At 61.5% G+C, this 230686-nt stretch carries 207 protein-coding genes and 3 pseudogenes (1 of these 210 cut by a window edge); 81 read left to right on the plus strand and 129 right to left on the minus strand.

Features of this window, described 5'->3' with window-relative positions; genetic code table 11:
* Window positions 1-132 (minus strand): annotated as a pseudogene (locus tag HPQ64_RS20480) (flagellar biosynthesis protein FlgA); the annotation flags it as partial.
* A gap of 132 nt (window positions 133-264) precedes the next feature.
* On the opposite strand from HPQ64_RS20480, the gene HPQ64_RS16410 reads away from it, so the two are divergent.
* Window positions 265-999 (plus strand): GntR family transcriptional regulator, encoded by a 735-nt coding sequence (locus HPQ64_RS16410; protein WP_172889646.1) that lies wholly within the window; start codon window positions 265-267, stop codon window positions 997-999.
* A 3-nt stretch (window positions 1000-1002) separates the two neighbouring features.
* Here the strand turns inward: HPQ64_RS16410 and HPQ64_RS16415 are convergent, their stop codons facing one another.
* The 8 genes from HPQ64_RS16415 to HPQ64_RS16450 all read right to left on the minus strand — a co-directional run bounded on the left by HPQ64_RS16415 (window position 1003) and on the right by HPQ64_RS16450 (window position 9663).
* Window positions 1003-2148 carry a Gfo/Idh/MocA family protein gene (locus HPQ64_RS16415; RefSeq protein WP_172889647.1) on the minus strand — a complete coding sequence of 382 codons (1146 nt, stop codon included), beginning with the start codon at window positions 2146-2148 and terminating at the stop codon, window positions 1003-1005.
* Window positions 2096-3484, minus strand: coding sequence for an L-fucose/L-arabinose isomerase family protein (locus HPQ64_RS16420; protein WP_172889648.1), 1389 nt, complete (start codon window positions 3482-3484; stop codon window positions 2096-2098). The genes HPQ64_RS16415 and HPQ64_RS16420 overlap by 53 nt, the downstream gene beginning before the upstream one ends.
* Before the next feature lie 2 nt (window positions 3485-3486).
* Window positions 3487-4530 (minus strand): tagatose 1,6-diphosphate aldolase, encoded by a 1044-nt coding sequence (locus tag HPQ64_RS16425; protein ID WP_172889649.1) that lies wholly within the window; start codon window positions 4528-4530, stop codon window positions 3487-3489.
* Window positions 4527-5426: a PfkB family carbohydrate kinase gene (locus HPQ64_RS16430; protein WP_172889650.1), complete on the minus strand. Its 900-nt coding sequence runs from the start codon at window positions 5424-5426 to the stop codon at window positions 4527-4529. The genes HPQ64_RS16425 and HPQ64_RS16430 overlap by 4 nt, the downstream gene beginning before the upstream one ends.
* Window positions 5427-5572: 146 nt before the next feature.
* Window positions 5573-6637 (minus strand): TRAP transporter substrate-binding protein, encoded by a 1065-nt coding sequence (locus tag HPQ64_RS16435; protein ID WP_172889651.1) that lies wholly within the window; start codon window positions 6635-6637, stop codon window positions 5573-5575.
* 29 nt (window positions 6638-6666) lie between these two features.
* Entirely contained in the window at window positions 6667-8259 is a 1593-nt protein-coding gene (locus tag HPQ64_RS20485; protein ID WP_172889652.1) for a TRAP transporter large permease, read from the minus strand.
* A gap of 10 nt (window positions 8260-8269) precedes the next feature.
* Window positions 8270-8818 carry a TRAP transporter small permease gene (locus tag HPQ64_RS16445; RefSeq protein ID WP_172889653.1) on the minus strand — a complete coding sequence of 183 codons (549 nt, stop codon included), beginning with the start codon at window positions 8816-8818 and terminating at the stop codon, window positions 8270-8272.
* Window positions 8819-8940: 122 nt separating this feature from the next.
* Complete coding sequence (locus HPQ64_RS16450; protein WP_172889654.1) at window positions 8941-9663, minus strand: SDR family NAD(P)-dependent oxidoreductase; 723 nt, start codon at window positions 9661-9663, stop codon at window positions 8941-8943.
* A 78-nt stretch (window positions 9664-9741) separates the two neighbouring features.
* Here HPQ64_RS16450 and HPQ64_RS16455 point away from each other — a divergent pair, with 78 nt between their 5' ends.
* The 6 genes from HPQ64_RS16455 to HPQ64_RS16480 all read left to right on the plus strand — a co-directional run bounded on the left by HPQ64_RS16455 (window position 9742) and on the right by HPQ64_RS16480 (window position 16002).
* Window positions 9742-10653, plus strand: a complete 912-nt coding sequence (locus HPQ64_RS16455; protein ID WP_172889655.1) for a DMT family transporter — start codon at window positions 9742-9744, stop codon at window positions 10651-10653.
* Window positions 10654-10730: 77 nt separating this feature from the next.
* Entirely contained in the window at window positions 10731-10922 is a 192-nt protein-coding gene (locus tag HPQ64_RS16460; RefSeq protein ID WP_172889656.1) for a DeoR family transcriptional regulator, read from the plus strand.
* A 347-nt stretch (window positions 10923-11269) separates the two neighbouring features.
* Window positions 11270-12097, plus strand: a complete 828-nt coding sequence (locus HPQ64_RS16465; protein ID WP_172889657.1) for a sulfite exporter TauE/SafE family protein — start codon at window positions 11270-11272, stop codon at window positions 12095-12097.
* A 70-nt stretch (window positions 12098-12167) separates the two neighbouring features.
* The gene (locus HPQ64_RS16470) at window positions 12168-12638 is read left to right on the plus strand and encodes an Lrp/AsnC family transcriptional regulator (protein WP_172889658.1); all 471 of its coding nucleotides are present in this window, start codon (window positions 12168-12170) and stop codon (window positions 12636-12638) included.
* A gap of 116 nt (window positions 12639-12754) precedes the next feature.
* The gene (locus HPQ64_RS16475; RefSeq protein ID WP_172889659.1) at window positions 12755-13885 is read left to right on the plus strand and encodes a saccharopine dehydrogenase family protein; all 1131 of its coding nucleotides are present in this window, start codon (window positions 12755-12757) and stop codon (window positions 13883-13885) included.
* A 101-nt stretch (window positions 13886-13986) separates the two neighbouring features.
* Window positions 13987-16002, plus strand: coding sequence for a potassium/proton antiporter (locus tag HPQ64_RS16480; RefSeq protein ID WP_172889660.1), 2016 nt, complete (start codon window positions 13987-13989; stop codon window positions 16000-16002).
* Here HPQ64_RS16480 and HPQ64_RS16485 read toward each other — a convergent pair.
* From HPQ64_RS16485 to HPQ64_RS16500, 4 genes are all read right to left on the minus strand, one after another.
* Entirely contained in the window at window positions 15995-17032 is a 1038-nt protein-coding gene (locus HPQ64_RS16485; protein WP_172889661.1) for a ChaN family lipoprotein, read from the minus strand. The two genes, HPQ64_RS16480 and HPQ64_RS16485, sit on opposite strands and share 8 nt — an antisense overlap.
* A gap of 44 nt (window positions 17033-17076) precedes the next feature.
* Complete coding sequence (locus HPQ64_RS16490) at window positions 17077-18270, minus strand: acetyl-CoA C-acyltransferase family protein (protein ID WP_172889662.1); 1194 nt, start codon at window positions 18268-18270, stop codon at window positions 17077-17079.
* 145 nt (window positions 18271-18415) lie between these two features.
* Window positions 18416-18859 carry a methyltransferase family protein gene (locus HPQ64_RS16495; protein WP_172889663.1) on the minus strand — a complete coding sequence of 148 codons (444 nt, stop codon included), beginning with the start codon at window positions 18857-18859 and terminating at the stop codon, window positions 18416-18418.
* A 138-nt stretch (window positions 18860-18997) separates the two neighbouring features.
* Window positions 18998-20497 (minus strand): CoA-acylating methylmalonate-semialdehyde dehydrogenase, encoded by a 1500-nt coding sequence (locus tag HPQ64_RS16500; RefSeq protein WP_172889664.1) that lies wholly within the window; start codon window positions 20495-20497, stop codon window positions 18998-19000.
* A 240-nt stretch (window positions 20498-20737) separates the two neighbouring features.
* Here HPQ64_RS16500 and HPQ64_RS16505 point away from each other — a divergent pair, with 240 nt between their 5' ends.
* The 3 genes from HPQ64_RS16505 to HPQ64_RS16515 all read left to right on the plus strand — a co-directional run bounded on the left by HPQ64_RS16505 (window position 20738) and on the right by HPQ64_RS16515 (window position 24945).
* Window positions 20738-21619, plus strand: a complete 882-nt coding sequence (locus HPQ64_RS16505; protein WP_172889665.1) for a LysR family transcriptional regulator — start codon at window positions 20738-20740, stop codon at window positions 21617-21619.
* 129 nt (window positions 21620-21748) lie between these two features.
* Complete coding sequence (locus HPQ64_RS16510; RefSeq protein WP_343036049.1) at window positions 21749-23569, plus strand: methyl-accepting chemotaxis protein; 1821 nt, start codon at window positions 21749-21751, stop codon at window positions 23567-23569.
* Window positions 23570-23757: 188 nt separating this feature from the next.
* The gene (locus tag HPQ64_RS16515) at window positions 23758-24945 is read left to right on the plus strand and encodes an MFS transporter (RefSeq protein ID WP_172889666.1); all 1188 of its coding nucleotides are present in this window, start codon (window positions 23758-23760) and stop codon (window positions 24943-24945) included.
* A 4-nt stretch (window positions 24946-24949) separates the two neighbouring features.
* Here HPQ64_RS16515 and HPQ64_RS16520 read toward each other — a convergent pair whose 3' ends face one another.
* Entirely contained in the window at window positions 24950-26488 is a 1539-nt protein-coding gene (locus HPQ64_RS16520) for an alkaline phosphatase family protein (RefSeq protein WP_172889667.1), read from the minus strand.
* Between the two features lie 218 nt (window positions 26489-26706).
* On the opposite strand from HPQ64_RS16520, the gene HPQ64_RS16525 reads away from it, so the two are divergent.
* From HPQ64_RS16525 to HPQ64_RS16535, 3 genes are all read left to right on the plus strand, one after another.
* The gene (locus HPQ64_RS16525; protein ID WP_172889668.1) at window positions 26707-27627 is read left to right on the plus strand and encodes a pirin family protein; all 921 of its coding nucleotides are present in this window, start codon (window positions 26707-26709) and stop codon (window positions 27625-27627) included.
* Window positions 27628-27776: 149 nt separating this feature from the next.
* A complete protein-coding gene (locus HPQ64_RS16530) occupies window positions 27777-28721 on the plus strand; it encodes an MBL fold metallo-hydrolase (protein ID WP_172889669.1) in 945 nt (314 codons plus the stop codon).
* Window positions 28722-28809: 88 nt separating this feature from the next.
* Window positions 28810-29247, plus strand: a complete 438-nt coding sequence (locus HPQ64_RS16535; protein WP_172889670.1) for a YqaA family protein — start codon at window positions 28810-28812, stop codon at window positions 29245-29247.
* Between the two features lie 2 nt (window positions 29248-29249).
* Here the strand turns inward: HPQ64_RS16535 and HPQ64_RS16540 are convergent, their stop codons facing one another.
* The 5 genes from HPQ64_RS16540 to HPQ64_RS16560 form a co-directional block, all read right to left on the minus strand.
* Window positions 29250-29747, minus strand: coding sequence for a DUF302 domain-containing protein (locus HPQ64_RS16540; RefSeq protein WP_172889671.1), 498 nt, complete (start codon window positions 29745-29747; stop codon window positions 29250-29252).
* A 10-nt stretch (window positions 29748-29757) separates the two neighbouring features.
* Window positions 29758-30849: a YeeE/YedE family protein gene (locus tag HPQ64_RS16545; RefSeq protein WP_343036050.1), complete on the minus strand. Its 1092-nt coding sequence runs from the start codon at window positions 30847-30849 to the stop codon at window positions 29758-29760.
* Between the two features lie 349 nt (window positions 30850-31198).
* A complete protein-coding gene (locus HPQ64_RS16550) occupies window positions 31199-32287 on the minus strand; it encodes a YeeE/YedE family protein (RefSeq protein WP_172889673.1) in 1089 nt (362 codons plus the stop codon).
* 140 nt (window positions 32288-32427) lie between these two features.
* Window positions 32428-32709, minus strand: a complete 282-nt coding sequence (locus HPQ64_RS16555; protein ID WP_376765765.1) for an ArsR/SmtB family transcription factor — start codon at window positions 32707-32709, stop codon at window positions 32428-32430.
* A 75-nt stretch (window positions 32710-32784) separates the two neighbouring features.
* Complete coding sequence (locus tag HPQ64_RS16560; RefSeq protein ID WP_172889675.1) at window positions 32785-33159, minus strand: hypothetical protein; 375 nt, start codon at window positions 33157-33159, stop codon at window positions 32785-32787.
* Window positions 33160-33267: 108 nt separating this feature from the next.
* Here HPQ64_RS16560 and HPQ64_RS16565 point away from each other — a divergent pair, with 108 nt between their 5' ends.
* From HPQ64_RS16565 to HPQ64_RS16610, 10 genes are all read left to right on the plus strand, one after another.
* Entirely contained in the window at window positions 33268-34005 is a 738-nt protein-coding gene (locus HPQ64_RS16565) for a cytochrome c biogenesis protein CcdA (RefSeq protein ID WP_172889676.1), read from the plus strand.
* 22 nt (window positions 34006-34027) lie between these two features.
* Window positions 34028-34609, plus strand: a complete 582-nt coding sequence (locus HPQ64_RS16570; RefSeq protein ID WP_172889677.1) for a thioredoxin family protein — start codon at window positions 34028-34030, stop codon at window positions 34607-34609.
* A 168-nt stretch (window positions 34610-34777) separates the two neighbouring features.
* Window positions 34778-35248, plus strand: coding sequence for a sulfur oxidation c-type cytochrome SoxX (soxX, locus tag HPQ64_RS16575; RefSeq protein ID WP_172889678.1), 471 nt, complete (start codon window positions 34778-34780; stop codon window positions 35246-35248).
* 29 nt (window positions 35249-35277) lie between these two features.
* Complete coding sequence (gene soxY / locus HPQ64_RS16580; protein ID WP_343036052.1) at window positions 35278-35733, plus strand: thiosulfate oxidation carrier protein SoxY; 456 nt, start codon at window positions 35278-35280, stop codon at window positions 35731-35733.
* A 19-nt stretch (window positions 35734-35752) separates the two neighbouring features.
* Window positions 35753-36079, plus strand: coding sequence for a thiosulfate oxidation carrier complex protein SoxZ (gene soxZ, locus HPQ64_RS16585; protein ID WP_172889680.1), 327 nt, complete (start codon window positions 35753-35755; stop codon window positions 36077-36079).
* Window positions 36080-36120: 41 nt separating this feature from the next.
* Complete coding sequence (gene soxA, locus HPQ64_RS16590) at window positions 36121-36975, plus strand: sulfur oxidation c-type cytochrome SoxA (RefSeq protein WP_172889681.1); 855 nt, start codon at window positions 36121-36123, stop codon at window positions 36973-36975.
* 123 nt (window positions 36976-37098) lie between these two features.
* On the plus strand, window positions 37099-38793 hold the full coding sequence (gene soxB / locus HPQ64_RS16595) for a thiosulfohydrolase SoxB (protein ID WP_172889682.1): 1695 nt from the start codon (window positions 37099-37101) through the stop codon (window positions 38791-38793).
* 87 nt (window positions 38794-38880) lie between these two features.
* Window positions 38881-40164 (plus strand): sulfite dehydrogenase, encoded by a 1284-nt coding sequence (soxC, locus tag HPQ64_RS16600; protein WP_172889683.1) that lies wholly within the window; start codon window positions 38881-38883, stop codon window positions 40162-40164.
* Window positions 40148-40816, plus strand: a complete 669-nt coding sequence (locus tag HPQ64_RS16605) for a c-type cytochrome (RefSeq protein WP_172889684.1) — start codon at window positions 40148-40150, stop codon at window positions 40814-40816. Before soxC ends, HPQ64_RS16605 begins: the two co-directional genes overlap by 17 nt.
* A 231-nt stretch (window positions 40817-41047) precedes the next feature.
* A complete protein-coding gene (locus HPQ64_RS16610) occupies window positions 41048-41788 on the plus strand; it encodes a hypothetical protein (protein ID WP_172889685.1) in 741 nt (246 codons plus the stop codon).
* Between the two features lie 6 nt (window positions 41789-41794).
* Here the strand turns inward: HPQ64_RS16610 and HPQ64_RS16615 are convergent, their stop codons facing one another.
* Entirely contained in the window at window positions 41795-42625 is an 831-nt protein-coding gene (locus HPQ64_RS16615) for a DUF6030 family protein (protein WP_172889686.1), read from the minus strand.
* Window positions 42626-42781: 156 nt separating this feature from the next.
* Here HPQ64_RS16615 and HPQ64_RS16620 point away from each other — a divergent pair, with 156 nt between their 5' ends.
* Both HPQ64_RS16620 and HPQ64_RS16625 read left to right on the plus strand, forming a co-directional pair.
* The gene (locus tag HPQ64_RS16620) at window positions 42782-44059 is read left to right on the plus strand and encodes an acetylornithine deacetylase/succinyl-diaminopimelate desuccinylase family protein (RefSeq protein ID WP_172889687.1); all 1278 of its coding nucleotides are present in this window, start codon (window positions 42782-42784) and stop codon (window positions 44057-44059) included.
* A gap of 26 nt (window positions 44060-44085) precedes the next feature.
* Window positions 44086-45591, plus strand: a complete 1506-nt coding sequence (locus tag HPQ64_RS16625) for an ABC transporter substrate-binding protein (RefSeq protein ID WP_425483831.1) — start codon at window positions 44086-44088, stop codon at window positions 45589-45591.
* A gap of 20 nt (window positions 45592-45611) precedes the next feature.
* On the opposite strand, the gene HPQ64_RS16630 is transcribed toward HPQ64_RS16625, so the two are convergent.
* From HPQ64_RS16630 to HPQ64_RS16675, 10 genes are all read right to left on the minus strand, one after another.
* Window positions 45612-46295 carry a L,D-transpeptidase gene (locus HPQ64_RS16630; protein WP_172889688.1) on the minus strand — a complete coding sequence of 228 codons (684 nt, stop codon included), beginning with the start codon at window positions 46293-46295 and terminating at the stop codon, window positions 45612-45614.
* Between the two features lie 138 nt (window positions 46296-46433).
* Window positions 46434-47969, minus strand: coding sequence for a tripartite tricarboxylate transporter permease (locus HPQ64_RS16635; protein ID WP_172889689.1), 1536 nt, complete (start codon window positions 47967-47969; stop codon window positions 46434-46436).
* 12 nt (window positions 47970-47981) lie between these two features.
* Window positions 47982-48413: a tripartite tricarboxylate transporter TctB family protein gene (locus HPQ64_RS16640; protein ID WP_172889690.1), complete on the minus strand. Its 432-nt coding sequence runs from the start codon at window positions 48411-48413 to the stop codon at window positions 47982-47984.
* A 177-nt stretch (window positions 48414-48590) separates the two neighbouring features.
* Window positions 48591-49562 (minus strand): tripartite tricarboxylate transporter substrate-binding protein, encoded by a 972-nt coding sequence (locus HPQ64_RS16645; RefSeq protein ID WP_172890381.1) that lies wholly within the window; start codon window positions 49560-49562, stop codon window positions 48591-48593.
* A 268-nt stretch (window positions 49563-49830) separates the two neighbouring features.
* Complete coding sequence (locus HPQ64_RS16650; RefSeq protein WP_172889691.1) at window positions 49831-50343, minus strand: hypothetical protein; 513 nt, start codon at window positions 50341-50343, stop codon at window positions 49831-49833.
* Between the two features lie 98 nt (window positions 50344-50441).
* Window positions 50442-51338: an ROK family protein gene (locus HPQ64_RS16655; protein ID WP_172889692.1), complete on the minus strand. Its 897-nt coding sequence runs from the start codon at window positions 51336-51338 to the stop codon at window positions 50442-50444.
* Between the two features lie 7 nt (window positions 51339-51345).
* Window positions 51346-52047, minus strand: a complete 702-nt coding sequence (locus HPQ64_RS16660; protein WP_172889693.1) for a class II aldolase/adducin family protein — start codon at window positions 52045-52047, stop codon at window positions 51346-51348.
* 8 nt (window positions 52048-52055) lie between these two features.
* A complete protein-coding gene (locus HPQ64_RS16665; protein ID WP_172889694.1) occupies window positions 52056-53750 on the minus strand; it encodes an ABC transporter ATP-binding protein in 1695 nt (564 codons plus the stop codon).
* Window positions 53750-54604: an ABC transporter permease gene (locus tag HPQ64_RS16670; protein WP_172889695.1), complete on the minus strand. Its 855-nt coding sequence runs from the start codon at window positions 54602-54604 to the stop codon at window positions 53750-53752. The genes HPQ64_RS16665 and HPQ64_RS16670 overlap by 1 nt, the downstream gene beginning before the upstream one ends.
* Window positions 54604-55548: an ABC transporter permease gene (locus HPQ64_RS16675; protein ID WP_172889696.1), complete on the minus strand. Its 945-nt coding sequence runs from the start codon at window positions 55546-55548 to the stop codon at window positions 54604-54606. Before HPQ64_RS16675 ends, HPQ64_RS16670 begins: the two co-directional genes overlap by 1 nt.
* 111 nt (window positions 55549-55659) lie before the next feature.
* Here HPQ64_RS16675 and HPQ64_RS16680 point away from each other — a divergent pair, with 111 nt between their 5' ends.
* Window positions 55660-57273, plus strand: coding sequence for a Na/Pi cotransporter family protein (locus tag HPQ64_RS16680; protein WP_172889697.1), 1614 nt, complete (start codon window positions 55660-55662; stop codon window positions 57271-57273).
* Here the strand turns inward: HPQ64_RS16680 and HPQ64_RS16685 are convergent.
* Window positions 57270-58037, minus strand: coding sequence for a glycerophosphodiester phosphodiesterase family protein (locus HPQ64_RS16685; protein ID WP_172889698.1), 768 nt, complete (start codon window positions 58035-58037; stop codon window positions 57270-57272). The two genes, HPQ64_RS16680 and HPQ64_RS16685, sit on opposite strands and share 4 nt — an antisense overlap.
* 416 nt (window positions 58038-58453) lie before the next feature.
* Between HPQ64_RS16685 and rpsU the strand changes: the two genes are divergently transcribed.
* Window positions 58454-58678, plus strand: a complete 225-nt coding sequence (gene rpsU / locus HPQ64_RS16690; RefSeq protein ID WP_160775904.1) for a 30S ribosomal protein S21 — start codon at window positions 58454-58456, stop codon at window positions 58676-58678.
* Window positions 58679-58931: 253 nt separating this feature from the next.
* The gene (locus tag HPQ64_RS16695) at window positions 58932-61109 is read left to right on the plus strand and encodes an anthranilate synthase component I (protein WP_172889699.1); all 2178 of its coding nucleotides are present in this window, start codon (window positions 58932-58934) and stop codon (window positions 61107-61109) included.
* A gap of 148 nt (window positions 61110-61257) precedes the next feature.
* Here HPQ64_RS16695 and HPQ64_RS16700 read toward each other — a convergent pair whose 3' ends face one another.
* The 6 genes from HPQ64_RS16700 to HPQ64_RS16725 form a co-directional block, all read right to left on the minus strand.
* Complete coding sequence (locus HPQ64_RS16700; protein WP_343036080.1) at window positions 61258-61695, minus strand: RidA family protein; 438 nt, start codon at window positions 61693-61695, stop codon at window positions 61258-61260.
* A 51-nt stretch (window positions 61696-61746) separates the two neighbouring features.
* The gene (locus tag HPQ64_RS16705) at window positions 61747-63387 is read right to left on the minus strand and encodes a benzoate-CoA ligase family protein (RefSeq protein WP_246270773.1); all 1641 of its coding nucleotides are present in this window, start codon (window positions 63385-63387) and stop codon (window positions 61747-61749) included.
* A 65-nt stretch (window positions 63388-63452) separates the two neighbouring features.
* Complete coding sequence (locus HPQ64_RS16710; protein ID WP_172889701.1) at window positions 63453-64652, minus strand: acyl-CoA dehydrogenase family protein; 1200 nt, start codon at window positions 64650-64652, stop codon at window positions 63453-63455.
* 1 nt (window position 64653) lies between these two features.
* Window positions 64654-65514, minus strand: a complete 861-nt coding sequence (locus HPQ64_RS16715; RefSeq protein ID WP_172889702.1) for an enoyl-CoA hydratase family protein — start codon at window positions 65512-65514, stop codon at window positions 64654-64656.
* A complete protein-coding gene (locus HPQ64_RS16720) occupies window positions 65511-66044 on the minus strand; it encodes a MarR family winged helix-turn-helix transcriptional regulator (RefSeq protein WP_172889703.1) in 534 nt (177 codons plus the stop codon). The genes HPQ64_RS16715 and HPQ64_RS16720 overlap by 4 nt, the downstream gene beginning before the upstream one ends.
* Before the next feature lie 16 nt (window positions 66045-66060).
* Window positions 66061-66831, minus strand: a complete 771-nt coding sequence (locus HPQ64_RS16725; RefSeq protein WP_172889704.1) for an SDR family NAD(P)-dependent oxidoreductase — start codon at window positions 66829-66831, stop codon at window positions 66061-66063.
* A 121-nt stretch (window positions 66832-66952) separates the two neighbouring features.
* Here HPQ64_RS16725 and HPQ64_RS16730 point away from each other — a divergent pair, with 121 nt between their 5' ends.
* Window positions 66953-69292: a bifunctional salicylyl-CoA 5-hydroxylase/oxidoreductase gene (locus HPQ64_RS16730; protein WP_172889705.1), complete on the plus strand. Its 2340-nt coding sequence runs from the start codon at window positions 66953-66955 to the stop codon at window positions 69290-69292.
* 157 nt (window positions 69293-69449) lie between these two features.
* Entirely contained in the window at window positions 69450-69932 is a 483-nt protein-coding gene (locus HPQ64_RS16735) for a DUF1203 domain-containing protein (protein WP_172889706.1), read from the plus strand.
* Window positions 69933-70057: 125 nt separating this feature from the next.
* Here the strand turns inward: HPQ64_RS16735 and ilvD are convergent, their stop codons facing one another.
* The 7 genes from ilvD to HPQ64_RS16770 all read right to left on the minus strand — a co-directional run bounded on the left by ilvD (window position 70058) and on the right by HPQ64_RS16770 (window position 77224).
* Window positions 70058-71899 (minus strand): dihydroxy-acid dehydratase, encoded by a 1842-nt coding sequence (gene ilvD / locus HPQ64_RS16740; RefSeq protein WP_172889707.1) that lies wholly within the window; start codon window positions 71897-71899, stop codon window positions 70058-70060.
* A 348-nt stretch (window positions 71900-72247) separates the two neighbouring features.
* Complete coding sequence (locus HPQ64_RS16745) at window positions 72248-72958, minus strand: ABC transporter ATP-binding protein (RefSeq protein WP_172889708.1); 711 nt, start codon at window positions 72956-72958, stop codon at window positions 72248-72250.
* Entirely contained in the window at window positions 72955-73707 is a 753-nt protein-coding gene (locus tag HPQ64_RS16750) for an ABC transporter ATP-binding protein (protein ID WP_172889709.1), read from the minus strand. Before HPQ64_RS16750 ends, HPQ64_RS16745 begins: the two co-directional genes overlap by 4 nt.
* Window positions 73700-74680: a branched-chain amino acid ABC transporter permease gene (locus tag HPQ64_RS16755; protein ID WP_172889710.1), complete on the minus strand. Its 981-nt coding sequence runs from the start codon at window positions 74678-74680 to the stop codon at window positions 73700-73702. Before HPQ64_RS16755 ends, HPQ64_RS16750 begins: the two co-directional genes overlap by 8 nt.
* A gap of 1 nt (window position 74681) precedes the next feature.
* Window positions 74682-75599 carry a branched-chain amino acid ABC transporter permease gene (locus HPQ64_RS16760; protein ID WP_172890383.1) on the minus strand — a complete coding sequence of 306 codons (918 nt, stop codon included), beginning with the start codon at window positions 75597-75599 and terminating at the stop codon, window positions 74682-74684.
* Window positions 75600-75710: 111 nt separating this feature from the next.
* On the minus strand, window positions 75711-76871 hold the full coding sequence (locus tag HPQ64_RS16765) for an ABC transporter substrate-binding protein (RefSeq protein ID WP_172889711.1): 1161 nt from the start codon (window positions 76869-76871) through the stop codon (window positions 75711-75713).
* Window positions 76872-77011: 140 nt separating this feature from the next.
* Complete coding sequence (locus HPQ64_RS16770; protein WP_172889712.1) at window positions 77012-77224, minus strand: hypothetical protein; 213 nt, start codon at window positions 77222-77224, stop codon at window positions 77012-77014.
* Here HPQ64_RS16770 and HPQ64_RS16775 point away from each other — a divergent pair.
* Window positions 77214-77696 (plus strand): hypothetical protein, encoded by a 483-nt coding sequence (locus HPQ64_RS16775; RefSeq protein WP_172889713.1) that lies wholly within the window; start codon window positions 77214-77216, stop codon window positions 77694-77696. The two genes, HPQ64_RS16770 and HPQ64_RS16775, sit on opposite strands and share 11 nt — an antisense overlap.
* Window positions 77697-77713: 17 nt before the next feature.
* Here HPQ64_RS16775 and HPQ64_RS16780 read toward each other — a convergent pair whose 3' ends face one another.
* From HPQ64_RS16780 to HPQ64_RS16805, 6 genes are all read right to left on the minus strand, one after another.
* Window positions 77714-78424, minus strand: a complete 711-nt coding sequence (locus HPQ64_RS16780) for a DUF1194 domain-containing protein (protein ID WP_172889714.1) — start codon at window positions 78422-78424, stop codon at window positions 77714-77716.
* A 193-nt stretch (window positions 78425-78617) separates the two neighbouring features.
* Window positions 78618-79385: a 3-hydroxyacyl-CoA dehydrogenase gene (locus tag HPQ64_RS16785; protein ID WP_172889715.1), complete on the minus strand. Its 768-nt coding sequence runs from the start codon at window positions 79383-79385 to the stop codon at window positions 78618-78620.
* A gap of 133 nt (window positions 79386-79518) precedes the next feature.
* Window positions 79519-80928 (minus strand): adenylate/guanylate cyclase domain-containing protein, encoded by a 1410-nt coding sequence (locus HPQ64_RS16790; RefSeq protein WP_210260348.1) that lies wholly within the window; start codon window positions 80926-80928, stop codon window positions 79519-79521.
* Window positions 80929-81096: 168 nt separating this feature from the next.
* Complete coding sequence (locus HPQ64_RS16795) at window positions 81097-81921, minus strand: MBL fold metallo-hydrolase (RefSeq protein ID WP_172889716.1); 825 nt, start codon at window positions 81919-81921, stop codon at window positions 81097-81099.
* Window positions 81922-81961: 40 nt separating this feature from the next.
* The gene (locus tag HPQ64_RS16800; RefSeq protein WP_172889718.1) at window positions 81962-82420 is read right to left on the minus strand and encodes a cyclic nucleotide-binding domain-containing protein; all 459 of its coding nucleotides are present in this window, start codon (window positions 82418-82420) and stop codon (window positions 81962-81964) included.
* Between the two features lie 71 nt (window positions 82421-82491).
* A complete protein-coding gene (locus HPQ64_RS16805; RefSeq protein ID WP_172889720.1) occupies window positions 82492-85098 on the minus strand; it encodes an ABC transporter ATP-binding protein in 2607 nt (868 codons plus the stop codon).
* A gap of 304 nt (window positions 85099-85402) precedes the next feature.
* Here HPQ64_RS16805 and HPQ64_RS16810 point away from each other — a divergent pair, with 304 nt between their 5' ends.
* The 6 genes from HPQ64_RS16810 to HPQ64_RS16835 all read left to right on the plus strand — a co-directional run bounded on the left by HPQ64_RS16810 (window position 85403) and on the right by HPQ64_RS16835 (window position 91489).
* Entirely contained in the window at window positions 85403-86629 is a 1227-nt protein-coding gene (locus tag HPQ64_RS16810) for a glycosyltransferase family protein (protein WP_172889722.1), read from the plus strand.
* Window positions 86630-86725: 96 nt separating this feature from the next.
* Window positions 86726-87958: a glycosyltransferase family 4 protein gene (locus HPQ64_RS16815; RefSeq protein ID WP_172889724.1), complete on the plus strand. Its 1233-nt coding sequence runs from the start codon at window positions 86726-86728 to the stop codon at window positions 87956-87958.
* Window positions 87955-89076, plus strand: a complete 1122-nt coding sequence (locus HPQ64_RS16820) for a glycosyltransferase family 4 protein (protein WP_172889725.1) — start codon at window positions 87955-87957, stop codon at window positions 89074-89076. The genes HPQ64_RS16815 and HPQ64_RS16820 overlap by 4 nt, the downstream gene beginning before the upstream one ends.
* A complete protein-coding gene (locus tag HPQ64_RS16825; RefSeq protein WP_172889727.1) occupies window positions 89073-90227 on the plus strand; it encodes a glycosyltransferase family protein in 1155 nt (384 codons plus the stop codon). The genes HPQ64_RS16820 and HPQ64_RS16825 overlap by 4 nt, the downstream gene beginning before the upstream one ends.
* Window positions 90224-91009 (plus strand): polysaccharide deacetylase family protein, encoded by a 786-nt coding sequence (locus HPQ64_RS16830; protein ID WP_172889728.1) that lies wholly within the window; start codon window positions 90224-90226, stop codon window positions 91007-91009. Before HPQ64_RS16825 ends, HPQ64_RS16830 begins: the two co-directional genes overlap by 4 nt.
* A 66-nt stretch (window positions 91010-91075) precedes the next feature.
* Window positions 91076-91489, plus strand: coding sequence for a YkvA family protein (locus tag HPQ64_RS16835; protein ID WP_246270774.1), 414 nt, complete (start codon window positions 91076-91078; stop codon window positions 91487-91489).
* 52 nt (window positions 91490-91541) lie between these two features.
* Here HPQ64_RS16835 and HPQ64_RS16840 read toward each other — a convergent pair whose 3' ends face one another.
* From HPQ64_RS16840 to HPQ64_RS16865, 6 genes are all read right to left on the minus strand, one after another.
* A complete protein-coding gene (locus HPQ64_RS16840; RefSeq protein ID WP_172889730.1) occupies window positions 91542-92132 on the minus strand; it encodes a class I SAM-dependent methyltransferase in 591 nt (196 codons plus the stop codon).
* A gap of 26 nt (window positions 92133-92158) precedes the next feature.
* The gene (locus HPQ64_RS16845) at window positions 92159-93322 is read right to left on the minus strand and encodes an ABC transporter permease (protein ID WP_172890386.1); all 1164 of its coding nucleotides are present in this window, start codon (window positions 93320-93322) and stop codon (window positions 92159-92161) included.
* Between the two features lie 26 nt (window positions 93323-93348).
* A complete protein-coding gene (locus tag HPQ64_RS16850) occupies window positions 93349-94374 on the minus strand; it encodes an ABC transporter permease (RefSeq protein WP_172889732.1) in 1026 nt (341 codons plus the stop codon).
* Window positions 94375-94431: 57 nt separating this feature from the next.
* Window positions 94432-96330 (minus strand): ABC transporter substrate-binding protein, encoded by a 1899-nt coding sequence (locus tag HPQ64_RS16855; protein WP_172889733.1) that lies wholly within the window; start codon window positions 96328-96330, stop codon window positions 94432-94434.
* On the minus strand, window positions 96327-98222 hold the full coding sequence (locus HPQ64_RS16860) for a dipeptide ABC transporter ATP-binding protein (RefSeq protein ID WP_172889735.1): 1896 nt from the start codon (window positions 98220-98222) through the stop codon (window positions 96327-96329). Before HPQ64_RS16860 ends, HPQ64_RS16855 begins: the two co-directional genes overlap by 4 nt.
* Before the next feature lie 394 nt (window positions 98223-98616).
* The gene (locus HPQ64_RS16865) at window positions 98617-100521 is read right to left on the minus strand and encodes an adenylate/guanylate cyclase domain-containing protein (RefSeq protein WP_172889737.1); all 1905 of its coding nucleotides are present in this window, start codon (window positions 100519-100521) and stop codon (window positions 98617-98619) included.
* A 169-nt stretch (window positions 100522-100690) separates the two neighbouring features.
* Between HPQ64_RS16865 and HPQ64_RS16870 the strand changes: the two genes are divergently transcribed.
* The 3 genes from HPQ64_RS16870 (at window position 100691) to HPQ64_RS16880 (ending at window position 106845) form a co-directional block, all read left to right on the plus strand.
* Complete coding sequence (locus HPQ64_RS16870) at window positions 100691-101512, plus strand: alpha/beta hydrolase (RefSeq protein WP_172889739.1); 822 nt, start codon at window positions 100691-100693, stop codon at window positions 101510-101512.
* A 132-nt stretch (window positions 101513-101644) separates the two neighbouring features.
* Window positions 101645-104290 carry an aminopeptidase N gene (gene pepN / locus HPQ64_RS16875; protein ID WP_172889741.1) on the plus strand — a complete coding sequence of 882 codons (2646 nt, stop codon included), beginning with the start codon at window positions 101645-101647 and terminating at the stop codon, window positions 104288-104290.
* 188 nt (window positions 104291-104478) lie between these two features.
* Complete coding sequence (locus HPQ64_RS16880) at window positions 104479-106845, plus strand: ATP-binding protein (protein ID WP_172889743.1); 2367 nt, start codon at window positions 104479-104481, stop codon at window positions 106843-106845.
* 89 nt (window positions 106846-106934) lie between these two features.
* Here the strand turns inward: HPQ64_RS16880 and HPQ64_RS16885 are convergent, their stop codons facing one another.
* The 18 genes from HPQ64_RS16885 to HPQ64_RS16970 all read right to left on the minus strand — a co-directional run bounded on the left by HPQ64_RS16885 (window position 106935) and on the right by HPQ64_RS16970 (window position 130352).
* The gene (locus tag HPQ64_RS16885) at window positions 106935-109874 is read right to left on the minus strand and encodes a bifunctional [glutamine synthetase] adenylyltransferase/[glutamine synthetase]-adenylyl-L-tyrosine phosphorylase (protein WP_172889745.1); all 2940 of its coding nucleotides are present in this window, start codon (window positions 109872-109874) and stop codon (window positions 106935-106937) included.
* Window positions 109864-111285 (minus strand): ATP-binding protein, encoded by a 1422-nt coding sequence (locus HPQ64_RS16890; RefSeq protein WP_172889747.1) that lies wholly within the window; start codon window positions 111283-111285, stop codon window positions 109864-109866. The genes HPQ64_RS16885 and HPQ64_RS16890 overlap by 11 nt, the downstream gene beginning before the upstream one ends.
* The gene (locus tag HPQ64_RS16895) at window positions 111269-111949 is read right to left on the minus strand and encodes a response regulator transcription factor (protein ID WP_172889749.1); all 681 of its coding nucleotides are present in this window, start codon (window positions 111947-111949) and stop codon (window positions 111269-111271) included. Before HPQ64_RS16895 ends, HPQ64_RS16890 begins: the two co-directional genes overlap by 17 nt.
* A 269-nt stretch (window positions 111950-112218) precedes the next feature.
* The gene (locus HPQ64_RS16900; protein WP_172889751.1) at window positions 112219-113751 is read right to left on the minus strand and encodes a Do family serine endopeptidase; all 1533 of its coding nucleotides are present in this window, start codon (window positions 113749-113751) and stop codon (window positions 112219-112221) included.
* Window positions 113752-113938: 187 nt separating this feature from the next.
* On the minus strand, window positions 113939-115183 hold the full coding sequence (locus HPQ64_RS16905) for a bifunctional alpha/beta hydrolase/OsmC family protein (protein ID WP_172889753.1): 1245 nt from the start codon (window positions 115181-115183) through the stop codon (window positions 113939-113941).
* 106 nt (window positions 115184-115289) lie between these two features.
* A complete protein-coding gene (locus HPQ64_RS16910; protein WP_172889754.1) occupies window positions 115290-115778 on the minus strand; it encodes a cytochrome c-type biogenesis protein in 489 nt (162 codons plus the stop codon).
* Between the two features lie 23 nt (window positions 115779-115801).
* A complete protein-coding gene (locus HPQ64_RS16915) occupies window positions 115802-117778 on the minus strand; it encodes a heme lyase CcmF/NrfE family subunit (protein ID WP_172890387.1) in 1977 nt (658 codons plus the stop codon).
* A gap of 66 nt (window positions 117779-117844) precedes the next feature.
* The gene (gene ccmE / locus HPQ64_RS16920; protein WP_172889756.1) at window positions 117845-118291 is read right to left on the minus strand and encodes a cytochrome c maturation protein CcmE; all 447 of its coding nucleotides are present in this window, start codon (window positions 118289-118291) and stop codon (window positions 117845-117847) included.
* A 66-nt stretch (window positions 118292-118357) separates the two neighbouring features.
* Window positions 118358-119521: a c-type cytochrome biogenesis protein CcmI gene (gene ccmI, locus HPQ64_RS16925; RefSeq protein ID WP_172889758.1), complete on the minus strand. Its 1164-nt coding sequence runs from the start codon at window positions 119519-119521 to the stop codon at window positions 118358-118360.
* Between the two features lie 71 nt (window positions 119522-119592).
* A complete protein-coding gene (locus HPQ64_RS16930) occupies window positions 119593-121038 on the minus strand; it encodes a hypothetical protein (RefSeq protein WP_172889760.1) in 1446 nt (481 codons plus the stop codon).
* A gap of 214 nt (window positions 121039-121252) precedes the next feature.
* Window positions 121253-121711 (minus strand): RT0821/Lpp0805 family surface protein, encoded by a 459-nt coding sequence (locus HPQ64_RS16935; protein ID WP_172889762.1) that lies wholly within the window; start codon window positions 121709-121711, stop codon window positions 121253-121255.
* Window positions 121712-121967: 256 nt separating this feature from the next.
* Window positions 121968-123389, minus strand: coding sequence for an ATP-binding protein (locus HPQ64_RS16940; protein ID WP_172889764.1), 1422 nt, complete (start codon window positions 123387-123389; stop codon window positions 121968-121970).
* On the minus strand, window positions 123382-124047 hold the full coding sequence (locus tag HPQ64_RS16945; protein WP_172889765.1) for a response regulator transcription factor: 666 nt from the start codon (window positions 124045-124047) through the stop codon (window positions 123382-123384). Before HPQ64_RS16945 ends, HPQ64_RS16940 begins: the two co-directional genes overlap by 8 nt.
* A 24-nt stretch (window positions 124048-124071) precedes the next feature.
* Entirely contained in the window at window positions 124072-124362 is a 291-nt protein-coding gene (locus HPQ64_RS16950) for a PepSY domain-containing protein (protein WP_210260349.1), read from the minus strand.
* Between the two features lie 88 nt (window positions 124363-124450).
* Window positions 124451-128338, minus strand: a complete 3888-nt coding sequence (locus HPQ64_RS16955) for a baseplate multidomain protein megatron (RefSeq protein WP_172889767.1) — start codon at window positions 128336-128338, stop codon at window positions 124451-124453.
* The gene (locus tag HPQ64_RS16960) at window positions 128338-128769 is read right to left on the minus strand and encodes an NlpC/P60 family protein (RefSeq protein ID WP_172889769.1); all 432 of its coding nucleotides are present in this window, start codon (window positions 128767-128769) and stop codon (window positions 128338-128340) included. The genes HPQ64_RS16955 and HPQ64_RS16960 overlap by 1 nt, the downstream gene beginning before the upstream one ends.
* A gap of 35 nt (window positions 128770-128804) precedes the next feature.
* A complete protein-coding gene (locus tag HPQ64_RS16965; RefSeq protein WP_172889771.1) occupies window positions 128805-129698 on the minus strand; it encodes a DUF2163 domain-containing protein in 894 nt (297 codons plus the stop codon).
* A gap of 9 nt (window positions 129699-129707) precedes the next feature.
* Window positions 129708-130352 (minus strand): DUF2460 domain-containing protein, encoded by a 645-nt coding sequence (locus HPQ64_RS16970; RefSeq protein WP_172889773.1) that lies wholly within the window; start codon window positions 130350-130352, stop codon window positions 129708-129710.
* Between the two features lie 88 nt (window positions 130353-130440).
* Between HPQ64_RS16970 and HPQ64_RS16975 the strand changes: the two genes are divergently transcribed.
* Window positions 130441-130695 (plus strand): HP1242/YdcH family protein, encoded by a 255-nt coding sequence (locus tag HPQ64_RS16975; protein ID WP_172889775.1) that lies wholly within the window; start codon window positions 130441-130443, stop codon window positions 130693-130695.
* Between the two features lie 23 nt (window positions 130696-130718).
* Here the strand turns inward: HPQ64_RS16975 and HPQ64_RS16980 are convergent, their stop codons facing one another.
* The 14 genes and pseudogenes from HPQ64_RS16980 to HPQ64_RS17040 form a co-directional block, all read right to left on the minus strand.
* Window positions 130719-131309, minus strand: coding sequence for a phage tail tape measure protein (locus HPQ64_RS16980; protein ID WP_172889777.1), 591 nt, complete (start codon window positions 131307-131309; stop codon window positions 130719-130721).
* 350 nt (window positions 131310-131659) lie between these two features.
* Window positions 131660-131824 (minus strand): annotated as a pseudogene (locus tag HPQ64_RS16985) (phage tail assembly chaperone); the annotation flags it as partial.
* Between the two features lie 35 nt (window positions 131825-131859).
* Window positions 131860-132201, minus strand: coding sequence for a gene transfer agent family protein (locus tag HPQ64_RS16990; protein WP_172889779.1), 342 nt, complete (start codon window positions 132199-132201; stop codon window positions 131860-131862).
* Window positions 132202-132204: 3 nt separating this feature from the next.
* Window positions 132205-132618, minus strand: coding sequence for a phage major tail protein, TP901-1 family (locus HPQ64_RS16995; protein WP_172889780.1), 414 nt, complete (start codon window positions 132616-132618; stop codon window positions 132205-132207).
* A 37-nt stretch (window positions 132619-132655) separates the two neighbouring features.
* On the minus strand, window positions 132656-133054 hold the full coding sequence (locus tag HPQ64_RS17000; RefSeq protein WP_172889782.1) for a DUF3168 domain-containing protein: 399 nt from the start codon (window positions 133052-133054) through the stop codon (window positions 132656-132658).
* On the minus strand, window positions 133051-133383 hold the full coding sequence (locus tag HPQ64_RS17005; RefSeq protein WP_172889784.1) for a phage head completion protein: 333 nt from the start codon (window positions 133381-133383) through the stop codon (window positions 133051-133053). The genes HPQ64_RS17000 and HPQ64_RS17005 overlap by 4 nt, the downstream gene beginning before the upstream one ends.
* The gene (locus HPQ64_RS17010; protein ID WP_172889786.1) at window positions 133380-133949 is read right to left on the minus strand and encodes a head-tail connector protein; all 570 of its coding nucleotides are present in this window, start codon (window positions 133947-133949) and stop codon (window positions 133380-133382) included. Before HPQ64_RS17010 ends, HPQ64_RS17005 begins: the two co-directional genes overlap by 4 nt.
* A 188-nt stretch (window positions 133950-134137) precedes the next feature.
* Window positions 134138-135409, minus strand: coding sequence for a phage major capsid protein (locus HPQ64_RS17015; RefSeq protein ID WP_172889788.1), 1272 nt, complete (start codon window positions 135407-135409; stop codon window positions 134138-134140).
* A gap of 7 nt (window positions 135410-135416) precedes the next feature.
* Window positions 135417-135932, minus strand: a complete 516-nt coding sequence (locus HPQ64_RS20490) for an HK97 family phage prohead protease (protein ID WP_343036055.1) — start codon at window positions 135930-135932, stop codon at window positions 135417-135419.
* Window positions 135929-136051: a hypothetical protein gene (locus tag HPQ64_RS20660; protein ID WP_281358317.1), complete on the minus strand. Its 123-nt coding sequence runs from the start codon at window positions 136049-136051 to the stop codon at window positions 135929-135931. The genes HPQ64_RS20490 and HPQ64_RS20660 overlap by 4 nt, the downstream gene beginning before the upstream one ends.
* A gap of 120 nt (window positions 136052-136171) precedes the next feature.
* Window positions 136172-136369, minus strand: coding sequence for a hypothetical protein (locus tag HPQ64_RS17025; protein ID WP_172889792.1), 198 nt, complete (start codon window positions 136367-136369; stop codon window positions 136172-136174).
* Window positions 136369-137547 carry a phage portal protein gene (locus HPQ64_RS17030; RefSeq protein WP_172889793.1) on the minus strand — a complete coding sequence of 393 codons (1179 nt, stop codon included), beginning with the start codon at window positions 137545-137547 and terminating at the stop codon, window positions 136369-136371. The genes HPQ64_RS17025 and HPQ64_RS17030 overlap by 1 nt, the downstream gene beginning before the upstream one ends.
* 81 nt (window positions 137548-137628) lie before the next feature.
* The gene (locus HPQ64_RS17035; RefSeq protein ID WP_172889795.1) at window positions 137629-138954 is read right to left on the minus strand and encodes a terminase large subunit domain-containing protein; all 1326 of its coding nucleotides are present in this window, start codon (window positions 138952-138954) and stop codon (window positions 137629-137631) included.
* The gene (locus HPQ64_RS17040) at window positions 138899-139507 is read right to left on the minus strand and encodes a hypothetical protein (RefSeq protein WP_172889797.1); all 609 of its coding nucleotides are present in this window, start codon (window positions 139505-139507) and stop codon (window positions 138899-138901) included. Before HPQ64_RS17040 ends, HPQ64_RS17035 begins: the two co-directional genes overlap by 56 nt.
* 834 nt (window positions 139508-140341) lie before the next feature.
* On the opposite strand from HPQ64_RS17040, the gene HPQ64_RS17045 reads away from it, so the two are divergent.
* A complete protein-coding gene (locus HPQ64_RS17045; protein WP_172889798.1) occupies window positions 140342-141109 on the plus strand; it encodes a DUF3800 domain-containing protein in 768 nt (255 codons plus the stop codon).
* A gap of 114 nt (window positions 141110-141223) precedes the next feature.
* Here the strand turns inward: HPQ64_RS17045 and HPQ64_RS17050 are convergent, their stop codons facing one another.
* From HPQ64_RS17050 to HPQ64_RS17065, 4 genes and pseudogenes are all read right to left on the minus strand, one after another.
* Window positions 141224-141553: a HigA family addiction module antitoxin gene (locus tag HPQ64_RS17050; RefSeq protein ID WP_172889800.1), complete on the minus strand. Its 330-nt coding sequence runs from the start codon at window positions 141551-141553 to the stop codon at window positions 141224-141226.
* Between the two features lie 17 nt (window positions 141554-141570).
* Window positions 141571-141855 (minus strand): annotated as a pseudogene (locus tag HPQ64_RS17055) (type II toxin-antitoxin system RelE/ParE family toxin).
* 107 nt (window positions 141856-141962) lie between these two features.
* On the minus strand, window positions 141963-144173 hold the full coding sequence (locus tag HPQ64_RS17060) for a sensor domain-containing diguanylate cyclase (protein WP_172889802.1): 2211 nt from the start codon (window positions 144171-144173) through the stop codon (window positions 141963-141965).
* Between the two features lie 119 nt (window positions 144174-144292).
* Window positions 144293-144775, minus strand: coding sequence for a YcgN family cysteine cluster protein (locus HPQ64_RS17065; RefSeq protein WP_246270813.1), 483 nt, complete (start codon window positions 144773-144775; stop codon window positions 144293-144295).
* A 282-nt stretch (window positions 144776-145057) separates the two neighbouring features.
* Between HPQ64_RS17065 and HPQ64_RS17070 the strand changes: the two genes are divergently transcribed.
* The 3 genes from HPQ64_RS17070 to HPQ64_RS17080 are packed head-to-tail and all read left to right on the plus strand — an operon-like array spanning window position 145058 to window position 148385.
* Window positions 145058-147175 (plus strand): transglycosylase domain-containing protein, encoded by a 2118-nt coding sequence (locus HPQ64_RS17070; RefSeq protein WP_172889805.1) that lies wholly within the window; start codon window positions 145058-145060, stop codon window positions 147173-147175.
* On the plus strand, window positions 147172-147831 hold the full coding sequence (locus tag HPQ64_RS20745) for a DUF1214 domain-containing protein (protein WP_172889807.1): 660 nt from the start codon (window positions 147172-147174) through the stop codon (window positions 147829-147831). The genes HPQ64_RS17070 and HPQ64_RS20745 overlap by 4 nt, the downstream gene beginning before the upstream one ends.
* The gene (locus tag HPQ64_RS17080; protein WP_172889809.1) at window positions 147828-148385 is read left to right on the plus strand and encodes a DUF1254 domain-containing protein; all 558 of its coding nucleotides are present in this window, start codon (window positions 147828-147830) and stop codon (window positions 148383-148385) included. The genes HPQ64_RS20745 and HPQ64_RS17080 overlap by 4 nt, the downstream gene beginning before the upstream one ends.
* A 12-nt stretch (window positions 148386-148397) precedes the next feature.
* Here the strand turns inward: HPQ64_RS17080 and HPQ64_RS17085 are convergent, their stop codons facing one another.
* A complete protein-coding gene (locus HPQ64_RS17085) occupies window positions 148398-149246 on the minus strand; it encodes a hypothetical protein (protein WP_210260350.1) in 849 nt (282 codons plus the stop codon).
* 65 nt (window positions 149247-149311) lie between these two features.
* Window positions 149312-149518, minus strand: coding sequence for a hypothetical protein (locus HPQ64_RS17090; protein WP_172889811.1), 207 nt, complete (start codon window positions 149516-149518; stop codon window positions 149312-149314).
* A gap of 486 nt (window positions 149519-150004) precedes the next feature.
* On the opposite strand from HPQ64_RS17090, the gene HPQ64_RS17095 reads away from it, so the two are divergent.
* Window positions 150005-151150 (plus strand): DUF2336 domain-containing protein, encoded by a 1146-nt coding sequence (locus tag HPQ64_RS17095; RefSeq protein WP_172889813.1) that lies wholly within the window; start codon window positions 150005-150007, stop codon window positions 151148-151150.
* A 31-nt stretch (window positions 151151-151181) separates the two neighbouring features.
* Here HPQ64_RS17095 and HPQ64_RS17100 read toward each other — a convergent pair whose 3' ends face one another.
* From HPQ64_RS17100 to HPQ64_RS17115, 4 genes are all read right to left on the minus strand, one after another.
* Window positions 151182-151955 carry a CE1 family esterase gene (locus tag HPQ64_RS17100; RefSeq protein WP_343036081.1) on the minus strand — a complete coding sequence of 258 codons (774 nt, stop codon included), beginning with the start codon at window positions 151953-151955 and terminating at the stop codon, window positions 151182-151184.
* A gap of 111 nt (window positions 151956-152066) precedes the next feature.
* Window positions 152067-152402 carry a DUF1491 family protein gene (locus HPQ64_RS17105; protein WP_172889817.1) on the minus strand — a complete coding sequence of 112 codons (336 nt, stop codon included), beginning with the start codon at window positions 152400-152402 and terminating at the stop codon, window positions 152067-152069.
* A 242-nt stretch (window positions 152403-152644) separates the two neighbouring features.
* Window positions 152645-153466 (minus strand): peptidoglycan-binding domain-containing protein, encoded by an 822-nt coding sequence (locus HPQ64_RS17110; RefSeq protein ID WP_172889819.1) that lies wholly within the window; start codon window positions 153464-153466, stop codon window positions 152645-152647.
* 14 nt (window positions 153467-153480) lie between these two features.
* On the minus strand, window positions 153481-155274 hold the full coding sequence (locus HPQ64_RS17115) for a sensor histidine kinase (protein ID WP_172889821.1): 1794 nt from the start codon (window positions 155272-155274) through the stop codon (window positions 153481-153483).
* A 351-nt stretch (window positions 155275-155625) separates the two neighbouring features.
* Between HPQ64_RS17115 and HPQ64_RS17120 the strand changes: the two genes are divergently transcribed.
* Both HPQ64_RS17120 and HPQ64_RS17125 read left to right on the plus strand, forming a co-directional pair.
* On the plus strand, window positions 155626-156087 hold the full coding sequence (locus tag HPQ64_RS17120) for a DUF5330 domain-containing protein (protein ID WP_172889823.1): 462 nt from the start codon (window positions 155626-155628) through the stop codon (window positions 156085-156087).
* Between the two features lie 212 nt (window positions 156088-156299).
* A complete protein-coding gene (locus HPQ64_RS17125) occupies window positions 156300-156731 on the plus strand; it encodes a SufE family protein (RefSeq protein WP_172889825.1) in 432 nt (143 codons plus the stop codon).
* A 16-nt stretch (window positions 156732-156747) separates the two neighbouring features.
* Here the strand turns inward: HPQ64_RS17125 and HPQ64_RS17130 are convergent, their stop codons facing one another.
* Window positions 156748-157524 (minus strand): DUF6456 domain-containing protein, encoded by a 777-nt coding sequence (locus tag HPQ64_RS17130; RefSeq protein WP_172889827.1) that lies wholly within the window; start codon window positions 157522-157524, stop codon window positions 156748-156750.
* A complete protein-coding gene (locus HPQ64_RS17135) occupies window positions 157517-157906 on the minus strand; it encodes a helix-turn-helix domain-containing protein (RefSeq protein ID WP_172889828.1) in 390 nt (129 codons plus the stop codon). Before HPQ64_RS17135 ends, HPQ64_RS17130 begins: the two co-directional genes overlap by 8 nt.
* Before the next feature lie 205 nt (window positions 157907-158111).
* On the opposite strand from HPQ64_RS17135, the gene HPQ64_RS17140 reads away from it, so the two are divergent.
* Entirely contained in the window at window positions 158112-158357 is a 246-nt protein-coding gene (locus HPQ64_RS17140; protein WP_172889830.1) for a hypothetical protein, read from the plus strand.
* Window positions 158358-158421: 64 nt separating this feature from the next.
* Here HPQ64_RS17140 and HPQ64_RS17145 read toward each other — a convergent pair whose 3' ends face one another.
* The 8 genes from HPQ64_RS17145 to HPQ64_RS17180 form a co-directional block, all read right to left on the minus strand.
* Window positions 158422-158841, minus strand: a complete 420-nt coding sequence (locus HPQ64_RS17145) for a Ros/MucR family transcriptional regulator (protein WP_172889832.1) — start codon at window positions 158839-158841, stop codon at window positions 158422-158424.
* 352 nt (window positions 158842-159193) lie between these two features.
* Window positions 159194-159544, minus strand: coding sequence for a monovalent cation/H(+) antiporter subunit G (gene mnhG / locus HPQ64_RS17150; RefSeq protein ID WP_172889833.1), 351 nt, complete (start codon window positions 159542-159544; stop codon window positions 159194-159196).
* Window positions 159541-159897, minus strand: coding sequence for a cation:proton antiporter (locus HPQ64_RS17155; protein WP_172889834.1), 357 nt, complete (start codon window positions 159895-159897; stop codon window positions 159541-159543). The genes mnhG and HPQ64_RS17155 overlap by 4 nt, the downstream gene beginning before the upstream one ends.
* Window positions 159894-160370 carry a Na+/H+ antiporter subunit E gene (locus tag HPQ64_RS17160; RefSeq protein ID WP_172889835.1) on the minus strand — a complete coding sequence of 159 codons (477 nt, stop codon included), beginning with the start codon at window positions 160368-160370 and terminating at the stop codon, window positions 159894-159896. The genes HPQ64_RS17155 and HPQ64_RS17160 overlap by 4 nt, the downstream gene beginning before the upstream one ends.
* Window positions 160367-161950: a Na+/H+ antiporter subunit D gene (locus tag HPQ64_RS17165; protein WP_172889836.1), complete on the minus strand. Its 1584-nt coding sequence runs from the start codon at window positions 161948-161950 to the stop codon at window positions 160367-160369. Before HPQ64_RS17165 ends, HPQ64_RS17160 begins: the two co-directional genes overlap by 4 nt.
* A 2-nt stretch (window positions 161951-161952) precedes the next feature.
* Window positions 161953-162330 carry a Na+/H+ antiporter subunit C gene (locus tag HPQ64_RS17170; RefSeq protein ID WP_172889837.1) on the minus strand — a complete coding sequence of 126 codons (378 nt, stop codon included), beginning with the start codon at window positions 162328-162330 and terminating at the stop codon, window positions 161953-161955.
* Window positions 162330-162749 carry a Na+/H+ antiporter subunit B gene (locus HPQ64_RS17175; protein WP_172889839.1) on the minus strand — a complete coding sequence of 140 codons (420 nt, stop codon included), beginning with the start codon at window positions 162747-162749 and terminating at the stop codon, window positions 162330-162332. The genes HPQ64_RS17170 and HPQ64_RS17175 overlap by 1 nt, the downstream gene beginning before the upstream one ends.
* Complete coding sequence (locus HPQ64_RS17180; protein ID WP_172889841.1) at window positions 162746-165139, minus strand: putative monovalent cation/H+ antiporter subunit A; 2394 nt, start codon at window positions 165137-165139, stop codon at window positions 162746-162748. Before HPQ64_RS17180 ends, HPQ64_RS17175 begins: the two co-directional genes overlap by 4 nt.
* A 660-nt stretch (window positions 165140-165799) precedes the next feature.
* Here HPQ64_RS17180 and msrB point away from each other — a divergent pair.
* The 4 genes from msrB (at window position 165800) to HPQ64_RS17200 (ending at window position 170428) form a co-directional block, all read left to right on the plus strand.
* The gene (gene msrB, locus HPQ64_RS17185; RefSeq protein ID WP_210260351.1) at window positions 165800-166213 is read left to right on the plus strand and encodes a peptide-methionine (R)-S-oxide reductase MsrB; all 414 of its coding nucleotides are present in this window, start codon (window positions 165800-165802) and stop codon (window positions 166211-166213) included.
* A gap of 204 nt (window positions 166214-166417) precedes the next feature.
* Window positions 166418-167668 carry an MFS transporter gene (locus HPQ64_RS17190; RefSeq protein ID WP_246270776.1) on the plus strand — a complete coding sequence of 417 codons (1251 nt, stop codon included), beginning with the start codon at window positions 166418-166420 and terminating at the stop codon, window positions 167666-167668.
* Between the two features lie 82 nt (window positions 167669-167750).
* Window positions 167751-169835, plus strand: coding sequence for a S9 family peptidase (locus HPQ64_RS17195; protein WP_172889845.1), 2085 nt, complete (start codon window positions 167751-167753; stop codon window positions 169833-169835).
* A gap of 68 nt (window positions 169836-169903) precedes the next feature.
* Window positions 169904-170428 carry a DUF3833 family protein gene (locus HPQ64_RS17200; RefSeq protein WP_172889847.1) on the plus strand — a complete coding sequence of 175 codons (525 nt, stop codon included), beginning with the start codon at window positions 169904-169906 and terminating at the stop codon, window positions 170426-170428.
* Between the two features lie 16 nt (window positions 170429-170444).
* On the opposite strand, the gene HPQ64_RS17205 is transcribed toward HPQ64_RS17200, so the two are convergent.
* Window positions 170445-170645: a YgaP family membrane protein gene (locus tag HPQ64_RS17205; RefSeq protein ID WP_172889849.1), complete on the minus strand. Its 201-nt coding sequence runs from the start codon at window positions 170643-170645 to the stop codon at window positions 170445-170447.
* Between the two features lie 253 nt (window positions 170646-170898).
* Between HPQ64_RS17205 and HPQ64_RS17210 the strand changes: the two genes are divergently transcribed.
* A complete protein-coding gene (locus tag HPQ64_RS17210) occupies window positions 170899-171267 on the plus strand; it encodes a hypothetical protein (RefSeq protein WP_172889850.1) in 369 nt (122 codons plus the stop codon).
* Window positions 171268-171415: 148 nt separating this feature from the next.
* Entirely contained in the window at window positions 171416-173197 is a 1782-nt protein-coding gene (locus HPQ64_RS17215) for a methyl-accepting chemotaxis protein (protein ID WP_172889852.1), read from the plus strand.
* Window positions 173198-173269: 72 nt separating this feature from the next.
* On the opposite strand, the gene HPQ64_RS17220 is transcribed toward HPQ64_RS17215, so the two are convergent.
* A complete protein-coding gene (locus tag HPQ64_RS17220; RefSeq protein WP_172889854.1) occupies window positions 173270-173869 on the minus strand; it encodes a superoxide dismutase in 600 nt (199 codons plus the stop codon).
* 239 nt (window positions 173870-174108) lie between these two features.
* Here HPQ64_RS17220 and HPQ64_RS17225 point away from each other — a divergent pair, with 239 nt between their 5' ends.
* Complete coding sequence (locus HPQ64_RS17225) at window positions 174109-175272, plus strand: YbfB/YjiJ family MFS transporter (protein ID WP_172889856.1); 1164 nt, start codon at window positions 174109-174111, stop codon at window positions 175270-175272.
* An 8-nt stretch (window positions 175273-175280) separates the two neighbouring features.
* On the opposite strand, the gene HPQ64_RS17230 is transcribed toward HPQ64_RS17225, so the two are convergent.
* The gene (locus tag HPQ64_RS17230) at window positions 175281-176138 is read right to left on the minus strand and encodes a branched-chain amino acid aminotransferase (RefSeq protein ID WP_172889858.1); all 858 of its coding nucleotides are present in this window, start codon (window positions 176136-176138) and stop codon (window positions 175281-175283) included.
* A gap of 214 nt (window positions 176139-176352) precedes the next feature.
* Here HPQ64_RS17230 and HPQ64_RS17235 point away from each other — a divergent pair, with 214 nt between their 5' ends.
* Together HPQ64_RS17235 and HPQ64_RS17240 are read left to right on the plus strand one after the other, a co-directional pair.
* On the plus strand, window positions 176353-176793 hold the full coding sequence (locus HPQ64_RS17235) for a VOC family protein (RefSeq protein WP_172889860.1): 441 nt from the start codon (window positions 176353-176355) through the stop codon (window positions 176791-176793).
* 98 nt (window positions 176794-176891) lie between these two features.
* Window positions 176892-177572: a haloacid dehalogenase type II gene (locus tag HPQ64_RS17240; RefSeq protein ID WP_172889862.1), complete on the plus strand. Its 681-nt coding sequence runs from the start codon at window positions 176892-176894 to the stop codon at window positions 177570-177572.
* A 6-nt stretch (window positions 177573-177578) separates the two neighbouring features.
* On the opposite strand, the gene HPQ64_RS17245 is transcribed toward HPQ64_RS17240, so the two are convergent.
* The 3 genes from HPQ64_RS17245 to HPQ64_RS17255 all read right to left on the minus strand — a co-directional run bounded on the left by HPQ64_RS17245 (window position 177579) and on the right by HPQ64_RS17255 (window position 181270).
* Window positions 177579-178160: an LOG family protein gene (locus HPQ64_RS17245; protein WP_172889864.1), complete on the minus strand. Its 582-nt coding sequence runs from the start codon at window positions 178158-178160 to the stop codon at window positions 177579-177581.
* Window positions 178161-178168: 8 nt separating this feature from the next.
* On the minus strand, window positions 178169-179560 hold the full coding sequence (locus HPQ64_RS17250) for a dipeptidase (protein ID WP_172889866.1): 1392 nt from the start codon (window positions 179558-179560) through the stop codon (window positions 178169-178171).
* A gap of 153 nt (window positions 179561-179713) precedes the next feature.
* The gene (locus HPQ64_RS17255) at window positions 179714-181270 is read right to left on the minus strand and encodes a helicase HerA-like domain-containing protein (protein WP_172889868.1); all 1557 of its coding nucleotides are present in this window, start codon (window positions 181268-181270) and stop codon (window positions 179714-179716) included.
* Between the two features lie 162 nt (window positions 181271-181432).
* Here HPQ64_RS17255 and HPQ64_RS17260 point away from each other — a divergent pair, with 162 nt between their 5' ends.
* A complete protein-coding gene (locus tag HPQ64_RS17260) occupies window positions 181433-181822 on the plus strand; it encodes a DUF2267 domain-containing protein (RefSeq protein ID WP_172889870.1) in 390 nt (129 codons plus the stop codon).
* A gap of 52 nt (window positions 181823-181874) precedes the next feature.
* On the plus strand, window positions 181875-182282 hold the full coding sequence (locus tag HPQ64_RS17265; protein ID WP_172889872.1) for a DUF4332 domain-containing protein: 408 nt from the start codon (window positions 181875-181877) through the stop codon (window positions 182280-182282).
* Window positions 182283-182340: 58 nt separating this feature from the next.
* On the opposite strand, the gene HPQ64_RS17270 is transcribed toward HPQ64_RS17265, so the two are convergent.
* Window positions 182341-183039, minus strand: coding sequence for a response regulator transcription factor (locus HPQ64_RS17270; protein ID WP_172889874.1), 699 nt, complete (start codon window positions 183037-183039; stop codon window positions 182341-182343).
* 395 nt (window positions 183040-183434) lie between these two features.
* Here HPQ64_RS17270 and HPQ64_RS17275 point away from each other — a divergent pair, with 395 nt between their 5' ends.
* On the plus strand, window positions 183435-185426 hold the full coding sequence (locus HPQ64_RS17275; RefSeq protein ID WP_172889876.1) for a methylmalonyl-CoA mutase subunit beta: 1992 nt from the start codon (window positions 183435-183437) through the stop codon (window positions 185424-185426).
* 12 nt (window positions 185427-185438) lie between these two features.
* On the plus strand, window positions 185439-187601 hold the full coding sequence (gene scpA, locus HPQ64_RS17280; protein ID WP_172889878.1) for a methylmalonyl-CoA mutase: 2163 nt from the start codon (window positions 185439-185441) through the stop codon (window positions 187599-187601).
* 131 nt (window positions 187602-187732) lie between these two features.
* Here scpA and HPQ64_RS17285 read toward each other — a convergent pair whose 3' ends face one another.
* Window positions 187733-188743 (minus strand): hypothetical protein, encoded by a 1011-nt coding sequence (locus HPQ64_RS17285; protein WP_172889880.1) that lies wholly within the window; start codon window positions 188741-188743, stop codon window positions 187733-187735.
* A gap of 221 nt (window positions 188744-188964) precedes the next feature.
* Between HPQ64_RS17285 and HPQ64_RS17290 the strand changes: the two genes are divergently transcribed.
* Together HPQ64_RS17290 and meaB are read left to right on the plus strand one after the other, a co-directional pair.
* Entirely contained in the window at window positions 188965-189552 is a 588-nt protein-coding gene (locus HPQ64_RS17290) for a DUF1131 family protein (protein ID WP_172889882.1), read from the plus strand.
* Window positions 189553-189634: 82 nt separating this feature from the next.
* Entirely contained in the window at window positions 189635-190642 is a 1008-nt protein-coding gene (gene meaB, locus HPQ64_RS17295; protein ID WP_172889883.1) for a methylmalonyl Co-A mutase-associated GTPase MeaB, read from the plus strand.
* Here meaB and HPQ64_RS17300 read toward each other — a convergent pair.
* The gene (locus HPQ64_RS17300) at window positions 190639-190920 is read right to left on the minus strand and encodes a hypothetical protein (RefSeq protein ID WP_172889885.1); all 282 of its coding nucleotides are present in this window, start codon (window positions 190918-190920) and stop codon (window positions 190639-190641) included. The two genes, meaB and HPQ64_RS17300, sit on opposite strands and share 4 nt — an antisense overlap.
* Window positions 190921-191081: 161 nt before the next feature.
* Here HPQ64_RS17300 and HPQ64_RS17305 point away from each other — a divergent pair, with 161 nt between their 5' ends.
* Entirely contained in the window at window positions 191082-192479 is a 1398-nt protein-coding gene (locus HPQ64_RS17305; RefSeq protein ID WP_172889887.1) for a TIGR03808 family TAT-translocated repetitive protein, read from the plus strand.
* 4 nt (window positions 192480-192483) lie between these two features.
* Here the strand turns inward: HPQ64_RS17305 and HPQ64_RS17310 are convergent, their stop codons facing one another.
* The 3 genes from HPQ64_RS17310 to HPQ64_RS17320 all read right to left on the minus strand — a co-directional run bounded on the left by HPQ64_RS17310 (window position 192484) and on the right by HPQ64_RS17320 (window position 195476).
* A complete protein-coding gene (locus HPQ64_RS17310) occupies window positions 192484-193506 on the minus strand; it encodes an asparaginase (protein WP_172889889.1) in 1023 nt (340 codons plus the stop codon).
* A gap of 31 nt (window positions 193507-193537) precedes the next feature.
* Complete coding sequence (locus HPQ64_RS17315; protein WP_172889891.1) at window positions 193538-194707, minus strand: aminotransferase; 1170 nt, start codon at window positions 194705-194707, stop codon at window positions 193538-193540.
* A gap of 589 nt (window positions 194708-195296) precedes the next feature.
* Window positions 195297-195476: a hypothetical protein gene (locus tag HPQ64_RS17320; RefSeq protein ID WP_172889893.1), complete on the minus strand. Its 180-nt coding sequence runs from the start codon at window positions 195474-195476 to the stop codon at window positions 195297-195299.
* Between the two features lie 119 nt (window positions 195477-195595).
* On the opposite strand from HPQ64_RS17320, the gene gcvA reads away from it, so the two are divergent.
* The 3 genes from gcvA (at window position 195596) to egtD (ending at window position 199030) form a co-directional block, all read left to right on the plus strand.
* Window positions 195596-196492: a transcriptional regulator GcvA gene (gene gcvA / locus HPQ64_RS17325; RefSeq protein WP_172889895.1), complete on the plus strand. Its 897-nt coding sequence runs from the start codon at window positions 195596-195598 to the stop codon at window positions 196490-196492.
* Between the two features lie 264 nt (window positions 196493-196756).
* Window positions 196757-198043, plus strand: a complete 1287-nt coding sequence (egtB, locus tag HPQ64_RS17330) for an ergothioneine biosynthesis protein EgtB (protein WP_172889897.1) — start codon at window positions 196757-196759, stop codon at window positions 198041-198043.
* 3 nt (window positions 198044-198046) lie between these two features.
* Window positions 198047-199030 carry an L-histidine N(alpha)-methyltransferase gene (gene egtD / locus HPQ64_RS17335; protein ID WP_246270777.1) on the plus strand — a complete coding sequence of 328 codons (984 nt, stop codon included), beginning with the start codon at window positions 198047-198049 and terminating at the stop codon, window positions 199028-199030.
* Between the two features lie 14 nt (window positions 199031-199044).
* Here egtD and HPQ64_RS17340 read toward each other — a convergent pair whose 3' ends face one another.
* From HPQ64_RS17340 to HPQ64_RS17350, 3 genes are all read right to left on the minus strand, one after another.
* Window positions 199045-199404, minus strand: coding sequence for a PilZ domain-containing protein (locus HPQ64_RS17340; protein ID WP_172889899.1), 360 nt, complete (start codon window positions 199402-199404; stop codon window positions 199045-199047).
* A gap of 279 nt (window positions 199405-199683) precedes the next feature.
* Window positions 199684-201147, minus strand: a complete 1464-nt coding sequence (locus HPQ64_RS17345) for an ATP-binding protein (RefSeq protein ID WP_172889901.1) — start codon at window positions 201145-201147, stop codon at window positions 199684-199686.
* On the minus strand, window positions 201144-201872 hold the full coding sequence (locus HPQ64_RS17350; protein WP_172889902.1) for a response regulator: 729 nt from the start codon (window positions 201870-201872) through the stop codon (window positions 201144-201146). Before HPQ64_RS17350 ends, HPQ64_RS17345 begins: the two co-directional genes overlap by 4 nt.
* A 209-nt stretch (window positions 201873-202081) precedes the next feature.
* Here HPQ64_RS17350 and HPQ64_RS17355 point away from each other — a divergent pair, with 209 nt between their 5' ends.
* On the plus strand, window positions 202082-203062 hold the full coding sequence (locus HPQ64_RS17355) for an EF-hand domain-containing protein (RefSeq protein WP_172889903.1): 981 nt from the start codon (window positions 202082-202084) through the stop codon (window positions 203060-203062).
* 7 nt (window positions 203063-203069) lie between these two features.
* Here the strand turns inward: HPQ64_RS17355 and HPQ64_RS17360 are convergent, their stop codons facing one another.
* A complete protein-coding gene (locus HPQ64_RS17360; protein ID WP_172889904.1) occupies window positions 203070-203249 on the minus strand; it encodes a hypothetical protein in 180 nt (59 codons plus the stop codon).
* A gap of 363 nt (window positions 203250-203612) precedes the next feature.
* On the opposite strand from HPQ64_RS17360, the gene HPQ64_RS17365 reads away from it, so the two are divergent.
* The 3 genes from HPQ64_RS17365 to HPQ64_RS17375 all read left to right on the plus strand — a co-directional run bounded on the left by HPQ64_RS17365 (window position 203613) and on the right by HPQ64_RS17375 (window position 206909).
* Window positions 203613-204743, plus strand: coding sequence for a type III PLP-dependent enzyme (locus tag HPQ64_RS17365; protein WP_172889905.1), 1131 nt, complete (start codon window positions 203613-203615; stop codon window positions 204741-204743).
* Window positions 204744-204753: 10 nt separating this feature from the next.
* Window positions 204754-205332 carry a GNAT family N-acetyltransferase gene (locus HPQ64_RS17370; protein ID WP_172889906.1) on the plus strand — a complete coding sequence of 193 codons (579 nt, stop codon included), beginning with the start codon at window positions 204754-204756 and terminating at the stop codon, window positions 205330-205332.
* 191 nt (window positions 205333-205523) lie between these two features.
* Window positions 205524-206909, plus strand: coding sequence for a homospermidine synthase (locus HPQ64_RS17375; protein ID WP_172890393.1), 1386 nt, complete (start codon window positions 205524-205526; stop codon window positions 206907-206909).
* 71 nt (window positions 206910-206980) lie between these two features.
* Here HPQ64_RS17375 and HPQ64_RS17380 read toward each other — a convergent pair whose 3' ends face one another.
* Window positions 206981-209158 carry a malate synthase G gene (locus HPQ64_RS17380; RefSeq protein ID WP_172889907.1) on the minus strand — a complete coding sequence of 726 codons (2178 nt, stop codon included), beginning with the start codon at window positions 209156-209158 and terminating at the stop codon, window positions 206981-206983.
* Window positions 209159-209485: 327 nt separating this feature from the next.
* Here HPQ64_RS17380 and HPQ64_RS17385 point away from each other — a divergent pair, with 327 nt between their 5' ends.
* Together HPQ64_RS17385 and HPQ64_RS17390 are read left to right on the plus strand one after the other, a co-directional pair.
* Window positions 209486-210394: a DMT family transporter gene (locus HPQ64_RS17385; RefSeq protein WP_172889908.1), complete on the plus strand. Its 909-nt coding sequence runs from the start codon at window positions 209486-209488 to the stop codon at window positions 210392-210394.
* 86 nt (window positions 210395-210480) lie between these two features.
* Window positions 210481-213036 (plus strand): cation:proton antiporter, encoded by a 2556-nt coding sequence (locus HPQ64_RS17390; protein ID WP_172889909.1) that lies wholly within the window; start codon window positions 210481-210483, stop codon window positions 213034-213036.
* Window positions 213037-213054: 18 nt separating this feature from the next.
* On the opposite strand, the gene HPQ64_RS17395 is transcribed toward HPQ64_RS17390, so the two are convergent.
* Window positions 213055-214503, minus strand: a complete 1449-nt coding sequence (locus HPQ64_RS17395; protein ID WP_172889910.1) for a sigma-54-dependent transcriptional regulator — start codon at window positions 214501-214503, stop codon at window positions 213055-213057.
* 467 nt (window positions 214504-214970) lie between these two features.
* On the opposite strand from HPQ64_RS17395, the gene HPQ64_RS17400 reads away from it, so the two are divergent.
* Window positions 214971-216647 (plus strand): peroxidase family protein, encoded by a 1677-nt coding sequence (locus HPQ64_RS17400; RefSeq protein WP_172889911.1) that lies wholly within the window; start codon window positions 214971-214973, stop codon window positions 216645-216647.
* Window positions 216648-216683: 36 nt separating this feature from the next.
* Window positions 216684-217076, plus strand: a complete 393-nt coding sequence (locus tag HPQ64_RS17405; protein ID WP_172889912.1) for a hypothetical protein — start codon at window positions 216684-216686, stop codon at window positions 217074-217076.
* A gap of 129 nt (window positions 217077-217205) precedes the next feature.
* Here the strand turns inward: HPQ64_RS17405 and HPQ64_RS17410 are convergent, their stop codons facing one another.
* Both HPQ64_RS17410 and HPQ64_RS17415 read right to left on the minus strand, forming a co-directional pair.
* Window positions 217206-219299: a BTAD domain-containing putative transcriptional regulator gene (locus tag HPQ64_RS17410; RefSeq protein WP_172889913.1), complete on the minus strand. Its 2094-nt coding sequence runs from the start codon at window positions 219297-219299 to the stop codon at window positions 217206-217208.
* Window positions 219300-219321: 22 nt separating this feature from the next.
* Window positions 219322-220653: a YcaO-like family protein gene (locus HPQ64_RS17415; RefSeq protein WP_172889914.1), complete on the minus strand. Its 1332-nt coding sequence runs from the start codon at window positions 220651-220653 to the stop codon at window positions 219322-219324.
* Window positions 220654-221586: 933 nt separating this feature from the next.
* On the opposite strand from HPQ64_RS17415, the gene HPQ64_RS17420 reads away from it, so the two are divergent.
* The 3 genes from HPQ64_RS17420 to fdhF all read left to right on the plus strand — a co-directional run bounded on the left by HPQ64_RS17420 (window position 221587) and on the right by fdhF (window position 227087).
* Window positions 221587-222513: a LysR family transcriptional regulator gene (locus tag HPQ64_RS17420; protein WP_172889915.1), complete on the plus strand. Its 927-nt coding sequence runs from the start codon at window positions 221587-221589 to the stop codon at window positions 222511-222513.
* 84 nt (window positions 222514-222597) lie between these two features.
* The gene (locus tag HPQ64_RS17425) at window positions 222598-224277 is read left to right on the plus strand and encodes an NADH-ubiquinone oxidoreductase-F iron-sulfur binding region domain-containing protein (protein WP_172889916.1); all 1680 of its coding nucleotides are present in this window, start codon (window positions 222598-222600) and stop codon (window positions 224275-224277) included.
* Window positions 224274-227087 carry a formate dehydrogenase subunit alpha gene (fdhF, locus tag HPQ64_RS17430; protein WP_172889917.1) on the plus strand — a complete coding sequence of 938 codons (2814 nt, stop codon included), beginning with the start codon at window positions 224274-224276 and terminating at the stop codon, window positions 227085-227087. Before HPQ64_RS17425 ends, fdhF begins: the two co-directional genes overlap by 4 nt.
* 107 nt (window positions 227088-227194) lie before the next feature.
* Here the strand turns inward: fdhF and HPQ64_RS17435 are convergent, their stop codons facing one another.
* Entirely contained in the window at window positions 227195-227395 is a 201-nt protein-coding gene (locus HPQ64_RS17435) for a dodecin family protein (RefSeq protein ID WP_172889918.1), read from the minus strand.
* Window positions 227396-227615: 220 nt separating this feature from the next.
* Here HPQ64_RS17435 and HPQ64_RS17440 point away from each other — a divergent pair, with 220 nt between their 5' ends.
* On the plus strand, window positions 227616-229880 hold the full coding sequence (locus tag HPQ64_RS17440; RefSeq protein WP_210260353.1) for a mechanosensitive ion channel domain-containing protein: 2265 nt from the start codon (window positions 227616-227618) through the stop codon (window positions 229878-229880).
* Between the two features lie 211 nt (window positions 229881-230091).
* On the plus strand, window positions 230092-230686 hold the 5' portion of the coding sequence (locus HPQ64_RS17445) for an urease accessory protein UreD (protein WP_172889920.1). Its footprint extends 284 nt past the window's final position; the window shows 595 of its 879 coding nt (coding positions 1-595); it begins with the start codon at window positions 230092-230094; the stop codon falls past the right edge of the window.

The raw sequence follows: 230686 nt of genomic DNA on the forward strand, positions 1-230686 counted from the left end.
CGATGTCAGCTCGAACGTCGAGTTGTCGTGCGTGATGCAGCAAAGCATCTTCGTGCCAGCCTTCAGACCTTCAACCACAACAACGCCGACATTGTCGGCAGCTTCGTGAACAAGCAGATGGGGTGCGTGCATGGAAACCTCCCGAACGCGAGTGAAGTCAATTCGGATAAAGCAAGTCTTATATAAGACATAAGATATAAAATCCTAGCTATGTCAATATCGATGGGCTAAAAATAGCGTTCTGCAAGTTTGGGGCTGATGGAAATGGCAGACACCTCCGCCGAGCGGGCATTCGGATTTCGGCCGCTTTACCTCCAGGTCAAGGAAAGTCTGGTTCGCCGGCTAATCGACGGGTCCTGGCAGCCGGGCCAACTCATTCCCTCCGAGATGGAACTTGCGCGCGAGATTGGCGTCAGCCAGGGAACAATCCGCAAGGCGCTGAACACAATGACCGCGGAAAACCTGCTGGTGCGCCGACAGGGTCATGGAACATACGTTGCGGCGCCCGAGGAAAGCCGTATCCTGTTCCAGTTCTTCCGGCTCGTGCCCGACACCGGCGAACGTTCATTCCCGAGTTCGAAGGTTATTTCCTGGTCGAAGGAGCGCGCAACGAAGGAGGAGGCTCACGAGCTGGAGATTAGTCCCACCGCTTCGGTATGGCGGATCGAGCGGCTACGCTATCTCGGCGGCGATCCGCTGATCGTCGAATACATCACCCTGCCCGCCAAACGCTTCTCCGGATTTGAAAAGCTGAGCGAGATCCCGAACAACGTCTATCGGCTTTATTCGGAACGCTGGGGCCTTACAATCGGTAGCGGTACGGAGCGGGTGAAGGCGATTGCCGCAAGCACTGAAGACGCAAAGCACCTCGGCTGCAAGGCGGGAACACCGCTGCTCAGGATCAACCGGATCGCCTACGATCTTGAGCGCAAGCCCGTGGAGCTTCGCATTTCCCGCTGCCTGACGGAGCGGGCGCACTACATCTCCGACCTCAAATAGCCCTCATAGCTCGACCGCTCGGTGCGTTCGGGCGCTTTCCTCCGCCGCCGCACCGATCATTACCGCCTTCAAGCCGTCTTCGAGCGAAACCTCCGGTACGCCGCCATGGCGCACCAGATCGATGAACTTCGCGTGCTGGAAATACGTTGAACCGTGGTGGTCGCCTGCCGCTAGGACCGCCTCGTCAACCTCCACCTCCTCACGCAACTCCCGTTTGGTCGCGCGCGGCGATATGGCGATTTCGGAGTGCCGTTCCCGCCCGTCCGGAGAAAAACGGGACGGCCCGGGAATGAAGGCGTCGATGCGCGCCTCATCACCCGTGGCGGAAATGATCTCCTGCCAGTAGGAGCCTTCCGCGAACATGCAAAGATCCAGCATCGCCCGCACGCCATTGGCGAAATCGACCACCACAAATGCATTGTCGAGAATATCCGGCCGGCCCTCCGGGTATTCCTCATCAAGGAAATTCACGTCCGCCCCTCCGGACGCATAAACACGCACCGGTTCGCTTTGCGCGATCAACCGCATGAGATCGAAGAAATGGCAGCATTTTTCGACCAGCGTGCCGCCCGTCTTTGCGTTAAAGCGGTTCCAGTCACCCACTTTCTTCAGAAACGGGAACCGGTGCTCGCGAATGGAGATCATCTTCAAGTGGCCCGCGGCACCCTCGTGCACCCCCTTCAGCAAACGTTGAACGGGAGGCATAAAGCGATATTCCATCGCCACCCAGACTGGCGCCGAACGCGCCTCCTGCATGGCCAGTACCTTCCTGCAATCCTCAAGCGTTGTACAAAGCGGCTTTTCGACGAGGATTGGCTTGTCCAGGCGCATTACATCCGACAGGACGTCCACATGCGTGTGATTGGGGCTGGCGATCAAAAGCGCATCGAACTCAGACGCAGAAAGCATCTCCCGATAATCGGCAAAGGCTGCGCATCCCGGACCCGCAAGGTCGCTTGCGGTCGTGCGCATGCCTTCGTCCGGATCGGCCACGGCCGTAACGCTCGCGCCCGGAAGAAGAGCGATGTTGCGGATATGCTCGTGCCCCATCATGCCGGAGCCGATGATGGCATAACGCACCGGTTTCACATCCGCCTCAGAGCGCGAGTACGGGAATGCCGAGTGCCCCGGCTGCTTCTGCGAGAGCATCGCGGTGATCTCCATAAACAAGCGCCATATGATGTTCGAGCGCAGCGCCCATGACGCGCTCCAGAACGGCTTTCGAGCCGGAATCGAAACGCACGACGCCAGATGTACCTGTAAAGGCCATCGGCCTCTTCATGACCTCGCCACCGCCGATAACCGCAAAGGTTTCGCCCCGCGCCTGCGAAATTCGGAAAAAGGTGACGCGGCCGGCTTTCAGCGGAAATTCGAAAAGAAGCGGCATCTTGCGGTTTGTGTGAATCGTGGCATCAATCCTCGCATCGGGATCGGCCATCGACACGGGCGCCTGCCCGCAGTGCCAGACGACACCCGTGTCGTCCGCTTCATCAAGGTCGACGAGATCGGCAAGGAAAGCGGGCGCATCAGCGATACGCTGCAGGAGAAGGGTTGTCAGCGCACCGTAGACATCCGCCTCGCAGGCGCAAGGAACCCGCGCTTCCCCCATCATTGAAACGGGGCCACAAACCGCGCCGCCATATTCGGTGAAGGTTTCCGGCCAGCATCGGATCGCAAAGGCGTCGAAACCACCTCCGGCCTGGATCTCCTCGATCGCCGCCTTGAGCCTGAGCGATCGGTCGAGCTCATCCTGATCGACATCAGCGAGGTTTCGGGCAATGGCATCGGCATCGGCGCGAACACCAGCGGCTGCAACGCCGGACACCGCTTTCGCGCCGGAAAAGAGCGTGTCCAGCTGCATCTCCTCCACACTCACATCGGCAAGGGCCTTGAGCTTCTCTGCATCGTAAAGGCAGGTACCGAATCCGTCGGGCGGCGCGCCGATGCGTCCGATACGCGCGCCCCGAAGGGTGGCAACAGCATCGGCGCCCGCACCGCCCTTCCGCTCCACGTGCTGAAGCGGTACGGGTTTCGAGGTGCGTCTGCCCGCCAGAAGCTCCTCGATTGCCGCACCAATGCCCTCTGCATCCGGCGCGGCGTAAAGATAGGAGAATTCACGCCGGTTCAACCCGAGGGTATGGCCCGCGAGATTAAGGCCGCAGAACGAGTTGAGCCTGAGCCGCCCCCCAATTCTTGGCTCCGGGATCGCCCAGATGGAAAGCGGAACATCAAAACTATTGGCGATTTCGATCGTCATCGAAGCGTCGGTAAAGGTCACCTGCAGGATCAGGATCTGCTCCGGCTTTTCGTCTTTAAGCGCCTCAACGGCATCCCGCGCAGCCGATGCGTCAAACAGGAGTTCGCGCGGACCTGTGATCTCGTGCCCTGAAGTATCCAGCGCTGAAAGCATGCGGGCGAGATTTTCCTCGGCGAAGACAACATCGAAAGTCGGCCGCCCGAGCGGAAGAATGCCAATTCTCGCCATCGTCAGAACCCCGAATATCCGCTTCTGAATGAAGCATCCGCAGGCCGAAAGCAGCCCCCCCCTTCGCCGTAACAGGCATGAGAGGTAAAGGGAGTAGCCCTTTTGTCCGTCAGCGCGTTTAGCTTCCGCATATAGGCAGTGCCTTCACCCTCAAGTTCGGAGCGCATTTTTTCCCAATCCGGAAAATGGGAAAAAGCGTCGAGCCAGATCGCGCGGCCCGCCAGATAGCCGCTCGCACCCGCCTTATAGGCATGGGTCAGGATATTGCGAAACGCGCCTTTGCCCGCGCCTGCCGAAAGCATCACCCATGGTCGCCCGGCAAGCCTGCCCATTTCGTCGAAGGCGGCCTGCGTTTCTTCCCAACCTTCGCCACCGACGCCCGGAACGTCATTGGCATTCAACGGGCTTTCCAGCTTGAAAAGGTCGACGCCATAATCGGGCTTGGCAAATTCCTCCACCGATTTCAGCACGTCGTCCGTCTTCTTGCCCTTCATTTCCACATAGTCCTTCGTCTGTTCAGCATCCTTCGCCAGCGGATAAACCAGAAGCTCAAACACGAAGGGAATGTCGTATCGCCCGCAGGCTTCGCCGATGCGTTTGACGAAATCCTGCTGATGCCGGTTGACCGTATCGCCGGCATCCGGCCGATACCAGGCGAGAACCTTCACTGCGTCCCCGCCCATTCGCTTGATCTTTTCCACCGACCAATCGTCAATCTCGCTGGAGAGGCGCCCGCTGTCCGTTTCCACGAAAAGAGAATCCTCCAGCGTGACAATCAGTCCCTTTTCCGGTGAAAGAATATCGATCGCCTTTGGAATGGCGTAATGCGGATCGAGCAGAAGGGCGGAACTTTCAGCCTGCAGCGTCTCGATCAGGAGCTTCTTGAAACCCGCCACATCCCCATAGGGAGCTTCATCCCGGCCATAGTGCTTTGCGATGGGGTTCTTGATCGGCGGGCGCTGATCGACTGCAGTCATCTTGAACCGGCCGCCGGCATCCGCCATGCGGCGCAATCCCCAAAGCTTGCCCGGTGTAAGCTCGATCATGATTTTTCCCTCAAGAATTCTTCCACTTCGGCGCGTGTCGGCGCGCCCGACCGCCCGCCGAAGCGGGTGCATTTGATGGCGGCAGCAGCATTTGCGAGCCGAATTGCCTCGGCTTCGCGCCGGCCCTCGCCCAAGGCCAGCGCAAACGCGCCATGCCAGATATCGCCAGCGCCCAAGGTATCCGCGACCGTCACTCGGAACCCCGCGTCATGGCGGACTACCCCCTCCTCCAGCCAACTCACGCCGTCTTCGCCTTGCGTAACGCATACAAAAGCTTCGGGCGCGAAATCGAGCGCATAATGAAGGCCGGAAAGGATGTCGGCCTTGCCGGAGAATTCGCGCAGGCCCTGTTCTGAAAAGGCCAGATGGCTCGCTGCCTTCAGCGCGGAAATCGCGATTTCCACCGGCGCTTCGACATCCATGATCGCCGGCTTTTTCCGCTCGCGCGCAAGGCGCATCAACGCCTCCGCTCCTTCCGGCCAGCGGGTGTCAGCGAGCGCTGAATCGAAATGAGGAAGTTCCGCCCGCTCAAGCCAGCCCGCATCGCGCGCCAGCGTTTCGTCCCGGAAGTTGACGATCTGCCTTTCGCCGTCACGATCCACGAAAACCGATGAAAAAGACGATCGCTTTCCCTCAAACCGCTTCGCAAAGCGGCAGTCCACTCCCTCACTTTCGATGTCGGCGATGATCATGTCGCCCACTGCATCCGCGCCGAGCCTTGAAGCAAGCAATGCTTTACCGCCCAGCCGCGCCACCGCGACAGCCGAGTTGGCGGCGCACCCTCCCCCGACAATTGCGGCATCCTTCGCACGGTACTTTTCCGCGCGCCGCGGCATCTCGTCGAGCGACATGACGAAATCGATCACGGCTACGCCCGCGCACAGGACGGTGGTCATCTCCAAGCGGCTCCAGTTCGACGCCAGAACACTAGCAATTCTTATATAAGATACAAGACTTGAAATTCGGATAAAAAAGACACGAGATAAATAGAAAAGCGGGCGGCGCAGCGGCCGCCCGAATTCGCACAACCAGGGAGGTTGCGTTATTGGTTGGCTGCGGCGAACTCGTCCGCCACGGTCGCCTCGCATTGGGCTACGGCGGCATCGAGCTTTTCGAGCCACTGAGAACCGTATTTCTCGGTGTACCAATCACGCATCCCGCTTGAAGCTTCCTGGAACTGCTTCTTTTCTTCCGGCGTCGGAACGTAAATGGTGCCGCCTTCTTCCTTGAACTTCTCGTATGCTTCGATCGAGCGGCGCATCGGGAAGGCGCGCGTCACCGTCTTCAGATGATTCATTCCATCAAAGACGATGCGACGCAGGTCTTCGGGGAGTTGCTGCCAAGCCGGCTCGGAATACCACCACAAGGCGCCCATGTACGCGTGCCCGTCAAGTGTGAGGTTTTTCAATCCCGCTTCGGGGAACTTCATGTTCATGATGTCGGTAATGCCGTTTTTCGTGCCTTCCACGACACCCGTTGCAAGAGAAGTATAGACTTCCGGCCAGGCGACGGCCGTCGGGTTTCCGCCGAGTTGGCGAACCAGTTCCTGCTGGATCTCCGCGGGTATGGTGCGCACCTTCAGCCCCTGAAGATCGCCAGGATTTTTTACGAGCTTGGTGGTGGTGGCGAAATTGCGCCAGCCGCCGGTATTGGAGACAACCATAAGCCGCATCGGAATGCCTTCGGCCAGCACACCCTTGCGAAGCTCGTTCACAAACGAACCGTCGAAGACGCATTCCGCGACGCGGTCGTTCGCAAACATGTAAGGCAGATCCAGAACCTGACCGGGGCCGAACACGTTGCCAAAGCCGCCGATCGTGGTGATATAGACCTCAAGCGTCCCGGCCTGCAGATTATCGAGGCATTCCTTCTCATTGCCGCAAAACTGGCCGGAAGGATAGATCTCCACTTCCGCTCGCCCGTTGGATCGGCTTTCCACATAGTCCTTGAAGACCATCGAACCGTCGAAGTCTTCGTCCTCGGGAGAGCCCAGGAAGGCGACCTTGATCGTATAGTCGGCCGCCTGGGCTGCGGACATCGCCCCCATTGTGAGTCCCACCCCGAGCGCCAAGGCGCCGGCGGATGCTAACAGTTTCTTCAAGAGCATTGCTTTTCCTCCCGTTGAATATTCACCACTCACTGGCCCAGCCCCTCGACTAAAAGGGAACAAAGGGTTGCCCCGTCCGGGCATCTCGCGAAACCGGCAAGCGCCGGCAACGTCATGGAAACACTCGGGAAATAGGTGATGAGAAAAATCACAGCCACCTCCACGAGCAAGAACGGCCAAATCGCCTGAACGATCCGTTCCACCTTTTCCTGCGCCACCGAAGACGCAACGAAAAGCACAAGGCCCATGGGCGGCGTCGCAAGACCTACGGTTACATTCACGCACATCACGATCGCAAAGTGCAACGGGTCGATACCGATCTGCGTCATGATCGGCCCGAGCACCGGACCGAGGATAAGAATCGCGGGGCCCGCGTCCAGAAACATGCCAACCACGAAAAGCAGAATGTTCACCAGGAACAGCAGGACATAGGGGTTATCGGATACACCCTGAATCAGCCGGGCAGCTTCGCGTGCGAGGCCCGACACGGTTACCATCCAGCCGAATGTGACGGCAGCCCCCACCAGCAGAAGAATGATGCCTGATTGGATGGCAGTGTTCTTCAGGACCAACGGCAGGCGTTGTGCCGTATCGCTCGCCGCCCGGCTGAGATCCGCCTTGAACGGTGTGCCATAGGCATCCGCTGAAAGCCGCTGCGGTTTCTTGCGGTTCCTTGCGATGACAACTCGCCAGAACGCCTCCGCTATCACTATCCAGCCGACGCCAAGCGCGATGAACAGCTTGAAACCGACATGTTCGGTAAAGCCCGCGAACAAAAGCAATGTCAGAGGACCAACGTGAAGATAGGCATGTGCCGTATCCGAAATGAAACGTTCCCAAAGATCGAGCTTGAGAAGCGTGGCCGCGAACACCGCATATAAAGCCGCTATCGCCGCGGCCTCGGTAGGGGTGTAGATGCCGGAAAGGATGCCGCCGAGCAACAACACCGGCGTGAGCAAAGCCGGGAAGGTCTCCAGGAAAGACACCGAGCGCTCCCGCCAGGTCGACTTTCTTGCCGCGACCGGATAGTTGCGCACGCGCGAGAAATATGACGTGAGTGCCATGAGGCCGAGGCCGATCATGAGGCCCGGTGCGAAGCCGGCGAGGAACAGCCCGGCCACCGACACGTTCATCACGAATGCATAGAGCACCATGATACCGGACGGGGGGATGATCGGTCCGATGACGGAGGAGGCCGCCGTTATCGCGGCGGCAAAACGGCGGGAATATCCGTTCTGCTCCATGGCGGGAATAAGCATCTTGCCGAGCGCCGAAGTGTCCGCCACTGCCGAGCCTGAAAGGCCCGCAAAGAGGATGGAGGACAGTATGTTGACCTGCGCAAGCCCCCCGCGAACATGGCCGATCATCGATTCGGAAAACCTGACGATGGAGCGCGTTATCCCGCCGGAGTTCATGAGTTCCCCAGCCAGAATGAAGAAGGGCACTGCCATCAGCGGGAAAGAATACATGCCCGTGTAGACTGTGCTCAGGAGCTTGGAGAAGAAAAGCTGATCCTTGCCGTCGATGACAAGCGAAAGACCCGGCGCGACAAGCAGAGCAAAGACGACCGGCATCCCGACAGCGAGCAGGACGAAGAATATCCAGAAATAGGCCAACGACATGGGCGCGCTCCTATTCCGGCTCTTGCGGTGCGTGATGGGGCAGGTCGAGAGCATTGCTGCCCCGTGAGAGCGCCCAGAGGTCTCGCATGATCAATTCCAGGCCGACAAGCGCCATGGCGAAAAACGCTACCGGCACGGCCATATACGGCCACGCCCAGGCAATCGGCACCGTATTCACGCGGATGGCCCAGCCACGCTGGACAAGCTGCAGGCTCTCGAAGAAGTAGCGATAGATGATCCACAGCACGAGAATGTTGATCACGATCCGCATTGCGCGCAGCATCTTGCGCGGCAGCATTTCGACCAGCATCTCGATCGCCACATTCCCGCCCGTACGGTAAGCATAGGGCGCGACGAGGAAGGCCGTCGTCACCATCAGGATCAGGGAGACATCCTCAACCCAGCTCAGGGAATTGTTCAGCACGTAACGGAAAAACACTCCGGCGATCACGAACAAGGTCATGAGCGCAACAAAGCAAGCCGAAGCCAACACGCCCGCCCGTCCGATACTGCCGTTTATCCGGCCAAGATACTCAATAAGAGCGCGTGTTGACTGCATCGGGCTTTGGTCTCCTCCCAGGGCCAAGGCGCATGAAGCAATAGCCTTTCCGCGCTTCCTCGGCGGCTCAGGCTTCGCTCGTGACATTAACAGGTCTTATATCTTTTACAAGAGTAAGCGCCCTAGGAATTTATGATGCCACCATCGACGTTGATGCATTGCCCCGTGATGTAAGAGGCGGCAGACCCCATAAGGAATGCGATCACAGCTGCAATTTCCGAAGGCTCGCCAAGCCGCTTCATCGGAATTTCGCGCGTAACCCGGTCTAGGCCTCGCTCCGCGATCAGTTTTGCCGGCATACCTGTGTTGATGAGGCCGGGCGCAACCGCGTTGACCCGCCAATTCGGCGCATAGCGGCGCGACATGGCCCGCGCCATGCCCACCAAACCGCCCTTTGCCGCGGCATAAGGTACATGCTCCCGGGAACCTCGACGAAAAGCGAGCGATGACGTGAAAACCATTGCGCCGCTCCCGCCTTTCGCCGCCTTTTCCATGACGGCATTCGCCACCATATAGCCATTTGTCAAGTTGTGCTGGATCGCCCTATCGTAGATGCTCATGTCATCGATTGTCTGCGGGTCTGCTTCGAAGACGCCCGCAAGATGGACGAGACCCGATACCGGCCCTCCGGCATTCTCAACCAAATTCCTGCAGGCGGCCACATCATCCAACCTGTTTACGGCAAAGGAGAATTCGCCGGCAAGGCCGACCGTGACCTGCCTTAAAGGCTCCAGCGCATCGTCGGAAATATCGACGCAGACAATATGCCGCTCCGTCGATGCGAGAGCCTTCACCGTTTCGCGGCCGATACCGCCCGCAGCGCCTGTGATGACGAACGTTTCCATTTTCGCCTCCGTGGACGTGATCCGCTATCTCTTATATAAGATATAAGTATTACGAACAGCCCCTTCCGCTGCGGTCCCATGCATCTCCTCGACAAGCCCTATACCGGACATATGGCCCAGGTCCTGTCCATCTCCGTGTGGTCGACAGGGCTTATTGTCCAAAAGAGCCTGACGGATATTGCCAATCCGGCATCCATCCTCATGCTTCAGTTCACAGGTGCCGCCGTGATCCTGTGGACGGGCCTTGCACTGGGTGGTTTGCTTCCGCGTGCGGACGGGCGTGCGTTTATTTCCTTCCTTTGGGGTACGATGGCACCAGCCATGGTCCTGATTTTCGGTCTGTTCGGCGCGGCACGGACCGACGGTGTCAGCGTATCGCTTATCTGGGGGCTTGTTCCGCTTCTTGGGCCTGTGCTCGCGCGGCTGGCACTCAAGGAGCCATTGCCATGGACCTTCGTTGCAGGTGGCTTCATCAGCTTTGCGGGGCTCCTGCTCATCACGGCAAACCGCGAGGCGATCGGCGCAAGCGATATGACGGGCAATGCGCTCGTTTTCATCGGAGTTTTGTTTGCAGCCGGCAGTCATGTTGTCGGCCGTTTTCTCAACCGCGGTGCGGTGCCCTGGTATCAAACAGCGACCTTGCAAGTCACCGGAGCGGCGTTCGCAACCGGCTGTCTTGTCGCCTGGACCGGGTTTCGCTTCAATTTCTCGGGAGAATTGGAGGACGCATGGTCCGTCGCCTATCTCGTTCTCATCATGACGGTCGTGAATTTCCTCGCCTTCAATCTGGCGCTGTCGCGAATACCGGCGGCATGGGTATCCCTTTATGTGTCTCTGGCCCCGGCTATTGGCACCCTTGCTTCAGTGGTACTTCTCGGCACAATCGTTCGTCCCGTCGATATCGCTGCGATTGCTGTCATAATGTCGGGCGTTGCTCTGCCCCATGTCGCCCGTCTTGCCACGCACAGAGCACAAGCGACCAAACCCTGAAATGCCTGACCGGCTTTCGGTTGAAGTTGTTCCTCTGAGGGGCCTTGGGTGCGCATTCCCGAAAAGGGCAAGCGGACATGAAACAGGTTCGCCAACACGAATACACCCTGTCGTCGCTGACGTTGCGACAGTTCTGCCCGATCAGGCAATTCGAGGAAAAACCAGACGTTTCGAATGAGGCGATTCGCCAGGACATCAAGAAATTGGACAAAGCCGGAAAGGCGCGTCGCGTTCACGGTGGTGTCACTGCGATCACCGATGCGAGCTGAGGCCCTTTATAAGACGCCTCCAGGAAGGGACCAGTGCCAGGCAGAAGATCTGCGAGGCCTGCGCGCGCAACCTGCACGTAGGTACGCGGATGACAGTCGGCGAAATCGGCCAGAATATCGTGCCGGTAAGGAAAAGGTCTTTTACCCGGGCACGCTCCGGTCGATCGATCCGACTCGTGTTGACAGGTCCACTCGCCAGATAGGATACCTTGGCTGCCTCCGGCGTTCGAAACCGCAGCCTCGTGGCGGACAAAAATCAAATCGGGTCCAGCCCGTTTCGCGCTCCGTGGCTCCTGTCGTCCTTCTCGCCCATCCGGGCGCACATCTTTTCCTGAAAGGTTGCCGTCTTGGCAGATTTCGAGATTGGTTCTCTTTTGATCCTCGCCGTATCGCTGCTTGCGACGGGCGTGATAGCGGGCATCATCGCCGGCCTTCTCGGCGTTGGCGGCGGTATCGTCATCGTGCCGGTGCTCTATCACATGCTTATCGCACTGGGCGTCGATGAAAACGTCGTCATGCATGTCGCCGTCGGCACTTCGCTTGCTACTATCTTGGCAACCGGAACCTCATCCACACTAGCGCATTACAAGCGGGGCAGCGTCGACCTCGATCTTCTGAAGCGCTGGTGTATTCCCATTGCGGTGGGCGTCATCACAGGCACAGTCATCGGCGGAAATGTCAGCGGCATGGTGCTTTCGCTCATCTTCGCCACAGTTGCCCTGCTTGTAGCGATCAACATGATCTTTCGCAAAGACGGCATCGCGCTCGCCGGTCAGCTTCCCGGGACGCCTGTGAAAGAAATGCTCGGCCTTCTGATTGGCGGTATTTCGGTCATGATGGGTATCGGCGGCGGAACGCTGAGCGTTCCGATCCTCACCCTTTTCTCCTATCCGATCAGGAAGGCGGTCGGTACGGCGTCCGCGATCGGGCTGATCATCGCAGTGCCGGGCACGATCGGCGCGATCTACTATGGCCTTGGCGTCGAAGGACGTCCCTTATGGTCGCTCGGCTATGTCAACCTGATCGGCTTTCTGCTGATCATTCCGGCTTCGACCTTGTCCGCCCCCTGGGGCGCGCGGATCGCGCATGCGATCAACCCGCGCGCGCTCAAGATCGTCTTCGCGCTGTTCCTGGGGTTCACGGGCCTCAGGATGTTCTACGATGTTCTGGGATAACGCCCTGGTTGCCACTTCAATTTCGCTCTGTCAGATTGCCGGGAGCCCGGCGATTTGACGGATGGAATGAATGCGTGATTTTAAGGACAATCTTGACCGGCGCCTTGTAGCGCTTTTGCAGACGAACGCCCGAATGGCGACGTCCGAAATCGCGCGCAAACTGAAGGTCGCCCGCTCCACGGTTCAGGAGCGGATCACTCGACTTGAAAACTGCGGCTTGATTAGCGGCTATACTGTTCTTTTATCCAGCGCGCCGGAAGTGGAAGCGGTTCACGCACTGGTCATGATCGCGGTGGAGCAGCAGCAGGTTCGCGAGACGATCAAGCGGCTTGAAATGCTTCCCGAGATTCGTACTTGCTTCACCGTTTCGGGCGAGTTTGATCTTTTTCTGCGTGTCGAGGCTCCTCGCCTGGAAGACCTTGACGAAGTGCTTGATGAAATCGCCGCCATCCCCGGCGTCCGCCGTTCGCGCTCCTCCATCGTGCTGGCATCCAAGTTCGACCGAGGCAGCGTCGCAGGCAATTCCATTCCGATAATATGACGGAAAATCCGTCAAAGTATGATTTTTTAAAGCTATATTCGGCATCTTGCTGGATAATCCGCGACCTTACCAAAAGGTAGACTCCTGCTCAGGTGATTCTGAGGAGGAGATTTCGAATGACCGCATGGCCTGTTCTGATCGTCGGCGCCGGGAAGATCGGCCGGATGATAGCTTCACTTCTGACCGCTACCGGCGATTATGAGGTGACGATTGCCGACCGCGACGCACTCGCCCTTGCAGCCGCCACGCGCCCGGGCATCACCACAATCACCGTCGATGTCTCGAACGAGGATGCCCTGGTCAAGGTGCTTCAAGGAAAGAAAGCCGTCCTTTCCGCGGCACCCTTCTTTCTGACGGAGACAATCGCGAATGCTGCGAAACGGGCCGGCGCCCATTATCTCGATCTCACCGAAGATGTGGCCTCCACAAAAGCGGTAAAGGCGCTTGCGAAGAATTCGCAGACAGCCTTCGCACCGCAATGCGGCCTTGCGCCCGGCTTCGTGTCGATTGCCGGCCACGACCTCGCGGTACGTTTCGACGACCTGGATAGCCTGACGTTGCGCGTCGGCGCCCTGCCCCGGTATCCAACCAATGCGATCAAATACAACCTTACCTGGTCGACAGACGGGCTCATCAATGAGTACTGCAACGCCTGCGAAGCGATAGTCGACGGCGAACCGACGATGGTTCAGCCGTTGGAAGGCTACGAGACATTCTCGCTCGAGGGTGTCGATTACGAAGCCTTCAACACGTCGGGCGGCCTTGGGTCGCTCGCTGAGACGCTGTCGGGCAAGGTGCGTTCCCTTCGCTATCTCACGGTCCGCTATCCCGGTCATCGCGACATCATGCGCCTGCTTCTTCAGGACCTGGGCTTGCGTGATCGGCGTGACCTGATGCGCGACGTCCTTGAAACCGCCGTTCCCGTAACCAGGCAGGACGTGGTGCTGGTGTTCATCACTGCCTCAGGCACCATAGGCGGTTCGTGCGAGCAGATTTCCGCAATCTATCGTGTCACGGCAAAGGAGATCGCCGGAGAGCTTTGGAGCGCCATCCAGACCACGACGTCGGCGGGCATATGTGCCACGCTCGACATGATACGGGACGGCTCGCTTGCCGCAAAAGGGTTCATCCGCCAGGAAGGCATTCCGCTCGCCCGCTTCCTGCAAAACCGTTTCGGAAGCCATTTTGCTCCGGAAAACGAGGGGAAGTCGCCAGCCGGAGAGCGAAAACCGCTCGTCGCCGCCTGACATAGCCAATCTTGCACGAATTGCGGACAGTTCAGGCGCATTGGCTATACTCGACGTCGCGAGAGATTCTATGACAGGGTCTCGGTTGGCGTCGAGTGACAATGCTTGAAACCATCAACTTCGTGATCCTGATCGCCGCGGGGCTCGTGGCGGTTTCCGTTTTCACGAGCCTTATCAGCTTCAGGGTCGGCGCGCCCCTGCTGCTCGTCTTCCTTCTCGTCGGACTTGCAGCGGGCGAGGACGGGCCGGGCGGAATTGAGTTCGCCGATGCTTCGGCAGCCTATTTCATCGGGTCGATAGCGCTTGCGATCATCTTGTTCGACTCAGGATTCGAGACCCGTTTCTCCACGCTTCGCATGGCGGCGGCACCCGCGATAACGCTGGCCACCGTGGGCGTCATGTTGACGGCGGCAATCGTTGGCACGGCAGCACATCTTCTCTTTGGCTGGAGCCTTGTGGAAGGCCTGCTCCTGGGCGCGATCGTAGGCTCGACAGACGCGGCCGCGGTCTTCTTCCTGCTTCGCGTTGGCGGCGTTCATTTGCGCGAGATGATCTCCGCCACGCTTGAAGTTGAATCCGGCTCCAACGATCCGATGGCGATCTTCCTGACCTTCACTCTGGTTTCGCTTGTCACGACCGGGTTCGACGAGGGGGCCGCCGCCTCAACTCTTGCTCTTGAATTTATTCGGCAAATGGGCCTTGGCCTCGCCTTCGGCCTAGCGGGCGGTTACGTCATCGTCCAGATCGTGAACCGAATAAATCTCGAGCCGGCGCTTTACCCGATCGTCGTCATGGCGCTGGCGCTTGTTCTTTTTGCCGCAACGTCGATGGTGGGCGGCAGTGGCTTTCTCGCAGTCTATGTCGCCGGCGTTCTTTGCGGCAATGTCCGCATTCGCCAGCAACCGGCATTGAAACGCTTTCAGGGCGGCATGACCTGGCTCGGTCAGATCGGAATGTTCGTCACGCTGGGACTGCTTGCCACGCCCTCCCAGTTCGGCCACGTCGCATTGGCGGGCCTTGCCCTCGCGTTTATTCTGATCTTCGTCGCAAGACCGTTCGCGGTGTGGATCTGCCTGCTTCCATTCGGCTTCACCCGTTCGGAATCGGCATTCGTCTCCTGGGTCGGCCTGCGGGGCGCGGTTTCCATCCTGCTTGCGATCCTGCCGCTCATTCACGGCTTGCCGAATGCCCAGGCGGTCTTCAACGTCACATTCCTGATCGTACTTGCCTCCCTAATCGTGCAAGGCTGGACAATCAAGCCGATGGCACGCTGGCTCAAGCTCATCGTTCCCCCGCGCATCGGCCCGGTGGAGCGTATGGAGCTCGAACTTCCCGGAGGCATCGATCACGAGATCGTCTCCTACCGCGTGCATCCCGAAAGCGCAGTGACACGTGGCGATCGGATACCCCGCTGGGCGCGGCCGGTCCTCATCATGCGCGAAGGGCGTTCCGTCCGCGTCCAGAAAGCCGGCCGCCCTCAGCCGAATGACCAGATTTATATTCTGACGTCGGCCCGTCAGGTGCCGGTTCTCGACGCCCTCTTCGCCGCTCCCGCCGAAGTCGCTCACGACCCGGCTCTTTTCGGGGACTTCCAGCTCGACCCGAATGCCCCGCTTGACGATGTCGGTGCGGTCTACGGTTTCAGGGTCGTTGCCGGCGACCAGGGCCTGACAATTCGCGAACTGATGACACGCGAACTTGGCGACGATATCGAGCCAACCGACCGCGTACCCTATGGCAGCATAGATTTCATCGTCCGCCAGATCGACGCAGAACACGGCATCACGGAAATCGGCCTTGCTGTGGAACACATCGAAACGGGCGAGCCGAACCTTCCGTTCTTTTTCTCGCGCGGCGACATTGCCGATTTTTCACGCCGCCGTTACCGCCGCCTTCGTGCCCGGCTGCGGCGCAGAGGCCAGATCAAGCGGCAGCATAAGCAGGAGGATATCGCCTCCGCCACGCAAGTGACTGCGACGTCGCAGGATAAAAGCGATTCAGATGCCGCTTCAGCGACAGCCGCGAGCGCGCCGGGAAAAGACGACAAACCCGAAGCAACAGTATCCAACCACGACGATACAAGCGCCGAAGAGAACTCCCGTTCCACCGCTAATTAGATTTCTCGCCGAGGCGCTTCTTCAGCTCAGCACAATGGTCGGTCCGGTCATAGACTGGCGTGAACCAGAGATAGTCGAAGGCCTTGGCTTCATTGACGCCTTGGGGGAGATAGCTTTTCGCATCATCCGTTGCCGGATCGACCTCGCGAATGGCAATGGTCAGTATGTCGTCTTCCGCCACGCCTCTTCGCCTCAGGAATTTGGGCGCGGCGAGGTCGTCTCTTACGTGCCCGCCACCCGCGATCAACACCGCGCCCTCGCCCTGCGAACCTAACATGGCATCGGCCAACGCAGCGTCGCGGAAAGATTGAACATTCGCCATGGGTTGCAGGCTTTCCCTGGGCACCAGCCCGCAATGACTTTCGTAAAGGATTGTCGAAAGAAATTCCCGCTCGATATCGCTTTCCTCTTTCTCTAGCCCAAGGCGTTTTTGTTCGCTTTCCCCCAAAGCGTTCAGCCCTTCCCTGCCGACCTTCATTCGAAGTCTCGTATCCGCGTCACCCGCACGCACAACAAGGCTGAAGTCAAACGCCGCATCCATGATGGGCTGATAGACATCCCATGAGGGCCAACCGCGCTCCTCCCACCTGACGGCTGCACCAAATCCTTCGGCACCACTGTTGGCCAAAGCAAGGTATGCGTCTATATCGCCCTGCAGCTCCTGCGGGATCATTTCAAAGACGACAGCAGGCTTGCGGCCACTTTCGGCGATCGATCGTACGACCCATGCCTGCAAAGCGTGGTGATCCGGATTGTCATGGATTTCGCCAAGCAGAACATATCGCCGGCCAACCGCATCGGCGATGAGCGCTTGCGGTGCAACAAAGCCCTTTTTCTCGAAAGACCAGATTTTCCCGACAAGAGGATGGTCTCCATAGTGCCTGGACATCGGCTCGGGCGGCGCGGCCCATACGATACACGCCGAGGCAACGAAAGCAATTGAAGCAAGACCAATTCGAAACACATTACGCTCCATTTCCAGCTTCATGCGAATATGGAACGAAAACAATCGGGGGCGAATGCGGATCACGCATCCACCCCCGAAATGAGGCCATTTGTAGCGGATTACTCCACTCAGGCAGCGTCCGGATTCTCCAGTGCGAGCGCAATACCCTGCCCCCCGCCGATGCACATGGTCACGAGGCCGTAGCGACCTCCCGTGCGCTTCAATTCGTACATCGCCTTGATCGTCAGGATGCAGCCGGTCGCCCCGATCGGATGACCGAGGGCAATCGCCCCGCCGTTCGGGTTCACTTTGTCGGCGGAAAGGCCAAGCTCGCGCATGACGGCGCAGGCCTGGGCTGCAAAAGCCTCGTTCGATTCCACCACATCGAAGTCCGATGTCGAAAGGCCCGTCTTTTCCAGAAGCTTCCTGACCGCTGGGATTGGCCCGATGCCCATGACGCTCGGCTCGACCCCCGCATGGGCATAGCCGAGAAGTTTTGCCATCGGCTTGTGGCCAGCGGCATTTGCGGCTTCTGCGTCCGCAAGAACCACGGCGGCTGCACCGTCGTTGATGCCCGAGGCATTGCCTGCCGTCACGGAGCCTTCTTTCCTGAAGACCGCGCGCAGGCCGGCAAGCCCTTCCGCCGTCGTGTTGCCGCGAACATGCTCGTCGGTATCGAAAGTGAAAGTCTTGCGCCCTTCGGTTATCTCAAGCGGAAGTATCTGATCCTTGAAGCGGCCTTCGTCAATGGCGGCCGTGGCGCGGCGTTGGCTTTCAAGCGCCAGTTCGTCCTGCGCGGAACGGTCGATCTTGTATTCGTCGGCCACGTTTTCCGCGGTCACGCCCATGTGGCCGCCACCGAACGGATCGTTCAGCGCGCCGATCATCATGTCGACCATCGTCGCATCGCCCATCTTGACACCGAAGCGTGCGCCAGGCGCGATGAACGGCCCACGGCTCATGGATTCAGCGCCGCCTGCGACGGCGAAATCGGCATCTCCAAGCAGAACCGACTGCATGGCGGAGACGATTGCCTGCGCACCGGAGCCACAAAGCCGGTTCAGCGTCAGGGCGGGCGTTTCGACCGGGATACCCGCTTCCACTGCCGCCACACGGGCGAGATACATATCCTTCGGTTCGGTGTTGATCACATGGCCGTAGACGACATGGCCGATCTTTTCCGGCGCGATACCGGCGCGCGACATCGCCTCCTTGGCAACCATTCCGCCAAGCTTCGAGGGCGGCATGGATTTGAGCGATCCTCCGAAGGTTCCGATCGCCGTCCTCACGCCCGACAGCAGCACAACCTCACGCTGACTCATGGCAAGTTTCCTCCTCACTGGGGCGCATTACGCCTGCCGATAACATGGTCTGATTTTGGAAAGAACACTAAGGGTTGCGATGCTGCGCTGCAAACTCACAAAAAGGATAGTGGTGCAATCACTGACAGAGCGGGCATCTTCAGGCCTAAATCCAGCGCCTTACGCTGCTGCAGTAGTCCACATACGCCCTTCCGAAAACCCTCCTTGCATTTGCCTCCTCAAAAGGGATGTACCAGTAATTGGCGACAGCGAAGAATACGGCAACCGAAATAAGGTTGAGCGGCGAATTTAAAAGGATCGCGGCACCGGCAAGCAGGATCAGGAAACCCAGATACATAGGGTTTCGGCTGTAGGCGAAAATACCATTGGTGACCAGGATCTTCGGTTCGCGGAACGTGTTGATTTCCGTGCCGACCTTGAAGAAACGACTGCTTCCCGCGGCGAGAAGGCCAATGCCCGCAAGTGTGACCGGCAGCCCGACCCAATGCGCTGGCGCGGGCACAAGCGACCCGGCAGGCAGAAATTGCGCAATGGCCACCATCATCGCGAGGAGGATAGCAACCAGGACCGGCGGTATGAGCCACTTCATGTGAACCTCCCAATGAACCGCCGATGAAACAACCGTGCGCCGGAATTGGCAATTGCCTCTCGCAATTAAATCGAAAACAAAAGAAAACGGCGGCACCTGAGCGCCGCCGTTTCAGATTTCAAGTGGTTTCCCGGGATATCAGCGCATCGTGGGAATGACGAACTCCGCCCCTTCCTTCACGCCGGATGGCCAGCGCGAGGTCACGGTTTTCGTGCGCGTGTAGAAGCGGAAAGCATCGGGCCCGTGCTGGTTCAGATCGCCGAAGCCGGAGCGCTTCCAGCCGCCGAAGGTGTGATAGGCAAGCGGCACGGGGATCGGTACGTTGACGCCGACCATGCCGATGTTGATGCGGCTTGCGAAATCGCGCGCCGTATCGCCGTCGCGGGTGTAAATCGCGACGCCGTTGCCGTATTCATGGCTCATCGGAAGGTCGATCGCCTCGTCATAGTTCTTGGCGCGAACGACCGAGAGAACCGGACCGAAGATCTCTTCCTTGTAGATCGTCATGTCCTTGGTGACGTTGTCGAACAGGCAGCCGCCCATGAAGAAGCCATTCTCATAGCCCTGCATGGAGAAGCCGCGCCCGTCGACGGCAAGCGTCGCACCTTCCTTCACGCCCTGATCGACGAGACCCTTGACGCGTTCAAGCGCCTGACCCGTGACGAGTGGGCCGAAATCGACATCGTCGCCAGCTGTATAGGGAGCGATCTTCAGGCTTTCGACGCGCGGGATCAGACGCTCCATCAGCGCATCCGCCGTTTCCTCGCCGACCGGAACCGCAACGGAAACCGCCATGCAGCGCTCGCCGGCAGCGCCGTAGCCGGCGCCGATGAGGGCGTCGGCCGCCTGATCGAGATCCGCATCCGGCATGATGATCATGTGGTTCTTGGCGCCGCCGAAGCACTGCGCCCGCTTGCCGTTGGCGGTCGCCCGCGAATAGACGTACTGCGCGATCGGGGTGGAGCCGACGAAGCCGACGGCCTGGATTTCAGGATGATCGAGAATTCCGTCGACGACTTCCTTGTCGCCATTGACCACATTGAGAATTCCCTCGGGCAGCCCAGCTTCCAGCATCAGCTCCGCCAGCATGATCGGCACGGACGGGTCGCGCTCGGACGGCTTCAGGATAAAGGCATTGCCGGCGGCGACCGCCGGGCAGAACTTCCACATCGGGATCATGGCCGGGAAGTTGAATGGCGTGATGCCCGCGACGACCCCAAGCGGCTGACGCATGGAATACATGTCGATTCCGGGGCCCGCGCCTTCGGTAAACTCGCCCTTCATCAGGTGCGGCGCGCCGATGCAGAATTCAGCAACTTCGAGGCCGCGGATAACATCGCCCTTGGCATCCGGCAGCGTCTTGCCGTGCTCCCTGGAAAGGGCTTCGGCAAGCTTGTCCATGTCGCGGTGAAGCAAGTCCACGAACTTCATGAGAACGCGCGCGCGGCGCTGCGGGTTCGTCGCGGCCCAGGCCGGCTGGGCGGCCGCCGCGTTCGCGATCGCCTCTTCGAGTTCCGCGGAATTCGCAAGCGCGACCTTGGCCTGCACTTCGCCGGTAGCCGGGTTGAAGACGTCGGCAAAACGGCCCGATTTGCCTTCGACGTGCTTGCCGTCAATGAAATGACCGATCGTGTTCATGTCGCTTCCCTCCCTCCGGCGCTTGTCAACGGCCGGACAATGGATCATGCGCGATAGCGCATTCGAAAAATCGGATTCCCGTACGCCAAGTTTCCACCAAAGCATGGGAACGCGGTATTTGTGCCTCTAATAAAAGTAGAGCGCAACGCGCGATCTGGCGCATCCGTTGTGCGGAATTTATAGTTATTTCATTTCGCCAGGCTAGACGAACCTCAATTAAAGCACAGGTGGACCGCTGAAATGAACTGGGACGACTTGAGGATCTTTCTGGCCGTCGCAAGGTCCGGGCAGATCCTTTCCGCCGCCCGCAGGCTGGGGCTGAACCATGCCACCGTCTCCCGAAGGCTTGGCGCATTGGAGGAAGCGCTTGCCGTCAAGCTGGTGGACCGACGGACCACGGGGTGCGTTCTTACGCCGGCGGGCGAGAAATTCCTGGAAACGGCCGAGCGGGTGGAAGGCGAAATGCTCGCTGCCCGCGCGGAAATCGGCGAGGAGGATATCGCGGTTACCGGAACCGTCCGCCTCGGTGCGCCGGACGGCTTCGGCGTCGCCTATCTCGCCCCGCGCCTTGGCGAGCTGTGTATGCGCCATCCGGATCTGACCCTCCAGCTCGTGCCCGTGCCACGCGCCGTGTCCCTTTCGCGCCGCGAGGCTGACATGGCGATTACGGTCGACAGGCCGGAACATGGGCGGCTCGCAGCGCGAAAACTGGTCGATTACGAACTGGCCCTCTTCGCATCGCGGAACTATCTCGCAAGCACCGGCACACCGCGAACACCGGCAGAGCTTAAGGATAATGCGCTTGTCGGATATGTCGAGGACCTTGTCTATTCGGCGACACTCGCTTATGCCGACGAGATAGATCGCGCCTTCCAGCCGCGCTTCGAAATCGCCTCCTCCCTCGGCCAAACGGAGGCGGTGCGCGCGGGCGCCGGCATCGGCATTCTCCACTCATTCATCGCCCGCAGAGACCCGAACCTCATTCAGGTCCTGCCGGAACTGACCATCCGGCGCACCTATTGGCTGGTCATCCACGAAAGCGTGCGCGAATTACGTCGCGTCCGGACGGTTGCCGATTTCATTGTCGAATGCGTGGAGAAGGACCGGGCACACTTCCGTTAGGTCATTTTCGCGCGCTCACGGATACGTGAAACTACTGATAATAAAGCGTTTATTGTAACAATCATAAGCCTGTCCGCTCCAAACGAGCGATACCATTGCCGGCATCTTCAAACCCGAGAGGACCAACCCGTGACACCCGATTCCCCATCAGGAAATAAACGGCCGATCGCCCGCCTGTTCATTGCCACGAATATCTTTGCCCTTCTGTCGCTTGCCTTCGTCGGCTTCGCCTGGCTGATGTATGGCAACGCCCAGGATGATGTCCGAAACGCCTATGACAACCGCTATCGGTCTTACCTTCTGGCCGACGAGCTTCGCCAAAGCTCGGACGACCTGACGCGTCTGGGGCGTACATATGTCGTCACCGGAGATGCTAGCTACGAAAAGCAGTATTTGGACATTTTGGCGATCCGCAACGGTGAAAAATCCCGGCCGGAGGCGTATCACCGCATTTACTGGGATTTTGTGGCGGCGGGCAAAAAGCCCCGCCCGGACACGGAAGCCGTGCCACTGCTCGATCTTATGAAGGAAGCGGGCTTCACCGACGCTGAATTCGAGAAGCTGGAGCAGGCGCAGGCCAATTCCGACGGCCTCGTTCAACTCGAAGTCAAGGCGATGAACGCGGTAAAAGGTCTCTTCGAGGATGTAAACGGCGAATACACAACGAAGAAAGAACCGGACCCAGATCTTGCGCAGGAACTTCTTCACTCCAGACAGTATCACACCTACAAGGCTGACATCATGCAGCCGATCGATGAGTTCTTCGTTCTTCTGGACAAGCGCACGCAGGGCGCGATCGACGCAGCACTTTCAAGCGCCGCCTTTTACAGGAACGTGCTTCTGGCGGCTATCGCGGCTGTCGTGATTGCCTTTGCCGGTCTTTCCTACCTCGTGTTCAATCGCATTCTGCGGCCCATCGGCCGTCTGAGCGAGGCCATGTACGGCCTTGCAAGGAATGACCTGGAAACGGTCGTCATAGGCACCGACCAGGCCGACGAGGTCGGCGAAATGGCGAAATCGGTTCAGGTCTTCAAGGACAGCCTCATTGAGGCGGAAACCCTTCGCCGCGATCAGCTGAGCGATCAGCAAAGCCGCACGAAAAGGCAAAAGGCGATCGAAGACGCCATTGACAGCTTCGACAGCAACGTGTCGCTATCGCTCGCCGCCGTCGCGAACGCTACCGGGGAGCTGCGCAGTACCGCCGGCAGCATGTCCGCCACGGCGGAGGAGACCAGCCGACAGGCCACATCGGTGGCAGCGGCGACAGATCAGGCATCCAGCAACGTTCAGACAGTCGCCTCCGCCACCGAGGAGCTTGCCTCCTCGATTGACGAAATCGGCCGGCAGGTATCAACCTCGGCGGAAATCGCCCGCAAGGCGGTGGAAGACGCGGAGCGGACCAATGCACAGGTTCAGGAATTGAACGAAGCGGCCAATCGCATCGGCGACGTCATCAAACTCATCAACGACATTGCCGCGCAGACGAACTTGCTTGCCCTTAATGCAACCATCGAAGCCGCGCGCGCCGGCGACGCCGGTAAGGGCTTTGCCGTTGTCGCGGCAGAGGTCAAGGAACTTGCCGATCAGACGGCAAAGGCCACGGAGGAAATCGGCGGTCAGATCAACGGTATTCAGACCGCCACCACCGACAGCGTAAAGGCGATCGAGAACATCTCGAAGACGATCCGCTCGATCGACGAAATCGCCACGGGCATTGCATCCGCTGTCGAGGAACAGACGATCGCGACACAGGAGATTAGCCGCAACATCCAGCACGCTTCGGCGGCATCGGCAGAAGTTTCGGATAATATCTCAGGCGTCACCCAGGCCGCAGGTCAGACAGGTTCCGCCGCCTCCCAAGTGCTTTCGTCTTCGGACAGCTTGTCGGAAGAAGCGGAAAAGCTGCGGTCCGAAATCGACCGGTTCCTGGAAGCCGTGCGCGCGGCCTGACCGCGAACATAGCCAGACCGGCTTATCCATTAACCGGCTCCGTGCTAATGGAAGCTTGGGGCCGGTTCCCTTTTGGCGGCACGTTTTTAGGTGCCGTCCAGGGAATTTTCGACAGTGTCCTTCACGAAAGTGGAAGCGCTTTGATGATAAGAAGTCGCTCCGGGACAATCCCCGAAGGGCCGCATTTCATGACATGCATCAGACGACTGCACCTGTTCCATCGCCAAGGCTCACGCGAGCGATTGGCGGTTTCGACACATTTTCTCATCAACGGCTTCGTTGTTGGAAGCTGGGCACCGAAAATTCCGGAACTTGGCCAACGCTTGTCGATTTCCGAGAGTGTCCTTGGCCTGATGATCCTTGCATTCGGGATAGGTTCCTTGACGATGATGCCGGTCATGGGGCCCCTGATCGCGCGCTTCGGTTCGGCAAGACCCATGAAGTTTGCCGCAATAGCGCTGTCGCCGACGCTCCTTTGGCTGACGCTGGCGCCCGAAATCCCGCTTGCCGCCGCGGCCCTTTTCCTGCTTGGCGGCTTCGTGGGCGCAATGGATATCGCGATGAACGCGAACGCTGTGGCGACAGAGCAGCACCTTCGCCGCGCGATCATGTCATCCTGCCACGGCTTCTGGAGCTTTGGAGGCTTTATGGGCGCCACCGCCGGTGGCCTCATGATCGAAGCAGCGGGTCCGCTATGGCACGCAACAGCGGTCATGGCGATAGCCAGCGCGTTGACGCTTGTCGTCTGGCCGCTCGTCTTTGAAGACAAGCCGGCGGAATCAACGCAAATGCACAAAATCCGCCTGCCGCGATCGCTGCTTGCCTACCTGATCGGCCTGATGGCGCTCTTTTCCATGGTGCCGGAAGGCGCGGTGCTCGATTGGGGCGCCCTCTACCTCAGGCAGGCGTTCAGCGCCGACATCGCGACATCCGGGCTTGCCTTCGGCGCTTTCGCCGCAGCGATGGCGACTACGAGGTTCGCCGGCGATATATTGCGCAACAGATTCGGCGCGGTTTCAACCTTGCGCATTTCCGCGCTGATCGCTTTTGCCGGTCTTTTTTCGGCTGCGCTTGCTCCTCACCCGGCACTCGCTATCGCTGGTTTTGCGCTCAGCGGCATCGGCATTGCCAACGTGGCGCCGATTCTTTTTTCGGCGGCGGGAAACCTGCCGGGTCTTGCACCCGGCATCGGGCTCTCTCTCGTCACTTTCATGGGTTACTCTGGCCTGCTCGCAGCTCCTCCCGCAATCGGTTTCGTTGCGGAAAGCACCGGCTTCAAGGTCATTTTCGCGGCCCTCGCCCTTCTCCTTCTCGCGGTCTTCGCCAAGGCCGAAGTCGCCCGTCACGCTGACATGCGACAGCCGGAAAAGGCGTGAGGGATCAATTTCTCGCATCCACCGGCCCGTCCGGTGTCAGTTCGATGCCCGTCAAACGGCGGTCGAGATGCCTGGCCCGCCAGGCCAGCAGCTTTTCCGCGTAGTGAAGGCGTATTGACTGATAGGCAGGCTCGTCCGCCACGTTGCGCGTTTCGTCCGGGTCTTCGGCAAGGTCGAAGAGCACCGGCGGTAACCCGGCGAAATGCGCGTATTTCACCTGATCGTCGCGGATGACCGCCATATTGCAGGCATCGAGTTCAAGACCCAGCTTTTCCTGCGCCGTTTTATCCGCGACCTCGCGGAAGTCATACTCCCAGTGTACCGCGTCGCGCCAGTCGTCCGGCACTTCACCGTCGAGGAAAGGAACAAGCGAACGTCCATCGAGCCAGCCGATCGGTTTCGCGCCGATCAGTTCCAACAGCGTTGGCATGATATCGATTGATTCCGAAAAGGCCTCGATCTTCCGGCCATGCGTGCCTGGCCTGAGTGGATCACGGATGACAAGCGGAATATGAAAACTCTGGTCGTAAAAGCCCAGTTTCGAAAAAAGCTGGTGATCGCCCATCATCTCGCCGTGGTCCGAAGTCAGCACGATGACGGTGCTTTCCCACGCGCCTGCGGCTTTCAATAGCGAAACGAGCCGCCCGATCTGCGCATCGACTTCGGAGACCATACCCCAATATGTCGCCCTTATCCAGCGTCGGGTCGCCTCGTCCCAATCCGCGACCATGCCGCGTGCACCACGGATGAAATCATGCTTCTCCTGGCTCTCGATCGCATATTTGACGAAGCCATGCAGATTGGCCGCCTCGGCGGGTGATTTCGCGCCGCGAAAGTCGGGCCCGTCGGAGGGGCCATACATCGAGGCATATGGTTCGGGAACTATGAATGGCGGATGCGGGCGAATGAAGCTCAAGTGCGCAAACCAGGGCGTACCGGTTTCAAGGCCGGAATTTCGCTCAGACAGCCAGCGTGAAAACTCATCGACGAGGAATGCCGTCTCCGTTTCATCCGCAGAATAAATGGGAGGCTTTCCCGAGGGCGGGTCGGCAGGTCCCTCGACGGGCAACCACACATCCTGCTTCGGTGTCGGCAGTTGCCTGCCTCTCGCCTCCAGCCAGGAAAGCCATGGTGCGTGATCTTCCGGCACACGCACCTTCACGCTCATGCCCGGCAGGATGCCCTCGTAGGTTCTAAGCCACGGATCGTCACCGGATACAGTGCGCGGGTCGACGGATTGATCCGTATAGCCGAACAGCGTGGGATCATAGCCGGCACGCCTTGCCGCCAGCGCTATCGTGTCGTGCCGCGCATCGAGCGGCGTTCCGTTCCTGACCACCCGCGTCGTCATCTGATAAAGGCCGGTATAGAGGCAGGCGCGCGCCGGCGCGCAAGGAGCAGCCTGGCAATAATGGCGCGAGAAATAGACCCCCTCGCCCGCCAGTGCGTCGATATTCGGCGTTTTCACCACCGGATGGCCGGCTATTCCCAGACAATCGCCACGCCACTGATCGGCGGTGATCAAAAGGACGTTCGGCTTCATCGTTGGCGCGCCTTTCGCTGCGTTTGAACAATCGCACCGATCAACGGCCACAAAGTCGATCTGACATTTGGCGATGATTTTCGGGCTCGCGGAGACTTTCAAGAAACCGCGCCCCATGCAAGCGGTGAACGCAGCGTCGAATGGACGTGATGTTCGCCCGACATATTTTACCCGGAAGATATTCTCGCGGCATATTCCGCCCTACCGGAGGAAAAGAAATGACCTGGATGCCTGGAAACGACCCCGCCCCGGGAGACGCCAGCGCCTGTGATGTGATCGATACGTTGATCGTCCCACGCGCCCGCGATCTTGGCGGGTTCGAGGTGCGCCGCGCCCTGCCCTCGGCAAAGCAGCAAATGGTTGGTCCTTTCATCTTCTTCGATCAGATGGGCCCGGCGGAATTCCTTGAAACCGGTGGTATCGACGTTCGCCCGCATCCGCATATCGGGCTTGCGACCGTCACCTATCTCTTCGACGGCGAGATCCACCACCGCGATAGCCTTGGGTCCGATCAGGTCATCAAGCCCGGTGAACTGAACTGGATGACGGCGGGCAACGGTATCGTTCATTCGGAGCGCGAGGATGCGGCGCGCAAGAAAACGGCGCGGAAGATCTTCGGCATCCAGAGTTGGGTCGCCCTGCCAAAGCATATGGAAGAGACAGCACCCGCCTTCGAGCATCACGGGCTGCATGCGCTGCCCGTCATCTCCGACGGCGGGGCGGAAGTACGCGTGATCGCCGGCGAACTTTACGGGGCGCGGGCGCCGGTCTCTACCGCCAGCGAGACGATCTATGCCGATATCACGCTCAATGCAGGAGGTCGGATGCCGATCGACGCAACGCACGAAGAACGCGCGGTCTATACCGTCGAAGGAGAGATCACGATTTCGGGTGATAAATTCGGGCCCGGCCAACTTCTCGTCTTCAAGCCGGACGACACGATCACGGTTACGGCCGATGCCCCTGCCCGCTTCCTGCTGCTCGGTGGAGAGCCCATGGACGGCCCACGCTACATCTGGTGGAACTTCGTTTCCTCGTCAAAGGAACGGATCGACCAGGCGAAGGAAGATTGGAAGCGGATGCGGTTCGACACCGTTCCGGGCGATACCGAGGATTTCATCCCCTTACCCGAGAAGTAATCTTCTACGGCATGACAATGAAAAAGGCTGCCGGTGTCAGACACCGTGCAGCCGCGCACTGTTTGATCCACTTCCCCAAACTCTTGTCACTTGATATGGCCTTCACATTCAAATAATCATATTTTTAGATAGAAATCTTGGAGGAAGCCATGACCGAAGGTTCGTTACTCACGAGGCGCGCATTCGCCAAAGGCATGGCCGCATATGGCGCGGCGGCAGTAATATCTCCAGCGCTTCCCCGCCAGACCTTCGCACGCGAAGCGTTTGTCCTCGGCGAGGCGACCGTCGAGACGCTGAGCGACGGCCATCTGGTGCTTCCTATCGATTTTCAGTACGGCGATGCACCCAGGGAGGAACTTGAGGCGCTCCTGAAAGCACACGATCTGCCGATCACGGTATCCGAACCCGATTGCAACCTCACGCTCTTGCGCGATGGCGGGCGCATTGTTCTTTTCGACGCCGGCTCAGGCTCGCGTTTCGTGCCGTCCGCCGGCAAAATGATGCACGCTTTCAAAGAGATCGGGCTTGACCCTTCGCAGGTCACCCACGTCGTCTTCACCCATGCCCATCCCGATCATATCTGGGGCATTCTGGACGACTTCGACGACGTGATGTTCCCGGATGCCGAACTGATGATCTCGGCCGCCGAATGGGATTACTGGTGGAATCCGGCAACCATCGACACACTGCCCGAGGCACGAAAGCCCTTCGCCGTCGGCGCAAAACGCTCGCTCGAGGCTATCGAGGATCAGGTAACGCGCTTTCATCCGGGCGAGGAAATCCTGCCCGGCGTTCTGGCGCTTGATACCAATGGCCATACGCCCGGACACATGTCCTTCGAAATCGCGAAAGGAGGCGAAAGCGTGCTGGTGCTGGGAGATGCCATCACGCACGCTTATATTTCCTTCGCGCATCCGGAATGGCCGAATGGCGCCGATCATGACACTGAAAAGGGTATCGCAACGCGCAAGCTCCTGCTCGACAAGCTGGCGCTTGAGCAAACTCGAATTATCGGTTTTCACCTGCCCTATCCAGGTTTCGGCCGCGTTGAAAAATCCGGCACCGCCTACCGTTATGTGGCCGACACGAAATAATCTCCGGATGTCATGTTTGGGGTGCAACTGGCGCGAATCTCCGCCATATGAATGGCGATGAGCAACACGGTGACGGCATTTATCGCCGATGGATGATCTCGGCGTATTCGCAGGATTGTTCGCGATTTCCTTTGCAGCCGCGACTGTCTTTCCCGCTCAGTCGGAAATCGCGCTGACCGGGCTGATCGCAACGACGGCCCACTCCACCGCACTGCTCGTCATCGTGGCGAGCATCGGGAACACGCTTGGTTCCGTCGTCAATTGGGTCATCGGCCGCGGCGTGGAGAGTTTTCGGCACAAACGCTGGTTTCCCGTCTCGGAAAAGATGCTGGATCGCGCCAGCCGCTGGTATCATCGCTGGGGCCGCTGGAGCCTGTTGATGAGTTGGGCACCCTTCATCGGCGATCCATTGACTGTTGCCGCGGGCGTGCTGCGCGAACCGCTCTGGAGCTTCGTCCTGCTTGTGACGATTGCCAAAACAGTTCGCTATATTCTCGTCGCCCTGGCGACCCTCAGCGTCATTTAGGATCAGTATTCGGCGCTCGCCACATCGTCGACGATCTCCTGAAGGAAAGCGTTGATCTTCTCCGAAATGGCTTCGCTCGCCTGCGATGGGTCGAATACCGGTTTACGATAGCCAACGTGAACGGTGCCCGGCTCTGCTTTCGTTTCATAAATGAAGACGAGATAGGGGCAGATCGAAAGATTTTGCGGATTGGCGTTCACCGCTTCATGGGTCAGCTTCGCCGAGCAAAACTGGACGTATTTCGCGTTTAGGTAGGGCGACAGGCCTCCCGCCGTGGTCACGCCGCCGGCAGCCTCCGCCGTTCGCTCCAGCATCTTGTCGACATGGCCGGTGTAGTCGATCACGAGGCCGCGGCCAATGACGGCGTCCTGCAGTTCGAGCATGACATCCTCGAAGGTTGCTTTCACCGCTTTCGTGGTCTGGTTTTCCTGCGTGGCTTGAGCGCCGGCGGGAGCAAGAAATGCGAGGGCGAAGAGACAGGCCATTGCGAAACGGTTCATGATATCCTCCCTAACTCGTTGCGGGTCCTGTGTGCGGGGAAGTGGAAAGTGGAGCAGAAGAAGCTGGCGCATACCGCAGAAGGCGATCCGCCAGGCCGGCCGAAAGCCACATGGCAAGAAGTGCTACCCAGGCCGTGAGCGACAGGACGGAGCCTCCTGTGATCCCGGCCCCGACGGCGCAGCCACCGGCAAGCATCCCGCCAAATCCCATCAGAACCGCACCGGCGAGATAGCGCGCCATGCCCGTTTCCGGCGAAAAACTCTGCAGCTTGAACGTGCCGGACGTGACGGCTGCCAGCATGGAGCCTGCGAACACGCCCGGCACGAGGCCGATGCCAAAGCTGAACGGCAGGTCGGGCGTATTGATAAGCGCCATCAATGTATCGGCGGAAGGGCCTGTAAACGTTATGCTCTCAACCGGGACGGGGTCGAAGGCCACTTGCGAAAGCGCTGAAGTGAAGGCCCATCCGCCAGCGACACTCAAACCCACGATTGCACCGAAGACGAGCTTCGATACCGGCGTTTTCCGGGCGAATGCGATGGCGAATGCCAACGCGACAATGGCAAGGCCCGCCACTTCGCCAGCGAAGGGCGGCAACTGAGCGGAGAGGTTTCGCGTTGCGGGACCGACGATCCACCAGCGCGAAATTTCTTCCCGCAAGGGTGAGAGCGCTCCGCTCAGCGAAGCCTGAGCAGCGACCGTCAGCAAAAGGCCGGTCACGAGCGCGCGCATGTTACCCGTGGCGGATAAGACCAGAAGCCTGCTTGCGCAGCCACGCGCCAGGATCATGCCCGTTCCGAAAAGCGCTCCGCCGATGATCGCTCCCGACATCGATCCCGCGCTGGATAGCTGCCGGATCGAAACCTCGTCCAGCATGCCGCCGCCGACAAGCAGTTGTACCGTCAGCAATGCTGCGCCGAAGACAACGAGCCAAACCGGAAACCTCGAGCCGATCTTCAGGTTCCAGAATTCGATCGTTGCCGCCCTCAGGCAGAATTCGGACCGCTGGGCGGCGAAACCGAACATCAATCCGACGGCCAGACCGCCGATTGCCGCCTTGGCCGTATCCGAAATCAGGTCGGAGGTCAGAAATGCTTCCACGCCAAGGTTCCCAAGGCCAAAACACATTCGAATATAAGCATATTATTCGGCAAACCGACATCCCGATTTGTCCAAAATCAAACCGGCGCGCCTTTTCCTGAAAATCGCACGGAAGAACAGGTCATTGGTGCAGCGAAATCAGACGACGAAATCCTCTGAGCCAACGGCGGCTTCGGATGGTGTGCAGTTGGCCGGGTCCGCGCTTTCGGACCGGCGGCCGGAAACGAAGCAGGCTCGGGACCGACCGCCGAATTATAGATAGTTGCACCGTCATACACCCGGCGTTGGGCAAGGCGTTAATGGATCGACGCCACCCGGATGGATTAATTGCGGCGCTATGCGCGCGCCCTCAAGAACGGTGCCAGAGCGGCAGGATCAGGTCCTTGAGCGGTTCCAGAACCGAACCCCGCACGAGGATATGCAACCCCAGATATGCGCCAATGAAAATCGAGACGAGCGCTACCGGCGCCGACCATGCAAGCATCGATGCCGCCGATACACCCTGCCCTATCGTGCAGCCCAGCGCCGTCACGCTGCCGAAGCCCATAAGCATGCCGCCCATGATCTGGCGGCGCATTTCGCGCGCATCGTCGCAGGCTTCCCAACGGAAATAGCGTTGCGCGAGCGTTGTAACCGCCGCCCCCGTCAACACTCCGAAGACGGCACCGATACCGAATTTCAGTGTCGCACCGCTCATCACCATCACATACATGATCGCCTCACCGAGAGGAGCGGAAAATGTGAAGGATTCAAGCGGATAGGTCTCGAATTCATCGGGCGCGAGATATCCGGTCACGAACCAGCCGGATGTAACCACCACACCAACCAGAAGGCCGGAGGCGATCAGGCGCGGCCGCGTTCGGAACGTCGGGCTTGCCAGGCAGAAGCCGGCAAGGATCGCTGCAAATATCAGCGCCCACAGATGAACGGGGCCGCCCAACATGCTGGATGCCGAATGGGCGAAGCTTGCCGGAGTATCGCGCGGGCCAGGGTCGGGGAAAGCGGCGACGCGCAGATACGCTCCAGCACCTCGCACGGTGGCATAAGCTGTAATCCCCATCACGAGGAATGTGACGACGGATTTGAGGTCACCTCCGCCGATCCGAGCCAGAGTGCCGAAACCGCAAGTGCCAACGAATGCCATGCCGATGCCGAACATCAAACCGCCAGCGATTGTGGCGAGCACCGTGACCGGAGAGGCGATGTAGAAGGACTGCGAAACGTCGATGAAACCGAAGAAATCGAGGCCATAGGTCCCGGCGATGGCCACGGCGATTGCCAGCCCCCACATCCTGATGCGGGAAGTATCTGCCCCGAAACAGGCATCTTCGATCGCGCCAAGCGTGCAAAAGCGGCCCCAGCGCGCCGCGAAACCCAATAGGCAGCCGCCGGCGAACCCGCCGAGTGCCGCTATCGTTCCGGGCGACCATTCTTCCATGCGCCCCTCCCATTCAATATTTTGATTGTGTGAAACCGTAGGGAGAAAAATACGCGGCGGCAAGATCGGCCAAATACCGACTGACAAAACGCGAAATCAAGTCCGGGATGCTGGCGGCCCGATGGCAAGGCTGTTCCTGTCTATTTCGCGCAGAACATGCTGTAGATCACGCGGATCATTTCGCGGGCCCGGTCGTCCGCAAGCGAATAATAGATGGTCTTGCCCTCGCGGCGGGTCTTGACGATCCCTTCAAGCCTCAGTCTTGCCAATTGCTGGGAAACGGCGGCCTGGCGCGCGGAGAGCATCTCCTCGAATTCCGTGACCGAGCACTCGCCTTCTGCCAGACGGCAGAGAATGATCAGGCGCCCCTCATGAGCAAGGGCTTTCAAGAAGTCGGTCGCTTCTTTCGCGCTGGTGATCATATCGTCAATGTCGCGCGAGGCCGCGCCCTGTTCATCTAGAATCGTATCTGCCATGGGTACGTTCGACATTTTGGGTTACGAGGCTTCGTCTCTCCTGTTTAGTGCCTCTTGCACCATTTGGCCAAGCAGGCCCCAGAAAAAATCTTCACCCGGGTAGCCCTGAATCCGGCCGACTTCCTTTCCGTCCTTCATCAATACGAAGGTCGGCGTGAAGTGGCCCTTCGAAATTGCCCTTAGGTCCTCCGGCGCCTGTTTGTGGATGTCCACGCGGCGAAGGGGAAACCTTTGTCCCTCTTCCGTCTTCGGGTAAATCGGGCCGATTTCTTCGTGCCACACGGCGCACCAATGGCACCCTGCCTGCTCGAACATGACAAGTTCCTCGGCCTTTGCCGGAGTCCAGCAAAAAATCGCCAACAGAAGAATTGTGCCGACAGCCCTTATGATGACCATCATCGGGCCTCCGTAGAAGTCTCAATGAATTGCATGATTGTCCTACCACGTTATCGTGATATATAGAAACAAATTATAATATGTGAATGTATTTGGAGGAAACGTGACGTGGACCTGTCCGTGACATGGGCTGGCGCGCTTCTGGCGGGGTTGATTTCATTCGCCTCACCGTGCGTGCTCCCGTTGGTTCCCCCGTATCTCTGCTTTCTTGCCGGCGTCAGCCTGCAGACGCTGACTGGCGAGGATAGCGGCGGCGTCCATTCCGGACGGATCGTCGCATCGGCGGTGGCTTTCGTGCTCGGTTTTGCGGCCGTGTTCGTAAGCCTCGGCGCAAGCGCATCGCTGATCGGCTCCTTCGCGGTCGATCATTTGACGGAACTGGGCTATGTGGCGGGCGCGATCATCCTGATTCTCGGCCTGCATTTCCTCGGCATCTTCAAGATCGGCATCCTCTCGCGCGAGGCCCGTTTCCAGACGAGGGAAAAACCGGTCGGTCTGGTCGGTGCGTTCGTCGTCGGTCTGGCCTTCGCCTTTGGCTGGACGCCTTGCGTGGGTCCCGTCCTCGCGGCGATCCTCTTTGTCGCGGCAGGCGAGGCGGAAGCGTTCAAGGGCGCCTCCCTCCTTTTCGCCTATTCGCTTGGTATCGGCATTCCCTTCATCGTCGCAGCCCTTTTCGCCGGTCCCTTCGTGAACGCCATGAAGCGTTTCCGCCGTCACATGGGCATGGTCGAAAAGGTGATGGGAGGCGCACTCGTCCTTACCGGTATTCTGTTCCTTACCGGATCGATGCAGACGATGTCCTACCTGCTTCTGGAATATTTCCCCGGCCTTGGAAAGCTCGGATGAGGTCGCACAAAGGGAGTGAGACATGCGTTTGACAGCCATTTTCGCCGGCGTATTCATCGCAATGAGCGCGGTCGTGAACGCCGCCGAAATGGGCGATGACGGGCTTCACAAAGAGCCCTGGTTCTCCACCACCTTCAAGGATGTCGCAGAAGACATCGAAGCGGCGACGGAAGCCGGCAAACGACTTGCCATCATCTTCGAGCAACGCGGCTGCGCCTATTGCAGGAAGATGCATGAAGAGGTCTTCAGCGACCCGAAGGTCGCGGCATACATCTCGGAAAACTTCATGGTCGTCCAATACAACCTCTTCGGCGACGAAGAGGTGATCGACATCGACGGAGAAGAGCTTTCCGAAAAGACGGCGGCTCGCAAATGGCGCGTCGTGTATACGCCCACCATTCTTTTCATGCCGGAAGTGGCGGGCGAAGATTCGAATGCCGGCGCCGCCGCCGTGTCGGTCATGCCCGGCGCCTTCGGCAAAGGCACCACCCTGCACATGTTCCAATGGGTGAAGGAACGCGGATACGAGGGCGAAGAGCATTTTCAGAAGTATCACGCCCGCAGGCTCGAAGAAATGGGCGCCGAAGGAAAAACTGACGATTAATCAACAATCTGGACGGTTATGCGGCGGCAGGACCAGGCATTATTCCGCATCGCATTATATATACTTATTCATATTAATGAATTTTTGATTGTGTTCTTGTGCGCGGTGTAGTTACCTAGAGGCACAACGAGATGCTCACAAAAGCTCAATGTCTCGCGGAGGAAAACGATGAGGGTAAGGCCGACGTTCGCATTATGCGCGGCGACATTCCTGGTAGGGGGCATCCTTGCGGCAGGGGCGGCGGAAGTCGCGCCGGATAAGGTCGTCTTCAAGGATGACTTCGAAGTCGTCGACAGCCTGACCGGACAACCAGGCGATCCGATGAACGGACGTGAAGTCTTTGCGGACCGCAAGCTCGGCAATTGTCTCGCCTGCCACGTGAACAGCGATATGGCCGAGCTTCCCTTTCACGGGGAGGTTGGACCGGAAATCGATGGCGTTGCGTCGCGTTATAAGCCGGCGCAGCTGCGCGCGATCGTCGTCAACTCCAAGAAAGTCTTCGGGTCCGAGACGATCATGCCGTCCTTCTACCGGTTGGAGAACGGCGCGCGGCCCATGGCGGAATTTCAGGGAAAGACGATCCTCACCGCCCAGCAGGTTGAGGATGTCGTCGCGTATTTGACGACCTTGAGCGACTGAACCCTCTGCGAATTGAAAAACGGAGAACCGTGATGGAACTGAACAGACGCCAGATCATGGCGCTTGGCGTAGGCTCCGCCGCTTTCGCCACGACGATGTCGCTGTCGTTACCCGCCCTTGCGGCCAATGACGCGCAGGCCCTGATAAACGCTTTCACCGGCGGGGCAGAAGCCGGCGAAGGGGCGCTGTCCCTGGATGCGCCCGAGATCGCCGAAAACGGCAACACCGTCCCGATCGAGGTGACGGTCGACAGTCCCATGACGGACGATGACTACGTCGAAGCGGTGCTCATCGTCGCGAATGGAAACCCGAATGCCTCTGTCGCCACCTTCCATTTCACGCCAATGAGCGGCGAGGCGCTTGCCTCCACACGCATCCGCCTTGCCAAGACACAGGATGTGATCGCGGTCGCCAGGATGAGCAACGGCACCTTCGCGATAGACCGCAAGACGGTGAAGGTCACCATCGGCGGCTGCGGCGGCTGATTTTCCCAGGAGAATTCGAATGGCAAACGTGAAACCCCGTGTGAAGGTCCCGAAGTCGGCGGATGCCGGCGAGATCATCACCATCAAGACCCTGATCAGCCACCCGATGGAATCCGGCCAGCGCAAGGATAAAGAGGGCAACCTGATCCCGCGCCAGATCATCAACAGATTCAGTTGCGAGTTCAACGGCACGCCGGTTTTCGCTTGCGATATCGAGCCGGCGGTCTCCTCCAATCCCTATTTCGAGTTCAAGGCCAGGGTGCCTGAAAGCGGCGAGTTCAAGTTCATCTGGGTCGACGATGACGGTTCCGTCTACGAGGAAACGAAGAAGATCGAGGTGAAGTGAGCCGCTGGTTCTTCGCCTGCCGGTTCGATTGGGAGGAAACGATGCCTTTGAAGGTCTTCAGTAAGATCGCGCTATTTTCAGGTGCCGCACTTGCCGCGACCGGCATTGCGGTTGCCGATCCGGACGAGAACAAGCTCTTCATCGACGGCGAGGAAATCGCCACCGATGTGGCCGCACCGGAGGGAAGCCCCTTCGACCGGCTTTACTCCGGCTGGCGCTTCCGCACGTCCGAGACCCAGGCTCTTCAGGCCGACGATTTCGAGAACCCTGCCTTCGCAGCGATCACGCTCGCAGAAGAGTTGTGGGAGACGGCGGAAGGGTCGGAAGGAAAATCCTGCGCGTCCTGTCATGGCGATGTATCGGAAGGCATGAAGGGCGTGCGCGCCAGCATGCCGAAATGGTCGCAAGCTGCCGGCAAGCCGCAGACGTTGGAAAACCATATAAACACTTGCCGTACCGATCGTATGGGCGCGGATGCCTGGAAATGGGAATCCGAAGAGATGCTGGCGATGACGGCTCTGGTCGGCCTTCAGTCGCGTGGCATGCCGACGAGCGTCCAGACGGATGGCCCGATGCAGGAATGGTGGGAAAAGGGCAAGGATCTCTATTATACCCGTGTCGGCCAGCTCGACATGGCCTGCGCCAATTGCCATGAGGCGAATTTTGGCAAGATGATCCGTGCTGATCACCTTTCGCAGGGCCATATCAACGGCTTTCCGGTCTACAGGTTGAAGTGGGGCGGGCTCGGCTCGATCCATCGTCGTTTCAAGGGCTGCATGGAAAATGTCCGGGCAGAGCCTTTCAAGCGCGGTTCGGACGAATTCATAGCCCTTGAGCTCTATGTCGCTTCGCGCGGTGAAGGCCTGTCGGTCGAAACGCCGTCGGTTCGAAACTGAAGCGACGACATCCGGCCGGCGCGGACGGGGCCGGTCGGGTATCGCCTCTCGTAAGAACAGAACGTATTCCCGCGGCTGAAGCTTCCGCCGTGCGGGAACGATATTCCGGATTTGGAGCCGAAGATGATTTCCAGGCGCGAGTTCCTGCAGGCCTCCGTGGCCGCAAGTGCCACCCTCGGACTTGGCGGAACGGGAAAGTTCGCGGCATTCGCCGCAACCCAGTCGATGACGCAAGACCAGCTTCTCGGCTTTGAGGATTTCGGCAACGTCACCCTCGTCCACATCACCGATATCCACGCGCAAGCGAAGCCGATCTACTTCCGGGAGCCCTCCATCAATCTGGGCGTTGGAGAACTAGCCGGCCAGCCGCCACATGTAACGGGAGCGGATTTCCTCAAGATCTACAATATCGAGCCCGGCTCACCCGAGGCTTACGCGCTGACCTCGGAGGATTTCGTCGCCCTTGCCAAAACCTACGGCCGCATGGGTGGGCTTGACCGGGTGGCGACGGTCGTAAAGGCGATCCGCGCTGCGCGCGGCGACAACATGCTGCTGCTTGATGGCGGCGATACCTGGCAGGGCTCCTATGTCTCGCACCACACGAACGGCGGCGACATGGTCGGGCTCATGAACCTGCTTCAGCCCGATGCGATGACGGCGCACTGGGAATTCACCTATGGCGAGGACCGGGTGCGCGAAATCGTGGACGCGCTTCCCTTTGCCTTCCTCGGCTCCAACATCTTCGACGCGGAATGGGACGAACCCGTCTTTGAGCATACGAAGATGTTCGAACGCGGGGGCGTCAAGGTCGCTGTCATAGGCCAGGCCTTCCCCTATCTTCCGATCGCCAATCCGGGCTGGATGTTCCCTTCCCTTTCCTTCGGAATTCGCGAAGAGGTTTTGCAGGAAAACGTGGATGCCGCCCGGGCGGATGGAGCGGAGCTTGTCGTTCTTCTCTCTCACAACGGTTTCGATGTGGACCGAAAGCTCGCAGGCCGCATTTCCGGCGTTGATGTCATCCTGACCGGGCACACGCATGATGCCCTGCCCGAGCCTGTAATTGTCGGCGACACGCTGTTGATCGCCTCCGGCTCGAACGGAAAGTTCGTGTCGCGTCTCGATCTTGATGTTTGCGACGGTGGCCTGAAGGGCTACAAGTACCGGCTTATTCCGATCTTTTCGGATGTCATCGCGCCTGATGCTGAGATGACGGCGGAAATCGATGCGACCCGCGAGCCTCACAAGGCGGAGCTTGAGCGAGTGCTCGGCAAGACCGAAAGCCTTCTCTACCGGCGCGGTAATTTCAACGGCACTTTCGACGATCTGATCTGCCAGGCGCTTCTGGAGGAGCGCGATGCCGATATTGCGCTGTCGCCCGGTTTCCGGTGGGGGACGTCCCTTCTCCCGGGTCAGGACATCACCGTGGAGGATGTCTTCAACGCGACCGGCATGACCTATCCGAACGCCTATCGCTCTGAAATGTCCGGAAAGCTCATCAAGGACATTCTGGAAGACGTCGCCGACAACCTCTTCAACCCCGATCCCTATTACCAGCAGGGCGGCGACATGGTCCGCGTCGGCGGCATGGGATACCGCATCGATACCTCCATGCCGATAGGCAGCCGCATCTCCGACATGACGCTGCTGAAGACAAGCGAGACGATCGACCCGTCAAAGACCTATGTAGTCGCAGGCTGGGCCAGCGTGAACGAGGATACGGAAGGCCCCCCTATCTGGGATGTCGTCGAAAATTATCTCGCCCGTGTCGGCACGGTCTCGCTGCAGGAAAACCGTTCGGTGAGGATCATCCAGTCCTGAGCGACGTCGGGAAGATATAATCGCACTCTATTTACATTCAAATAAACGAATGTGATGATGCATATAGAGTTCTGGGAGTGAACGTCCATGACGAAGACTGACGATACGCTGCGTGCGCCCTCCCGTCGCGGCTTTCTGAAATCCGGCATAGCCGTGGGCGGCGCGCTCGCCGCCGCTCCTCTTGCCGGGCGCGCCATGGCGTCCGAAGGCGACCCGGCAATCCTTGAGAAGAAGGATTGGAACCAGTATCTGGGCGATGGCGTCGATGCGCGGCCATACGGCCACCCTTCCGAATTCGAGGCTCATGTCGTTCGCCGCAACGTCGGATGGCTCACCGCCGATCCGGTGTCTTCGGTGAATTTCACGCCGCTGCATGAGCTTGACGGCATCATCACGCCGAACGGGCTTTGCTTCGAGCGCCACCATGCGGGCATTGCCGAGGTCGACCCGGCCGAGCACCGCCTCATGATCAACGGTCTGGTGGATCGCGAGCTCGTCTTCACCATGCAGGATCTGATGCGTTTCCCGCGCGAAAACCGGGTCTATTTCCTGGAATGCGCGGCCAATTCCGGCATGGAGTGGCGCGGCGCACAGCTCAACGGCTGTCAGTTCACCCACGGCATGATCCACAACGTCATGTACACCGGTGTGCCGCTAAAATACCTGCTGGAGGAAGCCGGCCTCAAGACCAACGCAAAGTGGCTTCTGCCTGAAGGGGCGGATGCCGCCGGCATGACGCGTTCCGTCCCGCTCCAAAAGGCGCTCGACGACTGTCTCGTCGCCTTCAGGATGAACGGCGAGGCGCTTCGCCCGGAACAGGGTTATCCAGTTCGCCTTGTTGTGCCCGGCTGGGAAGGCAACATGTGGGTCAAGTGGCTGCGCCGGATCGAGGTCGGCGACGAACCGTGGCACCACCGCGAGGAAACATCGAAATACACCGACCTCATGGCAAACGGGAAAGCCCGACGATTCACCTGGGAAATGGACGTAAAGTCGGTGATCACCAATCCTTCGCCGCAAGCCCCGATCCTGCACGACAAGGGCTTCACCGTACTCACTGGCCTTGCCTGGTCGGGGCGCGGCACGATATCGCGCGTGGATGTATCCATCGATGGCGGGCGCAACTGGCGCCCTGCGCGTATCGACGGGCCGAGCCTCGGCAAATCCGCGCATCGTTTCTACTACGAGTTCGACTGGGACGGCTCGCCGCTCCTTCTCCAGTCTCGCGCGGTCGATTCGCAAGGCATTGTCCAGCCGACGAAGGATGCCTTGCGCGCGGTGCGCGGCACGAATTCCATCTACCATAACAACGGTATCCAGACCTGGCATGTGAAGTCCGGTGGGGAGGTCGAAAATGTCGAAGTTTCTTAAGCCCGCCGCCCTTCTGGCCGCCTTGGCAGTCGGTGTGACCGCAGCCCATGCAGGCGGAAAGTTCGGCCTTGGCCGCGAAGCGACGAAGGATGAAGTCGCCGCCTGGGATATCGACATTCGCCCGGATGGAACCGGCCTGCCGGATGGAAAAGGCAATGTTTCCGACGGCGAGGAAATCTTCGCCGAACGCTGTGCCGTCTGCCATGGCGATTTCGGCGAGGGCGTGGACCGCTGGCCGGTGCTTGCCGGCGGCCACGGCACGCTTTCAAGCGACAGGCCCGTCAAGACGATCGGCTCCTACTGGCCGTATCTGTCGACCGTTTACGACTATATCAACCGCGCGATGCCCTTCGGCGAGGCGCAGTCGCTGACGCCTGACGAGGTTTACGCGATCACCGCCTATCTCCTTTACATGAACGACGTCGTCACCGACGACGAGTTCGAACTATCAAAGGAAAACTTCACGGAAATCCGTCTCCCGAACGAAGAAAACTTCTTCGAGGATCCGCGCCCTGACACCGCGACGCTGAGGGACGGCGATCCCTGCATGTCTAACTGCAAGGACAAGGTGGAAATCACCATGCGCGCCCACGTTCTGGATGTGACGCCAGATTCAGAAGACGACGAAGCAGCTGCCGGCAGCATCGATTGATGCATCCGCCTTGAAGCTGCGCTCGATGTCCTCCCTGGCCCGCTTGACCGAGCGTAACCGAAATGCGTGCGAACTATGCACCACCGCACGGTTGAAGACTGGTCGGACGGCACATTCGTGCGTGAGGGTATCGATAAAAATATTCAGATCTCAGGCATCTTTTAAAGTTTCCTTTACGTCATTTATGGGAAAAATTCCAAATTCGGCTTTGTGTTTCGAAGAGGAGTTTCTATGCCCGTAATACCTGGGCCTCATAGTTGTATCGGAACGTCGAAAGCGACGATCGACTTCATATTCGACCGTCTGGCCAAAGCCTGCATGAACGCAGGCGGCAGCCTGACAGCAGCCGAGCTTGCAGCGGCCAGGAAGGTAATCGAAGCCTCTTTCACGAAATCGATCGACTTTTCGGCCATCAACGCCGCCTGCCGTTCCGCATTCAAGCATATCTCGATCGATCTTGCGGATGCCCGGAATCTGTCGGCGGTCGTCTTTTACGCCTACTTGCAGGATCTGCTGAAGATCTGCTTCCAGGGCCAGATTTCCCGCAAATCCGATTGGCACCGTTCATTTTGTCTCGCGCTGGTTGAACTTTGCGAGGAACAGTTCAAGATCGCGATAAGGAGCCGTCTCAAGGAAACCTACGAAGCGGCAGCCATGAAGTCCGGCGCTCAAATCCAGATGAAGGAGTTGACCGACGCTCCCGCAACCGTCGCCGCTATGTCTCAAGTCCTGAATGCCCTCCAGGGACTGCTCGTCGACCAGGCGGCGCAGCGCGCAGCGACGGATATCGTCAACCGCTCGCTTATGGAATCGCTAGATGTTCGTGCGCCCAATGTCTTTCTCATATCGCGCACCTCGATTGTTCGCTTCGTGGAAAAACTGGATAAATTCGGTACGAACCGTCTGCGCACCGCCGCGTTTGAGCGAAACAGGACGATTGCTGCCGGCGCATTGCCGCTGACAGGTGAATAACATTGTTCACTTGTCGGCAAACGGCGTATCCCGCTCCCCGTCTTCCCAATCGAAAGGCGTAAAATTCTCACCTCTCGCCGAACCTGCTCCGTGCGGGAAATCGATCACCACGTTCAATCTCACGATGCCCTTGCCATCGTTGACAAGGTCGGAACGCTCGCGGCGGACCTTTATTTCCGCTCCGCGAACGGCTATTTCGGCGGATCGGGCACCGGAAAGCGCATCGTAGAGCGCTGACGGCCATTCCCATCCGTATCGCCCCGCGACCTGATCCAGCACCTCCCGAGTTGCGGCCTTCGCCTCGCTGAGTGTATCCGGATTGTCGCCGTTCAGCTTGACCCTGAGAAATCCGAGGCGGTCTTCGGAAGCGCCGCGCAAGCTCACAAAGATCGTGCTTTGCCCTCCTTGCCCGTTTTCCTTACCAACCGCGACAAGTTCGCTGGAGCACTGCCATCCGCCATCCCTGAGCGGGTCCGGCGTCCATGCGGACATCGGCACACCCACACCTTCGAACGCCGCGCACAGGTCGCGCGGATGTCCGCCGTAGACGAGCTTGAACAGATCGGGCTTGTCGGGGGCCGGGTCCGTCAACCGCTTTCGGGCGTCTTCGGGAAGTCCGGCCAGGGGATCGGGGGCCGGCCGCACCCGTTTTTCCGAAATGCCGGTTCCCGGCACCTCCGATCCCTCATCAGTGCCGGCCAACCACCAGCCTGCAGCGATGCTTGCAACGACCGCTACTGCCAGCGCGGCCGCCACAGCCGCCTGCCGGTGGCGATTCCCTTCCCAAATGCTCCAGGCATGTTTGCCCGTTTCGTCGGAAATGTGACTGCTTCTCATGCACCCGTCGTAACTGACCTGGCGCTCTACTTAAACCCTCCACCGACACACGATCTTCTGACCCCGCGACCACGAATGCCATTGGCAAGACCCCTTCATTCGGTGCACCATTGCGGAAGAGCAATCAATTCAAGGCCGTGCGGTTCTGGAGGGCGCATGCTTGAAGCGCTGGACAAGCGCATAGAGGACAAGCGTGAGGACATCGTTGCGCTCACGCAGGATCTCATCCGCTATCCCACGGTCAACCCTCCGGGCGAGGCTTATCAGCCCTGCGCGGAGTTTATTGGTGCGCGGCTCAAGCGGCGCGGTTTTGAAGTCAGCTTCATCCGGGGCGAGGATACGCCGGGCGACAGCGACCGTTATCCCCGCTTGAATGTTATCGCGCGGCGCGAAGGCGGGCGTCCCGGTCCTTGCGTTCATTTCAATTCGCACATCGATGTGGTTGAGACCGGCCATGGCTGGACAGTCGATCCGTTTGCCGGCGTCGTGCACGACGGAAAGGTTTTCGGGCGCGGCGCCTGCGACATGAAGGGCGGCATGGCCGCCTCCATCATCGCTGTTGAAGCCTTGTTGGAGTTGAAGCCCGAATTTTCCGGCGCAATCGAAATTTCCGGCACGGTCGACGAGGAATCGGGCGGGCTTGGTGGCGTCGGATTTTTGGCCCGAAAAGGATATTTCTCCAAACCGCGCGTCGACCATGTGATCATTCCCGAGCCACTCAACAAGGAGCGTATCTGCCTCGGCCACCGTGGCGTCTGGTGGGCCGAGATCGAGACGCATGGTTCCATTGCCCACGGCTCCATGCCATTCCTCGGAGACTGCGCGGTGCGCCATATGGGCGCGGTGATGGACCGGTTCGAGCGCGAGCTTTTCCCCCGTCTTGCGGCGAAGCACACCGATATGCCGGTGGTGCCGGAAGGCGCGCGGTCTTCCACGCTCAACATCAACTCCATCCACGGCGGCCAGCCGGAAGGTTTCGACGGTCTGCCTTCTCCTTGCGTTCCGGACAGTTGCCGCATGGTGATCGACCGCCGCTTCCTGATCGAGGAGGAGCTTGACGAGGTAAAGGCCGAAGTCACCGGCATCCTCGAAAGCCTGAAAGCCGAACGCGGCCGGTTCAGCTATTCGATTCGCGACCTTCTTGAAGTTCTGCCGACGATGACGGACCGTGAAGCTCCCGTCGTCCGCGCCGTGGCGGCCGGCATCGAGGAGGTGCTGTCACGCGAGCCTGACTACGTGATTTCCCCCGGCACTTATGATCAAAAGCACATCGTACGCATCGGCCACCTGCACGATTGTATCGCCTACGGCCCGGGCATTCTCGACATAGCTCATCGGCCGGACGAATTCGTCGGCATCGACGATATGCTGGATAGCGCCAAGGTCATGGCGCGCGCCACGCTGGCGCTCCTGTCCATTCAACTGACCCTATAACCCGAAAAATACAAGGGATCGACAAAATGGCGATGACATCACTTCGGGGTTTGAAAGCCTTTCTTGCCGCCGTGGCAATTGGCGGCGGTATTTTGGCCGGCGCGCCGTCTGCCGATGCCGCGCGAACCGATGTCGTTCTCGGCGTGCGCCTGGAACCGCCGCATCTCGATCCGACGGCGGGTGCGGCCGCCGCGATTGACGAAGTCGTCTTCATCAACGTCTTCGAAGGCCTGACCCAGGTCGACCGTGATGGCACCGTCAAGCCGGCGCTTGCCGAAAGCTGGGAGATCTCGGATGACGGAACGGTTTACACCTTCAAGCTGCATGAGGGCGTGAAGTTTCACGATGGAACAGATTTTACCGCGGAAGATGTCGTCTTCTCGCTGGATCGCGCGCGCGGAGAGGATTCCGTCAACGCCCAGAAGGCCAAGTTCGAGGTCATCGACAAGGTCGAGGCGGTTGATCCGTCGACCGTGCGCATCACGCTCATGAGGCCGGCGGGCGATTTTCTCTTCACGCTCGGCATTGGCGATGCCGTCATGGTCGGGCCGGAAACGGCCGATGGCAACAAGTCGGATCCGGTCGGCACCGGTCCTTTCAGGTTTTCCCGCTGGGCGAAGGGAGATCATATCGAGTTGGTGAAGAACCCCGGTTACTGGGGCGAACCGGCCCGGCTTGAAAAGGCAACCTTCAAGATCATCGCCGATGCGGCCGCATCGCTGGCCGCCCTCATGGCGGGCGATGTCGACGGTTTCCCCATCTATCCCGCGCCGGAAAACCTGCCCCAGTTCGAGGCGGATCCGCGTTTCAGCGTTGTCATCGGCTCCACCGAGGGTGAAACCATCCTCGCAACGAACAACGCCAGAAAGCCATTCGACGACATTCGCGTGCGCCGTGCCATTGCCCACGCGATAGACCGGCGGGCGATCATCGATGGCGCGATGTTCGGCTTCGGCACGCCGATAGGTTCGCATTTCGCCCCGCATCACCCCGCCTATGTCGATCTCACGGGCCTGTCTCCGCACGATCCGCAGCGCGCGAAGGAATTGCTCGCCGAGGCCGGATATCCGGACGGCTTCAAGGCAACGCTGAAGCTGCCGCCGCCCTCCTATGCCCGCCGTGGCGGCGAAATTCTCGCCTCCGATCTCAAGAAGGTCGGCATAGAACTGGAGATCATTCCGCTCGAATGGGCGCAGTGGCTGGAGCAGGTCTTCCGCGGCAAGGATTACGACCTGACGATCGTCTCGCATACCGAGGCGCTCGATATCGATATCTACGCCCGCGACGACTATTACTTCAATTACGACAATCCGGAGTTTAAGGCTCTCATCTCAAGACTCAACGCCACCACCGATACGGTCAAACGGTACGAGCTCATGCGCCAGGCGCAAAAGATGATCGCCGACGATGCGGTCAACGGCTTCCTTTTCCAGCTTGCGAAGACGGGCGTTTGGAACGCCAGGCTCAAAGGGCTTTGGGAAAACGCGCCCGTGCAGGCGAACGACCTGACCCGGGTCTATTGGGAGGAATGATGGGGCGCGCCTGATGAAACTCAGGCCAGCACCACCACCTTGGCGTTCAGCGGCACACGGTCGTAAAGATCGATGATATCCTGCTGCCAGAGGCGGATGCAGCCGCTCGACGCGTTGGTGCCGATGCTTTCGGGCTGGTTCGTGCCATGGATGCGGTAAAGCGTATCCTTGTTGCCTTGCCAGAGGTAAAGGCCGCGCGCGCCGATCGGGTTGGCGGGGCTGCCGTCCATGCCGTCATCATATTTGGCAAGCTCCGGCTGGCGCGCGATCATTTCGTCGGGCGGGAACCACTTCGGCCACACCCGTTTGTAGCCGACACGCGCTTCGCCCGACCACGCAAAGCCCTCCCGTCCGACGCCGATACCGTATCGGATCGCCCGCCCGTCCGGCTCGATGAGATAGAGAAACTTAGACCCCGGATCGACGATGATCGTGCCGGGGTCATATTGCGTCGGATAGCTCACGTATTGGCGAAGGTATGCCGGATCGAATTCCCGATACCGGATCGCCGGCAGAAGGAAGCCATTATCGTTCACCGGCGCATAGGCCGAGGCATAGTCGAAGCCGCCATAGCCATACCCGATATCGCCGCCGCCGAAGAATTGCGGCGGCGCAAGGCTGGCGATGGACGTGGACGGCCGTTGCGACTGGCAGGCGGCGAGCGCGAAGGGCAGGCCGACCAGGAAACCGCGCCTTGTCAGCATGCCGTTTTGGCCTCTCACCGGACGGCTTTTCAAAGAAGGATGGGGCACGTGGCGGCAGCCTCCAGGTCAATCTCAAAAACTAACCCAGAGTATGCAGGTATTTACACCGTTTTGTCGACGGTTTGCCGCACCACGCACTTAATCCGGGTCAGCGCCTTCCGCAGCCGTACTGTCGGCGATCTTCGGCCGGAGGTAGCGCCCGACGATAAGCGGCGCAATGAAGCCGAGGATAGCGAACGCCCACAGCCCGACCGCCAGGGGCGAGCCAAGAAGCACCGACCAGTCGCCGTCCGAAATCTGCACCGCCCTGCGCAGGCTCTTTTCCATTTCCCCGCCGAGCAGCGTCCCCAGGATCACCGGCACCAGCGGAACGTCAAGTTTGCGCAGGATATAGCCCGCGACGCCGAAACCGACGAGAAGATAAAGATCGAAGGTCGAGCCGGAGATGCCGTAAATCCCGACGAAGGATATCATGGCGACCGCCGGCATCAGATAGCGCGGCGGGATCAGCAGCACCCTCACGAACAGGCTGACGAGCGGGATATTCATCGCCAGAAGCATGATGTTGCCGATGAAAAGGGCTGCGATCAGGCCCCAGACCACGTCCGGGTTCTGCTGGAAAAGCAGCGGGCCCGGCGTGATGTTGAGCGCAAGCAGCATGGCAAGCAGCACCGCGGTCGTGCCGGAGCCGGGAACACCCAGCGCAAGCATCGGTACCAGCGCGCCGCCGGCGGCGGCGTTGTTGCCCGCTTCCGGTGCCGCAACGCCCCTCGGGTCCCCCTTGCCGAATGTCTTCTGGCCGTCCGAGACGCGTTTTTCGATCGAATAGGAGATGAAGGAACCGAGCGACGCGCCCGCGCCGGGCAGGACGCCGGCAAGGAAGCCGAGCACGGTCGAGCGGCTCATCGCACCCAGACAGGCCTTGATCATGGAAAGCGGAGCCGTCACGCGGCCGAGTTTCATGTTCGCGTTCGACGCTTCGCCCTGGCCGCGATGTTCCAGAAACAGAAAGACCTCGGAAATCGCGAAAAGGCCGACGATGGCGATCAGGAAATCGATGCCGCTGAAGAGGTGAACGTTGCCGAAGGTGAAGCGGTCGACGCCGGCCATCGCATCGACGCCAATGGTCGAGATACCGATGCCGAGGGCTGCAGCGACGGCAGCCTTCGCCTGATTGCGTGAGGCGACGCCGCCGAGCGTGCAGAAGGCGAGCGTGAAGAGCGCGAAATATTCCGCAGGGCCGAAGAGTAGCGCCACGCTCACAAGCAGCGGAGCGAGGAAAACGAGCCCCCATGTCGCGAAAAACGCACCAATGAAGGAAGCGATGCCCGAAAGCGCCAGAGCTTCGCCCGCTTGGCCCTTTTTCGCCATCGGGTAGCCATCAAGCGTGGTCATCAGCGCCGGCTCGTCACCGGGGATGTTGAGCAGGATCGAGGATATGCGCCCGCCGTACATCGCGCCGTAATAGACGCTGGTCAACAGGATCAGCGCAGGCGTTGCAGGCAGGCCGAGCGTAAAGGCAAGCGGGATCAGGATCGCCACGCCGTTGGAGGGGCCAAGGCCCGGCAACGCGCCGATGATGGTCCCGAGGAAGCAGCCGAGCAGCGCAAGGAACAGGTTTTGGAGCGTGAGGGCGACGGTAAAGCCGTCGGCGAGCGAAGATAAGGCTTCCATCGGTCAGTTCCTTTAAAAACCCCAGGGCCCGCGCGCGAGCGACAGGCCGAGAATGAGATGGAAGATCACGTAGATGCCGACGGAGATCAAAACGCCGGAGACAGCGGCCCGCAGCGGTGGCGTACCAAGCCGCCAGCCGAGAAGTGCCGCGGCGAAGGCAGTGGCGATCACGAAGCCGACGTCTTCGAGCAGAAAGGCATAGGCGATCAGGACGGCGACGGCGAAGACGATCTCGATCATGCCGCGCATGTCCGGCCAGTCCGGCCGCTCGTCGGGAACGAGGATCGGGTAAAGCCCGCCAAGTGCCAGCAGCGTTCCGATGATGTAGGGAAATGCGCGCGGGCCGACCGGCGTCTCGATGAAGCCCAGTTCGATGGTACTCGCGGAATAGATGTAGAATCCGGCAAGCAGCAGACAGACGACCCCGAAGATCCTGTCGCTCATGGCGTGCCCTCCCCTTCGCGCTTCCTCCTCCCAGCCGCAAGGGCTGCGAAAGCGCGTACTTATTGCAAGATAATCTCAGTGTCGGGTGTATTGCGCCGCACACGCAAGCGGATCGTTTCGCGCGGTGCGAAAACGGCCCGCGCGAACCCGCGCGGGCCGTGACCGAAGTGCCGGACCTTATTTTATAAGGCCGATTTCCTTCGAAAGCGTCTCGACCTGCCCGATATGTTCGGAAACGAAGGTCTGGAACTCCTCGCCGGATAGCGAAAGCGGCATCAGGCCGTTTTGCGTCATGACCTGCTTCCATTCATCGGAATCGTAGACGGTCTTGATCGCGCCGGTCCAGAAGTCATAGGCGTCGTCGGACATATCGCCGGGCGCGTAAAATCCGCGCCAGTTGGCGCCGACCACATCCACGCCCTGTTCCCTGGCGGTCGGGAACTGGTCGAATTCGCCCGGCAGGCGCTCAGGAGCCAGGACGGCGATGATCTTGATATCGCCTGAATCGACGAAGCCCTTGGCCTCGGAAATATCGCCGGAGAAGGCCTTCACATGGCCGCCGAGCAACTGGGTCACCGCTTCGCCGCCGCCGTCGAAGGCGACGTATTTTACCTTCTTGACGTCAATGTCCGCCTTCTGCGCCGCGATCAGAACCTTCAGGTGGTCCCAGCCGCCCACGGCGGAACCGCCCGCAACCGGCACGGAGGCCGGATCGGCCTTGATCTGGTCCAAGAGCTCGGGAAGCGTGTTGATCGGAGAATCCTTGGACACTGCGATCACGCCATAGTCGGCGCCAACGGTGCCGATCCAGCGAACCTGGTCCATTGACGCGCCCGGATAGGCACCCTGCGCAAGGCGCGTGGCCGTGGCGGACGAGGCCGCTACGATCAGATTGTTGTCTTCATTGCGCTTGCTGACAACCTCGGCGAAAGCCACGCCGCCGCCGCCGCCGGCCTTGTTGACGACCTGCATCGGGTTTGAAATGACCTTGATGTCATAGAGCGTCTTGCCGACCTGCCGGCAGGTGAAGTCCCAGCCGCCGCCCGGGTTTGCTGGCGCGATGCATTCGGTATTGCCCGGCTCGAAGGCAAGTGCCGAGCCGGTCAGCGCAAAGGCGGCGAAAAGGGTCGCAACGGACCCTGACAGAATTTTTCTCACGATTTCCTCCCTCGGGCGTCGCCTTGCGGATATTTTCGCAAGCCTTCCTGCCCGTTTCGACAATGGCGGAGAGCGTATCCCGCTTTCGCGGAACAAGAATTCGCTCCAGGATCAAAAAGTTGAAGCATATTCATGCCGCCAAAACGGTCCCGTTTTGGCGGAATATGCCCTGGTGCCGGCGTTCTCCCACCGCCAGTCTTGTTTTTTATCCGCTCAAGCTGTCGCGAAGCTGTCACCCGATCCGGAATTTCTTTCGCGGTCAGTAGCAGCGGTGATAACGCATGCAGCCGCGATAGTTCGGGTTGGCGTATCCCCAGTTCGCGATGCAGCGGTCGCTCCAGTATTGGCAGGCCGGAACGACGGGTTGTGCGTAGTAGCGCGGCGCATAGGCGGCCGCGGGCGCTCCCCACCAGACATAGGGGTACCACCATCCGCCGTAGAAATAGGTGAAACCCGGCCGGCGGTAGCGGTAGCGCGGTCCGTACCACCGCCCGCCGCGGTGGTAGCCTTGCCGCCCGCCGTAATAACGCCCTCCGCCACGGTAGGCCCGGCCTCCGCGATAGTAACGTCTGCCACCCCGGTAGGCGCCGCCGCGATTGGCTTGGCGGTTCCCCCGGCGATACTGGACTTCGGTAACGAGCTTTTCCGGCCCGACGACAGCGCTCCCGCCCGCAAGGGCGGTCCCGGCGGGCATTGCGGATGTCGGAAGGGTCGATCCAGGCGCGAGCAACAGCGAGAGCGCAAGGACGCAGGTAACGTGAACCCAGCTCATGAGGCATGCCTCCTGTGCTAAAGCAAGAGCTTAGCACAGAACTCAAGATTTACCCTTCGTAACTTCCCAGACTCGAAATCGGGACGCGAAGGCCGCGTTCAGTCGTTCCAGAGCCAGGCCGCGCCACGCACACCGGAGGAATCTCCATGTACCGCACGGTGGATCGGGACTTCATATTGGTCGGAGAAGACGAAAGGCGCCATGGCGTCCGGCAGGTCGTCATAAAGCTCGTCCACATTCGACATGCCGCCGCCAAGCACGAAGACATCCGGGTCCAGAAGGTTCGCGACCATGGCCATCGCCCGTGCAAGCCGGCTCAGGTAACGCTCGTACGTCGCCTTCGCCTCAGCCTCGCCTGCGCGCATCCGCTCGATAATCTCGCGCCCGCGAATGTCACGCCCCGTGCTCTCGCGATAGTCCCACTCGAAACCGGTTCCCGAGCACAGCATGTCTATGGCGTTGCGGTGGCCAAGCCAGCATTCCGGGCCCGGAAACTCGTCCTCGCGCAGGAACGGCAGCACGATGCCGCCCCACTCGCCGCCGATGCCGTTCGCACCCCGATGGGCCTTGCCGTCGATCGCAATCCCCGAGCCCGATCCCGTGCCGACGATGATCGCGTGCACCACGTGCTTGCCGGCGCCCGCACCGTCGGTCGCCTCGGAAACGGCAAGGCAATTGGCGTCGTTCTCGATCCTCACCGGACGGCCGAGCGCCGCCTCCAGGTCGCGGTCGAGCGGCTTTCCGTTCATCCAGGTGGAATTTGCGTTCTTGACGAGCCCCGTCGCAGGCGAGATTGAGCCCGGAATTCCAAGGCCCACCGTGCCGGCAACGCCGGTTTCCACTTGCGCGGCCGCTACCAGGTCGACAACGGTGCGAATGCAGCCGTCATAGTCGTCGCGCGGCGTCGGCACGCGCTTGCGATATGCCTCGTTTCCCGCGGCATCCAGCGCGATGACTTCCATCTTCGTGCCGCCCCAGTCTATCCCGAACCGCATTCCGCTCTCATTCCCCTCGTTTGGCCGGCATGTCGAACGCCGGCGTCTCGCCTTGCGCGATCTCATCTGCCTGCTTGCCGTAGCTTGAGAATTTCTTCAGCACTCTTTCCATTTCTTCGGCTGGCAGAAGCACCGGTTCCCCGGCGATCAGCGCCGACAGATATTGATCGGCCAGCGCCTCCACTTCGCCCGCAAGCCATAATGCCTTGGCAAGCGTCGGGCCATAGGCGATCTGGCCGTGATTTGCCAGCAGGCACGCGAGTCTCGTCCCGAGCGCAGCAATCATTTTTTCGGACAGCTCCGCCGTCCCGAAGGTCGCATAATCCGCGCATTCGATCGTATCGCCTCCCGCCACCGCCACCATGTAGTGAAACGCCGGGATCGGCCGGCGCAGGCAGGAAAGAGCCGTGGCGCGCGGGCTGTGGCAATGGACGACGGCGCCTGCCGTCTCGTTTGCGCGGTAGATGTCGAGGTGCATGCGCCATTCCGAAGACGGCAGGAAGTCGCCCCGGTAGCCGCCGTCAAGGTCCATCGGCACGATCATCTCTTCACGAAGCGCATCATAGGGCACGCCGGAGGGCGTGACGAGGAAACCGCCGCCCCATCTTGCGCTGACGTTACCGGACGTTCCCTTCGTCAGGCCTTCGCGCGGCAGGGCGCGGGCCGTCTCTATAATGTCTCGGCGCAGCGCCGGTTCTTCGTCGCTCATCGGTGCCGTCATGTCTCGCCCTTGCCCGGCGTCATTCTGTCCCGTTTCGCCGTCACCGCCACTCCGGCCTTTTTCTCCCACTTCGCCCGCCGCCTGATCGCGGTCTTGAGGTCTGGCGCCGCGGAAACCAGAAGTCTCGTATAGGGATGGCGCGGATGGTCGAACACAAGCGCCGTCGGCCCATGTTCCACGATCTTTCCCGCATTCATTACCATGACCTCGTCGGTGATCGCGCGCACCACCGAAAGATCATGCGAGATGAAAAGATACGCGAGGCCGAGCTTATCCCTGAGATCGGCGAACAGGTCGAGGATCTGCGCGCGGATCGAGACGTCGAGCGCGGAAACCGGCTCGTCGGCGACGATCAGCTTCGGCTTGGTCACGAGTGCCCGCGCGATCGCGATCCGCTGCCGCTGCCCGCCGGAAAATTCATGCGGATATTTTTCCTTGTCCGCCGCCGACAGGCCGACATTCAGGAGCGCTTCCTCCACGCGTCTGCGCTTTTCGCCTTCGTCGATTTCCCCGCGCAGGAGGAAAAGCGGTTCGGCGACGATACGCTCGATCCTGTGGCGCGGGTTGAAGCTTCCGTATGGATCCTGGAACACCACCTGCACCGAGCGGTGCACGGCTTCTCGCTCCTTTCCCCTGGCCGAGAACGGATCGCGTCCCAGAACGGAGATGCTGCCGCCGTTCGGTTCCTCCAGCCCCAGGATCGCGCGTGCCAGCGTCGACTTTCCGCACCCCGATTCCCCGACGAGGCCGAGGCTTTGCCCCGGCAGTATTTTGAAGGACACCCGGTCGACGGCGGTGAAGGGCGGCTGTTTCCTGAAAAGCGAGCGGCGCGGCAAAGCGTAATTGCGCACCAGCCCCTCCACCTTCACCAGCGGCTCCGTGCGCCGCCTTGCGATGCTGAGGACGGGCCTTACCCGCTTTTGGGGAACGTGGTTCGACGCTTCGAAAAGCGATTGCGAGTAAGGGTGCGTCAGGTTCGCAAAAAGGCTCCCCGTCGGCCCGGTCTCGACGATTTCGCCGTCCTTCATGATCGCCACCCGGTCGGCCATGTCGGCAACGACGGCGAGATCGTGGCTGATCAGAAGAAGCCCCATGTCGTCCTTCTTCACGATCTCCTTGATAAGCGCCAGGATCTGCGCCTGGATCGTGACGTCGAGCGCCGTCGTCGGCTCGTCGGCGATCAGGAGCTTCGGCTTGCAGGCGATCGCCATGGCGATCACCACGCGCTGGCGCTGGCCGCCCGAAAGCTGGTGCGGAAAGCGTTCCAGCGGGAAGCGGGAGGCGGGAAGGCCGACACGGTCCATGAGGTCCGCCGCCCGCTCGCGCGCCTCGCGTTTCGAAACGCCGAAATGCCAGGTCAGGCTTTCGGATATCTGCGCGCCGATGGTCTTGACCGGGTTGAGCGCCGTCATCGGCTCCTGGAACACCATGCCGATCCGGCGCCCGCGCATGCGGCAAAGCTCGCTTTCCGGCATCTGGAGGATGTTTTTCTTGCGGAAACGTATCTCGCCTTCGGCTTTCCCGCCGTGAGGCAGAAGCTGCATCATCGCGAGCGCCGTTATCGACTTGCCTGAGCCGCTTTCGCCGACAAGGCCAAGCGTTTCTCCGCGCGCGATCTTGAACGACACGTCCCTCAGGATCGGTTTGTCGTGGATCGAAAGGTTGAGCCTGTTCACGGCAATGAGCGGCATTATCCGACCCTTCGTCTCAGTTTCGGGTCGAGTATGTCGCGCAGGCCGTCGCCAAGCAGATTGAGCCCCAGCACCGTGGCGACGATGGCGAGGCCCGGATAAAGCGCAAGCTGCGGCGCGAAGGCCATCATCGTCTGGGCTTCGTTCAGCATCCGCCCCCACGTGGCGACGGGTGGCTGCGCTCCGAGGCCGACGTAGGAAAGCCCCGCTTCGGCGAGGATGCCGAGCGAAAACTGGATCGTTCCCTGCACGATCAGCAGGTTGGCGATATTCGGCAGGATGTGTTCGGCGAAGATCCTCACTTGGCCCTTGCCCGCCACCTGGGCGGCCAGGACGAATTCACGGGATTTATAGGCAAGCGCCCCGCCGCGCGCCACGCGCGCGAAAACGGGAATGTTGAAGATGCCGATGGCGACAATCGCATTCACCGCGCCCGGCCCGAAGATCGCCGTGATCATCACCGCCGAAAGAAGTGCCGGAAACGCGAAGACGAGGTCGTTGAAGCGCATGACCGTTTCATCGATCCAGCCGCCGCGCGCAGCCCCCAGAAGACCGAGCGGCACACCGATCACGATGCCGATTCCTACGGCGACGAGGGCAACCGCGATCGAGGTTCTGGCCCCCACCATCAGCATGGAGAGGATGTCGCGTCCGTAGTGATCGGTGCCGAGCGGATGGGCGGCCGATGCCCCTTTCAGCTTGTCGGCGACGGAAAGCTGGTCGATTGCGTAAGGCGTCCAGACGAGCGACAGCAGCGCTGCGAAAACCACAACCGCGGTGATGACCGCGCCTACCGCGAAGGACCGGTTTTCGCGCATCGCCCGAACGATTTGCCTCAGCGCCATTGCACCCATCACCGCCTCCTCAGTCGCGGGTCGACCGCCGCATAGGCGATATCGACGAAGAAGGTGACGATGACGACGGTTGCGACCAAAAGCACGACCACGCTCTTGACCACGATCAGGTCGCGCTGCGTGATCGCCTGAAAGACGAGCCGCCCGATGCCCGGCAGATAGAAAACATTCTCGATGATGATCGTGCCTGCGATCAGGAAGGAAAACTGAAGGCCCAGGATCGTCAGCACCGGGATCAGCGCGTTTCGCACCGCGTGCCGCCAAAGTGCCGCGTGCCTCGTCAGCCCCTTGGCGCGGGCGGTGCGGATATAATCCTCATGCAGCGTGTCGACGAGCGCAGACCGGAGCACCCGCGCCAGGATCGAGGCTTGCGGCAGGGCGAGCGCCACCGCCGGCAGGGTCAGCGCCTGAAACGCCGCGCCCACGCCTTCGCTCCAACCGGGAAACCCGCCGGAAGGCACAAGCCGAAGCGCGACGGCGAAGACATAGACGAGCAGGATCGCGAACCAGAAGTTCGGCACCGCGATCCCCAACTGCGTCAGCGCCATGATGCTCGTATCCGGCGCCCTGCCCCGGTTTCGCGCGGCGATCACGGCGACTGGAAAGGCGATGACGACGGACAGCGCAAGCGCCATCAGCGCAAGCGGCAGCGTTACGGCAAGCCGTTCGCTCACGAGTTCGGAAACCGGCACCGAATAAGTGTAGCTCGTGCCGAGATCGCCGGTAACCAGTCCGGCAAGCCAGGCGGCGTATCGCATCGGCGCAGGCTGGTCGAGGCCGAGTTGACGATGAAGCGCGGCGATCGTGTCCTCGCGCGCCTCCACGCCCAGCATGAGCGCGGCAGGGTCGCCCGGAAGCACTTCTAGCACGATAAAAACCACCGCCGTCGCGACGACGAGGGTGGCGATCAGGCTGAGTGCACGCTTGAGGACATAGGCCAGCATGGGGCGAGCGTAGAAGCCTCCGCTCCGCTCCGCAACGGATAGACGAAATTACGTATCGACTATCCGCAAGGATTCGCGTTCTGATGATCAGGCATCCGGGGACCTTTGCTCATGATCTTGAATGTGCTGACGATTTTTGGCGGTATCGGCCTTTTCCTCGTCGGCATGACGATGATGACGGACGGTCTGCGCCGGCTTGCGGGCATCGCGCTGCGCAACGTTCTCGCCCGCTACACGAAAAGCCCGTCATCGGGCGCGGTCACCGGCGCGGTCACCACCGCGATCCTTCAATCGTCGAGTGCCACGACCGTAACGGTCGTCGGCTTCGTGGGCGCAGGCCTTCTCACCTTTCCCCAGGCGCTCGGGGTCATTTTCGGCGCGAATATCGGCACCACGATCACCGGCTGGCTCGTCGCGCTTGTCGGCTTCAAGCTGAAGATAGGCCTGCTCGCCCTTCCTCTCGTCTTCGTCGGTGCCTTGATGCGCTTTCTCGCGCGCGGCAAGGCACGGGATGCCGGCTGGGCGCTTGCCGGCTTCGGGCTGCTCTTCGTCGGCATCGATACCATGCAGCAGGCCATGAGCGCCTTCGAAGGCATGGCCACGCCGGAGGATTTTCCGCCCGACACGATTTTCGGCCGCCTGGAGCTCGTGCTTCTCGGCGTCGTCATCACAATGATCACGCAATCGTCCAGCGCGGGCGTGGCCACCGCCCTTGTGGCGTTGAGCGCGGGAGCGATTTCGCTTCCGCAGGCTGCGGCGATGGTCATCGGCATGAACGTCGGCACCACCTTCACGGCGGCCCTTGCCACCGTTGGCGGGTCGGCCGCCATGCGCCAGTCCGCCTTCGCGCATATCGTCTACAACGTGGTCACCGGCGTCATCGCGTTCTTCCTGCTCCCGGTCTATGCGTCGGCGGCAAATGCGCTTCAAGGCGGCGAAATCGGCAACGGACAGATCACCCTTGTCGCCTTTCACACGCTGTTCAACTTCCTCGGCCTGTTTCTGGCACTGCCCCTTGCCGCGCCCTTCGCAGGGTTCGTGCAATGGTTGGTGCCGGATCAGCATCCCCCGCTCACCACCCGGCTCGACCGGAGCCTTTTGAGCGAGCCCCAGGCCGCGGTCGATGCGGCATCGGCAACCGCGCAAGACATCTCCCGCGCGCTCCTGGACCTTCTGGTTCTCGCGCTCGACCCCAAACGCCCGGTAACGCCCGATCCGGAAAGCTTGCGGATCATAGACGATGCGGTGCAGACGACACGCGGTTACATCGAGCTTTTGCGGACCAGCCACGATGTTCTGACACAGCACCGCCGCCATATCGATTGCATGCATGCGCTCGATCATCTGGGGCGCATGGGAACCCGGCTCACGCAGACGGAGCGAATTCGCGCCCTCAGAAAGGATTTCCGGCTTCGCCGCCTTGCCGGTCTTCTTCGCGCTCACGCTCTCCTTTTGACGACCTGCGACACCGGCGAGGAACTGGAAGCGCGCCTCGCCCATCTGGACGATCTCTTCGTCCGCCAGAACCGGCTATTTCGCGAAAGGCTGTTCAATTCCGCGGCTGACCGCACGATCGAGGTGGAAGACGCCATGCTGCAACTGGACGCCATGCGCTGGCTCGCCCGCATGGCCCATCACCAGCACCGGCTGACGGTTCATCTCGACAGGGCGCTTGCCATCCCCGTTGCGGAAAGCGCGACGCCCGAACCTTCACCGGAAACTTAACCGAACTCCTCCCACACGCCTTCTTCCATCGCGATCCTTTTTAAAAGCGTCGGCCTGTCGGTGATGAGCCCGTTGACTCCGATGCGGATCAGACGGCGCATCTCGGCTTCCTCGTCAATGGTCCAGACATGCACGGCAATGCCGCGCGCATTGCAGTATTTGACGAAGCGGCGCGTTGGAAGCGTGATGCACCCGTACTTCGAGGGCACCTGCGCGCAGAGCGCCTCCACATCGCGGCCGGGAAGGCCCCAGGATCCGAATTTCAGGATACGTACATCCCTCGGCCCCGCGCCGGAACACACCGCACTGCCGAAATGCCGGCGCACGGCATGGAGACGCTCATCCGAGAACGAGGCAAGGCACACCCGGTCGAGGCAATTCATCTTCTCCATCAGGTCGAGCGCGGGTTGAAGCGCGTGGTCCGTCTTGATGTCGATGTTGAAACGCATCTCCGGAAAATCGGCGAGCGCCTCTTCCAGCGTCATCATCGGCTCACTCCCGCCAATCTTTGCTTGCGTGACTTCGGCGATCGGCAGTTCTGAGACAACACCCTTGCCATCCGTCAGATCGTCAAGGTGGTCGTCATGGAAGACGACGAGCACACCGTCGCGGCTCGCCTGCACGTCGATCTCGATGAACCGGTAGCCGAGCGCCCTTGCCGCCTCGAAGGCCTTGCGGCTGTTTTCCGGCTGTTCCAGCCCCCCGCCGCGATGGGCGAAACAGGCGAATTTCGTGTCGGCAAGATAAGGATGGCGGAAATTCATTCGTTCAAGTCTCAATTCGGTTTGCTGTGCGGCTCAACCTACTTGCACCCTGCCCCGCCTGTCATTCCCGCAATCGTAACGGTGTCTGTCGGCTTCCGGGCGCATTCCGCAGCTGCCTCCAAGGTTGCAACAGGCCGCCAAAGACCTTATAAACCCAAACGTCCGGGCATCCGTCGCCCGGCACGACAGGTCTCGGCCTGGCCTGCATGCCTTCCGCGGCTTCCTTCCGCGACCATCCTCAGGCTTTATGCGGCCGGCCGGCAGAAGCGATGCGGCAACTTCGCGACTGTTCTTGTTCGTTTACCGAATTCTTCGGTTCCGGATCGCGCCTTCTCGCGGAGGCGAATGCGATTCGCCAACTAAATCGATCGCGGCTTCGCTCGCGAGTATTGTGAACTCTGGAAAGGAGACTAGCCCTGCAAGTTCTCGTCCGTGACAACAATGTCGACCAGGCCCTCAAGGTCCTGAAGAAGAAGCTCCAGCGCGAAGGCCTTTATCGCGAGATGAAGCGTCGCCGCTCCTACGAAAAACCGTCCGAGATCCGCGCCCGCAAAAAGGGTGAGGCTGTTCGCCGCGCCCGCAAGGTTGCGCGCAAGCTTGCCCAGCGCGAAGGGCTGATCGCCAAGACCGGCCGCCGCTGATCGCGGCCTGTTGGCTGTAACCGTCGCAAACGGCGTTGCGCTTGCTCGCCCCTTGGGGTAATCAGGCGCTTATGAAAAAGACGATGACCATGATCGTTATCTGGTGGTGGCGTCCCTGAAACGGGCGGCCATGATCTTGCGATCTTTGTCTAGTCAAGGTTCGAAAGGCCGCCGCGGAACCCCGCAGGCGGCTTTTTCGTATGCGAAACCGGCCGGATGCGGGCAGCGGGGGCGCGATTTCAGGGAGTGAGACATGCCGCTTTCGGCCGAGCAGACATTCGAAACACGGGGCGGGATCACCGTCATCCGCTCTTCCCGCCCCGCCGATCACGACGCGGGAACGTCGGCGTGGATGGACCGGCTCGATGCCGAGCGCGGCGCGGTCTTCTCCTCATCCTATGAATATCCTGGCCGCTATACCCGCTGGGACATGGCGATCGTCAACCCGCCGCTGGTGCTGGAAGCCAAGGGCCGCGACGTGACGATCCGCGCGCTCAACGGGCGAGGACGCGTTCTTGTTCCCGCCATCAGGCGCGCGTTCGAGGGGCACCCGGACATCACGCGTTTTTCTGGCGAAGGCGACACGATTTCGCTGACGATCCGCACACCGGACAAGCCCTTCGCCGAGGAAGAGCGCTCGCGCCAGCCTTCGTCCTTTACCGCCGTTCGCGCGCTGATCGAGCTTTTTTATTCCGATGACGATCAGCTCGGCCTTTACGGCGCCTTTGGTTATGATCTCGCCTTCCAGTTCGAGCCGATCGAGCAGAAGCTTGCCCGCCCTGACGACCAGCGCGACATCGTCCTTTACCTGCCCGACGAGATCCTCATCGTCGACCACTACGGGCGCAAGGCGCATGTGGTCGAATATGATTTCGAGGTCGACGGAAAATCGACGCGCGGGCTTCCACGTGACGGCGAGAAGCATCACTATCAGCCCGCCAACGAGGATCCGGGCCGTGGCGATCACGAACCCGGCGAATATGCGAACCTCGTGCGCAAGGCGATGGATTATTTCCGCCGTGGCGATCTTTTCGAGACCGTGCCCGGCCAGACCTTCTACGAGCGTTGTCCCAACCCGCCGTCCGCCGTCTCCCGCCGCCTGCAGGAAATCAACCCGAGTCCCTACGGCTTCTTCATCAATCTCGGGAACGGCGAATATCTCGTCGGCGCGAGCCCGGAAATGTATGTGCGCGTCACCGGCGGGCGGCGCATCGAAACCTGCCCCATTTCCGGCACCATCCGGCGCGGCCGCAACGCGATCGAGGACGAGGCGCAGATCAGGAAGCTCCTGAATTCCGCCAAGGACGAGGCGGAGCTTACCATGTGCTCCGATGTCGACCGTAACGACAAAAGCCGCATCTGCGAGCCGGGCTCGGTTCGCGTCATCGGACGCCGACAGATCGAGATGTATTCGCGCCTCATCCACACGGTGGATCATATCGAAGGCACGCTGCGCGAAGGCATGGACGCGCTTGATGCCTTCCTGTCGCACGCCTGGGCAGTCACGGTCACCGGCGCGCCGAAACGCTGGGCCATGCAGTTCATCGAGGATAACGAGAAAAGCTCCCGCGCCTGGTATGGCGGCGCCATCGGCGCCGTGCTCTTCAACGGCGACATGAACACCGGACTTACGCTTCGCACCGTCCGTATCAAGGATGGCGTTGCTCAGATCCGCGCCGGCGCGACCCTTCTGTTCGACAGCGTGCCGGAGGATGAGGAAGCCGAAACGGAGTTGAAGGCGGAAGCCATGCGCGCCGCCGTTCGCGAGGCGGGTCTTGCCCGTCAGGCGGAGGAAGCCAGCGCCGAACCGCTTCCCGGCAAAGGACTGAAAATCCTCCTGATCGATCATGAGGACAGCTTCGTCCACACGCTCGCCAATTACTTCCGCCAGACGGGAGCCGACGTCGTCACCTATCGCACGCCCGTGGCTGACAGCGTGTTTGAGGATGTAAAGCCCGATCTTGTCGTGCTCTCGCCCGGCCCCGGCTCGCCGAAGGATTTCGACTGCGCGGCGACAATCGGCCGGGCGCGGGCGCGCGACCTGCCGATCTTCGGCGTTTGCCTCGGGCTACAGGCGCTTGCCGAAAGTTTCGGCGCGAAGCTCGGCCAGCTCGACGTGCCCATGCACGGCAAGCCGTCGTCGATTGGTTTCGAAGGCGACTCAATGCTGTTCGAAGGTCTCGCCTCACCCGTCATCGTCGGGCGCTATCATTCGCTCTACGCCGAACCGGCGACGCTTGACGGCGATTTCCGCGTGACCTCACGCACGGATGACGGCGTCATCATGGCGTTCGAACATTCGTCGGAGCCGATAGCCGCCGTGCAGTTCCACCCGGAATCGATCATGTCGCTCGATCAGGAAGCCGGCCACCGCATCATCCGCAACGTCATCACAAAGCTGGTGAAACAGAGGGAGAAGGTGGAGGTCTGATCGACCCTGCGTTCTCGCCCAACTATCCGCATTCAAATAGGTTTCTGACTTTCCTGAGCGATAGCCACTCGCTCCTCACCTCTCCCCTGGTGGGAGAGGTCGGCGCGTAACGCGCCGGGTGACGGGGAAGCCAATTTCCCCCACCACCTCACCCCTTCGGGATGATCGCCGTTCCCTCGATTTCCACCATCGCTTCCGGTTCGACGAGGGAGAGCACCTGCACCACCGCCATTGAGGGGAAATGCCGCCCAAGCACCGAACGGTAGGCGGGCCCAAGATCTTTCAGAGAATTGCGGTATGCCTCCATGTCGGTGACGTACCACGTCAGCCGTCCGATATGTTCGGCTCGGCCGCCTGCGGCTTCCACCACCTTGACGACGTTTTCCAGCGTCTGGCGCACCTGCTCTATGAAGTCGGGCGAAAACACGCCTTCCGGCGTCCAGCCCACCTGCCCTCCGGTCAGCACGACCCGCCCCTCGCCCGCCATGCCGTTGGCATAGCCTCTCGGCTTCGGCCATCCTTCGGGAAGAAGCGTTTCCAGGCCGCTCGATGCGTTCGTTCCCTTATTTGTGGAAATTTCGGTCACGCTCAAGGCGGTCACTCCCTTCAAAACATCCGTATTTCGTAAAATGCAGCGTCAGGATGCGGCGCGGTCGCCCGCCTCATCCGCCGCGATCGTGCGAAGCGCGAATCGCTGCAGCTTGCCTGTTTCGGTGCGCGGAAGCCGGTCGACGAATTCCACCGCGCGCGGGTACTTGTAGGGCGCAAGCTCCGCCTTGGCGAATTCCTGCAGTTCCTTGACGAGCGCGGCATCGCCCGTGCGGCCCTCCTTGAGCACCACATAGGCCTTCACGATCTGCCCGCGATCGGGATCGGGCTTGCCGACGACGCCGCATTCCGCCACCGCCGGGTGGGTCAAAAGCGCGCTTTCCACCTCGGGACCCGCGATGTTGTAGCCCGACGAGATGATCATGTCGTCGGAGCGCGCCTGATACCAGAAGTAGCCGTCCTCGTCGCGGATGTATGTGTCGCCGGTGATGTTCCAGCCACTTTCGACGTATTTCTTCTGCCGCTCGTCCGCCAGATAGCGGCAGCCCGTCGGCCCGCGCACGGCAAGACGGCCCGGCGTGCCATCCGGCACTTCATTGCCGTTTTCGTCGATCACCTTCGCCTCGTATCCGGGCACCGGCCTGCCGGTCGCGCCGGGGCGGATTTCCTCTTCCCGGGCGGCGATGAAGATATGCAGCAATTCGGTCGCGCCGATCCCGTCCATGATCGATATGCCCGTCGCCTGCTTCCATTCCTCAAATGTCGGCTTGGGCAGCGGCTCCCCGGCGGAAACGCATTTCCTCAGCGACGCGATATCCACGCCGTCGAGCTTTTGCAGCATCGCGCGGTAGGCTGTCGGCGCCGTGAAAACCACCGAGGGCTTGAAGAAGGGGATCGCCTCGATAAGGTCGTCCGGTCCGGCCCGTTCGAGCAACACTGCCGTCGCTCCCGCGCGGAAGGGGAAGAGCACCAGCCCGCCGAGGCCGAAGGTGAAGGCGAGCGGCGGCGAGCCGATGAAGACGTCGCTTGGCTGGGGTTTCAGCACTTCCCTGGAATAGCAATCGCAGATCGCCATCATGTCGCGGTGGAAATGCATGGTCGCCTTCGGTTCTCCGGTCGTGCCGGACGTGAAACCGAGCAGGCAGACATCATCCGCCGCCGTGTCGCAGGCTTCGAATTCCGCAGGCTTTTCGGCCATCTGCGCTTCAAGCGAATCCGGCTCGCCGCTTGCCGAATAGATCACCGTCTTGAGGCAGTCGGACTGGGCAAGCGTCTTTTCCATGTCGTCGGCAAGGCGGTGGTCGCACACGGCCAGTTCGATCTCGGCCTTTCGCGCGATCACCGTCAGTTCCTTGGCGCGCAGGAGCGGCATGGTCGCGACCACGATGCCGCCCGCCTTCAGCACCGCGAAATAGACGGCCACCATCATCGGCGAATTGGGAAAACGAAGCAGCACCCGGTTGCCGGGCTTCAGCCCATAGTCGCCGGTCAGAACATGGGCGATGCGGTTGATCGTGTGCGCAAGCTCCGTATAGGTCCAGCGCACGTCCCTGGAGATCACCGCATATTTGCCACCGCGCCCCTGTTTGATGTTTCGGTCGACAAGTTCGACGGCGCAGTTCAGCCGCTCGGGATAACCCAGCCGGTCGAGGTTGATGAACTCCGGCCATTGCTCCTTCGGCGGCAGGTTGTCGGCTGCGAATGTATCCACATGCGCTGTTTTCGCCATCGTTGATCCCCTCGATCGTTCTCCATGCGGGCATCCGGGTTCGGGAGGACGGATTGCCCGGCTACTCATTTCGCGGCGGCTTTTTTCGCTTTTCTCGCCGCATGGTCGGCGACCGCCTGTCGCGCGATCACCACTTTCTGGATTTCCGATGCGCCCTCGTAGATCCGAAGCGCCCTGATCTCGCGGTAGAGCGCTTCGGGTTTGGAGCCGATGGTCACCCCCTTGCCGCCGTGAAGCTGCACCGCGCTGTCGATCACCTCTTGCGCGTTCTCGGTCGCGACCAGCTTGGCGAGCGCTGCCTCGCGCGTGACCCGCTCCGCTCCCTGGTCCTTCGTCCAGGCCGCGCGGTAGACGAGCAGGGACGCCGCATCCACCTTCGCCACCATGTCAGCGAGTGTTCCTTGCGTCATCTGCAGATCGGAAAGCGGCGCGCCGAAAAGCTTGCGCGTCATCGTGTGGCAGATCGTCTCGTCAAGGGCAGCGCGCGCAAAGCCGAGCGCTGCCGCCCCCACCGTCGAGCGGAAGATGTCGAGCGTGGCCATCGCCACCTTGAAGCCCTCGCCCGGATTGCCGAGCCGATGGGAAACCGGCACGCGAACGTTCTTGAAGGAAAGCGTCGCCAGCGGATGCGGAGCTATCGTTTCGATCCGCTCCTTCACGGTCAGGCCCGGCGTATCGGCATCGACGATGAAAGCGGTGAGCCCGCGCGCGCCCGGCGCCTCCCCCGTTCGCGCGAAGACGACGTAGTGATCGGCAATGCCGCCATTCGAGATCCAGGTCTTCTCGCCGTTGATGACGACATGGCCGGGCCCATCCGGCTCCGCTGTCGTCGCAAGGGCTGCGACATCCGATCCCGCTTCCGGTTCCGACAGCGCGAAGGCGGCGATCTTCTCGCCCCGCCCCACCGGCGGCAGGTAATGCGCCTTCACCTCGTCCGAGCCGTAGAGCGAGATCGATCCCGTGCCGAGGCCCTGCATGGCGAAGGCGAAATCGGCAAGCCCGTCGAAGCGGGCAAGCGTCTCGCGCACGATACAGAGCGAACGCACGTCGAGCGTTTCGCTCTCTCCGCCATAAGCTGCGGGAATCGCATGTTTCAGGATCCCCGTCTGCCCCATCGCCTCCACGAGCCTTCGGCAACTCCCGTCGATATCGTGGTGGCTGACAAGCCCGCCGACGTTCTCGCGCGCCCATAGTTCGACCGCCGCCGCCAGCACCCGGTGGCGCTCCTCGAAAAACGGCCAGTCGAGGAAGCTCTTGTCGATCATCTCAGTTCCCCTCGAAGACCGGCGTCTGCTTGTTGGCGAAGGCCTCGAAGGCGCGGCGGTAATCCTCCGTCTTCATGCAGACGGCCTGCGCCAGCGCTTCGGCCTCGATGGCCTGGTCGACCGACATGTCCCATTCCATATGCATCATGCGCTTGGTCATGGCGTTGCCGAAGGTGGGTCCCGCCGAAAGCTCCTCGGCCAGCTTTGTCGCTTCCGCCAGCACGGCGTCCGGCTCGGCAAGCCGGTTGAAGAAGCCCCAGCGTTCCGCCTCCTCGCCCTTCATCACTCGGCCCGTATAAAGCAGCTCCGACGCGCGCCCCTGGCCGATGATCCGGGGCAGGATCGCGCAGGCGCCCATGTCGCATCCGGCAAGGCCCACCTTGTTGAAGAGGAAGGCCACCTTGGCGTTCGCCGTGCCGATGCGCATGTCGGACGCCATGGCTATGATCGCGCCCGCGCCCACGCACACGCCCTCGACGGCGGCAATGATCGGTTGCGGGCAGGCGCGCATCGCCTTGACCAGGTCGCCGGTCATCCTGGTGAACTGCAGCAGGCCCGGCATGTCGCGCGAAAGCAGCGGCTCTATGATCTCAAAAACATCGCCGCCGGAGCAGAAATTGCCGCCCGATCCGGTAATCACGATGGTCTTCACCTCCTCGTCGAACTGCAGCGCGCGGAAGAGGTCGCGCAATTCGGCGTAGGAGGAGAACGTCAGCGGGTTCTTGCGTTCCGGCCGGTTCAGCGTCACGGTCGCCGTCTTGCCCTTCACCTCCAGCAGGAAATGGCGCGGCGTGTAGTTTTTGACCGGCAGCGTGATGTCGTAGCTTTCCTGGGCGCCTGAAGGGCCTGCCGTCTCGCTCATTCCTTGTTTCCTTGCTCTTCGCCTTGTTCCATCGCCCGGCGCACGGATGCCTTCGTGCGCCCGAGCAGGCGCATGAGTTCGCCCATGTCGCCGTCATTCAGTTGATCGAAGAAGTCGCCGATCCAGTCGCCATGCGCATCCGCCATTGTGGCGAAGCTTTCGTGCCCCTTCGCCGTCAGCTTGACGAGGGACGAACGCCGGTCGGCGGGTGCTGCGTGGCGTTCCAGAAGCCCGTCCTGGACCAGCCGGTCGACAAGCCCGGTGACGTTTCCGGCGGAAACCATCATCCGCCGCGAAAGCTCGCCGAGCGTCATGCCGTCGGGTGCCTTTTCAAGCTGCGCCATCAGGTCGAAGCGCGGCAGCGTGACGTTGAAGCGCTCGCGCAGGCGTGAGCGGATTTCGGCTTCAATCAGGTTCGTGCAGGTCAAGAGCCTCAGCCACAGCCTCAGTTCGTCCTTGTGGTCGCCATGGCCGTGGGTGCGCGTTTCCGCGTCGATTGCGATTGCTTCGGCCACATCCCGTTCGCTCATTCTCACCTCGCCCCGCTCACATCACTTCGCCGCCGGCAATCGCGATCGATTGGCCGGTGACGCTTCGCGCGCTTTCACCTGCCAGCCACGCGACCGTGTCGGCGATTTCGTCCGGTTCGATCAGCCGTTTTTGCGGGTTGTCGCGCACCATTTCCGAAATCACCTCCGCCTCGTCGCGGCCCGTCTTTTCCACGATGCGCTGAACGCTTGCCCTGAGCAGGTCGGTATCGGCGAAACCGGGGCAGATAGCGTTCACCGTCACCCCCTTGTCGGCGGTCTCGAGCGCGAGCGCGCGCGTCAGCCCGACGACCGCATGCTTCGCCGCCACATAGGCCGACACGTAGCGGTATCCTTTCAGCCCCGCCGTGGAGGCGATGTTGACGATCCGCCCGTAGCCTTCGGCGATCATGCCGGGCAGTACCGCCTGGGATGCCGTCACCACGCTTTCCAGGTTTACGCTGAGCATCCGTTGGAAAAGCTCCGGCGGCGCCTTCAGGAAAGGCGCGCTTTCTGCCGCGCCCGCGTTGTTGATGAGGATCGCGATCCCCCCATGCACATCTTCGGCCTCGGAAATGGCGGCGCGAAACGCATCGCGGTCGGTCACGTCGGCGGAGACGAAGCCATGTGCGCCGATCTCGTGCGAGACCTGCGCCAGCCGTGTCGTGCTGCGGCCGAGGATCGTCACAATCGCGCCTTCCGCGACCAGCCGTTTGGCGATTGAAACGCCGATCCCGCGCGATCCGCCGGTAACCAGCGCATGATGTCCGTGAAGGGGTAGAGCGGCCACGTGTTTTTCCCACCGTTGCGTCACGAATTATTTTAAGCTTAAAATATCTCGCAGAAGGACGCAAGCATACCGGGACCGGCGGAACGGACCGCCGGACCGGAACAGGCAGGAGGTAAGGCCGATGCGGATCGAAGTGATCGGGGGCGGACCGGCGGGGCTCTATTTCGCCATTCTCATGAAGAAACAGCGGCCGAACGCCCAAATCCGGGTGATCGAGCGCAACCGTCCGGATGACACCTTCGGCTTCGGCGTGGTCTTTTCCGACCAGACGCTCGATACGTTCGAGGCGTATGATCTTCCGAGCTACCGGGCGATCACGGAAAACTTCGCCTACTGGGACGATATAGAAATCCACTTCAAGGGCTCGCTGCATCGAATCGGCGGCAACGGCTTTTGCGGCTGCTCGCGGCGCACGCTTCTGCTTCTCCTGCAGGACCGCGCCCGGGAGCTCGGCATCGAGATGGACTTTGAAACCGAGATAAAAAGCCTCGACGAACTGGCGGGCGCCGATCTCGTCGTCGCCGCAGACGGCATCAATTCCTTCGTGCGCGAGCAGAATCGCGACCATTTCCAGCCGCAGGTCGACCTTCGCCCGAACAAGTTCACCTGGATGGGTTCCACCAAGCCGCTCGACGCCTTCACGTTCTACTTCAAGGAAACCGAGCACGGCATTTTCATCGCCCACACCTACCAGTACGAGCCTGGCCTCTCGACCTGGGTGCTGGAGACCGATCCCGAAACCTTCGACAAGGCGGGGCTGGGCGACATGTCGGAGGAAGAATCGGCCCGTTTCCTCGAAGGGGTTTTCGCCGAGGAACTCGACGGTCATCCGCTGATGATCAACCGCTCTCTCTGGCGCCAGTTCCCGATGATCCGCAACAAGCGCTGGACAATGGACAACGTCGTTTTGCTTGGCGACGCGAAGTCGACGGCGCATTTCTCCATCGGCTCGGGCACGAAGCTTGCGATGGAGGACGCCATCGCCCTTTACGAAAGCTTCCGCCGCAAGGACACGGTCGACGCCGCTCTTGCCGATTTCGAGGCGACGCGGCGCGAGGACGTGGAAAAAACCCAGCACGCGGCGGATGTTTCGCTCGTCTGGTTCGAGCATGTAAAGCGCTACTGGCCGATGGATCCGGTCACCTTCTCCTTCGGCGTGATGACGCGCTCCAAGGCGATCACCTATGACAACCTTCAGCTTCGCGCGCCTGAGTTCGTGAAAGAGGCAAGCCAGGTCTTCGCGAAGTCCGTGCGTGCCCAGGGCTTTGACGTTGATGTCGAAAACCCCGCACCACCCGCCTTCCAGCCGTTCAAAATGCGCGGAATGACGCTTGAAAACCGCTTCGTCGTCTCACCCATGTGTATGTATTCCGCAAGGGAAGGCCTGCCGACCGACTTTCACTTCGTGCATTACGGCGCGCGCGCCGTCGGCGGTGCCGGCATTGTCTTCACGGAAATGACCTGCGTTGCGCCGGATGCCCGCATCACCCACGGCTGCACCGGCCTTTGGAACGACGAGCAACAGGCCGCCTGGACGCGGATCGTCGATTTCGTTCATGAAAATTCAAAAGCGAAGATCTGCCTCCAGCTCGGCCACGCGGGCCGCAAAGGCGCCTCGAAGCTCATGTGGGAAGGCATGGACCAGCCTTTGCCGCAGGACGAAGCCTGGCCGATCATCTCCGCCTCGGCGCTCCCCTATTATCCCGAAAGCCAGGTCCCGCGCGAGATGACGCGCGAGGATATGGACCGGGTGAAGGGCGAATTCGTCGCCGCCGCCAAACGCGGCATCGCCTGCGGTTTCGACATGCTGGAGCTGCACTCGGCCCACGGCTATCTGCTGGCAAGCTTCCTCTCGCCCGTCACCAACCAGCGCACGGATGAATACGGCGGGCCGATCGAAAACCGCCTTCGCTATCCGCTTGAAGTCTTCAAGGCGCTGCGCGAAGTCTGGCCGGATGACAAGCCGATGTCGGTCCGCATTTCCGCGACCGACTGGATCGAGGGCGGAATAACCGGCGATGACGCCGTGAAGATAGCGCAAGCCTTCGCCGACGCAGGCGCCGATCTCGTCGATTGTTCCACCGGCCAGACGGCGCCGGAAAGCGCTCCCGTTTACGGGCGCATGTTCCAGACGCCTTATGCCGACCAGATCCGCAACGAGGGCGGGCTCGCCACCATGGCGGTCGGCGCGATCACGTCTGCCGATCAGGCGAACACGATCCTGGCCGCCGGCCGTGCGGACCTTATCGCCCTTGGTCGCCCGCATCTGGCGGACCCCTCCTTCACGCTGCGTGCGGCGGGTGAATATGGCGTCGGCGATATCTTCGCCCCGGTTCAATACGAACCCGGCAAGGCGCAGCTTTTGAGGAACGCCGAGCGCAACCGGGAGGAACTAATCGAACTGAAGCTGAAGGCCAAGCCCAAGACCCACAATCCGGCCATGCGCGAAGCCGCGGAGTGATCCGCCGCCAGACGCCGTAACCTGTCTATCGTCATGCCCGGGCTTGACCCGGGCTCCCACAGGGAGGACGCCTCAAGCCCCCGCTCGCAAATCGGGTCGCGCCGGCCCACCCGCACCGCTATTCGGCTGTCTCCATCGAAAAACGGAGGAGACCCCCATGCCAAAAATCCGCTTTCAGGCCCTGCCGACCGAGATCGCCCGCCACTATCGTAATGGCGGCAAGGACGCGAATGGACACGCCCCCGAGCGCCATATTTCCGACGGCGGCGGCAACCCCTGCCGGCACTGCCTTAAATTCATCCCGGAAGGTGCGCCGTTCCTCATTCTCTCGCATCGTCCCTTCGACGAGGCTCAGCCCTACGCCGAGGTCGGGCCGATCTTCCTTTGCGCGGAGGACTGCGAACGCCATCCGGACGCGGAAGAAACGCCGGAGATGTTCCTTGGCTGGGAGCATCTGAACGTTCGCGGCTACGGTGCCGACAACCGCATCGTCTATGGCACCGGCAAGATCGTGCCGACGGGAGACGTCTCCAAATACGCGGCGGAACTGCTGGCAAAGCCAGAGATCGCCTATGTCCACCTGCGCTCGGCATCCAACAACTGCTATCAAGCGCGGATAGAGCGGGATGAGGTGAACTGACCCGCCCTCGCCTTGCCTTGTCATCCCCGCGAAAGCGGGGATCTCCCTCAACGCACTCCGAGATTCCCGCCTACGCGGGGCTTGTCCCCGTGGAGACGGGGAATGACACGCGAAATGCCCTTCCCTCAATCCACCTTGCGGACAGCGCCCTTGGCGGCCGACGTCGTCAGCTTGGCGTAGGCCTTGAGCGCCGCCGTCACCTTGCGGGTGCGCTGCTCCGTCGGCTTCCAGGCCTGATCGCCCTTCGCCTCCATCGCCGCGCGGCGCTTTGCCATCTCTTCGTCTGAGACGGCGAGGTTGATTGTCCGGTTCGGGATATCGATCTCGATGGTGTCGCCTTCCTCGACAAGGCCGATCGCCCCGCCTTCGGCCGCTTCCGGCGAAGCGTGGCCGATGGATAGCCCCGAGGTGCCGCCCGAAAACCGCCCGTCGGTGACGAGCGCGCAGGCCGCGCCCAGCTTCTTCGATTTCAGATAGCTTGTGGGATAGAGCATTTCCTGCATGCCCGGCCCGCCGCGCGGGCCTTCGTAGCGGATCACCACCACGTCGCCGGCCTCGACCTGGTTGCCGAGGATGCCGCGCACGGCTGAATCCTGGCTTTCGAACACCTTCGCCTTGCCCGTGAACTTCAGGATCGAGTCGTCGACGCCCGCCGTCTTAACGATGCAGCCTTCCTCGGCGATATTGCCGTAAAGAACGGCAAGCCCGCCGTCCTGGCTGAAGGCGTGTTCCTTGGAGCGGATGACGCCCTTCTCGCGGTCGTCGTCCACGCTGTCGTAACGGCAATCCTGCGAGAAGGCGACCTGCGTCGGGATACCGCCCGGCCCGGCCCGGTAGAAGTTGATCGCCGTATCGGAATTCGTGCGCTTGATGTCCCAGCGGTCGAGCGCGTCGCTCATGGTCTCCGAATGAACGGTCGGCAGCGACGTGTCGATCAGCCCGGCGCGGTCAAGCTCGCCCAGGATGCCCATGATGCCGCCGGCACGGTGCACGTCTTCCATGTGCACGTTCGCAACCGAAGGCGCCACCTTGCAGAGCACCGGCACGTTGCGCGACAGCTTGTCGATATCCGACATATCGAAATCGATCTCGCCTTCCTGGGCTGCGGCGAGAAGATGCAGCACCGTGTTGGTCGAGCCGCCCATGGCGATATCGAGCGTCATGGCGTTCGCGAACGCCTGCCGGTTGGCGATCGACCGCGGCAGCACGCTCTCGTCGTCTTGCTCATAGTAGCGCTTGGCGAGATCGACGATCAGGTGCCCCGCCTCGATGAAGAGCCGCTTGCGGTCGGCGTGGGTCGCAAGCGTCGATCCGTTGCCGGGCAGCGCAAGGCCCAGCGCCTCGGTCAGGCAGTTCATGGAGTTCGCCGTGAACATGCCGGAGCAGGATCCGCAGGTCGGACAGGCCGAACGCTCGATCGCCTGCACGTCCTCGTCGGAAACGCTGTCGTCGGCGGCCGCCACCATGGCGTCTACCAGATCAAGAGCCTTTTCCTTGCCGGCAAGCTTCACCTTGCCCGCTTCCATCGGCCCGCCGGAAACGAAGACGACCGGAATGTTGAGCCGCATCGCGGCCATCAGCATGCCGGGCGTGATCTTGTCGCAGTTGGAAATGCACACCATCGCGTCGGCGCAATGGGCGTTGACCATATATTCCACGCTGTCGGCGATGATCTCGCGCGAGGGCAGCGAATAGAGCATGCCGTCGTGGCCCATGGCGATGCCGTCGTCCACCGCGATGGTGTTGAATTCCTTGGCGATGCCGCCCGCCGCCTCGATCTCGCGCGCGACCATCTGGCCGAGGTCCTTGAGGTGCACATGCCCCGGCACGAACTGGGTGAAGGAGTTCACCACGGCGATGATCGGCTTGCCGAAATCGCCGTCCTTCACGCCCGTCGCGCGCCATAGTCCGCGCGCACCGGCCATGTTACGGCCATGGGTGGTGGTTCTGGAGCGATAAGGGGGCATGTCGAAACCTCGGTATTTTCTCGGCGGACCGGCTGAAATAACACCGGCCTTCGTGACCCGGTGTTTTGTCAGTTTTTTAGCGCGCGCGAAAGGGCGGAAAAGGCCTAAACGGTTCGCCGGGGCTGTATTGACCTTCTGTCATCCCTGCGAAGGCGGGCAAGGCAGGCTGAAAAGCGCAGCTTTACGAAGAACGTCACCCCACCCAGCACCTCTCCGTCGTCATGCCCGGGCTTGACCCGGGCACCCATTCACACTCTCTGCCTGCTGCAACCTTGCTATGGGTCGCCGGGTCTTCGCCCGGCGATGACGAACCGAGAAGCATCGCCACACCCTCGGCCGTCACTCCCCTCAAACGCTCAAGTATTTCTCCAGCACGCCCCGGTCGGCCTTGAGAGCATCCGTGTCGCCGGTCCACACCACCTGCCCCTTCTCCACCACCACGTGGCGGTTGGCCAGCGTCTCCAGCGCGTCGATGTTCTTGTCGATGACGAGGATCGACTGTCCCTCCCCCTTCAGCCGGTCGAGGCAGGCCCAGATTTCGGCGCGGATCAGCGGGGCGAGCCCCTCCGTCGCCTCGTCCAGGATCAGAAGTTTCGGATTGGTCATCAGCGCCCGGCCGATGGCGAGCATCTGCTGCTCGCCGCCTGAAAGCTGGTTGCCGAGGTTTTTCCGCCGCTCCTTCAACCTTGGAAAGAACTCGTAGACCCGCTCCAGCGTCCAGCCCGGCGCAGCACCCCGCCGGTTGGCGCTGGTGGCGATCAGGTTTTCCTCCACGCTCAAGGTCGGGAAAATCTGCCTCCCCTCGGGCACCAGCCCGATGCCTGCCTGCGCGATCCTGTAGGGCGGTGCGTTGGTCAGGTCCTCGCCGGAGAACACCACCTTGCCGCCTGCAAGCTTCAAAAGCCCCATGATAGTGCGGATCGTCGTCGTCTTGCCCATGCCATTGCGGCCCATGAGCGTGACGACCTCGCCCTCGCCGACCGCAAAGCGCATGCCGTAAAGCACCTGCGCCTCGCCGTAGCCTGCTTCAAGGCCGGAAACTTCCAGAAGCGCGCTCATGCCGCCTCCTCACCGAGATAGGCTTCGCGCACCTTCGGGTCGTTGCGGATTTCTTCCGGCGTTCCCGTCGCCACAACGGCACCATAGACGAGCACGGATATCCGGTCGGCCAGCGCGAAAACCGCGCTCATGTCGTGCTCGACAAGCATCATCGCGTAACGGCCCTTCAGCCTGTTCAGGATGTCGACCAGCCGGTCGGTCTCCTCGCGCCCGGTGCCTGCCATAGGCTCGTCAAGGAGCAGAAGCTTCGGCTCACTGGCAAGAGCAATGGCGATTTCGAGAGACCGTTTTTCGCCATGCGACAGCGCCCCCGCGTGAACGTCGGCCCGGTTGCCGAGGCCAAGGTCGGTGAGATACCGCCCCGCTTCGGCGTTCAGCGCCTCGTCTCTGGAGACATTCTTCAGGAAATGGAACGAATGTCCCTGCCGCGCCTGTATGGCGAGCGCGACATTCTCGCGCGCGGTGAACTCGGGCAGGATCGTCGTGATCTGGAATGAGCGGGCAAGGCCCGCTTTGGCGCGCTTGTCCATCGGCAGATGCGTGACGTCGGTCCCTAAAAAGACGATCCGCCCCTTGTCCGGGCGAAGCGAGCCGGAAATCTGGCCGATCAGCGTCGTCTTTCCCGCACCGTTCGGCCCGATGATCGCGTGGATCTCGCCTGGCAGCACGTCGAGCGAGACCTTGTCGGTCACCCGCAGGGCGCCGAAGTTCTTTTCAAGCCCGTCAAGCGTCAGGATAGGTTCAGTCATGACGCTTGCCTCCCGGAATGAGGCCCATCAGCCCGCCGCGCGCGAACAGAACGACGAGGATCAGGAACGGACCGAAGATGAGGCGCCAGTGCTCGGTGATGTGCGACAACACCTCTTCCAGCACCAGGTAGCCTGTCGCCCCCAGCACCGCACCCGCGAAAGAGCCGAGCCCGCCCAGCACCACCATGAAGATCAACTCGCCCGAGCGGTGCCACGTCATGTATGCGGGCGAAACGAATTCGGCGGAATTGGCCAGAAGCGCCCCGGAAATGCCCGCCAGCATGCCTGCGATCACGAAGGCGACGAGGCGATAATAGTAAGGCTCGATGCCGATCGCCTGCAGCCGCATCTCGCTCTGGCGCGCGCCCTGCAGCACCCGCCCGAAGCGCGAATTGACGAGCGTGGCGCAAAGCCACCACGCACCGGCGAGCAAAGCGAACACCACGTAGTAGAAGGTCGTGCGGTCTGAAAGCACGCTCGATCCGAACACTTCCGTGCGCCCCCAGATCGTCAGCCCGTCGTCGCCGCCATAGGCGGAAAGCGAGGTCGCGGTGAAAAACGCCATCTGCCCGAAGGCAAGCGTGATCATGATGAAATAGACGCCGCGCGTCTTCAGGCTGATCGCGCCGGTGACGGCTGCAAAGAGCCCGCAAACGAGCAGCGTCACGGGCAAGCTTATGTAGAATTCCCAGATGCCGTGTTCGGCGAGGATGCCGACGCAATAGGCGCCGAGCCCGATATAGGCCGCGTGGCCGAAGCTCACCATCGCGCCGAAGCCGAGGATCAGCGCGAGGCTGACGGCGGCAATCGCGAAGATCATCACTCGGATCGCGAAGAAGACGAGGAAACTGTCGTCCAGCGCCATGGCCAGAGGCGGCAGCAGGGCGAAACCGGCGAGGATGATCGCCGGCAGAACGCGCGCGCGGAAGATTGGCGTCGCCACGGCGGGCTTGTCGGTTGCTGCTACTGACATCTCAGCCCGCCCTCGCCGGGAAGAGGCCGCTTGGCCTGAAGAAGAGAACGCCAGCCATAAGGATATAGATCAGCATGGAGGCGACCGCGGGTCCCGCGTCATTGGCGGCGGCGGGCGGCAAAAGCAGTCGCGCGATGTCTGTCGCAAGCGAGCGCCCGATGGTGTCGACGAGACCGACGATGAGCGCGGCCATGAACGCGCCGCGGATCGAGCCGATGCCGCCGATCACGATGACGACGAAGGCGAGGATCAGAAGGTTGTCGCCCATGCCCGGCTCAACGGCCAGAATGGGAGCCGCCATGATACCGGCGAAACCGGCCAGCATCGCGCCGAAGCCGAAGACGAACATGAAAAGCCTGCGGATGTTGACGCCAAGGGCGGAAACCATCTGCGCGTTCGTCGCACCCGCCCGCACCAGCATGCCGACGCGCGTCCAGCTCACGAGCACGTAGAGCAGCGCCGCGACAGCAAGGCCTGAGACGATGAGAGCGATGCGGAAGACCGGATAGAGCAGCCCATCGCTGATCGGGATCGAGCCGTCGAGGATTTCCGGCACCGGCAGCGTCAGCGGCGACGAGCCCCAGACCACCTTCACACTCTCGTTCAAAAACAGGATCACGCCGAAGGTGGCGAGCACCTGGTCGAGGTGGCTCCGGTCGTAAAGATGGCGGAACACCAAGACTTCCAGAATAAGGCCGATGATCAGCGATCCGGCAAGGGCAAGCAACATGGCAAGCCAGAACGAGCCGGTGAGCCCATATCCCGCGACCGCCAGATAGGCGCCCAGCATGTATTGCACGCCGTGGGCAAGATTGATGAAATCCATGACGCCGAAGACCAGCGTCAGTCCGGCGGCGATCAGGAACAGCAAAATGCCGAGCTGGAGGCCGTTCAGCGTCTGAACGGCGAGCAGGGTCATGCTCACGGGGCTCGCCTCTTGGGTAGGTATCTCACGCGGCAGAACTCCGCCGCTGATCAAAATAAAAAGTCGGGCCGGAGGCTGCACCTCCGGCCCGCGCTTCTCGTCTGCTTACATCGGGCAATCGGCCGCGTAGGCGTCGCCCTGATCGTCGAAGACCTTCTCGACGATGTTGACGATATATTTCCCGTCGTCGCGCTTGGCACCTTCCACCACGTAGAAGTCCTGGATGGGGAAGTGGTTGGTGTTGAACTTGAAGTCGCCGCGCACGCTGTCGAACGGGGCTTCGGCAAGGGCGGCCATCAGGGCTTCCTTGTCCTTGCCGCCGGCTTTCTTCAGCGCGCCGTCTATGAGGCGTGCCGCATCATACCCTTGCGAGGCGTAGAGCGAGGGCGCATAGCCGTATTCCTTCTCGAAGGCCGCGACGAAGTGCTTGTTCGCCTCGTTGTCCAGCGTCGATGCCCACTGCGAGCCGGACTTGAGGCCAACCGCCTGGTCCTGCGTCGCCGGCAGCGTCGTCTCGTCCACGGTGAAGGCGGAAAGGAAGGGGATGGAGTCTTTCAGCCCGGCCTGCGCGTACTGCTTGACGAGGTTCACTCCCATGCCGCCCGGCATGAAGGTGAAGATGGCATCGGGCTTCGCGTCCGCAATCCTTGCGATTTCGGCGGAAAAATCAAGCTGGCCGAGCTTGGTGTAGATCTCGTCCACCACCTCGCCGTCGTAGTGGCGCTTGAAACCGGCGATGGAATCCTTGCCCGCCTGGTAGTTCGGCGCCATCAGGATCACCCGGCCATAGCCCTGGTCCTTGGCATATTCGCCCATCACCTCGTGGTTCTGGTCGTTCTGCCAGGAGGTTGAGAAGAAGTAGGGCGAGCAGGCCTTGCCCGCGATCGGCGACGGACCGGCGTTACCGCTGATCAGGATCGTCTCGGATTCGATCACCGGCTTGTAGATCGCCATCATCACGTTGGAAAAGACGACGCCGGCCACGATGTCGACATTGTCGCGCTCAAGCAGGCCTTGCACCTTCGTGCGCGCCACATCGGGCTTCAGTTCGTCGTCGACGATCACCACCTCGGTGTCGAGCCCGCCAAGCTTGCCGCCCGCTTCCTTGACGCCGAGCAGGAAGCCATCGCGCATATGCTCGCCAAGCGCCGCCGGCGGACCGGACAGTGTGGCAAGGAAGCCGATCTTCAGGCTCTCCGCCTGGGCGGCCACGCCCGAAAGTCCCAGCGCGGCAGCCGTCACCGCCGCCGTCAGTATCTTCTTCATTTTTGTCACTCCCCTCTATGAGCGCATTTTCCCTGCGCCCGCAGCCGGTTTCCGGCGCGCTTCACCGATGTCGGCCGGAAATAGTTTAAGCCTAAAATATTTCCTCTGTGAAGCCCCCGCCTGCGGGTAGCCCGAGTAAATCACGCCGCCTGCCGTTTTTGAACGTAAAAGCCTGCCGCGTCCTCCGGTTTGATGGGCTGGTAATCATTTGATGCGATGTTGGTTTCACGAGCGCCGGGTAAGCGGCGTCTTGAACGGACGAAGCGCGCCGGTTTTGCTGCTTGTCCTTTCGATCCGGCGAATCGGGAGCGCGACATGCGCCGCACCTTGGAAATTTTGACGGTGGCGATCATCCTTGCGGGCGGTTCGGGCCTCGCGGACCTCACAGGCATCTCGCCCTCTCATGCAGACTCCGGCCCGGAGCCCGGCGCGTGCGACGTTCAGGCGGCAGACTATGCCGATCGTTACGCAGCCGCCGGGGCCGACCTGTCGCAAGGCGCGATCGCCGGCGGCATCGACGGTGCGGTCGTCGGCGGGTTTACGGGCCGTCGCCCCGGTCCTGACGGCTGGAGCCAGCGTGGCGCGAGGCGCGGTGCAAGGGCGGGTGCGGCACTTGGCGTTCTCGATGCGCTCGGCCGGGTCGATCCCACCGACTGGCAGGCTCTCTTCGACATCGCTTACGAGGCATGCCTTGCCGGCACGCCCCTGCCCGCCCCCTCGGGGGCCGCAGACTGCTCTTCCACCACGCGCGTGATCGAAGGCGCGCGCTCACGAGACCGTAGCGGGCTCTACTCCACAGGCTCACGCTTGAACGGCTGCCGCTGAAAAGCCTTGGCTTTTCCTCAGCGCAGGTCGGCGAAGGCTCCGCCGTTGATCTCTCGCAGCAATTTCCGCTTCATCGCATTCGTGTAGTCGCCGTATCCCCTGGCAACCTCGACGAACGCCCCCGGCCCACGCCGCACCTCGCGCCTGTAATAGTCCTCGGGGTCCGGGTCCGCGCCCTTCACCACCAGCCCGTTCACCGTTACGCCGTTGAAGTCGAAAGCATTATAGGCCTTGTCCGGCCCGAAGCCGTCGTTGTTTACCCCGTCTCCGGAAACGTCCACGACCTTTCGGAAGCACGGCTCCGGAACCTTCTTCAGGTGAACCGAGGCATAGCCCAGCGCATAGCCGAGCGCGGTCGGAAATTCGGTTGAGGCACGCTGGGAATTCGCAAGCCGGGCGGCCGTTTCGTCAATCAGCGCGCGATCGTCCAGATACACCCAGTCGACCTGGACCACATGCTTGTGCCGCCCGCTCCATTCGAAACTGGAGAGCCAGATCCCGCCCGACGAAAGGATCGCGTCCTTCACCTCATCGTCGGCAAGCGCCCGGGCAAGCCCCCTCGCCTGGAGCTGGTATTCCTCCATGTCGACGCTCGACGACACGTCGATCGCGAGTACCAGCGCAAGCTGGCATGCGCTTGCCGGGGATAACGCCGCGCCCGCGCCAAGCGCGCTCGCGAGAACAAGTCCGCCCGCAACACCTTTTCGGAATTTTCCGCCCCGCGCCATACACCTCTCCTCCGTCAGGCTTCTTATGATCGGGCGCGAAGCGCAAAAATCAAATCAATCCACGGCGAAGGCATCGAAAGTCGCCTGGTTGGCCGCCGATGGCACCCATTTTCACCCCTCTGGAATTCTCCTCGACGCAAAAAGCCCCACCGAAAAGGCGGGGCTTTGGGATAGCGGATCCTGCGTTTCGCGATTACCGCGGCGCCATGCGGATCGCACCGTCAAGGCGAATGGTTTCGCCGTTCAGCATCGGGTTCTCGCAGATCGACTGGACAAGCTGCGCATATTCGTCGGGCTTTCCAAGGCGCGAGGGGAACGGCACCTGCTGGCCGAGCGAATCCCTCACTTCCTGCGACAGCGCCATCAGCATCGGCGTTTCGAAAGTGCCCGGCGCGATCGTCATCACACGGATACCGGATTTCGAAAGATCGCGCGCCACAGGCAGGGTCATTGCCGCGACACCACCCTTGGACGCAGCGTAAGCAACCTGGCCGATCTGACCGTCGAATGCCGCGACCGATGCGGTCGAAACGATCACGCCGCGTTCTCCGTCATCCGTGACAGGATCGAGCGTTGCCATCGACGTCGAGGAATGCGCGATGCAGCGGAAGGAACCTACCAGATTGACGGCGATCACCTTTTCGAACATATCCATCGGGTGCGGCTCACCGCGCGACGTGGTCTTGGCGACAGGCGCGATGCCGGCGCAATTTACGAGAATCCGCTCAGGGCCGAAATGATCGCGCGCCGCCTTGAAACCCGAGACCACGCTGTCTTCGCTGGTCACGTCCACGGCGACGAAGAGCCCGCCGATATCCCTGGCAACCGCCTCGCCCTTTTCCACGTTCATGTCGAAAATCGTGACCTTCACGCCTTCACCGGCAAGCCGGCGGGCAGTCGCCTCGCCCAGCCCCGACGATCCGCCCGTGACGACGGCGGCGATATCCGCGCCAAGTTTCATGGAAGTTTCCTCCGGTAATTCAGGTCGCCACTGCGAACCAGTTTGTCTGCGCCGAAGCTAATCTCGCCTTCGCCACGTCACAAGCCCGCCGAACGGACAGGCGACGGATAATCCGCAAACACTACATTTTCCGTCACGCGACCGCGACAAGATCGACCGTGTGGTTCAATCCCGTCACGCTTTCGTTTCGCCGCACCGGCAGGTCGCCGTTCGCGAACCCTTGGGCAAGGGCGGCGCGATAGGTTTCCTCGTCGGTCAGAACGCGCGTGTTCTGAGCCTTGTTGGCATCCTCAAGCTTGGATGCCAGATTGACCGGGTTGCCGATGACGGTGAATTCCAGCCGGTCCTTGGCCCCGACAACGCCGACGGTCACCGAGCCCGAGGCGACCGCCGCCCCCACCTTCAATTCGCCCGGCCAGCCCAGCGCCCTGAACTCCTCCTCCAGCGCATCGACCGCTGCAACCGCGTCGCGCGCGGCGTTCAGCGCATCCGCCGCATATCGCTCGCTTTTCTGCACCGCGCCGAAGGTCGCCAGAATGCCGTCGCCCAGAAACTTGTCGACCCGTCCGTTGTGTCCCTGGATCACGGGCAGCACGGCTTCCTGGTATTTCGCCAGTGTTTCCATAACCACCTGCGGCGGCAGGGTTTCCGCCGTCTGGGTGAAGGAGCGTACATCCACGATCAGGATCGCGGCATTGCGCATCTCGCCCTCGCCCGCCTTGGGCATCCGGTCGGAATCGGTGATGGAGCGGGCAACCTCGGGCGCGAAAAAACGCCGCAGATCCTCCGCCGCGGCATGGTCGCGGATGGAATCGAACAGCATCTGCCGCCCCCGGTAGAGCGCGAAAGACAGGATCGCCGTCACGCCCAGAATAATAATCGTTTTGTCCAGTTCCGCGCCGATCAGTATCGCATTCGACGTAAGGTATTCCACGTAGTTTCGGGTGATGTGCATGCCGCCCATTTCACCGACGACAGCATATGTCACCAGCATAAGCCAGCCCATGACGGCGATGGCGCCCGTCGTCAGAACGAACCTCGGGTCGAAACGCAGCGCCCTCAACGAAATGAAGATGAAAACATACATCAGCGTCGGCGCCTTGAGGTAGAACGCCGGATGCTGGGCATACTGAATGTGAAACGAAAAGATGAGACCGCACAAAAGCACGATATCGACGACGATCGAGGTAACGAGATACCACTCGGGCAACACCATCCGGTAGGAAAGCCCAAGCCGCAGCACCGTAAACAGGAAATAGGCGGCGAGCGCGATGGGCACGAAATTGAAGCCGGAGCCCCCCTCGGCCTTGGGCGCGATGGAATAAAGCGTTGCGAAAAAGACGACGATTCCGAGCTGCACCCAGCCGATCAGCCGTTCCGCCGCCGCCTCGCGCTGCGCGATTTCCGCACGCACGCGCGCCGGAATGCCGTCGTCCGTCGGCCCGCCTCGCAGGATATAGCGCAAGGTGCGGGCCAATGCGCTTTCGGACGGATTTTCATCCGTTTTTGCGATCGATTTCATGCCGCCGTCAATTTCGGCCATGTCAGAGCAAGCCTCCCCGGACAACGATCATACGCCTGCCCGCAAACAAGGGAACAACGTTCCATGAAACTTGCTAGATGGCCCCAACGCGGTAACCAGCAAGTGCGTAAAACCGCTGCGTCACGCCTTCTTGACCGATCGTGACCGGGCCCGGGAATTCCGTCCGCCTCAGGGCGTGAGGATCATGCCCTCGCTCGCGATCAGCGTGCCCGGATGACGCTTTCTGGCTGCTTCGCCGATCTCGTCGAGCGCATCGTCGTCGCGGCGCGGGTCGTGGTGGAAGAGAACGGGCGTCTTGACGTCGGCATCAAGTGCGAGCTCCACCGCCTTTTGCCATGTAGAATGTCCCCAACCTACGAATTGCTTGTATTCCTCATCCGTATACATGGCGTCGTAAATCATCACGTCCGCCCCTTCCACGAAGCGGCGCACGCCCTCGTCGATCTTGCGGTCGCCATGCTCATGATCGGTGATGATGCAGATGGATTTTTTTTCGAATTCGAAACGATAGCCGCAAGCGCCGCCCGGATGGTTGAGCTTTACCGTGCGGATTTTCAGCCCATCGTCGCGCGGAATGCTCCCGCCCGCCTTGAAATCTTTGAAGGTGACGGCCTTGAGCGATTTCGCGGCGACGGGAAAGATCGGCGGCGACATGATGCGGCAAATGATATCCGCCAGACCGTCTTTTGACGCGAAATGGCCCGCCCAGGCGGAAATTTCGAAACGTTCGTCATAGGCTGGCGTGAAAAACGGAAGGCCGCAGATGTGATCGAGATGCGTATGCGTGAAAAGCAGGTCGAAGCGGCACGGCGGAAGCGCATGAAGGCCCCGGCCGAAATTTCGCGCCCCCGAGCCGCAATCGATCAACACAAGCGCCCCGCCCGCGCGCAATTCCATACAGGACGTTTCGCCGCCATAGCGTAGCGTGGACGCGCCCGGCGTCGGTGTCGAGCCTCGCACACCCCACAGCTTCAGCGAAAAGTCCTGCGCCACCAGCTTTGCCTTCCGATCCTCTTGCGTGGAAATTCGCTGTTCAAGCAGCGGAATCGCCCGCCTTCATCGCCGCAAGATCCTGCGTTGTCTTCTCAAGACGTTGTGCCAGCGTGCGCATCACCTCAAGTGAGACTTCCGGAAATTCTTTCAGCAAGTTGAGGAAATCATCTTTCGAGACCGTTAAGACCTCCATATCGCCATTGGCAACCAGCGTCGCCGTGCGCGGCACGTCGCATAATATGGCGATTTCGCCAACGATCGCGTATTGGCCGACCTTCGCGACAACCTTTTCGCCCTCGGGCGTATGGACACGCACATCCGCCTCGCCATCCAGGATGATGAAGGCGCAGTCGCCCTCCTCGCCCTGGTTGCAAAGATGTTCACCATCGGCGTAACGCGCGCGTTGGCTGATAAAAGCCAGCAGGCGCAACTTTGTCTCGTCGATACCTCTGAACAGCGGCACGCGCCGCAGGGCCTCGACTTCCGTTTCCAGCGTCACGCTTCCTCCTTTTCCCGTTTCCTCGCAGGCCCGCGTTCGGCAGGCCCTCTCCCCAAGTCTATCACACAGCGTCACGTTGCCGCCGCAAACTCCTCGGACCTGGCCTCGACCTTCCTTCCCTGGTCAAGCACCACACTATCCGAAAATTCCTCCGCCACTGCCATATTCGAGGTGCCGAACAGCAGCGTACGGCCCCGCAATTGCTCGCGAATGACCTTGCGCGCCGCCTTGTCCTCCTCGTTCAGGCCGGTCAGCGTCTCGTCCAGGACGAAGTAGGACGCATTCTTCAATAGCGCCCGCGCAAGCGCCACGCGCCGGCGCTGGCCCGCCGAAAGGCGCGAACCCGATACCCCGACATGGAAATCCAGCCCCGCGCGCGTGATCGGCAGGCGCAGGTCCATTTCCTCCACCAGAGAGCGGATCAACCTGTCGATACGCTCTCGCGCGTCGCGACGGTCGACGCGTGGCCGGCCGAACAGCAAATTGCCCTCGATCGTCATGGGCGGCACGTATCGGTTCGGATCGAAGGTCACGAAATCCTTGCCGTCCTTCTCGATCCGTTCGCGGAAGACATGACGCGCCTTGACGATGTTTTCCTCCATATCCTTGCTCAAGACGCCGAGGCGGTGCCTTGCCGGAATGAGCTTGAAGGCAAGCCCGATCAGGCGTTCCCGGTCGGCGTCCTTGAGGCCGAGCTTCTCGTTTTCCGAACGCCCCGCCCGCACGATCCTTTCGAACTCCGGCAGTTCGTCCAGCGTGATGAACGAATAATTCCCGAGAAGGCCGGAATCGCCGCTGACGTTCGAAAAGAGTTCCACCATCGTCTCGGCGATCCGCAGGCCGATGGAAACGAGCTGGGACTTGAGGTTCGTCTCCTCGAGAAATTCCACGACGTCCCTGTCGCCGGCGAGATCGTCAAAGCTTCTGGCGGGATCGGCCGGCGCCGCGAAGAGAATGTTTTCGACAAGCGTCGCACTGTGGTTGAACCTGTCGATATTCCAAAGCTCGACAAGGCCCTGGACCTGGCTGTCCTGCGCCACCCTGTCGGCAAGCGCGTGCCTGACCGCCAGAATGCGTTCGGCAAGGTGCTCGTCCCGCTTCGGGTCGAGGCGCGACTGCAGGCCCATCCTGTAGACGTCGTTTGAAAGCCCGATCAGCTGGATGACGTCGAGCGCCTTTCCGTCGAGTTCCTCCTGGTCCTCGACGCCGGCCGCCTCCAGGTCTTCCCATCCGGCTTCGAGGTCGTATTCGGGATTGGCCGTTTCGCGCGCTTCCGTCAAACGTCTTGCATATTCCGACTTCGCCTCGCCCACGCGCTCGATCAAGCGGATCGGGCGATGGCGCAGCCCGTAGTAGAGATTGTCCCGAACAGTGCCGGTCCAGACGTGCACCGAAGCGCCCACATAGGCGATCTCCCGTCCGAGAACCGATTCAGGCAGCTTGTCGAGGTTTTGCCCGCCTATCTCGACGCGGCCCGCGTTCGGGCCGAGCAGGCCCGCGGCAAGCTGGAGAAGTTCCGACCGGCCCGAACCGTCCTGACCGACGACGGCCAGGTCCGAGCCCTCTTCAACGGTCAGCGATATGTCGAAAAGCTCCTGCCCCGCAGCGCCGCCGGAAAAGGAGACATCCTTGAAAACGATATCGCCGTTTAGCGGCTCGATCTCGTCGGACGTAATGCGGGAGACCGGATAAATGTCGGGCGGGTCGAAGTTTTCGACCACGGTCTGGTACTTCACGTCGACGTCGGCAACCATCTGGTAATAGGCCAGAAGTTCCTTCCAGGGCCCGGCGAGATCCTTGTAGGCGGCGATAACGGCAAGCAGAGCGCCGATGGAGAGTTCGCCCTCGATCACCAGGTAGCCGCCGATCAGATAGAAGAAGAACGGCGTGAGCTGATTGAGGAAGTTATTGAGAAATTTGATGAAATACTTCCAGTTGAAGATCTGGAAGCGGATCTTGTAGTTTTTGTAGAGCCGGTCCGAAAGATCGGCGGAGTGCCAGGCGGAAGCGTCATTCGCGTGAATTTCGGGAATGCCGGTAATGCTTTCGCCAACCCTGTCGGCGACCGAGCGGATATTCTTCACCCGCTCTCGCGACAGGAGCACGACCTTTCGCTGCAGTTTCGGGATGATGTAGGCCTGCAACGGGTAGGACGAGACGGCGGCAAGCCCCAGAAGCGGATTCTGCATGAAAATGAAGCCGATCTGAACGAAAAGCATCCCGCCCTGATAGGCGGGAAGCGCGATCGCTTCGCCGATGAAGCCGCCGACATCCTCCACCTCGGAGGTGATCATGGGGATGATCTCGCCCGAACTCACCTTCTTGAAGTGCGGCAACCTGAAGCGCAGCACCCGCTGGAAAAGCTCGAAACGCAGCCGCCTGAGCATCCGTTCGCCCAGCCGGCCCTTGTAGATGTTGAGAACGAGCTTCAGCCCGTTCGAAACCACGACCAGGAAGAGGAACGTGAAACACAAAAGCACCAGATAGGCGATCTGGTCGAATTCGAACCCGAAGATTTCACGCGGAAAATCCGCCCCCTGGATCGCGTCGTTCGTGATCTGCTTGGGCAGTTCCAGAAGGATGTAGCTTACGGGATAGGACAGGACGGTGATGAAGAGAATCACCATCTGCTGGGGCGCGCTGTATCGCCAGATGAACTTGAAAAGGCTTTTTTCCATCGGTTATCGGGCGAAAACGGTTTTTCCTGCGCGCGTGTGCCGCCCATATTAACGACGAATCCGCACGACGCCAGCAATCTGTTGAAATGCCTTCCCAAACAGCGTCGCACAGGACGGCGGGGGAATGCGTCCCGGGCGAGGCGGTTCCGGCCGGCACCCGATATTGGCGCACGGACCTGCGCGAAATACCTAAGGTATCGGCCGATCTTGCAACGGGCAGCAGGGGTGGCTACAGATAACGCTGCGTTTCGATGATCCGGCGGGGGCCGACCGGTTCATTTCCTCGAGATGAGAACGGGGCTGAATGCCGGAAGCGTCACCGAAAGTCCTGATTTACAGTCACGATTCGTTCGGGCTCGGTCACTTGCGCCGATGCCGGACGATCGCCCATTCGCTTGTAGAGCGGTTTTCCGGCATGTCGGTGCTGATCCTCTCCGGATCGCCCATCATCGGCAGCTTCGAATTCCGCTCGCGCGTCGATTTCGTCCGCATTCCCGGCGTAATCAAGCTCAGGAACGGCGAATATACGCCGCTGTCCCTGTCTCTCAATATCGACCAGACGCTTGCGATCCGCTCCTCGATCATCGAGCACACGGCCAAGGTGTTCGATCCCGATATCTTCATCGTCGACAAGGAACCGCTCGGTCTGCGCGGCGAAATCCTTCCCACTCTCGAGATGTTGAAGGCGGAGAGCAACGCGCGCCTCGTGCTCGGCCTGCGCGACGTCATGGACGATCCGGCGGTGCTGAGAGAAGAGTGGACGAGAAAGAACGTCGACCCGGCGTTGAAGGACCTTTACGACGAAATCTGGATTTATGGCCCGCCCGGCCTGCACGACCCGCTTGAAGGGCTGAGGTTGCCGGACGAGATTCATGAAAAGGCGAGCTATACGGGATACCTGCGCCGCGAACTGCCGGCAGGAGCGAAGATCGCCGAGCCACTACCCTTTGACGACGAACCCTATATCCTCGTGACCCCCGGCGGCGGGGGAGACGGCGTGGAACTCGTCGATTGGGTGATGCGCGCCTATGAATCGCGCACGCAACCGCTGTTTCCAGCCCTTATCGTGCTCGGCCCCTTCATGGCGGCGTCCGCCGTGGAATCCTTCCAGGCGCGCGCGGAACACCTTCGCGATGTGCATGTCGTGCGCTTCATCCCGACGATCGAACCATATATGGACAGCGCCATCGCGATCGTCGGCATGGGCGGATACAACACCTTCTGCGAAATCCTGTCGTTCGACAAACCGACGCTGCTTGTCCCGCGTATCATCCCGCGCCGCGAACAATCGATCCGTGCCATGCGTGCCGAAGAAACCGGCCTTCTGAAGGTACTGCCGATCGACAGCTACCCGAATGTCGACCTGATGCTGGATGCGCTGGTGGAACTGCCGCGCTCCGCTCCGCCTTCCGCCGCAGGCGTCGAAAACCTGCTTGGCGGCCTGGACGTCATCGGCGAAAAGGTCGAAGGAATTCTCGGATCGCGGATAGGGGCAACACCGAGGAAAAAGCGGCTCGCCACCGGCGCCTGATGAACGGCGAGGCAAGCCGGACGACCCGGCAAGGCGCTTGAAATCATGAGCAACGGCGCGCTATTCGATCCTTCCCCTGATTGCCTTTGAGGCCGCATGTCCCGTATTGCCATCATCGTGAAAGGCTACCCGCGCCTTTCGGAAACCTTTATCGCACAGGAAATCCTCGGGCTCGAACAGCGCGGCATCGGCCAGTTGATCGTAGCACTTCGCCGCCCGTACGATCCTTACATCCACGAGACGCACCGCAGGATAAAGGCCGATGTGCTCTACCTGCCGGAGTACCTGAAGGACGACCCGGCGCGGGTTGCCGAGGCCCGCAAGTGGGCGCAATCCCGGCCGACCTATGAAGCCGCGCGGGCATTGTTCGAGGCGGATCTTTCGCATGACAACAGCGCAGGCCGGCACCGGCGCTGGGGCCAGGCTTGCGTGCTCGCCCGGGAACTGCCAGACGACGTTACCTGGATCCACACCCATTACCTGCACACGCCCTGTTCCGTGGCGCGCTACGCAGCGCATCTTTCAGGGCGCAAATGGTCGTTTTCCGCCCACGCCAAGGACATCTGGACAACGCCCGAGTGGGACCTCAGGACGAAGATCGACGATGCCGCGTGGGGGGTGACCTGCACACGCGCGAACGCCGAATATCTGAATGCGCTGTCCGCTGACCCCGGAAAGGTTTCCCTCGTCTATCACGGGCTCGACTTTTCGCCGTTTCCAAAACCCGACCGCAATGCAAGCGCAAGCGACGGCGGCAAGGGCGGCGAAGTGCGAATTCTTTCCGTTGGCCGCGCGGTGGAGAAAAAGGGGTATGACGATCTTCTCGCCGCCCTCGCCAGGTTGCCCCGCGATATCCACTGGCATTTCGAACATATCGGCGGCGGGCAACTGGCCGACAGGCTGAAGGCGCGCGCCGATACGCTCGGCCTCAACGGCCGGGTCACCTGGCGCGGGCCTCAGCCGCGCGAGGAAGTGATCAAGGCGGCGGAGGCGGCGGATCTTTTCGTCTTACCGTCGAAAATCGCCAAATCGGGCGACCGTGACGGGCTCCCGAACGTGCTGATGGAAGCGCAGGCGCTCGGCCTTTGCTGCCTTGCGAGCGATGTCTCGGCGATCCCCGAACTGATCACGCACAACGAGACCGGCTGGCTGGTTCCTCCCGCGGACCGGCAGGCGCTTGGAAAGGCGCTCGCTCATCTGATCCGCTCTCCCGATACGCGAAAGCGGCTTGGAAAGGCGGCAAGCGAACATGTCCGGCAAGCCTTCGCGACCGACCCCGGGCTTGATTTCCTGGCCGAGCGTTTCCGCAATATCCTGTCGGCGCCATGAAGGTCGCTATCGCCACGCCGATGAAGTCTATCGACGATCCGGTGCCTTCCGGTGAGCGCACGATGGCGCGCCTCATCGTAAAGGCTCTGCGTGCGGGAGGTCATGACGTCGAGGTCGCCACCGGTTTTCGTGCCTGGCGGCGCGAAGGCGGTGCCGAAATCCAGAAAGCCTTGGAACGAGAGGCGCTGGCGGAAGCGGGGCGTATTGCCGAACGCTGGGAGACCGAGATCGCCGCACCGGACATTTTTCTGACCTATCACCTTTATCACAAGGCGCCCGACTGGATCGGGCCCGCCCTCGCCGACCGGTTCTCCATTCCCTACGCGGTGGTCGAAGCAAGCCGCGCACCGAAGCGCCGCGCCGGAGACTGGGCTTACGGGTTCGCCGCCGCCGATGCGGCGCTTTCGCGTGCCGATGCCGTGGCCGCTCTCCATCGGGCGGATGCCGAATGCCTGGGCGCGGTCGTGAGCGAGGATCGGCTTTCGATCCTTCCGCCGTTTCTCGATGCCGAACCCTTCAGGGCGGCAGCCCGGAATCCTGAGGCGGACGGCACGCCGCCGCGCCTTCTTGCCGTCGGCATGATGCGCGAGGGAGACAAGGAAAGCTCATACCGCGTGCTTGCAGAAGCCCTTGAAAAAATCGCCGATCTCGACTGGACGATCTCCCTCGTCGGCGGCGGACCGGCGAGGGAGCGCATCCTGAGTTGGTTCCCTCCAGAGCGCACGATCCATCGCGGTGCGGTCGAAGCCTGTGAAATGCCGGCGATCTACGCAAGTCATGACGTGCTCGTGTGGCCGGCCATACGCGAGGCTTTCGGCTTCGTCTTTCTGGAAGCTCAGGCAGGCGGCCTTGCGGTTGTCGGGGGCGCGACCTTCGGTGTGCCGGATATCGTCAGGGACGGTGTCACCGGCCTCTTGTCGCCGGAGGGCGATGCGGAAGCGCTTGCCCGCAACCTGCGGCGAATTTTGACCAAGCCGGGATTGCGAGAAAGGCTCGGCAAGGCGGCATCACGGTACATTTCAGCCGACCACGACCTTGCCGCCGGAACCGCCCGGTTGAACTCGCTTCTTGAGCGTGCCTTGCGGAACTTTGCCCGGCGGATTGGCCACAAATCATGACTTTCAAAGCCTTCATCCACGTTCAGCACCTTCTCGGCACCGGGCACGTCGTGCGCGCCAGCGCTATCGGGCGCGCATTGGCCGCGCGCGGAGTGGACGTCACGCTGGCGACCGGCAACCGGATACCGCAAACCGTCGAAACCGCCGGCTTGCGGGTCGTGGAGCTTCCCCCTGTGCGTACCCTCGACGCCCATTTCAACCGTTTCGTCACGCCGGACGGACGCGAGATCGACGACAATTGGAAATCCGCCCGAAGAAAGGCCACGCTCGATGCATTCATGAGCGATGATTTCGACCTTCTGCTGACCGAGACCTATCCCTTCGGACGGCGGCCTTTCGCATTTGAACTCGATGCGCTGGTGGAGGCGGCGAAATCGCGCGCACGCCTAGCCTTCATCGCAACCTCTATCCGCGACATTCTCGTGCGCAAGCAGGAGATCCACAAGGAAGAGTGGATGGCAAAGCGCGCGCTTGCCTCCTACGACCGGATCCTCGTCCACTCCGATCCTGAATTCGTGCGACTAGAGGCAAGCTTCCCGTTTGCCCGGGATATCGCCCACCTCCTGCGCTACACCGGATACGTGGACGGCGCGAATGCCCCGGAAGCGCCGGAGGGGCTTGGCGAGGACGAGGTAATCGTTTCCTGCGGCGGCGGCGCGGTGGGCCAGCATTTGCTTGAAACTGCGGTCGACGCGGCGAGCCTTTCCCGGCGCGCGGAAGATACCGTATGGCGCATACTCGCAGGTCACGATATCGCCGAAGACGTGGTGGAAGCGCTGAAACACCGCGCTCCGTCCCATGTGATCGTCGAACGTGTGCGGCGCGACTTTCCTTCACTTTTGAAGCGGGCGCGAGCTTCCGTCAGCCAGGCAGGCTACAATACGGTGCTCGATATCCTGAACGCCGGGATTCCGGCGGTGTTCGTACCGTTTGCCCAAATCAAGGAGACCGAACAGCAGCAACGCGCCGATGCGATTGCCGCGAAAGGCTGCGCCATTGTCATTTCCGAAAAAAACCTGACGCCGGAGGGGCTGGCGGCGGCACTTGACGATGCGCTGGCACTCCCGCGCAAACACTTCCATGTTCGTCTTGGCGGTGCGGATGCAAGCGCGGAACTCCTTGTTGCAGACCTGAAGGAGCGGTTTTCATGAGCAAGGCCGAACTGCGCTTCTTCCGCGACACACTTCAAGGCCATCTGGACTGGTTCGCCGAACGGGGGCAGAAGGCACGCTTCTGGTGGCGCGACGACGATGCAGTTGCGCCTACGCCAAAGCTCGATCGCTTGCTTGAGATCGCAAACCGGTTCGAAGCGCAGGTTGCGCTTGCCGTCATTCCGGCTGCAGCGACGCCCGAACTTGCCGAAAGGCTGAAGAACGAGGCGCATGCGGTCGTCTTTCAACACGGCTTCCGGCATGTGAACCATCAAAGGAAGGATCTGGGTGAGAAGGCAGCCGAACTCGGTGTGCGGCGCGACCCGGATGAAGCGATCGCCGAACTGAAGCAAGGATACGACATTCTGGAGGCGCTTTTCGGCGAAAGGTTCCTTCCCGCGCTCGTGCCTCCATGGAACCGGATCGCGCCGGCAATCGTCCGGCGCCTGCTCGAGGCCGGGCTGAATGGGCTGTCCACCTTCACCTGGATGCACCCCTATTCGCGGCATCAGCTTCAGGCCCATGTCGACATCATCAAATGGAAGAAGGGGCGAAGCTTCATCGGCTTTCATTGCGCGGCAATACGCTACGACCTGCAACTTATGCGCAGGCGAAACGCGCCGGACGAACCCATCGGCATTTTGACGCATCATCTCGATCATGATGAAGCCTGCTTCGAATTTCTTATGGAACTTTTTTCGATTATTCGAGAGCACCCGGGAGCGGAAATTTCGCCCGTCCGGGAGTTGGTGCTGCCGGTTGGGAAGAAATTGCCGTACTGAATCCATATTTGGAATTAAATACTCATTATCATTATATTATTTCTGCTTTTCTCGCGAAATCGGATCATGGCCGCGAAGGGCAGTCAGCCAATGTCGAGACGGCTCGATCGATTGAAATCATGGGCGAAGGGCATCAAACGCGACGTCCTGGTCCTTTGGCTCGCCGCCAGGGACAGGCGCGTGCACTGGTCCGTAAAGGCAGCGGCCGCGCTGATTGCCGCCTATGCCCTCTCACCCATCGACCTGATACCAGACTTCATCCCCATCGTCGGATATCTCGATGATTTGCTGATTGTACCGCTCGGAGTTGCGCTGGTGGTCAGGATGATTCCGTGTGATGTGATCCATGAACTGCGCGTCCAGTCGGCGGCGATCATGGAACGACCGGTCAGCCGCGCCGGCGCCGTACTTGTTGTTTTGTCCTGGTTAGCGTTCGCCCAGGTATTGGGGGCTGCCGCATGGACTGCGACATTGGGTTGAGGCGTGCCGAACGGGGCCCTCTCGAAATCCGTACCCGCCCGGCGCAAGCCTGTCAGCGAATTGGCCTGATAAGGCGCAACCGCCAGGTGACGCTTTTTCTGTCCGACGTCAGGCGATAATCGTCCAGAACCTCCCACTCGGGCTCGTCGGTCGCCTCCCAAAGCCGGGCGATCAGCCGGTTTGCACCTGAATCCGGGCGTTTGGGCGAATACATGGAAATGGCCATGACGCCATTTTCATCCAGAAAGGGAATATAGCGCGCGACGACGGCCGCCGGATCCCCGGCAAAGTGAAGCACCTCGTTGAAGACCACAGCCGAGAACGTTTCTCCCCCTCCGGGCGTGAAGGTGTGCATGTCCCCTGCCCTGAGGCTTGCGACCGCCGGGTCGACATCGGCGAATTCCAGCGCAGCCGGAGCAAGGTCGACGCCGACATATCGCCGGATGCCCATCGGCCTTAGCCGTTCATACAAGAGCCCTTCGCCGCAACCTATATCGAGCACGCTCCCCAAACAGTCGTTCAGCGAAAGCCACATGCCGATAATGCCGTAACGCCCGCTTTCAGGAAGATCACGCAGGAAATCCCACCGCCCGCCCCGGTATTCCTCGTCCCAGCCTTCCGCCGTGCTCGCGTTTTTCGACATTCGATGCCTCGGATTTTTCTCACTGCTTATTTGTAGGGATCGGCCGCATCCCTCATGCCGTCGCCCATGAAGTTGAAGGCAAGCACGACGATGATGATCGGCACGACCGGAGCCATCAACCACGGATAAACGACGATGACGGAGATGTCCTGAGCCTCGTTCAGCATGACACCCCAGGACACGGCGGGCCGCCGCAAACCCAGGTTGAGGAAGGAGAGCGCCGTTTCGCCAAGGATCATCGCCGGGATCGAAAGCGTCGCGGAAGCGATGATATGGCTGGTAAAGCCCGGCAGAAGGTGCTTGCGGATGACGCGGCCCGGCTTTGCCCCCATGAGCACGGCCGCGCGCGCGTATTCTTCTTCGCGAAGCGCCAGCAGTTTCGAGCGGACGGCGCGCGCAAGCCCCGGCCAGTCGAGAAGGCCGAGAATGACCGTGATTCCGAGGTAGATCCACACCGGCGACCACGTCACGGGAAGGGCCGCTGAAAGCGCCATCCACAGCGGCAGTTCCGGCAGGGAACGCAGAATCTCGATCATCCTTTGCACGACACTGTCGAGCAACCCGCCGAAATAACCCGCGATACCGCCGAAGAACATGCCGAGCACGATGGATATCGTAACGCCGATGATGCCGACGGTCAGTGACAGGCGCGCGCCGTAAATCAGGCCGGAATAGACGTCCCGCCCCAATCGGTCGGTGCCGAGAAGATAGAGCGTCCCTCCTTCCGCCGGGCATATCACGTGGAAATCCCACGGGATAAGCCCCCAGAAATCATAGTCCGAACCGCGGCAGAAAAAGCGGATCGGATAGACTTGAGTACGGTCCTCGGTGAACACCCATTTGACCGTCTCGATATCTATTTCCGATGTCATGCCGTAGACGAAGGGGCCTACGAACTCCCCTTCGTGAAAGAAGTGCACCTTCTGGGGCGGAGCGAAGAGATGGTCATTCGACCGCTGGTTCGCCGTATAGGGCGCGATGATCTCGGCAAAAGGTACGTTGAGATAAAAAAGGACCAGGATGACGCCCGACCAGAGTGCGATCTTGTGGCGGCGGAACTTCCACCACATGATCTGCCATTGCGACGCCTGGTAGTAACGCTCCTGCGCGGGAGTGAGCGTTTCCATCGATGCCGGGTTGAACGGCTCCGGATTGACGTAGTGGCCGGCGCCGGGATCGGCCATATCCATCGAGGCATTCTTCTTGCGCGAACCGCTCATGGCGAAACCCTCCCGCCAAGGCGAATGCGCGGATCGAGCACTGCAAGGAGAAGATCCGATACGAGCATGCCCAGAAGTGTCAGCATAGCCACGAACAACAGTATGAAGCCGGACAAATACTGGTCCTGCGATTGCAAGGCATTGAGCAGGATCGGCCCGACCGTCGGCAGATTGAGAACGACGGAAACGATAACCGATCCTGAGACGAGCGAGGGGATCAGGTTGCCGATATCGGCAATGAACGGATTAAGCGCCATGCGCAGTGGATATTTCACCAGAAGGTGCGTCTCGCGCATGCCCTTCGCGCGTGCCGTCGTCACATACTGCTTATGAAGCTCGTCGAGGAGGTTCGCCCGGAGCCTGCGGATCATCGCCGCCGTACCCGAGGTGCCGATGACTATGGTCGGCACAATGAGATGCGCAAGCACCGACAAGACCTTGTCGGCGCTCCACGGCTCGCCGATGTATCGCGGATCCATGAGCCCGCCGACCGAAAGGCCGAACCAGCGATTGGCGAGATAAAGCATGATGAGCCCGAGCAGGAAATTCGGTGTTGCCAGCCCGATGTAGCCCAGGAAGGTAAACCCGTAATCGGCCCAGGAATATTGCCTTGTCGCGGAATAAATACCGATCGGGAAGGCGACAATGTATACGAACAGGATCGTCGCGGTGTTCAGGATGATCGTGAGCGGCAGCGTGGGCCCGACAACCTCGGACACCGGGCGGTCGAACTCGAACGACCAGCCCCAGTTTCCCTGAATCAGGCCGTCAAAGCCGTGCGGGCCCGGCCACAGTCCCACCCAGATCAGATATCGCTCCAGGAAGGGCTTATCGAGCGCGAATTCCTGGCGCAGGAACTCAAGCTTGGCGATCGACGCGCTCTCGCCGGTTGCCCGAAGCGCGGCGATCTGGTTGGAAATGTAGTCTCCGGCGGGAAGCTCGATGATGAAGAACGTCAGGAAGCTGATCACAAGTAGCGTCGGGATCATGGCGAAGATCCGTCGCGCGATGTAATAAAGCATACCCTGACGTCCCTCGGATCTTAGCGCAAGTCTGCCGTTAAGCCGGCTCTTCGCGCCTTACTGGAAGAAAAATTCGTCCATGCGGTGGATTCCGAAGTGCGCCCCCGGATCCCAGCCGTAGATACCTTCCTTGGGGACATTCTCCAAGCCCTTGACCACAACCGGCTGGCGAACTTCCGACACGAGGCCGATATGGATCGTCTCTCTGGCGTGAATATCCAGCATTTCCTTCCAGATCTTTTCGCGTTCGTCCCGCGAGGAGGAAGCGAGCCAGGAATTGTAAAGTTCGATCAGGCGTTCAGCAGGCTTCCAATCGGGCTTTTCACCCGACTTGCCGTCGGTCTCGTAATAATCGCCCCACAGCGCCCAGGACAGGAAGACGCCCTGTGTCGGCGCGTAATCCTCAGGCGGCATATCCGGTGTCGGTATGCCGTTCTCGAACCCCGACCAGACGGACATGACAAGATCGCCCGACATCGCCCGGTCGCGAATGGTGTCGCGCTGGCTGGGCTTGGCGAAAAGCTTCACGCCAATGCCCTTCCACGTCTCGGCTATGAGTTCCAACGCGTCGAGCTGCGTCTGATCCTCGCCCGCCGTCTCGACGATGATTTCAAGCGGGCGGCCGTCGGGAAGCAGGCGAATACCGTCGCCACGGCGTTTCGTCAGGCCGATTTCATCGAGAAGGGCATTCGCCTCTTGCGGATCGTATCCGGCCCAGTCGGAACGGTAATGATCCTCATACAGCGGGCTTAGCGGCAGCACGATATCATTGCCGGGCCTGCCGAAGCCGAAATAGAGCACCTTGTTTATAAGATCTCGATCGATGCCAAGCGACAATGCATGGCGAAAGCGCGTATCGCGGTTCAACTCCCGCCACACCGGATCCTTCGCAGTAAGATTGGGGAGAAGCGAGATTTCCGAGCCTTTCGAAATCGGCCAGAGATAGGTCTTGTAGCCCGACTGGGCTTCCCCCTGCTTGAGAACGGTGATGTCCGAAAAGCCGATATTCCTGGCCTGAAGCTCGACCTCCCCGGCTTGCGTCTTGGCGGGAATGATCTTGCCGTCGGCAACGGTCATGATCACTTCATCGACGTAAGGAAGCTGCTGCCCGGCCGTATCGACCCGGTGATAATAGGGATTTCTGACGAGCACGAACCGCCGGCCTTCCTCGCCGCCACGCTTGCGCACCCATGGCTGCAAGCTCGGCAGGTCCGGGTTCATCGCGTCATACATCTCGTCCTTCTTGTTGAAGAGCGGTGCCCATCCGCGAACCTTTTCCCTTTCCGCCATGGCCTCCAGCTTGGCCGCATCCGCGTATTTTGCGTGGAACTGCTTCAGATAGTGCGCCGGCCTGTAGATGAAGGGAGGGCGCGATTTCGCCAACTCCGGCAGCAACAGCGGGTTCGGCTGATCCCAGGAAAAGCGCACCGTCGTCTCGTCGACGACCTCGAATACCGGCGGCTTGTCGCCCGAAAGCATGAACCGCGGCAGGCCGGTCGGCTGCAGGTCGGGGTTCGTTGCGATGTCTTCGTACCAGAAGCGGATATCCTCGGACGTGAAGGGGTGTCCGTCCGACCACTTGTGGCCCTTTCTCAAGTGAAGGGTGAAGACCTTGTCGTCCTCCACCTCCACGTCGCGAAGGATGTCGGGCTTGAGTTCGAGCTGATCCGTATATCCGACAAGGCGCGCATAGCCCCAAACGTTGATGAGCCTGACATCCTTGGCCCTGCCGATAAGAGTATCGATCTTGCCGCCCGGCTTGCCGATCTTTCTCCCCCGCTCCTCCAGTTCGACCACGAGCGGTTCTTGCGGAACGCGCTCCGCAACAGGCGGCAGGTCCTTGCCCACCCTGCTGCTGAGCGAGGGCGTTTCCTTGAATTCCAGCGCTCCTGCCGGGAGCGCAAGCGCCGCCGCCATGAAGGCGCCGGCTGCAAAGTGACCGATGACGCGGATCATAAAACCGCCTCCTCCAATGCAGTTTTGTGAGTTTCTTTCGCAAAGGCGGGTGCGCAGACGTAATGTCCGGGCTCTTCTTCGACAAGCAGCGGCACATCTCCCTCGCGAAGGGTGTAGGGCGCGGGCCAAAGGGCAGGCTCGGAAGCCTTGTTCGCGTCAAGCGCCGCGAAATCAAGACGTGCATCGAGATCGGGTTCCGGCACCGCCGTCAAAAGCGCCTTCGTATAGGGATGCAACGGATTGTCGACGACCTCTCGCGTCGGACCGACTTCGACGATGCGCCCGCGGCACATCACGGCAATCCGGTCGGCGATATAGTCGACCACCGCAAGATTATGGCTGACGAAGAGATACGTTAGACCGAATTCGGATTTGAGGTCCTTGAGAAGATTAAGGATCTGGGCCTGCACCGAGACGTCGAGCGCCGACGTGGGCTCATCGCATAGAATGAACTCCGGATTGAGAGCGAGCGCGCGGGCGATGCCGATACGCTGGCGCTGCCCGCCGGAGAACGAATGCGGATAGCGGCGCAGGTAACGCGGGTCGAGCCCGACAAGCCGCATAAGCTCGCGAACGCGCTCCGCCCGCTCTTCCGGCGCGCCGATCTTGTGGATGAGCAGCGGCTCGGACAGGATGTCATTCACCGTCATGCGCGGGTTGAGCGAGGAAAACGGATCCTGGAAAATAAGCTGGACGCGCTGGCGGTAGTCCAGGAGCTGCTCGCGGTTGAAGTGCGCGACATCTGCCGGCCCGTCGCCGCGGTCATAGAGGATCCGTCCGGCATCTATCGGCAACGCGCGCAAGATAGCCTTGGCGGTCGTCGTCTTGCCGGAACCGGATTCGCCGACAAGGCCCACGCATTCGCCGCGGTTGACCGTGAGATTGATATCGTCGAGCGCAAGGAACTCCCGCGCCCTGGCCGAAAGCAGGCTGCCCTTGCGGGTCAGGAAGCTTTTGGAAACATGCTGAAGCTGAACGAGCGGCTTGCCCGCGGTGATCGTCTTTCGCCCGCCACCCGTCAGAAGGCCGCCTGCCTGCAGTTCGATCGGGCGGATCGGCACAAGCCGCTCGCCGGGCTTCATGTCGAAGCGCGGCACGGCGTTCAGCAGCGCCTTCAGGTAGGAATGACCCGGCGTCTTGAAAAGCGCGCGGGCACTGCCCTTTTCCATGATCCGCCCATGGTAGATGACCACCACTTCGTCGGCCATATTGGCCACCACGCCGAAATCGTGGGTGATGACGAGGACGGACATCTGCAGCTCTTGCTGCACGTCCTTGATAAGCTTCAGGATCTCCGCCTGGATCGTGACATCGAGCGCGGTTGTCGGCTCATCCGCGATCAACAATGCCGGATGGCAGATCATCGCCATGGCAATCATCGCGCGCTGGCGCAGACCTCCTGAAAGCTCGAAGGGAAAGGCGTCGAGCGCGCGCTGCGGATCGGGGAAACGCACAAGACGCAGCATTTCCCGGGTGAGTTCTCGCGCCTGATTCCCATCGACATTGCGATGAAGCTCCGCGGCTTCGCCGATCTGGTCGCCGATCGTGTGAAGCGGCGACAAGGACGTCATCGGCTCCTGGAAGATGATCGCGATGCGATCTCCCCTGATCGCGCGCATTTGCGGGCTCTCGGGATCCAACTGGGCGATATCGACCGGCTTCAAGCGTGACTCAGGGTCGTTGAGGATGAGCTTTCCCGAGACGATACGAGCGGCCTTCGGCAAAAGCCCCATGATTGCCTGCGAAATAACGGTCTTGCCGGATCCGGATTCTCCGACCAGCGCAACCGTCCGGTTCTGCGGAATGGCGAACGACACGTCGTCGACTGCGCGGGTCGCCCCTTCCCCGGTCTGGAAATCGACGGTCAGACCGTCGATCGTCAACACATTCACTTGCTCCGCCCTCCTCCTGGCGGCGCCCGCCACTATGGGAAACCACCCAGTGCGGCGAATTTGAAATACGCCTCGTTTAAGCAGCAGTCGCCAGAGCGTATTTCAAATTCGAAAACCACACCGGAAACATTGATTTGGCTGTCACCCTTTCAAATCCGAAGTTCGTTCAGAGCATGCTGCCAACAAAGACGAATTTCAGATTCGGGTGACTGGCCCGGTTAAGCGATTCCATCCTGCGGGTTCCCCTTCCACGTTCCGGATCGCGCCTCAGACTATCCGGCAAAACGTCAAATCACAAAGTGATAATGACCTCGTGACGATAGGTTAAATCCGAATTCCATGGCGCTACCGACCGGCACCGGCGCAAGCTTCCGTCGGGGGCAGGCGGAAGCTGTCAGGCCACCCCGCGTTGTCCTGGCGCGAAAATGCGCCCTTCAGCCGGCCAGGAAGCGTCTGAGTGAACGCGCCAAACCTCGATATTCGCCTCGCGACCGCGCAGGTGTTGCTCGCCGACCGGCTCCACGCCCGTGATGCCGGGAATACGCGCCAGGGTGTCGGCACTGGCAAGGATGATCGTATCGTCCCCAGTTACCACCGTGCGGCCAAGCGACTGAAGTCGCTCGCAGGTATTCACCGCGTCCCCGACGACGGTGTAGTTCCATCGGTCGAGCGCGCCGACATTGCCTACGACCGCCGAGCCGGTGTGGACGCCGATCCTCAGCCTCAGTGCAGGCTTTCCGCGACGCATCGCTTCCTGGTTTGCCTTGTGCTGGGCGTTTGCCATTTTCAGGCAGGCGCGAAGCGCGGCCTGCGCGTGATCCGGCCGCGCGTCGGGGGCACCCCAGAACGCCAACATGCCATCGCCGATGAACTTGTCGACCGTGCCGCCTTCCTCTTCCGCCGCTTCAACGAGCAGGCCGAAGTGCGAGTTCAGCACGTCGGCCGTTTCGGTCGCCGTCATTTTCTCGGAAAGCGAGGTAAAGCCGCTGATATCCGTGAATACGAAGGTCAATTCCGCTTCGCGCGCCTTGGAAGCACCTTCGAAACCGAGCCGCATGAGCTTGTTGAACAAAGAGCGCGGAACGTAGGTGTTCATCGCGCGAAGGCCAGACACCATGGCATTGAATGCCATGGATACCTGATCGAGTTCGCGTATCCGGCTGCGCGGCAGCGCGTTGACATGCTCGAATTCAAGCTTGCCGACATACTGGGCACGCGCGGCGATTTCGCGAAGCGGGCGAGCCGACCTGCGGGCGAGCCATACAGCAACAAGAAACGCAAGGAACACGGCTCCAAGTCCGATCACCGCCGAACCTCTGAGGCGATGCACCTCGCGCGAGACACTCGCCGACTTCACATATTCACCGACGAGCCAGGGTTGCGGACCGTAGCCCGTGATTGTCGCCGTCATGGTTATGTAATTCGACTGTTCCGGGCCGTCGCCGATCCTGCGAACCTCGACCCCCGCCTTTTCCGCCGCCTTGAAATCCTTCATCACCGGCGTCGAGGCAAGGCGCGACAAGACCGGATCGGCAAGCTCCGAGATCGTTACCGGCAAAACGATTTCATCGTCCCTGCCGGCCTGCAGGTCGATGATATCGGAATGGGAGATGACGGTTTCGCCGCCGGTAACGATGAAGACGGTGGCGTCGCTGCCTTCATCGAGTTCGCGCACGGCCTTGCCAATCTCATCCGTGGAAACGGCAGCGGTCAGATATCCCGCCAGCTTCCCGTCGCGCAGCAAGGGCACGGTTACATTCGCATAAACGCGACCCTGAACATCGAGAAGCGGCCCCCAGGTGGGTGGCGAGCCAGGCTCTACCGTCGGCAGAACGTAGCGTCGGGCAATCTCGGGCACGGGATTGCGCTGGAACGGCCAGAGCTTGCCATTCTCATCCTGATAGATACCGGATTCGTTTTCTTCCGTATCCGTGAAAACGATAACGTCGATCGACGGATTGGAGAGAATGGCGCCCGACAAGGCAAGGCGCATGCGGGCGAAATCCGCCCCGGAAATATCTCCATCCTCAAACAGGCGCTTGAGAGCTGAGACGGAATATTCGACCGGCTCCAGGTGGTTTTCCACCCGGTCCTTGAGCGAGCGGACGATCAGAACGGTCTTGTCGTTGAGAAGCGAAAAAGTGTTTTCGCGATTCGCCATGACGGCAAGAAAAAGAACGAGCAACATCGAAACGGCAACAAGCCCGCCGAATGCCGACGCCACGATTGCCGCAAGCGACAAACGGCCCGCATTTCCCCTCCTGAAGCCGCTTACGGACTGAGGCCGTTTGTTCTTCATGCGCGCGAATTCCTCCGTTCGCCGCAATATATGCGAATTGTGACGTAACGCGAGCAATGCGGGCAACTTCATTCGCCATAGCCGATTTTTACATTGCTTCGCGTATGGCGGGTTGTTTCGGGCTCTGCATCGGGATTAAGAGGAGGAAGGCATTCGACAAGAGGGCGATATGAGCGGTCTCGACTACGAGAGCGAATACAACAACCGGGCCCGGGTACCCGAACATCCGGGCATCATCGCCGGATGGCAGCGCGATGCAGCCGCATTTCGCGACGCCGCGAGCGGCGAGCTCGACATTTCCTATGAGCTATCCCCGCGCGCCACATTCGATTTCTTCATTCCCGAAGGGGGTGTGGAGCCTGCTTCCGCCATCGCGCTTTTCATACATGGCGGTTACTGGCAGGCATTCGATAACAAGTCCTTCTCGCATATGGCCGCCGGGCCTCTCGGACACGGGCTCCCCGTTGCGGTCGCCAATTACGATCTTTGCCCGCAAGTGCGGATCGGCGACATTTTGGAGGAAATGCGCAGTCTGGTCGGCGCTCTCTGGGAGCGTTACAGAAAGCCCATCGTCGCATACGGCCATTCGGCGGGTGGCCATCTGACCGCGGCGCTGCTCGCAACCGATTGGACGAAACGAGGGCTGCCGCCGCTTCTTGTGCCTGCGGGCCTTGCCATATCCGGCCTGTTCGACCTTCAGCCCCTTATCGAAACATCCATCAACGAGAAACTTGGAATGGACCGGGCGGAGGCGATCGCACTTTCGCCGATCGCCATGTCTGCGCCGCGCGGCACGAAGCTGACCGCCGCCGTGGGCGGGGCCGAATCGTCGGAGTACCTTCGCCAATCGCGCGTCATCGTCGACATCTGGGGCCGTGGCGGCGTGACCGCGCACCTCGACGTTCGAGGCGAGGACAATCATTTCACGATCATCGGCCCGCTCGCCTCGCCGGAAAGCGATCTGACGAAATCGCTGGTCGCGCTTCTTTAGACCTTCGAGGATCGGAATTTTCTCGCCGAATCGGCTTGGCGAATGAGACGGATCAATGCCGTCCGCCCGGCGCCGTTCAAAGATTGAAATAGGAATTATCCGGCAACCGAAGCTGCCGACAGGGAATAGACAATGCGCACTGAAACCGCAGGCGGTGTTCGCCTCGAAGACTACCAGCCCGCCCCTTACACGATCGACCGGGTCGATCTTGATATTCGCCTCGCGCCCAAGGCGACGCGCGTCAGCGCAAGGCTTTCGATCCGGCGCAGCGATAACACCGCTCCCGGAACGCCTCTTGTGCTCGACGGCGACGGCCTGAAGCTTGCGGGCCTCCTGCTCGATGGCTCGGCCCTCACCTTTCAGGATTACTCGGCAAGCCCGGACCGCCTGGAAATTTCCACCCCCCCGTCAGGGCCGTTCGTGCTCGACATCTCGACCGAGCTCGACCCGGACGCCAATACAAAGCTGATGGGCCTTTATCGCTCGCAAGGCACCTACTGCACCCAGTGCGAAGCGGAAGGCTTCCGCCGCATCACCTATTTCCTCGACAGGCCCGATGTGCTCGCCATTTATTCGACGCGGATCGAGGCGCGCAAGGCGGAAGCGCCGGTGCTCCTGGGCAACGGCAATCTTGTCGAAGCTGGCGAGATCGAGGGGACCGATCGGCACTTCGCCATCTGGCACGACCCGCATCCCAAGCCTTCCTATCTATTCGCACTCGTGGCGGGCGACCTTGCCCGTGTGCCGGGAGAATTCACCACCGCTTCCGGACGGCGGGTGGAGCTTGGCATCTATGTGGAACACGGCAACGAGGGGCAGTGCGGCTGGGCTCTGGACTCGCTGAAGCGCTCCATGCGTTGGGACGAACAGGCCTTTGGCCGCGAATACGATCTCGACGTGTTCAACATCGTCGCCGTTTCCGACTTCAACATGGGCGCGATGGAGAACAAGGGTCTCAACATCTTCAACGACAAATACATCCTTGCCGATCCCGATACCGCGACCGATCAGGACTACGCCAACATCGAGGCGGTGATCGCGCATGAATACTTCCACAACTGGACGGGCAACCGGATCACCTGCCGCGACTGGTTCCAGCTTTGCCTGAAGGAGGGCCTCACAGTTTTCCGCGATCAGGAATTTTCGGCCGACGAGCGTTCAAGGCCGGTCAAACGCATAAGCGACGTCCGCCTTTTGAAATCGCACCAATTCCCGGAAGATGCGGGCCCCCTCGCCCATCCCGTAAGGCCGCGCTTCTACCAGGAGATCAACAACTTCTATACCGCCACCGTCTATGAAAAGGGTGCCGAAGTCGTTCGCATGCTCAAGACGCTTCTGGGCGATCGGGCATTCCGGGCCGGCATGGACCTGTTTTTCGAACGTCACGACGGCGAGGCGACGACAGTCGAGGCCTTCCTCGAATGCTTCAGAACCGCGTCCGGCGAGGATCTCGAACAATTCGCTCTTTGGTACGAACAGGCCGGCACGCCTACGGTCGCCGTGAAATCGCACTATGATGCCGAGGCAAAGGTTTTCACCCTTTCCTTCAACCAGTCCATACCGCCGACGCCACGCCAGTCCGACAAGAAGCCGATGACTATTCCCGTCCGCTTCGCCCTCGTCGGCAAGGACGGCTCGGACCTGGCGTACGAGGCAATATCCGGGGCCGAAGCGAAGGGGGATGTCCTGAAACTCCAGGCGCCCGAACACACTGTGACGTTTTCAGGCATTGGCGAGCGGCCGATACCTTCGCTCTTCAGAGGGTTTTCCGCACCCGTAATCCTGGAAAGCGACCTTTCGGAGGAAGACTACCTGTTTCTTGCCGGCAAGGACGGCGACCCCTTCAACCGCTGGCAGGCGCTGCAGAGCGTGGCGCTGTCGTCGCTGGTCACCGGCACCAATGCGGCGGTCAAGGACAGCACGATAGAGGTGGACGATCTTCTGATCCATGCACTTGGCGCCGTTGCGGAGGATGAAAGCCTCGACCCCGCGTTTCGCGCGCTGGCGTTGCAATTGCCCTCGGAAGCCGACATCGCTCGCGAGATCGGCTCCAACGTCGATCCGGATGCGGTGGCATCCGCGCGCGATCACCTCCGCAAGGCTGTCGCACAAGAAAACGGTACGAGTTTTGCTCGCATCTACGACAGCCTGAGCATCGACGGCCCCTACCGGCCGGATGCAGCCTCGGCCGGAATGCGCGCGTTCCGAAACACACTTCTGGAATATCTTGCGCATTCGGGCATCGAAGGAGAAGCCGAGCGCGTGCGCGCCCATTTCCGTGACGCGGACAATATGACCGACCGGCTTGCGGGGCTGACCCAGCTTGTCCATGCCCGTCTTGAAGGTGCGGACGAAGCGCTCGCGTCCTATTACGAGCGCCATGGCACCCACCCGCTTGCGATCGACAAATGGCTCACCGTTCAAGCAACCGCGGGCCATCCGGACACGCTCGACAAGGTGAAGGCGCTGACCGCCCATCCGGCCTTCTCCTTCGCCAATCCGAACCGTTTGAGAGCACTCGTCGGTGCGTTCGCCACAGGCAATCAGACGCAGTTCAACCGGATCGACGGGGCAGGCTTCAACTTCGTCGCCGATACCGTTCTTGCGCTTGACGACAAGAATCCGCAGGTAGCGGCACGGCTCCTTTCCGCTTTTCGATCATGGCGTGCCTTAGAGGCAACACGTCGTATTCTTGCGGAAAATGCGCTTCGCCGCGTTACGGAAAAGCCTAATCTTTCCCGAGACGTCAAAGATATAGCAGAAAGATCGCTTCAATAAAGGAAGAGACATACGTTTGGCCGCGCAAATACTACCGCACTACAACGCGTAAATTTAACGCTTCATTAACCAAAATTTTCCTTCGAGGGACTGGACAGACTCTTCGAATAAGATTCAAATGAGAATGATTCGAACGAGCGGCGTGTATCGAATCATCGGCGGAAATCAAGACTTTGGGGGCCAAGGGGATGGCGCGGGCATATATTGCCAACGCGTCCGCGCGCCGATTCGCGGACTTTATAAGAAGGCAGAAAGGCGCGACCTCGCTGACGGGGCACATACGCCTTCTGGCTCAACCGGCATATCATCGCCTCCTGGCGTCGGAGCCGTTCTTCCGCAGGCTCATTCCGGCACTTTCGGTCTTCTTCATTGCATCGCTCGCCATCTACAGGGCGCTTTCGATTTCCTATGACCATCAGGAAATCGACACCCGCGCGCGCGATGAACTGTCAATGATCGCGACGTCGCTTTCCGCTCGGCTGGCGCTTGCCGAAAACGAGCTTCCGGAAATCGGCTTCGCGACAGCCTTGCAAACGGCGCTCGCCGATAATCTGCCGCCGCGCGCAACCAGCGGTGGGCGGCAGATATATGTCGCCGACGCCGACGGCACCATCGTCGCCAGCGCTCCGATCCGGCCTGGCATGGAGGGCCGCCCGCTGACCGGCCTGCTCGGCGCCGGCCAACCTCTGACCGTTTTTGGCGAGCGGGCGGGCGTTCTCACGATTCACGAAGGGCGGGAGGATGCCGCCTTTGCCACGGTCCATCATCTGGACGGCCGCCTCGGCATGGTGGCCGTTCTCCAGCCGCAGCAGGCCGTATTCGCGGACTGGCGGGCCGACGTTTCGGCGAATGTTACCCTCTTCGTCGGCACCGCCGCCGTTCTCATCGTGTTGATCTACGCCTTCTTCTCCCAGGCAACGCGCGCCGAACAGGCCGATCAGATCTATGCGGCGACGCGCGGGCGCATCGACGCCGCGCTCAATCGCGGGCGATGCGGCCTTTTCGACTGGGACCTTTCGCGCGGGCGGATTTTCTGGTCGGCATCTCTTTATGAAATGCTCGGCCAGGAGCCGCGCGACGATATACTCGGTTTCGCAGAGATCACCGCGATCGCCCATCCCGATGACATCGATTTCTATGAGCTAGCGGAAACGCTGCTTGAGACCGGCGAGACCACGGTGGACCGCATGTTCCGCATGCGCCATGCCAACGGCAACTGGGTCTGGCTGCGAGCGCGGGCGGAGGTGCAGACGGAGCCCGGTCTTGCGGAACCGCATCTGATCGGCATCTGCATCGACGTTACGGAGCAAAAGAAGCTGGCGGAGGAGAGCCGCACCGCCGACCTGCGCCTGCGCGATGCGATCGAGACCATTTCCGAAGCCTTCGTGCTTTGGGATTCCGAAAACCGCCTGGTCATGTGCAATTCCAACTATCAGACGCTGCACGACCTTCCGCCCAGCCTCATCCGCACGGGTACACCCTACTCGCAGGTCATGGCAACGGCCCGTCAGCCCGTGGTCAACACAAGCGCGATCGGCGCGAGCGTGAGCGAGGCATCCTCCAGCTACGAAGCCCAGCTTGAAGACGGCCGTTGGCTGCAGATCTCCGAGCGTCGGACCAAGGACGGCGGGTTCGTCTCGGTCGGCACCGATATCACCGCGCTGAAGCGTCACGAAGAAAAACTGATGGAAAGCGAAAGGCGCCAGATCGCGACGATCGCGGACCTTCGCCAATCGCGCCAGAAGCTCGAGGTTCAGGCCCAGCAGCTCGTCGAACTCGCCGAGAAATACTCCGAAGAAAAGACCCGCGCCGAAGAGGCCAACAAGGCGAAGTCGGAGTTTCTGGCCAATATCTCCCATGAACTTCGCACGCCGCTCAATGCGATCATTGGCTTCTCGGAAATCATGAACCAGGAAATGTTCGGCAAGCTCGGTTCCGAGAAATATCAGGAATATTGCCGCGACATTCACGAAAGCGGCCGCTACCTCCTTAACGTGATTAACGACATTCTCGACATGTCGAAGATCGAAGCCGGACGCATGGAGCTGAAGAGCGAGGAGGTCGACCTCGGCCAGATCGTCGAGGAAGTGACGCGCATCGTCACGCCGACGGCGAAGGAAAAGCACATCATCGTCGAGGCGAAGGCCAACGATGACCTGATGCTTTCCGGCGACCGTCGCGCCCTCAAGCAGATCCTGATCAATCTGATGGCGAACGGCGTCAAGTTCACGCAGGACGGCGGCACGGTTTCCATCGAGGCGACACGCGGCGGAGATACCGTCGATGTCGTCGTCACCGACACCGGTATCGGGATTGCGCGCGAGCACGTGCCGATGCTCGCCCAGCCGTTCGTCCAGGTGGAAAATCAGTTCACGAAGACGCACAAGGGTTCCGGCCTTGGCCTGGCCATCGCCCGCTCGCTGACGGAACTTCACGGCGGCAGGATGGATATCCAGTCGGAGGAAGGTGTCGGCACCCGGGTTCACCTGAGCCTTCCCGTTTCCGGCCCGTCGTCGGCGGATGGTCAATCGGCAGCGGAACCCGCGGAAGTCTGAGCCTGCGGCAGGCTGTTTCCTTCGACAAGCGGCGGAGAAATGGATCTCCGGGAGAGAAACCCGCAAGCGGCCAACTCAGGCGCCGAAAATCAATCCTGAACGCGCACGGGGCCGACGATTTTTTCAAACGTTGAACGCACGCTCGCCTGCATGTCGGCGAGCTTCGCCTCAAGCCGGGCAAAATCGGGTTCGCCGCTCGCCCGCACGAGAAGGTCTATCACGCCGCGCGGGGCTTCTTCACGCTTGAAAGGCCCTTCAACCGCAAGCCTGAGCACCTGCGTCAGCGCATGATACATGCGGATCGCCGGCACCAGCACTTCGGCGTCGCCAGGGTCGAGCACGCCTGCTTCCGCTGCCTTGCCAAGGGCGGTTTCCGTCGTCTGGTTCAGCATGTCGGGATAAGCGGCCGCGTGAACGAGCTGCAGGTACTGGGCGACGAACTCGATATCGACGAGCCCGCCGGCCACCTGCTTCAGATCCCAGATGTCTTTCGACCCTTTTTCCTTCTCGATGCGCGCGCGCATGCCGGCGACCTCGCGGGCAACGGTCGCCACGTCGCGCGGCTTGCAGAGCGTGTCGCAGATCGATTTCTCGATCTTTGCCTGAATTCGATCGCTCGATGCCGCAATCACCCGGGCGCGCGTGAGCGCCATATGCTCCCACGTCCAGGCTCGGTTCGCCTGATAGTCCTCAAAGGCTGAAAGCCGCGTTGCCAGCGGCCCGGCATTGCCGGATGGCCTTAACCGGAAATCGACGTCATAGAGCAATCCTTCCGCCGTGGGAGCGGAAAGCGCGGTGACAAGGCGCTGCGTCAAACGGATATAATATGGGCCCGGCTCCAGCGGGCGCTGGCCGTCGGTCTTTTCGACACCTTCTTCGAAATCGTAGAGCAGCATGAGGTCGAGGTCGGACGAAGCCGTCATTTCGCGCCCGCCGAGCTTGCCCATGGCGACAACCGCATAATCGCCGCCCTTGAGCTTGCCATGGGTTTCGGCCACATGTTCGACAACCCGCTCCATCAGCATCTGCACGACCACCTCTGCAAGCCGTGCCTGCGCATGGCCGACCTGCAGAGCGTTCAGCGTGTCCGACAAAAGCCGCAGGCCGATCAGGAACTGCTGTTCCTGCGCGAAGATACGCGCACGATCGAGCGCATCCTCGTAAAACCGTGCCAGGCCAAGCGTTCGTTCAAGGCCCGCCCGGAACTCGGCGGCACGCGGCATCGCATCGAAAAACGCCGGATCGAGCACGGCATCGAGCACATGCACCCGGCGCGAGACGACTTGCGCCAGCCGCGGTGCCGCCCCCATCACCGTTGCCAGCAGGTTCAAAAGCTGCGGGTTGGAGCGCAGGAGCGAAAAAAGCTGAACGCCCGCCGGCAGCTTCGATAAAAACCCGTCAAAGGCGATCAGCGCCTGATCGGCGTTATCGGTGCGGGCCAGAGCGTCGATCAGCAGCGGATGGAGCTCCGTCAACCGCTCGCGCGCCTTGGTGGATCGCACGGCGGGATAGCGGCCGAAATGCCAGGATTTTATGATACGGCAGGCGTCCTGAGGGCGTTTGAAGCCGAGGCGGGACAGCGTCTCCAGCGTGCCGGGGTCATCATCGTCGCCGGTAAAGACGAGGTTGCCGAGGTCGGAGGCAAGTTCCGGCTCATCCTCGAACAGAGCCGCATAGTGCCCCTGTACGACGACGAGCCGGGCTCTGACCGCATCCTTGAAGGCGGAAACGTCCTCATGGCCCATCAGCGCGGCGATTCGCGCAAGGCCCGCATCGTCGGAGGGCAGCGTATGTGTCTGTTCGTCGTTCACCATCTGGATGCGATGTTCGACGGCGCGCAGGAAAACATACGCCTCCTCCAGTTCGGCGCGCGCCGCCTCCTCGATCCAGCCGAGCTCCGCGAGTTTCGCGAGCGTATCCAGCGTCCGCTTTCCGCGAAGGTCCGGAATGCGCCCGCCGGCGATGAGCTGCTGCGTCTGCGCGAAAAATTCCACCTCGCGAATGCCGCCCCGGCCGAGCTTCACATTGTGGCCGGCAACGGCGATGCGCCCGTGCCCCTTCTGCGCGTGGATTTGTCGCTTGATGGAATGGACGTCGGAGATCGCCGCGTAATCCAGATACTTGCGCCAGATAAAGGGTGAAATCTCCCGCAAGAACGCTTCGCCCGCCCGAATGTCGCCCGCGCAGGCGCGCGCCTTGATGAGTGCGGCGCGCTCCCAGTTCTGCCCCATGCTCTCGTAGTAGACGAGCGCGGCCGGAATCGCCATGGCAAGCGGCGTTGCACCGGGATCGGGCCTCAGCCTCAAATCGGTGCGGAAGACATAACCGTCGCCCGTGCGTTCGCTCAGGATCTTGACCACACGTTTCGCCAGACGGACGAATTCCACCGGCGCCTCGGCATTTCCCGCAAGCGGCGCCTTGTCCGGATCGTAAAGCGCGATCAGATCGATATCGGAAGAATAATTAAGCTCGAAGGCGCCGTATTTGCCCATGGCCAATACGATGAAGCCGCTGTCCGCTTCAGGCTTTTCCGGATCCTTCGGGGCGAATTTTCCCCGTCGTGTCAACTCGTCGAGGCAAAAGCGGATGGCGGCATCGAGCGCGGCATCGGAAAAGCGGCTCAACCCTCCGGTAACATCGTCAAGCGAGATCGCGCCGCCGATATCGGCAAGCGCCAGCGTCAGCGCAAGTTCCTTCTTGAGCTTGCGCAACTCCGACATGAGTTCCGCTTCGCTCTCGCTCCTCAATCCCCTGGCGCTTTCGATCAGCTTGTCGGTGCGCACAAGCGGATCGCTGTCGAGGATCGCCAGCAGCCGTTCCTCATCGGCAAGACCTATATCGCGCAGGTAGGGTGCATTGGTAAAGACGCCGGCCAGGAACTTGCGGGTCTTTTCGGGAGCAGCCTCAATCAGCGGAGCACCCGCGAACAGGAGGTCGCCTTTCTCCATGTCGCGAGCGGGCGGGATCATGGTCAGGCGATCGGCAAGGCTCCCCGCTCCTCGTGCCGGTTCCGCGCTTTCATCCCTCATCTTCCTTCACCCCCGATACGCCGTCCTTGAGCGGCAATCGCAACACGGCCTTGAGACCCGGTTCACCGTCTATGAGCTCCAGCTTCCCGTGGTGCAGGCGCGTCACTGCCTGCACGAGGGAAAGACCGAGGCCGGAACCCGGTTCGGAACGGCTTGTCTCCAGCCGCACGAAGCGCCTGGCGGCGCGGTCGCGGTCTGCTTCGGCAATACCGCTTCCCTTGTCCTTCACGTAAAGGCATGCTTCGCCATTGTCTTCTTCCATGCCGATCGTGATGCTGGCAATCCCCGTCTCTTGGTCCTTGCCGTATTTGAGCGCATTTTCGGTGAGGTTGACCAGAGCCTGGGCGAGAAGCTCCCGGTTTCCCCTGACCGTAAGGCCCTGCAGGGGGCCAAGTGCAAGCGTCGCGCCTTCGTCTTCCGCCAGAGGCTCGTAAAGTTCGGCAATCTCGCCCGCCAGCGCTTTCAGGTCCACGTCGTGCATCTCCGCGTCGGAGGAACCCGCCTCGACACGTGCGATCCGTAACAGCGCATTGAAAGTGCGGATCAGATAGTCGCAATCCTCGATCGTCGCTTCGAGCGCCTGTCTTGCACCGGCACCGTCTTCATCCGCGCTCTCGCGAAGCGCGCTTTCCACACGGTTACGCATGCGCGTCAGCGGCGTCTTCAGATCGTGCGCAATATTGTCGGAAACGTCCTTCAGTCCGTAGAGCAGCGCCTCGATGCGCTCCAGCATCTCATTGAGGCTTGTTGCCAGACGGTCGAACTCATCGCCGCTGCCGTCGACCGGCAGGCGCTCGTTCAGGTCGCCTTTCATGATGCGCCGGCTTGTCGCCGCCATGGCGTCGATGCGCTTGAGCACCCGGCGGCTGACGAAAACCCAGGTGAGAAGCCCGAGCAGCACCACGACGATCAGCCAGTAACGCAAAGATTCCGCCAATACGCCCCGGAAATACTGCTGCTCGGCAAGGTCCCGGCCGACGAGAATCCGGTATCCGCCGGTCAACCCGAACACCCGCACCAGCGCCTCGTAGGATTTCTCGTTTTCGAAGCGCGTATAACGCACGCGCTGGATCTGGCCGTCGGCTTCCGCGAGTACGGAGGAGGAAAGCTGCTGGATGTTGCCCGCGAGCGAATTGCCGGCGAAGTCGGTGACGAGATAAAGGCTGGCGCCCGGCTGGCGGGATCGCGCGTCCACAGCGGCGACGAGGCGGCGGATACCGCCGATCCTGTACTGGTCCGAAAGTCCGGTAATCTCGGCGTCGACCGTTTCCACGATCTGGTCGCGCATCACGCTTGCCGTTTGCTGGGACACATAAACCAGCAGCACCGCCGAGGCGGCGGTGAGCACGCCAAGGTACATCACCGCCAGCTTGATCGCCGTCGTGCGAAAAAGTTTACCCAGCGCCGTCACGTATCGAGTATCCCGCCCCGCGTATCGTGTGAAGCAGCGGCTTGTCGAACTCCTTGTCGATCTTGGATCTTAACCGCGAAATATGCACGTCGATCACATTGGTCTGCGGATCGAAGTGATATTCCCAGACGTTTTCAAGCAGCATGGTCCGCGTGACGACCTGGCCGGCGTGCTGCATGAGATACTCAAGCAGCTTGAATTCACGCGGCTGCAGTGGAATTTCCTGCCCTTCGCGGCGCACCGTGTGGCTGAGGCGGTCGAGCGTCAGCCCGCCGACGCTGTAGCTTGTCTCCAGCCCCGCCTGCCTTGGCCTGCGGCCCAACGCCTCGACGCGGGCAAGAAGTTCGGAGAAGGCATAGGGTTTGGGCAGATAGTCGTCGCCGCCTGCCCGGAGGCCCTTGACCCGGTCGTCGACCTGGCTTAGGGCCGAGAGGATCAGAACGGGCGTATGGTTGTCGCGTTCGCGAAGCTCGGAGACAATGGAAAGTCCGTCGCGTTTCGGCAGCATGCGGTCGACGACAAGCACGTCGTAACCGGTGTCGAGGGCAAGATCGTAGCCCTCCTCTCCATCGGCGGCATGGTCCACCACATGGCCCGCCTCTTTCAGCGCCTTGACCAGATAGGCCGCGGCCTCGCGGTCGTCTTCGATGATCAGGATACGCATGCGTCTGCTCGCTGGTTGACAGAGCATATTCACACGAAGCGCAATTCGCTCCGTAAATCAAGAATATGCCGCAGATTTCAGGCTCTGGCCCGCTTTCTTGCCATGAAACCTTGTGATTTCATGATGCGGCCCCGCAAGCCGGAACGTAAAATACCGGCAGCGGTCCGATCCGCCGCCGGTTGAGCCGGTTGTTTCGGGGCGACAGATGTCAACAACCTGGCTCGGTGGCGGTCCCGGGCCAGGGGCGACCCGGATCCGCCACTTGCAAGTTAGCCTCGGGACTTGTCGACAGGCAGCGCGACGAAGCGCACCGTCTCGTCGCTCTTGACCCTCAGCAACACCGCTTTCCGGCCTTTCTCCGAGGCAGCGACGACCGCTTCCGCGACCTCGCCCGGCGTATTCACCGTCGATCCGGCAACCTCAAGGATCACGTCGCCGGTCTTGAGGCCTTTTTCGGCAGCGGCGCCGTCCGGGACGATGTCCGTCACGACAACCCCTTCCTCGCCGACGCCAACGGCCTTGGCCGAAGCAAGCTCGACACCGAGGCTTTCGACAACGGCCGTCTTCTCGCCCGTCGGCTTGGCGGCATCCGCCAACTTCTCGGGCTCGGCAAGGCGGCCGAGCGTTACGGAGATGTTCTTTTCTTCCCCGTCGCGCCAGATAGTCACGTCGACCTCGGTATCGGGCGCGTATTCGGCGATCATCTTGGCAAGCTCACGCGGTCCTTCGACCGTCTTGCCGTCGACCTTCAGGATCGTGTCGCCGCTTTTGATGCCCGCCTTTTTCGCCGGGCTGTCGTCCTGGGCGTCCGCGACGATGGCGCCGCTCGCCTTGTCAAGGCCGATGCTTTCGGCGATATCCTCCGACACCGGCTGGATATGCACGCCAAGCCAGCCGCGCACCACGGTGCCATCGTCCTTCAGGTCGACGATGATGTTCTTCGCCGTCGAGGACGGGATGGCGAAGGCGATCCCCACATTGCCGCCCGAAGGCGAGAAGATCGCCGCGTTCACGCCGATCACCTGGCCCTTCACGTTGAAGGCCGGACCGCCGGAGTTGCCCCGGTTCACGGGCGCGTCGATCTGGATGAAGTCGTCGTAGGGGCCGGCGCCGATGTCGCGCCCACGCGCGGAAACGATGCCCGCTGTCACCGTGCCGCCGAGGCCGAACGGATTGCCGATTGCAACCACCCACTCGCCGACTTGCGGCGCCTCTTCGGCGAATTCGACGTATTCGAACTTGCGCTCCGCATCGACCTTGAGAAGAGCAAGGTCCGTGCGGTCGTCCGCGCCGATCAGCCGTGCGTCGAATTCCGTTCCGTCATCCATTACAACCGTGAACTCGGAACCGTTGTCGACGACATGCTGGTTGGTCACGAGGTAGCCATCATCGGAGATGAAGAAGCCCGAGCCCTGGGACTGGCGCTCGCGGCGCGGTGCGCGCTTTTGCTGCTCCTCGCCACCGAAGCGGCGGAAGAAGCGTTTCAGCGGGTGGTCGTCGGGCAGATCTTCTAGGCCCGGCATTCCGTCGAAGCCGTTGAAGCCGTCGAGCGCCATCGTCTGCGTGCGGGCCTCGGACCGCACGCGGACGCTGACGACGGCGGGCTGGACCGCCTTGACGACCTCGGCGAAATTCGCCGGCGCCGGCGCGTCGACGCGCACAGGATCGGCAAGGGCGAGCCCTTCCGGAATCACGGTCTGGATGCTCATGGCGCCCGCCGCGCCGAGGATCACCGCCCCGGCCAGCAGCGATGTACGGCGCTTCTTCAGGGTTTTCGCGGCATTGGAATTCGCAATTGTCATGGTCCGGTTCTCCAACAGGCGTTTGAATTCGGCTCTCTTCCAAGAGGTCGGATCAGGAAATCTTTCGCCCGACGCGCCTTCGCGGGGGCAAAGCCGCATCGGATGAACCTGATATGGATGAGGCCGCCTTACAGGCGCCTGTCGGGCCGATTAAACTTTCGTAATGTGGGCGGACGACCCTTTGGTTTCAGTTCCGCTTCGGCTGCACTTCCTTCGTGATCACCGCCACCCCGGCTTCCAGGGTTCTGTGAACCGGGCATTTATCGGCGATTTCCAGAAGCCGCTTGCGCGTGTCGGCGTCCAGATCGCCCTCAAGTGCAATTCGGCGCTCGAATCTGTCGATCTTGCCGTTGCGGCCCCGCAGTTCCTCCGCACAATCGCTGCAATCCTGGGCATGCACCTTGGCATGGCCGATTTCGACCGAAACCCGGTCGAGCGGGAGGTTCTTGCGCTCCGCATACATGCGCAGCGTCATGGAGGTGCAGGCGCCGAGTGCCGCCGAAAGGAAATCATAAGGCGATGGACCCGAGGCAAAACCGCCGACCGAGACGGGCTCGTCGGCCAGAAGCCTGTGCGGACCCGCCTGCACCATCGCCTGGAATTTGCCGAGCCCCGTTTCGCGCACCTCGACCACGCCATCCTCCGCTGCCTCGCCCGCGCTGTCTTTCAGCTCGATGTAGCGGCTCGCCCAGGCCGCGATGACATCCGCGGCATAGGCGGCATCCTGCTGATTGCTCAAAAGGTGATCCGCATTGTCTAGCGAAACGAAGCTTTTGGGGTGCTTTGCGGCGACGAATATCTTCGTCGCATTATCGATGCCTACCACATCGTCGAGCGGCGCATGCAGCACGAGGAGCGCCTTTTTGAGTTGCGAAACCCGGGCCTCGACGTCCTGAGAACGCAAATCCTCTATGAACTGTTTCTCGATGCGGAAGTCCCGTCCGACGAGCGAAACCGTTGCCGCGCCGCTCTGTTCGATCTCATCGAGATGCGCCGAGAAATTATGGGTAACGTGGTCGGCTTCCGCCGGTGCGCCGATGGTCGCGACCGCCTTTGCCTCGGGAATATCGGCCGCAACGGCAAGCATCGCCGCCCCGCCGAGCGAATGGCCGATCAGAAGCTTCGGCGCTTCCAGATTTTCGCGCATATGGTTGGCCGCCCGGCGCAAGTCCTCAAGGTTGGAGGAGAAATTCGTCGATCCGAAATCGCCACCCGAACCGCCAAGGCCGGTAAAGTCGAACCGCAGCACCGCGATGCCGCGCCGGGTGAGCGCCTCGGCAATCTTTCTGGCCGCCGTCACGTCCTTCGAGCAGGTGAAGCAATGTGCGAACAGCGCATACGCCTCTACCGTTCCTGTCGGCAGGTCGAGCCTTGCTGCCAGTTCCGCGCCATGCGCACCTTCGAAGGTCAGTCTGATGGGCTTCGCGCTCATAGCGTTTCCTTTCGCGCCAACTCAACGATCCAAGCGCAGATAGGAACGTCACTCGGTGGTTGCGATGCAACCCTGCTCACCGTTTGGTGAACGGCGCAAGTCCCGGTCAGGGTGCGCTATCGTCGAGAATTCGTTTCAACTCGCGTTCTTCGTCCGCGCTCAGCGGCGCCTGCTTCGCCTCTCCCCCGCTGTCGCGCTTGCGCCGCTTCCAGGCAAGAAAGATCGCAAGCCCACCCCCGAGCAAAACGAGCGGCGGCACCCCCCACAGGAAAAGGGTGTGGAGTGCGAACCTTGGCTTGAGAAGGACGAATTCGCCGTATCGGTCGACAAGGTAATTCAGCACTTGCTGGTCGCTGTCGCCCGCTTTCAGCCTTTCACGGACCAATATTCGCAGGTCCTTGGCCAAAGGCGCATCGGAATCGTCGATCGACTGGTTCTGACACACCATGCAGCGCAGTTCCGACGAAAGCTCGCGTGCGCGCTCTTCCAGCTTCGGATCGTCCAGTACCTCGTCCGGCTCCACGGCCCTCAGGTCGCTTGCCGTGAAAACGGCAAGCAATGCGCCAAGTAGGAGGGCCGGAATACGTATTCCCATCTTCGGTTCCAACTTTCTGGCGTCTATTCGGCTGGCGAAGGCTGTTGCCGCGCCCGTTTCGGCGCACCGACGCGCAGGCGTCGGTCGCTCAGCGAAACCGCCCCGCCCGCCGCCATGACGAGCGTGCCGAGCCAGATCAGCGTGATCAGCGGCTTGTGGTAGGCGCGCAGGTCCACCCCGCCGTCCTCGCGAACCTCGCCGATGGAAATATAAAGCTGCGAGAAGCCGAATGTCGCGATCGCCGATTCCGTCGTCGGCATTTGCCGCGCCGTATAGAGACGTTTGGTGGGCTCCAGTTCGGTCACTTTCGCTCCGCCAGAATAAATGTCGAAATGGGCGACATCCTCGGTAAAATTTGCACCGCGGCGCGGGGCGACGCCCCTGAAGACGACCTCGTAGCCGGAAAGCTCGAAACGGTCTTCCGGCTGGACCGAACGTATCGCCTCCACCTCAAACGCGCTGGTGACGACAATGCCGAGCGCGGTGATTCCAAGCCCCATATGGCCGAGCGCGGTTCCCCAGGCGGAGCGCGGCAGGCCGGCAAGCCGGCTTATGCCGGTGCCGATACCGACATCGCGAAACCTCGCGCGCGACAGGATTTCGGATATCGACCCGGCGATCACCCACACGGCCAGACCGACAGCGGGAGCGGCGAGAATACGCTCCGCCCCGGACAGCCATGCAGCCGCAAGCATGGCAATGATCGCGATCCCGAAAGCCGCCCAAAGCCGCTGCGCAACCGCCAGCAGGTCTCCTCGCTTCCAGGAAAGATACGGGCCGAAGGGAACCGCAATCAGAAGCGGGATCATGAGCGGGCCGAAGGTCAGGTTGAAGAACGGCGGACCGACGGAGATCTTTTCATTGGCGATCGCTTCCAGCGCCAGCGGATAAAGCGTGCCGACGAATACGGCCGCGCAGGCTGCCGTCAGCAGCAGGTTGTTGAGGACAAGCGCGCCCTCCCGGCTGACGGGCGCAAACAGCCCGCCTTGCTTCAACATGGGCGCGCGCCAGGCGTAAAGCGTCAACGATCCTCCGATGAAGACGCATAGTATCGCGAGAATGAACACACCGCGCGCCGGATCGGTGGCGAAGGCATGCACGCTCGTCAGCACGCCCGACCGCACGAGGAACGTGCCGAGCAGCGACAGCGAAAAGGTGAGGATCGCAAGCAGGATCGTCCAGACCTTCAGCGCATTGCGCTTTTCCATGACGAGTGCGGAATGCAGCAGCGCGGTTCCCGCAAGCCACGGCATGAAGGAGGCGTTTTCCACCGGGTCCCAGAACCACCAGCCACCCCAGCCGAGCTCGTAATAGGCCCAGTAGGAGCCCATGGCGATGCCGAGCGTCAGGAACAGCCAGGCAAGCAGCGCCCAGGGCCTGACCCAGCGCGCCCAGGCCGCGTCGATCCGCCCGAGTATCAGAGCCGCCACCGCGAAGGAGAAGGTGATCGAAAAGCCGACGTAGCCGAGATAAAGGAGCGGCGGATGGATCGCCAGACCGATATCCTGGAGGATCGGATTGAGGTCCTGCCCCTCCGCCGGCGCCGGCTGCAGCCGCAGGAACGGGTTCGACGTCGCGAGGATGAACAGGAGGAAAGCGGCGCTCACCCACCCTTGCACGCCAAGCGATGCCGCGCGCAGGGTATCCGGGATGCTGCGCCCGAAAGCCGACACAAGGGCTGCGAAGAAAACGAGGATCAGCACCCAAAGGAGCATGGATCCTTCATGGTTTCCCCACACGCCGGTGATCTTGTAGATCAGCGGTTTCAGGGAATGGGAGTTTTCGTAAACGTTCTGGACGGAAAAATCGGAGGAAAGATACGCGCTCGTCAGCGCTGCGAAGGACAGGCCGACCAGAAGGAACAGCATGCCCGAGACAGGACCTGCCACGGCCATCAGCCGCCGATCGCCCTTCAACGCGCCGTATATGGGCAGGCAAGACTGCACCAGCGACAAAACGAGGGCCAGCACCAGGGCGTAGTGCCCGAATTCCACGGTCATCGCCATCATCGCCCCGCGCCACTCACCATCTGCCACTCCCCATCGGCCGGCACTCGGCCAACATCCTCAATTGGCCTTTTTGTCGCCCTGCCAGACGCCCTTGTCCTTCAGCGCCTCCGCCACTTCCTTTGGCATATAGTTCTCATCGTGCTTGGCAAGCACCTTGTCGGCGTGAAACACACCATCGGGCTTCATCACACCTTCCGCCACAACGCCCTGCCCCTCGCGAAAGAGATCGGGCAAGAGCCCGATATAGATCACCGGAACGCTCGCCTCCGTATCGGTTACACTGAAGCGCACTTCCCCATGGTCGCCCTTCACGACCGTTCCATCCTCGACAAGCCCGCCGAGCCTGATCCGGCTTCCCTCGGGCACGGTTTTCGCCGCAATGTCCGTCGGGCTCTGGAAGAAGACGATCTGATCGTTGAGGGCGAAGAGGATCAAGCCGGCGGCAACCGCCAGCACGGCGCCGGCGGAAGCGATCAGGGTAAGGCGTCTTTGTTTGCGCGTCATTGTTTCGGTTTCCGTTCACGCCGCCATGGTAAGCGGATATTTCGCAGAGGCTGGCGACGAAACTCCTCAGTTCGATTGCGTTGGTTCTTCGCCGCCTTCATCGGGGTCGGTTTCAAGCGCCTGTCGGGCCGCCTTCAGTTTGTCCAGCGCCGCCGGATCGTCCTCGAACGACGCCGCTGCAAGTTCAAAAGTTTCCATCGCCTTGTCCTGCCGCCCGAGCACGGTATACGCGCGGATCAGGCGCACCCATTCCTCGGCGTCTCCACCTTCGGAGCGCAATCGCTCTTCAAGACCGGCCACCATGCCTTCGATCATCTGCGCCCGGTCGGCTTCCGACATCTGGCTTGCGGCCGCGACGTCGCCTGCCGAAGGTCCGGAGCGGGCAAACCTCTGCGGAGGTTCGCCGCCGACCTTCTCAAGCTCCGCCAATGCTGCCGGAACCCAGGGCTCATTGCCTTGCGCTTCGTCAAGGATCGATTTCCACGCCGCGGCTGCCTCGTCGTTCTTTCCCTCCTGGCCAAGCGCCAAAGCAAGGAAGAACCTCGGCTTGATCGCCCTCTCGTCGATTTCGACGGCGCGTTCGAAAGCTGCGCGCGCATCGGCGCTCACAATGCCCTGATTGGCCATGGTCAGCGCTTCACCGAGGTTCGACTGCCGGTCGACGGTCGGCCCAAGGATGCGAATCGCGTTCCGATAGGCGGCGGCGGCATCGGATGTCCGGCCCATGCGCATATAGACCGGGGCCAGCACATCCCAGCCCTGCCCGTCCTGCGGATTGTCTGAAAGATGCTTTTCCACCCGAGCGATCAGAAGCGGCAGGTCTTGTTGGGTCGGCCTTGCGGCAAGGCGTTCCGCCAGCGGCTGGTCCGGCAGGTTCGGCGCGCCGAGTTCGAGGTAGAGCCCGATCGCGGCAAGCGGCACGAACACAATCGCGGCAAGCTGCGCAAGGCGGAGGGGCAGCCCCGACCCGGGTCGGCCCTTTTCGCCGCCTTCGGGAGGTTTTGCGGCGGCGATCAGCCGGCGGGCGATTTCGGTACGCGCGGCCTGCGCCGATTCTTCATCGATGAGGCCGCGTTCAAGGTCCTTGTCGATCTCGCCAAGCTGCGCGCGATAGACCTCAGCGTCGTGCGATGCCCGCTCGCCATCACCCGCGCGGGCCCGTGCCATCGGCACGAGAATGGAAAGGGCCGCGAACGCGGTCAGGATGGCAAAGACAATCCAGATGATCATGATTGACAGAATAGATAGTGTCGCGCCGTTGTTCGCAACAGATCACGGCCTGTGACCTGCGGTCGCGGCTGTCAGACAGCCGGGGCCTTCCCCGCCTTCTTTATCGCAGGCTTCGCCGCCGGTCCAGATTTCACCTCTCCGCCATTGGCGGCGATCCGCCGGCTGCGGCGCAGCGAATCGGCATAGTCCTTGCCGAAATAGCTCTCGCACAGCTCGATCGCCACATCTGCTGCGGCAATATGAACCGGCCTTTCCTCTTCAGCCACTTTCGCCACATCCGACAAGAGACGGCGCGTCATGATCTCCAGCGTCTGCTCCACGGCCTGGCGCGTTCGCATGGTCACTTCGACCACGGCGAAGCTCTCTGCCGCGCCGCGCATCATCTGCAGGGTTTCAAGAGACCGCATCGCGTCCTCGACGGCCGCACGGTCCACGACCGGCTTTCCGTCACCGCCAAGGGGCGGAATTTCCAGGGCCCGGCGCACGCGCGAGACGGCGGTATCCAGCTCGCTTTTGACGAGGTCGGAAAACTGCCGCCGCGTTTCCGAAAGGCGCTTGTGCCACGCACCGCCGCTTGCGAACTCCATATCGCGCTCAAGCTGGCGCACGACCTCGCGATAACGCGAAACCGCGGATGCCGCGCCAGCGTCGGCGGAAGGTTTTCTCGCCATTATGTGCAGGCGTTCGGTTTCGGAAAGAACCATGTCGATGAAGGCGGAATATGCGCTATCCGCCAGCAGCTTTTCATCGTTTGTCCCGGCAAGGCCGCAGGCCAGCGTCGCAAGGCTCGCGGGGTTGTCGGTGCGGCTCAGGACGGCGGAAGCGACAAGCGCCGCCTGGGCGGCATTTTCCTTCATCACCTCGCGCACGCGTTTTGCCGTCGGCCCGTCGCCCTTGCAATCCCAGTCGCTAAGCCTCTCCGGCAGCGCTTCGAAAAACGGCATGAGCCAGGCTTCCGCCTCGAAGGCTTCCACCAGGTCGGTCAGATCCTGAAATGCCCTGTCGCCCCCGACGATCATGGCCATCTGGCGCCGGAACTTCGGATTTTCCGTCGTGTCGCGGAGAAACTTTCTGATCTCAGGCGTCACCCTGTCGCGGAGCCTTCCGGCGATTGTCGCCGCCTCTGCCTCGCCTGTTTCTTCTCGCAGGACCTGCGCCTGGGCTTCGCTTACCGCGTCGGGGGCAAGGTCGCGCTCCACCAGCGTCCATATGCCGTTGAGGCTGGAGCGGTTGATCCTGCCCTTTTGTTTGTGCGGCAGAAGCTCGTCGATCAACAGCGCCTCGACCGGACGAAAGAACAGCCGCTGCAGCCAGTTGGCGCGCGGTTCCCCGCTCACGGCCTCCTTGTCGGAGCGCAGAAGCTCCAGGCAGGCGTCCAGGATCAGACGGACGGTCTTGTCCTCGTTTCCCTTCGCGCAGCTTTGCTCCAGATTGCGCACGAGCATGTCCACCGCCCGGGGCGAAAGGGCCTCCAGGTATGTGCGGATCTTCTGAACCAGAACGGATCGCTCTGCCATGCGAATATGCCCGATTGCTTCGAATTCGATCGCCGGTCACAGCTGACGCTGAGGCTTACGGGCCGTATTGCCCGCGCCGGCATTGCTCCAGGGGCGTCATTGTGGCCAAAAAAGCTTAATCAAACCTTCGAACCGCAACCACAATTCCCCGCAAACCGGCTTGATGTCACCGCGTCTCAAGTCCGGAGTTTCTTCGGATGCGCCAGGGGGCAGGTTAAACTATGGGTTGCCAGCGGCCGCCATCCTCGCGGCAGGCAGATCCGCGCACAGCGTCTTCCCGCTCGCCGATCCTGACCACATGCGTGTAGTCGCGGCAGATGACATTATTCACCTGGTAGACCGGGCCGGCGATCACGTCTCCCGAAGCGCCGGAGGACCGGTTCTCCCAGGCGATCGTCTTTCCGGGCGTGCTGGCGCTGAGCGCCCGGTAAAGCGCGGTCGCCGCCGCCTGGCGGTCGGTTCCCGTCAACGCGCCGCCCGTCTCGGTCTTGACAAGGTCGGCAAGCACCCTGTCGGCATCGTTTTGGGTCACCGGCTCTTCGCGAAAGGCATTGCCCAGCAATCCTCCCACGACAACGCTGTCGTTGGTGGAGCTTCCCGTTCCATGCGAGCTTGAACATGCCGCGAGCAAGCCGAGGAGCAAACAGGCGACAACAGGTTTCGTCCGGTTCATTTCACGACCCTGGCTTGATTCCGGGAGGAATCGAAGTAAGCACCCCAGCATCACATACTTCCGCAAAAGTGCGCCCGGCCGATTGAGAGACCAGAAATAGAGGCGCGATGCAAGTTTCGCTTCTCACAAGTTTGTGGCTGAACTGCGTCGCTCCGAAGGAGAAGGCTAGGCCTTGGTAAGGTTTTGACGATTTGCAGCGCCATCGTGCAAATGCGCCATGTTCAGGAGCGATTCTGGCCTGCTACGCCGCCAAACGTTAAATCCTCGCTGTGGCCTGGGCCATCGGAAGAATCAGCCGCGCGGACAATCCGCCAAGGTCCGAAACGCCAAGTTCCAGCGATCCGCCGTAGATTCGCGCGATATCCGCGACGATGGAAAGGCCGAGCCCCGTGCCCGGCACCGTCTCGTCGAGCCGCCTGCCCCGCTTGACGGCTTCCTTGCGTTCGTCCTCGCTCAGGCCCGGCCCGTCGTCGGCAACCTCGATCTCGACACGCTCGCGGCCCTCGCCCCCTACCCTGTCGGGCTTGACGGTCACGCGAACGAGAGAAACCGACCACTTGCAGGCATTGTCGAGCAGGTTGCCGACAAGTTCCTCCAGGTCCTGCTGTTCGCCGCGAAAGCGGAGCCCCTTCGGCGCGTCGACGTCGATATCGAGGTCCTTGTCCGCGTGGATTTTCGCCATAGCCCTCGCAAGGCGCGCCACCGCCGGCTCTATTTCCACGGAGACGCCGATCACGCGGCGCTGCGCGGCCATGCGCGCGCGCTCCAGATGATGCTCGACCTGGGTGCGCATGATGGCGGCCTGTTCGGCCATCTTGGTCGCGAACGGGCCGTCGCTGCCGCGCGCCTCGTTGGTAATGACGCTCAAGGGCGTCTTCAGCGCATGGGCGAGATTGCCGACATGCGTGCGCGCGCGCTCCACGATCTCCCGGTTGGAGCGGATGAGGTCGTTCAGTTCGATCGCAAGCGGCGCAAGTTCCTTGGGCAGGTCTTCCTCCACCGCTTCCGCATCGCCGTTCCTGACGTTTGCGAGCGAGCTTCTCAGATCGCGCAACGGCCTGAGGCCCACCCGCACCTGCAGGAATATCGCGCCGACGAGCCCAAGCCCGAGGACCGCGAGCGTCAGCGCCACCTGGCCGGCGAATTCGGCCGTCTGTTCGCGCAGTTCGTTGGTCGCGCCCGCCACGGCGATCCGGTAGACTTCGTTGTCGCCAAAGGCGATACGCCGCTGAACGATACGGATTTCCTCGCCGTCCGGGCCGTTCGCCACGCTCGTCATCTCTCCGGAAGCAGGCAGCGAAGGCAGCTCCAGCGTATCTCCGAACAGCGACAGCGAAGCAAAGACGACAGACCCCTCCCTGTCGTCCACGATCGTCCAGTACCAGCCGGAAACGGGCAGGTCGAAGCGCGGTTCGCCCAGGTTGTCGGGCCGCGTCGGCTTTCCCGGTTCCCCGCCCGCCATATCGCCGATTATCGCCTTCACATAGACGTCGAGCCGCTCGTCGAACGCGTTTTCGCTCGCCTGCCGGTAAAGGGTCACGAGAATGAAGCCGGCAACGGCGATCGCGACCACAGACCAGATGGTCGCAACCCCGATCAGCCTGCCGGAAAGGGAGCGTTGCCTCGGTTTGGGGGCAGCCGTCTTCCGGACATCCTCAGGCAGCGCGTCTTCAGCCATCTTCGCTGCCGAGCCGGTAACCGAGCCCGCGCACCGTTTCGATCAGATCGCCGCCGAGCTTCTTCCTCAAACGCCCGACGAAAACCTCGATCGTGTTGGAATCGCGGTCGAAATCCTGATCGTAAAGGTGCTCGATCAGTTCGGTGCGGGAGACGACGCGCCCCTTCTGGTGCATGAGGTAGGAAATCAGCCGGTATTCGTGCGAGGTGAGCTTGATCGACGCCCCATCCTTGGTCAGCTTTCCTGCCTTGATATCGAGGCGCAGCGGCCCGCAGATAATTTCGTTGGAAGCGTGGCCCGCGGCCCTGCGTACCAGCGCCCGCACACGCGCCAACACCTCTTCCATGTGGAAGGGCTTGGCAACATAGTCGTCGGCGCCGGCGTCGATACCCGCCACCTTGTCGGACCACCTGTCGCGCGCGGTCAGGATCAGCACGGGCATCGTCTTTCCGTCGCGCCGCCAGTTTTCCAGCACGCTCAGGCCGTCGAGTACGGGCAGCCCGAGGTCGAGGATCACCGCGTCATAAGGTTCGGTGTCGCCAAGGAAATGCCCCTCCTCGCCGTCCTCGGCATGATCGACCACATAGCCCGCCTCGCTCAGCGCCTCGCAAAGCTGGCGATTGAGGTCGAGATCGTCTTCGACAACGAGAATGCGCATGAATTCTACCGTTCAGAAATTCAGTTACCTGAGCGGCCGTCCGCTCTTGGCGTCGACGACGCGTTTCGTCACCTTTCCGCCGGAAAGCACGGATAGCACATAGACCAGACGTCCGCCCTGCTCGCATAGGTCGGCCCGCACGATTTCCCCGCCCACGGATCGCGAGACCGCGCCGAGCGGGCGCGCCTGCCCGCTTGCCACAGCCTGTCGGGCCTGGGACTGGTTGAGGCACGCCGCCCACGCGGTCTCGCCCGAAAGGGCAAGAGCCAGGAACCCGGCAAGAGCGCCTGCTGTGATTTTCCGGTATCTTTTCATGGGCGCGATCCTGCAACACGTTGCATGAATAGCACATGAACATATCGGCAATCGAAACGACAGTTCCCTCGGTTTCCAATCGTTTTTCCTAAACCCGAAGCTCCGCCTCGCCGGGAAGCCCGCGCCCGACCGCACCCGATATCTGGTGAATGCGGATATGGAATACCGATTGCGGCGAACCGAATATCGAAAGCTCGCCGTCCGGCTCCAGCCGCAGTTCGGGCCGTTCGGCGGCCAATGTCGCCAGAACCTCACCTGATGGAGACAGAAACTCGGCCTCGTAGGCCTCGCGTTCCTCGCCCAACGGGACGTCGGTTCCAATCCAGTTGTCGCCGCCGATGCGCGTGCGCCGGATCCAGCGGAATATCACCGCGCCATCGGCCTCGCGGCTCGCTTGGAGGTGCACCGGATCGAGCGGCAGAACGCCCCGGCCAGTGGCCGCATGATCCAGCGTGACGGTTGCCGTTCCGTCGAGCGGCTGCCCCTCCGGCACGATCCGGTAGCTTTCCTGCAGCCCCAGCCGGTCGAGCGACAGCGGCAGCGTAACGAAGGCATCGTCGATCAGCACGACGCGCGCGCCCTCCGGCAATCCCGCATTTGCCCCCGCTTCCGTGCCCAGTTGCCCTCGCAGCAGGCGGCTCAGCCTGTAGCGCCTTTCACCGATCAGTTCCGCGCTCTGGAACTGGAATATTTCTATTTCGCCGTCTTCGGGGATCGCCACCAGCGTATTCGCACCGCCAAGCACATCGAGATCGGGCCTTGAAGACAGAATTCCGCCGTAAAGCTCCACCTCGGCCTGCGTAGCGTTGTCCCAGCGTCCTGTCGGTCCCGGCATCAGGCCCGTCGCAAGCTCTCCCATGGTCGCCGGCCGCTCGATCCGCGTCACAGGCGCAAGTCCCCCCATTTCGGCACCGCGGTAGACGGCAAGCCCGCCGGGCCATGGCGAAGCAAAGGCGGCGATGCGCGGCGCGTGGTCGGCCTCGCCGCCGGGAAGTGCAGGAAGATCGACGATGATCGCCTCCGCCGGGCCGGATCGGGAAAGCGTCACCCGCCCCAGCCCGCCGAATTCGTGCGTTTCATGGGTAATCACCGGCGGCGCGCTCACGCTTCTTGCCGCGACGAGCCGGACAGGGCCATCCTCCACCGTTTCCACCCGCAGCGTAATTTTCCGGGCAAGCCCCGATTCTTGCGACGGCAGAAGATCGAGAATATCGCCCGGCTCCACATCCAGGCGATGCGGGGAAAGCGCAAAGCGGATGTCCTCCCGCTCCGCCCATTGGCGCACGAGCGCCTGTTCTGCGTAGCGGCCAAGCGTTTCCGCGTCCGCGACGGCGCCCGTATCCGTCTCGGCCACGCGGCGGCTTTCGCCTTCGATCCTGCGCGAGGCAACGACGAAGCGCCGGTGATCGCGCAAGACGTCGCGGGCGGCAAAGCGGATTTCCGCCGCCAGATCGCTCGCATGGTTGCGCAGGATAGAAACCGGCGGCTCGTCCGGCCCCGCATCGGCAAGGTCGTCCTCGCCGATTTCGGAAACGGGCGGCCGCCATGCGGGCGCAAGCGTTATCCGGTCGCCGAGATCCGCGCCCGTTGCGCCGAACGCCGTGCCGAGAGGCTCGATCACGCGCCGGGGCGAGGCCGGCCCCGCAACGGCGATACCATCGATGACGCCGGTTACGTTTTCGGCTGTCAGTACGTGACCCGGCACGCCGAGGTCGAGCGCGAGACCCTCCGCAAGGCCTTTCAGCGACATCCCGCCCAGCCTGCCGTTCAGCCAGTGGCCCGCACGCCAGTTCGCCCCGTCCGCCCAGACGTCCGCGCTTGCCGGAAAGGTCGGAAAGGGCCTCGCGTCCCACGACCAGAGATGAATATTGGAGGCATCGACCATCGGCCCGCCATAGACGGACGACACCGGGTTGTCGCCCATCGCGAAGTCCGGGTGATCGTCGCTCCACCAGCTCAACTGCGCTTCCAGCGCGCGGCGCTGCATCAGGTCGTCTCGCGCCCCGGTGGAAAAATGCGGCAGCGCGCTTTCGGCGGATTTCGGGTCGGGAAAGACGTTCGGCTGGTTCGCACCCTTGTCGACGGCGGGAAAGCCAAGTTCGGTGAACCAGATCGGCTTTGCCTCCGGCACCCAGGCCGTCGGCGCAGCATCTTCCACGCCGGCCGTTCGCTCGAAGTGCGGGTTCGCCCACCAGCCGGCAAGGTCCTTCGCCCGGAAAACGAATGGCTTTCCGTATGCCCCGTCGGTTATCGGCGTGCGGGTGCCGGCCTTCCGGTCCTCCTCGCTAGCGTAATACCAGTCGAAATATTCTCCGCCCGCGATGGACCCGCGCAACGCTTCGATGTCGTACGGGTCGAAGTTTCCGTCCGGGTCGCCGCCGTCGCGCTGGTCGGCGATCGGCAGGTAATTGTCGATGCCGACCATGTCGATCGCCGGGTCCGCCCACAGCGGGTCGAGGGGAAAGCGCAATTCGCCCGGCACCGGTGTGTGGCTGCCGTATTCGCTCCAGTCGGCGGCATAGGTGATCTTCGTTTCCCCTCCAACGATGGAGCGCACATCGCCCGCAAGCGTGCGAAGCGCTTCCACGAAAGGGTAGCCGCCCGCATTATCGCCGAGCCTCGTCAGCCCGCGCATTTCCGAACCGATCAGCATCGCGTCGACGCCGCCCGCGGCTTCAGAAAGATGCGCGTAATGGAGAATGAAGCGCCGGTAGCTCCATTCGGTCGGCCCGTTGTAGCCGACGCCCGCCGCCTGCGGCTGAAAATCGCCCGGCGACGCCCTTCCGGCAAATGCCGCTATCTCACCCGCAGCCGCCGCCTGTCCATCCGATCCCGTAATCCTGCCCCGCCATGGGTAGGCGGCCTGTTCCTGCCCGCCATAGGGGTCCGGCAGCGCATTCCCGGGCGCGATATCCATCAGCACGAAGGGATAGAGAACGACGCGAAGTCCGCGCGCCTTCAGCTCCTTGATCGCGGAGATGACGGAAGCGTCGGACGGCGTGCCTCCATAGGCCGGGTGCCCGTCGATGAGGCTCACGGTTTCGGCCTGCGCGCGCCCGATCCCGCTGACGGCCCAAGTTGCGCCGCGCGTGGTCTTCGCCGCATTTTCCGTCTTCGGGCGAATGGTGCATTGCCCCGCGCGCAGGTCGTCGCCGAACCAGGCCACCACCAACGCCACGCTTTCAAGGTTCGGGCAAAGCGCCGTCAACTCATCGAGCGAGGCAAGGAAATTGCTGTCGGCGTGCAGGACGTGCCGGTTTTCCGTCTCGCTCACCCCGCGCCTTGGCGTGCGCGAGACTTCCTTTGGTTCATAGACGAATTCGCCCGCACCGGGAATGATGCTCACCGCGCGCACCATCGGCTCCAGCCGGTCGGCGGCGCGGATCACCTCGAAGGAAAGCTGCGGCAGGCGGTTGCCGAAAGGTTCCAGCGGCAGCCGCTCGAAGACGACATAGGCCGTATGGCGATAGGCCGACGTCTCGCCCTGCTTCGCCGAAATCAGCGGGTCGGCGGGCTGCTCACCCGAACCGAGGTAGACACGATAGGTCAGGTTCGAAAGGTCGAGCGGCTTGCCGTCCGCCCATACCCGGCCGACGTGGCTTAGGGACCCCTGGGCAAGCGCGACCGCGAAATTGGCGAAATAGCGATAGCTCCTGACGCTCGCACCGCCACGGTCGCCGCCCTTTCCGCCCTGGCGCTCCTCGCTCACCGCCTCCTCGAAGCGCGTCGCCCAGATCACTTGGCCCGCAAGCCGCACACGACCATAGATAAGCGGGATAGATGCGCCTTCGCTCGACGCCTGCACGTCGAGGTCGGCAAGCCTGCGGCCTTCGACGGTCCGGCTCTCGCCGAAAAGCGCGCTGTCGATCGCGCTTCCCGCGATCGCACCCGCCGCCTGGCCCAAAACAGCACCCAGAGGTCCGCCGAAGGCCGCACCCAGCGCCTGCCCCGCCGCTGTCAGAACGAGCGTTGCCATTAAAATACCTCCGGAAAGGAAAATGCCGCCGCCACCCGCCTGCGCCATGCCGGCACGAACGGGCTTTCGACGACGGATACGCCCTCATAGGCGTGGATGATGGTTTCAGGCGTCGTGAGAAGTGCGGCGTGTTTTGCCGGTGCGCCATCGCGCCAGCGGAAGAGAAGCACCTCTCCGGGCCGCGCTTGCGCCACGTCCACCTCGCGCATGTGCCGCCGTGCCGCTTCGAGGAAGGTTTCCCTGCCCCCCGCCTCCGCCCAGTCGGGGCCATAGGGCGGCATCGCTTCCGGCTCATGCCCGTATAGCTCGCGCCAGAGCCCGCGAATGAGGCCGAGGCAATCCGCACCCGCGCCCTTGCAGCTTGCCTGATGGCGATAGGGCGTGCCGATCCAGCCGCGCGCCATCGCGACGATCCGCTCTCGGTCGATCATCGGAAATCCCGTCGGTTGTTCAGGAAGGAAAACGCTCAGGAAACGACCGGGCCGCCGTCGTTCTCGCCCGTGTCGCGGCCCGGATAGGCAAGCGCGAAATCGTTTCCGGGCATATGCGGAAAGCCCTGGAAGTTGAGTCCATTGCCGAATTTTTCTCGACAGGTGCCGTAGCGTTTGTCGCAGCCCGCCTGCAGCCGCACGATCGTCCCGCTGGCAGGCGCATCGGCAAACGGCAAGAGCAGGTCGACGATACGATCATCGCCGTCTTCACGGTCGCCGACGATCTCCACCGAGCGCCCCGCCATCGCGCCGTCCAGCACCGTCAGCCGCCCGCCGGAAAACCAGCTCGGCCCGTATCCGCCAAGCCCGGAGAGCCTGATCCGTCCCGCCTCGCTGCCGTCCGTCACCACGCCTTCGCCGCTGAAGGCCGGGTCGGTCACGTCCACCGTGCAGCGCCGGTCGCCCAGATCCGCATCGCAGAGGCGGGAAAAGACACGGCCCCTCGCCTGATCGAGGTGATGGGCGAGCGAGCGAAGCTCCGCCTGGAACGTCGCGCCCGTCCGGCGCACCTCGCCGATCTCGGCTTTCCTCAGGAGCATGAAATGTTCGGGCGCGCTCCAGTCGACGCGGGTGACTGTGACGCTCGCCCCGTCCCAGAGCCCGGCGTCGAGGTCTTCCGCCGATATCGCGTCGGATGACAGGAACCCCGTCGCTTCAGCGCTGCCTGCCGCAAACCCGGGGCCGGAGGTCGCGGATCCCGTTTCCAGCCCCTGCCCCGGTTCGTGGCTGACACCACCCAGAAGGATCGCCCGGTCATGATCGGTAAAGCCGAAAACGGCGCCATCCTTGCGCGTCACGGTCCAGCAGGTCGCAAGCGTCGTCGTTTCGCCGGCAAGCCGCGCGGCAAAACCGTCCGGAATTGTTTTCATTGAAATAACTCAGGTGGAAGGGAGGATTTCGATCAGCGGCACGCTCGGCAGCCGTCCCGCCTCGAAATGCGTCAGGCTCATTTCCAGCCGGTCCGTATCGAAGCGCACGGGAACGTCGAATTCGAACCCCGCCGTCACCTCCGTACCTGCCGCAGGTGGCATGGCGAGCGTCACCGTTCCCGTCTGCGCATCGAGCGTGAAATCAGCACCCTCGCTCAGTTCAACCCCGTCGACGGCGACCCGCACGCTCCCCGCCACCGGCTTGGCAATATCGCGGGCGTAGGCGTTGGCGCCCGCGCCATAAACCTTCACAAGCTGAAAGGCCGTCGCCGCCCCGTCGCCCCCGCCGATCTCGCAATCGAACGGCGAAACGCCCGCACCGGCTTGAGCGGAAGAATTGTCGAACGGGTCCTTGAAGCGGAAACCGTAGAGCCGACCCCTCGCCCGCTCGAAGAACGCCTGCACCGCCTGAAGGTCCTGAAGCGAGCGAATGCCCGTGCCCGCGTCATAACGCCGCCTGGAATGCTCCCAGCGCGCGTTTCGTTTCTCCCGGCCGGACGCAAGCGTCACGACATCCGTGCGCCTTTCCGGCCCGCCGCTCGCGCCGAACGCGATTTCGGCCGGGAACCGTTCGTCAAGAAAGCCTGCGGCCATCGAAGATATCCTTTTTTTGATTTCCCTCAAGGAACGAGGCGCCGAATACGGCCAAGTTCAGCTCATCGAATGGAGGTCAAAAAAGACGATGAGCCACGTCCCCCACGAATTGCACGAAGAATTCCCAGAAGCGGCGGAAGCCATCCATGCCCTCAAGGGCGCGAATGCGCATTTCGCGCGCCTTGCGGATGAATACCACTCGGTCAACCGGCAGATTCACCGTGTCGAGACGGAGATCGAGCCGACATCGGACGAAGCGCTCGAAGAACTCAAGAAACAGCGCCTCTATCTGAAGGACGAAATCGCCGCGATGATCGCGACGAGCCGAAACGTCGGCGCCTGAGCCCCTCCTCTTCAGAGCCGGCGTCATAGCCCGCGCCGTCCCCGTCCGACGGCGCGGGCAACCATTGCCGAGATCTGCGTTTCGGAGCGCATGAAGCTTTCTGCATCGCGCGTCGTGATGTTGAAGACGATCGGCGGATTTTTGCCCTCTCCCCCGTTCACCGCAACGCCCAGTCTGCCGTTTGTGCCCCGTTGAAGCGGCAGCACCGCTTCCGGTCCCGCCTCCCCGGCAAGGCCGAGGCCGTTGCCGGCTGGAAAGAACGTCGGCGCGGCAATAACGCCGCCCTTGGCGAAAGGCGTCACGCGCGGTCCCGAAAGGGCGTTCGAAATCCCGCCCGCCGCCAGATTCCCGATGCCGGAAAACGCCCTGGAAAGGCCCGCGCCAAGTCCCTGCTCGACAGGCCTTAGCGCCCGGTCGAGAAGGCGTGAAGAAAGCCTGAGCGCGATGGAGCGAAACAGGCTGTCGAGCCTCGCGCCATCGGCCAGCGCATCGCGCAATCCGCCTCTGAGAGAACGGGATATCGCGTCTGCGCTCACCCGCGCGGCATCGAGCCGCCGCGAAAATGCATTTAGTTCTTGCGTCGGAATATCGACGGCCACCGGATCGTCGGGCATTTCCGTCCTCCTTCGTCTCTATCCAGGGTTAAAAGGCGTGACGCCGCATGGATGCATGGATCGAGGCCACCCCTGTCCGATCAAGAAATCCGCCTGAGCGGCTTCGCGCGTTTCCCGCGCACGCTCCGCCCTCACCCCGGGCCTGACCCGGGGCCCAATCACGGTTCAACATGCGAGGGCGATGGGGAAACCCGTTGGGCGATGCCACGAGCCTATTGATATTTCGAGGTATTTTGCGAGGTGGATTAGGTCCCGGATCAAGTCCGGGACGACACCGAGGATGGACACTGCCACTCCCCTTCGCCAAGCAGTCGGGAAGCGAAGCCGCATCCTTCGCGATTTTCAACGCCTCACCTTCCATCCGGATATCTTTCCATCAGCCCGTTGAGAACGCCGCGCGAGATCGGCAACCGCTCGTCTGGCACGCTGAAGAGATTTGCGATTTCGCGCGGGGTCGCGGCCCAGAAGTCGCCTGGCCTCCAGCCAAGCTTCCCAAGACAAAGCGAAAGCAGCGCCTTCCAGGGAAAGGGCGCCGGACCGTCCCCCGCGCCTACATAGGGTTTGACGGGTCAGCCGCTTCCTCGCCGCTCCCGAATGTTGCGGCAAGAAGGTCGGCGGCGACCGCCGCGAAACCCGCCGCCCCGCCTGGCGCGACCATGTTCGACACCTGCTCGTCGTCGACGGCGTTTCCCGCCCCGCGAAGGCCCGCGCCGATGATCTTCGTGAGGTCGGATGCCGAAAGCCGCCCGCTCGAAAACCGCTCGGTCAGCGCGCCCAGGTCCTGCGCGCCGTAGGCCGCCTCCAGTTCCGCCAATGCGCCGAGTGTGAGCACCAGTGTCCAGCGCCGCCCGTCAAGCACCGCCTCGATTTCGCCTCTCAGCCGGTTTGCCATCGCTCAGGCCCCCGTGAAGGTCAGCGCGCCGGCGGATTCCAGCGCAAGATCGTATGTCACTTCGCCGTTGTACTCGCCTGCATAGTCAAGGCTCGCGATCTGGAACAGGCCCTCGATGGTGCCGAAATCCGGCACGACCACCTGCCAGTTGCGGATCGTGCCGTCGAAGAAATAGCCCCGCACCGCCGCATCCGACGTGCCGTCCTTGAAGATGCCGGCGCCTGAAACGCTTGCCGAGCGCGTTCCTGCGCCTTCCAGAAGCTCGCGCCAGCGCCCGGCACTTTCGGCGTCCGTTACGTCGACCGCACCCGCGTTCAGCGAAATCCGCCTTGCGCGAAGTCCCGCCACGGTGACGAAACTTCCCGCCCCGTCCGTATCGCATTTCAAAAGAAGGTCCTTGCCCTTCTGTGCCGTCATTTGAATATCCTTTCAGTTGAAACGAACCGCGATCCGTTCACTCCGGTTCGCTCACCGCGCGCAGGCGCAGCCGCCCGCGCCATGTGCGCCCGTCGGAAAGCCTCTCGCTGCGGCTGTCGCGAATTTCGAGGTTGGAAAGCCGGTAGCCAATGAGGGCGATCGCCGATCCGTCCAAACTCGCCCGCATCGCCTCCAGCACGTCGAAGGTCTCGCTCCGGCTGGCTGCGCGCGAGAAAACGAAAAGCTCAAGCCGGTGTTCGCTCGCGCCGTCCGCGTCGAGCGGCTCGCTTTCCATCGTGCCCAGCGTGACGAACGGATGCGCGGCACCGCGCGGGCTCCCGTCGAAGACATTCGCTCCGCCCAGAAGCGCGGTCAGCGCCGCATCGCCGCGAAGCTCAGCGACAATGGCGGCCCGCAAAGCCTTTGCAGCATTCATCGCCCTTCCTCCTCAAGAAGAAGCTCCATCGCGCCCTTTCGCCGCGCAATATCGGAAACGGCGAGCACGCGAAACTTCCGCGCCCCTTCGACAAGCCGCCAGCCTCCGGACACATCCTCGCGCGTGCGGATCGTCGCGCGGTGGGTGACGATGCCGTCGATCCTGCCGCCGTTCGCCTGTTCGGACGGCAAGGCGCGCCGCAGTTCCACCCAGATATCGGAGACAGTTTCGAACTGCAGTTCCGCATGGCCGTCGCCCGCTTCGATGCGCATGGGGCTCTCCAGCCGCATCACGCGGTCGAAGCGCCCGGCTCCCTTGGCCCGCGTCACAGGCGCGGCACCCGGTATCCTGCGACAAGCGCATCGAAACCGAAGGGAATGCTTGCGGTCGCGGCATCAATGCCGGCTTCCCGATGCTCGAACCAATGCGCGACAAGCAGCAGGATCGCCTGGCGAAGCGGGGCCGGAACATCTTCGCCCGCATCGCCATATCCAGCGGTGAGCTCGATCTCGATGCCGTTGAGCGACCGTGAGCTTGCGCCCGCACCCGCCTTCACCTTCAGCCGCGCGGGCGCGCTGATGCCGTCGAGATCGTAGTCGGCAGCGTCGAGCGCAACCGGCATGCCCTCCGCGTCGAACACTGTTACGGAGGTAACCGCCTGCACCGGCGTCACCGGCAGGCGCACCACGCGGCCCGGTGGCCAGTCGTCCAGGTAAAGCCGCCAGCCTTGCGTGATCAGCGCCCGCCGGATCGTGCGCTCCACATGCTGGCGAGCGGCCCCGATCAGCCGCGTCAGAAGCTCGTCTTCCTGCACGGAGGCCACGCGAACCTGCGCCCGCGCGTCGTCAAGCGTCACCGGCTCCACGGCCGGCGGCGTCGTGATGATGAATGTCATGGGATTTCCAGAGAGATTATAAAAAGACCTGAATGGACGTGAGCGTCGTTTCCGAACGCCAACCTCTCGCTCGTCATGCCCGGGCTTGACCCGGGCACCCATTACGAGATGCCCTCATTTATCGCCGGCACCCGGACGCGATCCGGGTGCCGGCGATGACGAGACGAGAGGTCGCACCTAACCCGCCATCACACCGCAAACGTCAGCAACTTGATCGCGTCGAAGTCCTGCACGCCGCCGCCTACGCGCTTGGTGGTGTAGAACAGCACGTAGGGCTTGGCGGAAAACGGATCGCGCAGGATACGCACACCCGTGCGGTCGACGACGAGATAACCACGCCGGAAGTCGCCGAACGCAATGGCCGGCGCATCGGCTGCGATATCCGGCATGTCCTCGGCTTCGCTCACGGGAAAGGTCATCAGCGTCGCCGGCTGGCCGACGGCTGCGGGCGGCTGCCAGATGTAGTTGCCATCACCGTCCTTCAGCTTGCGCACCGCCCCTTGCGTGCGCCGGTTCATGACGAAGCGCCCGTTCTGGCGGTAGCCGCTCTTCAGCGCATAGATCAGGTCGATGAGCACATCGGCGGGATCGGTGGCCGGAAACGCGCCGGACGCCCCCGTCGACACCGTGCCGAGGTTGCCCCACGTCCAGGCGCTTTCATCCACTCGCGGATAGTCGAGGAAGCCGCGCGGCTTGTTCACCCCGTCGCCATTGACGAAAGCCGCTCCCTCCTGCTCGGCGAAGGCCGTTTCCACTTCTTCTGCGATCCAGGCGTCGACGTCGACGGCCGCATCCTCCAGAAGCGTGGCGGTCGCTGCCGGCATGGCGTAAAGCTCCATCGTCGGGAAGGCGAGTTCGGCAAGCGTCGGCCCGGTGGTCTGCGGGCGCGCCGCCGTCTCGCCCACCCAGCCGGTCTGCGGTCCGGCGATGGAAAACGGTTTCTTGAACACGCTCGCGGAAACCTGCCGTGCACCGGCGATCGCGCGGATCGGCGAAACATTGGCGAGGCGGCGCAGGATTTCGCTTTCCGTTTCCTCCGGCACCAGGTAGCCGCCGTCCGGGTCGGAGCCGACGGAAAGCGCCTTTTCCTCCAGCGGTCTCAGGTTTTCCTCGCGTCCAGAGCGCACATAGGTTTCGAAGGCGGACTTGTGCTCGATCTGGGCCGTGGAACTCATGCGTTCGCCGCCCGCCTCGCGCTGCGGGCGGCTGCCTTTCAGCGAAATTTCGTCGAGCCTGCGCATCTGCTTGTCGAGGGCCGCGTCGATCCGCTCCAGCTTGTCGCGGGTCACGGTGTCGCTTGCAGAACGCATCTCGATTTCACTCAATCTTTCGTCGTTCGTCTCGCAATAAACCTCGAAAGTGCGCTGAAGATCCTCCACCGCGCGGCGGATGTCGGCCTCCGGCAGCCCGGCCTTGGTCTCGAAGGGTTCGGGGTAATTATGCGTGTCGTATCCGTTCATGCGGTCCTCATGCCTTTTTGAAATGGGAAGCAGAGCGGACAAAACCGCCGCCGTGCTCCAGGGAAATTGCGGGTGAAAATCTTCGCGCGGGTCCAGATTTGGTCAGCCGCGCGAAGTCCTGTTGCGGGAAGGTGACGAGCGAGATTTCCCAAAGGTCGATCTCGTAAAGCCGGCGCAGGCCCGAGCGCGGGTCGCGCACGGCCCGCCTTGCCCGAAAGCCGATCGAAAGCCCGTCGAGCGCGCCCGAGGCGATCAGCCTGGCGGCGTCCTCGGCCTGCGCGACACCGGGGATGAGGCGCCCGCGCACGTAGAGCCCGCGCGCATCCTCGCGGATCTCCTCCCACACGCCCACGGGCCGTGCCGGGTCGTGCTGCCAGAGCATGCGCACCCGCCCCGCGCCCCGGCGCCTGAGCGAACGGCGGAAGGCGCCCGCGCGCACGATATCGCCGCCCTCGTCGGCAATGCCGAAGAGGCTCGCGTATCCTTCGACGATCCGCCCGTTGGAACCTTCGGCCGGCCTCACGCAGCCCGCCTCCCGGCACGCGGGCGTTCTTTCAGAAGCTGTTCGAGCGTGATCGCGAAGCGCGAAAATACGGCCCGGTGCCCGAAGCGGGCACGCGGCGCCCTGCCTTTCAGCGGCATGGCATTCTCCTTGGGTTTGCTTGTGGAAATTGGAGTACTGCGTTGGCGGTCCGTCGAAATGAACCATATCTGTCGTCAAGCCCGGCGATGAAGATAACCAAGGCCAAGGAAACCGCGGCCTCACCCCTTCCTTTCATATCCGCCGAACAACCCGTTGATCCTGGCGATCGCCGCCACGAAATCGTCGAACCGCCGGTTGGAGGCGATGAGTTCGCGAAGCGTGAGCGCCAGAAGCGTGCTCGCAGAGGACGCCCAGACGAAGAGGACGAGATGGGCAAGGTCGCCGCGCTCGCCGATTTCCCGGAAAAGCTCCTCCATCAGCCCTCTCCCTCATCGTCTATGCCGTAGCCAACGGCCACGCGCTTTTCGTTGCGGGTGAGGAAGCTTGCCGCCTCCACCCGCCGCCACAGCGCCTCGCGCTCGGTGGAAAGCGCCTCCACCCGGTCGGCGTCGGGTTCCAGCCGCAGCCGCTCGCCGTACGCCGGCCCCAGCCAACGGGCCAAGGCTTCGGCCGTTCTGGCTGTAAGCGGCAGCACTGTCTGGCGCCAGAACGCCCGGTTCGCCTCTTGATAGTTGGCGTAGGTATTGTCGCCCGGAATGCCGAGCAGCATCGGCGGCACACCGAAGGAAAGCGCGATCTCGCGCGCCGCCTGGTTCTTCGCCTCGATGAAGTCCATCTCCTTGGGCGCAAGGCCCATCGGCTTCCAGTTGAGCCCGCCTTCGAGCAGAAGCGGACGTCCGGCGTTCCTGGCGCCCTGATAGCCTTCCTCCAGCTCAGCCTTCAGCCGGTCGAACTGCTCGTCGGAAAGGTTCGCCCCTTCCGGCCCGCCGTAGACAAGCGCACCGGAAGGCCGCGCCGCATTGTCGAGCAGCGCCTTGTTCCAGACACTTGCCGCGTTGTGGATGTCGAGGCTCATCTGCGCGGCTTCTATCGGCGCGAAACCGTAGTGATCGCTCAGAGGATGAAACACCTTGAGGTGCAGGACCGGCGATATCGCGCCTTCTTCGCGGGTGAAACGCACGGTCCGTCCCGCCACGGAATAGTCGTAAGCCGCAGGCCACCCGTCGGCTCCCGCCACCACCTTCACCCGGTCGGGGCGCAGCGCATGAAGTTCGCGCGGGCTCCCGTCCAGTGTGACGAGTTCGAGATAGGCATTGCCCGCCACCAGCAGATAGCCGTAAACCTCTTCAAGAAGCGTGCGCCCGCTCTCCATCGGGTTCGGCTGGCTGAGCAGGGCAAGCACCGGGTGGTTATCCGTCTCCCTTTCCCCGTCATAGGCAAGCCAGGGCACGCTTGCGGCTGCTTCGGCGATCATCCTTACCGCCCGGTGCACGACCGGGTTCTTCGCGTAGCCTTCACGCGCCAGCGCCGTGTAATCGCGCGGCGTCCACACCGGCCGGCCCGCGCCTTGCAGCGCGATCAGCGGCCCCGTTTTCGAGGCTTTGGTGTCGTCGGGCCGGCGCGCGACCGATTCAAAAAGCCGTTTCAAGATCATGATATCGCTCACGGTTTCGGGGCCGGCTGAAATTCCGATTCAACCAGCTAAGATATTGATTCAGTAACGTAAGATTTGGAATCACATCCGCCGGATGCGCGGGGCGGCTGGCGCGTTCAGCATCAGTTCCGAAAGCGCATGGACCAGCGCGTCGAGCCGGTCCGGCGAGTGGCCGGAGGAAAGCCCGTCGGGCGCGAAATCCGCCATCTCGTCTTCAAGGTCCGGAAAGGCGCCCACATGCGCCACCTTGCCCTGTTCGTAGAGCAGCGCCACGGGTTCGGCGCGCAGCCACTTGCCGCGTGTCGCGTGAACCGTCTTCACCGGCACGCCCGCGTCGATGCCGGCGATGATCGCGCTCACCATCTCCCCGCCCTGGTTCACCTCGGCGATCAGGCAATCGGCCTCGAACATGCGCCAGGCGGAAATCGCAGCCCTTCCCCAGTCGGCGGGCCTTGCCCGCTTCAGGCTTCTGTCGGCGATCACATAGGCGCGTCCGTCCTCCGCCAATCCCGCGACGATCATCCCGCAGGCGTCGGACCGTTTGCCGGAGCTTGCGGGCGGATCCACCGCCACGACGATGCGTTTCAGCTCCGGCGCTTCGCTCACGCGCGCCCGTTCCAGCATGTCGCGGGACCAGAGCGCGCCCGGCCTGTCCTCCACCAGTTCGCCGTCCAGTTCCTGCCGCCCCAGCCGCGTTCCCTCGTAGGTGCGTTTCAGCGCGGTCAGAAAGCCGGGCGCAAGGTTCGCGCCGTTCGCCCGCGTCGGCGCGCGGGAAAGGGCGGTGTCGCCGTCTGCCATCAGGCTTTTCACCAGTGGCACGGGCCGCGGCGTGGTGGTGACGAGCTGGCGCGGGTTGTCGCCAAGTCTGAGTGAAAATTGCAGCATGTCGAATGTCGCCTGCCCGTGCCGCCATTTGGCAAGCTCGTCACACCAGGCGATGTCGAACTGCGGACCGCGCAAGGCTTCAGGGTCTTCGGAGGAAAAGGTCTGCGCCACCGCCCCGTTCGGCCATTCGAGCCGCCGTCGCGAGGGTTGCCATTCGGGCCGTTCCGCCCTGGGGTGGACGGAAAGTATGCCCGACACCCCTTCCACCATCACCTCGCGCGCATCCGATATCGTCTCGCCCACCAGCGCGATACGGCCTGCGGGCCGCCTTGTCGCCCAGCCGTGACCCATCGCCATCGCCCGCACCCATTCAGCGCCTGCGCGCGTCTTGCCCGCCCCTCGCCCGCCAAGCAGCATCCACACCCGCCAGAGCCCGGCGGGGGGAAGCTGGTGGTCATGCGCCCACGTCGGCCAATCGTGTTTGAGGAATTCAAGCTCCTGATACGACAGTTCTTTCAGGAAATGGTCAGCCGTCCCGTCTGATCCGTTCAAGACGTTCCGCAAGCTCCTGGCGCAGGTCATCGGCTCCCTTTCCGCTGTCTTCCTCGGCTTCCGGCAGGCTCGAGCGCAGCTCGATCAGCGTGTCCAGCGTTCGCGCAAGGCTTGAAAGCGTGCGCGCCGTCTTCTCCGCTTCGCTCACGGCATCCACCCCTTCCACGGGTTCCGGCGGGGCCTCGCCCGCATTTAGCCCCAAGCGCTTTTCCAGCCGCCCGATCTCCACATCGAAGGCGCGGTAAAGCCGGTTTACAAGCTGGCGCATCCGGCGCGGATCGCCGGCAATCAGGATCGCGCGCGCATCGGATCCGGCAAGCCAGCCGTCGTCGCGCGCCCGCTGCGCCACCGCCTTGCGGGTCACGCCCAGGCGGTCGGCGATTTCGTTAAAGCTCACCCCGTTGGTTTCGTGGTCGCGCCGCGCCTCGTCCCAGGCGACAGGCCCCGGCCGCCTCACCGGCTTGCCCGCGCCAGCGCCCGGCGGCCTTCCGGCCCCTCGCCTTGCGGCCGGGTGTGCCGGCTTTTCGGCACGCGTTTGCCCGCCGCCGGCAGCGTCATCGCCGTCGTTCGTTTGGATCGTCATGTCGGTTTTCCTGGGTTGGTTTGTGGTTCTAAACGCCTGTCATTCCCGCGAAAGCGGGGCTTACTCCCGACCTGATTGGGGAGACGAAGACCCGGCGACCCATTGGGCGTTTCAAAATTCGCAGATGCCGGATGGGTGCCCGGGTCGAGCCCGGGCATGACGGAGGAAAGGCAATGCCTGTCTCAAAGACCCGGTCAAGTAGCGCCTGCCAGTTAGGCCCCCGTCTTTCAGTCGGCGGACTCTCCATTCGTCATTGCCGGGCCCAGACCCGGCAACCCAATGCGAATTGGTCGCAGCTGCAGAAGCAATGGCAATCTTGGAAATATCTCGCCCACCTACGGGCCGTCACTTCACCATCGATTCAACTGTCATTCCCGTGAAGACGGGAATTTCGCGCAAATGGAAGATGACGCCCATCCCATCGTAGCCCGCCGCCGTGAAGATGGCGGGTGACATGCGGAGCGAAAGCCCCCTGCTTCCAACCGCCCCACCTCCAGAAACGAAAAAACCACCGGCCTTTCGAACCGATGGCATCCTGAATTATTTCCTATTTAAGCCTGTTCCGGCTTCCAATCGTTGCCGGTCATGCCTCTTACTGGCCTTCACCCGCCGCCGCCAACCAGCGCCCCTCATTCCCGGAACCCCGTCAGCCGCAGTTTTCCGACCGTGCCAGAACCCTACCGAAACACCGTCACGCTGTCAAGGATTTTTTTCCTATTTTTGTGTTCGGTATATTTACAAGGTACGGTTGAGAGGCGGGCGAGCTTTTGATTGCTATTTCGAAAATCAGTGGAATTGCCCGTCACCTCCAAGTGGAAAGTGGGAGGGCTAATAATGGTCCGTGCATATCTGGACGCCAGCGGTAAGTCCTCGGATCCAGTCGTGGTAGTCGCGGGGTTCCTTGGGTGGCAAGAAAATTTTGCGGAATTTGAGGAAAGATGGAAGGCTTTTCTATCTGAGTTTGGACTCGATCATTTTCATGCAACTGAGTTCTGGGCAAAACAATCACGCCCCTTTCGTAACTGGAGTGATGCTCATCATCTAAAGGCACGCCATGACATTTGTAGAATACTGTCAGAAACTGGGCCACCTTTCGGGATTAGCGTTGCGCTAAATGTTGAAGTATTCAATCAATGGCGTTCCAACCTGGATCATTATTATCCATCTGATCCGTATTATTTTTGTTTGGATCGAGTACTGAATACTTTGATCTACGCGACTGGCTCAAAGGATGATGAGGGCATTTTAATTTACTGCGACCAAGAGAAGGAGCATGAATCTATGGGTTCCGATTTGGCGCAGTGGCATGAAGCGAGACTTCGGAACGATCCATCTCTGGCAACCAACCCTGTAGAAGCCCAGAGGGATGTAAGTATTCTTTATGGACCGAAGCGAACTCATATTTCTATGCAACTGGCGGATATTTTCGCGAATGACACCTTTAAAATGGTACGTGACTATTTAAATTCGGGCGTATACAGAGAACAACAATTCACCCGATGCCTAAAAACATTTCCAAAACGGAAAATTTTCACCTACTTCTATGAAAAAAAATATCATTTTACTATTGATTATCACCTCCGCCTCCAGAGAAGAATCTAAATTCGATAGGCCTACTCTTTTATACTAAACGATTTCTGCCACCAGCATTAATCGGGCGATGTTTGCTCACCTTACTCATCTTTGGACCCCGCGTTTTTCCGCGCCTGACCGATGTTAGCCCCCGGATAACCCGCCACACGCATCCTCCATCTCGCACGTCTCGATCATTTCAAGATCGGCCCGAATTTGCGGCTCCGTCGTTTCCATCTCGTAGCGGTTTTGCAGGTTCAGCCAGAACTCCGGCGTGGTTCCGAAGTACTTTGCGAGGCGTAGGGCCGTGTCCGTCGTGATGCCTGTTTCCTCGCGCACGATCCGCTCGATCCGCGTGCGCGGTATATGGCACGCCTTCGCCACCGCATAGGCTGAAAGGCCGTGCGGCTCCATGAATTCCTCGCGCAGGACCTCGCCAGGATGCATCGGAGGAAGACGGCGTTCACGGGTCATGACAGAAGCTCCCGGCATCACTTGTGATAGTCGGTGATTTCCACGTCATAGGCATCGCCGTCTTTCCACGCGGAACAGACTCTGAACTGACTGTTGATCCGGATCGCGAACTGGCCCCTGCGATCTCCCACAAGCTCATGCAGCCTGTTGCCCGGAGGCGATCTCAGGTCCTTCAACTCACTTGCAGCATCCACCATTCGCAGTTTTCACCGCGCCATCTTGATGATGGTAGACGGCAGCCCCGCAGGAAACAGCCCGTTGAACACGTCTTCGGTCGTCCGGTTCGCGAAGCTTCGGATCATGGTCCCGTCAGAAGAAAGAACGTATCATTTCCTGATACGTTATACAAGGAATTTGTATCATCAAACGATACATAAAATCATGGACGGCCAACGCCCCTCCCCCGGCCTCACTCTCCCCAGTTGATGTTTTTCGCCGGCAGGGGCTTGAGCAGGGTTTCCACATTGTCGGAATGGGCGACGACCACGCGGTTCCGCCCCTGGCGCTTGGCCTGGTAGAGGGCGGTGTCCGCCCGGCTCATGGCGCCCGCGATACAATTGTCGGATTCGAGCGCCTTTGCCACGCCGATGCTGATGGAAAGGGCCGCGCAAACGTCGCTTTCCGGCAGTTGGCAGGTCATCACCGCCTTGCGCAGGCGTTCCGCCACTTCCTCGGCCTCCTGGAGCGTGCAGTTCGGCAGGGCCACGCAGAATTCCTCGCCGCCGATGCGGCCCAAAAGGCCGTTTGATCCCAGTTCGCCCGAAAGCGCGCGGGCGATATCCTTCAGCGCATAGTCGCCGGCGGCGTGGCCCAGCGTGTCGTTGATCTGCTTGAAATGGTCGACGTCCAGCACCGCGACCGCAAACGGGCGGCCCAGGTGGCGCGCGCGCGCCAGTTCCTTGTCGGCGCGGCGGATGAATTCACGCCGGTTGAGCACGCCGGTCAGGTCGTCGGTTGTGGCCAGCCTCTGCAGTTCGGCCTGCGCTTCCTGCAACTGGCGGAAGTCGCGCTCGCGGCCGATCTCATGGGCGATCCAGTCTGAAAAAAGCCGCAGGATTTCCTTGTCCGCATCCGAAAACGGCTTCGTGCGCGGGCCGTCGGAGCAAAAGCAAAGCGTGCCGTAGGTTTCCCCGTCCACCACCAGGGGCGCGCCGATGTAGCTTTCCCGGCCCAGATCCTCGTAATTCATATGCAGCGAGTAATCGGAATCGCCGCCAAATTCGACCGTCACCGGACGTCCGGTTTCCACCACCTCACGACAGTAGGTCGTGGAAAGTTCGCGCGTCACGCCCGGCTCGAAGTTCCTGGACCCGCCGACCGAATGGGCGATCTTGTGGACATTCCCCTCTATGGCGGCGACGAGGCCGTTTTGCAGGCCGAAGACTTCCGAGCCGAGCTTCAGCACCGCCTCGATCTTCTGCCTCGCGTCGAGCTGCCTGCTGGATGTAATGCGGTAAAGCCCCTGCAGCACCCGCTCCACGGTTTTCAGGTGGGTGATATCCGTGGCGAAGACGAAGATCGCCTCCACTTCGCCGTTCTTGTCGAAATCCGGCGTGTAGCAGAGGTCCACGTCGCGGGTGACGCCATCGGGATAGTCGAGCCTTGCGGTAAACCTTTGCACCTCGCCGGCGCAGGCCGCCTCGTAATAGGGCAGCACCGTCTTCAGGAAGTTTTCGGACATGAAGTCCGAAGCCTTGCGCCCGATCAGCTCCACCCTCGTGCGCCCCAGCCACGAAGCGCCCAGTTCGTTGATCGTCCGGTAGGTGCGGTCGCGGGCAAGCTCCGCGATGTAGCACGGCAGGCTGTCGTTCAGGATCCTCAGGCGCAGTTCCGCCTGCTTCAGGCGGGCCTCGGCCTGTTTCATCGCCGTGATATCCGTGCGAACGCCGGCGATGCCGCCGTCTTTCGTGCGCCTTTCGTTGACGAGCAGCCAGCGCCCGCCGTCAAGCTCCTGTTCCACCGGGTGGGGCTTGGGGTCATTGTGCGCGGCAAGCCTTGCGTCCAGCCATTCTTCGTCCGAGAGGCCGCCGGTATTGTATTCGCCGTGTTCGAGGCCGTAGCGCAGGATGTCGCGAAAATGCGCGCCCTGCACCATTGCGGGGGCGGATTTCGGGTAGATTTCCTTGTAGCGCTGGTTGCAAAGGATCAGCCGGTCGTCGGCGTCGAAATAGGCGAAGCCCTCGCTCAAGGATTCCAGCGCGACTTCCAGTTGCTCATGCGCCGATGCCTTTTCCCGTTCCAGGTTGCGCCGCCAGCTCACATCCCGCAGTACATAGACGAAGGCTGCGATCTCGCCGTTCTCGTCGCGCATCGGCCCACTCGTTCCGTCGACGGTGAAGGTCTCGCCGTTCTTGCGCTTGCCGCGCATGCGCAGGCGGTCGCTCGCGGCGGCTTCGCCCGCTTTCTCCCGCCAGCTTCCGACGGTCTCGTAATCTTCTTTCGACGCATAGAGAAACATCGGGTCGCGGCCGATGATCTCATCGGCCGAATATCCGAACATGCTTTCTCCCGCCGCATTCACATAAATGAACTTGCGGTCGGTGTCGGTGATGAAGACCGCATCCTCGAACTCCGAGAACAGGGCCGTGAGCGTCGCCGTGGATACTCCGAAGTCAAGCATCTAGCGCTCGCATCGAGATATGTAGAATCTCTTCATAGAATATGCTGCGCAACGGACGACCCGGTCAGTGGCGCGTCCGTTCCTCCCCTTTAACCATTCGGGACAGGATATAACCTGTCTTATTTAAAGGAGTCTTCAGTAGGCGGCTCGATCACGTAATCTTCATAATTCTCGACCGCGATATCGTCCTCGGGGATCGTGCGCCCGCGCACCGAAATTCCCGCCTCATGCACCGTTTCCGCCGAACCCGACACAAGCGGGTGCCACCAGTAGAGATCCCGCCCTTCGGCGATCAGGCGATAGGCGCAGGTCACCGGCAGCCAGTGCAGCTGTCTTACCGATGCCGGCGTCAGGGGCACGCAGTCGGGCACGGTTTCGTGGCGCTTTAGATAGTTTTTGCAGCGGCAGGTGCCGTCGTCGAACAGCGTGCAGGCGATTTTGGTCCAGGCGATTTCGCCGGTATCCCAGTCTTCCAGCTTGTTGAGGCAGCAGCGCCCGCATCCGTCGCAGAGCGCTTCCCACTCTTGCGGATTCATCTCCTCCAGCGTCTTCGCCTTCCAGAAAGCTTCTCCGGGTTTCGTGCAGTTCTCTGCCATGGCCATCCGCAATTCATGCCTGTCGCCGCGCCTTCCCCCTGCGGATCGCGGCAAGGACTTGGCGGTACTTGTCATTTGATGCAAGGTCAATCCGATTCCATTATAATATTGGTCGGACCGGCGGGAATTTCGGGTTATCCCTCCGGCGGACCATGTGATTGAGCGAAACCGGGCGCAAGTATTTTGAGTACGCGATCTTCAGGACCTGAAACCGGCGGGAAATCGCCAGTGCCTCCGGCGGGCCGTCCTTCCTTTCCCGTGCGGATATGGCGCGAATTGCGCCGCGGCATGCTCTCGGCCGATGCCTGGGTCGACACCGCGATCTGGCGTTTTTTCACAGCCCTCAGGCGGGGGCTGGAGGGCTACTCCGCGTTCTTGCGGAAATTTCGGGCACGTGGCTTCGGGCGGCTCGGCGCGGAACTGGGCTCCGATGCCCTGACGTTCGGCCTCGGCGGACTGGTCGTCATGCTCACGTTCGCGTTACCCGCCTTCGAGGAAACGGCGCGTTCGGACTGGAAGACCACGGAGGATTTCTCCGTCACCTTTCTGGACCGTTTCGGCAACGAGATCGGCCACCGCGGAATTATCCTCAACGACACGGTCCCGCTGGAAGACCTTCCCGACCACATGATCAAGGCCGCCCTTGCGACGGAAGATCGCCGTTTCTTCCATCATTTCGGCATCGATGTCATCGGCACATTCCGCGCGATGGTGGAAAACGTCCGCGCGCGCTCGGTCGTCCAGGGCGGTTCTTCGCTGACCCAGCAGCTCGCCAAGAACCTGTTTCTTTCCAACGAGCGCACGCTGGAGCGCAAGATCAAGGAAGCCTTCCTCGCGCTCTGGCTGGAAGCCAATCTCACCAAGCGCGAAATCCTGAAGCTCTACCTCGACCGGGCCTATATGGGCGGGGGCACCTTCGGCGTCGCGGCCGCATCCAAATTCTACTTCAACAAGAACGTGCGCGACCTGTCGCTTGCCGAAGCGGCGATGCTTGCGGGCCTTTTCAAGGCGCCGACGAAATACGCCCCGCACGTCAACCTTCCCGCGGCCAGGGCCCGTGCAAACGAAGTGCTGACCAATATGGTCCAGGCCGGTTTCATGACGGAGGGGCAGGTTATCGGCGCGCGCCGTAACCCCGCCGTCGCCGTGGATCGCAGCCAGGAACGCGCACCCGACCATTTCCTCGATTACGCGTTCGACCAGTTGAAGGAACTTGCCCGCACCAAACCGGCTCTTGCGAAAGACCGCATCGTGACGGTGCGCACCACGCTCGATCCGGGCCTGCAGCGTCAGGCGGAGCGCGCGGTGCTTTCCACCTTGCGCGAATATTCCGAGCGCTACGGTGTGGAGGAAGGCGCGGTTGTGGTGCTCGTTCCCGATTCGGGCGCGGTCCGCGCCATGGTGGGTGGCAAGAACTATGGCGCCAGCCAGTTCAACCGCGCGGTCGATGCGCTTCGTCAGCCGGGTTCGTCCTTCAAGCCTTTCGTTTATATCACGGCCTTCCAGAACGGGTATGAGCCAAAGTCGGTCGTGCCCGACGCACCGATCAACATCGGCGGCTGGAGCCCGCGCAACTACGGCCGCAGCTACCGCGGCGCGGTCACCCTTAAGACCGCCTTGACGAAATCGATCAACACCGTTCCAGTGCGCCTCGCCCAGTCGCTCGGCCGCGACAAGATCGTTGAAAACGCTTATAAAATGGGCATCACCAGCGAGTTGAAGATCACCCGCGCGCTCCCGCTCGGCGTCGCGGAGGTCCGCGTCCTCGACATGGCCGCCGCCTATTCGACATTCGCAACCGGCGGCAAGCGCAGCAAGGCGTTCGCCATCCAGGAAGTGAAGAATTCCAGCGGGGATATCATCTACGAGCACGCCCGCGAAGCGGCCCCGCCCGAGCGCGTCCTGCAAGAAAAAGCAGCGATGGAAATGAACGACGTCCTCGTCAATGTGGTTGAGCGCGGCACGGGCCGCCGGGCGCAGATCGAAGGCGTCGTCGCCGCCGGCAAGACCGGCACGACACAGGCTTACAGGGATGCCTGGTTCGTCGGTTATACCGGCAATTACGCGGCCGCAGTCTGGTACGGTAATGACGATTTTTCCCGCACCAACCGCATGACCGGCGGCTCGCTGCCGGCAATGACCTGGCAGTCGATCATGGAATATGCCCACCAGGGGATCGAGCTGAAGACGCTACCGGGCGTCGAGGCGGAAACGAAGCCGGATGCGGCTGCGGTGGCGAAGGTTAATGCTGACTCTGCCGGCTCAAGACCCCGCCTGTTGCGTGAACAGTCCATGGCGGTGTTGAAGCAGATCGGGGAAAAACTCTCCGAAATTTCCGTTCCCGCGCTCCCCGGCCAGCGCGCCGAAGCCTTTCCGGACGCCAATGTGGAAACAGTGACCCGGTGAGCACGATCGAAAGTTTCAACCCGGAGGCGACATGGGTGCCGCCGGACAGGCGCCCGGCGATCTTGCGGCCCTCACGCCGGCTGGGCGCCCTGGCACTTGCCTACATACTTTTCGTCGCGCTCCTCACTGGCCTTGGCAGCGCTTATCTCGCTGTCGAGAAGGGCGAGCTTTTCGGCGCGCTTCGCCTCGGCCTTTGGGAGGCCTATCCGGACGCCGGCACCCCCGATGCCGATCCTTATTCGGCAGCCATGTATGCGCGCACGGGCCGAATTCCGCTTGCAAGCGGCGAAGGCCTTGCCTTTATCGCCGACAGGGACGGTGCCGGCCGCCCGCTCGATCCCGGTTGCGACTACAGGATTTTCGGCAAGACCGCGCCGTCCCGCCTGTGGACGCTCGTCTCCATGAACCGCGAGTTCCGGCTGGTCGCAACCGTTGCGGGGCGTGCGGGCCTTTCGAGCGACCATCTCCTTCGCAAGCCCGACGGCAGTTTCGAGATCACCGCCGCTCCCTATGCCAGGGCCGGCAACTGGCTTCCGACGGCGCCAATCGCCGACGGCCTGGTCTTCGTGCTGAGGCTTTACGACACTCCGCTGACAACCGGCACCGGCGTGGCGAACGTGGATATGCCCGATATCGAGCGGGGACGTTGCCGATGAAGTCATTCGCCCTCGTCAGGCTGGGTCTGCTGACGCTTGCAGGCATTTTCGTCGGCGGGATCATCCATGTGGCCGTGGTTCTTGGTGTTCCCGCCCAGGTTCCCGATCTCGCCTATGAAAGGATCGGCCGCTTCGGTGCGGATGAAGGTTTCGTCCGCCTGCCGCCGGTTGCCGCCGGCTCGGAAACGCTGGCGATGCTGGATTCGGCAATGTCCCATGCCGCCTGCCGGTATCAGCTTGAAACCGGGCCCATCCGCCTGGAGGCAAACATTCCCGCCCCCTTCTGGTCGTTCGCGCTGTTCAACCGTCGCGGCGAGACGATCTATTCTTTCAACGACCGCACCTCCGGCACGGGCCGGTTGACCATGCTGGTGCTGACTTCCGATCAGTTGAGCCGCCTGCGCGAGCAGCCTCCGGAAAATCTTGAGGATATGATCGTCATCGAAACGGAAGCGGACGAAGGCTTCGCGCTGCTGCGTGCGTTCGTGCCGGATTCCCTGCGCCGGGAAGCCATCGAAACATCACTCGACAAAGCGGTTTGCGAGAAACTTTGACTGCGAAGTCCGCTACTTCTTCTCCACCGGGCGTTCCAGCCCCCAGCCCGTGTAGATGCGAGAACGCTTGGCCACACTTTCCTGCCCGAAGCGGTTGATACCGGTGCAGCCCTTTTCCAGGAACACGATCTGCGCGGCTAGCCGCTTCCATGCCGTATTCGCATCCCAGATCTTGTCATCCGACGGTGTCTCGATCTCAAGCGCGTCTATCGCGAAACGGTAGGATTTCAGGCGGTAACGCAGCGACAGAGCGGCCCAGGAAGTGAATTGCCTGTTTTCCCAGACCCGTGCCTGCGCCCCGGCCAGTTCTTCCTTTGTTGAAATATCGCGCCGGCCGAGCGCGCGAAGGCGCTCCTCGTCGGCCGCCGCCACGCGTTCGGCCACCTCGCAAAACGGCAGGACGAGTTCCGCATCCCCTAATGCGTCGGCAGCAACGCGGTCGTAGCGCACATCGCTGGACTCGTAGCGGTCGGAACGCAGATAGGAGTAGTATCGGCCCGTATCCAGCGTCTGATCCGCTTCAGGCAGGATGCGGGTGCGAATGAGTTCCACCTGCGATCCGGCGATCCAGTCTTCGGTGTAGGGAGGCCGGATCAAGGTCCATCCCCGATCGCGCAACAAGCGCTCGTCGTCGGTAAGGTTGAACCGCGAAACGGGCTCGCCACGGTTGCGCGCGGCTTCATAGCCGATCGCGGGCAGCACTTTGTCGTGGACGACGGAAGGTTTCGGCCGGTCGAAATCTCCGGTCGGGCGCGAACAGGCCAGAAGCGATACGCTCACGACTGCAAGCGCCAGCAAGCCGGCCGAGCGCGCGGTCGACGCACCGTTCTGTGCAGGCCTCTTGTCACGCCGATCGCGCATTCCTGTTTCCGCCGCCTTCCGTCGAGCAGCCGTCAAGGCGCTGGGCCCACCCCGGCGCGCGGCGATCAGACCGGAAAGCCCGGACCACGCTCTTCAGACTGCTGACGGTCCAGCTTGCGCCCGATTCGGGCACTCAAATCAAGCCCTTCCCGTTCGATACGGACGCCGGGAAAGATCACGACGACGCCTCTTTCTTCGCCTTTCGCACCGGAAGCCCTGACCTGGCGGGTCGTGCGGCGCGGCGCTTCGGCAAAGTTCAGTACGGTACCCATCGCATCCTCCATCGTAAAACCGGGCCTGGGAGCCCGGTCGAAGGCGACGCCCTACAATGCACCTGCGGACAGTTGGCGCGGGTTCCGGTTAACAAGGTGTTAACAACTGCCCTCGCGATAGTTACCGAAAGAATCGCCGTAAATTCCGTGACAATTCAGCCACATCAACCTGAGTAAGAAATTGTGATTTTCTGGAAACGATTTCGGCCGAACCAAATTGTAGCCCGCTGACTTTGAAAATAAAAATCCCTCTTGCAGCCGACGCCCGGTCAAAGGTATCTCCGGAATTGAAAACTGCTTCATGAAACCGTGGCAAGCCGATAATACTTCTTGGGTTTTCCTCATTAACGATCTCTTAGCTTTAACGAGACGTTAATCGTTTTGATTCAATTTTAGTCGTCAGGGTCCGGCCTTATATCGTTTCGGTCGATTTTATGAGGCAACCCCCAAGCGACCCAGTCCCCGCGTATCGGTCCGGTGTGCTCCTTGTCGAAAAAAACCATCTATTCGGACAGCGTGGTGTCCCTTTCCGAAGGTTCCGGCGGATCGCGCAAATCCCGCACGTTGCTTGCGGCTTGCGAGCTTTACGTTTCCATGGGAAGCCACGACAGGACGGAGCGTGCGATCTTCGCCGAGCTTGCCCGTCAGCTTCTTCCCGAAACCAATACGGAGGACAGGCGGCGCATATCCGAACTTCTCGCCACTGCACAAGAGGCACCGCCCGAAACGCTTCGCGCCCTGGCGCGGGATGAAGATCCCGTCGTCGCGGCGCCGATCCTTGCCGCGTCCGAAGGTTTGAGCGACTGCGATCTCGTCGCCGCCCTGGGGCGCGGTCCCGAAGGTTTGCGACGGCTGATCGCAGCCCGGCCAGCGCTTTCCGAGCCCGTGGTCACAGCGTTTTTCTCCACAGCCGATGCCGAAACCCTGGAAATGCTTCTGGATCGCGGTGACATCTCCATATCCAGCGATGCTCTTCTTGTCCTTGAGAACCGGCCGGACGTGTGGCGCCGGTTAGCTCCGCGCCTCACAGCTCTGAAAGCGTTGCCGGCAAGCCTCCTTTTCGCTTCGTTTCCCGATCTCGATCATGCCGGCAGGATGGAGGCGATCGCCGCTGCGGAAACTCGCGCGCTGGCGGAACTTGCACGCAAGAAGAAACCGAATACGCTTCAAACCGCCTTCAAGCCGGCGGTGCTTCACGATCTGGTCGCCGCCGCCCTTTCCGGCGGCGTCGCGGCATTCGCGGCGAACCTTGCTTACGCGCTGGCGCTCCCGGCGGATCTGGCGGCGCAGATCGTTGACGATACCGGGGGTGAAACGCTCGTGATCTGCCTGCGCGCCCTCGGCCTGAAGGATGAGGATGCCGCCCGCGTGCTCGTAAGGCTTTACGGGGCAAAACGTTCGCTCGACGATCTGCGCTCCCTGCTTGCACTCTTCGACAGGCTGACGCCGCGCGCGGCCACCATCATCGTATCTGCATGGAATGAAAACGCACTCGCCCCCCAGCCCGACCGGGCAATAGCGCAGGCGCCGTCCCACACGCCGCAATTCAGCGGTGCCGCGCGTGGCGATACCGCGCTGAAGCCGCGCCCCGCCCTGCCGGACAATGCACGCAAGTCCCGCCGCACCGGTTGACCCTGCAGCCTTTCTCTTTCTCCACGGTCCGCTACCTGACGGCGACGCCGAGCAGCCCGGCCGCGCGAATGATATGGGCAATCCTCATCTCATGCTTACCGGGAAAGAGGCAGAGCTCAACCAGATGGCCCTGGTCGCCGGTTCTGCGGGCGCATTCGAGCGAGCCTTGGGCCGCCGTCCCCTCTTCCGAAAATTCGGGTTTGGGCGAAAAGAGCTCGATCGCCGTCAGGACATCGCCCTGCCTGGCGTCCTTGATCGCCTGGCCATGCAAGGGAACGATCCGATCGTTCAAGCCGTGGTAGTGAATGATATTCGCCCGACCCGACGGGCAGGAAGACGGAACCGGCGCCCAGAAAGTGCCCGACATCGGCACGAAACCAGCGGCCTTGTCCGCACGGTAACAGGCCAGATACCAGACCATCATCGCGCCAGAGGAAAACCCCGTGACGATGGTCCTCGACCTGTCGACGCCGAAGCGCCTCGACAGATCCTCAAACAGCGCGTCGAAATAGGCCAGTTCGTCGACACCCTCCAGCCGGTCGTCACTCGGGATATTGGGAATGTTCCATTCCGGTCCGGCCGCCTGGGCTGCGGCGAAAACCACGCCCAGCCGGTCCGCCAGGCCGGCAAGCGCTTCATTGCGCATTACGTTTTCGGCTTTGCCGCGATAGCCATGCACATAGACGATCGCCCCTTGAGGGCGAGCCCGGTCGAAGCCTTCCGGAAGGCGCACGCGATAGTTGCGCTCTCCCAGCATGCAGGGCTGCCCGGCTCCGCATGCCTGCGCTTCAAGCTTGAAAGACACGGCCAACACAAGGCTTGCCGCAAATAGGACCAAAATCGCAAAGGTTCGCCGCAACATCCGCAAGGCTCCCGCGTTTGGCAATGATACCATAACGCCGGAGCCGCGCCCGCTTCAGATGCTGTCCAGAAACGACCTGCCTTCGCGGTCCTCGATTTCGACGACCCAAAAGTCGGGGTCTATGCGCGCTTCGCGCTTGAGTTTTTCGTCGATCTTGTCCTGCGTAGCGCCTTCGATCAGCTTTTCGAACACACGCCCGCCCGTGTCGTGGCCTTCCATCATCGATTGGGGAGCAGGCCCATAGAGGTCGTATGTATCGTCAAGCCGATCGACCACGACGAAGATCGCGCCCGCCTCGAAGGCGCCGCGCCGGCGCACGACGGCATAGGCGCCTTCCTTGTGACAGCGGCGCACATGGGCGCTCACCCAGAAATCGGATGTAAGCCGCATGGCCGGCCGCAACCTCCGCTTCGAGAATCAAAGAATATGCCGGATCGAGGTCTATCGCGGATCGCCGGGCGGCGAAAGCGCCCAGCCGTCTAGTGGTTTGATCCCAACATTTGCATCTCCCTGCCGCAAGCTCGGTTGCAAATGTTGGAATCGTTAAAACCACTAGCTAGATATTTATTTCTAGTGGATCTTTTTGATTTTGACATTTGATTGAGAGCCCAACTGCGAACCGGTATCAAATGTCAAAATCGATCCACTAGCTTGCGCCCGCTCATGCGCTCAAGTTCCTGCCTCACGCGGTCGTTCAACGAGCCGGTGATCGGCAAGCCCCGGTCGAGTTCGAAGCGGCGGATGGCGCTTGCCGTTTGGTCGCCCATCACGCCGTCGATGGCGAGCGGGCCATAGCCAAGGTCCGCGAGGGCGGATTGAACCTTGAGGATGCGCGCATCGCCTTCCCGCTGGCTCTGAGGTTTCGGCACGCCGGCGGAGCCTGTAGTCGCGCTTCGCGGAATGTCGCCGGGCGGCAGCGGCGTTCCGCCGGTTGCCGGGGCGCTTTGCGGCACAGGCACGATATCGCCGGAAGGCAGCCCCTCACTCGGTTCGCCCGTATCCAGCGCCAGGCGGGCGACGAGCGCTGCCGATATCGTGCCCGTATCCGGAAGAGAGCGGGAACGCTGATAGGCCCTGACGGCGCGGTCGGTCGCCGGCCCCTTTATCCCGTCAAGCAACCCTTCGTAGAAGCCGAGGCGCCGCAGCTCCAGTTGCGCGTCGTGGACGAGCAGCGAATAGGCCGGCTTTGGCGGGTTTTGCGCCTTTTGCGCCTCAAGCGGCGCCGCATCGCGCGTGGAAAATAGCGGAGCGGGGTGCGGCTCGGACTGGAAGCTCGTGGCATTGGCGATGATGATGCCTCCCGTCAGCAGCATGACGAGCCAGCCGCCGGCAACCACCGGATTGTCAAAAACGATGCTCGTGACGCCGGCTTCTTCGTTCAGTTCCGCAAGATCGGCCGAAGAGCGCTTGTTGCGGTTCGTGCGAGCGTTCGAATTCGGGGTACGGCGGGCCATGGGCGCTTACTCCGTCACGCGATCTTGCGCGCCGGCGCGGGACGCTCTCCAGGCGTTGCCGCCTCGTCTTCGGCCTCATACCACGGCAGCCGAACGGAGACGGTCGTGCCCTTGCCGAGCCGGCTATCGAACTCCACCGCGCCGCCATGAAGTTCCGCAAGACCCTTGACGACCGACAGTCCGAGGCCGGTGCCTTCATGCGCGCGGTCGTAGCCGGAATTCGCCTGGAAAAACGGCATGCCAAGCCGCTCCAGGTCGTCCCTAGCGATGCCGATGCCCCTGTCGCGCACGCGCATGACCAGGTGGTCGCGTTCGCGGCGGGCGGTTACGACGACCGTACTGCCCGCATCGGAGAATTTCACCGCGTTCGAAAGAAGGTTCAGCAGGATCTGCTTGCAGGCACGCTTGTCGGCCGAAAACTCCTGCAAGGATTTCGGCACGTCGGAAACAAGCTCGATTTCCTTCCTGTCGGCCTCGCCCCGCATCATACGCACGCAGGCCTCCATCGTTTCGGGAAGATCGAAAGGTTCCACGACTAGGTCGAAATTTCCCGTCTCGATCTTCGACATGTCGAGGATGTCGTTGACCACCTGCAGGAGATGGCGCCCGGAATCGTGGATCAGGTCGATGTATTCGCCGCTTTTTTCCGCGTTCTGCATCAGATGCGGCGAATTCCTGAGCAGGTCCGAAAAGCCGATGATCGCATTGAGCGGCGTGCGCAATTCATGGCTGACATTGGCGAGAAACCGCGTCTTGGCGGCACTTGCCGCCTCCGCTTCCTCGCGCGCTTCGGCAAGCATCGCCTCATTCGCCTTGCGGTCGGAGATATCGCGGCATACGGCCACGACATCACCTTCCACGCCCGGCACCGCCCGATCGACGGAGCGTGCGTTCATCTCCAGCCAGAGATATTCGCAATGCCCATCGGCCGATGCGGGCGAACCACGGCGCACGCGGAACTCGATCCTGGCTCGCTCGCCGGATCTCGCCGCATCCGAGATCGCCTTGAGAAACGCCGGCCTGTCAGCCACGTGCACGCGGGAGAATAGCCCCTTTCCCATCACTTCGCGGCGCGCAACGCCGACGACGGATTGCACGGAGGGAGAAACGAACTGAACCGCGCCGTCGGCGGTATGGAGCGAGATCACATCGGTCACATTTTCCGCGACCAGCCAGTATTTAGCCTCCCTCTCGTGCAACAACATCCTTCCGCGCCGGTTGTCCCAGTCGATCCTGAGCGCAAGCACGCCGGCATAGGCAAGGGCCGCCGCACCCGCCACCGCCTCCAGCGCCGCTTGCGAAATTTCCGTGCCGGGAAACGCGAAACGCGGGAGGCCTGCGGGATCGATCATCGCAAGCCCCGCCACGATCCCGGCGGAAACACCGGCAACGATACCGATCACCTTGCGCGAGCCCGAGAGCGCGGCTTCCAGCGGCGCGATCGCCAGCCAAAGCAGCGCGAAGGATTCGATCCCACCGGTCAGGGCTGCCATCGCGCCGATGAATGCGGCAAACAGAAGGGCCGACGCCAGATGCGCCGTGGCGATCGAGCCCGAGCGCGACAGGAACATAGCGACGGGAATTTGCGCGATCAGCCAGGCAAGCGCGAGCGTAACGGGGAGCGTGATCGGGCCGAAGAGGGCAAGCGTGAGCGGAAGGAGCACGAGCGCGGCGATCCCGCCGGCAAGGTTGGCGAGGATGAACGCCCTGTGCCTTTCGAATTCGCGCCGGTCGCCCGCCGCATCGGGATGCACCAGAGTGTCGATCACCCGGTTTGCCGGCCTCAGGATTTCGGTTACGCGCAACATGACTATCCGATCCGCGGGCAATGATCGCTCATCGGGAGCATTCATCGCCCATATTCTTTTGACCCATAGTCACAACAACGACTTAAGGAACGATGAAGCCGGGGCGCCAGGCCCGGAATTCCCCGCTTTTCCTCAATTTTCCGGCAAAAACCTTATCGGTTGGAAATCGAATAAAATTTGAATCGAATTTTCAGAAAATACGCCAAGTATTTGAATCGAATTGCCATGCCGGGACAAACCCGGTCTTTCGATGTGTCTGCCTATGGTGTCTTCATAACGAGCACCGCCGCCTTTGATGAGGAACGAGCGGAGCCGGCAAAGACGTCAGACTGAAAGCAAGGGCTGCACATCATGTTTTTCCTTCTTCGAACGGCATTCTGGATCGGCCTCGTCATTCTTCTGCTTCCCATCGACACCGGATCGGAAGACGATGGCCCTGTCGGCGTTTCGCCGTGGCAGGCGCTGAGCGCCGCGCAATCGACGGTGAGCGACATTTCCTCCTTCTGCACCCGCAATCCCGGCGCTTGCGAAACCGGCGGACAGGCCTTGAGGACTTTTGGCGCCAAGGCGAGGGAGAGCGCGCGTCTGGTCTATGAATATCTGGATGAAGGCGCTTCGCCCGAGTTGCCGGACAACACGCTTACGACAGGAAGCACCGGCACGCTTACGGCCGATGACCTTGCGCCGCAATGGGTGGGGCCAATACCTTCGCAACCCGCTTCCACCCCTGCCTTCGAGCCTGAGGCCGCAAAGCTCGCGCCGCAAGCACCCGTGGCCCTTCCGCAGCCGAAACCGCTGAACCGCAACGCGTAATCAAGGTGATGGATCTTTGCCCCGGTCGTTTGACGGCTGGTAATCCGACTGGGCGGATCTTTCCGCCACGCCGCAGGCGGCCATGCCCTTGCCGCTTGCGGCGCCTTTCTTTTTCCCGATCCGTAAAGAGAGAACGAGAGGCGTGCCGGTTTGCATCGCGCCTCGCGAAGGCTATATGTCTCAGCGAATGAACTGAAAGGGTAATGCGCGCCATGGCGACGCCTCTCGACGAAATACTGGAAAATTTCGAGTTCCTCGACGATTGGGAGGACCGTTATCGTTATGTGATCGAGCTTGGGCGCACACTGCCGGAATTTTCGGAAGAAGACCGCACCGAGGAAAACAAGGTGCGCGGCTGCGTCTCGCAGGTCTGGCTGACCCGCTCGGTCGACCGCGGCGCCAACGGCGAACCTGTAATCACTTACAAGGGCGACAGCGATGCGCATATCGTTCGCGGGCTCGTGGCGATCGTCCTTGCCGTTTTTTCCGGCCATAACGCAAGTGAGATCCTCGACACGGATATCGACGGAATTTTTAACAAGATCGGGCTTCGGGAGCATTTGACGCCGCAGCGCTCGAACGGGCTGACGGCCATGGTCGAAAGGATTCGCGACGACGCGCGCTCCGCGCTCGCCGCCGCATGAGGGGAAAGTCCCCGGCTTAGATTTTCAAACCATAGTGACGGGCAAGCCGGTCGAGCGCGAGCGTGAGAACGATCTTTGCCGATCGCGCCGGCCATCGGCGTTCCCGCTCGACCGACTCAAGCCCCTTGAGATAGCAGCACACGTCGACGAGAACCCCGGAAAGTTCCGGCCCTACCTCTTCAAGCGCCCGCTCCACCCGCGCACGGGCGTCCATCGCGGCATCGCTCAGGTCGATGGCGCCGCCCGTTTTTCCGCCCTCCCTTGCCTGCGCCCCCCAGGCTTGCGTTGCAATATCCGGGCGGATCCGCCCGAATTCGTGGTCCCGGCGCAGTCGTTCGCCGGCCTCGAACTGCGGTCCGTCCACCATCGGCTTTCCATTGCGTGTCTTCCGGTAATGAAGCCACGCCAGCGGGCTTTCCTTCAGGTTCACGCGCAAGGTTTCATGGCCGCCATCGCGATTGCGGATCGTCAGGGCCATTCGTTCTTGATGTTGTTCCTGAAAACCGTCCCCGCCCGAAAGCGCGCGTTTCAGCCAGGCTTTGCCGGCTGTGGAAAGGCGGACTTTCCCTCCTCCGGCATCTTCCAGAAGGTCGGCGGCCTTCAGCGCGGCAATCGTGCCCGCGCCGAAAGTGATTCCCCGAGCCGCGCCTGATACCGCTCTCAGGCGATCACCGTCACTGCCGCATTCGCAGATCTGTGGCCCGCCCGCGAGCCGCTTCAACACGCGACGGACCGTCCCGGTATCCGTTTTGTTCAACCGGCCCGCGCCGCGGTTGATACCACCTTCAGCCATTGCCGCCCTGCCCGGCGCGTTCAGCCGCGCTCAACCGCGAAAACCCGGACTGAATCGCGGCTTCCAGCGCCGCGAGCCGCTTGTCGAATGCCGGGTCGTCACGCCTGTCCTCGATCAAACGGCACGCATAGGCCGCCGTCGTCCGGTCGCGCCCAAACCGCCGGCCCACATCCGTAAGCGTCAGCCCCGCGACGACATGAGCAAGATACATCGCGACCTGGCGTGCAAAGGCAACCTCAGCCTTTCCCCGCGAGGAAATCCGCAATCCTTCCCGTGGCACTTCGAAGACGGCCATGACGCATCCTTCGATGATCGGCAGGATGTCGCAATCGTGACGAACCTGCCCCGGCCCGTGGCTGCACTCCGCAATTGCAAGTGGCATTCTTCCAAACTCCATGCGTGAATATGATTATTTTCCTATTTTTATGTCAATGCCGACATGGCGGGGATAAATGCCCTGTCGATATCCTCTGATGCCGGGAAATTCCCACCTTCACGGGTTGAGCGAAAATCATCGCATGACCCAGGAAACTCACGCCCACGCCGGAAGCACCGGCTGCCCGCCCTCCAGCTTGAGCGACGTTGAGATGCAGGCGCTTTACCTGCGCCTGACGGAAAGGCTTCTCCCCGGCCTCCACGGTGACCGGGCGTCCCTCCCTTTCAGCAAGGAGTTACTGAAGCGCGATCGAAAACTTCTTCAATTAGCCCATGACAACGAAAGGCGGCGTGGCATTGCCGGCCATTGGACCTTTGATCCGAACAGGCTGATCGCGCTCCGCCAGGCAGTCGCGCTTGCCAGCACGCTCGCCCGGAAGCTTGAAAAAACGATTTGAGAAAAGAAAAACCGCCGCGCATTGCTGCGCAGCGGCCAAAATTGGAACAAGAAGAAGCGTTGGCTTACTTGCCGCGCTTGCGCTGCTGGCCAAGGCCCATCTTCTTGGCAAGCTCCGAACGCGCGGCCGCGTAATTGGGAGCGACCATCGGATAATCCGCCGGCAGGCCCCACTTGTCGCGATATTCTTCCGGCGTCATGTCGTAATGCGTACGCAGGTGCCGCTTGAGCGACTTGAACTTCTTGCCGTCTTCCAGGCAGACGATGTAGTCCGGCGTAACCGACTTCTTCACCGGAACGGCCGGCTTCAGCGGCTCCGGCTCCGGCTCGCTTACGCTGCCGCTCGTGCGCTGAAGCGCCTGATGCACCTCGTTGATGAGGCCGGCAAGATCCGTGGATGCAACGGTGTTGTTGCTGACATAAGCGGCAACAATATCGGCCGTGAGATCGATGAGGTTGTCATCGGCAGCAGCGGCGTCGCTCATTTTTTCACCTGTCTTTTCTACTTGTGTCATTTCGATTCAGGCCCGATGAAGCCTTCGCTTTTTCAATGATGTGAAATACAGGTGCGTAACCTGATCATCGAATGCGTATGTTTCATTCAGGCAAAACTCAAGGCCCGTATATAAATTAGCAAATTCCACGGAACAAGCCGAAAATCGTAGATTACGGATGGTATCTTGGAAAATACCGCCGAATTGATACCAAGAACTCAAAGATTTTACGGCTTTCAGATAGATTCAATCGAGAGTAACCCTGTTTTCCAAGCAAATTCACCGCGAATCGGATGCTGACAAAAATTTTAAAGTTTGTGAATAAACTTGCGCAAGACGGCGTTCAATCGGCCTCTTTCGCCTTTCCATCCTTGGCAAGTTCATCAATTTTCGTATCCGCGCAAGGCTTGTATCCAACCTCATAGGCCGCTTTTGCCAGCAGGTGTGCGGCAACCGGCGCGGTAAGCAGAAAGAACACGACCCCCGCGGCCGCGCGCGTGATCACGTCCAGTTGATGGGCGTGAAGGGCAAGCGCGATGAGCATCAGCCCCGAACCGAGCGTGCCGGCCTTCGACGCGGCATGCATGCGCATGTAGACGTCCTTCAGGCGGATGATCCCGATCGATGCGACGAGACAGAAGAGCGCGCCGATGACAAGCACGATCCCGACAAGCGTTTCATAGACGGCGATCATAGACCGGCCTCCCTACGCGCTTCGCTTTCGCCCACCTCGTTCATGATGGTCTTGTCGCCGGCAAGCCCGCGGTTGCGCACGAAACGGGCGAAGGCGACGGTCGCCAGAAAGCCGACGAGGCCAAGCGCGATGGCGATGTCGATATAAAGGAAATAATCGGTCTGAACGCCGATGGCGGCGATGAAGCCGATGCCCACGGCGACCAGCATGTCGAGCGCGACGATCCGGTCCGGCAGCGACGGCCCCTTCACGAAGCGAAAGACGATCAGGAAGAAGGAAAGGCTCAGGAGGACGAGCGAAACCCTGATGCAAACATCGAGAAAGGATCCGGTGAACCCCAATATTTCGATCATCGGAAGGCCTCCAGGATCTTGCGCTCGAACCCGTTCTTGATGTCGTCGATCGTCGCCTGCGGATCCGGCACATCGATGCAATGCACATAAAGCATCTTGCGGTCGTTCGAAACGTCGACCGACAGCGTACCCGGCGTCAGGGTGATCAAGTTGGCGAGCATCGTGATTTCGAAATCCCGGTCCACCGTCAGTGGATAGGCGATGATGCCGGGCTCAAGGTCGATCTTCGGGCGCAGCACGATCGCCGCCACCCTGAGGGCCGACAGCACGAGCTCGTAGATGAAGGTGAGCGCCAGGTTTCCCACCCTGTAGGCGCGCGAGAAATACCCTCCTGTACCGACCTGTTCCCGGATGAGATAGAGCGCGACGGAACCGAGTGCGAAGCCGAAGCCGAGGTTGACGAGCTCGAAGCTGCCCGTCACCGCGCCCCAGGCGAGCGACAAGAGGATGTTGATGAGAAACAAACCGGTCATAGGCTGTCTCCGAAGACCGAACGGACGTAGCCGATCGGATCGACCATGCTGGTGGCGCCGCGCCCCGTGACCTGGAACATGGGCTCCGGCACGACCCCCATGAAGACGACGAGCGCAAGCAAGACCCCGAGCGGCAGCCAGACGACGGGGCGAGCAAGGCCTGGCGCCGCAACCAGCGCACCCGCGCCGGCCGTACCGTCGGGCGTTCCCTCCGGCCCGCCTCGCCAGAATGCGAAGACCCAGACACGTCCGACCGCGATGGAGGTGAGAAGGCCGGTTGCGAGAATGCTCGCGGCGATCCACACATGCCCCGTCGTGATCGCGGCTTCGACCAGGATCACCTTCGGCCAGAAGCCGGAGAAGGGCGGCAAGCCGGCAACCGCGAAGGCGAGCACCAGGAAAACGGCGGCGAACGCCGGGCTCGCAGCGTAAAGCCCGCCGAGTTCCCGCAATGAATAGGACCCTCCCATGGCGCTCATGACGCCGGCCGCCATATACAGCGCCGTCATCACGACGATGGAGTGGATCGCGTAGAAGATCGTACCCGCGAGCGCCGGCGTCGTGCCGATGGCAAGACCGGCCAGCATCGATCCGATGCCGGAAATCACGAGATAGCCGAACAGCCTGCGCACATCCGTCTGGGCGAGCGCGCCGAAAACGCCGGTCAGCATGGTGGCGATGGCCACCAGCGCGATCAGATCTTCAAGCTGGAAGCGCGCTTCCGGCATGAGGACGACGAAGATGCGTAAAAGCGCATAGACGCCGACCTTGGTCAAAAGCCCCGCGAAGACAGCGGAGACGACGATGCGCGGCGTGTGGTAGGAGGCCGGCAGCCAGAAGTTCACAGGGAAGGCGGCCGCCTTCATCGCGAAGGCCAGGAAATAAAGCACCGCGATCGTTGCGATCGGCCCGTCAATGCCGAATTGGCGCGTCTTGATGGCTATATCCGCCATGTTGAGCGTGCCGTAAAGGCCGTAGAGCAGGCCCGTCGCCAGCAGGAAAAGCGTGGTGGCGATGATGTTCAAAAGTGCGTATTTGACCGCGCCGTCGAGCTGCGCCTGCTCGTTGCCGAGCACCAGCAGCCCGAAGGAGGCGATCAGCAGCACCTCGAACCAGACATAGAGGTTGAAAATGTCGCCGGTCAGAAACGCGCCGCACACACCGGTCATCAGCAGGAGAAGGAACGGGTAGAACCCGTAGCGCCGACCACTGCCGTCGACATCGAGAATCCCGTAGACGCCAGCCGAAAAGGCCACCAGCGAGGCCACGAAGGCAAGGGCCGCTCCCGTCAGGTCCGCGGTGAACGCGATGCCGAAGGGCGGCAGCCAGCGGCCCATCACCATGGTGATGACGCCCTTGTCGAGAACGTGCAGGAAAAGCCCGCCCGTCGCGAACACGAGCAGCGCCAGGAAAAGAACGCCGATGCGCGGCTGGGCGGCTGTGTCCTTGCGCATCATCAGGCAGATAGCGCCGCCTAGGATCGTGAGGACCGTCGGCGCGACGATCAGCCAGTCGGCCGGGGAAACCGGCGCGACGATCATCGCGTTTGAAATGTCGACGCTTTCGCTCAAGACGGCCATGTTCAGTACCCTTGCGGCGGTGCGGGCTCGCCGGCCGGCTCTGCCACGCGCATTTCGTTCGCGTCATCCGTGCCCAGTTCCTGGTAGGAGCGGAAGGCAAGCACCAGAAGAAACGCGAAGAAGGAAAAGGAAATCACAATCGCGGTGAGGATCAGCGCCTGGGGCAGCGGATTTGCCGTCTGCTCGAGCGGAGTGACGGCCCCTTCCGGAATCACCGGCGGCACTTCGCGCGTCAGCCTGCCGGCGGTGAAGATCAGGAGGTTCACCGCGTTGCCGAGGATTGCGATGCCCAGCATGATGCGCACGATCTGCCGCGACATCAAAAGGTAGACGCTGACGGCGAAGAAAAGACCGATCAGCACGGAAAGACCAGCTTCCATCAGTCGCTCTCCCTTTCCTCAAGCGCCAGCGCGATCGACGAAATGGCGCCGACCACGACGAAATAAACGCCGACGTCGAAGATGAGCGGCGTCGAAAGCGGGATCTCGACGCCGAAGATATGGATGTACCACCACTGGCTGGTCATGAAGGGCTGGCGCATGAAAAGCGACGGCAGCCCGGAAAGGCCGGCGATAAAAAGTCCGAAGGCGGAAAGCGACATCGGATGGAAGATGATCGCCCGGCGCACCGCCGCCACACCGCAGGCGATACCGTAGATCGCGAAGGCCGATGCGGCGATCAGCCCGCCGATGAAGCCGCCTCCCGGCTCATTGTGGCCGCGCAGAAGCACGAAGACCGAGAAAAGCACCATCAGCGCGGAAAGATAGGGGGCGATAGTGCGGAAGATGACGGTTCTCACTTCGCCGCCTCCAGTTCCTTGGGCTGTTCCGTTTTCGCCGGACCGGTGTCTTTCCCCGTTTCAGGCGGTCTTCGTTTCGGCCTCACGCGAATGAGCGCCAGCACCGCAAGGCCGGTCACCATGACCACGGAAATCTCACCCAGCGTATCGATGCCGCGGAAGTCGACGAGGATGACGTTGACGATGTTGCGTCCGTGGGCGATCGCATTGGCGTAATCGGCGAAGAAAACCGACAGGCGCGGATCGAACGGCAGTTCGGTGATGCGCATCAGCACGGTCGCGAAGCCGAAGCCGACGGCGATCGCGACCGCGCCGTCGAAAAGCTGGTGACCCGGCTTGCGGTGGTCGCGTGGCGCAAGGTTCAGCCGCGTCATGACGAGGGCGAGGATGACGACGGAAAGCGTCTCGACCATGAACTGCGTGAACGAAAGGTCGGGCGCGCCAAAGAGCATGAAGATCACCGCGACCGCAAAGCCCTGGATGCCGAGCGAGACGATCGCCGTCAGCCTGGTCTTGGCGATCAGCACGGCGATGAGACCCGCCACCGCGACGATGAGGATGCCCCACTCGTAGAAACGGAATTCCGGCACGGCGAAGTTTTGCGGCCATGCGCCGGCAAGATAGGTCGGCACGAGAAGGGCAAGGGCGGTGATGATGAATGTCATCACCATATAAACCTGCAGCTTGCCGGCCTGCACGAAGCGCGTGACTACGGTCGAAAAGCGCACGATTGCCGAAATCGCCTGGTCGAAGCCCTTGTCCGGCCCCCAGCCGATCGCCGTCAGAGCGCCCGTCATCATGGCGCGCAAGGCATCGAGCCTCAGGTAAAGCAGGATGCCGAGCGCGATCGTCGCGATGGAAAGATAAAGCGGCGCGCCGATATGCGTCGGCACGAGATGCAGGTCGATCTCCTCGAAATTGCCGATGATGGAGCTGACGGTCGGTCCGACGAAATATTCGCCGGTCGTGTGGGCGACGAGCGCGGCCACAAGGCCCGTCACCGATAGGACAACCGGCCCGGCGTAAAGCAGGATCGGGCCTTCATGCGCATGCTTGGGCGTGTCCACCTTCTCGCCCAGGAAGGGGCGGAGCGCCACGGCGGCCGCGATCACCAGCATGAGGGCATTGCCGATCACCGCGGTCACGGTCAGCACAAGCGCGCCGGACGGTGCGTTCCAAATGCCTTCGTAAAGATATTCCTTGGCGATGAAGCCGATGAACGGCGGCAGACCCGCCATGGAAAGTGCGGCAAGGCAAGCGGCGGCGAAGGTGATGGGCATTGCCCCGCGCAAGCCTCCAAGCTTCGTGATGTCGCGCGTGCCCGCCTCGTGATCGACCGTGCCGGCCACCATGAAGAGCGCCCCCTTGAAGAGCGAATGTGCCAGCAGGTAAAGCGCCGCCCCCTCGATCGCCTTGTCGAGGCTTGTTCCGGTCAGCATGACGAGAAGGCCGAGCGAGGCGACCGTCGTATAGGCGAGCATCAGCTTCAGGTCGGTCTGGCGCACGGCGAGCAACGTGCCGATGATCAGCGTCGCCCCGCCGAAAAGGGGAAGGATCGTCGTCCACAGCACCGTATCGCCCAGGACCGGCTGCATGCGCATGAGCAGGTAGACACCGGCCTTCACCATGGTCGCGGAATGCAGGTAGGCGGAAACGGGCGTCGGCGCCTCCATGGCGTTCGCCAGCCAGAAGTGAAACGGGAATTGGGCCGACTTCGTGAAGGCCCCGCCGAGCACCAGGATCAGCACTGCGGCATAGGCCGGGCTTTGGCGCAGGATATCGTCGCCGGCAAGAACGGCGGACATATTGGCCTCGCCCGTCAGCGACATGATCAAGAGGAAGCCTGCAAGCAGCGCCAGCCCGCCGCCGCCAGTCACGACAAGCGCCTGAAGTGCTGCACGCCGCGAGGCCATGCGCAGGTGGTCGAAGCCGATCAGCAGGAACGATGTGATCGACGTCAATTCCCAGAAGACGAAGAGCGTGATCAGGTTGTCGGCGGTCACAAGCCCCAGCATCGAGCCCATGAACATGAACATGAAGGAGAAGAACCGCCCGTGGTGGGGGTGCCCCTTCAGGTAACCGCCGGAATAGAGAATGATGAAGGTGCCGATGCCCGAAATGAGAAGCGCGAACAGCGTCGACAGGCCGTCGAGGTAGAACGACAGGGTGACGCCGTAGGTCGGCGCCCAGTCCATCGACGGCGTGAAGGTTTGCCCATGCGCGATCGCACCCACGAAGCCGGCGAAATGCATGAAGACAAAAGCCGGCACCAGCGCCAGCGGCCACGCGGCATTATGCTTGAATATCCGGACCAGGGAAGGCGCGATCACGGCCGCCGCGAACGGGGCCAGAACGGCGTAGACAGTCGCCTCGGATCCGGAAAGTGGCATAAGCTACCCCTGGAAGCATTCGGCGCACCTCGAATCGGGCACGCTTTTGATTATCGTTGTTTATCGTTCGGTCATCGCTGAGGGTCTGGACCCATAAAATTGACGGAAATGGTATGGGCCGATTTGATCGGATACAAGAAGCAAGAGCGCAGGAAACCGGGCTGGTTTTCAAGATCTTGCGACACAGCAGCCGGCCAAATCGGCCATATCTTCCAGACACCGGAACGGCTTCGACCTGCTTCGTCAAAGCGCTTGAACGGGTGGCCGACCCGCTCCGCGCACTTCTCCTTGCATCTCTTCGCCGTTTCAGGTGCCATTTGCATCAATTTTATGGATCCAGACCCTAGTCACGTGTGACATATAGACGAGTTCGCGCCCGGGCAAGTGGATACCGACCGTCATTCATCGCAGACACGACTTTTCCGCGCAACTTTGAGGACTTTGGAGGCAGGTTCGACAAATTTCCGCGCATTCGCGCCCAAAGGCGCATACGCGTATGTGATCGGCACCGTTTGCACCACGTGATAATCTTGCCGTGTCGGCGATCAACCTCTTCCAACCTTTCAAGATTTCGTCATGAACCCGTTTTCGCTCTTGCTGTCGCGCTTGCGCTCGCTACTTCTGCCCTCACAAACATCGATTTCCCCACGAGGAGGCACCATGAACAACCCGCAAAACACGCCGAAGGTGGTCAAATCCGACGAGGAATGGCGCGAGATCCTGTCTCCCGATCAGTACCGCATCCTGCGCCAGTCCGGCACGGAGCGTCCTTTTACCGGCCCCTTCCTCGACAACCACAAGCCGGGCCTCTACTCCTGCGCGGGCTGCGGGCAGGAGCTTTTCCGCTCCAACGCGAAGTTCGATTCGCACTGCGGCTGGCCGAGCTTCTTCGAACCCGCCTCTCCCGGGGCGATGGTGGAGTTGCGCGACACCTCCCACGGCATGATCCGCACCGAGATCCGCTGCTCGGGTTGCGACGGGCACCTCGGCCACGTCTTCCCGGACGGACCGAAACCGACGGGCATGCGCTACTGCATCAACGGTCACGCGCTCACCTTCGATCAGGACGGCTGAGCAAAGCCGCTTGTTCGACGTCTCAAAGCGCCGGCACGATCTGCCGGCGCTTTTCTTTTGGCGGAACTGGTTCTTCAATAGCGCCGCCGAATATGGAAACTCGAGCCCGATTTCCTTGACAGCCCATGCAGGTTGTCGGACCTTCCACTGCCGATTGATATTGTCCGACAATTTGCCCCGGTTCCTTGCACCCTGGAGACAGTCTTGTCCGTTCATGCGCAAGCCCCCGCGCCGCAGGCGCCCCTTGTCGACGGTCCCTACGCCTGGTTTCGCCTGGCGATAGCGATCCTTCTGTCGACGGTGGGCAGCGTGGGCATGTGGGCCGTGGTGGTGGTGCTGCCGTCCGTTCAGGCCGAATTCGGGGTGGACCGGGCCGACGCCTCGGTGCCCTACACCGCGACGATGATCGGCTTTGCCCTCGGCAACCTCGTCGTCGGGCGCTGGGTGGACCGCTTCGGCATCATGCCGCCGTTGATCGGGGCCGCATTCGCGCTCGGCGCGGGCTTCATGCTCGCCTCCGTAAGCGGCGATATCTGGCAGTTCGCAATCATCCAGGGTGTGCTTATCGGCATAGGAACGTCGGCCACATTCGGCCCGCTGATCGCCGATGTCTCGCACTGGTTCCACAAGCGCCGCGGCATTGCCGTTGCCGCGACCGCTTGCGGCAATTACCTGGCGGGCGCCATCTGGCCGACGCTTATCCAGTACGGCATGGCGGAAGGCGGCTGGCGCTACAGCTATTTCGCGATTGGCGTTGCCTGTATCGCGCTCATGGTTCCGCTTGCCCTGCTCCTGCGCCGGCGCCTGCCGGAAGAAGAGATCGACATTTCGCCGAGCGGCGCCATCAACCTGAGGCCCGTGGCGTCGATTTCCTTTTCCCCGCGGACGCTTCAGATGCTGCTCGGCGTAGCGGGGCTTGGCTGTTGCGTGGCCATGTCCATGCCGCAGGTCCATATCGTCGCGCTTTGCGTCGACCTTGGCTACGGCGTTGCGCGCGGCGCGGAAATGCTGTCGCTGATGCTCGCCGGCGGCATCGTCAGCCGTCTCGTTTCCGGCGCCCTTGCCGACAGGATCGGCGGCGTGAAGACGCTGCTTCTCGGTTCCGTCCTTCAGTGCCTGGCCCTTTTCGCCTATCTGCCATTCGACGGTCTGGTCTCGCTTTATGTCGTCTCGCTGATCTTCGGCCTCGCCCAGGGCGGCATCGTGCCGAGCTACGCCATCATCGTGCGTGAGTATCTGCCCGCGCGCGAGGCGGGCCAGCGGGTCGGCTTCGTCATCATGGCGACGATCTTCGGCATGGCGCTCGGCGGCTGGCTCTCGGGCCTGATCTATGACCTGACGGGCTCTTATGAAGCCGCTTTCCTGAACGGTATCGCCTGGAATTTCCTGAATATCGGCATCATGGCGATCCTGCTTTTCAAGACGCGCAAGCCGCGCGCTGCTGCCATGGCCTGACCAAGGCTGCGCGGCCTTCACAATCCCTCGCGCCGGGCATGCCACGCTTGCCTAAGTCGGGTGGAGCCCCTAAGTCGGGATCATGCTCGACAGGAAAGATCCCCCCCGCGCAGAGAAGCGCCCGGTCACCGCCGAATATCACGGCATCCCGAAAACCGACGATTACGCCTGGCTGCGTGCCGGGAACTGGCAGGAGGTCATGCGCGATCCCGCCGTTCTCGACGCCGGTATCCGGGCGTATCTGGAGGCAGAGAACGCCTGGCTCGACGCCGGCATGGCGGACACGCAAGCGCTTCAGGAAACGCTCTTCGCCGAAATGAAGGGCCGCATCAAGGAGGACGACAGCTCCGTCCCCTCGCCCGATGGCCCCTTTGCCTATGCCATTCGCTACGTGGAAGGCGGCCAGCATCCGAAGCTCGTGCGCTCGCCCCGCGACGGCGGCGGTGAAACCGTCCTGATCGACGGCGACAGGGAGGCCGAAGGCAAGGCCTATTTCCGGCTTGCCGGTGCCATGCATTCGCCCGACCATTCGAAGCTTGCCTGGGCCTATGACGACAAGGGCTCGGAGTTTTTCACGCTCCGAATTCGCGACCTTTCGACGGGCGAAGATATCGCCGACGTGATCGAGGACACCGGCGGTGGCGGCGTCTGGTCCGCGGACGGTCGCTACGTCTTCTACATCCGGCTCGATGAAAACCACCGTCCCTCGAAACTTTTCCGGCACGAGGTCGGAACCGGTACTGACGCGGATGTGCTCGTCTATGAAGAACCCGACGCCGGTTTCTTCATGAGCGTGGGCAAGACGCAATCTGGCCGTTTCATCGTCATCGACAGTCATGACCACGAAACCTCGGAAACCCGCCTGATCCCGGCGGACGATCCGACCGCCGAACCCCGCCTCGTCGCCCCGCGCCTCCAGGCGGAGGAATATTCGCTCGACGACAATGGCAATACGCTCTTTATCCTGACGAATTCAGGCGGAGCTGAGGATTTCAGGATCGTCACCGCACCTCTGTCCGATCCGTCGCGTGAAAACTGGACGGATCTCGTCGCCCACAAGCAGGGCCGCCTGATCCTCTCCATGACCCTTTACAAGGATCACATGGTGCGCCTTGAGCGCGAAGACGGCCTGCCGCGCATCGTCGTCCACCGCCTTGCCGACGGTGCGGAACATGCGATCGCCTTCGACGAGGAAGCCTATTCGCTGGGTGTTTCCGACGGTTACGAGTTCGACACGACGACGATCCGCTTCACCTATTCGTCGATGACGACGCCTTCCCGGGTCTATGATTACGACGTGGAGACGCGCGAGCGGACCTTGCGCAAGGAGCAGGAGGTTCCCTCCGGCCATGATCCCAGTGCCTATGTTACCCGCCGCGTGCATGCCCCTGCGAAGGATGGCGAAACGGTGCCGGTCTCGCTTCTTTACCGCAAGGATACGCCGCTTGACGGGTCGGCCCCCTGCCTTCTTTACGGTTACGGCTCCTATGGAATCTCGATCCCGGCGAGCTTCAACACCAACTGCCTGTCACTGGTCGATCGCGGCTTCGTCTATGCCATCGCCCACATTCGCGGCGGCAAGGACAAGGGCTACCGCTGGTATGCCGATGGGCGGCGGGAGAAGAAGAAAAACACCTTCACCGATTTCATCGCCGCCGCCGACTATCTGGCGAAGGAACACTTCACCTCCCCGGACAGGATCGTGGCGCAGGGCGGGTCTGCCGGCGGCATGCTGATGGGTGCCGTCGCCAACATGGCCCCGGAGAAATTCGGCGGCCTCATCGCCGAGGTTCCCTTCGTGGACGTGCTCGACACCATGCTTGACGACACGCTGCCCCTCACCCCGCCGGAATGGCCGGAGTGGGGCAACCCGATCGCCGACAAGGCGGCGTTCGAGTATATCGCCAGCTATTCGCCCTACGATAACGTAAGCGCCATGGCCTATCCGGCCATCCTTGCCGTGGGCGGGCTCACGGACCCGCGCGTAACCTATTGGGAGCCGGCGAAATGGGTGGCGAAGCTGCGTGAGTTCAAGACAAACGACACGCCGCTTTACCTCAAGACCAATATGGAAGCCGGCCACGGCGGCGCATCGGGGCGCTTCGACCGGTTGAAGGAAGTCGCGCTCAACTACGCCTTCGCGTTGAAGGTGGCCGGCAAGATTTGAGGGCATCGCGCCGATCCGGCGGCGTGGCGGATGCGTAGACCGAACGACAAACAATTGGAGGTCGTTCGATGAAGCCGCTCCGCCGCGCTGTTCTTGCCGCGATCCCGCTCCTTGCGTTTTCAGACAGCGCGGCTTTCGCCTCCGCCGGCCCGTTGAAGCTGGAGGAGTTCTTTCGCGGCAAAACCGTCGGCAAGGGCGTCTTCGAAAGCCGCATCGCTGGCGTGAAGCGCGAGTTCACGGTCATCACGACCGGCACCTGGAACCCGAAAACCTTCACCCTTCGCCTGCGCGAGGATTTCCGCTACGCCGACGGCGAGCGCGACACCAAGGTGTGGTTTTTCCAGAAAGTAGCGGAAGATCGCTACATCGGCCAGCGTTCGGACGTCTTCAGCCCGACGAACGTTCGCACTGTCGGTAACGACCTCAAGTTCTCCTACGCCGCCGAGGTCGAAACCAGGGACGGTACTATAGCGCTGCGGTTCAACGATACGCTGACGCGCGTGGAGCCGGGAGTCGTTCGCAATACGGCACGCGTCGTCAAATACGGCCTCACAATCGGCACCGTCGATCTCACGTTCCGCAAGTCGCGGTAGGCACGCGGCGGCAGGCTCAGGCGCTCTTGCAGGTCTTGATGCCCAGAAGCGTATAGGCCGGGCACCAGCCGACAGCCGCGGTGCCAATCGCGACAACGCCGATCCAGCCGATCCACTTCCAGGTGATATCCGCCGGCCCGAGCACCGCGAAAAGCACGAGCGCAATGCCCGCTATCACGCGAAGGATACGGTCGGTCGAGCCCATGTTGGTCGTCATCGAAAAGTCTCCGTGCACATTGGATCAGGCAGACGGGACAGCCCGCTGCTTTGTTTGTTTCGATATTATGAAAACAAGGGCTCCTGTCAGTGATCCAGATCAAACGGATCAGGCCTCGCTTTTCCGGTAAAGGCGGGCCTGCCTTGCGTTAAATTGAATGGCACATAGGCGATCCGGCCGATGGCGGGATGCGTCTGAAGGCCTTACGATGTTATAGATACCCGTGAATCAATCGACCGCTTCGAGGTTCTCCATGTTCCGCGTAATCGCAGCCGCCTCCGCACTGTCGCTCGCCCTGGCAACCGCCGGCTGCAACTCCACGGCCCCGACAACGGTCGGAGGGGTCCTCGACTACGTGCTCTTCGCACCGACCTATGACGCGAATTACGTGCCCGAGACTTACGGGACGCCTTATGAATGCAAGACGGCGGCGGCAGCCTACGGCGGTGCCAACGTCTGGCGCGGCAATATCGGCGGGCGGAAATTCGATTTCGACAGGAGCCGTCCGGTCGGGCGCGAGGGCTGTTTCCGGACGCGAGCGGAATGCGAGGCATTCCTGACCCTGATGGCGGGCTATATCGATCAGGTCATGGGCCGTAGTTGTGTCAGGGGCTATGGTTGACGCTGCGAGATTTACTCGCGAACAACACAAGTCAATCTATATAGTTTACCGGATCTTGAGTTGATTGCGGGAATTTTGCGTGTATTTACACTATTTTCAATAAACATTGGCATCTCTCTTATGGCTGAATTGAGAGAGGTGCCCCGAAATGAGCGCATTCCTTCCCGGGTTTATCCGTAATAGCGTTGCAAGGCAGTTGATCCTGCCGGTGCCCGTCATCGTGCTCTTCGGGTTGGCCGCGGTCTGGCTGTTCCTGCCGAAAGTGGTGGATCGAAACGTGCAGGAGGACGCCGTTCGCAATGCCATTCAGACCGCCAATCAGTTCAAGACGATACGCGGCTATTACACGAAAAACGTGATCGGCAAGGCATTGGACAATGGCGGCGTCTACCCCTCGATCAACCACAAGTCCGAAAGCGACGGCATACCTCTGCCCGCCACCTTCATCCACGACATCAGCGAGTTGCTGGCCGAAGAAGACACGCGCATAAACCTCTACAGCCCCTATCCCTTCCCGAACCGCAAGGACCGTACGCTGGACAAGTTTCAGCAGGATGCCTGGGCGGCGCTGGAAAAGGATCCGGATGCCGTCTTCTCGCGCGAGGAGGTGCGTGACGGCAAGCATTTCCTGCGTGTCGGCATCGGCGACAAGATGGTGGCTGAGGCTTGCGTCAGTTGCCACAACTCCCACCCCGACACGCCGAAGGCGGACTGGAACCTTGGGGATCTGCGCGGCATCCTGGAAATCGAAACCCTGATAGACGATCAGCTCGCCAACGGCGCGGCGCTCAGTAACTGGATCATCGCCGGCATGCTCCTCGGGTCTCTCGCCCTCATCCTTGCGACCACCCTCGTCGTTCGCAGCTTCACCGGCCCGCTCGGCCGGATGACCTCGGCGATGCGCGCGCTCGCCGATGGCGAGCTTGAGGTGGAAGTGCCGGCGAAGGACCGCGCCGACGAGCTGGGCGCCATGGCCTCCACGCTCGAAGTCTTCAGGGAAAACGCTCAGGAGCGAACGCGCCTGATGGCGGAAAGCGAAGCCGCCAAGGCGCTCGAAGCGGGCCGGGCATCGTCCATGGCGGGCGCGATCGGCGATTTCGAGGCGACGACGAAAGATGTGGTCGACGGCGTCGTCGCCACCTCGGAACAGTTGCGCGAAGCGGCCGCTTCTCTTGCCTCTCTCGCCAATGAAGCCGGCACGCTGACGCAGACAATCGGCCAATCGACCAGGAACGCATCCGATGGCGTCATCACCGTGTCGAGCGCGGCGGACGAACTCGCAGCTTCCATGGGCGAGATCAACCGGCAGATCAGCCAGTCGACGCAGATAACCGAATCCGCCGGCGAGCAGGTGTCGAAAACGATCAACCAGGTCGAGGGGCTCGTCTCCTCCGCCACGCGCATCGGCGAGGTCGTGACGCTTATTTCGGAGATCGCGGAGCAGACGAACCTGCTTGCGCTCAACGCCACGATAGAATCCGCGCGTGCCGGCGAGGCCGGCAAGGGCTTTGCCGTCGTCGCCAACGAGGTCAAACAGCTCGCCGGGCAGACGGCGAACGCCACGCAGGAAATCAGCGCCCAGGTCGCCCAGATCCAGAAGGCGACGAGCGATGCCGCCGAGTCTATCCATGAAATCGGCAGGACGATCAACGCCATCCGTGATTCCTCCGGCGCCGTCGCCGCCGCCACGCATCAGCAAAGCTCGGCAACACAGGAAATAGCCACCAGCATCTCCAACGTCGCCGAAGGCACGAAAGAGGTGGATCAAGGTGTCGCGGGCATCGGCAAATCGACCAGCGGTATCCAGTCGTCGACGGAACTCGTGGCGAATTCAGCCGAAGAGCTTTTCAGGAAATCGGAACTTCTGCGCGATCAGGTCACGCGCTTCCTGAATGTGGTTCGCAATGGCCGCGATCAGGATGCCGCCTGACGCGGAAGCCGCGGGAGAACGAAAAAAGGCGGACCCGAAGGCCCGCCTTTTGCATTTCCGCCACTCGTGAATTTACGAAGCGGCCTGCAGAAGCTCGTCGACGTATTCCCAGTTGACCAAGCTGTCGAACCAGGCCTCGAGGTACTTCGGGCGCGCGTTGCGGTAGTCGATGTAGTAGGAATGCTCCCACACGTCGCAGCCCAGAAGCGGGGCCGCGCCATGAACCAGCGGGTTCTCGCCGTTCGGCGTCTTCATGACGACAAGCTTGCCGTCCTTCAGCGCAAGCCACGCCCAGCCGGAGCCGAACTGCGTGACGCCGGCGTTGATGAAGTCCGCACGGAACTTGTCGAAACCGCCAAGGTCGGCATCGATCTTCGAGGCCAGCCCGCCGGGAAGCGACTTGCCGCCGCCGTTCGGCTTCATCCACTTCCAGAAGTGGATGTGGTTGTAGTGCTGGCCGGCGTTGTTGAACAGCCCGGCGTTCTTGCCGTAGCTTTCCTTCACGATATCCTCGAGGGACTTGCCCTCCAGGCCGCTGTCCTTCAGCAGGTTGTTGCCGTTGGTGACATAGGCCTGATGGTGCTTGTCGTGGTGGTATTCCAGCGTCTCTTTGGACATAAACGGCCCAAGCGCATCATAGGCATAGGGAAGATCGGGAAGTTCGAAAGCCATCGGACGCCTCCTTCTGTTGTTTCAAGAAATCGATTCAAGACCCCGCGCCGCGGGGCAAAGCTTCAAGCGCGAAGATAAGGGCCCCGCCACCTTACGGCAATGCCCGCGAGCCGGAATTTGGAAATATTTTTCTTGTTATTTTACCGCTCGGGTGCTTCTGCTGATTTTCACTTGCATTACCGGTTTCAAACGCTTGTCATCCGCAACGTGCTCCAGCCATCAGGAAAGAAAGACCGCGCATGAAGCCTGCCTCGGGATCGCCCGTTCCGCTCGCCCTGGCCGGCTTTCTGGCGCTCGCGACCGCCATGGGCATCGGCCGCTTCGCGCTGACGCCGATTCTTCCCTTCATGATCGAAGGCGTTCCTCTTTCCACCGCCGATGCCGGCTTCATCGCGTCCGCGAATTATGTCGGCTATCTCATCGGCGCGCTTGGCGCTTCGGCGCTGCCGTCCTTCGGCGACGGGCGCGGCTGGTTCTTCTGCGGGCTGGTCCTCACGGTGCTGCTGGCCGCCGGCATGGGGGTGAGCGGGGATATCGCGTTCCTCGCCGTCGACCGTTTCATCGCCGGACTTGCAAGCGCGCTTGTGCTTGTTTTCTCCGCGACGCTCATCATCGAGCCGGTCACGCGCATGGGCCGGCCGGAGCTTGTCGCCGTCCAGTTCGGCGGCGTCGGTTTCGGCATCATGCTTTCGGCCGGTCTCGTCGGCGTTCTCGGCGCGCGTCAGGCCGGCTGGGACGTCATGTGGTTTCTGAGCGGCGCGCTCGCGCTTGTCGCCGTGGTGTTGATCGTATTCCTCGTTCCCGCGCGGGAAAAGACCGCGCCGCCTCCCGCCGTCCCGTCCGCTGCGGCAAACGGCCGGCATCGCTCCGCGCTGGTGAAGCTCACGCTCGCCTACGGTCTGTTCGGCTTCGGCTACATCATCACCGGCACGTTTTTGACCACCATCCTTCGCGGCTCGTCCGACCTTCGCCACCTTGAAGCGCCGGTATGGGCGATGGTCGGTTTTGCCGCCGCCTTCTCGCTCTGGTTCTGGGGCAGGGTCGCGGCCCGCATCGGCAATTCGCGCGCCTTCGCCATCGCCTGCGCGGTGGAGGCTGTTGCCGTCCTGCTGACAGTGGTCAGCGCGGCTCCGCTTGCCTTCTTCGTCGCCGCCGTGCTCTTCGGCGGAACGTTCGTCGGCATCACCGGCGTCGGCCTCGTCGAGGTGCGGCGCATGTCGCGGGCAAACCCTGCGCGCTCCGTCGGGCTCATGACATCGTCATTCGGCCTTGGTCAGGCGCTCGGGCCGACGGTTGCCGGCATAGGCGCGGAAATGACCGGAAGCTTCGCCCTGCCCTCGCTCGCCGCCGTGGCGACGCTTATCGCCGCCACGCTGCTGACGTTCAATCTGCCAAGGGATTGAGGCCGCCCTCACCCGTGGGCGAAGTCCCAGTAAAGCTCGCGGGCGCGCGTCGCGAACGGGCCCGGCTGCAGGTCGCGGGTCTCGATCCGGTTGATTGGCACCACCTTGTTGTAGTTGCCGGTCGAAAATATCTCATCCGCCTCCTGGAACTCGCGGTAAGAGAGCGTGCGCTCAACCACCTCGACGCCGGCCTTGCGCAAGAGCTTGATCACCCGCTGGCGCGTGATCCCGTTCAGGAAGGTGCCGTTGGGTGTCGGCGTATGCACAACCCCGTCCTTGGCCATGAATACGTTGGACGTCGTCAGTTCCGCGACATTGCCGAGCATGTCGAGCACGATCGCGTTGTCGAAACCGCGCGCCTTGGCGTCGACGATGGCACGCGCGTTGTTCGGGTAAAGGCAGCCCGCCTTGGCGTTCACCGGCATGCATTCCATCGTCGGGCGGCGGAAGGGAGACAGCGTCACGCTCATCGAGGCGTCTTTGGGCGCGATCGCCGCCTCGAACAGGCAAAGGCAAAAGCGCGTCGTCTCCGGATCGCCGGCAATCGTGCCGATGCCATCGCCTTCCGCCCAATACATCGGCTTTATGTAGACGGGCGCGCCGGGGGCGAATTTTTGCAGGCCCTCGCTCGTAAGCTCCATCATTTCGCCGACGGATTTCGTCGCCTTGAGGCCGAGAGCAGCGGCGGAATCGTTCACGCGCTGGCAGTGCAGGTCTAGGTCCGGCGTGACCCCCTCAAAGGCCCTTGCCCCGTCGAAGACGCTCGATCCGAGCCATGCGGCATGGGTGCGCGGGCCCATGATCGGCGGATTGCCCTCATGCCACGCACCGTCGAACCACGTCCATGTCGTCGACCACTCGGCCATTTCCTTCTCCCGGATATCTTTTCATGAATTCCTGCGATCGAACGCTTTTGAACCTTGAAGGTCAAGTCTTTGCCGGAGCTTGCGAAAAATCCGGAATGAATATACCGCTGGACATCAATGTTCTTATTATGTTCCAGTAGAACGATCCACAAGCGGAAAGTTTTTCCCGCACAAGTCCCATCACAAAAGGCCCCATCGCCAAAAGGTATCTCCCATGGAACAGAGGATTTCGCTCATAACACTCGGCGTCGACGATATCGCCGAGGCAAGGCGTTTCTTTGAAGATGGCCTCGGCTGGCGTCCCACCCCTTTCGACAGCGACGAAGTGGCGTTCTACCAAACCGGCTCCTGCGTGCTCGGTCTCTTCGGGCGCGAGGATCTGGCGAAAGATGCCGGCGTCTCGCCCGAAGGGTCGGGTTTCACGCCCTTCTCCATCGCCTGGAACGGGCGCAGCGAGGCGGAGGTCGATGCCGCCTTCGCCAAGGCCGTGAACGCCGGGGCGGAAGCCGTGAAACATCCGGAAAAGGTTTTCTGGGGTGGATATTCGGGTTACGTTCGCATCCCCGGCGGCCACCTGATGGAGATTGCCTACAACCCGTTCTGGGAAATGGGCGAAGACGGCGCGATAAAGCTTCCCCCGCCGGCTGAAAGCTGAGGGTGAAACGGATCGCGCCATTCTGTTCGGTTGACGGCGCGCGTGCTTGACTGTTTTCTCTCGTTCGAGTTTCCGTGATTATAAAAAAGAGGCGCGCCATGGCCCTTTCCCCGTCAAAGCCCATTTCCGTTTACGTGTTCGATGCTTACGGCACGCTTTTCGATGTGCATGCCGCCGTGCGCAAGAATGCGGAGGGGCTCGGTCCGGATGCCCAGCGCCTGTCGGAAATCTGGCGGCAGAAGCAGCTCGAATACTCCTGGATCCGGGCGATGATGAACCGGTATCAGGATTTCTGGGCGTTGACGGAACAGGCGCTCGACACCGCGTTTGCCATGGTCGGCACGGCTGACAGGTCGCTGCGCCAGACGCTGCTTGACGCCTATTGGCAGCTCGACTGCTATACGGAAGTCCCCATCGTCCTGAAAGGTCTGAAGGATCAGGGCGCGAAACTCGCGATTCTTTCCAACGGCAGCCCGGCCATGCTGGAAGGTGCGGTGAAGGCCGCCGGCCTCGATGAGGTTTTCGACGCGCTCCTGTCGGTTGACGCGCTCAAGACCTACAAGACCAACATGGACGTTTACGAAATGGCGACGACGGAGTTTCGCGTCTTCCCGGAAGCCATCTCCTTCCAGTCCTCAAACAGGTGGGACGTGGCGGGCGCGACCGCCTTCGGTTTCCGCACGGTCTGGATCAACCGCGCGAACAACCCGGACGAATATTCCGACCTTGCCCCCGCCGCCGTGCTGCAGGACCTGAACGGCCTGCTGACGCTTGGCTGACCCCGCTCAAGTTTCCGCGCGCTCGATCCATTTCGGCGTCTTCGGCGGCTCATAGGCCTCGAAGGCGTCGATCATGCGCTTCGGCTCGTTTTCCACCAGAAGCATGGAATGCATTTGCGGCTTCACGAATTGCTGCGTCACGCTGTGGCGCAGGAAGGCGAGCAGGCTGTCGTAATAGCCACCGATATTGAGCAGCCCGCAAGGCTTTTCGTGATAGCCAAGCTGACCCCAGGTCCACACCTCGAAAAGCTCTTCCATCGTGCCCGTGCCGCCCGGCAGCGAGACGAAAGCGTCCGAAAGATCGGCCATCAGCGCCTTGCGCTCGTGCATGGAGCCGACGACGTGAAGCTCGGCCAGCCCCTCGTGCGCAAGCTCCTTTTCCTGAAGCGCCTTGGGCAAAACGCCGATCACCTCGCCGCCCTCGGCTAGGGCGGCATCGGCCACCGCCCCCATCAGCCCGACCTTCGCCCCGCCATAGACGAGCCTGCGGCCAGAGGCGGCGATTTCCCGCCCCATGGCTTCGGCGGCCGACTTGTATTCATCGGAACGACCGAAACTTGAGCCGCAGAACACGCAAATGGAACGCATGGATGCCGTCATCCCTTGGAAAGCTCGTCAAGCACACGCGCCCAGGAGCGGATGCCACCGTGGAAGCTTGAAAGGTTGTATTTCTCGTTCGGCGAATGCACCTGGTCGTCGTCGAGGCCGAAGCCGATAAGCAGCGAATCCATGCCGAGCATGTCCTTGAAATCGCCAACGATCGGGATCGAGCCGCCGCAGCCGATAAGCGCGGCTTCCGCGTTCCACTCTTCCGACAGCACCTTGCGCGCCTTGGTCAGCGCCGGGCTGTCGAAGGCAAGGCGGATCGCCGGGCTGCCGCCGTGCTTGGCGAACTCCACCGAACAATCCGCCGGTATCTTCGAGCGTACATAGGCGCGGAAGGCCTCGCGGATCTTTTCCGGGTCCTGGTCGCCGACGAGGCGGAAGGAGATTTTCGCATGCGCTTCAGCCGGGATCACCGTCTTGAAGCCTGCGCCCGTGTAGCCGCCCCACATGCCGTTAACCTCGCAGGTGGGCCGCGTCCAGATGTGTTCAAGCGCGGTCCGGTCATTTTCGCCCGCAGGTTCGGCAAGGTCCACCCCGCCGAGGAAAGCCTTGTGGTCGAAGCCGAGTTTGTCCCACAGCGCCTTCACGTCGTCCGGCATTTCGATCACGCCGTCATAAAAGCCTGGCAGCGTCACCCTGCCCTCGCCGTCGTGCAGGCCGGCGATGATTTCGGCAAGCACGTGGTTCGGGTTGCGCGCCGCACCGCCGAACATGCCCGAATGCAGGTCCCTGTTCGCCGCCTTGACTGTTATTTCCTCACCCACCAGGCCGCGCAGCATGGTGGTGATGGCGGGCGTCTTCGCGTCCCACATCCCCGTGTCGCAGACCAGCGCGAGGTCGCGGGAGAGCTCTTCGCGGTTCGCTTCAAGGAACGGATGCAGCGAGGGCGAGCCGGACTCCTCCTCGCCTTCCAGAAGCACGGAAACATTGATCGGCAGTCCGCCGGTTTCCGCGATCCAGGCGCGCGCTGCCTCCAGGAACGTCATCAACTGACCCTTGTCGTCCGACGCCCCGCGCGCGACGATCACCTTGGCTCCGTCCTCGCGCGTCACGATACGCGGTGAAAACGGGTCTTCCTCCCAAAGCTCGATCGGATCGACAGGCTGCACGTCGTAATGGCCGTAGAAAAGAACATGCGGGCCGGGCTTGTCCTCATCCGTACGATGGCCGACCACCATCGGGTGGCCGTCGGTGTCGCGCACGCTCGCGGCAATGCCGAAGTCGCTCATCTCGCGCGCCAGCCAGTCCGCGGCCTCGCGGCAGTCCGCCTTGAAGGCGGGATCGGTCGAAATGCTCTTGATCCTGACGAGGTCGAACAGGCGCTCAAGGCTCTTGTCCAGGTCGGCGTCGATTCGGGCAAGAACGTTGTCGAGAGAGGACATTTGAAACTCCGGTAGAAGAATGAATTGCGCACAATTGGCCATAAGTCCGATGACGCAGCAAGGCCTCTTCTTGCTGCGGGGGGCGTTCCCGACCGGTATGGCGAAGGCGAACGCCACGAAACGTAGCGTCATCCGGCTGCTGCGGCCCGATCTTCAAAAGCCGCGCTTGATCGATCCCAGGATCCCGCGCGCGAGCGCCCGCCCGAGTTGCGTGCCCACCGACCGCGCGATCGATTTGACCGTCGCGTCGAATGTCGAATCCCTGTTGGATCGGCTGCGCGAACTCCGGCTTGCGGGCTGCGGGCGGTCGTCGCGCCCGAAGTCCGGCAGGCGAAAGCCCGTTCGCGAAGTCTCCGGCTCGCGGCCCCTTTCGCGCTCCGCCTCCTCCTGCATGCGCTGTTGTTCTTCCATGCGCGCCTGTTCCTGCGCGCGCCGCGCCAGAACCTCATGGGCCGAATCGCGGTCGACCGCCTCGTCGTAGCGCCGCCCAACCGGGCTGTCGGCCATGATCGCCGCGCGCTCGCTATCGTTTATCGGCCCGAGGCGCGAGGACGGCGGGCGGATCAGCGTGCGCTGGACAATCGAAGGAATGCCCTTTTTCTCAAGCGTGGAGACCAGCGCCTCGCCGACGCCCAGTTCGGTGATCACCCGTTCGGTGTCGAGATCGGGGTTCGGGCGGAAGGTTTCGGCCGCCGCGCGCACCGCCTTCTGGTCCCGTGGCGTGAAGGCGCGCAGCGCATGCTGGACGCGGTTGCCAAGCTGGGAGAGAACGGTGTCCGGCACATCCAGCGGATTTTGCGTAACGAAGTAAACGCCCACTCCCTTGGAGCGGATGAGGCGCACCACCTGCTCCACCTTTTCAAGAAGCGCTCTTGGCGCCTCGTCGAACAAAAGATGCGCCTCGTCGAAGAAGAAGACGAGCTTCGGTTTCTCCGGGTCTCCCACTTCCGGCAGCTCCTCGAACAGCTCCGAAAGCAGCCACAAGAGGAAGGTTGCATAGAGCCGTGGCGAGTTCATCAGCCGGTCCGCGGCAAGCACGTTGACCACGCCGCGCCCGTCTCGCGAAACCCTCATAAGATCTCTTATGTCGAGTGCGGGCTCGCCGAAGAACTCCTCCCCGCCTTGGCGCTCGAGCACGAGAAGCTGGCGCTGGATCGCCCCGACGGAAGCTTTGGACACATTGCCATAAAGCTTCGAAAGCTCGGACGCGCGCTCCGCCACATGGGCAAGCAGCGCCTGCAGGTCCTTGAGGTCCAGAAGCAAAAGCCCCTCGTCGTCGGCAAGCTCGAAGGCGACGTTCAGCACGCCTTCCTGCGTGTCGTTCAGCTCCATCAGCCTTGCAAGAAGCAGCGGCCCCATATCGGAAACCGTCGTTCGTACCGGGTGCCCCTTTTCGCCGAAAAGATCCCAGAACACGGTCGGAAACGCATCGAAGGAATACTCGTCCTTGAAGCCGATGGTTTCTGCGCGTTTCAGCAGGAAGTCCTTCTCCTCGCCGCTGGCGGCGATGCCTGAAAGGTCGCCCTTCACATCCGCGCAGAATACGGGAACGCCGGCGTTCGAAAATCCTTCAGCCATGATCTGCAAGCTCACGGTCTTGCCCGTGCCCGTGGCGCCCGTGACAAGCCCGTGCCGGTTTGCCAGCTTCAGCGCCAGATATTCGGGCTTGCCCGATGCCCCAAGGAAAATACCGTCATCTACCAAAACCATAACGCACCTGCCGCTGCCGCTGATATCTCTCCGGCTTTCAACCTATACACTCACGTAGAGTTTCATCATTTCAATGAGTATTTCATAAGCTTATTGCAGTTGCGATCTATCGATATGTGTTGTCAGATATCCTTACAACGCAACGAAAAGCGAGTCTTGAAAATGGACGCTCTAGTATCAGGCGTCGCGAATGCAGCGGGCATAGACGCCTCGCGCGCCCGCAAGGCGGTTGCCATTCTCCTGAAGATCCTCAACCGGGACGGTCCTCGCGATGCGACAAGACAACTCATCGACGCATTGCCCGGCGGGCGCTCGCTGATCGCCTCCCAGGGCGAAAGCGGGGCAAGCTCCTATTGGGGCGGGTTTTCCGATGTCACCAGCGGCGGAATGGGCGTCATGGGAGCGCTCGGCGAAATGACGGAAGCCGGCCTCGACATGGGCCAGGTCCAGATCGTGACACGGCAGGTCATCGCCTATGCGCGTACCCGCGCGGGCGACGAACTGGTCGATCAAGTCGTCGACGGAATACCCGGCTTGAGGAAGTTCGTCTGAGTGTCTTCGCAGCCCTCGCGCACAAGCGGCAGGGCCAGTCAGGAGGAAGCGCATGTCTTATTCGATCGCCGAAATCGAGGGCATTGGCCCCGCTTATGCCAAGAAGCTGCAGGCGGCCGGCATTCGCACGACCGATGCCTATCTCGAGCGCGCCAGGGATCCAAAGGGGCGAAAGGCGCTGGCGGAAGAAACCGGCATTGACGACAAGCGCATCTTGAAATGGGCGAATATGGCCGATCTCATGCGCATAAAGGGCGTGGGCGAGGAATACTCGGAACTGCTGGAGGCCGCCGGCGTCGACACGGTGAAGGAGCTCAGGAACCGGAACGCGGAAAATCTTGCGCAGAAGATGCGCGAGGTGAACGGAGCGAAGAAGCTCGTGCGGCAGGTTCCCGCCGATTCCGCCGTGGCCGACTGGGTGAAACAGGCCAAGAGCCTGCCGCCGATGATGACTTATTGAACCGGCGCCTGCCTGAGAATGGAGGGCCCGGCCCGCGATTGCGGGCCAGGCCCTGCAATCACACGTTGATCTGGCCGTAGCGCAAGGCTTCCACCACCGTATGCGTCTTGTTGGACGCATTGAGCTTGACGCTCGCGTTCTGCAGGTGCGCATGGACGGTCCGCTGCGAAATATCGAGCAGCGCGGCGATCTCGTTGGCCGTCTTGCCGAGCGCGGTCAGCTCGATCACGCGCCGTTCGCGCGTCGAAAGCTCGCCCGGGCGCTGGTTGGAAATGCATCCCATCTCGATCAGGCGGCAAAACGCGGTCCCGCAAACGAGCGCGAGATTGGCGAGATCCAGGCTCGTGCAGCGAATCGCCTGGCCGGCGCCCAGCACGAGCGCCTGAAAGGGGTGGATATCGCAAACCGGAACGACAACCATCTGCGTTCCGGGTCCTACGGCCCGGCAGAGTTCGGAGTGTTCTCCGTCGCCTTCCGGTATGTCCCAGATGAACGGCCGGCTGCGCGTCAGCCCAAGCGTCAGCGCGCCGTCGTCCGCCGGAAGGGTCATGGCCTCGATACCGCCGTTACGTTCATCCGGCCAGCGGAACCGCTGCACCAGATTGTCGATCGGCCGGTTCGGCATCGGAAGGCCGGTAATGAGGATATGGGTCGCCCCGAGCCTGCGAAGATAAGCCTCAACCACGTCGAGAACATGCCGGCGCGTTTCGGCCTCTGTAATTGCCGATATCTTCGCCTGAATATCGATACTTTCCATGGTGAATTCCTGCCCCTGCCCAAAAAACGGCGGCCGCTGGGAAACCGAGCCGGACGGCTATGTTAAGAGTGCTGCGGCCGTCATACTGACGAAAATTCCAAAGTCAAATCTTCCAAGCCGATAATAGCGTATAAATTTTTCTATTTCTACTTGTAAATATCGTTAACTACCACTCTTCCCAACTTTTTCACCGGATTTCCGCTACGAGATATCTCAAGCGTTTCACTGGCGCATCGGTTCCAAATCGGTAAACTTGCCCATGTCGGCAAGGCAGGGCGCGGCCAACACGCAGCCAAGCGTCCAAAACACCTTTTGCCGCCGTTTTCCATCCTCGCCATCCGCATAACTTGCCTATCGCGAGTGCGCGCTCCTATAACCGGGTCAGGAGATCGACCATGGCCGAAATCGAACTGGACCTGCCGCCTGAGTTCCTGACCGCCAGCCGTGATGACTGGCAGGCCGCCGCCGCGCGAGCGCTCAAGGGAGCCTCCTTCGAACGGCTTCGCTCGCACACTTACGACGGGCTGGTGATCGAGCCCCTTTACGAGCGGGTGCGCGATGCGGCCTGCCTTCCGGCAAGGGCGGCGAACCTTCCTTGGCGGATCGTGCAGCGCGTCGACCATCCGGTCTCCGAGGAGGCCAATGCGCTTCTCGTGCAGGATCTCGAAGGCGGGGCAAGCGGGATCGAGCTTGTCTTTTCCTCCTCTTCGCGCGCGCGAGGCTACGGCCTTTCTGCCGATAGCGTGGAAAAGCTCGACAAGGTGCTCGACGGCGTCCTGCTCGACCTTGTCGAGATCCGCATAGACGCAGGCTATGAAACGACGGCTGCCCTTGCCCTCTTCCTGGCGCTGGCCGAAAAACGCGGGCAAACGCTCTCGTCTTTGAAGACGGTCGGCACGTCGGATTACATCGGCAAGCTCGCCCTCACCGGGGTCTTGCGCAATTCTCCTTCCGTGCTGCGCTCCCGCCTTGGCGATCTCGGCCATTTCGCGCGCCGGCATAACCTCGACATGCCGGTCGTCCATTGCGACGGGCGCGTGTGGCATGACGGCGGCGGGTCGAAGGCGCAGGAGCTTGCCTTCAGCTTCGCCACGGCGATCCACTATCTCCGCGATCTGGAAGCCTGCGGTATCGCGGCGGATGATCTTCCGGGCATGCTCAGCTTCACGCTTTCCGCCGATACGGATCAGGTCGGAACAATCGCCAAGGCGCGCGCCGCCCGCCTCATGTGGGCACGCCTGCTTGAGGCCTGCGGCCTGCCGCCGGTTCCCATGCACCTTCACATGCAGACGTCCTGGCGGATGATGAGCCGGCGGGATCCGTGGGTGAACCTTCTTCGCACCACCATCGCCTCCTTCGCGGCCGGCATAGGCGGTGCGGATAGTGTCTCCGTGCTCCCGTTTTCCGCGGCGCTTGGCCTGCCGGATGCTTTCGCAAGGCGCATTGCCCGCAACACGCAGTCGATCCTGCTTGAGGAATCTAACCTTCACCGCGTCGCGGACCCGGCTGCCGGATCCGGCGCCATCGAAGCGCGTACCGATGATCTTGCCGAAACCGCATGGCGTCTCATGCAGGATGTCGAGCGTGACGGCGGCGTCGTCGAAGCGCTCAGGTCCGGCAAGGCGCAAAAGGCGATCGGCGAGGTTCGCGATGCCCGCGCTGAGGATATCGCGACCCGCCGCTACCGCATCACCGGCACGAGCGCCTTCCCCGATATCCATGAAAAGCCTGTATCCGTGCTCGCTGCACGGCCCGATGATATCAGCGAAGCCGGCCAGCGCGTTGAACTGCAGGCGCCCGGCAAGGGCGAATTGATGCAGGCCTTGCTCGACGCCGCTCGCAAAGGCGCCTCGCTTGCCGATATCCTGGTTTCGCGTAAACGCGGCGAAGCCGTCTCGGCCGAGGCGATCCCCCCTTTCCGCGATGCGGAACCCTTCGAGGCGCTTCGCGACGCGGCCGACGAAGCGAAGGTGCGTCCCACGGTTTTCCTGGCCACGCTCGGCCGCCTGTCGGAATTCACCGCGCGCGCCACCTGGGCGAAGAACTTCTTCGAGGTCGGCGGCATCGAGGCGCAAGGCGGCGACCCGTATGAAGATGCCGCCGCCGCCGTCGCAGCCTGGAAGGAGGCGGGCTCCCCGCTTGTCTGCCTCTGCTCCTCCGACCGTGCTTATGAAACGCTTGCCGAAGATGCCGCGAAAGCCTTCCGCAACGCCGGGGCGGACAGGATCTACATGGCGGGCCGACCCGGCGATCCGGCCCTCTGCAAGGCGGCATCGAATGCCGGCGTGGAAACGTTCCTTTACGAAGGTTGCAATGCGCTTGGCATTTTGCGCGCGGCGCACGAACATCTGGGCCTGGCCGCGCCGGCTGGCCGCGGGCAAGCTTGAGGGGAAGGGAAGATGAGCCGTATCCCGGACTTCTCGAAGATCGATTTCAGGACGACCTCCCAAACCGCCGAGGCCGGAGGCGGCGCCCCCTGGGAAACGCCGGAAGGCATTGCCGTGAAGCCCGTGTACGGGGCCGAGGATACGGCCGGCCTTGCCCATATCGACACGTGGCCCGGCCTGCCGCCGTTCCTGCGCGGGCCTTACCCGACCATGTACGTCCAGCAGCCCTGGACGGTGCGCCAGTACGCGGGCTTTTCGACGGCTGAGGATTCAAACGCCTTTTACCGGCGCAACCTCGCCGCCGGCCAGAAGGGGCTTTCGGTCGCCTTCGACCTTGCCACCCACCGCGGTTACGACAGCGATCATCCGCGCGTTTCGGGCGACGTCGGCATGGCGGGCGTGGCAATCGATTCCATCTTCGACATGCGCACGCTTTTTTCCGGCATCCCGCTCGACAGGATGAGCGTGTCGATGACCATGAACGGCGCCGTCCTGCCCGTCATGGCGCTTTACATTGCCGCTGCCGAGGAACAGGGCGTCTCTCAGGACCAGCTTTCCGGAACCATTCAGAACGATATTCTGAAGGAGTTCATGGTCCGCAACACCTACATCTATCCGCCGCAGCCCTCGATGCGGATCATCTCCGACATTTTCGCCTACACCTCCTCGCATATGCCGAAGTTCAACTCGATCTCGATCTCCGGCTACCACATGCAGGAAGCGGGCGCGACGGCGGATCTCGAGCTTGCCTATACGATAGCCGACGGCATCGAATACGCGCGCGCCGGCGTGGCCGCGGGTCTTGATATCGATGCCTTCGCCCCTCGCCTGTCCTTCTTCTGGGCGATCGGCATGAACTTCTTCATGGAAGTCGCGAAGTTGCGCGCCGCCCGTCTCATCTGGGCGAAGCTCATGAAGGAGAATTTCAAGCCGAAGAACGCGAAATCGCTGTCGCTTCGCACCCACTCGCAAACCTCCGGCTGGTCGCTGACGGCGCAGGACGTCTATAACAACGTCATCCGCACCTGCGTGGAAGCCATGGCGGCAACGCAGGGCCACACCCAGTCGCTGCACACCAATGCGCTTGACGAGGCGCTTGCTCTGCCGAGCGATTTTTCCGCCCGCATCGCCCGCAACACCCAGCTCTTCCTGCAGCAGGAATCGCAGACGACAAGGACAATCGATATCTGGGGCGGCTCGCATTATGTGGAGCGGCTGACCGCCGATCTCACTGAGAAGGCGCTTTCCCATATCGCCGAGGTCGAGGGGCTCGGCGGCATGGCCAAGGCCATCGAAAAGGGCGTGCCGAAGCTTCGCATCGAAGAGGCCGCCGCCAAGACACAGGCGCGCATCGACGGCGGCTCGCAGACGGTCGTCGGCGTCAACCGTTATCGTCCGGAAACCGAAGACATGATCGACGTCCTGAAGGTCGATAATGCCGAGGTCCGCGCAAGGCAGATCGAAAAGCTCCAGAGGCTTCGCGCGGAGCGTGACGAGGCGGAAACGCAAGCAGCCCTCGATGCGCTTCGCAATGGAGCCTCGTCGAACGGCAACCTGCTCGATCTCAGCATCAAGGCGGCGCGCGCGAAAGCGACCGTCGGCGAGATCAGCCAGGCGATGGAAGATGTCTTCGGGCGTCACAAGGCCGAGATCAAGACGATCTCCGGCGTTTACAAGCGGGAGGCCGGCACCATGTCCGACCAGATCGCCAGGCTTCACAAGCTCGTCGAAAAATTTGAGGAAAACGAGGGCCGCAGGCCCCGCATCCTTGTCGCCAAGATGGGGCAGGACGGTCACGACCGCGGCCAGAAGGTAATCGCCTCCGCCTTTGCCGACCTCGGTTTCGACGTCGACATCGGTCCGCTTTTCGCAACACCCGAAGAAGCCGCCCGCCAGGCGGTGGAAAACGACGTTCACATCGTCGGCGTCTCCTCGCTTGCCGCCGGTCACCTCACCCTCGTACCTGCTCTAAAGAAGGCGCTGGAGGACCAGGGGCGCGGGGATATCATGATCGTCGTCGGCGGGGTTATCCCCCCTCAGGACTTCGACGCGCTCCGCAAGGCGGGCGCATCGGCGATCTTCCCCCCCGGCACCGTGATCGCCAAGGCCGCCGAAGACCTGATCGCCGAGCTCAACCGCTCGCTCGGTCATGACCCGGCGGAAGCGGCGGAGTAAATAACTGGACATGAAAAAGCGGCCGTGGAATCCGCTCCACGGCCGCTTATGACATCCTGAAGAACCTTTTTCGCCCCTTTTGGAAACCTGTTCGCCGCGTCTGGAATTCTCCACGCCGCCGATGCTGCCCGTCAGAAGCGGTATTTCGCCTCTGCGATCACGCCGTAGCGCTCGCTCGTCACTTCTGTTTTGGAGGACTTCAATAGTGGAAATACTGTCGAGGCTGCATAGGTCGTCGGTACTTCTCCGCTGTTGAACCACCAATATCGCCCGCCGGCGCCGATGGTAAAATTCTCCGTTACGTCGTAGGTCAGTATCCCTTCCGCCTGCAAACCATAGGCGCCCGTTCCGTCACTCACGACATTCGGCGCGGGTCCAAGAGCCGGCACCTGGTACAATATGGTGGCTTCCGCATCATAATATCCGGCCGGTATCGCCGCTGCTTCCCCCTGAAAGAACAGCCCATTGCCGAGATCTGCATCGACACCGAGCCCCAGGCGCAAAAGATGCCAATTCGCATCGATATCATAGGCTTTTCTTGAGTTCGGATAAGGCAGCGCCCCCGGACATTTGGAAACGCCCAGTTGGACGGGATTGCACCTCAGTCCGTCTGCTACGTAATTCTCGTTTACATACTGATACCCGGCGAAGGCAGTCGTTTTCACGCGCCCACCCCAGAAATCTCCCCAATGCACACCGGCATCGATATTGGCGTAGCTGATCGTCCCGTCACCGCCATCCGATGAGCTGTCCCAGACCGACAGGCTCGTGAAGGAATCGTAATCCCGCTCGCGGAAATCGCCGCCGGAAAGCACCCCCAATGCCGCCGCGCCTTTCAGGAAAGCACCAGAATTATCGTCCTCGAGCGAAAAGAATACCTCCGCCGATGCCGAATCCGACTGGGTGAAGTCATAATTTGCTATTGTCGCCCCACCTCCCCCTCTGAGTTTTTGCCGCAGTTCCGACCGGCTGATAAAGGTTCGCACGCCTATACTTCCCCTGAGCGCCGTCGTCTCCTGCAGGAACAACTCGCGTTCCTGACCGAGCACCGGCAGGCCTCTCAGATCATCGGCTGCATTTACGTCTCCGATTGATGCGAACGAGGCCAGCGCAAGGCAGGAAAAACAGATGATCGATCTCATGAAAAGCCTCTTGAAAACTAATTGAGGTTGCAACCAAAGAGCGATTTCAACTGATCATTTCCTGTTAAGGTTAATGCTGTGTAAATGCATATGCATTCATTCAACCAGAGGTCGTTTTTCTTCAAAACTTGATACACCGACTTTTTGGAAGGCCACTTCCCCTACGAATGCCCCTTTGCTATGCGGGTCGGGGAATTGAACAAACGGTCAAAGGACGATTCATGCGCCGCACCGCAGCCGCATTCGCGCTCCTGCTCGGGTTTTCAGCCGCAGCTTGCTCGCCTGTTTACGATGACGGGCCGGTTCTTTCGTCGCGGAATCAAAGTACGGCCCTCGTTGAAATCTCGCGCGATAGTGTCGGTGGAATAGACCGTACAACCTCTTATTCCGAACGCGCGATAATGGCTGCTCTTCCCGGTTTTACGACCGAAGGCCTTCAATCCGCGACCGAATCGAACACCGAATGGGTAACCGGCGCTTTCGATTCGGAAGGTTTTCAGATCCTCCAGGTCTACAAGGGCGGCGACGGGAAGGTGCGCGAGGTTCACGGTGTCAGCGACCGGCTCAAAGGGCCGAACGGCGAGCGGATCGGCATGCTTTTCTCCCAGGCCGGTATCAGCCGGTCGGATTGCCGCGTCGGGCGGGATCTTTGGCGCGGAATGGCGATCTGTCCGGCGCGCGGGGCGGAAAACGTCAGCCTGCTTTTCGCGATTTCGCAATACGACGGACCTTACGACAGGCTTGCACCCAGCTCCGAACTCAAGGATGCAGAGCTTCAGCGCATCGTCTGGACACCGCCGGCAAGCTGAATTTGCCGGAACGTTCCCTTTTGCCTCTTCCCACAATGGCCACGGTGACCCGGGACCCGTTTTCCGATAATCGATAGGCATGATGACGAATCCGACCGTCGGCCGCCGCGAGATCGATATCGAAGCCCTTGCCGAAAAGATCCGGCAGGGCGACAGGGCATCCCTTGCCCGGGCCATCACCCTTGTGGAATCGCGCAAGGAAGCGCATCGGGCCAAGGCGCGCGAACTGCTGCAGTTGCTTCTGCCCGAAACGGGAAAGGCGCTCAGGGTCGGCATCACCGGCGTTCCGGGTGTGGGAAAATCGACCACGATCGACACGCTCGGCTCCAACCTGACGGCGGCGGGACACAGGATCGCGGTGCTGGCGGTCGATCCGTCCTCGACGCGCACGGGCGGTTCTATCCTTGGCGACAAGACCCGCATGGCGCGCCTTGCGGTCGATGAAAACGCCTTTATCCGCCCCTCTCCTTCTTCCGGCACGCTGGGCGGCGTGGCGGCCAAAACGCGCGAAACCATGCTTTTGTGCGAGGCTGCCGGCTTCGATGTGATCCTGGTTGAAACCGTCGGTATCGGCCAGTCGGAGACGACGGTCGCCGATATGGTGGACTTTTTCCTGGTACTCATGCTTCCCGGAGCCGGTGACGAGCTGCAGGGCATCAAGAAGGGTGTCCTGGAAATTGCCGACATGATCGCCGTCAACAAGGCGGAGGGCGAAGGGGAAACGCGCGCCCGCGCGGCCGTCGCGGATTATCGCGCGGCGCTGCACATCCTTGCGCCTCGCTCGCCCACATGGTCGCCCCCCGTGATAACCGTCTCCGGCCTTGCCAATCAGGGCCTCGACGAACTTTGGGAAAAGATCGAGCTTTACCGCGACAAGATGACTGCAAGCGGCGAATTGACGGAAAAGCGCGCGCGCCAGCAGGTCGCCTGGATGTGGACGATGCTGGAGGAACGCCTTCTCGAGGCGTTCCGCTCCCATCCGCAGGTCAAGGAACGGCTGGGTACGCTCGAAACGGCGGTTGCCAAGGGCGATCTCGCGGCGTCCATCGCGGTTGAAGAATTATCCGCGCTGTTCGGCCTCAAGAACTAGGCGCTGGTCTTTCCGGACAATTCGTCCTTGTGCTCCTTCATGAAGTGCCTGAGTACGGCCAGAAGGTCCTTGGCATGGGCCTTTTCGCCCCGTGCCAGCGCGTCGCGGATATCGTCCTCGATCATTTGCCTGATCTTCTCCGGCCCTTTTTTGCGGTGCAGGAGATATGTGCCGAGCGCTGCCGCCACAACCTCGGGAATGTGTTCATGCTCGGCCAGCGCCAGGATTTCGGCTTCGTCCAGGCCGCTCATGGCGATGCAGTCCTCGATGCTGATCATGGGCGTCCTCCCCGATTAAATCTCGCAGCGTAAGTTTAGCCGGCTCCGTGATCCCGACCATGACACGGATCAAGTGGGGCGGGGATATGTTTCGAAGTGGGACATCCAATCCGGCATGGCACTTGCGGTGAAGGAGCCGTGAGACCATTGCCGAGAGCCACATGCGCCACGACGACACATCGCACCCGCCGCAAGGCCCGAAGTTCACCCGCCGGGGATTGTTTCTTGGCGCGGCCACGCTTGCCGCTGCGAAGCCTGCTTCCGCCGCGACGAAGATCGCGGATCTGCGTGGCACCATTGACGGGGCGGAATTCGGCCTGAGGCCCGGCGCGACGGATGACCAGAGCGCGCTGATGCAGGCGGCGATCGACAAGGCAGCCGCGCGCGGCCGCGCGCTGTTCATTCCGGGCGGGCGCTACCCGGTCGCCAACCTCAATCTCCCCTCGGGCGCAAGGCTCGTCGGCCTGCCGGGGCAGACGCATTTCGTCTACCAGGGCGGCGGCGGGCATCTGATCTATTCGGAAAACAGCGAAAACGTCGGCGTTGAAGGTATTCATTTCGACGGCGCCAACAAGTCCTTGGGCGAATACACGCCGGGCCTGCTTCATTTTTCAAACGCCAGGCGTCTTTCCATTCAGGAATGCGATATTACGGGCAGCGTGAAGAACGGCATCGCGCTCGATCGCTCCTCGGGCCGGATTAGCGCGAACAACATCTCGGGAAGCGCCCACGGAGGCATTCGCTCCCTTGAGGCGAAGGGCCTGTCGATCATCGACAATGCCGTTACGGATTGCGCCAACGGCGGCATTCTGGTCTATCGCTGGCAGGAGGGCGAGGACGGAACGATCGTTTCCGGAAACCGGGTGGAGCGTATCGCCGCGCGAGAGGGCGGCACCGGACAATACGGCAACGGTATCAACGTGTTCCGCGCCCATGGGGTGATCGTCTCCAACAACCGCGTGGCCGATTGCGCATTTTCAGCGATCCGCTCCAACGCCGGATCGAACGTGACGATCCAGGCGAACTCATGCCTCAGGTCAGGCGAAACGGCGATTTATTCGGAATTCGGATTTCAGGGCGCGGTCATCTCCGACAATATCGTCGACGGCGCGACGATGGGAATATCCATCGCGAACTTCAAGGACGGCGGCAGGCTTGCGGTCTGTTCCGGCAACCTGATCCGCAACCTCAAGACTGAGGCCCCCTACCCGCAGGAAGTTCAGGGGTTCGGCATCGGCATCAGCGTGGAAGCGGACACGAGCGTGACCGGCAACGTCATCGAAAATGCCCCCCTGTTCGGCATTATGCTTGGCTGGGGGCCGTATTTGCGCGATGTCATCGCCAGCCAGAACGTGATCCGCGATTGCGGCACGGGCATTGCCGTTTCCGTTGTTGAGGAAGCCGGCTCCGCCATGATCATCGACAACATGATCGGCGGGGCGAAAAGCGGCGCGATCGTCGGTTACCGCTGGCGCGAGGCCGCAACGGGCGACCTCGCCGAAGAAGGAGCCGGGCGCTTCGCCAATCTCGACGTTCGCGGCAATCACGTGCGCGCCTGAACGTCTACATACGCCCCAGATATCCCGAAAACTCCGCCACCGGTTGGACAACGCCGGCATGCGTGCCTCGCCTGTCGCAAACCTCGGGGCGGAGAAGGCGCTCCAGCCCCTTGGCCTCCTCCTCATCCTGCTCCACGAGAGCGTCCACAATCGCCGCCATCATGACTTCCGAAGCGCGAGTCGTGCCGTCATCGCATTTCAGCGCGATGCCAAGGCCAAGCTCCGGGATCGAGGCGCAGAAAACGCCCTCCGCTCCGGTTTTCGCATAAATGCGATCCCCGAAAACCGTCATGATATTCGTGCAGAAACGCTCGGTTCCCGCCACCATGAATGGGTGATCGACACTGGCGTCATAAAGCGCCTCAGCCGCCTTCGCGCGGCCCGGCTCAAGCCCCTCGCCCGTTCCGAATTTCGCGAATGCATGAGCCAGATTCCGCAAAGGAACGGCGTAGGTCGGGATGGAGCAGCCGTCCAGCCCGCAAACGTCCTGACCGAGAACCGCCCCCGTCATGCTTTCCACCGCCGCCTTGATTTCAAGCTGAACCGGGTGTTCGGGCGCGACGTAGCCCTTTGTCGGCATGCCCATGACCTTGGCAAGCCCGAGAAACCCCGCGTGTTTGCCTGAACAGTTGTTGTGGATCGGGCATGGCGTTTCGTCGGCCCGGTGAAGGGTGGCGACATCTTCCATGCGCGCCGGCCACTGCGGGCCGCATTCCAGCGCGTCTTCGTCAAGCCCCGCCTTCATGAGCATGACCCGCGCGGCCTTCACATGGCGCTCTTCGCCATTGTGGGACGAACAGGCAAGCGCCAGTTCCGGCGCTTCGAAGCCCAGAGCTTCGGCCGCACCCGATTCCACGAGCGGCAGCGCCTGCAGCGCCTTGATGGCGGAGCGTGGATAGACGGGGCGCGCGATATCGCCGATGGAGGCGACGATCTTTCCGCTCGCGTCGACGATCGCGAAAGCCCCGCGATGCATGCTTTCCACGAGCGGCCCGCGCGTGACCTCCACCAGTACCGGATTGTCCATAAATGTCTCCAGATGCGCGTGAATCGCGCGTTTACACGACGGTTTTCCCGACCCATTCCGACAGTCGCTCAAGTGCGGCGTCGATTACCTCGTCACGCTTGCAAAAGCAGAAGCGTATGAAATCGGCCGGCGCATCGGCGATGTAGAAGGCAGATACCGGAACTGCAGCCACGCCTCCTTCCTCGACCATGCGCTTGCAAACCTCGACATCGCCGCCCGAAAGCTTAAGCGGGGTGATGTCGCAGGTCGCGAAATAGGTTCCCTCGCACGGAAGCACGCCGAAGCCGATTTCCTTGAGCCCCTTGACGATACGGTCTCGCTTATCCTGCATTTCTGCGGCAAGGCCGGTGAAATATCCGTCCTCCTTGCCGAGTCCGTAGGCAACGGCCTTCTGCAGGTTCGGCGGGGTGGTGAAGGTGACGAACTGATGCGCCTTGGCAATCGGATCGAGCAGCTTCGGGCTTGCCGTGATGTAACCGACCTTCCAGCCGGTGAGCGAAAACGTCTTGCCGGCCGAACCGATCTTCACCGACCGGTCGCGCATGCCGGGGTAGCTCATCAGCGGCCTGTGCCGCCGCCCGTCGAAAAGCAGGTGCTCGTAAACCTCGTCGCAGATCGCGAAGACGTCGTACTCCCGGCACATCGCAGCGATTTCGCAAAGTTCCTCGTCGGAAAAGACCTTTCCCGCCGGGTTCATCGGGTTGTTGAGGAGCACTGCCTTGGTATTCTCGGTAAAGGCGGCGCGGAAGACGGGGATGTCGAGGCGCCAATCGGGCGGGGTGACCCGCACCCGCACCGGAATGCCGCCGGCGCGCTTCACCAGCGGCAGGTAGCAATCGTACAAGGGCTCGATCAGGATCACTTCGTCGCCGGGCTCCAGCAGCGCCATCAGCGTATCGGCAAGCGCCTCCGTCGCGCCGGAGGTCACCATCACCTCGCTCGTCCAGTCGATATCGAGGTCGTAGAAGCGCTTTTCATGCTCGGCCACCGCACGGCGCAGGTCCGGCAGGCCCAGCATGGGAGGATACTGGTTGGGCCCGGCCATCAGCGCGTCGGCCGCCGCGCGGCGCACATCTTCCGGCCCGTCCACGTCCGGAAAGCCCTGGCCGAGGTTGATCGCGTCGGCTGCGATCGCCATCCGCGACATCGTCTCGAACACGGTCGTCGCCAGGCCGGTGAATACAGGATTGGTCGGCTTCATGCCCGCCGGTTTCCTCCGCCCTTTCACGCATTCTGAAAGCGTTCGTTCGTTCATCGCTTTGTAGTCGCTCGCAATCGCGCCGTCGAGAACGAAACACCCGAACTTGCCGATTGAATGACGCGCGGGCTCTTTCCCGCCAATCGCAGGAATTGTGACGCCGGTCACAGGGGGAATCGGATATTACGCATATGTTTGTTCTATCGAAACGAACAAACGAAACAGCACCGGCGAAGACCGGATCCGAAGGGGCGAAAGATGTCGGGAAAAACGGCGATTTCAGGTGCTGTTGCAAACCGTGGCCGTTACGGCGATCAAGGACGCGCCGGGCGCCCCGGCCAGCCCCGGTCCGGGATGGGGCATCACCTCGAGTGGGATCCTTGCCGCCGCCGCTGGATAACCAATCGCGAGCGCGTCTGCTACTGACGCATCGCCTTTACATCGGCCCGGTCTCGTTCGCCTCAACCTGCTCACGAACGGGCTTCGCGAAGCCGATCCGCAGACCCCCGGCAAGTTGCGTACCGCCGGGGGTCTGTGGTGTTTGCGCAAGCCATGCATCCGTTTTGCGGCAAGGCTTGCCTCACCAGCCGCTTCATTTCCGCCTGATCCCGTTCCCTCTCCCGTCGAGCATCCCCAGATCGCGTTTCAAGTGATCGGGCGCGCTGCGCGGGTCGATCATCGCCCGCCGCGGTTTGGCCTTGCCGCTCAATAATCTCCGCAATCGAGAGATCAGGCCGGGCGCCATCGTTTTCTTTTCCGCCAGATCGGACATGCGCGCACACTCATCCATCCATGGATGCCTTTGTTTGATGTACTGCACCTCATGTGCGCTAATATCTTCTTGTTTTCCAATCGAACGGCAGGCGTCTTGCATAAGGAGATTTTATTTATATGACTTCCTCTCCTCCTCCGCTCGCAGCCCTTCGTGCGTTCGAAGCCGCCGCGCGTCACCAAAGCTTCACCCGCGCGGGCGAGGAGCTGGGCATGACCCAGGCTGCGGTGAGCTATCAGATCAAGGTGCTTGAGGACCGGCTTGGCGCGCCGTTGTTCTTCCGCCGGCCAAGACAGGTCACGCTGACGGAGACCGGACAAAGGCTCGCTCCGGAAATTTCAAGGGCTTTCGCGATCCTTGCCGATGCATTCACCGAAGCGCGCGGCATCGTCGAGGGAACGCTCACCATAAGCACCATGCAGACATTCGCCGCGCATTGGCTGGTGCAAAGGCTGGGCGCCTTCCAGTTGCAGAATCCATCTCTTGCCGTGCGCCTTGACCCTTCAGCCGACTTGGTGGATTTTTCGCGCGACTCGGTGGATGTCGCCATCCGCTCCGGCAATGGCAAATGGCCGGGGCTGAAAGCCCATCTCATCATGAAGGCCGACTTCACGCCAATGCTGAGTCCTGAACTTGCCGAACGCCACGGCGGGGTGAATTCGCCTGAAGACCTGCTCCGTCTGCCGCTCCTGGACCCGAGCGATCCGTGGTGGCCGAAGTGGTTTGCCAAGGTCGGCATCAACGCGGAAGAGGAACTTTCGAGGCTTCGCGGCAGCTATTACACGGTCCAGACGCTCGAGGCGGGAGCCGCGATGGCCGGTGCTGGCGTCGCCATTCTCACCCCTGCGTTCTACAAGGCTGAACTTGCTTCGCGGCGCTTGCTACAACCCTTTGATCTCGTTGCCGAAGACGGGCGCGGCTATTGGCTCGTCTATCCGGAGAACCGCGGCAATTCGCCGAAGATCCGCGCTTTCCGCGATTGGATCCTTGCCGAGGAAGAGGCTTCAGCCGACTGAACTTCCCGGCCCAAGCCCAGCATCAGCCTCCGGAAATAACGCATAGTTCAACTATTGTTGACCCGACGTTGTTTCGCTTTCCGACCGTCACATTTGACGTCTATGAAGTGTCGAGACGCATGCCTGCCGGCCAGTGAAGGGCCGGGCGGGAATGGTGTGTTGCGAGAGCGAATATCGGTTCCCAGCGCCCCTGCGTCTCCGGCAAGGCGGTGCGTTAAGCCGGAACGCTTTCCGAAACGGACGACGAGACGGGAGCGAAAATCAATGGCAAGCCCCACCGCGATCAAGGCTGATGCCGCCGTGCAGGAATTCCCTGCCGAGCGGCTTTTCGAAACGCGCAAACAGAGCCTTAGGCTCACCGAGAACCTGTCGGACGCGGATCAGACCGTCCAGTCCATGGACGACGCAAGCCCCGCGAAGTGGCACCTTGCGCACACGACATGGTTTTTCGAGGCCTTCATCCTGCGCGACCACGCCCCCGGATATCGGCCTTTTTCCGAAGATTTCTTCTACCTCTTCAACTCCTATTACGAGAACGAAGGCGAGCGTCACCCGCGCCCTTTCCGGGGAATGGTCACCCGGCCGAGCGCTGCCGAAGTGCGTGACTACCGGGCCCATGTCGACGAAGCTCTGGAAAAGCTCGTCTCCACCGCTGACGACGATCTGACGGCAAGGCTCGCACCGCTCGTGGAACTTGGCATTCACCACGAACAGCAGCACCAGGAACTGCTGCTGACGGATATCCTGCATCTCTTCGCCCAGAACCCGCTTTATCCCTCCTATTCGGTGACCGAGCGCAAGATCGCACCGCATGAGGCGACCGGCGACACCTGGTCGTCCTTCGACGGTGGCATTCGCCGCATCGGCCATGAAGGTGCAGGCTTCTTCTACGACAACGAAGGCCCGGCGCATGATGCGCTGATCCGCCCGTTCCGTCTTGCCGACAGGCTGGTGACGAACCGCGAGTGGCTGGAGTTCATGGCCGACGGTGCTTATTCCATCGCCACCCTGTGGCTTTCCGACGGTTGGGCGACGATCAACCGCGAAGGCTGGCGCGCGCCGCTGTACTGGCGCGAACGAAAGGACGGATGGCATCAGATGTCGCTTTACGGCCTGCGCCCGGTAGACCCGGATGCTCCGGTCTGCCACATCAGCTACTACGAGGCGGAGGCATTCGCCCGCTGGGCCTGCAAGCGCCTGCCGACGGAAGCCGAATGGGAAGTCGCCGCCGAAGGCTTGAACCCGCGCGGCAACACGGTCGGCACGGGTGCGTTGCGCGCATTGCCGGCGGGCCATCCGCTTGGCGGCGAGCGCCAGATGTTCGGCGACGTTTGGGAGTGGACGGCGTCTTCCTACAGCCCCTACCCCGGCTTCAAGCCGGCGGAAGGTGCGGTCGGCGAATACAACGGTAAATTCATGATCAACCAGATGGTGCTGCGCGGCGGCTCCTGCGCGACGGCGGAAGGCCACATCCGCGCGACATATCGAAACTTCTTCTACCCCCATCACCGCTGGCAGTTCATGGGCCTGCGGCTTGCGGAGGATGCGTAGCCCATGTCCGTCGTCATGCTGAAAGACCGCGCGGAAGCTTTTGAGTCCATCGATGGCCTGCAGGAGGGCGGTTTTCGCGACGCCGTCCTGCGCGGCCTCGCCCTGCCGCAAAAGATGATCCCGAGCCGCTTCTTCTACGACGAGCGCGGCTCGGAGCTTTTCGAGGAAATCACCCGACTGGAAGTCTATTATCCGACCCGCTCGGAAATGGAGATCTTCGACAGGCACGGCGCTGATATGGGCGCCTATTTGCCCGAAGCGCGTGCCCTTGTCGAATTCGGATCGGGCTCGAGCCTCAAGATCCGGGCGATGCTCAAGGCGATGCCGCAATTGACGCACTACGCGCCGATCGACATTTCAGGCGAAATTCTGACCCGGGAGGCCGAAGCCCTTTCCGCCGATTTTCGCGGCCTCAAGGTCGTGCCGATCCACGCCGACTTCATGAGCCCGGTCGAACTGCCTCAGGAACTGAAGGATATCGGCAAGCTGGCCTTCTTCCCGGGCTCGACCATCGGCAATCTTGAACCTTACGAGGCGCTTGAATTCCTCACCCGCGTGCGCGAAACGGTCGGCACGGGCGGACACCTGCTGATCGGCGTCGACCGAAAGAAGGACACGGAAACGCTGGTCCGCGCCTATGACGACCCACAAGGCGTTACGGCGGCTTTCAACCTCAATCTGCTGACGCGCGCAAACCGCGAGCTCGATGCGAATTTCGATCTCCCCAGCTTCATCCATGAGGCGCGCTACAATGCGGATCGCGGGCGCATCGAGATGCATCTGAAAAGCCTGAAGGACCAGGCGGTTTCAATCGGCGACTGTCATTTCGAATTTACCGAGAACGAGACGATCCACACGGAAAACTCGTACAAATACACGCCCGAGGAATTCCGCCTGCTGGCAAGGGCAGCGCGCTTCGAGCCGCTCGCCACATGGACCGACACCAACGAGCGGTTCGGCGTCTATCTCCTTCGAAGCGAAGGATAGGAATATTGGCCCCGCTACTTGCCGCCAGCCGCGAGAGCGGGGTTTTCGTCTTCGAGAATACGCTTTACCTTCAACATTTCCTGCGGCGAATAGACAAAGCGCCAGCCTGACAGCTTGCCGTCGATCCAGCGGCGCTCCGCGCGCAACAACAGGCCATATTCAACGATATTAAGCTTCACGCTAAGCGAGATCGCCGGCAGGTCGTCGCAATGGATGCAACAGCCTGATACGCTGATGTTGACCATCCGCCCCTCGACGGGGCCCCGCATTGTCAGAATGATGACCCTTGCATCGCAAGGCACGCGCAACGCTTTCCTGCGTTCACGGCCGGCGTACTGACCCTTCAGGCTCGTTCGTATCCGGGTTATCGTCAAATTCCCGCCCTGAGATGCTTTTTGTCGCAGCGCACCGAAGGCAAATCACGAGTGACGGCCTCCGAATCTCAGGTATTAAAATATATTCCATTACGTGAATCTAGCGCTTATCTATTTTCACCTATGTATTTATTATTCCAAATTAATTTATTAATTTCGGATTATCGAATCTTATATAAGATATATTATTTTCTGCTACCGCCTCATCAGCACCTTTTAAGTGTATCTTTCAAAAAAACACCAAGCCAATGCCTGCACATTAGTCTTTTATTTTCAACATCATACTCCACCCGACGGTAGGACCACCCGCGCCTTTAGCCCCCTCTCCTCGCCGTTTTCCAGTTCAAGCGTGCCGCCATGCGCGTGAACGATCGAGCGTGCGATCGACAGCCCGAGCCCGATGCCGCCGGTCTCCTCGCTGCGCGATTCCTCCAGTCTGACAAAGGGCTCGAACACGTCCTTCAGCTTGTCGGCCGGAATTCCGGGGCCTTCGTCGGAAATTACGATGACAGCCGCTTGATCGCCCGCGGACAGCGAAATCCGCGCCTTCCCGCCGTAGCGCACGGCGTTGTCGACAAGGTTGCGAAGGGCGCGTCTCAGGCTATCCGGGCGACAAGTCAGCACGACACGACCGGCCGGCGGATCGAACGCCACATCCGCGCCCATGTCCCGGTAGTCCTCAGCCATCGCGTCGAGATATTCACCGAGATCCACCTTCGCGGGCGGTTCGCTGGCGGCTTCGTCACGGGCGAAAGCGAGGGTGGCCTCCGTCATCCGCTGCATCTCGTCGAGCGTGGCGACGATGCGCTCGCGGTTCTCTTCGTCCTCGATGAATTCCGCGCGGATCCTGAGCGAGGTGATCGGCGTCCTGAGATCGTGACTGATCGCCGCCAGCATCTTTGTCCGGTCCTTCACGAAGCGCGTCAGGCGTTCCTGCATGACGTTGAAGGCCGCCACCGTGCCCCTGACTTCGGACGGACCGGTTTCCGGCAGGCGCTCCACGTCCTCGCCGCGCCCCAGCCGGTCAGCCGCGCCCGCGAGGTCGCGCAGCGGACGCGTGAGCCTGCGCACGGTGAGCGCCACCGCGAAAACGATCGCCAGCGCCATGACGCCGATAGATGCCAGGACCGGCAGGAACGAGCGGCGCGGCAGCCTGAACCCGCCGGCAAGGTTCAGCCATTGCCCACCAGCCAATTCGACCGACGCATTGAGGCTCAGCGCCCCCCGCCAGTGGCGTTCCCCGGAAAACCAGCGCCGGCGCGCACGATCCGGCTCGCCACGTTCCACAGGCCCTTCGACGCGCGCATCATCGTGCTTTTCGTCATCTTCTTGCCGTTCGAACCGGTCATCGTCGCGACCTCGCGGCGGGCCCGACATCCTTACATGGGACACATTGGCGAATATCCGCCGGCCTTCGCCAAGCTCATCATGCATATAGCCCAGCAATTGCCGGTCGGCCCAGCCTTTGCCGCTTTCCCTGACCGCCGGAACATCCGATATCCAGTAGCGAAGGAACGGGCTGGAAACGGTTGCCGTGATCCTGTCATGAAGATCGATCGGGGTTACTTCCAGCAGCTCGACCAGCGAAGCCGTACGCTGGGCGGAACCGACGCGCGCCTGGGCGACGAGAGCGCCGTGTCGTTCGCCTGCGAAAATCCACAGGCTCACGAACTGCGAGACGACGAGAGCTGCCAACAGGAGTGCGATCAGCTGGCCGCCGAGGCTTTTCGGCCAGAACTTCATTGGCCCGCTTCCCTGACCTCTGCCGTGAAGGTATAGCCTCCGCCCCAAACGGTCTTGATCAGTTCGGGCGATTTCGGATCGCGCTCGATCTTGCGACGCAGGCGGCTGACCTGATTGTCGATCGACCTGTCGAAGATGTTTGGCGTACGCCCCGATGTGAGGTCGAGCAGCTGATCGCGCGAAAGCACCATTTGCGGGCGTTTGAGAAGGGCGACAAGGAGTTGATATTCGCCCGTCGACAAGGCAACGGAAACGCCATCTTCTCCGATGAGCTGGCGCCTTGACACGTCGAGCGTCCATCTGTCGAAGGCAAGCTTTCCAGCTTCGACCGGGTCCCGCTCCTTCGGCACGTGCGATGTACGCCGCAGCACGGCGCGGATACGGGCCAGAAGCTCACGCGGGTTGAACGGCTTGGTGACATAATCGTCAGCGCCGATTTCAAGCCCGACGACCCTGTCCGTGTCCTCCGCCATCGCCGTCAAGAGGATAACCGGTGTCGAACTTGCCTCCACCAGGTGCCGGCAGAGCGACAGCCCGTCCTCGCCCGGCATCATGATGTCGAGCACGACAAGGTCTATCACCGCCGCCTTCAGGACCTTGCGCGCCTGCGCAGCACTTTCCGCCGCCGTTGCCCGCATGCCGTTCTTGACGAGATAACGCGCCAGCGTTTCGCGAATGTCCCTGTGGTCGTCCACGACGAGGATATGCGGGTTCGGATCGCTCATTTGCGCCGGTTTGACTTCGGTTTCGTTTTATCCATTTGAGAGAAGTAATCGGACTCGGAGCCCTGATGGAAGGTAATTTGTATCAGGATGTATCAAGACCGCTTTTCAGCATGCTTTGCGACACAATCGCGCCCCTGAGGGCGAAGTTCTGCGACAAACGACACCTATCTCCAGTGTGGTGAGTTTGAAATACGCTCAGGAGAATTACGATGAAACGTTTCAAGACATTGTCGATCGCTCTTCTTACGACTGCCATGGTCGGCGCGGTTGCACTGCCCGCCGTCGCCGACCGGGGCGAAGGCCGGGGCTGGCGAGGCGACGGCCACCACGGCTGGCACCATCGCGGCGAGGGCCGCGGCGGGTGGCATCACGGCGGCCGGCATGGCGCGCGCTTCGGCGGGATGGAGCATGCCATGATGTTCATGGAACGCTTCGATACGAACTCGGACGGCAAGGTCACGCAGGAGGAAATCGATGCGGTCGTCACCGAGCGTTACGCCGTGGCCGATGGCAACGGCGACGGAGGCGTCGACCTGGATGAATTCAAGGCCGCCTACGCCGGGGAGTTCGCGCTGCGCAAGGTGCGCGCATTCCAGCGACTCGACCGAGATGGCGACGGAAACGTAACCGAAGCAGAATTCAACCGCAGCGTCGAACGCCGTTTCAGCCGTCTCGACCGCAATGATGACGACGTCCTCGAAAGGCGTCGCCGCCACGGCGCAGACGGAGAGCGAGGTGAACGGCGCGGGCGGCGCGGCGGCATGCACCTTGGCATGTTCGAGGAACTGGATACCGACGGCGATGGCACCATTTCGCGCGAGGAGTTCACCGCCGAAACCGCCGAGCGGTTTTCTTCAGCCGACAAGGACAACAACGGCTCCATTACTCTGGAGGAATTCGAAACCGTCTGGCTTGACCGTGCCGACAGGCGAATGGTGCGCGCCTTCCAGCACTTCGACCGCGATGGCGACCTCAAAATAAGCAAGGAGGAGGCCGGCCGTGTCTTCGGCTCCCTCGTCGCCCGGATGGACAGAAACGGCGACGGCGCGCTTTCCATCGCGGATCGGCCTCACGGCGGCGGGGGCGGACACCACCGCTGGGGCCGCGGTCAAGGCTACGGGCACCACTGGATGATGGACCGGAATGGCGACGATGCTCCCGGTGAAGAATCGGATGGCGACGACAACTAAACCAGGCTTACGCGCTCAACGAGGACGGGCGGCGGAAAACTGCCGCCCACCCGCGTTCCAGCATCATCGAAAAGCCCGAAATCGCCATTGATTCATCTTTGAAATCATCAGAGCCGAAAAAAATTTCGCAAACCTCAAATTTCCTCTTGATCATGAAGCCAATATACGCCATCTCCGTCTTGCCCAAATTCGCACGTGCCCGTGGTCGTCCATGAATTGAGTGGCAGCCGCTTGGTCCAACCCGGAAACGGTTCCGGCAAGGCGGCAAAACCGGACGGCTTAAAGCAACGACGTAAGAGGGCTTTTTTGGTCTCTGCCGGGGTCTCCAACCTCCGGGGTTACTGAAGAGGCACTTGTTACATCCTTGCCGGCCGTGCGGTTCGGGGCTCTCCGATCCAAGCCAAGGCATCACACGCGGGAAGCGATTCCGGCGATAGCCGTTTTGCGCACCCGTTCGCGTTGACGCGATATGAGCCGCCGTCTCCACAGCGGGGGAGGTCTCGTATCCGTTTGCGCGCCCTGCGACGTGAACTTGAACGGGAGCAACCCGATGACTGAGCGTATCCGCGAATTCCTCCGCACCCGCCGCGACGAAGGCCCCTGCGTCGTCGTTGATCTCGATGTCGTGCGCGACAACTACCAGGCCTTCGCGCATTCGCTGCCCGATACCCGCGTCTTCTACGCGGTCAAGGCGAACCCCGCGCCCGAAATCCTGAACCTCCTGGCCGAGCTTGGCTCCTCCTTCGACTGCGCCTCTACGCAGGAGATCGAGATGGCGCTTGCAACAGGCGCTGGCCCCGAGCGCGTTTCCTTCGGCAACACGATCAAGAAGGAGCGCGATATCGCCCGCGCCTATGAGCTTGGCGTGCGCCTGTTCGCTGTCGACTGCGAGGCGGAAGTGGAAAAGATCGCCCGCGCGGCCCCGGGTGCGCGCGTGTTCTGCCGCATCCTTTGCGACGGCGCCGGCGCCGACTGGCCGCTTTCACGCAAGTTTGGCTGCGCGCCCGAAATGGCGCCGCGCGTGCTGGAGCATGCCCACACCCTTGGCCTCGTGGCCTATGGCGTCTCTTTCCACGTCGGCTCGCAGCAGAGCAATGTCGATGCCTGGGATTCCGCGCTTGCCTCCGCTTCCGGCATCTTCCGCGAAATGTCTGAGCGCGGCATCCAGCTTTCCATGGTCAACATGGGCGGCGGCTTTCCCGCGAAATACCTGAAGGAAATGCCGGGCGTGCCCTCCTACGGCGATGCGATCTTCCGTGCGCTGACGCGCCACTTCGGCAACCGTCTGCCGGAAACGATCATCGAGCCGGGCCGTGGCATGGTCGGCAACGCCGGTGTGATCGAAGCCGAAGTCGTGCTGATCTCGAAGAAGTCCGACGACGACGAAATGCGCTGGGTCTACCTCGATATCGGCAAGTTCAACGGTCTTGCCGAGACGATGGACGAGGCGATCCGCTATCCGATCCGCACCGACCGCGATCATGACCGCAAGGAACGTTGCGTACTCGCCGGGCCGACCTGCGACAGCGTCGACGTTCTCTACGAAAAGGAGCCGTATGAGCTTCCCGTTTCGCTTTCGATCGGCGACAAGGTGCTGATCGAGGCCTGCGGCGCCTATACGACGACCTATTCGTCCGTCGCTTTCAACGGCTTTCCGCCGCTCACCTCCTACGTGATCTGAGGGGGCTGTCATGATCGGCATTCGTGACGAGGCGCCGTGGGACCGCAGCGCCCGCGAGGAGTTGCTCGACCGGGCTTTCGGGCCGGCACGCTTCGAAAAAACGTCGGAGCGCCTGCGCGAAGGCCGGATACCGGCGATCGCGCTCAGCGCATTCGAAAACTCAGAAGACGACGGGGAGACCCTTGTCGGCTCCGTTCGTCTGTGGAACGCTGAGACGGCGGACGGACGCTCCGTGCTTATGCTCGGGCCGCTTGCGGTCGACGAGGCCTGCCGTGGTTCAGGCATCGGTGCGCGGCTCATGCGCGCCGCGCTGAACCGGGCCGCGGTTGGTGGCCATTCGGCGGTCGTTCTGGTCGGGGATGCGTCCTACTACAGTCGTTTCGGCTTCTCGCCGGCGTCGACCCTTGGCCTTGACCTGCCGGGGCCCGTCGAGCGTGAGCGTTTCCTTGGGCTGGAGTTTGCCGAAGGCGCTCTCGGCGGTGCGATGGGTTGCCTGAAGCCGACCGGTCCTTTGGCGGACAAGCCATTTGGTGTCGGAGAAGAAGAGATCGATCTGGTTCTTCTGCGCCCCTGGCCGCCCGCGCGTTGAAATCGCGAATTTTATATTCGAACTGCCGTGAGAACTCTCGGCCATAGAAAAAGAAGGATAGTTCCATGACCGAAGAGATCGCCAGCAAGCCCGCCGCGACCGCCGGGACGAAAGTTGCGGAGAAAAAAGCGGCGGCAGTGCCCGCCACTGCGGAGCATCCCGTCCACGCCACGATCACCGGGCCGGTCGTCATGATCGGCTTCGGCTCGATCGGCAAGGGCACGCTTCCCCTCATCGAGCGACACTTCGATTACGACAGGAAGCGCTTCACGGTGATCGACCCGGTCGATGTCGACCGCAAGCTCGTGGACGAGCGCGGCTACCGCTTCGAAAAGGTGGAAATCACGCGTGAGAATTACCGCGACGTGCTCACCCCCCTGCTGACGGAGGGAGAGGGCCAGGGTTTTTGCGTCAATCTCTCGGTCGACACCTCCTCGCTCGACATCATGAAGCTCTGCCGCGAGCTCGGCGTCCTCTATATCGACACGGTGGTCGAACCCTGGCCCGGATTCTATTTCGATCATGACGCCGGCATGGAAGCGCGCACGAACTACGCGCTGCGCGAAACCGTGCGCCGGGAAAAGCGCAAGAATCCGGGCGGCACGACCGCCGTTTCCTGTTGTGGCGCAAACCCCGGCATGGTTTCCTGGTTCGTCAAGCAGGCGCTCGTCGACATCGCGACCGATACCGGCCTCAAATTCGAGGCGCCGACCGACCGCAAGGGCTGGGCGAAGCTCATGAAGAAGGTCGGCGTCAAAGGCATCCACATCGCAGAGCGCGACACCCAGCGCGCGAAGAAGCCGAAGCCGATGGGCGTGTTCTGGAATACCTGGTCGGTCGAGGGCTTTCTTTCGGAAGGCTTCCAGCCGGCGGAACTCGGCTGGGGCACGCACGAAAACTGGAAACCGAAAAACGCCCGCAAGCACGAGAAGGGCTGCAAGGCGGCGATATTCCTGGAACAGCCGGGCGCCAATACGCGCGTGCGCACCTGGTGTCCGACGCCGGGCGCGCAGTTCGGCTTTCTTGTAACGCACAATGAATCGATCTCCATCGCCGACTATTTCACGGTGGAGAAGGACGGCAAGGCCGTCTATCGCCCGACCTGCCACTACGCCTATCACCCGGCAAATGACGCAGTCCTTTCACTGCATGAGCTTTTCGGTGCGGCCGGCAAGATCCAGGAAGAGCTTCACGTGCTGGACGAAAGCGAAATCGCCGACGGCATCGACGAACTTGGCGTGCTGCTTTATGGCCACGAAAAGAACGCCTATTGGTATGGTTCGCAACTTTCGATCGAGGAAACCCGCGAGCTTGCGCCCTACCAGAACGCCACCGGCCTTCAGGTGACCTCTGCCGTGCTCGCCGGCATGGTCTGGGCGCTTGAAAACCCGGAAGCCGGCATCGTCGAGACCGACGAGATGGATTACAGGCGTTGCCTCGAAATCCAGATGCCCTACCTCGGCCCGGTCAAGGGTTATTACACTGACTGGACGCCTCTCGACGACCGTCCGGGCTTCTTCCCCGAGGACCTGGACACGAGCGACCCCTGGCAGTTCCGCAATATCCTCGTGCGCTGAAACGAACTCCCGCGCTAAAACGAAAAAGGGCGGCCCAATCGGCCGCCCTTTCCTTTTGCGCTTTTCGTCGCTCAACCTTTGGCTGCGGCTTTCACCTCCAACCGGCGCCGGTGCAGGACCGGTTCGGTATAGCCGGACGGTTGCTCGCGCCCCTTGAAGACGAGGTCGCAGGCCGCCTGGAAGGCGATCGAACCGTCGAAATCATCCGCCATCGGCCGGTAGGCCGGGTCGCCGGCGTTTTGCCCGTCGACGACCTTCGCCATGCGCTTCATCGTCTCCATGACCTGCTCTTTGGAGCAGACATCGTGGTGCAGCCAATTGGCAATGTGCTGGGAGGAGATGCGCAGCGTCGCGCGGTCTTCCATCAGGCCAACATCGTTGATATCCGGCACTTTCGAACAGCCGACGCCCTGGTCCACCCAGCGCACGACGTATCCGAGGATGCCTTGGGCATTGTTGTCGAGTTCGGCCTGGATTTCCTCGTTCGACCAGTTCGGGCGTTCCGCCACCGGAATGGAGAGGATATCGTCGAGCTTCGCCCGCCCGCGCGACTTCAGTTCCTCCTGGCGCGCCTTCACATCCACCTTGTGATAGTGGAGCGCATGCAGCGCCGCTGCCGTTGGCGACGGCACCCATGCCGTGTTGGCGCCGGCCATCGGGTGGCCGATCTTCTGCTCCAGCATCGCGTGCATCAGGTCCGGCATCGCCCACATGCCCTTGCCGATCTGCGCATGGCCCGGCAAGCCGCACTCAAGCCCTATGTCGACGTTCCAGTTTTCATAGGCCTGGATCCAGGCGGCCGCCTTCATGTCACCCTTTCGGATCATCGGGCCGGCCTCCATGGAGGTGTGGATCTCGTCGCCCGTGCGGTCGAGGAAGCCTGTATTGATGAAGAAGACGCGGGCTGAGGCCTGGCGGATGCACTCCTTGAGGTTCACGGTGGTGCGCCGCTCCTCGTCCATGATGCCCATCTTCAGCGTGTTTTCCGAAAGGCCCAGCGCCTTTTCCACACGCGTGAAAAGCTTGTTGGCGAAGGCGACCTCTTCCGGCCCGTGCATCTTTGGCTTGACGATATAGATCGAGCCGGCGCGGCTGTTCTTCCGGTTTCCACCCCCGTTCGCCCCGCCCGTGCCGACATCATGCATGGCGATTGCGGATGTCACCATGCAATCGAGAAGGCCTTCCGGCACTTCGTTGCCTTGCGCATCCAGAACGGCGGGGTTGGTCATCAGATGGCCGACGTTGCGAACCAGCATCAGCGAACGGCCGTGGAGAGTGATTTCGCCCTTGCCGTCGGCGGATGTGTAGACGCGGTCCGCATTGAGTGTACGCTCCACCGTCTTGCCGCCCTTTTCGAACGTCTCCTTGAGGTCGCCCTTGATGAGGCCCAGCCAATTGCGATAGGCGAGAACCTTGTCTTCGGCATCCACCGCCGCAACCGAATCCTCGCAGTCCATGATCGTGGAAAGTGCCGCTTCGACGATCACGTCGGAAATGCCGGCCTTGTCCGTCTTCCCGACCGACGTCGTCGGATCGATCACAATCTCCAGATGCAGCCCGTTCTGCCGCAGCAAAACCGTATCCGGCTTGTCTGCGGGTCCGGTGTAGCCCACGAACTGAGCCGGATCCTTCAGCCCCATCTTGCCGTCGGGAAGCGAAACGGCGAGCTTGCCATCGTCGACGACGATCGCGCCGACCTCTTCCCACGCGCCGGTCTTGAGCGGCACGCTCTCGTTAAGCACCTTGCGGGCATAGGCGATCACCTCCGCCCCGCGTGCCGGGTCATATCCGCCGCCTTCGGGCAACGAGCCCATGGCATCCGTGCCGTAAAGCGCATCATAAAGCGAACCCCAGCGCGCGTTCGCGGCGTTAAGCGCGTAGCGCGCGTTCATGACCGGCACGACAAGCTGCGGTCCGGCGATCGAAGAAATTTCCGGATCGACATCGGCGGTCGTGACCTTGAACGCGCCGCCTTCGTCCTGAAGGTAACCAATGTCTTTCAAAAAGGCCTTGTAGGCATCGAGATCGACCGGCCCGGAATTCTCCCGGTGCCATTTGTCGATCTTCGTCTGCAGCATGTCGCGCTTTTCAAGAAGCGCCCGGTTTTCCGGCGCCAGATCGCCCACGATTGCCGCAAACCCGCTCCAGAACGCATCCGGCGCAACGCCCGTTCCCGGCAGCACTTCACTTTCGACGAACTTATGAAGTTCGGTAGCGATCTTCAGTCCGGCGACTTCGATCCGATCCATGGCTTCGGCTACTCCTTGATCAAGCGCGAACGCGAACGGGTTCGGCACTGCGAAGCCGAACCATCCGTCCCGTTATTTTGGCCGGAAACTGCCAAAATCAACAGAGCGCGGTCAATACGTCATAAATAGAAATCACTTTTTCCAAATCGGAATTACTCACGGTTGAAGCCATACTTTCCAGGGCCCGGCTCCTTCCATGCGCGTCATGCATGCCTGTCCGTCGATTGATCATACGAATATCCGCAGCTATAGACGTCACAAGGAAGGTTGGCGAATTCAAGGAAATCGAGCGCCCCGTTCCGCCTGCCGCAGAAATCCGGATACCTCATGATCGCCGCCCTCAATTCCCAGCCCGTCCTGCTTTTGACGCTGACGACCCTTATGTGGGGCGGCAATACCATTGCAGGGCGACTTGCCGTTGGCGAAGTATCACCCTTCGCGGTGGTGCTATTGCGCTGGGTGATCGTCGCCGGGCTTCTGGTCGCCATTTACGGGCGCCAGCTCGTGGCGGAATGGGTAACGCTCAAGCGCCATCTCATTCTCATCGTGCTATCGGCCACATTTGGCTTTACGGCGTTCAACTCGCTTTTTTATCTGGCCGCCCATTCCACAACCGCGCTGAACCTGGGCATCATCCAAGGCTCCATGCCGATGTTCGTGCTCCTGGGGGCGCTGATTTTCTACCGCACGCCAATCACGCCGCTGCAAATGGCAGGCGTCCTCATCACGATCCTGGGTGTGATCTACATTTCCTCCCGCGGCGAGCTCGCCCGCCTTGCCAACCTTGAGATCAATCCCGGCGACGGATTGATGATTATCGCTTGTTTCTTTTACTCCGCCTATGCGGTCACCCTCAGAAACAGGCCGAAAGTGCCGGGCATCGTCTTCTTCACTGCACTGGCCGTGGTCGCCGCGGTGACTTCGGTTCCCGCGGTCGTGGTCGAGGCATCGAACGGCAGCCTGCAGTGGCCGACGGCAAAGGGGTGGATCGTCGTCGCCTACATCGCGCTCGCGCCCTCGTTCCTGTCCCAGATCTTCTTCATGCGCGCCATTGAGCTCATTGGTCCCGGGCGCGCGGGCGTTTTCATCAACCTCGTGCCGATATTTTCCTCGATCATGGCGGTCATGCTGTTGTCCGAGCCTTTCAGGGCGTATCACGCCGTCGCGCTTGCGCTGGTGCTTGCCGGAATCTGGCTTTCGGAGCGCAAGTCCGCGGCAAAAGCGGAACAGAGCTGACATCAGGTTCAAGGACGGGGGAGAAATCACCTGGCCGAACCGCATTTCGCCTTGCACTTGCCGCTAAGTCATTGGATGACGGTGCGATGGAAGCACCTCTGATAATAGCGGCGGTCGCCGGCCTTTTGGTGATCATCAGCCTGATACAGCCGCTTGCGGCCCGCCTCGGTCTTGCGCCGTCAGTGCTGCTCGCCATCGTCGGCGTCGCCATCGGAACGGTCGCCGCCCAGCTTCTGTTCACGACGAAGACCGATGCTTTCAACGAGATCGCCCGGATATTCGTTTTTCTGCCGATCGATTCCCAGACAATCCTTTTCACGTTCCTGCCGATCCTGCTTTTCCAGACCACGCTCACGCTCGACGTGCGCCGGATGGCGGAAGATGCAGGCGTGATCTTCGTGCTTGCGGTCGTCGCGGTTTTGATCGCAACCGCTTTCATCGGCATCGCGCTTTATCCGCTCGCCGGGGTGCCGCTGGTCGCTTGCCTGCTGCTGGGTGCGATCGTCGCCACGACCGACCCTGTCGCCGTCGTCGCCATATTCCGCGACATCGGCGCTCCGGCTCGGCTCGGCCGGCTGGTGGAGGGCGAAAGCCTGCTCAACGACGCTGCGGCAATTGCTGTCTTCGCAATCCTGTTCGGAATCCTCACCGGCACGGAATCCCGCCAGCCCGCCATGGCCTTCCTCGCCTTCGTCAATGATTTCGTCGGCGGTATCTTGCTGGGCTACATTGGCGGGCAGATGCTTGTGCGTCTGTTTCCATTGGTGCGCGAGTACCGCCTGGCGCATGTGACGCTGAGCGTCGCCTTCCCTTACCTGATCTACATCATCGCGGACCAGTTGGCCGGCGTGTCGGGCGTCGTGGCCGTGGTGGCTGCCGGCATGGTTATCAATGTCATGGGGCCGTCCCGCATCACGCCGGACGGCTGGAGCTATCTCCAGGACGTGTGGGAGCAGATCGCCTTCTGGGCCTCGTCTCTCATCTTCGTCATCGCCTCCATCGTCGTCCCGCGCCTCATGGTGGATATGACGTGGTTCGACATTGCGCTCGTCGGCATGGTGATTGTCGCAGCACTTGCCGCGCGGGCCTTCGTGCTCTTCGGTTTCCTGCCGCTCTTGAGCATCCTTCGCATCAGCCAACCGGTATCGACGCCCTACAAGATCGTGATGCTTTGGGGGGGAATGCGCGGCGCCGTAACGCTGACCCTCGCGCTCGGCATAACCGAACACACCTCGATCGCCCCGGACATCAAGAGTTTCATCACCGTTGGCGCCACCGGCTTCGTCTTCTTCACATTGCTTGTGTACGGCACGACGCTGAAGCCGCTGATCCGCCTCCTAAAGCTCGACAGGCTGTCGCCGATAGACGCGGCCCTCAGAAACCAGGTTCTGGCGCTTGCCCTTGAAGATGTCCGCGAAGGCGTGGCGCAGGCGGCAAGCGCCTATCGCATCGCGCCCTCCATCGCCGAAACGGTCGCAAGCCCATATCACACCCGTGCCGAAACCGCCGCCCAGGCCAACGAGCTTGCGGAAGGCGTGCTCGACCGCGACCGCATCACGCTTGGCCTCGTCGCCGTCACGAACCGCGAGCGGGAGGCGGTGCTTCGCCATTTCCGCGAACGCACGGCTTCCACGCAATCCGTGCAGACACTCATGGCGCAGATCGGCAGGCTGGGCGACCGCGCCCGCGCCGGCGGGCGGCTGGAATACAACCGCGCCGCCCGCCAGATCCTCGCCTTTCCCTTGAGCTTCCGCATCGCCCAGGCGATGCAGCGCTGGTTCAAGCGGGATCGCTGGCTGGCCGGCCTCATCGCCGACCGATACGAAACGCTGCTCTTGAGCCATATCGTGCTCAGCGAGATCGCCGAGTTTATCCCGCAAAAGATTTCACCGCTTCTCGGCGCCCGCGTTGGCGAGATCCTCTGCGAAATCATCGATCAGCGCATGGAGGCGACCGCGTTGGCGCTCAAGGCCGTACGTTTGCAATATCCCGATTACGCGGACCGGCTGGACCAGCGTTTTCTCAAGAAGGCTGCACTGCGACTTGAAGAAAACACCTATCGCTCGCTTTTCCAGCAAAACGTCATCGGCGCGGAGCTGCACAACGACCTGCAGAACGTCGTGAGCGAAGCGCGCGAGGAAGCGGACCGGCGCCCACGCCTCGATCTCGGCCTAAATACCGAAACACTGGCCGCCCAACTGCCTTTCTTCTCCGATCTGCCCGCAGACCGCATCAAGGCGATCGCAAGGCTCATGCGCCCGCGTTTCGCCGTGCCGGGCGAAGCCCTGATCCGAAAGGGAGAAAGAGGAGACGCCGCCTATTTCATCTCCTCAGGCGCGGTGGAAGTGAAAACACAGTCGATGAGCATCCCGCTCGGACGGGGCGAGGTTTTCGGTGAAATCGCCCTCATCAAGGGCACGCCTCGCACCGCAGACGTCGTTGCGCTGGGCTATTGCCGACTGCTCGTACTTTCCACCCACGATTTCAAGCAGCTTCTGTCCAGGGACGAGCAACTGCGCCTCCACATCGACAGGGTCGTGCAGGAGCGCCTGTCAATGAACAGGGACAGCGCGGATGGCCCCGACGGTTCCTCCGGAGCGCAAGATAGTGGCGAACCGATTGCTGCCTCCGGGCAGGAATAAGGATTCAACATCGGCTTTTCAGTTCCCGCTTTCGCGCGGCTGCTGCCGGTCCGGCGTCTCTTCCCAGGCCTGAAGCCTGCGATAGATCGTGGACGGACTTACCTTCAGCGCCGCGGCTGCCTTGGGGATGCTGCCTCCGCACCGGTCGATCGCGCTTTCGATCGCCTCACGTATCACGGTATCAAGCGGAAGGATCGCGCCCTCCCGGCAATCTCCCTGCCCTTCCGAAACGCCTGTATTGGAAGAAGCTCGTCCGCCTATGCGTGCAACCGCGGGCGCCGCGCATGCGAGGGCGCGAAGCTCCCCCGGCAGCATGGACAACTCAAGCTGCTCGGCATCGTTAAGGACCACAGCCGTGCGGATAACGTTTTGCAGCTGGCGGACGTTCCCGGGCCAGGAATAGTTCAGGAACGCGGCTTCGACCTCGGGAGACAGATCCTTGAAGCGCTTGCCGTCCTCCCTTGCGAATTCGCTCAGAAGCGCGCGCGCGATAATAAGCACATCGTCGTCACGTTCGCGCAGGGGCGGCAGTTCGACCGGGACCACATGCAGGCGATAATAAAGATCCTCTCGAAACCGCCCGCTCGCCACCTCCTGCAAGGGGTCGCGGTTCGAAGCGCAGACAATGCGCACGTCAGCGGAGCGGGCATGGTCTTCACCGACGCGCCGAATGCTGCGCTCCTGGAGGAAGCGTAGCATCTTCGATTGCAAGGCAAGATCCATCTCGCAGACTTCGTCGAGGAAAAGAGTGCCGCCATCGGCGCTCAGCACCGCGCCCTTGCGCTCCGAAACCGCGCCTGTGAACGCCCCGCGGGCATGGCCGAAAATCTCGCTCTCCAGCAGGTCACGCGGAATGGCGGCGCAATTCAGCGTAATAAACGGGCCGGTACGGCGCTTTCCAAGATCGTGGAGTGCGCGCGCGCAAAGCTCCTTTCCGGTTCCGCTCTCGCCGGTGATAAAGACGGTCGCATCCGTTGAAGCAGCATTCTGCAGGACACGATAGGTCGTCTGCATGACGAAGGAACGCCCGATCAGCCCCTGGAATCGGTCCCGGTCGAAGGCTTCGCCTATTTCCTCGATGCGGTCGCTGAGCTTGCGGTGCTTGATTGCGTTCATCACCGTTACCCTGAGCCGGTCCGCGGAAAAGGGCTTCATGATGAAGTCGAACGCCCCCTTGCGCATCGCCTCGACAGCCAGGTTGACCGACGCCTGCCCGGTGATGACGACGACTTCCGAGGCAAGGCCGTCCGCCTTGATCCTGCCGAGCAGCTCAAGCCCATCCATATCCGGCAGTTTCACATCGAGCACGATGACATCCGGCGCCGTCCCGGACAGGGCGGATAGCGCCTCTGCAGCCGTTCCGGCAATTTCGACGTCGGCCGCCTCCGGCTCGAGATAGGCCGCATAGGCCGTCGCCAACGACACAGTGTCTTCAACAAGCAAGACCTTCGCGCGCGCTTTTGCCATACGGATTATTGCTCTCGTCAATTTCACTATCAGGACGCTTCCCGGCGGACATAGAGCGCTTGTCCTGAAAGCGGGATCGCTTTCGTGACAAGAATTCACTCCAGATCCAATATCCTGAGCATATCCTTATCGCGAAATCCGACTCAGATTTTGCGGGATATGCTCTAGATTTGCCCCAAGGCTTCGCAAACCGCGGTTGCGATCCGCCACAAAGTCCCACCCGTTTCCTTGCGATGTATGAGCCGAAGCCCGCTGCCGTTCAAGGCCAAGCATCGCACCCATAGCCAGGTCTGCCTATTCCCAAATCAGGAGCGCTGACCGTCACGGCAGTCAACAAAAGAAAAAATCGGAAATAACGAAGAAATAACGATGAAGTTACGCTGCAGTTTAAGTATTCACAATTCGATAACGCTCAGTTGACGGGCGGCGTGCCTGTATCCAATACAAGAATTATAGGGGTGTCGGACATGCATAGCGCGTCGACGAAGCAATCTCTCTCCTCGTTTATCGCCCGCTTCAACGCTAAAAGACGGTCGGCAAAACCTGTGGGCTTCGCCGAAACTGCGACACCGCCACTCGTCCCGCAGGAAATCTACGTCGGAGTGGAAAAGGCCGACGGAAGCGGTGAAATCGACGAGGCTCGTACGAAGCGGCTTTTCGCCGGCCTGACCAAAAAGATCGAACGGACCCGCTTTCCCTTCGCCGACAATATCGGCCACACCAATCCGTACATTCCGGCCGGTTACACGTATCTTGCGCAATTCGTCGCCCATGATCTGACGATTAACAGCGGGCTCGACGAAGGTCTTGAGCCGGAATCTCAGCCGATAAACCTGCGAAGCCATCCGCTTCATCTGGATTGCCTTTATGGCTATGGCCCGTCTATCGAGCCCGCTTGCTACGAACTTTTCACCAGAAGGCCGCTTCCGCAACGCATCGGCTGGCCACGGACGCGTTTCCGCCTCGACGGGATGTCCGACGACAATTTCACCAGGCCCGCGGACCCGGCCCGTCATCCGCGGCGCGATATCGGCCGCCTTGTCGAACCGCGCGGCGCAAACACTGCCGGGATTGCGCTTGTCGCCGACCTGCGCAACGACGATAACGCGGTGATCTCACAGCTTACCGCCCTTCTGCAGCTCACCCACAACACGGCGATGGAAGTTCTGGAAGCGGGACTGGACCCCGCCTCGCCGGAAGAAAGCTTCCGCAATTTTTCCAGGGTGCGCGGCGCCCTTACCCACGTTTACCGAAAAATCATCCGCCACGACCTCCTGCCGAGGCTCTTGAACGGCGAAGTGGTTGCGCACTACGAAACAAAAGACAGTCCGTTTTTCGACAAGCTCGGTGATGACGTTTTCGTCACGCCCGAATTCGCGCATGCTGCCTATCGCGCCGGGCACGCGATGGTTCGAGAATCCTATTTCTTCAACAGCGAGCCACCGGTCGAACACAACCTGATGGACGTCTTGCGGCGCAATTCGGAGCGCAATCCGCCAAAGACCCCGCACAATCGCGACTGGATCATCGCCTGGTCCTATTTTTTCGATCTCGGCATACGCGAGGCGCGCGCCTCCGGGCGGCTGGAACCGCGCTTCGAAACGCCGCTGCACGACGACACGCTCTTTCCCTCCATGGAAGACAGCGAACCCGCCGGCCTTGCCTATCGCGACCTTGTCAGGAGCGCGACAACTGGCGTGCGCAAGATAGATACTCTCGCCGAACAGATAGCCTACAGCCAGCCGGAGCTTGCCGCCGCAAGCCCCTGGATCGGCTCGCCGGCCATCCGGCAGGAAGCGATGCGCCGCTGGATCGAAGCGGACAAGACGATCGACCTTGGCGATTTGAAGGAAGAGGCGGTCAACAACCCTCCGCCGATGATCTACTTCCTCGTCGAGGCTGCAGCCGCCGAAGACGGCTTCCGTCTCGGCCCTCTCGGCTCGGTCGTCCTTGCCGAGACTTTCTACCGCGCGCTGTCGCACCGCCGCTCCGTCCCGTTCGGCGGAAGAGACCCGCAGGAAGACGCCGAGAGAATTTTCGGCACGCCCACACCGGCAAGCATGCCAGACCTTATCCGTTGGGTGGACGAGAACATGCCCTTGGAAGACAAGACATTTCTCGAGACGGATATTCCATTGATCTGATTTCGGGCCACCCGCAACATTGAAGGAGATAATTTGATGAACAAGCAGCTCGAACGCATTCAAATATTCGACCATAAGGCCTTCGGACGCCTGATCGCCGATTACGCCACCGGCAGGAAGGCCTGGCCCGAGTCGATCGAGGAATTCAGGGCAGAGGTTGAAGGCCCCAATATCGCGAAGATTCCCGAGCACATGCGGGCGATCCAGGTGGTGCAGCCGTCGGACGAAATCTTCTTCCTGCGCCTGCCGCCGAAAACGCTCTTTTCACAGTCGTTGGAACGTTATGCGGCGAACGATGCGAACGGCAGCACCGAGCCCTATCCAGCGCCGCCGTTCTATTCCGACATGGTCTGCCGGGAAGAACGCCTGACGCACACGGACTTCTTCCTGAGCCGCGTCGCCGATTACACGATTTCCGTTTGCTCGTAAGCATCGGCGTCCGTCTGAAACTCATGCCCCCGGGTCATCGGTCCGGGGGTTTTTTTGAGCAGAGCCCGAGCGATATCGGACAGGGATTCGACTTTTGGCCCGCCTAGCCGGTGCCCCTTCGCCCGGACATCAGCTTGTAATGGGGTTGTCTCGCGCGGGAAACGGTGGGAAATCCATTCCGGCAATACGCAATCCCTCGCGAAGACGTTCCCAACCCTCCCCGTCGTTCAACGGGAAGCATTGGCCAAGCCAACGTGCGATCTCTTCGCGTATGGGTTCCTCCGAGCCGGTCCAGTGCGATTTCAGATGCCACTCCATCATCGAAAGATGCTTTCGCGCGCTCTCCAGATCGCCCGCGTGTGCAAGGGCTGCGACATACCAGGCCTCGACCCCCGGATAGCCGGAACTGAAATGCGGAAATGCGTCGAGCACGGCTTCATAGTCGCCGCAGAGGAACATGATGCCGATATAGTAGCTCCAGTGGATCGGAGAGGTCAGCATGCCGGCATCATGAAGTTGCCTTGCCAGCACCATCGCGTCTTCCCGGCGGCCGTAGAACGCGAAGGCATGCGCAACCGACAGCACCGTCCACGGATCGTTGTTGTTCAGGTCGAGCGCAAAGCGATGCTGCTCTTCGGCCGCTTCATAGTTCCCCTGAAGCGCAAGCGTCCAGCCCGCGCAGAGATACGCCCGTGAATCAAACGGATCCAGGCTGATCGCCGTCCGGGCCAGTTCCGTCGCACGGGCGATATTCTGCGCGGTGCGCGGCTGCCCGGGAAAGACGATGTGGCGGGAATTCAGTATCTGCGCCAGCGTGCAATAGGCCGGTCCGAACTGGGGATCCTCCTGGATGATCGCCTCGAGGATCGACTGAGCGCGATGGGAATCTTCAAGTTTCCATGTGTAGTGCAGCTGCTGGCCCTTGAGCAGGCGGTCGTAGGACATCAATGATGCGACCGGCACCCTGGAAAGCTGGGCCAGACGCTCAGCCGATATATTGACGTTCATTGCCATGGCGATGTTGCTGACGAGGCGGCCCTGCAACTCGAAGAATTGCGCCGCGTCCAGCTTGAAATCCTGCCCCCAGATGTAGGCGTTGGAACGTGAATTGCGCACGGCGACGGATATCGACGTCCGGTCCCGAGAACTGACGCTGCTTATGGACACTTTGTAGACGGGCGTTCCCGAACGCACGAGTTCCTCCGTCTCCGCCTCCACGACCGACCATTCGCGAAACCGGACCAGACGGGATATTAGATCGTGCCGAAAGACCTGTGCCGCGCGGATATTACGTGCAGGCTCGTCAAGCTGGAGTACATGCTCGACAATTATGACCGGCCACACTTCGCCCGGCCAGGGAGGTGTCCTTCGCGATCCGCCGGGCTGGGCAACAACAGGTTTTTCCCTTTCGGCAAAGCCGGCGCTCGTACTGACCGCGGCTTCCGCCGCTTGCGGGTATCTTTCCAGTTTGATGCTTACGACAAGCGCCTGCGTCCGTTCGGAAGGTTGTGTGTCGAACTCCTCATCCAGAACACGCCAAAGGTCCTCATATGCCCTTACAGCCCCGGCAAAATCTCCCGCTGCTGCGCGCGCGTTCATCAAAGCCCTGCAGGCAGGCTCGTGCGTGGGGTCAAGATTGAGAAGAGCTATCGCCGCTTCCTGGTTGGGGCTCTGGTCGAGGGACGCTTTCAATCGATCTTCAAGCGACGTCCGCAACCTGTCCTGCAAGTGCTGGCGCCTGACCCTCAGCCAGCCGATGAAGCTTTCCTCGCTCAGCCCCTCGAGACCCTCGAGCAAACGATCCGACAAGCGTTTTTCGTTCAGAAGCGGCTTCGGGATTCCACCCCCTTCGGCAAGTTCGTCGAGCAAGGCGTCGACATCCGTGACGACCCGCGTCTTGTCGAGGTATATGGTGAGCTTGTCGGGATGAAGGCCTTCGAATCCCGCCGCCTCCAGCTCTCTTCTCAGGATCAGAAGCGTCTGGCGCAGCGAAGAGCGCGCCCTTTCCTCCGAACTTTCTCCCCACAACAAGCCCGCCGCCATTTCGCGAGTGAGGCGTCCGTCCGCCGTCAGGCACATATAGGCAAGCAGCGCCTCTGCCTTGCGGGAGCGAAATCTCAACGGGCGTCCGGCAACGGCGAAGCCCGGCAAACCGAACAGCGTGGCGCGAAGCTCCTCGCCTCCGCCTTGATGTTCCGCGCCGATGCGTTCGTCCCTTGGCACCTTGTTCTCCGGTAATTCCATTTCAGTAGAGCTCAACCCGGTCCCCGGGGATTTCACCGGTCACGGCCAGCGCTCGTTGGTGGGACAGGCGCTTCGACACGAGCTCTGATGGGTCCGGTTGCAGTCCGGTAACGATCGCCCGCGCGACCGGGATATCGAAATCGGGCCGGGTCAAGTCTATAATGCGAACCGCGTGCCCGCGACTGCCAAGGCGCGTCGCAAGGAGATTGAGGCGATTGTCCTGGTCATCGTCGACCGGGGACAGGGTCTCGTGAGGAGCAATGCAAACGGGCTGAAGGTTCAGCCAGTCGCCTCTCACCATTCCGGCACGGGCCACATGCTTGCGATCCGTCTCGTTCAGCCCTTCGTCCCCGCGCTCGGCGCGCTTCGCCGCGACAACCCTATCGGCAAGTTCGATCTGCAGAAGTTCCTCGATGGCGCCGCGCAACGCCTCCTCCATCGATCCACCCGCCGCAAAACCGTATGCCACTCCCGCCCCGTCCCTGTCCGAGGAAAGAGCGGCCGCCACCGGAATGCCGACATCATTCGTCAGGTTCAGGAACCACGAACGCCTCTCGGTACGGCCTTGGCGATAATGCTTGAGCAATTCTACAACGCCACTTGAAGCCAGCGTTTCCAGATCGACGGCGCCCGGGCGTCGGCCGCCCCTCCACCAAAGGGCGACGGCATCCCGTTCAGCCCATTCGAGGATGGCGCGATACGCCGCCTCCTCACGGGTTCGGCCGGCGGCGACACCGATCCCCATCAGATACGGCAACCCGTTGGGCCTGCGCCCCCCGGACCTGCGCCAACACAGGTCTGCGGGAACCGCATCCCTCGACCGGTTCGGCAATCGCACCGCTTCCACCCAATCCGTGGGGTTGACCGAATTTCCGCCGTGAAGCTCCTGAAATTCGCAATCGTCGATACTTCCCGGGCTCACGCTGTCAGGTTCGACGATGCGCACGCGCGCATCCTCCGGTATTTCGAACTGGCTCGCAAACTCGCAAGCTTCCGCCACACAGGCGCGAAAAGCCGCAAGCCGGCTTGGACCCACCCCGGAAACGGAAGTGCCGGCGTTCACCTTGGCGCCATAGGCAGCGACGGATACCGAAGCGCCGAAACACGCCAGACCCGGCGCATCGGGCACCGGCAGTTCGAACAGGCGGTCAAGGCCCGCCGCAAATCGCAAAAGGTTTGCGAGGTCGCGCCGGTCCGCCTCATCAAGTTCCGGCGTCACACCGAGCCATTTCAGAAATTCCGGCCCTAGGCCGCCACTCTCCGGATCATTCGCGCCGGTAACGAGATCGGCCGCAGAAACAAGTGTTTGCCTTGTTTCCGATTGCATGGTCATCTGTTGACGTCCCCTTCCACCCCATTCAACAATTGCGACGCGATAGCAGGTGACGTCAAGTGCAACCGGGCATGCTTTTTTCTACATTCCGCTGCGTATTCCCCTGCTGATGCGCCCAATTGCGGAAAATGGTTCGCCTTTCCTGCCTCACGCGATGGCTGCACAGAAAATCACGCAAAAATAACGCGAATTCTGATGTCATTCACTTGTCGTTTTTTCCAAGCGAGCGGGGTTCCGCAGAGGAGCGACATTGGGGGAATGATAATCATCGGTTGTGACCGAGTAACCGGCTGAACGCATATCTACAAGCAAATCGGGTGCCTGGAGAAGGACGGTCGAGGCGTGCATTGGAAGATCCTTGAAACTGGTCTTCGCTGCCGTTCAACTCCGCACTTGCGAAGCCACGGTGGGAATTGCCCGTCGGAAACGCACGTGACCCAACTTGACCGGGTCCCGCGCCGGCCCGGTTTCCTTTCGCCGTCAACTTCTTCATCGGGGTTATCGGCGTGGAAAGGAAAGCCTGACAAGGCTTTGAAATTCAAAGCAAAAAGCCACGGCTTCGAATCATACGCTCAAGCCGGAATTTAAGCACCAAGTCCTATTAAAGATCTTTTGAAAAAATTGGCCATCCATACGTTTCATTCGCGTGGGTCGTATGGATGGCCGTTTATTTTATTTTCTGGCTTGGTTCAAGCCGTTTATCCGTAATATTTGAAAATATCCTCGATGTCCGAAAGGTATTCGAGCCTTCGGACGCCTCCCATTTCATGAACTGCCCGCGCTCCATCGCGAAGCGGATTTTGCACCCTCCATCTATTGGGGCGTCGATTCCCGGGCGATTTCTTATCTACGGCATGTTCCCGCTTTTCTTGGGATGTGATCCGGGCGTATGAAATGGAGCCAGTTCAAATTCCGCATCGGGGACCCAGTGAATTGAACCCCATACCACCGATCGATCTCGCCGACCTCAGGGTATTGGTGGCTCTCGCCGATTTTCGACATTTCGCCAAGGCGGCCGATGCCTGCAACCTTTCCCAACCCGCCCTATCCGCGCGAATTCGGAAAATGGAACATGCCCTTGGCACGCCGCTGGTGGAGCGCAGCCGGCGCTTTGAAGGCTTCACGACCGCGGGAGAGCGGGTATTGGCGCGAGCCAGGCAGCTTATGAACGACGTCGACGGCCTTGTGCAGGACGCCAAATCCGGAGAGAGGCTGGGCGGACTGCTTCGCATCGGGGTAATCCCGACCGCGACGCCGCTTGCAGGCGTGCTTGCCTCTTCGATTTCCGCCATTCATCCGAACATTCGTTTGCGCGCATCGAGCCTGTCGTCGCGCGCGATCGATCAGGGGCTGAAGGAATTTGCGCTTGACGCAGGTATCACCTATCTCAACAACGAGCCCATTCCCGATGTAAAAGCGTTGCCCCTGGCGAGGGAACGATATTGCCTGGTGGGCGCTCCCGCGCTTTTGGGAGAAGACACGACCCCGGCGGAATGGAGCGACCTTGCAAACGTTCCCCTGGCGCTCATGACGCCGGACATGCAAAACAGGCGCATCCTTAACCGCGCGTTTTCGGATGCCGGTATAGAACCGAACGTGGATTTCGAAGCCAACAGCTTCCTGGCGATCGTCAGCCGGGCGAGCGCGGGCGACGTTGCGGCGATCCTTCCTCGGGCCATGGCCGACATGGTTTGCATCGGCGGCCTTGCCCGGCGCGATCTCGCGGACCTTGCGGTGCAGCCGGTGATCGGCTTGATTGCGGCGCGGCGCGAGCCGCTTTTGCCGCTAGTTTCGGCACTATGGTCGCGCGCCGCCGCCAATGTCGCCGAATCCGGCCTTGCGTCTGATAACGCGACATGATCGATTGATCGGCATAAACGATTTGCCATTTTCGCATGTGGCGATCTTTTAGGGCTTTCGACCAGTTCGGGAGGATCGAAGGCGATGCTTGGAGGCAGCCGGGCGGACATCATCAAGAAGTCGTCGCGTCCGAAAGGACGGCAATTGAGCGAGGACGCGATCGAAGAAGTTCGGAGCCTTCTTGGCGACGAGCCGCGCCGGCGTGATCTGCTGATCGAATTTCTGCACCGGATTCAGGACCGTCACGGCCATCTGGGCGCGGCCCACCTAAAGGCGCTTGCGGTTGAAATGCGACTTTCGGAGGCTGAGATCTTCGAAGTGGCGAGCTTCTATCATCACTTCGATATCGTGAAGGATGACGAGGAAGCGCCGGCTCCCGTGACGGTCAGGGTTTGCGATTCGCTTTCCTGCGAACTGGCCGGCGCGGACAATCTGATCGCGGCGTTGGAAGCGGGCTGCGATCCGGCCAATGTGCGCATCATACGCGCGCCATGCCAGGGCCGCTGCGCCGAAGCCCCGTCCGCATGTGTCGGCCGACGCGAAGTCGGTTATGCGAGTGTGGATGCCATCGGCCGGATCATCGACGAAAACGCCATCGGCGCGATCGTCCCCGGCTACATCGATCTTGAGCAATATCGTGCCGAGGGTGGCTATTCACTTTATGAATCCTGCCTGAGAGGCGAGCGCACGCCGGAAGAACTTGTCGAAATGCTGTCGGACGCCGGCCTGCGCGGGCTGGGTGGTGCGGGCTTTCCGGCAGGCAAGAAATGGCAGATCGTCCGCTCCTTCGAGGGACCACGCCTGATGACCGTGAACGGCGACGAGGGCGAACCCGGCACGTTCAAGGACCGCTACTATCTTGAGCGCGATCCGCACCGGATGCTTGAGGGTGCGCTGGTCGCCGCATGGGCGGTGGAAGCGGAGCGGCTATATATCTACATGCGCGACGAGTACCCCGGCGTTCTTGAAGTCCTGAAGCGGGAGGTCGAGGCCCTCACCGACGCGGGGCTTTGCGACCTTTGTCCGATCGAGATCCGCCGTGGCGCGGGCGCCTATATCTGCGGCGAGGAAAGCGCCATGATCGAATCGATCGAAGGAAAGCGCGGCCTGCCCCGCCACCGCCCACCGTATATCGCCGAAGTGGGCCTGTTCGGCCGCCCGACGCTGAACCACAACGTCGAAACGCTCTACTGGATACGCACGATCGTGGAGAAAGGGCCCGGCTGGTTCGCAAATCAGGGCAAGGAAGGCCACAAGGGCCTTCGTTCCTTCTCCGTTTCCGGCCGCGTTGCCGAGCCCGGCGTGAAGATCGTACCTGCCGGCACGTCCATCGACGAATTGATCGAGGCTTGCGGCGGCATGGCGGAGGGCCATGAATTTCGCGCATTCCTTCCAGGCGGCGCATCGGGGGGCATCTTTCCCGCATCCATGAGCGACATGCCGCTCGACTTCGGAACGTTTGAGCCGCACGGGGGCTTCGTCGGCTCCCATGCGGTGGTAATCCTTTCGCACAAGGACGACCTCAAGAAGGCCGCGCTCAATCTTCTGCGGTTCTTCAAGCATGAAAGCTGCGGCCAATGTACGCCCTGCCGCTCCGGCACGGAGAAAATGGTCGCCGTGCTCGAGGCGGGCGACTGGGATCCAGGCCTTCTTTCCGACCTCGAACAGGTCATGCGCGACGCCTCGATCTGCGGACTCGGTCAGGCCGCGCCAAATCCCGTCCGTTCGGTTCTCAGGATCATGCAGGAGGAGGCTGGCCAATGAGCGACAAGATCCGCTTCACGCTCGACGGCCGCGACGTCGAGGCAAGCCCGGGCGAAAGCATCTGGGAAGTTGCCAAACGCGAAGGCATCGCGATACCCCACCTCTGTCACAAGGACGCGCCGGGCTATCGTTCCGACGGTAATTGCCGCGCCTGCATGGTGGAGATCGAGGGCGAGCGCGTCCTCGCCGCCTCCTGCCAGAGAAAGGCAGCGGAAGGGCTGAACGTAACCACGGCGGGCGAGCGCGCCACGAAGGCGCGCGAGATGGTATTCGAGCTCCTGATGGCCGACATGCCGGAGAAGAATGCCGCCCCCGACCCCGAGGCAGACTTCTGGAAATGGTCGGATCGTCTTGGCGTTACCGGTTCGCGTTACGCAAGCCGCTTCGGCGATAATGGTGAGAGCGGAGACGGTCACGCACCAACCCCGCGCGAAGCCCGGATCGACGCCAGCCACCCGGCGATCGCCGTCAATCTCGACGCCTGCATCGCCTGTGGCCTGTGCGAGCGCGCCTGCCGAGAAGTTCAAGTGAACGATGTCATTGGCATGGGCTTTCGCGGCGGCGAAACGAGACCGGTGTTCGACCTCTCCGACCCGATGGGCGGCTCCACCTGCGTTGCCTGCGGGGAATGCGTGCAGGCCTGCCCGACGGGAGCGCTTTTCGAAAAGAGCCTGATGGACGAACAGGCGCGAAAGCGCACGATCTACCCCGACAAGGTGGTGGATACGCTCTGCCCCTTCTGCGGCGTCGGCTGCCAGACGCGTGTCTACGTAAAGGACGACAGGATCGTCCAAGTGGACGGGCGCAATGGCCCGGCGAACGAAAACCGCCTTTGTGTGAAAGGCCGCTTCGGTTTCGACTATGTGCGCCATCCGCACCGGCTGACAAAGCCGCTGATCCGCCGCGACGACGCGCCAAAGGACGGTGCTATGATGCTCAACCCGGCCAACCCCTGGGAGGTGTTTCGCGAGGCGAGCTGGGAGGAAGCGCTTGATCGTGCTGCGCTCGGCCTGTCGAGAACGATCAACAGCCGTGGCGGAAGTGCTCTTGCCGGCTTCGGCTCGGCAAAAGGCTCCAACGAAGAGGCCTATCTATTCCAGAAGCTCGTACGCCAGGGCTTCGGCACGAACAATGTCGATCACTGCACACGGCTTTGCCATGCCTCATCCGTCGCAGCCCTTATGGAGGGCGTGGGCTCAGGTGCGGTTTCCGCTCCCTTCAATGCGGCCAATGAAGCCGACTGCATGATCGTCATCGGCGCCCGGCCCGCGCAGAACCACCCCGTTGCCGCCACCTATCTCAAGCAGGCGGCCAAGCGCGGCGCGACGCTGATCGTCATGGACCCGCGCGGCCAGAACCTCATGCGCCACGCCAAATACGGCCTTCAGTTCAAGCCGGGCACGGATGTGGCGATGCTCAACGCGATGATCCACACGATCATCGAGGAAAATCTCTACGACGAGCAATACATCCAGGCGAATGTCGAGGGCTTCGAGGCGCTGAAGGAGAAGGTCAGGGATTTCTCTCCCGAAAGCATGGCCGCCGTTTGCGGTATCGACGCGGATACGCTTCGCGCGGTTGCCCGCGAATATGCGACGAGCCCGCGTTCCATCATCTTCTGGGGAATGGGCATTTCGCAGCACGTTCATGGAACGGACAATGCCCGCTGCCTGATCGCGCTTGCTCTGATTACCGGCCAGGTGGGGCGCCCGGGCACGGGTCTTCACCCCTTGCGTGGACAAAACAACGTGCAAGGCGCGTCCGACGCGGGACTAATTCCCATGGTCTTTCCGGACTACAAATCGGTGGAAGATGCCGACATCCGCGCGAAATACGAGGACGCCTGGGGCCGCACGCTCGATCCCGCTCGCGGCCTGACGGTCGTGGAAATCATGGATGCGATCCATGAAGGCAGGATCAGCGCCATGTACATCATGGGCGAAAACCCGGCCATGTCCGATCCCGATCAGATTCACGCCCGCGAGGCGCTCGCCAAGCTCGATCACCTGGTCGTGCAGGATATTTTCCTGACCGAAACCGCATGGCACGCCGACGTGGTGCTTCCAGCCTCCGCCCATGCGGAGAAGACGGGCACATTCACGAACACCAACCGGCAGGTACAGCTCGGCCGCCCGGCGCTCGATCTGCCGGGCGAAGCGCGCCAGGACTGGGAGTTGATCGTCGAGATCGCCAGGCGCATCGGGCTGGATTGGAACTATGCCGACATCGGCGAGGTCTATACCGAGATGGCGTCCATGATGCCTTCGCTCGACCACATCACATGGGAGCGGCTGCTCAGGGAGGAATGCGTCACCTATCCTGCGACCTCGGACGACGGACCGGGCACGGAAATCCTGTTCGCGCAAGGCTTCCCGACCAAGTCGGGCAAGGGCAGGATCGTTCCGGCCGACCTTCTTCCGCCGGATGAAGTGCCTGACGACACCTATCCGCTGGTACTGACCACGGGGCGCCTGCTCGAGCATTGGCACACCGGCGCAATGACCCGCCGCTCAGCGGCACTTTCAGCGATCGAGCCGGAGGCGACGGCGGCCATGAACCCTCACGAAATCCGCAAGCGCGGCTTACGGGCGGGCGAACCGGTCACCGTCACGACACGGCGCGGCTCGATTACGGCTCTCCTGCGCGAAGACCGGGAAGTCGCCGACGGGATGGTTTTCATCCCCTTCTGCTTTGTGGAAGCACCGGCAAACCGGCTGACGAACCCGCAACTTGATCCTTTCGGAAAGATCCCGGAGTTCAAATACTGCGCTGTCCGCGTCGACCAGATGAGAGCCGAAGCGGCGGAATAGACGGCAAAATCCCCCGCATTCAGGCGATTTTGCCTGAATGCGGGCGGCCCATTTTCATCGACTGGCGATCGAACGGCTCTCTTCCCGGTCGACTGCAGGATCCTGCCTCAATCAAGCATGAATGAGATCTTCGCGTTGATGCGATAGGTCTTGATCTGGTTGTTGTCGACGGACGCCTCGAAATTCTTGATGTAGATCGATTTGATGCCGCGTAGGGTTTTCGCCGCATCTGAAACGGCGTTTTGCGCAGCGTCTTCCCAGCTCTTGTCGGATTCTGCGAGGACTTCGACTACCTTTAGCATGGACATGACGCTCTCCTTTTGAGTGCCCCCCGGCCAGAACGCTTCATATTTGACCTTTTATCGCGCCGTCGCACAATCTTTCTCGCTAAATTTTCGTCACGCCCTAGCTCTAACAAGTTAAACCAACAGGCAATCAGAACGACCAAGCGGAAAAAAGATGCGAATTTCGAGAACTATTGAAAGATCCAACGGCGTAAAGGTCTTCTTATTATTGATTACGGGAATTTTGGCAGCCGCTCTGACGCCGGGCGAAGCTACCGCTCAACTTCTACCCACACAGCCGTCAGCCGATCAGCAGCAGGGCGCGAGCGACGGCGAGGTCATGCAGCAGTTTATCGACGTTCTACGGGATGATCGGAAACGCCAGGTTCTGATCGAAAGCCTGGAGGCGGCGACGAAAGGCGAAGCGACACAGGAAACAGGGCGCAGCGCCATTGAGGAAGTGCCGCTCACCTTCGGCCGGAAAATTGCAGACTACACGCAGAAAGCGGCGGAAACCGCACTTGCCAGGGCGCAATTCTTCTGGCTGCACCTCAAGACCGCTCCTGCCGCCCTTTCGGCGCTGGATGGCGACCAGATCGGCGTGATCCTGGATGCATTGCGCGATCTTGCGCTCGTCATCGTCACGACCTACGCGATTTTCATCGTCCTCAGAACGCTGGCAAAACGTATCTATCATTCCCTGGGAAGGGTCGCGTCGGCTTCCGATACGCTCAGGACCCTCGCACTCGCCGCCGGCTCAACCGTTATCGACATTGGCGTCGTCATCCTCGCTTGGGCGAGCGGTTATCTGATCACGCTTCTTTTCTTCGGCGAATTCGGCTCCATCGGCATCCGCCAGACGCTATACCTCAACGCATTTCTGATCGTCGAACTCATCAAGGTTGCGCTTCGCTTCACCCTTTCGCCGACGACCGGCGACCTTCGCCTCATCCCCTTCAGCGATGCCGCGGCGAAAACCATGACGCGCGGGTTTACCGCCATAATCTCCATTCTGGGATACGGGCAGTTGCTTGTCGTGCCGATCTTCAATCAGAACGTCTCCTTCGCTGCCGGACGGGCCGTTTCCGTCCTGCTCGCCCTTACCGCGATAGGCGTCGCAGCGACCATGACGATCCTTTATCGCCGGAAAGTAACGGTTTGGCTCATCGAAAAATCAGAAAACATGGTCCGCGGCGGTTTCGCTCGCGCTCTCGCGCGGCGCTGGCATTTGGCGACTCTTACCTATCTCATCTTTCTGGCCGCAATCGTCCTTGCGCAGCCGGGCGGCGTGCTGATCCCCGTGCTTTACGCGAGTTTTCAGGTCTTGGCAGGTTTCATGGCCGGGTTTGCCATTTCCGGCTGGATCGCAGGCGCGGTAAGCCGCGGGATCGAGCTGCCGGACTCTGTGAACCAGAGGTTGCCGCTGCTTGAGCGCCGTTTGAACACCTTCATTCCCCAGGCCCTGACCGTGCTACGCTTCACGATCCTGATTGCCGTCACCGTGTTCGCCCTTCACACGGTCGGCCTTGTCGACGCGTCCGGATGGCTGCAGTCGCAGATCGGGGTGCGCGCGACTTCGGCACTCATAACCGTGGCGATGATCCTGATCGTCGCCTTCGCGGTGTGGCTGGCGCTTTCTTCCTGGGTGGACTACCGCACCAACCCGGAATTCGGCAAGGTTCCATCGGCGCGCGAGCAAACGCTTCTCACGCTCCTCAAGAACGCGGCGACGATCGCCATCATCGTGATGACGCTGATGTTCACCCTTTCGGAAATCGGCATCAACATCGCCCCGCTTATCGCCTCGGCCGGCGTTCTTGGCCTTGCCATCGGCTTCGGCGCGCAGAAACTGGTGCAGGACATCATCACCGGCGTTTTCATTCAGCTCGACAACGCCATCAATGTGGGCGATGTCATCACCGTCGGCGGCATGACCGGATCGGTGGAGAAGCTTTCCGTTCGTGCCGTCGGCCTGCGTGACGTACATGGCTCATACCACATCATCCCCTTTTCCTCGGTGGATATGGTGACGAACTTCATGCGCGATTTCGCCTACCATGTCTGCGACATGGGCATCGCCTATCGCGAGGACCACGACGAAGCACGCAAGGCGATGTTCGACGCATTCGAAATCCTGCGGGAAGACCAGGAACACTCCCGCGAAATCCTGGGCGATATGGAATGGTTCGGCGTGCAGGCCCTTGGCGACAGCGCTGTCGTACTGCGCTCTCGCATCAAGACGCGTCCGGGAAAGCAATGGGCAATCGGCCGCGCCTACAACGGCATCTTGAAGAAGGTCTTCGACGAACGCGGCATCGAGATCCCCTTCCCGCATCAGACGATCTATTTCGGCGAGGACAAAAAGGGCAACGCTCCACCGGCACACATTCGCTTTTCGAGAGAAGACACCCAGGCAAAAATACCGGAAAAGGAGGACAGTGCATCAAGGACGGTCGATGAGCCCCGCTTGGAGGACGCATCACCCATGGAAGAGAAGGCGCATCAATAACGCTTGGTTTATTGCCGGTTTTTTGGGCATGTCGGGCCAAAAAATATGCAAACCCCGGGTTCTGATACGGCCATTCTCAGGATTGAATTTCCGAATAAAGGTCGAATAGGCGAAAGCCGCTGCGGCAAATGCAAATCGGCAAGAAACTTGCTCGACATGCCTCGGGTTGAGGACAATACGCGGAAAGGCCGCGAGCCGGATCGGGGAGAGTATGCCGCAGGCGACCGCCAGAATCGCCGGACAAAAGGCGTTTGAAGACCCGGGTACGGCGGAGTTGACCCCTCCCGCACTTCAGCGTGCGATCGGCGAGGCTCGCATCTCCTTCAAGAAGCGTGGCGAACGGAGCGCACTTGCCGATCTTTATCAGGCAGGCTCCTGCAAGGTGCGCCTTCCGCGCAGCGTCAATGCGGAACCTGAAGCCGTTCTCATCAATACGTCCGGCGGCCTGACCGACGGCGACCGGTTTTCCGTGGATGCAAGTTGGCAGGCGTCCTCGAAAGCCACGATCACAACGCAAGCCTGCGAGCGAATCTACCGTGCACGGGAAGGGAGTGCGGAAGTCGTCAACGCCTTGCACATCGCGGATGGCGCGACCGCGCATTGGCTGCCGCAGGAAACGATCCTGTTCGACGGCGGCAGGTTGAAACGCCACGCGACGGTGCGCCTTGAAGGCTCTGCGCGTTTCCTTGGGATCGAGGCGGTCATCCTGGGGCGCCCCGCCATGGGCGAGACTGTTCGTTCCGGCTACCTTTCCGACAATTGGCGTATCGAACAGGATGGCGAGTTGAGGTTCGTCGACCGGTTCG

The organism is Hongsoonwoonella zoysiae (genome assembly GCF_013266695.1).
In the GTDB taxonomy this organism is placed as follows: Bacteria; Pseudomonadota; Alphaproteobacteria; order Rhizobiales; family Stappiaceae; genus Hongsoonwoonella; species Hongsoonwoonella zoysiae.

Bases quoted from the DNA above. Each gene is read 5' to 3' on its own strand.
- HPQ64_RS16410 (WP_172889646.1), top strand. From the start codon at position 265: ATGGCAGACACCTCCGCCGAGCGGGCATTCGGATTTCGGCCGCTTTAC.
- HPQ64_RS16415 (WP_172889647.1), bottom strand. From the start codon at position 2,148: ATGCTCTCGCAGAAGCAGCCGGGGCACTCGGCATTCCCGTACTCGCGC.
- HPQ64_RS16420 (WP_172889648.1), bottom strand. From the start codon at position 3,484: ATGGCGAGAATTGGCATTCTTCCGCTCGGGCGGCCGACTTTCGATGTT.
- HPQ64_RS16425 (WP_172889649.1), bottom strand. From the start codon at position 4,530: ATGATCGAGCTTACACCGGGCAAGCTTTGGGGATTGCGCCGCATGGCG.
- HPQ64_RS16430 (WP_172889650.1), bottom strand. From the start codon at position 5,426: ATGACCACCGTCCTGTGCGCGGGCGTAGCCGTGATCGATTTCGTCATG.
- HPQ64_RS16435 (WP_172889651.1), bottom strand. From the start codon at position 6,637: ATGCTCTTGAAGAAACTGTTAGCATCCGCCGGCGCCTTGGCGCTCGGG.
- HPQ64_RS20485 (WP_172889652.1), bottom strand. From the start codon at position 8,259: ATGTCGTTGGCCTATTTCTGGATATTCTTCGTCCTGCTCGCTGTCGGG.
- HPQ64_RS16445 (WP_172889653.1), bottom strand. From the start codon at position 8,818: ATGCAGTCAACACGCGCTCTTATTGAGTATCTTGGCCGGATAAACGGC.
- HPQ64_RS16450 (WP_172889654.1), bottom strand. From the start codon at position 9,663: ATGGAAACGTTCGTCATCACAGGCGCTGCGGGCGGTATCGGCCGCGAA.
- HPQ64_RS16455 (WP_172889655.1), top strand. From the start codon at position 9,742: ATGCATCTCCTCGACAAGCCCTATACCGGACATATGGCCCAGGTCCTG.
- HPQ64_RS16460 (WP_172889656.1), top strand. From the start codon at position 10,731: ATGAAACAGGTTCGCCAACACGAATACACCCTGTCGTCGCTGACGTTG.
- HPQ64_RS16470 (WP_172889658.1), top strand. From the start codon at position 12,168: ATGCGTGATTTTAAGGACAATCTTGACCGGCGCCTTGTAGCGCTTTTG.
- HPQ64_RS16475 (WP_172889659.1), top strand. From the start codon at position 12,755: ATGACCGCATGGCCTGTTCTGATCGTCGGCGCCGGGAAGATCGGCCGG.
- HPQ64_RS16480 (WP_172889660.1), top strand. From the start codon at position 13,987: ATGCTTGAAACCATCAACTTCGTGATCCTGATCGCCGCGGGGCTCGTG.
- HPQ64_RS16490 (WP_172889662.1), bottom strand. From the start codon at position 18,270: ATGAGTCAGCGTGAGGTTGTGCTGCTGTCGGGCGTGAGGACGGCGATC.
- HPQ64_RS16495 (WP_172889663.1), bottom strand. From the start codon at position 18,859: ATGAAGTGGCTCATACCGCCGGTCCTGGTTGCTATCCTCCTCGCGATG.
- HPQ64_RS16500 (WP_172889664.1), bottom strand. From the start codon at position 20,497: ATGAACACGATCGGTCATTTCATTGACGGCAAGCACGTCGAAGGCAAA.
- HPQ64_RS16505 (WP_172889665.1), top strand. From the start codon at position 20,738: ATGAACTGGGACGACTTGAGGATCTTTCTGGCCGTCGCAAGGTCCGGG.
- HPQ64_RS16515 (WP_172889666.1), top strand. From the start codon at position 23,758: ATGACATGCATCAGACGACTGCACCTGTTCCATCGCCAAGGCTCACGC.
- HPQ64_RS16520 (WP_172889667.1), bottom strand. From the start codon at position 26,488: ATGAAGCCGAACGTCCTTTTGATCACCGCCGATCAGTGGCGTGGCGAT.
- HPQ64_RS16525 (WP_172889668.1), top strand. From the start codon at position 26,707: ATGACCTGGATGCCTGGAAACGACCCCGCCCCGGGAGACGCCAGCGCC.
- HPQ64_RS16530 (WP_172889669.1), top strand. From the start codon at position 27,777: ATGACCGAAGGTTCGTTACTCACGAGGCGCGCATTCGCCAAAGGCATG.
- HPQ64_RS16535 (WP_172889670.1), top strand. From the start codon at position 28,810: ATGGATGATCTCGGCGTATTCGCAGGATTGTTCGCGATTTCCTTTGCA.
- HPQ64_RS16540 (WP_172889671.1), bottom strand. From the start codon at position 29,747: ATGAACCGTTTCGCAATGGCCTGTCTCTTCGCCCTCGCATTTCTTGCT.
- HPQ64_RS16550 (WP_172889673.1), bottom strand. From the start codon at position 32,287: ATGGAAGAATGGTCGCCCGGAACGATAGCGGCACTCGGCGGGTTCGCC.
- HPQ64_RS16555 (WP_376765765.1), bottom strand. From the start codon at position 32,709: ATGATCACCAGCGCGAAAGAAGCGACCGACTTCTTGAAAGCCCTTGCT.
- HPQ64_RS16560 (WP_172889675.1), bottom strand. From the start codon at position 33,159: ATGGTCATCATAAGGGCTGTCGGCACAATTCTTCTGTTGGCGATTTTT.
- HPQ64_RS16570 (WP_172889677.1), top strand. From the start codon at position 34,028: ATGCGTTTGACAGCCATTTTCGCCGGCGTATTCATCGCAATGAGCGCG.
- soxX (WP_172889678.1), top strand. From the start codon at position 34,778: ATGAGGGTAAGGCCGACGTTCGCATTATGCGCGGCGACATTCCTGGTA.
- soxZ (WP_172889680.1), top strand. From the start codon at position 35,753: ATGGCAAACGTGAAACCCCGTGTGAAGGTCCCGAAGTCGGCGGATGCC.
- soxA (WP_172889681.1), top strand. From the start codon at position 36,121: ATGCCTTTGAAGGTCTTCAGTAAGATCGCGCTATTTTCAGGTGCCGCA.
- soxB (WP_172889682.1), top strand. From the start codon at position 37,099: ATGATTTCCAGGCGCGAGTTCCTGCAGGCCTCCGTGGCCGCAAGTGCC.
- soxC (WP_172889683.1), top strand. From the start codon at position 38,881: ATGACGAAGACTGACGATACGCTGCGTGCGCCCTCCCGTCGCGGCTTT.
- HPQ64_RS16605 (WP_172889684.1), top strand. From the start codon at position 40,148: ATGTCGAAGTTTCTTAAGCCCGCCGCCCTTCTGGCCGCCTTGGCAGTC.
- HPQ64_RS16610 (WP_172889685.1), top strand. From the start codon at position 41,048: ATGCCCGTAATACCTGGGCCTCATAGTTGTATCGGAACGTCGAAAGCG.
- HPQ64_RS16615 (WP_172889686.1), bottom strand. From the start codon at position 42,625: ATGAGAAGCAGTCACATTTCCGACGAAACGGGCAAACATGCCTGGAGC.
- HPQ64_RS16620 (WP_172889687.1), top strand. From the start codon at position 42,782: ATGCTTGAAGCGCTGGACAAGCGCATAGAGGACAAGCGTGAGGACATC.
- HPQ64_RS16625 (WP_425483831.1), top strand. From the start codon at position 44,086: ATGGCGATGACATCACTTCGGGGTTTGAAAGCCTTTCTTGCCGCCGTG.
- HPQ64_RS16630 (WP_172889688.1), bottom strand. From the start codon at position 46,295: ATGCTGACAAGGCGCGGTTTCCTGGTCGGCCTGCCCTTCGCGCTCGCC.
- HPQ64_RS16635 (WP_172889689.1), bottom strand. From the start codon at position 47,969: ATGGAAGCCTTATCTTCGCTCGCCGACGGCTTTACCGTCGCCCTCACG.
- HPQ64_RS16640 (WP_172889690.1), bottom strand. From the start codon at position 48,413: ATGAGCGACAGGATCTTCGGGGTCGTCTGTCTGCTGCTTGCCGGATTC.
- HPQ64_RS16650 (WP_172889691.1), bottom strand. From the start codon at position 50,343: ATGAGCTGGGTTCACGTTACCTGCGTCCTTGCGCTCTCGCTGTTGCTC.
- HPQ64_RS16655 (WP_172889692.1), bottom strand. From the start codon at position 51,338: ATGCGGTTCGGGATAGACTGGGGCGGCACGAAGATGGAAGTCATCGCG.
- HPQ64_RS16660 (WP_172889693.1), bottom strand. From the start codon at position 52,047: ATGAGCGACGAAGAACCGGCGCTGCGCCGAGACATTATAGAGACGGCC.
- HPQ64_RS16665 (WP_172889694.1), bottom strand. From the start codon at position 53,750: ATGCCGCTCATTGCCGTGAACAGGCTCAACCTTTCGATCCACGACAAA.
- HPQ64_RS16670 (WP_172889695.1), bottom strand. From the start codon at position 54,604: ATGGGTGCAATGGCGCTGAGGCAAATCGTTCGGGCGATGCGCGAAAAC.
- HPQ64_RS16675 (WP_172889696.1), bottom strand. From the start codon at position 55,548: ATGCTGGCCTATGTCCTCAAGCGTGCACTCAGCCTGATCGCCACCCTC.
- HPQ64_RS16680 (WP_172889697.1), top strand. From the start codon at position 55,660: ATGATCTTGAATGTGCTGACGATTTTTGGCGGTATCGGCCTTTTCCTC.
- HPQ64_RS16685 (WP_172889698.1), bottom strand. From the start codon at position 58,037: ATGAATTTCCGCCATCCTTATCTTGCCGACACGAAATTCGCCTGTTTC.
- HPQ64_RS16695 (WP_172889699.1), top strand. From the start codon at position 58,932: ATGCCGCTTTCGGCCGAGCAGACATTCGAAACACGGGGCGGGATCACC.
- HPQ64_RS16705 (WP_246270773.1), bottom strand. From the start codon at position 63,387: ATGGCGAAAACAGCGCATGTGGATACATTCGCAGCCGACAACCTGCCG.
- HPQ64_RS16710 (WP_172889701.1), bottom strand. From the start codon at position 64,652: ATGATCGACAAGAGCTTCCTCGACTGGCCGTTTTTCGAGGAGCGCCAC.
- HPQ64_RS16715 (WP_172889702.1), bottom strand. From the start codon at position 65,514: ATGAGCGAGACGGCAGGCCCTTCAGGCGCCCAGGAAAGCTACGACATC.
- HPQ64_RS16720 (WP_172889703.1), bottom strand. From the start codon at position 66,044: ATGAGCGAACGGGATGTGGCCGAAGCAATCGCAATCGACGCGGAAACG.
- HPQ64_RS16730 (WP_172889705.1), top strand. From the start codon at position 66,953: ATGCGGATCGAAGTGATCGGGGGCGGACCGGCGGGGCTCTATTTCGCC.
- HPQ64_RS16735 (WP_172889706.1), top strand. From the start codon at position 69,450: ATGCCAAAAATCCGCTTTCAGGCCCTGCCGACCGAGATCGCCCGCCAC.
- ilvD (WP_172889707.1), bottom strand. From the start codon at position 71,899: ATGCCCCCTTATCGCTCCAGAACCACCACCCATGGCCGTAACATGGCC.
- HPQ64_RS16745 (WP_172889708.1), bottom strand. From the start codon at position 72,958: ATGAGCGCGCTTCTGGAAGTTTCCGGCCTTGAAGCAGGCTACGGCGAG.
- HPQ64_RS16750 (WP_172889709.1), bottom strand. From the start codon at position 73,707: ATGACTGAACCTATCCTGACGCTTGACGGGCTTGAAAAGAACTTCGGC.
- HPQ64_RS16755 (WP_172889710.1), bottom strand. From the start codon at position 74,680: ATGTCAGTAGCAGCAACCGACAAGCCCGCCGTGGCGACGCCAATCTTC.
- HPQ64_RS16760 (WP_172890383.1), bottom strand. From the start codon at position 75,599: ATGACCCTGCTCGCCGTTCAGACGCTGAACGGCCTCCAGCTCGGCATT.
- HPQ64_RS16765 (WP_172889711.1), bottom strand. From the start codon at position 76,871: ATGAAGAAGATACTGACGGCGGCGGTGACGGCTGCCGCGCTGGGACTT.
- HPQ64_RS16770 (WP_172889712.1), bottom strand. From the start codon at position 77,224: ATGATCGCCACCGTCAAAATTTCCAAGGTGCGGCGCATGTCGCGCTCC.
- HPQ64_RS16780 (WP_172889714.1), bottom strand. From the start codon at position 78,424: ATGGCGCGGGGCGGAAAATTCCGAAAAGGTGTTGCGGGCGGACTTGTT.
- HPQ64_RS16785 (WP_172889715.1), bottom strand. From the start codon at position 79,385: ATGAAACTTGGCGCGGATATCGCCGCCGTCGTCACGGGCGGATCGTCG.
- HPQ64_RS16790 (WP_210260348.1), bottom strand. From the start codon at position 80,928: ATGGCCGAAATTGACGGCGGCATGAAATCGATCGCAAAAACGGATGAA.
- HPQ64_RS16805 (WP_172889720.1), bottom strand. From the start codon at position 85,098: ATGGAAAAAAGCCTTTTCAAGTTCATCTGGCGATACAGCGCGCCCCAG.
- HPQ64_RS16810 (WP_172889722.1), top strand. From the start codon at position 85,403: ATGCCGGAAGCGTCACCGAAAGTCCTGATTTACAGTCACGATTCGTTC.
- HPQ64_RS16815 (WP_172889724.1), top strand. From the start codon at position 86,726: ATGTCCCGTATTGCCATCATCGTGAAAGGCTACCCGCGCCTTTCGGAA.
- HPQ64_RS16820 (WP_172889725.1), top strand. From the start codon at position 87,955: ATGAAGGTCGCTATCGCCACGCCGATGAAGTCTATCGACGATCCGGTG.
- HPQ64_RS16825 (WP_172889727.1), top strand. From the start codon at position 89,073: ATGACTTTCAAAGCCTTCATCCACGTTCAGCACCTTCTCGGCACCGGG.
- HPQ64_RS16830 (WP_172889728.1), top strand. From the start codon at position 90,224: ATGAGCAAGGCCGAACTGCGCTTCTTCCGCGACACACTTCAAGGCCAT.
- HPQ64_RS16835 (WP_246270774.1), top strand. From the start codon at position 91,076: ATGGCCGCGAAGGGCAGTCAGCCAATGTCGAGACGGCTCGATCGATTG.
- HPQ64_RS16840 (WP_172889730.1), bottom strand. From the start codon at position 92,132: ATGTCGAAAAACGCGAGCACGGCGGAAGGCTGGGACGAGGAATACCGG.
- HPQ64_RS16845 (WP_172890386.1), bottom strand. From the start codon at position 93,322: ATGGATATGGCCGATCCCGGCGCCGGCCACTACGTCAATCCGGAGCCG.
- HPQ64_RS16850 (WP_172889732.1), bottom strand. From the start codon at position 94,374: ATGCTTTATTACATCGCGCGACGGATCTTCGCCATGATCCCGACGCTA.
- HPQ64_RS16855 (WP_172889733.1), bottom strand. From the start codon at position 96,330: ATGATCCGCGTCATCGGTCACTTTGCAGCCGGCGCCTTCATGGCGGCG.
- HPQ64_RS16865 (WP_172889737.1), bottom strand. From the start codon at position 100,521: ATGAAGAACAAACGGCCTCAGTCCGTAAGCGGCTTCAGGAGGGGAAAT.
- HPQ64_RS16870 (WP_172889739.1), top strand. From the start codon at position 100,691: ATGAGCGGTCTCGACTACGAGAGCGAATACAACAACCGGGCCCGGGTA.
- pepN (WP_172889741.1), top strand. From the start codon at position 101,645: ATGCGCACTGAAACCGCAGGCGGTGTTCGCCTCGAAGACTACCAGCCC.
- HPQ64_RS16880 (WP_172889743.1), top strand. From the start codon at position 104,479: ATGGCGCGGGCATATATTGCCAACGCGTCCGCGCGCCGATTCGCGGAC.
- HPQ64_RS16885 (WP_172889745.1), bottom strand. From the start codon at position 109,874: ATGAGGGATGAAAGCGCGGAACCGGCACGAGGAGCGGGGAGCCTTGCC.
- HPQ64_RS16895 (WP_172889749.1), bottom strand. From the start codon at position 111,949: ATGCGTATCCTGATCATCGAAGACGACCGCGAGGCCGCGGCCTATCTG.
- HPQ64_RS16900 (WP_172889751.1), bottom strand. From the start codon at position 113,751: ATGACAATTGCGAATTCCAATGCCGCGAAAACCCTGAAGAAGCGCCGT.
- HPQ64_RS16905 (WP_172889753.1), bottom strand. From the start codon at position 115,183: ATGAGCGCGAAGCCCATCAGACTGACCTTCGAAGGTGCGCATGGCGCG.
- HPQ64_RS16910 (WP_172889754.1), bottom strand. From the start codon at position 115,778: ATGGGAATACGTATTCCGGCCCTCCTACTTGGCGCATTGCTTGCCGTT.
- HPQ64_RS16915 (WP_172890387.1), bottom strand. From the start codon at position 117,778: ATGACCGTGGAATTCGGGCACTACGCCCTGGTGCTGGCCCTCGTTTTG.
- ccmE (WP_172889756.1), bottom strand. From the start codon at position 118,291: ATGACGCGCAAACAAAGACGCCTTACCCTGATCGCTTCCGCCGGCGCC.
- ccmI (WP_172889758.1), bottom strand. From the start codon at position 119,521: ATGATCATCTGGATTGTCTTTGCCATCCTGACCGCGTTCGCGGCCCTT.
- HPQ64_RS16930 (WP_172889760.1), bottom strand. From the start codon at position 121,038: ATGGCAGAGCGATCCGTTCTGGTTCAGAAGATCCGCACATACCTGGAG.
- HPQ64_RS16935 (WP_172889762.1), bottom strand. From the start codon at position 121,711: ATGAACCGGACGAAACCTGTTGTCGCCTGTTTGCTCCTCGGCTTGCTC.
- HPQ64_RS16940 (WP_172889764.1), bottom strand. From the start codon at position 123,389: ATGGCTGAAGACGCGCTGCCTGAGGATGTCCGGAAGACGGCTGCCCCC.
- HPQ64_RS16945 (WP_172889765.1), bottom strand. From the start codon at position 124,047: ATGCGCATTCTCGTTGTCGAAGACGATCTCGACCTCAATCGCCAGCTT.
- HPQ64_RS16950 (WP_210260349.1), bottom strand. From the start codon at position 124,362: ATGAAAAGATACCGGAAAATCACAGCAGGCGCTCTTGCCGGGTTCCTG.
- HPQ64_RS16955 (WP_172889767.1), bottom strand. From the start codon at position 128,338: ATGGCAACGCTCGTTCTGACAGCGGCGGGGCAGGCGCTGGGTGCGGCC.
- HPQ64_RS16960 (WP_172889769.1), bottom strand. From the start codon at position 128,769: ATGATCGACCGAGAGCGGATCGTCGCGATGGCGCGCGGCTGGATCGGC.
- HPQ64_RS16965 (WP_172889771.1), bottom strand. From the start codon at position 129,698: ATGAAAACAATTCCGGACGGTTTTGCCGCGCGGCTTGCCGGCGAAACG.
- HPQ64_RS16970 (WP_172889773.1), bottom strand. From the start codon at position 130,352: ATGGCCGCAGGCTTTCTTGACGAACGGTTCCCGGCCGAAATCGCGTTC.
- HPQ64_RS16975 (WP_172889775.1), top strand. From the start codon at position 130,441: ATGAGCCACGTCCCCCACGAATTGCACGAAGAATTCCCAGAAGCGGCG.
- HPQ64_RS16980 (WP_172889777.1), bottom strand. From the start codon at position 131,309: ATGCCCGACGATCCGGTGGCCGTCGATATTCCGACGCAAGAACTAAAT.
- HPQ64_RS16990 (WP_172889779.1), bottom strand. From the start codon at position 132,201: ATGGCAAACCGGCTGAGAGGCGAAATCGAGGCGGTGCTTGACGGGCGG.
- HPQ64_RS16995 (WP_172889780.1), bottom strand. From the start codon at position 132,618: ATGACGGCACAGAAGGGCAAGGACCTTCTTTTGAAATGCGATACGGAC.
- HPQ64_RS17000 (WP_172889782.1), bottom strand. From the start codon at position 133,054: ATGAATGCTGCAAAGGCTTTGCGGGCCGCCATTGTCGCTGAGCTTCGC.
- HPQ64_RS17010 (WP_172889786.1), bottom strand. From the start codon at position 133,949: ATGACATTCATCATCACGACGCCGCCGGCCGTGGAGCCGGTGACGCTT.
- HPQ64_RS17015 (WP_172889788.1), bottom strand. From the start codon at position 135,409: ATGAACGGATACGACACGCATAATTACCCCGAACCCTTCGAGACCAAG.
- HPQ64_RS20660 (WP_281358317.1), bottom strand. From the start codon at position 136,051: ATGCCGCTGAAAGGCAGGGCGCCGCGTGCCCGCTTCGGGCACCGGGCC.
- HPQ64_RS17025 (WP_172889792.1), bottom strand. From the start codon at position 136,369: ATGGAGGAGCTTTTCCGGGAAATCGGCGAGCGCGGCGACCTTGCCCAT.
- HPQ64_RS17030 (WP_172889793.1), bottom strand. From the start codon at position 137,547: ATGATCTTGAAACGGCTTTTTGAATCGGTCGCGCGCCGGCCCGACGAC.
- HPQ64_RS17035 (WP_172889795.1), bottom strand. From the start codon at position 138,954: ATGACCTGCGCCAGGAGCTTGCGGAACGTCTTGAACGGATCAGACGGG.
- HPQ64_RS17040 (WP_172889797.1), bottom strand. From the start codon at position 139,507: ATGACGATCCAAACGAACGACGGCGATGACGCTGCCGGCGGCGGGCAA.
- HPQ64_RS17045 (WP_172889798.1), top strand. From the start codon at position 140,342: ATGGTCCGTGCATATCTGGACGCCAGCGGTAAGTCCTCGGATCCAGTC.
- HPQ64_RS17050 (WP_172889800.1), bottom strand. From the start codon at position 141,553: ATGACCCGTGAACGCCGTCTTCCTCCGATGCATCCTGGCGAGGTCCTG.
- HPQ64_RS17060 (WP_172889802.1), bottom strand. From the start codon at position 144,173: ATGCTTGACTTCGGAGTATCCACGGCGACGCTCACGGCCCTGTTCTCG.
- HPQ64_RS17065 (WP_246270813.1), bottom strand. From the start codon at position 144,775: ATGGCCATGGCAGAGAACTGCACGAAACCCGGAGAAGCTTTCTGGAAG.
- HPQ64_RS17070 (WP_172889805.1), top strand. From the start codon at position 145,058: ATGCTCTCGGCCGATGCCTGGGTCGACACCGCGATCTGGCGTTTTTTC.
- HPQ64_RS17080 (WP_172889809.1), top strand. From the start codon at position 147,828: ATGAAGTCATTCGCCCTCGTCAGGCTGGGTCTGCTGACGCTTGCAGGC.
- HPQ64_RS17085 (WP_210260350.1), bottom strand. From the start codon at position 149,246: ATGCGCGATCGGCGTGACAAGAGGCCTGCACAGAACGGTGCGTCGACC.
- HPQ64_RS17090 (WP_172889811.1), bottom strand. From the start codon at position 149,518: ATGGGTACCGTACTGAACTTTGCCGAAGCGCCGCGCCGCACGACCCGC.
- HPQ64_RS17105 (WP_172889817.1), bottom strand. From the start codon at position 152,402: ATGCGGCTTACATCCGATTTCTGGGTGAGCGCCCATGTGCGCCGCTGT.
- HPQ64_RS17110 (WP_172889819.1), bottom strand. From the start codon at position 153,466: ATGGCCCGCCGTACCCCGAATTCGAACGCTCGCACGAACCGCAACAAG.
- HPQ64_RS17115 (WP_172889821.1), bottom strand. From the start codon at position 155,274: ATGTTGCGCGTAACCGAAATCCTGAGGCCGGCAAACCGGGTGATCGAC.
- HPQ64_RS17120 (WP_172889823.1), top strand. From the start codon at position 155,626: ATGTTTTTCCTTCTTCGAACGGCATTCTGGATCGGCCTCGTCATTCTT.
- HPQ64_RS17125 (WP_172889825.1), top strand. From the start codon at position 156,300: ATGGCGACGCCTCTCGACGAAATACTGGAAAATTTCGAGTTCCTCGAC.
- HPQ64_RS17130 (WP_172889827.1), bottom strand. From the start codon at position 157,524: ATGGCTGAAGGTGGTATCAACCGCGGCGCGGGCCGGTTGAACAAAACG.
- HPQ64_RS17135 (WP_172889828.1), bottom strand. From the start codon at position 157,906: ATGCCACTTGCAATTGCGGAGTGCAGCCACGGGCCGGGGCAGGTTCGT.
- HPQ64_RS17140 (WP_172889830.1), top strand. From the start codon at position 158,112: ATGCAGGCGCTTTACCTGCGCCTGACGGAAAGGCTTCTCCCCGGCCTC.
- HPQ64_RS17145 (WP_172889832.1), bottom strand. From the start codon at position 158,841: ATGAGCGACGCCGCTGCTGCCGATGACAACCTCATCGATCTCACGGCC.
- mnhG (WP_172889833.1), bottom strand. From the start codon at position 159,544: ATGATCGCCGTCTATGAAACGCTTGTCGGGATCGTGCTTGTCATCGGC.
- HPQ64_RS17155 (WP_172889834.1), bottom strand. From the start codon at position 159,897: ATGATCGAAATATTGGGGTTCACCGGATCCTTTCTCGATGTTTGCATC.
- HPQ64_RS17160 (WP_172889835.1), bottom strand. From the start codon at position 160,370: ATGACCGGTTTGTTTCTCATCAACATCCTCTTGTCGCTCGCCTGGGGC.
- HPQ64_RS17165 (WP_172889836.1), bottom strand. From the start codon at position 161,950: ATGGCCGTCTTGAGCGAAAGCGTCGACATTTCAAACGCGATGATCGTC.
- HPQ64_RS17170 (WP_172889837.1), bottom strand. From the start codon at position 162,330: ATGGAAGCTGGTCTTTCCGTGCTGATCGGTCTTTTCTTCGCCGTCAGC.
- HPQ64_RS17180 (WP_172889841.1), bottom strand. From the start codon at position 165,139: ATGCCACTTTCCGGATCCGAGGCGACTGTCTACGCCGTTCTGGCCCCG.
- msrB (WP_210260351.1), top strand. From the start codon at position 165,800: ATGAACAACCCGCAAAACACGCCGAAGGTGGTCAAATCCGACGAGGAA.
- HPQ64_RS17195 (WP_172889845.1), top strand. From the start codon at position 167,751: ATGCTCGACAGGAAAGATCCCCCCCGCGCAGAGAAGCGCCCGGTCACC.
- HPQ64_RS17200 (WP_172889847.1), top strand. From the start codon at position 169,904: ATGAAGCCGCTCCGCCGCGCTGTTCTTGCCGCGATCCCGCTCCTTGCG.
- HPQ64_RS17205 (WP_172889849.1), bottom strand. From the start codon at position 170,645: ATGACGACCAACATGGGCTCGACCGACCGTATCCTTCGCGTGATAGCG.
- HPQ64_RS17210 (WP_172889850.1), top strand. From the start codon at position 170,899: ATGTTCCGCGTAATCGCAGCCGCCTCCGCACTGTCGCTCGCCCTGGCA.
- HPQ64_RS17215 (WP_172889852.1), top strand. From the start codon at position 171,416: ATGAGCGCATTCCTTCCCGGGTTTATCCGTAATAGCGTTGCAAGGCAG.
- HPQ64_RS17220 (WP_172889854.1), bottom strand. From the start codon at position 173,869: ATGGCTTTCGAACTTCCCGATCTTCCCTATGCCTATGATGCGCTTGGG.
- HPQ64_RS17225 (WP_172889856.1), top strand. From the start codon at position 174,109: ATGAAGCCTGCCTCGGGATCGCCCGTTCCGCTCGCCCTGGCCGGCTTT.
- HPQ64_RS17230 (WP_172889858.1), bottom strand. From the start codon at position 176,138: ATGGCCGAGTGGTCGACGACATGGACGTGGTTCGACGGTGCGTGGCAT.
- HPQ64_RS17235 (WP_172889860.1), top strand. From the start codon at position 176,353: ATGGAACAGAGGATTTCGCTCATAACACTCGGCGTCGACGATATCGCC.
- HPQ64_RS17240 (WP_172889862.1), top strand. From the start codon at position 176,892: ATGGCCCTTTCCCCGTCAAAGCCCATTTCCGTTTACGTGTTCGATGCT.
- HPQ64_RS17245 (WP_172889864.1), bottom strand. From the start codon at position 178,160: ATGCGTTCCATTTGCGTGTTCTGCGGCTCAAGTTTCGGTCGTTCCGAT.
- HPQ64_RS17250 (WP_172889866.1), bottom strand. From the start codon at position 179,560: ATGTCCTCTCTCGACAACGTTCTTGCCCGAATCGACGCCGACCTGGAC.
- HPQ64_RS17255 (WP_172889868.1), bottom strand. From the start codon at position 181,270: ATGGTTTTGGTAGATGACGGTATTTTCCTTGGGGCATCGGGCAAGCCC.
- HPQ64_RS17260 (WP_172889870.1), top strand. From the start codon at position 181,433: ATGGACGCTCTAGTATCAGGCGTCGCGAATGCAGCGGGCATAGACGCC.
- HPQ64_RS17265 (WP_172889872.1), top strand. From the start codon at position 181,875: ATGTCTTATTCGATCGCCGAAATCGAGGGCATTGGCCCCGCTTATGCC.
- HPQ64_RS17270 (WP_172889874.1), bottom strand. From the start codon at position 183,039: ATGGAAAGTATCGATATTCAGGCGAAGATATCGGCAATTACAGAGGCC.
- HPQ64_RS17275 (WP_172889876.1), top strand. From the start codon at position 183,435: ATGGCCGAAATCGAACTGGACCTGCCGCCTGAGTTCCTGACCGCCAGC.
- scpA (WP_172889878.1), top strand. From the start codon at position 185,439: ATGAGCCGTATCCCGGACTTCTCGAAGATCGATTTCAGGACGACCTCC.
- HPQ64_RS17285 (WP_172889880.1), bottom strand. From the start codon at position 188,743: ATGAGATCGATCATCTGTTTTTCCTGCCTTGCGCTGGCCTCGTTCGCA.
- HPQ64_RS17290 (WP_172889882.1), top strand. From the start codon at position 188,965: ATGCGCCGCACCGCAGCCGCATTCGCGCTCCTGCTCGGGTTTTCAGCC.
- meaB (WP_172889883.1), top strand. From the start codon at position 189,635: ATGACGAATCCGACCGTCGGCCGCCGCGAGATCGATATCGAAGCCCTT.
- HPQ64_RS17300 (WP_172889885.1), bottom strand. From the start codon at position 190,920: ATGATCAGCATCGAGGACTGCATCGCCATGAGCGGCCTGGACGAAGCC.
- HPQ64_RS17305 (WP_172889887.1), top strand. From the start codon at position 191,082: ATGCGCCACGACGACACATCGCACCCGCCGCAAGGCCCGAAGTTCACC.
- HPQ64_RS17310 (WP_172889889.1), bottom strand. From the start codon at position 193,506: ATGGACAATCCGGTACTGGTGGAGGTCACGCGCGGGCCGCTCGTGGAA.
- HPQ64_RS17315 (WP_172889891.1), bottom strand. From the start codon at position 194,707: ATGAAGCCGACCAATCCTGTATTCACCGGCCTGGCGACGACCGTGTTC.
- HPQ64_RS17320 (WP_172889893.1), bottom strand. From the start codon at position 195,476: ATGTCCGATCTGGCGGAAAAGAAAACGATGGCGCCCGGCCTGATCTCT.
- gcvA (WP_172889895.1), top strand. From the start codon at position 195,596: ATGACTTCCTCTCCTCCTCCGCTCGCAGCCCTTCGTGCGTTCGAAGCC.
- egtB (WP_172889897.1), top strand. From the start codon at position 196,757: ATGGCAAGCCCCACCGCGATCAAGGCTGATGCCGCCGTGCAGGAATTC.
- egtD (WP_246270777.1), top strand. From the start codon at position 198,047: ATGTCCGTCGTCATGCTGAAAGACCGCGCGGAAGCTTTTGAGTCCATC.
- HPQ64_RS17345 (WP_172889901.1), bottom strand. From the start codon at position 201,147: ATGAAGTTCTGGCCGAAAAGCCTCGGCGGCCAGCTGATCGCACTCCTG.
- HPQ64_RS17350 (WP_172889902.1), bottom strand. From the start codon at position 201,872: ATGAGCGATCCGAACCCGCATATCCTCGTCGTGGACGACCACAGGGAC.
- HPQ64_RS17355 (WP_172889903.1), top strand. From the start codon at position 202,082: ATGAAACGTTTCAAGACATTGTCGATCGCTCTTCTTACGACTGCCATG.
- HPQ64_RS17365 (WP_172889905.1), top strand. From the start codon at position 203,613: ATGACTGAGCGTATCCGCGAATTCCTCCGCACCCGCCGCGACGAAGGC.
- HPQ64_RS17370 (WP_172889906.1), top strand. From the start codon at position 204,754: ATGATCGGCATTCGTGACGAGGCGCCGTGGGACCGCAGCGCCCGCGAG.
- HPQ64_RS17375 (WP_172890393.1), top strand. From the start codon at position 205,524: ATGATCGGCTTCGGCTCGATCGGCAAGGGCACGCTTCCCCTCATCGAG.
- HPQ64_RS17380 (WP_172889907.1), bottom strand. From the start codon at position 209,158: ATGGATCGGATCGAAGTCGCCGGACTGAAGATCGCTACCGAACTTCAT.
- HPQ64_RS17385 (WP_172889908.1), top strand. From the start codon at position 209,486: ATGATCGCCGCCCTCAATTCCCAGCCCGTCCTGCTTTTGACGCTGACG.
- HPQ64_RS17390 (WP_172889909.1), top strand. From the start codon at position 210,481: ATGGAAGCACCTCTGATAATAGCGGCGGTCGCCGGCCTTTTGGTGATC.
- HPQ64_RS17395 (WP_172889910.1), bottom strand. From the start codon at position 214,503: ATGGCAAAAGCGCGCGCGAAGGTCTTGCTTGTTGAAGACACTGTGTCG.
- HPQ64_RS17400 (WP_172889911.1), top strand. From the start codon at position 214,971: ATGCATAGCGCGTCGACGAAGCAATCTCTCTCCTCGTTTATCGCCCGC.
- HPQ64_RS17405 (WP_172889912.1), top strand. From the start codon at position 216,684: ATGAACAAGCAGCTCGAACGCATTCAAATATTCGACCATAAGGCCTTC.
- HPQ64_RS17415 (WP_172889914.1), bottom strand. From the start codon at position 220,653: ATGACCATGCAATCGGAAACAAGGCAAACACTTGTTTCTGCGGCCGAT.
- HPQ64_RS17425 (WP_172889916.1), top strand. From the start codon at position 222,598: ATGCTTGGAGGCAGCCGGGCGGACATCATCAAGAAGTCGTCGCGTCCG.
- fdhF (WP_172889917.1), top strand. From the start codon at position 224,274: ATGAGCGACAAGATCCGCTTCACGCTCGACGGCCGCGACGTCGAGGCA.
- HPQ64_RS17435 (WP_172889918.1), bottom strand. From the start codon at position 227,395: ATGTCCATGCTAAAGGTAGTCGAAGTCCTCGCAGAATCCGACAAGAGC.